A 208,094-nucleotide genomic window follows, 5' to 3' on the forward strand; every position below is an offset into this window, starting at 1 on the left:
GCTTGTTCCAATGTTGCTGACAGCCGCGTTGGCGTACGCCCGGCACGGAATCCCCGTCCTGCCGGTGCACACGCCTGACCCGAGCGGCGGCTGTTCCTGCGATCGAGGAGTCCACTGTGACCGGCCGGGCAAGCATCCCCGGCTGCGACACGGCCTCACCGAGGCCACCACCGATCCACGCCTCATCGACGTGTGGTGGTCCCGCTGGCCCGACGCGAATGTCGGGCTGCGCACCGGGGTCACGATGGACGTGGCCGACATCGACTCGGCCGAGGGCTGGCACGGCCTCACCCACCTCCTCGGCGGACAGCTGCCGGCCGGCCCGCGGGTGCGCACCGGCAGCGGCGGGTGGCATCTGTGGTTCCACCCGATGGGCTTCGGCAATCGGGTGGGCCTGCTCCCCGGCCTCGACTGGCGCGGCGCGGGCGGCTATGTGGTCGCCCCACCGTCCCGGCACGCCACCGGCGGCGACTATCGCTGGGTGCGCCGCCCGGGCGACACGCTGCCGGTCGGGCCGGCCGCCCTCCGCGACCTGATCGAGGGCCCGCCGCCGCCCGCGCACCGGACGACCACGCACCGGACGATCGCGCACCCCGATCGATACGCGCAGGCCGCCCTGACGGCCGAGTCCGAACGGGTGGCGTCCGCGCCGGTCGGCACCCGCAACGACACGCTCAACCGGGCGGCGTTCGCGCTCGGCCGGCTGGTCGGTGCGGGCCTGCTCGACCCGGGCGACGCCGTTCGCGAGCTGGACGCGGCCGCCCGGCGGTGCGGGCTGGCACGCGCCGAGATCCGGCGCACGATCCGGTCGGGGCTCGTCGCGGGTCGACGGTCACCGATCGATCCCGATGCGGGCCGACGCGTGGCGTGAGCGGCTGTTTGCCCCAATGATGGGGGCATGACCGATCAACGCGGACTGAAACCGTACGACGTGGACGTCGCCGTCGACGCGGGCCGGGACGAGGTGTGGGAGGCGGTGACGCAGCCCGCCGTGCTGCGCCAATGGTTCGGTTGGGACTACGACGATCTCGATGCCGAGATCCGGCAGATCTTCGTCGACGAGGCGACCCTGCTGGCGCCCGAGCGGATGGGCTGGGCCGACGGCTCCTACCTCGAGGTCAGCGGCGACGACGACCGGGCCCGGGTGCGGGTGTCCCGCGAGGGCTCGGGCCCGCGCGGCCCGGAGCGGTACGACGCGATCGAGGAGGGCTGGCGCGCGTTCCTGATCCAGCTGCGGTACCTGCTGAGCGCACGCCCGACCGGCCGCCGCCGCACCCTGTACCTGACCGGCGAGACGACCGGCAGGCAGGCGCTCGGGCTGGCCGAGGGCGGCTGGGAGCGCGTCGGCCCGCGGGTCGCCTGGACGGTCGACGCCGAGGGCCACCTGGTGGTGGTCGCCGGGCGGGTGCCGCTGGACCGGCCGGAGGCGGCGCGCATGGAGGTGACGGTGTCGACGTTCGGGCTGGACGACGCGGCCTTCGCGGGCCACCGCGAGGAGTGGGCCAAGCGATGGGCGCCGCTCGCCGCGGGCGCCGAGGTGACCACGGCCGCCGACCCTTCGCCGGAGAACTGACCCGGCTGCCCCTCGCCGGAGCCGACCCGCCGACCCGCTCCCTCCCCCGGAGAGCCGCCCCCGCCGGCCCGCTCCCCCGCCCCAGAGAGCCGCTCCGCCGACCCGCCCCCGCCGGAGAGCGGCCCCCGCTCGCGCTCGCCGGAGAGGAGAGCCGACCCGCTCGCCCCCGACGGAGAACTGACCCACTCGCCCCCGACGGAGAGCTGACCCGGCCACCGCCGGCGCACCGGATCCGTCCGGTTTGGCCTGCGTGCGGTGCCCGGATGGGATGAACGGAGGGTCGATCCGACGTTCGCGGGCCGGTAGCCTGTCAGGTCTGGGCGGCCGGGGGGCGACGTGCTGCGGGGAGACTTGGTCGAGACAGTGAAAGGCGTTCTCGCGCATCCGGAACGTCTGCGGGCGGTTCGGCGGCTTGGGGTGGGCGCGCGCGCCGATGCGGCATTTGACCGCATTGCCGTGCTGGTCGAGCGCCTGATCGAGACGCCGGTCGCGCTCGTGACGGTGCTCGGCGCCGATCGGCAGTACCTACCCGGACAGACCGGTCTGCCCGGTCCGCTGGCCGAGGCGCGGGAGATGCCACTCAGCCACTCGCTCAGCCGGCACGTGGTCGAGGACGGAGAGCTGCTGATCGTCCCGGACACCAGGGTCGACCCACGGATGCGGGACAGCCCGGCGGTGCACGAGCTGAGGTTCGTGGCGTACGCGGGCGTACCGCTCACCGATTCGGACGGACACGTGCTCGGCACCCTGGCGGTGATGGATTCCGAGCCGCGGGCCTGGACCCGCAGCGAGGTCGCGCTCCTGGTCGAGCTGGGCGAGGTCTGCTCGTCCGAGCTGCGGCTGCGCATCGCCCGGGAGATAGCGGACGAGGCACGCCGGGCCGCGGAGTCGGCGCACGACCAGCTCAGCCTGCTCGGCGAGCTGACCGAGACGCTGACCGCCACGATGGACATCGACGAGTCGCTCGGGCGGCTCGGGCAGACGGTCGCCGGACGGCTGGCCGACTGGTGCGTGGTGGCGCTGGCCGAACCGTCGGGGACGGTCCGCCACGTGTCGGCGGCCCACCACGACCCGGCGTACGCGGAATCGGTGCAACACCTCGCCCGGCTCGCCGCCGCGGCGCCCCGGGAGATGAAGTCGCTGGTCGCGGCCGTGCAACGCGCCGCGCTGCCGATCCGGGCGGAGGCGGCCGACCCGGCACTGCTGCGCGCTCGCATCCGGCCCGCCGAGGTCGCCGAGGTCGCCGAACGGATCGGTCTCGGCTCCTACCTGATCGCGCCGATCACCGCCCCGGTCGGCCGACGCATCGTCGGCGTGGTGATCCTGGTCAACGGCCCGGACCGGCGGCCGTTCGGCGAGGCGGAGGAGCGCACGGCCGTGGAGATCGGCCGCCGCGCCGGGCTCGCCGTCGACAACAACCGGCTCTACCGGCGGCAGCGCCACGTCGCCGAGGTGCTGCAGCAGAGCATGCTGCCCGAGCTGCCGGAGATCCCGGGCATCGAGCTGTACGCCCGGTACCTCCCGGCGCAGAGTGGCGCGGCGGTCGGCGGCGACTGGTACGACGCGTTCGTCCAGCCGGACGGCAGCGTCATGCTCGCCGTCGGTGACGTCGCCGGCCACGACATCGAGGCCGCCGCCACCATGGGTCAGGTCCGCAACCTGGTGCGCGGCGACGCTTACGGCCGCGACGACGAGCCCGGCCCTCTCCTCGCCCAGCTCGACCGCGCGCTACACGGCCTCGGCATGCCCGCCGCCGCGACCGCCGTGCTGGTCCGGCTGCGCCGCGACGACGACGGTTACGACCTCACTTTCGCCAACGCGGGCCATCCCCCGCCCGTCCTGCTGCGGCCCGACGGCGAGGTCGAGGTCTGGTGGGAGACGCCCGAGCCGCTGCTCGGCCTCGTCCCCCGCGACGAGCGCAGCACCTATCGCCGACGCATACCGCCCGGCTCGGCGCTCATGCTCTACACCGACGGGCTCGTCGAAAGCCCGGCGCAACTCATCGACGACGGCATCCGCCGCATCCGCGAGGCGATCGGCGGGAAAGCCGCCCTCCCCACCGACGACCTGTGCACCCTCCTCCTCTCCACCGCCCCCCGCCGCGACGACGACGTGGCGATCCTGGTCATCCGAGTCAGCTGACCCGCTGCGAACAGCGTGGACCCGGCCCCAAGGGGAGAGTCAAGCGACCTCGCGGGCGGTCCCGGACGAGCGTCACGCGACCTCGCGGGCGGTCCCAGGCGAGCGTCAAGCGACCTCGCGGGCGGTCCCGGACGAGCGTCACGCGAGTTCGCGGGCGGTCCCAGGCGAGCGTCAAGCGACCTCGCGGCGATCCCGAGGGAGAGTCAATCGACCTCGGGGCCGTCGATCGGCGGCCCACCGTGCGTCCACGGTGTGTCGGCCGGCTCGGGGAAAGCCGCGCCCGGCCGGTAAGCCTCGCTCAGCGTGGTCAGCAGCACCGACTCACCGACCGACGGAACGCTGCCCGGCTCGGCCACCAGCTTGCGGCCCATCCCGCCGGACAGTTCCAGCAGCACGTCGTGGCCGGTGGCGGTCGGTGTCACCGAGATGACCTTGGCCTTCTGCGCCGGGCGGGCCGGCGACGTCAACGACGCGCCCGCCTCGACCCGTACCGTCTCGGTGGTGGCCACCATGATGCGCGGGCGAAGGACGGGACGCTTCCCGGTGTCGTCCACGCGGTCCGGGTCGGCCAGCGTCACCACCCCGCCGAACGCGGCCCCGGCCAGGCGATACTCGGCCATCACCAGCGGGTCGTCGAAGGCGCGCTGCACGGCGTAGCGGGCCGCCGCGTTCTCCAGCCGCTGCAACCGGGCCGCCGCGGCCACCGCACCGTCCCGGCGGGGCTGCGGAGCGCCGTCCTCGGCGAGGTGCTGCACGTACGCCGAGTACGCGTCCCGGTCCCCGTCCCACCGCGCCCCGACCCGGTCGCCCGGCGGGAGCGTGCGAAGCCGATCGAGCGCCCGCCACATCCCCGCCCAGGTAGGCAGCAGCAGCTCGTGCAGAACGGCCCGCAGGCTCGGATCCGAGTTGCTGATCAGCGGCGCCAGCACGCGGTTGTCGAAGTCGGGATCGGTGGCCGGGCCGGCGACCGGACCCCGCTCGGCCTCCCGCGCGGCGTCGGCGCCCGACTCGATCCAGGCGAGCAGGGAGCCGAGGTGGTTGTCCTCGGCCCCGCTCTGCCCGGTCGCCCAGTGCAGCATCAGGGCCTGCACCGTGGTGGGCAGCAGCGCCGAGCCCGGCACCTCGGACGACCCGGCCAGGAAGGTCAGCCACCGCCCGAGCAGCGGCACCGAGGCCGGAACCGGGTGGTCGCCGTCCACCCGGCGGAAGCGGGTCGACCGGCCGAACAACCGGAGAAAGTCGATGCCGCCGGTGTTGGGCACCCAGACCTGCGGTGCGTCGACGAAGCGGTACCGCACGTCCCGCCCCCGGTCGACCGCCACCGCCTCGGACTCGCCGGCGAACGACTCCAGGTACGGCACCAGGTGCCCGGCCAGCTCGGCGGCGAACGCGAACCGCTCGTCCCGGTTGCGCGGCTGCTCGACGACCAGCAGCCGCGGCTCGGCGGCCGAGGTGCCGACCATGGCGGCCAGCGGCGCGTTGGCCTCCCCGGCCATGGCCAGCGGAATCAGGACGAAGGGCCGGTCGTGCACGTGTAGGTGGCGCACGGTGGCGATGGGCTGCGCCCGCCCGGCCGTGAACGCCTCTGCCCGGGCGAGCGCGACCAGCGTGCTCACCCGAACGCCTCGGCGAGCGCGACCAACGTGCTCACCCGAGCGCCTCGGCAGCGCGACCAGCGTGCCCACCCAAACGCCTCGGCGAGCGCGACCAGCGTGCTCACCCGAGCGCCTCGGCACGCAGCCGGGCCGCCTGCCGCAGCAGCGCCGCCGCCTCCGCCTGCTCGGACGACGGTTCGACCAGTCCACGGGCCAGATCGAGTGCCACCGAGACCTCCTCGATCCCGCCGAGCGACTCCCGCACCGACCGCCCGAACGCCGCGGTGGACCCCGAGGCTTCGCTCCGGCAATACACCGACATCTCACAGAACGACAGGCACTCGGGGGCATAGCGGGCGGCCAGCGCGGCCAGCGAGGAGACCAGGGCCGACGGCGGCAGCGCCAGGTCGAAGGAGACCGACTCGGGCAGCGCCTCGATCAGCGCGGAGACCGACGACAACCGCGACAACTGCCGGCGCAGGGTGGCGAGCTGCTTGCGCACGTCCAGCACCACCGCGACCGGCTGGAGCGAGAAATTCTCCGGGCAGACCAGGACCACCTCGTGACTGACCCGGTCCTCACCCAGCAGCGCCCGCAGCGCCAGCACGTACACCGCGGCCTGCACCGCCGCCGACGACACCGCCGCCGCGTCCGCCTGCCCGTCCACGATCGCGAACGACTTGATCTCGACGACCCGCAGCCGGCCCTCACCCTGGAACGCGATCAGATCCGGCTCGAGGAAGACCGTCCGGCCCGCGAGCTCGAGCGTCAGCAACGGATGGTCGATCAGCCCGGAGACCGAGGAGGCCAGCAGCTCACGGGTGCGGCCGTGGCGCGCCCCGAGCGTGTCGTCGGAGTCCGCGCCGAGGTCGTGATACCCGATCATTCCGACGTCGAGCACCGAGCGCAGCAGCGCGCAGTCGTCCGCCTTCAGCATGGCCTCGAAGGCGTTCCCGCGCGCCAGGGCGAACCGCGACTGCCCGAAGCTGCCCGGAAATCCGACTCGGGACGCCAGCGCGACCTTGTCCACCCCGGCGGCGTCCAGCACCGCGCGCCGTGAGCACCCCGGATTTCCGGTCAGGGCGGCGATGGTGCGCGCGTTGTGCCGCTTCGCCGGCGTCGAGCCGCGCAGCCGATCTATCTGGTTCATCCGGTTCCCCGCTGATGGGGCACGACCGGGATGCCGTACAACCGCTGCCGCTCGTCCAGATCGGCCGCCCGCGCCAGCGCCGCCTCCCGCCACTCGGCCTCCGCCGCGACCGCGGCCGTGAGCCGCGGGTCGGTCAGCGCGAGCCGCGCCGCCTCCGCAAGATCAAGGGCCTCCACCCCGTGCGGTACGCGCCGGGCCAGCTCCCGCAGCAGCCCCGCGGGCGCCCGCCCGCCGACCGGGGACATCGCCACGAACTCGGCGACCCGGACGATCATGGCAAGCTCGTCGGCGCGCCGGACGGCGGGAGTGACCAGTCGCTGGGCAAGTGGCCACTCCGCCAGCGCGACCAGTCCGCGCGCCGCGCGCAGGTCACCCGTGAGAGCGGCGCACAGGCCCGGCACCCGCTCCCGCGCCAGCGCCGCCACCGTCAGATCCCCGTCGAACAGCGCCGCGTGCACGTCCACCACGAGCCGGGCGCTCGCGGGCGCGCCGAGCAGCAGCAGCGCGTGCCGCGCCTGCTCGCCGGTGGTCGGTAGGGCGCTCAGATGGTTCACCGGGCCACTCTCGTCGGGGGTCGCCGTGGCGGTCGACTCTAGATCTTCATACACCGAGGGGCAATGTGGGGACGAGTCGCCACGTTTCACTCACGATAGCGATTAAGGTTCGCATATCGGACGGCCGACCGGTTCCGCGCTACCTTCGACCGTATGCCGAAGGCCATCTGGAACGACGAAGTTATCGCCGAGAGCGACGACACCGTGGTTGTCGAGGGCAACTACTACTTCCCGCGCGCATCCCTGCGGGAAGATCTGCTGGTTCCCTCGGAGACCCACACCGTCTGCCCGTGGAAGGGCAAAGCGTCCTACTACACGCTCTCGTCGAACGGGCAGACCGCGCAGGACGCGGTGTGGTTCTATCCCGAGCCGAAACCGGACGCCAAGGCCGTCCGCGACCGGGTCGCTTTCCGCAAGGACGTCCGCGTCGAGGTCTGACCTCGGGACCGGAAAATCGCCGGCGGCCCGCTCACGCGATGCGCGGGTGGGCCTCCTCGATCGCCGAGACCTCCAGATAATCGAGCATGTCCCGCTGCTCCTCCGGCTCGAGCGCGCTGAACGCCTCGTAGGCCGACGCCCGAGAGTGCGCCGTCTCGGCCGCCAGCAGCGCGATGATCGCCGACCAGGCCAGCGAGACCCGGTCGAACAGCCGCGCGCGCCGCAACGAGGTCAGCCGGCTCAGCATCGCCACCTTCGTCGCCGCGTCGTCGTCGTGCGGGATCCGGTCGGAGAGCTCGAACAGCGCCTTCCCGCGATAGGGGTGCTCGGACTCGACCATCCGCGCCAGCTCGGCGTTGCTCATCCGATCGACCGGCGGCGCCGGCCCGCGCCGGGGCAGCTGGGGAACGTCAGCGGGCACGGCTGTCCCTTCCACTCTCGAATCCGTTACCGGGCGACTGCTGCGGCAGGGTGGGTACGTTCACGAAGGTCGGGAACGGCATCACCGGCATGCTCGGCTCGGCCGCCTCGACCTGCTCATCCTGCTCGGCCGGCCGGTCCGGCCGACTCTCGGGATCTGCACCCGGCACAGTTTGTCCTCCGTTGCCGACTTTCATGCTGTTGGCGTCCTATGAGATCACGGACGCGCAACGACGGCAGCGTCGCACCCGCCCGGTCCGCCCGGGCGTCACCCGCCCCGATGACCACCGTAGCCTTGCCGCAATACATTGATTGTCACTACTTGCGGGGAAAGGGGGTGTCGTGGATCCGACGGCCGAGAACGACGCCGCGGCGTGGCAGTCACCGATGGTCGACATCTCCGGCCTGTCCCTCGAGGAGCTGGCGTCCTACGACGGCGACACCGCCCTCGCCCGCTGCCTGCGCCGCCTGTCCGCCGAGCTGGACGACCCGGCCGAACCGACGGCCGGCTTCAACTCGGCGCTCTAGGTGCGCGCCTTCCGGCTCACCGACCCCGATTTCGCCGCCCTGGCCGCCGGTCGCCCGAGTGCCGCGACCATCGCCGAGCTGCAGCGAGCGCAGATCAGCCGGCACCTTCTCCTGCTCGGCGAGATCCTCAAGCACAAAAACGGAAAAACACCCATATGGTACGCCGAGCGACGCCCCGGCCAGGAAGTGCGAGACGTGCTGGCCGACCCCATGAATGCGCTCCACACGGCCGCCACGCTCGCCGCGCTCCGGGCCAGGACTCCCCCGCCCGGGCCCCGCGACCCGGCACCGCACCGACTCTCCGCCACCGGCCGCGGCCTCACCCTGACGGTCCGCCTCGAGGACACCGACCCGATCCGCGCCCGGCTGGGCCTGATCCCGTCCCGGCCGTTGACCCGCCCGGAGGTCGACACCTGGCAGCGCCTGCTCACCGAGGCCTGGCGGCTCCTGGTGACCCGGCACCGCCCCGCCGCGTCCATCGTCGCCGCCGTCCTGCAGGTGATCGTCCCGATCGAGCCCGACCCCGGTTCGGCCGGCCTGAGCGCCACCTCGTCCGAGGCCTTCGGCGCGGTGGCCCTGTCCGCCCCGGCCGACCCGACCGCGCTGGCCGTGGGCCTGCTGCACGAGACGCAGCACAACCTGCTGAACGCCACCCGGACCCTGTTCGACCTGGTGCTCCCGGGCATGCCGGACGTCTACTCCCCCTGGCGGGACGACCCGCGCCCGCCCTTCGGCCTCCTCCACGGCGCGTACGCCTATCTGGCCGTGGCCCGCTTCTGGCGCACCGAGGCCGCCGCCACCCGGCACCCCCTCGCCCAGTTCGAGTTCGCCCGGTGGCGGTCCGCGGTCGCCGCGTCGGCCGACGCGCTGGACGGGTGTCTGACCCCGCCCGGCGCCCGATTCGTCCGAGCCCTCAAGAAAGAGGTCGGCGGCTGGCTCGCCGACGAGGTCGACCCCGAGGCCGAGCGCCTGGCCCGCGGCGCGAATCTCGAGCACCGCGTCCGCTGGCGGCTGCGCAACCTCACCGTCGACGCCGAGGCGCTGATCAAGGCATGGCCGGACGGTCCGCTGCCCGAGGCGAGCCAGCGGGCCGGCACCGGGCGCGTCCTCGAACGCAGCGACCGGTTGGACCTCGTGCACCGGTTACTCCGCGAGGGTGACCAGAGTCTTCTGCCCGGAAGCCGCCAACGGCCCGGTGATGCCGCCTGGCTACGAGGCGAATCGGGGACTGCTTGTCACGCGTACGTCCAAGGCTTGAAACAGAGTGTGAGTCGCGCCACAAAGCCGGAGGAACCGCCGGGCCCGCGCGAAGTTGACCTTTGGGCCGGAATCGCGCTCACCGGGCCGTGGCGCAGCGTGCGGGAACGGCCGGAGCTGGTACGGGCCGCCTACCTCGCCCTGCCCGACCAGGAACTCGACAAGATTGCCGAGTGGCTGAACTTCTCAAGTTGACTTCGCGGCGGCCGATGGACGGCGCGGAGGTGAGCTATGGGCTCCAGCAAGGCTCTGGATTGGGTGCGGCGTGGCATCGACGATGCCACGATCTTCGCGTCCTTGACGGTGCTGGCCTGGCCGGTGTTCCTCGGGCGGCTGTTCGACGGTGACCATCGGCTGCTCGACTGGCTGCTGCCGGTGGGCATCGTGGCCGTGGCCGGCGTCGTGGTCTCCCATCTGGCCGATCGCCGGCCGATCGCCAAGTACGCTCCGGTCAGCGTCGGGCTGCTGGTGGCCGCCCTGCTGAACGCGAGCGGGCGCGGCGGTGCCGGGCTCACCTGGCTGATCATCGCGGTAGCGGCCCTGATCGTGGCGCGCCAGTTCCTCGGCGCGCGCACCAACGAGGGCCTGATCCGCGACCTCACCCGGCAGCAGGCCCAGCTCGCCCGGCAGGCGGTCCGTGACCCGCTCACCGGGCTCGGCAACCGGGCCATGTTCATGAACCACGCCCGGGACGCGCTGGCCGACGCCGACGACACCATGACGGCGGTGATCCTGCTGGACCTGGACGGGTTCAAGGGGGTCAACGACACGTACGGCCACGCCGCCGGCGACGAGCTGCTGCGGGTCGCCGCCGAGCGGCTCAACGCGAACGTGCGAGGCAACGACACCGTCTCCCGGCTCGGCGGCGACGAGTTCGTGGTGCTGCTGCCCCGCCTCACCGACGACCAGATCGCCGACACGGTGGCCAACCGGATCCTGCGCGACCTGCTGCAGCCGCTGGTCGTCGGCGACCACGTGCTGAGCATCCGGGCCAGCGCCGGCATCGCCTTCGCCCGCGGCGCCGAGCACGACGTGGACGCCATCCTGCGCGAGGCGGACGTCGCTCTCTACCAGGCCAAGGAGGACGGCAAGGGTGTCGCCTGCCGGTTCGACCCGGCCCGCCTCGCCGCCGTCGAGCAGCGCCGCCGGGACGAGGACGACCTGCGCCGGGCCCTCGCCGAGCAGCAGTTCGAGGTGCACTACCAGCCGATCGTCGACCTGGCCGGCGAGCACGTCGTCGGCGTCGAGGCGCTGATCCGCTGGCAGCACCCGTCGCGCGGCTTGCTCGCGCCGGGCGCCTTCCTCGAGCTGGCCGAGGAGATCGGCATCATGCCGGAGCTGGGCATCTGGGTGCTCGAGCGGGCCTGCGAGCAGGCCGTCGAGTGGCAGCGCGACAACCCGGCCTTCGAGCTGAACGTCAACCTGTCCGCCTCGCAGCTGGGCAGCGCCTCGCTGACCGACGATGTGCGGGCGGTGCTGGAGCGCACCGGCATCCCGGCCAACCTGCTGGTGCTGGAGCTGACCGAGTCGGTCGCGCTCACCGACCTGACCGAGTCGGCCCGGGTGCTGGCCTCGCTGAAGGCCCTGGGCGTCCGCCTCGCGCTGGACGACTTCGGCACCGGGTTCTCCTCGCTGAGCCACCTGGGCGCCCTCCCGGTCGACGTCGTGAAGATCGACCGCTCGTTCGTCCAGGCCATGCCGGACAGCGCGGACGGCACGTCGGTGGCCGAGGCGGTGCTGCAGATCGCCCGGACGTTCGGCCTGGCCCCGGTCGCCGAGGGCGTCGAGGACGCCGGCCAGGCGGCCCGGTTGCGCGATCTCAACTGCGCGCAGGCGCAGGGCTACCACTTCGCCAAACCGATGCCGGCGGCCGACATCCGCGACCTGCTGACCCTCCAGGGCTCGGCGACGTAGTCCGGTGGCCAAGGGTCTGTCCTAGAGGGGCGGGAGGTCGACTTCCGTCTCCAGGCGAACGCCGGCGGCCACCCGGGCCAGCAGCGGGTGGCCCTCGCCGTACGCCTTGGCCAGGGCCGCCGTCACCTGGTGCCGGGCCTCCTCGTCGCCGCCGTCGAGGACGGCGTTCCAGGCGCAGGCCAGGGTGTCCGGGTGTTCGGCGCCGCGCAGCAGGTGAGAGCGCTGCCAGGTGTCGGCGGCGATCTGCTGGGCCTCCTGCCGCTCGCCCAGGCCGAACAGGTCGGTGGCGTAGCCGTTGGCGCAGGCGAGCGTGAACGGGTGGTCGGCGCCGACGCTGCGCCGCAGGCCGTGCAGCGCCTCCTGATCGATGCGGCGGGCCTCCACCCGGCCGCCGCGGGCGCGCACGACGCCGGCCAGGCCGGCGGTGGCGGCCAGGGTGAACGGGTGGTCCTCGCCGAGCAGTGAGTGATAGCGGACCACCGCGCGTTCCAGCAGGTCGAGGGCCCGGCCCAGGTCGCCGGCCGCGGTCGCGGCGTGGGCCAGCGTGACGATCGCGCCCAGCGTCTCCACGTGCTGGTCGCCGAAGCGCCGCCGGGTCAGCTCGGCGGTGGTCTCGGCCAGGGCCAGCGCGTCCGGCCGGCAGCGGCGGCGGGCGGCCATCGCGGCGACCCGGGCCGCCCAGATCGCGAACGGATGGTCCTCGGCGACCGTGCCCGGCCGGATCGAGGCCAGCACCTCGGCGGCGCCGGCGTAGTCGCCCATGCCGAACATGTCGTAGGCGAGCCCGGCCCGGGAGGACAGGATCTCCGGGTGGCCGTCGGCGAGGACCGCCTGGCGCTGCCGCAGGGTCTGCTCGTCGACCGTGCGGGCGCCCCGGAAGTCGCCGAGCAGGCGCAGGTCGGCGGCCAGGTTGTTGGCACAGCGCAGCGCGGTCGGGAAGCCCTCGCCGAACAGCCGGCGGTAGCGGACCAGGTTGTCGGCGTCGAGCTGGCGGGCCTGGCCGAAGATGCCCCGGATGCGCAGGTCGGCGCCGACGCTGTTGGCGGTGGCCAGGGTGGTCTCGTCGTCGGCGCCGAGCGCGGACCGCTGGGACCGCAGGGTCTGCTCGTTGAGCTGCCGGGCCTCGGCCGTGCGGCCGAGCGCCCGCAGCGCGTTGGCGAGGTGGAACGAGGCCAGCAGGGTCTGCTCGTCGGTCTCGCCGAGGGTCTCCCGCCAGCGCTGCCGGGCCGCGGCGGCGAGGTCGCGGCTGGAGTCGTAGTCGCCCCTCGCGTACAGGAACCGCACGCAGTTGATCACCAGCTGGCGGATCTCCTCGCGGTCCGCGCCGAGCACGTCGGAGTGGATCAGGTGCGGGGTGAGCTCGGCGTACCGGGCACGGACGGCCGGGTCGTCCGGGTCACCCGGGTCGGCGGCGGCGAGCATGCCGCGGACCGTGGCGAGCAGCGTGACGTGCCGGGCCGAGTCGAGCCCCTGGCCGAGCAGGGTGCGGGCGAGCGGGTGCACGATCAGCTGCTCGCCGGGCGGGTCGAGCTCGGCCAGCCCGTACCGGCCGATCAGCCGGAGCGCGGCCTTCAACCGGCGCTCGATGCGCACGGTCTCGCCGAGCTCGGCGGAGAGCGGCAGCATGCGGGCGCCCCACAGCAGCCGCCAGGAGACCGGCGCGCTGCCGAGGAAGGCGCCCAGCTCGAGCAGTTGGTACGCGGCCGGGGAGTCGGCCCGCAGCGCCTCCGCGGCCAGCTGCCAGGCCACCCCGATCGGATTCGCGAGGGAGTCGTCCCGATGTTTCTCCTCGAATCGGGCCAGATACTCCTTTACCGACCAGCCGGTCATGGCGCGGGCGGCCGCGGCCAGCACCAGGGCCATCGGCAGGTCGCCGAGGCGCTCGGCGATCTGCTCCGCGTCGGCGATGGATAGTTCCGGGCCGCGCCGGCGCAGCAAATCGACGCTGTCGGGGCGGTCGAAGACGCCGACCGGCAGCGCCTGCGCCACCTCGGCCGGCCAGTGCGGGTTGCGGCTGGTCACCAGCACGTGCCCGGCACCGCTGGGCAGGTACGCCTTGATCTCGTCGGGCCGGTTGGCGTCCTCGAAGACGATCAGCCAGTTCCGGTACGGCTCGCCGCGGCTGAGCGCGTCGCGTACCTCGGCGAGCGTGCGGTTGATGTCGCCGGTCTCCGGGAGGCCCAGCTCCTGGGCGAGGCCGATCAGCGCGTGCCGGGCGCCGGCCGACTGCTCCGAGGGGATCCACCACACCAGGTCGTACGTCTCGGCGTAGCGGTAGACGTACTCGGCGGCCAGCTGGGTGCGCCCGGTGCCGCCCAGCGGGTGATCGTCGCCGGGGAGCAGCACCACGGCGCCCGCGGCGAGACACTCCCGCAGGCGGGACAGGAGATCCTCGCGACCCACGAAACCGGGGTTACGTGGCGGCAGACCGCCCAGGATCGGCATGCCGATTACCGTACGTGGAAACGTGACGACAGTGGAAGACGGAAGACCGGGTTACCTGATGCGTTTGTGACGACTATGGACACCGATAGTGACGAAACCGCGGTGTCCACAGTCGTCGGAGACTCACGCCTTGGCCGCCGTGACCAGGCCGATCCCCGGGGCGATCGGCTTCATCCGCCGACCGGCGAACAGCATCAGGCTGAGCAGGCTCGCGAGGATCGCCAGCGCGCCGGCGCCGTACCAGGCCGCGTCGTACGCCCCCAGCTGATCCCGCAGCAGGCCGGCGGTGCTGGCCGCGATCGCCGCGCCGAACTGGTGCGAGGCGAACACCCAGCCGAAGACGACCGGGCCGGCGGCGCCGAAGTACTCCCGGCACAGGGTCACCGTCGGCGGCACGGTCGCCACCCAGTCGAGCCCGTAGAACAGGATGAACACCACCATGCTCGGGTGCGCGCTCGCCGCGAACAGCGACGGCAGCACCAGCAGCGACAGCCCCCGGCCGAAGTAGTAGATGCCCAGCAGCACCCGGCTGTCGACCCGGTCGGTGAGCCAGCCGGAGACGATCGTGCCGGCGATGTCGAAGAGGCCGACCAGGGCGAGCAGACCGGCGGCGGTGGTCTCCGGCATGCCGTGGTCGTGCGCGGCCGGGATGAAGTGGGTGCCGACCAGCCCGTTGGTGGTCGCACCGCAGATCGCGAAGCCGCCGGCCAGCAGCCAGAACGGCCCGGTGCGGGCGGCCTGGCCGAGGGCGCGGACCGCGGTGCGGGCCGCTCCGGCCGGAGCGATGGGCTTCGGCTCCTCATACTCGCCGCCGTACGGGCCGATGCCGAGCTCCGCCGGATGATCACGTAGCTTCCACCCGACCAGCGGCACGACCAGCAGGGCCACCCCGGCCACGGTCATCGCCGCGAACCGCCAGCTGTACTGCTCGGTGAGGGTGGCCAGGACCGGCAAGAAGATCAGGTTGCCGGCCGCGCCACCGGCCGTGAGCACGCCGGTGACCAGGCCACGATGCTTGACGAACCAGCGGTTGGTGACGACCGCCACGAAGCCGAGCGCCATCGAGCCGGTGCCGAGCCCGACCAGCACGCCCCAGCAGAGGATGAGCTGCCAGCTCTGCCGCATGAAGACGGTGAGCCCGGAGCCGGCCGAGACCAGCAGCAGCGCGCCCATCACCACCCGCCGAATGCCGAATCGCTCCATCAGGGCGGCGGCGAACGGCGCGGTGAGGCCATAGAGCAGCAGGTTGACCGAGACGGCCGCGGAGATCGTGCCGAGCGACCAGCCGAACTCGTCGTGCAGCGGGCGGAGCATGACCGACGGGGTCGCCCGGAAGCCGGCCGACCCGACCAACGCGACGAAGGCAACGGCGGCGACGAACCAGGCTGGATGGATCTTGTACGTCTTGGGCACGACTCCATGATCGTGCGACGTGGCCGGCTGGGCGAGTGGCCGGGAGGCCATCATGCGCAAGAATTGGGCCATGGTCCCTCACCAGATCGCGGTACTGGCCCTGGACGGCGTCGTCGGCTACGACCTCGGCACGCCGCCACAGGTCTTCCATGCCGCCCGCAAGAGCGACGACGACCGGTTCTACGACGTACGGGTGTGCAGCGCCGGCCCGATCCACAGCACCGCCGGGTTCACCGTGATCCCCGACCACGGCCTGGAAGCGCTCGAGGACGCCGGCACCGTTCTGGTCCCCGGCGTCGGCACCGGTGGCCCGGTCACCGACGGCACCATCCCGCCCGAGATCAAAGAGGCACTGCTGGCCGCCGCCGCCCGCGGGGCCCGGATCGTCTCGATCTGCACCGGTGCCTCGGTGCTGGCCGCCGCCGGCCTGCTCGACGGCCGCACCGCCGCCACCCACTGGGCCTGGGCAGGGCGCATCTCCCGGCTGTACCCGCGGGTGAACTGGAACTTCGACGTGCTGTTCGTGGACGACGGCGACATACTCACCTCGGCCGGGGTGGGCGCCGGCGTCGACCTCTGCCTGCACATCGTGCGCAGCGACCACGGCGCCGAGGCGGCCAACCGGGCGGCCCGCCGCTGCGTGGTGCCCGCGGTCCGCGAGGGTGGGCAGGCGCAGTACATCGAACGGCCGGTGCCGGCGAGCGCGGGGGCGGGCACCGCGCCGACCCGGGCGTGGGCGCTGGACCGGCTGGCCGAGCCGGTCAGCCTCGAGGAGATGGCCGGGCACGCGCGGATGAGCGTACGGACCTTCACCCGCCGCTTCCGGGAGGAGACCGGGATGAGCCCGCGGCAGTGGCTGCTGCGCGAGCGGGTCGCGCACGCTCAGCTTCTGCTCGAGTCGACCGATCTTGGAGTCGACGCGGTGGCCCGGCGCTCGGGCTTGGGCAGCGCCACGGCTCTGCGGCAACACCTGCAGGCGACGATCGGGGTGGCGCCCAGCGCGTACCGGCGGACCTTCCGGAACTCGGCCTTCCGGCATCCCGTGCAATCTGGGTCGTAGCATCTCAGTTCGGACGCATGGCGTCCGATGATTCAGTTCGTGGACCAGACCTTCCGACCGCTGCTCGACGCGCTGAAGCAGATCGGTGTCGATCCGCGCGCCGTCGACGCGGCCGCGGAGGAAGCCCAGCGCAGCAACCGCTCGGTGCGCGCCGTTCTGATCAACGACCAGGTCGTCACCGAGGAGAAGCTCACCGAGGCGGCCGCCCAGGCGTTCGGCATCAACACCCTCGATCTGGCCACCTTCACCCCCGACCCACAGGCGCTCAAGCGCATCCCGCTGCCGGTGGTGCTGCGCCACCGGGTGCTCGGCCTGTCCATGTCCAACGGCGAGCTGATGGTCGGCGTCACCGACCCGGGCGACGTGGTGGCGCTGGACGACGTCCGGGCGGCCACCGGCATGACCGTGCGCCCGGTGGTGGTGGCCCGCAGCGAGGTCCGCCGGATCATCGAGAAGCTCCAGCGCGACTCCAGCGACCTCGCCGAGGTCGCCGACGGCGACCAGGACGACCAGGCCGGGATGACCGCCCAGGCCACCAGCAACGACGATGCGCCGATCGTGCGGTACGTCAACAACCTGATCGAGCAGGCCGTCCAGAACCGCGCCTCCGACCTGCACCTCGAGCCGACCGAGGACGACATGCGGGTGCGCTACCGGATCGACGGCGTGCTGCACGAGGTCGACGTGGTGCCGCGCGGCGTGATGGCGGCGCTCACCTCCCGCATCAAGATCATGTCGGGCGTCGACATCACCGAGAAGCGGGTGCCGCAGAACGGCCGCATCACCGCGATGATCCGCGACCGTACGGTTGACCTGCGGACCGCGACGCTGCCGACGGTCTGGGGCGAGAAGATCGTCCTGCGGGTGCTCGACACCGGCGGCATCGACCTCGACATGAACAAGCTGGGGTTCGCCCAGCACAACCTCGACCGGTTCGCCGCGTCCTTCTCCAAGCCGCACGGCATGGTGCTGGTCACCGGCCCGACCGGCTCCGGCAAGTCGACCACGCTCTACGCCACGCTGGGCCGGATCAGCAAGCCGGAGATCAACGTGATCACCGTGGAGGACCCGGTCGAGTACCGCCTGCGCGGGATCAACCAGGTGCAGGTCAACGTGAAGGCCGGGCTGACCTTCGCGGCGGTGCTGCCGGCCATCCTGCGGTCCGACCCGGACGTGGTGCTGATCGGTGAGATCCGGGACGGCCACACCGCGCAGATCGCGGTCGAGGCCTCGCTCACGGGCCACCTCGTGCTCTCCACCCTGCACACCAACGACGCGCCCGGCGCGGTCACCCGGCTCACCGAGATGGGCATCGAGCCGTTCCTGGTCGGGTCGTCGCTGGACTGCGTGCTCGCCCAGCGGCTCTCCCGGCGCCTGTGCGACTGGTGCAAGGAGGCGTACGCGCCGACCGAGGAGGAGCTGGTCGGCGCCCGCTGGCCGTTCGAGGACCTGGCCGTGCCGCAGGCGCTGTACCGGCCGGTGGGCTGCCGCAACTGCGCGAACACCGGGTACCGCGGCCGGCTCGCGATCCACGAGGTCATGCCGATCTCGCCGGAGATCGAGTCGCTGACCATCCGCCGGGCCTCCGCGGGCGAGATCCGCGAGGTGGCGCTCGACCAGGGCATGTACGACCTGCGGGCGGACGGCTTGGCCAAGGCCGCCGGTGGGCTCACGTCGGTCCGCGAGGTCTCCCGGGTAGCGATCTGAGGACGTCGCGCGATTTTTCGTCCTATTCCGTCAAGGCACCCGGTCAGGTGCCGAATAAAGATCGCGTCACGAGGCGAAAGGGATTGCGTTGTACACGACCGATCAGACGGTGCCGCATCAAGCCGCGCCGGTCGCTCCGCCGGCCCCGGCGAGCGGTGACCTTGGTGTGCTCAACCAGATGCTCGTGACGCTCGTCGAGTCGCGCGGCTCCGACCTGCACCTGACCGTGGGCACCCCGCCGATGATCCGGGTGAACGGCTCGCTGCGCCCCATACCCGGGTACGGCAGCCTCAACTCGGCCGACACCGCGCTGCTGGCCCGGGCCGCGGTCTCGCCGGCGCAGTGGGAGACCTTCCAGAGCAGCCGGGAGCTGGACTTCGCGCACAGCATCGTGGGCGTCTCCCGCTTCCGCGGCAACCTCTACGTCCAGCGCAACTCGTGCGGCGCGGTCTTCCGGGCGATCCCGCACGAGATCAAGGCGCTCGAGGAGCTGGGCATGCCGGCCTCCGTGGCCCGCTTCGCCAGCCTGCCCCGCGGTCTCGTGCTGGTCACCGGCCCCACCGGTTCCGGCAAGACCACCACGCTCGCCTCGATCCTCGACCTCGCGAACCGCAGCCGCGCCGCGCACATCATCACCATCGAGGACCCCATCGAGTTCCTGCACCCGCACAAGCGCAGCGTGGTCAACCAGCGCGAGGTGGGCGCGGACACCGAGGACTTCGCGGCCGCGCTCAAGCACGCGCTGCGGCAGGACCCGGACATCATCCTGGTCGGTGAGCTTCGTGATCTGGAGACCACGGCGACGGCGCTGACCGCCGCCGAGACCGGTCACCTGGTGCTGGCCACCCTGCACACGCAGAGCGCCACCCAGACGATCGACCGGGTCATCGACATCTTCCCCCCGCACCAGCAGCTGCAGATTCGCGCGCAGCTGGCCGCCTCGCTGCAAGGCGTGATCACGCAGGCGCTCGCGCCGCGCGCGGACGGCAAGGGCCGGGTGGTGGTCTCCGAGATCCTGTCCGCCACGCCGGCCATCCGGAGCCTCATCCGCGAGGGCAAGTCGCACCAGATTCCCTCGTTCATGCAGGCCGGCGGGTCGGACGGGATGCTCGCCTTCGACCAGGACCTGGCCGAGAAGGTCCGCGAGGGCCTGGTCACGCTCCAGGTCGCGCTCGAGCTGTGCCACTCCCAGGAAGAGCTGAAGCGATTGATTGGCCGGATGTGACCCCATGCCCATGACCAAGACGTTCCACTACAACAGCATCGACGCCACCGGTCGCAAGGCGAAGGGCACCATCGAGGCACCCAACGAGGTCGCGGCGACCAACATGCTGCGGCAGCGCGGCGAGGTGCCGCTCGAGGTGACCGCCGGCGGCCAGGGGCTCAACCGGGAACTGAAGATCCCGGGGCTCGGCGGCCGGACGAAGATGAAGGACCTGGCCATCTTCGCCCGGCAGTTCGCCACCATGACGTCCTCCGGCATGACGCTGCTGCGCTCGCTGGCGATCCTCGAGGAACAGACGTCGGTCGCCTCGCTGAAGACGGCGATCGGCGAGACCCGGGCCGAGGTGGCCGTCGGCATCTCGCTCTCGGCCGCGATGGCGAAGCACGACAAGATCTTCCCGCGCCTGATGGTCGCCATGATCCGGGCCGGCGAGACCGGCGGTATGATCGACCGCGCGCTCGAACAGATCGCGGACAGCCTGGAGAAGGACACCGCGCTCCGCGGCAAGATCAAGAGCGCGCTCACCTACCCCGCGATCGTGCTGGCATTCACGTTCGTCCTCATCGCGGCCGTGTTGATCTTCATCGTCCCGATCTTCGAGGGGATGTTCAAGAGCCTCGGCGGCGAGTTGCCGGCCATCACCCAGTTCCTCGTCGACGCCAGCCACAACATGTGGTGGATCGGGCCACTGGTGCTGATCATCGGGATCGGCGGCTCGATCGCGTACAAACGGCAGGCCCGGGTCAGCGCCGAGTTCCGGCTCGCCGTGGACAAGCTCAAGCTGCGCATGCCGGTGTTCGGCGGGCTCTTCCAGAAACTCGCGATGAGCCGGTTCTCGCGCAACCTCGGCCTGCTGCTCAATGTCGGCGTGCCGGTCATGCAGGCGCTCGCCGTGGTCGGCGAGACCACCGGCAACGAGGTCATCAACGTCGCGATGAAGGACGTCCAGGGGGCGGTGCGGGACGGCCAGCCCATGTCGTCCGCGATGCGGCGCCACAAGATCTTCCCCGAGATGGTCACCCAGATGGTCGAGGTGGGGGAGGAAAGCGGTCAGATCAGCCAGATGCTCGACAAGGTCGCCGACTTCTACGACCGCGAGGTCGACTCCGCCGCCGAGTCACTGACCGCCTCCATCGAGCCGATCATGGTGCTCGTGATGGGTGCCGTGGTCGGCGGCATGGTGATCTGTCTCTACCTCCCGATGTTCACCATTTACCAGAACATTCAGAGCAGCTGAGCCTCAAGTCACGCCTTGCGCGACCGATTGCTCAGGTGGACCCAGCAAGACCCCTTCCCCAGCACACTCCCCAAGCCACGGAGGCATCCCCAATGCACGAGACCATCAACCGCCTGCGCGCCAAGAAGGCCGACGAGGGCTTCACCCTCATCGAGCTCCTCGTTGTCGTCGTCATCATCGGCGTCCTGGTCGCCATCGCGGTCCCGGTCTACCTGAACTACCGCAAGGGCGCGGCCGACAAGTCGGCGCAGTCCGACGTCCGCGGCGCGGTCAGCGCGGTCGAGCAGTACTACACCGACAACGGCAACCAGTACCCGGCGGACATCCCCGTCACGGACGGCATCGTCACCAAGGTCACGCTGCCCAAGCAGACCAATGGCAACGACGGCACCGTCACGCTCTCCGACGGCACCAAGTTCGCGCTGAAGAACAACTCCACGACCTATGTCATCTGCGCCACCAACACGGGCGGCTCGAACAAGATCTACGTCTACACCAGCAACGGCGGCGGCTCCGTCAAGGCCTCGACCGCGACGACCATGGCGTCCTGCCTCGCGACTCCCTGAGTCCGTCGTCGGCTGACACCCCACCATCGCGAGCCCGAGGAGAAAGTCGTGCCGGAACTGTTGTTCCTCAGCGCTGCCGGCCTTCTCGGGCTCGCGATCGGTTCGTTCCTGAACGTCGTGATCTGCCGGGTCCCCCGCGACCAGTCGCTGGTGCGACCCGGCTCGCACTGCCCGCACTGCGGCCACGCGGTGCGTAACCGGCACAACATCCCGGTCCTCGGCTGGCTGCTGCTGCGCGGCAAGTGCGCCGACTGCAAGGCCCCGATCAGCCCCCGCTACCCGCTGGTCGAGGCCGGCACCGCGGCCCTGTTCGTCGCGGTGGCCGCGAAGTTCGGCCCATCCTGGGAGCTGCCGGCCTACCTCTACCTGGCCGCGGTGGCGGTCGCCCTGGCCGCCATCGACCTCGACGTCATGCGGCTCCCTGACAAGATCGTCCTCCCCTCGTACGCGATCGCTCCGATCCTGCTGCTGCCCGCGGTGATCGCCGAGCACAACTGGCACGCAGCGGTCCGCGGCCTGGCCGCCGCCGGGCTGCTCTACGCCGGCTACTGGATCCTCGCCGTCCTGCCCAAGGGCATGGGCGGCGGCGACGTGAAGCTTGCCCCGCTGCTCGGCCTCTACCTGGGCTGGCTCGGCTGGAGCTCGGTGGTGGTCGGCGCCTTCGCCGGCTTCCTGCTGGGCGGCGTGGTCGGCGTCGCGCTGATGACCGCGCGGGCGGCCACCCGCAAGAGCCGCATCCCGTTCGGCCCGTTCATGCTCGCCGGCGTCTTCCTCGCGGTCTTCGCGGCGGCGCCGATCGCGAACTGGTACACCGACCTGCTCCTTCCCACCGCGTAACGAAGGGATACATCAGATGGCGGGCGTTGTCCCGATCGGGCTGGACATCGGCTCGTCCTCGATCCGCGCCGTCGAGGTGCGCCGGAGCAAGGACGGCTACACGCTGAACAACTTCGGCCAGATCGCGCTGCCTCCGGGCGTCGTGACCGGCGGGGTGGTGCAGGACCCGGTCCAGGTCACCACCCTGCTCAAGCAGCTCTGGCAGACCAGCAAGTTCGGCACCAAGCGGGTCAGCATCGGGGTCACCCACCCGCAGCTGGTGGTCCGCGAGATGTCGGTGGCCAACCTGCCGGCCAAGGAGCTGAAGCAGGCGCTGCCGTTCCAGGTCAAGGACGCGCTGCCGCTCGCGGTGGAGAAGGCGGTGCTCGACTTCTACCCGCTCGAGGAGCCGGGCAGCAACCCGACCGTCCGCGGCCTGCTGATCGCCATGCCCAAGGAGGCCGTGCTCACCGCGGTCGAGGCCGCCGAGAAGGCCGGCCTGCACGTCGGGTCGGTCGACCTCGCCTCGTTCGCCCTGCTGCGCGCCGCTTCCCGGCTGGACGCCCAGGTCGAGGCAATCGTCGACATCGGTTCCGAAGTCACCAGCGTGGTCGTGCACGCCGACGGCGAGCCGCTGATCGTACGGACCGTGCCGCGCGGGGGCGCCGAGATCACCGCGGCCATCGCCGGCCGGCTGGGCGTGTCGCCGGAGCAGGCCGAGGGCATCAAGTGCCACTACGGCCTGCACGGCGACGGCAACGCGGAAACCGCCGAGGCGGCCGGCGAGGCGGTCCGCCCGCTCGCCAGCGAGCTGCGCAGCTCGTTCACCTACCTGGCCTCCGGCGAGCGGCAGAAGCAGGTCACCCGGCTCGCCCTCTGCGGCGGCAGCGCGCTGATGCCCGGCCTGGCCGAGCACCTTCAGCAGCAGCTGGGCATCACCGTGCGGTACGCGGACAGCGCCAGCCGGCTGCGCGACACCCGCAAGGGCCGCGAGCGTGGGTTCGACGGCTTCGTGCCCGCGGCCGCGGTGTCGATCGGCCTCACCCTGGGAGCGGCAGCCTGATGACCATGAGCACCGCGGCCCTGCTGCCGCTCGACCCGGCCCTCTCCCCCGAGCAGATCAACCGGATCCTGCCGATCCGCACCAACCTGCTGCCCGCGGAGGTCACGGCCGGCCGCAACGCCCGCCGCACCCGCGTCGTGCTCGCCGGCGTGCTGGTCCTGGTCGCCCTGCTGACCGGCGGCTGGTACGTCCAGGCCGACAAGCAGCGCGACCAGGTCGACGTGGAACTCGCCGAGGTCACCGATCAGGTCGACAGGGTCCGGGCCCAGACCGAGAAACCCGAGTTCAACAAGGTCACCAGCACCATCACGCAGCGAGACGCGATCACCACCGACCTCAAGAGCGCCTTGAAGAAGGACCTGCCCTGGCCGACCCTGCTGGACTCGCTGCGTACCAGGGCCGCCGACAAGGGCGTCACCCTCGACTCACTCAACGGCGCACTCGACGACGACTCCACCCTCGGGGTGACCAAGACCTCCGACACGGTCGGCACGCTGATGTTGGCGGGCACGGCGAAGGACAAGCCGACCATCGCCGGCTTCGTCGATGCGGTCGCCAAGGTGAACGGGGTGACCGATGTCTATCTCACCGCCGCGAACGAGCAGGAGAAGAACTGGGCCTTCACCCTGAGCGCGAGCATCAAGAGCAGCCTTCTGACGAACGGGGGTAAGTGATGGGTATCCGTCGCGCCGATCGCCTCTGGATGCTGGGCGGCCTGTTCGGCATCATCGTGATCGTCCTTGCAGCGTACCTTTTGGCTATCAAGCCGATATATACAGATAAGGCAGATAAGCAGCAGCAGATCGGCGACCAGGAAATCGCTCTGGTCCGCCTCCGGACCACGCTGAACCAGCTCAAGACCAAGGCCAAGAACCAGGCGTCGCTCACCGCGCAACTGAACGTCAAGACGGCGGCACTGCCGGATTCCTACGACATGCCGAACTACCTGCGCGCGCTGCAGACCTCGGGCACCGCGGTCAACGTCGCGGTGAGCGGCATCGGCGTCGGTGCGGCCGCCACGGTCACCGGCGTGGCCGATGTCGTCTCGGTACCGATCACCCTCACCGCCGCCGGCGCGCCGGCCAACCTCAGCGAGTTCATCAATCGGCTGCAGAAGGTGCAAGCCCGCGCCGTGCTGGTCCAGTCGATCAACATCACCACCGACGCCGAAACCCCGACCAAAGCGTCGGCCTCCGTCACGCTCGCCGCGTTCTGCCGCAAGGGCCCGAAATGCAAGCCCGCTGCCGGCTGACCGGTCAGTGCACCTGCCAGACCGCCATGTCGCCGCGGACGGTCGGGCAGAGCAGGTAGTCGCCGCCGGTCTGGCAGCGGAACGCGGCGACGTCGGCCACCGACCCGGCGACGCGCAGGTCGCCGGTCGACCCGTCGGGCACCGACACCCAGGTGCGGAACCCGTCGGTGCGCAGGATCAGCCGGCCCAGCTGGCGGCTGTGCCCGAGCGGGCGCAGCTCCCGGCCGGTGCCGGCGTCGATCAGTGCGGCCTGGGCGTCCTCCTGGTTGTCGTACGCGAACAGCCGCTTCCCGTCGAACCGGTAGGCGATCCCCCAGGACGGCTGTTGCCAGCGCACCCGGCCGCTGGCCGGGTCGACGCCGCTCACCCACCGGGTGTCGGCCACGCACAGCACCGGCCCGCAGTCCGACACCGAGCCGATCGGCCCGCCCACGGACTGCCACAACGGGGCCAGCGGGCGCATCGAGTACGCGGTCAGCGACGCCGTCCCGCGTATCCGCCGGGACACGTAGAGCCGGTCGCCGACGACGCTGACCGAGGCTGAGTTCGACGGCAACGACCGGTCGGCCGGGGGCGCCGAGCCCAGCTCGAGGCGGCCGCGGGCGATCTCGTGGCCGTCCGCGTACGAGAAGAGCACCACGTCGCCGATCGGGCCGACCGCCACGATCCACGGCGAGCCGCCGCCCTGGAACAGCGCGTCCGGCCCGAGGAAGCCGGCCGGGTCGACGTCCCGCGTCCACCGCGTGCGCCCGGTGCGCGCGTCAAGCATCCGGAGCGACCCCTCGCCGTTCATCCCCTCCTGGGTGAGCACGCCGCCCCGGGACAGCGTGATCATCACGGTGTCCACCGAGTTCATCGCCCACAGCAACCGGCCGGTGGCCGCATCCAACGCGGTCAGCAGCTGCTCGCCGCCGCCGGAGAGGACGAGCAGGATGCCGCCGGCCGGGTCGATCCACAGGTTCTGAACCTGGTCGTCGAACCGCCGGGACCACTCCCGGGCGCCGGCGGGCAGGGCGTACCGGCGTACCTCGGCGGGGGTGGCGAGGAAGAGCGACCCGGCAGCCAGCTCGGCCGCCGTGAGCGGCTCGTCCACCGCCAGCACACGCGTCAGCCCGGGCCGGGACGGCACCGAGCCGGCCAGCGCGAGCAGCACCGTGATCAGCATGGTCAGCAGCAGCGCCGGGCGCGACCGCACGACCGCCTCGTCCGCCGGCGCCGGCGGTGGGCGGTCGAGGTCGATCAGCGGGATCTCGGCGACCATGGGTTCAGCATGCACGGCCGGGCCTCCGGTCGGCATCCGGTCACCCTGAGTACTCTGCCGGTATGTCTTATGCGGTTCCACCGACCCGCACGGCGGCCGTCGTCCGGCAGCTGCGCAACGAGATCGTCACCGGTGAGCTGCGGCCCGGCACCCTGATCAAGGACGCCGAGCTGGCCTCCCGCCTCGGCGTCAGCATCACGCCGGTGCGCGAGGCGATCGCGCAGCTCTCCGTCGAGGGTCTGATCGACATCGCGCCGAACCGCGCCCGCCACGTCACCCTCGTCACGCAGAAGAACGCGCTCGAGCTGATCGACGTGATGAGCGTGCTGGCCTGCGCCGGTTTCGAGTGGGGCGTGGACAACCTCACCGAGACCCACGTCGGGCTGATGCGCCGGCGGCAGAAGGAGTTCGTCGACGCGCTGCGGGCCGGGAACGTGCTGGCGGCCGGTGCGGCCGGCGCCGATTTCAGCACCATCGTGATCCTGGCCAGCGGCAACCGCGAGCTGCAGTCCATGGTGGATCTCGTGGTCGCGCGCACCATGCGGATCCTGGCGTTGACCGCGGAGAGCAACCTCTGGAGCACCTGGATCGAGGGGCACGAGGAGATTCTCGCCCTGCTCGAGGCCGGCGACCGGAAGGGCGCGCTGGCCCGGTACCGGCAGATCTTCGTCGAGCATCGCAACCAGGTCGAGCGGGAGCTCTTCGAGGATCTTTAGCCGCCCAGGATCGTCTCCACCGCCTCGACCGCCGGAAGGCGGACGGCGTACCGGGCGATGCCCCAGCGGCGCTCGATCTCGGCCAGCTTCGCCTCGATCTCGGCGAGGGTACCGGCGAAGGCGTAGGGCGCGGCGGCCAGGTCGGCCTCGTCCTCCTCGAACTCCTCGGCCCATGTCGCGTACGTGGCCCCGGCGTCGTCGGTCACCTCGAAGCGCTGCACCAGCGCCTCGGTCGGCGTGTCCGCGCAGAGCTCGACCTGCGCGTCGATCTGGTCGCGGCGCCAGCGGGTCTGGTGCATGTGCCCGTCCTCGAGGGTGCGGCCCAGGCCGGTGAGCCCGATCAGGTCGGCGTTGCCGGCGGCCCAGCGCAGCAGCCGGGTGTTGCCGCCGCCGATCAGCAGCGGAACGCGCTCCTGCACCCTTGTCTCCTCGGCCAGCCGGGCCCGGGTGCGCTCGGCCACCTCGATGCAGTGGTCGACGCGACCGCGCACGTCCGGCCGGGTGCGGCCGACCGCCGCCCACTCGGCCGGGGTGTGCCCGGCGCCGACGCCCAGCACGGCCCGGCCGCCCGAGACGACGTCGAGGGTGGCCACGTCGGAGGCGAGCAGGATCGGCTCGCGGACGCCCGCGTTCGACACGTACGAGCCGAGGCTGATCCGGCTGGTGACCGCGGCGGCCGCGGCCAGCGCCACGAACGGGGACACGCCCGTGCCGGGGTGGTCGGGCACGTAGAGCGACGCGAAGCCGGCCCGCTCGGCGTGGCGGGCGAGGTCGAGCCATGCCGCGGCAGTGGTCGGCTTGGCTTGGAGCGAGAAGGTCACCATCGCCCGATCGTCGCCGCTGGGGCCCGCGGGGCCCAGACCGTTCTGCCATCAGCAGAGGCCGCTACCGGATGGCAACCAAGATCCTTTCAAGGGCTCCCCGCACCGGCCGATCTCCGGAACAGCCGCGCCCGCGAAAGGAACCCGCATGACCCTGGCCCTCACCGAGCCACGCGCCGACGACTTCATCAAGGCCCTCACCTCGGCCCCGATCGCCGCTCCGGCCACCCCCACCATCCTGATCGCCGACGAGGACGACGACATCCGCGATGTCCTCGCGTTCCGGCTGCAGGTCTCCGGCTTCCGCACGCTCAGCGCCGACAACGGCCGGACCGCGCTGAACCTCGCGGTCGAGCAGCGGCCTCGCATGATCATCCTGGACATGACCCTGCCCCAGATCGACGGCGTGACCGTCTGCCACGAGCTGCACGCCCGCCGGGAGACCGCGCGGATCCCGGTGCTGATGATCGACGGGAACGGCCGGCCCGGCGACGTGGACCGCGGCTTCGCCATCGGCGCCGACGACTACCTGCCCAAGCCGTTCAGCCAGCAGGAGATGTTGCGCCGGGTGAACTGCCTGCTGATGTCGCCCGGGCACTGATTAGCCCGTCCGCTTACGGCCTCAGCAGGGACGTGCGCCGAGCCGCGTTGGCGGCCGGCCGGGCGAAGTGGGCGACCCCGCTGTTGTCGTGGCGACGGCGCTGGGACTGCGGTGACGTGGCCGCACCGGGTGCTCTCGCCGCCACGGGAGCACCCGGTGCTGCTGGGTTGGGCTCGGCGGGAGGCGCCGGTTGCCGCCGGCGCCGGGCCACGCGGAGCAGCAGCAGAAGGAGCAGCGCCGCGCACGTGACGACGGATCCGACGATCAGCATCACGGTGCCACCACCTCTCGCGGAGCGAGCCCGTTGGTTACAGAGACAACGACGCTAGCAGCCCTTGACCTCGGAGCCAATCCTTCGCGCGGGCCACGGACTCCGGCTCAGGCCCGGCCTATGCTGTGCCGATGGCAGCCACCGGCTTCGGGGCCTATCTGAAGGAAGCGATCCTGGCTGCCCACTTTCCGACCCCCACCCACTTCGCCCGAGCGGTGGGCACCGATCCCTCGGTGGTGCTGCGCTGGCTGAGCGAGGAGCAGCGGCCCACGATCAAGTCGATCGAGCGGATCGCGCCGGTCCTCGGCAAGAGCATCAACGAGCTGGTTCTCGCGGCGTACCCCGATCGGGTGAACGGCCCGGCGCCGATCGCCGTGCCCGCCGCCCACCCGCTGGTGCACGATCTCGCCCGGGTGCTCGCCGACGATTCGCCCATCCCCCGCGCCGATCGCGAGGCCTTGGAGACGGTGCTCGATCGGATGCTGGAGCCATACCGGCGACTGTTACGACGTCGTAAATCCGGGTGACAGATTCTCGTCCGAAGGGGAGCTTCCCGTCGGCCGATCTCGCGCTTCCGCTCGTGGCGAACTAGCCTCGGAGCGTGACCGCGCAGGCCCGGGACGACCACCACTCGCCACTGGAGATTTTGCACCTCCAGATCAGCAAGCTGCTCGTGGTGGCCCTCATCGTCGCCACCGCCGCGACCGGCGCGCTGATCGTCACGGTGCTGACCCAGATGCCGTCCGGCACGATTCCGCCGCCGGGGCCCAACGGGCTGCCCCCGCCGCCGCCCAACCTGCGGCCGCTGGCCGTCGTCTCGATCGTGACCGGCTGCTTCGTGCTGGCGTGGCTGGCCGTGCTCGTCGTGTTCGCCCGCGACCAGGTCCTGCGTCAGCTGCGGCAGCACAGTTCGCCGACGCCGCCCGGCGTGTCCGGCGACGAGCTGAACGCGCTGCTCGGCGACCTCCGGGCGGAGATTGCCAGTGATCGCGAGCGAGACCTGACCGCGCTCGCCGAGAGCATGGCCGAACTGACCAATGAGTACGGCGAGAGACGCGAGACCGACGGCTACCTCAGCGGCATGCGTGCCGCGACCACCGGCGAGCCCCGGCCCGAGGCCAACGTGCGCTCGCTGCGCCGATCCCCGAAACGCTAGGCGCCGGCGTTCGCCCGGTAACCGGGGTGGCCGCGGAAGTACGCGGCCATCGTGTCGGTGCGCAGCGCCTCGAACAGCTCCCGGCACCCGGCCGGGTCCAGGCGGTTCGCGGTGCCGGCCGCGCTGCGCACGAATCCGGTCGACGGGATCGTGGCGAAGTCCAGGTCCTGCGTACGCAGGCCGGACAGCTCCCGGGCGGTAGCGCTCAGGTCCAGCCCCGCGTCCACGACCACGGCCTTCGCCACCTCGGTGAGCAGCGAGCTCAGCCGCAGCGGGTGGGCCACGACGCCCGTCGACAGCACCTTGTCGCCGAGCGCGTGCAGGTACTGCTGCTGGCGTTTGACCCGGTCGAAGTCGCCCTGCGCGAGCCCGTACCGCTGGCGTACGTAGATCTCGGCGAGCTTGCCGTCGAGGTGGTTCACGCCGGCGTGGAAGCGGTAACCGGTGCGGCCGTCGGTGACCGCCTTGCGGACGGTGACGTCCACGCCGCCGACGATGTCGGTGATCCGCCGGACGGCCGCGAAGTCGACCCGCACCACGTGGTCGATGCTCACCCCGGTCAGGTGGCTGACCACCTGCACCACCAGGGGAGCTCCGCCCCAGGCGTACGCAGCATTGATCTTGGTCTTGCCGCCGGGCCACTTGCCGGGCACCGGGGGAATGTAGACGTAGGAATCCCGCGGGATCGAGACGATGCTGGCGTGATCGCGGGTGGCGTCGACGTGCGCCAGCATGATTGTGTCGCTGCGGGACTGGCTCTGTGTCCAGTTCGCCCGGGTGTCGACGCCGAGGATCAGGAAGTTCCGGCCGCCGGTCGCGGGTGCCGCACCACCGTTGACGATCACGTACTCCGGCGCCGCGGTGATCCTCGGCAGCGCGGACGCCCGGCCGAGGATGTCGTCGCGGCCGACCTCACCCTCGACGTGCCGGGCGTACAGGACTGCGGTCCCGAAACCCGCCCCGGCCAGCCCGATCAGGACGGCAAGAGCCACCAGGACCACTTTCGCCCACCGAGTCACCACGCCGCCTTCGTCCCCGGGCTCCGCCACCCGAGGCGAGGCTCTCACGACCTATCGGCCTCCGCAGGAATCCCGTGAGCGAAGATCGGCGCCGTCCGCCCGGCCTCCTGGGTGAGCGCCGCAAGAACGACGAGACTGAGCCAGACGTACGCGTTGCTGCCGGGGAACGCACCCCAGCCGAGCGGATGCGCCCACCAGATCCAGACCAGGCTGCTGCTCATGATCACGAAGCCGGTCGCGAGCACGGCCAGCTGTCGCCGTCGCGGCTCGGCCGCCGGGATGCGCACCGCGCGATCGAGCAGCAGGAACACGCCGGGGATCAGCCACACCAGGTGATGCACCCAGGTGATCGGACTGATCAGGCAGGCGATCACGCCGGTCACCGCGAAGCCGAGCACGGGCTCCGGTTTGCGGCTGCGGACCCACCAGCACCAGTACGCGACGACCAGGGCCACCGCGGTCAGCCACAGCGTGGGCGGCCCGTCCAGCCGGGCCACCACGCCGCGCAGCGACTGGTTGGAGACGTAGTACAGCTTGCCGATCCGGCCGGTGTCCCAGACCGCGTCGGTCCAGAACTCCGCCGACGCGGACGGCGCGATCAGCAGCGCGAGCACGGTCGCGCCGGCGGCCGCGGCCACCGCCGTCGCGGCCTGGCGGTACTGCCGGGACAGGACCAGGTAGCCGATGAACACCACCGGCGTCAGCTTGATCGCCGCGGCCAGGCCGATCCCGACGCCGGCCAGCTTCCGGTTCCGCAGGTCGCTGCAGACCAGCACCAGCAGCAACAGGTTGACCTGACCGTAACTGAAGGTGTCCCGGGACGGCTCGAACACCAGGAAGCCCAGGAACATCAGCGCGCACGGCGTCCACACCGGCCATTCGCGACGACGCAGGACCGGCATGAAGTACCAGCGGATCAGCACCACCACCGCGGCCCCGTTGAGGAGCACGGCGACCGCGACCGCCACCGGCCAGGAGGTGATCGCCAGCGGGCTCATCACCAGCGCCGCGAACGGCGGATACGTGAAGCCGTACTCGGTGTCCTGGTAGCGGTAGTCGTAGAGCTCGTTCCCGTCGATCAGCCAGGACCGCACCGCGCCCCGGTAGACGCCCAGGTCGAAGAAGTGCCGGAAGGTCGGGATGGTGGCCAGGAAGACGGCGACCGCGACGGCCGTCACGGTGACCAGCGTGACCTGCGCCCATGGGCGGCGGAATACCTGCTGCTCGGGGTGCCGCCTCATCGGCGCGCCCACACCGGCCGCAGCGTGGCCGGCAGCGCCAGGATCAGCCGGACCACCAGGAACGCGGCGATCCCGAGCAACGCGCCGAGGACGGCCAGCAACACTCGCTCGCCGTCGGCGGCGAACCCGTCCGGCAGCACCACCAGCACCAGCGCCGCGCAGAAGCCGGCCAGCACGCTGCGCACCCGGTGCTGGGCCGCCACGGCGGCGAGCGGGGCCAGGCCCCAGACCACGTACCAGGGACGGATGGCCGGGCCGAAGATCACCACGGCGACCAGCACGATGCCCAGGCCGTAGACCGGGCCGAGCCGGGCGCGGTAGGTCCACACCACCCCTGCCACGATCACCACGGCGAGCATCCCGAACCAGCGCGAGTCGGCGACGACGGACCGGCCGAGCACGTCGGACAACCAGCGGCCGAGCAGCCCGGTCAGCGACCAGTTCTGCGCCGAGATCGGGGTGCCGAGGGCGCCGACCCAGCCGTACCCGGTTCCCGCGACCGCGGTGATCGCCACGGTGGCCGCGGCAGCGGTCGCGCCCACCCCGCCGGCCGCCCGCAACCAGGGCCGGCGGCCCGGCAGCTGGGTGGCCCAGATCGCCGCCACCGCGATCAGCCCCAACCCCGCCGGCACCTTCACCAGCGCGGCCGCCACCACCAGCAGGGTCGCCACCACCGGGCGGTGCCGCACCGCAGCGGCCAGGCCGGCGGCGAGCAGGCCGACCATCAGGGCGTCGTTGTGCGCGCCGCCGACCAGGTGGATCAGCACCAGCGGATTGAGCACGGCCAGCCAGGTCGCCGCCGCCGGGTTCACCCCGGCCGACCGGGCCAGCACCCGGACCGCGCCGGCGAGCAGCACCAGGCCGGCCAGCGCGACCAGCCGCATCGCCACGACGCCCAGCATCAGGTGGGCGCTGAGCAGGGCGGCGACCGTCTTGGCGACGATCAGGAAGACCGGACCGTACGGGCTGGGGGTGTGCTGCCAGATCGCCGGCACTTGATCGGCGATCACCCCGCCGAGCAGCGCCGGGCCGTGCCGGTACACGTCCATCCCGGCGTGGATCATCAGGCCCTGGGCCAGATAGCTGTATACGTCCCGGCTGAACATCGGCGGGGCGAGCAGCAGCGGGGCCACCCACAAGGCCAGGGTTTGCCAGGTGCCGTCGGTCTTCTCCGCGGCGCCGCTCCTGTCCGCGGCGCCGCTCCTGTCCGCGGCGCCGCTCTTGTTAGCGGCGCCGCGGCGCACCAGCCGGCCGTACCACCACCAGGCCAGCAGCAGCAGGGCGAGTCCGCTGTAGACGCCGACCAGGCCCAGCCGGGCATGACGACCACCGGCGAAGAACGGGACACCGGTCGGTAACGCGCCGGCCCCCAACCCGCCCACCGCGATCAGGGCGGAGCCGGCGAAGCCGACGGCGCGCGACCACGCATGATCCTTGAGCACGGCTGCACCTTCTCAATAGACGGTGTCGAGCCGTGGACGAGCTAGTGACTGGTCGATGTCTCCCGTTTTTACGGCAGGTCGAATGGCAGCTTGATGCCGTCGAGGGCGGTCGCGCAGGGACAGTCACGTACGGTGGGAAGTTGGGTCACCGCCGCCAGCAGCACGCTCCGGAGCCGAACCGTGTTCTCGCCGAACACCCGGAACACTTCCTCCTGGGTAACGCCATGATCACCCTCGACACCGGCGTCCAGGTCGGTCACCAGCGCGATAGCGGTGTAACAGAGAGCGAGCTCCCGGGCGAGGACCGCCTCCGGGTGCCCAGTCATATTTACGACAGAGCCGCCGATCGAGGTGAACCAGCGCGACTCGGCCCGGGTCGAGAAGCGCGGCCCCTCGATGACCACCATCGCCCCGCCGTCCACCGGCTCGACATCCGCCTGTCTGGCCTTTAGCAAGACGGCCCGGCCGTTCGGGCAGTACGGGTCGGCGAACGAGACATGCACCGCGCCCTCGTCGTAGAAGGTCTGCGCCCGGCCGCTCGTCCGGTCGATCAACTGATCCGGGACCACGAAAGTGCCCGGCCCCAGCTCCGGACGCAGGCCGCCGACGGCGCACGGGGCCAGGATCTGGCGTACGCCCAAAGCGCGAAGCGCCCAAAGATTCGCCCGATAGGGGATCTTGTGCGGCGGGTACCGATGATCACGCCCGTGCCGCGGCAGGAACGCCACCCGGCGCCCCCCGACGTCGGCCACCGTGATCGGATCGGACGGCGAACCGTAGGGCGTGGACACCTCAACCTCCTCGGCGTCCTCAAGGAGCGCGTACAGCCCCGAGCCGCCGATCACACCGATCTCCGCCGCTGCGTTCATGCGCAGACCTTATCGAGGCCCGGAAACACGGGCTAATGTGCTGGGCATGGCGTTGCTGGAAGATGACCCCCAGGCGCGGTGGGCAGCCCGTGTATAGCGAGGGTCAGCGGATCGGAGGCCGGTCGATGGAGTCGATGACCGGCCGGCTGCTGGTGGCGACCCCGACCCTCAAAGATCCGAACTTCGACCGTACGGTCGTGCTGCTCGTCGCCCACGAGGCGGGCGGTGCCCTCGGCGTGGTGCTCAACCGCGCGACCGAGGTCCCCGTCTCGGACGTGCTGGGCAGCTGGGGCGAGCTGGCCGGCGACCCCGCCGTGCTCTTCGAGGGCGGCCCGGTCCAGCCCGAGTCGGCGATCTGCCTGGCCCGCACCCGCCCGGACCTGAAGACCAGGGTCACCGGCTTCCACCAGGTCTCCGGCGCGCTCGGCACGGTCGACCTGTCGGCCGACCCGGACCGCATCCGCGACAGCGTGGCCGGCATCCGGGTCTTCGCCGGCTACTCCGGCTGGTCGGCCGGCCAGCTCGAAGAGGAGATCGCCTCCGGCTCCTGGTTCCTGCTCGACGCCCTCCCCGGCGACCCGTTCATCAACCGCCCCGACGACCTGTGGGCCATGGTCCTACGCCGCCAGGGCGACATCCTGGCGGCCGTGGCCCACTTCCCACCCGACCCCCTGCTGAACTGATCTCTCCGGGGTGTGTAGTATTTCCCCCGTGCCCGGGCGACCGGGTGCGGTAAGGGGCTGTGGCGCAGCTGGTAGCGCACCACACTGGCAGTGTGGGGGTCAGGGGTTCGAGTCCCCTCAGCTCCACGAGTCGATGGCGGCTTGTGTTCGCGGAGAGCGCGAACCAAGTCGCCTCGTCATGTCTGCTCAGGGGGCCGAGCCCCCTGAAACCCCGCGGTGCGGTGGGCGATCTTTGTTCGCTGGTCGCCCTTCTCATGTCTGCTCGGGGGCCGAGCCCCGGAAACCCCGCGGTGCGGTGGGCGATCTTTGTTCGCTGGTCGCCCTTCTCATGTCTGCTCGGGGGCCGAGCCCCGGAAACCCCACGGTGCGATGGGCGCGGTGGATGCCTTCGCTTCGCTTGGCGGCCTGGTCGCTCTTTCGATGATCCGGGCAGGGGTGTGGCGATGGTTCGTCGACGAACAGCTACTTGGCGCCGGCTCCCAGCATCGCGACGGCGAGGCCGGCGTAATGATTGGCGACTCGCCCCGGTGAGCGTGGGCGGCCCTGGCCCCACCATCGGCAGATGTCGATCGTGAGTGACATCAACGCGAGGCTCGCGTCGGGCACATCGTCCACGCGGAACACGCCGCTGGCCGCGCCGGACTCCACGGTGTCGCGGAAGGCGCGTTCGGTCTTCCGCCTGATCACGGCGACCTCTTCGAAATGCTCTGAGGTGAGCGCGGGCAATTCATGGTGGATGACCCGCCCTAGCGCGTGGTGGTGCGCGTGCCATCGGGCGAAATGGCCGACCATCGTCGTGATGCGGGCGACGGGCTCGCGGACGCCATCGGCCGCTCGTTCGAGCGTGGCGAGCGCGTCGGCGTGGCCGACGCGGCTGATGTCGAACAGCAGAAGCTCCTTGGTGCGGTAGTGAACGTAGAGCGCCGCAGGACTCAGCCCGGCCCGGCCGGCGATGTCGCGGGTGGTGGTGCCGTGGAAGCCGCGTTCGCCGAACGCTTCGACGCCGACCGTGAGCAGCCGCCGCCGCGCGGGCGAGTCGACGCCGTTCCACAGGTCGTCGGGCACGGTGCCGGAGGCGGCCATGTATTCCTCCACATCTCTGGGTTGACATGATCTCGCGTCACCGATTTGCTAAGCAAGCGCTTAGTAAGTAAGCGCTCGCTTAGGCCGAGCGTAAGGGGGTGCTGATGCGGGACGCGGTCATCGTCGCGGCCACACGCTCGCCGATCGGCCGGGGAGGCCGGGGTTCGTTGTCCGGTGTCCGCCTCGCCGACCTGGTCGCCGGCGTGGTCCGGGCGGCCCTCGATCAGGTGCCGGAGCTCGGCTTGGCGGGTATCGACGACCTCTATGTCGGCTCCGCCTTCGGCCGGCCGGACACGGCATTACAGGTCGCCGCCCGGCTCGGCCTGCATGTCGGTCCCACGGCTCTGGTCAGCGGACTGTGCACCTCGTCGATGCAGACCATGCGGATGGCGGTGCACGCCATCCGGGCGGGCGAAGGTGACGCCTACATCAGCGCCGGCGCCGACTCCGCGACCCAGGCCACGCCTACGGCGCGATCTTGTCCGGCTCGGCACCGCCGTCTACGCCGTGCGATCGTCCGGCCCTCCGATCGCCGCGAGGCGCTGCGCCAAGCTGCCGAGCAGACCGGCGTCGGGCACCGGATCAGCCACTACGAGCAGGATGAATTCCGTGTTCGCAGCCACCTGCTCGCCGAGCACGCGGTCAAAAACGGCTTCTATCGCCGCGAGATCATGCCGGTGCAGGTGCCTGGCGGCGCGGTGGTGACTCTGGATGACTCACCGATCGGCGGCGCCGACTACGAAACGATGCGGACCCGGCCGATCGAGGGCCGGCTGCACGACGGGGCAGCGGCGACAGTCATCGTCAGCGACGTGTACGCCCAGGAACTTGGGCTGAGGCCGTTGGCACGCGTCATCGGCACCGCCGTGAGCGGCGCACCCGCAGCCAGCCAGGGTGCCGCCGTCGTCGAGGCGGCCCGGCGGGCGTTGTTCCACGCCGGGCTGTGCGTAGCGGACGTTGATCTGTGGGAGATCGACGAAGCTTCTGCGGCCGACACGGTCGCCGCGTACCGGACGCTGGATATCAAGGTCGACCGGGTGAATGTGCACGGGGGCGCTCTGGCTCTCGGCCGTCCGGACGGCATGGCCGGAGCGCGGCTCATCGCGACGCTGCTGAACGGGCTGCGCAGCACCGACCTGCAGGTCGGGCTCGCCGCGGTGAGCGCCCCGAACCGGCAAGCGATGGCACTTGTCGTGGAGCGGCTCAGCTGAGCGGGCCTCTCGGTCGCAGGTTAGACCTCGCCTAACCCGGACGGGCGCACCGCTGTCGTGCGTCTTCGCGGATGCCTCGGGTCGTTTGCCGTCCCTGCGCTGTGGCGGCCGGCTGTGTTGCGCATCGTCAGAATGGTGCGGGTCCGCGGCCTGCCAGCGACATCAGCACCTGCGTGGCGAGTAGTTTGCGCATGCCGGTGACGGCGACTGTCCCCGCCCGATCGTAGGGCAGTTCCAATTCAAGCCCCTCGACGGCGTCCCGCAGGTCCGCCGTGACCTCGTCCGGACGGAACGTGCCACCCCAGCCGGTGAGTCCTCCGCGCGAGTTGGTGCTGAGGGAGGCCATACCAGGAATGCATGCGCCGTTGACAAGAATCAGCCTCGCAGGGCCCGAGTAGGTCGTCGTCATAGTCGTTCCTTCGGGGCCTGACGCCTTGATCCGAGGATTCCGGCTGTCTGACAGTTATCAGGCGAACGGAGCGTCGAGTCGATCGGATGATATTCACTACGCCGCGGCAAGCGTGCGAAACGCCGAACGGCGGCCCGCTGAACCAGTCGGGCCGCCGTTCGCAGAGCGTGGATCAGAGCGGGCGAATGTTCTGCGCCTGCGGGCCCTTCTGTCCCGGGGCAATGTCGAACTCCACCTTCTGGTTCTCCTCGAGGCTACGGAAGCCGCTCGTCGAGATCGAGGAGAAGTGGGCGAAGACGTCGGCACCGCCGTCGTCCGGGGTGATGAAGCCGAACCCCTTGTCGGCGTTGAACCACTTCACGGTACCTGTAGTCATGTCTGCTCCTTCGCAGGCTTTCAGAGACCGCACTGCGCGGACTCTGCCGCCGCCGCGTTGATCACCCGCGTCGAAACGACACGAAAAACGAAAAGCGCCTGGATGGCTCAGATACCATCAGGCGCTGGAAACGTCTACGGAAATCAAAACTGCAACCTGCTCAAGGTAGCACACAATCCGTTGCGGGCCCGAGAGCAACGAGTGAAGCAGGTCACCCACCCACCCACGCACCGCGCTGCATGGCCGGCGCGCTGACCCGGGATGACGATGAGCCATTTGCAGGCCCCGGAAATGGCAGCCACACCCAGAATTCCGGAGGTCACACTGACCCGACGCGTTTCAGGCGTTCAGGATGTTCTTGCCGAAGAATGCCTGATTCAGTGCCCGGTCCGGCTTCGGCGCCAACGCCGGTGTGGTTGCGGCCTGGCCGCTGCGGCCACCCTTCGTACCGCGTTCGAGCCTTACCCGCGTTCCAGCTTGGTGCGGATGTCCCGAGCCCGGCTCCAGGCATCGCGGGCCGCGTCGGCCTGGCCGGCCTCGTGGTAGGTGTCGCCGAGGCGTTTCAGGGCGTCGGCGGTCATGGCGGCGTGGCCGAGCCGGTGGAAGATCTCGATGGCCCGCTGGTAGCAGTCGACGGCCTGCCCGTGGTCGCGCAAATGCTGGTGGGCGTAGCCGAGGCTGTCCAGGGTGGCCGCGATGCTCTCGTCGTCGCCCAGCCCGATGTTGATGGCCAGCGCCTTCTCGCAGAAGTCCAGGGCTGCGACGTGGTCGCCCAGCAGCGCACTGAACCAGCCGACCGTGTTGAGGGCGCGGGCCAACGTGCGCTCGCCCTGCTCCCCGAGACCGGACTGGTCGGACATGATGGCGAGGGACCGCTCGGCGTGCTCGAGGGCCGCTTCGAGATCGCCCTGTTGTTCGGCGAGCATGGACAGGTCGAGGTGCACGCCCGCCTCGCCGCGCCAGTCCCCGATGTCGTTGAACAGCAGCAGGGACGTCCGGGCCTGGTCGGACGCCTCGGCCGGCCGCCCGGCCCGCCGGTAGGCCTCGCCGAGCCTACGGTGCGAATAGGCCGACACGTGCGTGATCTTCAGGTGCTCGGCCGCAGCGACGGCGGCATGCCAGGTAGTCAATTGGTCGTGCGGGTGCCCCTGACGGTAGTGGAAGGTGTCCAGGCCCCACGCGAGCTGCCAGGTAAAGGCGTGCTGGCCGGCAGCGGCGGCATACGCGGCGGCCGCGAGCAGGTTGGCGTGCTCGGCGGTCAGCCAGGCCAGGGCGGCCTGCTGGTCGGCGATCTGGTCGATCTCGACGCCGGGCGGCAGCGGTTCGAGCGGCACGGCGATCGGGCCCAGATTGGGGTAGACGAGGCGATTGGCCGCACAGGTGGTGTGCACGTAATGGGCGACGAGGCGGGCCGACGCGGCACCGGCTTCGTCCGGCGAGGCCAGCTCTTCGGCGTACGCGCGAAGCAGGTCGTGCTGGGTGTATCGGCCGGGCCGGTGTTCGCTCGCGAGGTTCGCCCGAGTCAGCTCGGTCAGCATCCGGCGCGTCCCGGCCACCGGCGCGCCGGCCAGCGCCGCGGCCGCCACCGTGGACAGATCGGCGCCGGGAATCAGGCCCAGCAGGCGGAACAGCCGCGCCGCCGGCGGCGTGAGGCTGGCGTACGACCAGGAGAAGATGGAGCGTACGTCGCTGAGCGGGTCACCGGCGTCCAGCACGTCGAGCCGATGACTGGCCTCGTTCAGGTCGGCGGCGAGGGCGGCGAGCGGAAAACCCGACTGCTGCGCCCGGGCGGCGGCGATGCTCAGCGCGAGCGGCAGCCCCGCACAGGCCGAGACGATGTCCGGCACGGCGCCGGCCTCGGCGGCCGCGCGATCGTCGCCGAGCCGCTCGTGCAGCAGCTCGCGGGACTCCGCCGGACTCAGGACGCCGAGCTGGAGCGGGTGCGCGCCATCGGTGGCGAGCAGGCCGGTGAGCTGATTGCGGCTGGTCACCAGGACCAGGGCGGCCGGGCTGGCCGGCAATAGCGGCCGGACCTGTTCGGCGTCGCGGGCGTTGTCGAGCACCACCAGGACGCGCTTGCCGGCGAGCAGGCTCCGGTAGCGCGCGGCCTGGGCGTCCGCACCCGCCGGGATCCGGTTGGGTGCCACGCCGAGGGCGTCCAGGAAGCCGCGGATGGCGTCGGCGGGATCCATCACCCGGCCGGACGGGTCGAAGCCGCGCAGGTTGACATACAGCTGGCCGTCGGGGAACTGATCGGAGACCTGACGGGCCCAATGCACCGCGAGGGCTGTCTTCCCGATCCCGGCCATGCCGGACAACGCGGAGATCAGCGCCACGGTCGGCCGCTCGCCCGCGACGGCCAGCAGCGCATCCAGCCTGGCCAGTTCCGCCGCGCGGCCGGTGAACGGGTACACGTCCGACGGTAGCTGGGCCACCACCGGGAAGCCCGATGGCGGATCGGGCGGGGCTTCGGCCGTCTGACAGAACGTGTCCCGCGCCTCGCCGGCCAACCCGAAGGCATCCGCAAGCAGGCGCATCGTGACCGGCCGGGGATGGCGGATCCGGCCGGATTCCACCTTGCCGATGGTGCTCGTGCTGACCCCGATCCGCTCGGCCAGGTCTTCTTGCGAAAGCCCCAGCCGACGCCGGTGGGCCCGCACGGCGAGCCCGAACGTCGATCCTCCGGTCACGCCGAGATAGTACGGGTGAGTTACCGGTGAAGTCTCTGGTGCGCAGGCGGGCAAGCCTGCCAGGGTTGACGTCGATCTGCTGGATGTCCTCGGCAGACGGGGGGCAATGCTGACTCACAAGGTCGATCTCTCGAGAGTGCCGCGCGCCGCCGCGGAGGCCGGACGAGCCGTCATTGCGTGGCCGAGGACAGCAGGTCGGTTGATCGGCGCCCCGCACCCTCGGGTTGGAAAAGACGTCGTCCTGGCTGCCCCAGCGGACTCTTCCGGGCCGGGACCGGCGGGCCGCGGCGGCACGATTGTCCCGTGCCGCCGCGCCATGCCAGCGCTTCCCATCAGCTCCCCCGCGAGCCGGGCCCACCGCCGATGCGTGCTAGCCACGATCCGTCGTTCATGATCGGGCCAGCTCCGCGAACACCTCCCGCAGCCTCGGGTAAATCTGCCTCTGGACGGTGAAGAGACGCTCGTATTTTGCGGTGTGCTCCGGCCGCGGGACGACGGTATCGCCCAAGGAGGCCATCCGGGCGGCGGCCGAGGCGACGTCCGCTCCGGGGACCGCCCCGGCCCACGCCAGGATGCCCGCGCCCCGGGCGCTGATCTCCTCGCCGTGGCACAACCGCAGCGGGCGGCCGGTGATGTCCGCCACGATCCGCGTCCACAGCGGGCTACGGCTGCCACCGCCCATGGCCCGCAGCACGTCGACCCGGGTGCCGGTGACCGCCTCCAGCCCTTCCAGGTGCAGGCGCAGCTCGAACGCCACCCCCTCCATGAGCGACCGGTAGAGGTGCGCCCGGGTGTGCCCGCCGTGCCAGCCGAGGGTGACGCCGCGAGCGGCGGTGTCCCAGTAGGGAGTCTGCGCGCAGTTCCAGTAGGGCACGGTGAGCAGGCCCTCGCAGCCGGGCGGCACCGCCTCGGCCGCCGCCTCCAGCGCCGGGTCGAGCGCGCCGCCGTGGGCCGGGTCGCCGAACTCCCGCCGGAACCAGCCGGTCAGGTAGGCGGCGGCGTTGAGGATGGTCTCGAGCACGAATGTCCCGGACGGTGCGCCCGCCAGCGTGCGGAAGGCGGGCGACGTCGCGTAGTCGGCCGCGGCGACGCCCATCACCATGGACGTGCCTAGGTTCAGGTAACCGGCGCCGGGGCCGGTGACGTCGGCACCCAGGCCGGCCGCTTGCCCGTCGCCGATCCCGGCGATGAGGGGTACGGGTGACGGGAGGCCGATGGCGGCGGCGACCTCGGGCAGCAGCGGCCCGATCGGCGTGCCGGGAGGTACCAGATCGGGGAGCTGGTCGCGGCGGACGCCGGCCAGCTCGAGCAGCTCCGGGGACCAGTCTCCGGCCCGCAGGTCGAGCAGGCCGAGGGAGTCGGCCGACCCGACGCTTGTCACCCAGCGTCCGGTGAGCCGGGCGGCGAGGTACGCGTGCACCTCGGCGACCCGGACCGCGGATCGCAGCAGTTCGGGCTCGTGCCGGGACATCCAGGCGATCTTGTAGATGGCGGGGGTGACGTCCGGCGGTTTCCCGGATACCTCGCGCACCCGGTCGGACCCCAGCTCGGCGATCTCGCGGTCGGCCCGGCTGTCGAGCCAGAGGATGGCCGGCCGCAGCGGGCGACCTCCGGCGTCCAGGCACACGAACGACTCTCGCTGGTGAGTGACGCTCACCGCCGTCACCCGGGCGGCGTCCGCGCCGAGGGCGGCCACCGCCTCGGCCAGCGCACCGACCGTGGCTGACCACCACTGCCCGGCGTCCTGTTCGTGTCGGCTCGGGCCGGGACGGGCCAGGTCCAGGTGCCGGACGGCGGACGCCGCCACCTGCCCGGACCCGTCGAGCGCGACGGCCTTGGCCGCGGTCGTCGAGCAATCGACGGCGAGGACCAACGGCTCGCTCGGCGGTGTCGTGGCGTGCATCGGTGTGGTCCCCTGACGCTCGGTGGTGCGGTCGGTGATCTGTCCGGTTGTCCTCGAGGAGCGACCGCCGGGCCGGTGGTCGTCTCCATCCTCGAACCCGAGACTCCCCCGAAGGACGACCCGCGCCACACGCGCCTGTTGTGGCGCTCGCGGGCGAGGTTCGGAGTCAGGATGTGAGGACCGGGCGCACCTCAACCCAGCCGTCGATGACGGGAATCATGCGGCCGATCCAGACTGCATGGTCCAGATCCGATGCCTCCACCAGGAAGTAGCCGGCCAGGGTCTGGTCCGTGCCGGCCAGGGAGCCGCCGATGGGGACGTTGTCGCGGATCGACACGGCGTTGTTTGGCGGCCCCATCGCATTGCCGGCGATGATCTGGGCACCGGTCTCGGCTATCTGCCGCGGCAAGTGCAGGTGGGCTTCGAGAACGGTGGGCGGGGCCGCTGACGCGCTCTCCGGCGCCTCGCGCTCGTAGATGAGAATCATGAAGCGCGGCAGAGGCGACTGTTTTTCCGACGGGTCCACGGCCACCCCCATTGCCTTTCGCCGACGCGATGACCGTAGCAGCGAAGCCGTTCTCGCCGGTGCGTCCTCACTGATTCGCCGGCTCGCCGTGCCACCATCGCCTCGTGTGCAACGAGCGATGTCGACAAACTCGGATGCCCAAGTCACGAACCCGGCTCGCCGTGAGCCGGTCCTCGCGCCACAACGCGCTGCCGTTCGATGACCTCGACGCGCGTGCGGTAATACCCGCCGAGATCGTCGATGGACCGGTCGTTGAGCGGCAGCCACGATGACGATCGTCTTGTCCGTGCCGGGAACTGGGTCCGTCGCCGCGTTGCGCCTGCGACCGTGGCGGCTCAACGACCTGCCGGCGCTGATCGCCGCGCATCGTGACCCGGTGCTGCGCCGGTGGCTGTCCACCTCACTGGCCGACGAGGACGAGGCCCGGCAGTGGCTGGACCTACAGGCCAATGGCTGGGCTGCCGCGACACGGTTCAGTTTCGCCGTGGTGCCCACCGACGCGGATGACCGAGCGCCGTTCGGCCACGTGGTAGTGCGGGTAGGCAGCGCAGCGACAGCGGAGGTCGGCTATTGGACCGCGGCTCACGCACGGGGGCAGGGGGTAGCCACGCGCGCTCTGGAGACCGTGTCTCTATGGGCCCTGCAGGCGCAGGACATACTCCCGCTTACTCGCTTGGACTTGTTGCACGCGGACGGCAATCAGGCGTCCTGCCGCGTGGCGGTCAAGTGCGGCTTTCCCTTACACGATCTACTCCCGGCCGCACCGCCCGCCTACCCGACCAGCGGTCACCGACACGTACGCACGGCCGTCCTTCGTGAGCCGACCTGACGAATCGCCACGGTGAGACGGTGGGTTGATTGCTCGCATCCGCGTGCGTCGTCGTTGTCAAGAATGCCGGACAAACCGTACGTGTCCATCGCAGCGTCGAGGAAACCGGCGCCAAGGTCGAAAACACGGGAATGGTCGACGTCTTTCCGACCCGCGCCCCCGTCAAGCCGCCATCGGCGCCGGCGAGAACCTGGGTTACTGCCCGCCATTCACCGGTGCCGGCTGGTCGATCTGGCACTGATCTGGCATCTTGATCGAGAATGCGCGCCGGCAGTCGTCGTCTTGTCCGATGACACGTCACCTCGAGTGCGTTGGGACGAGGCTGCCGGTAACGGTGTTCGACATGGGGGAATGAGTGATGGCACCGGACACGGAAGATGTGTTGGGTTCGTTCGAGGCGCGCGTTGAAGCTCAGACGCGGTTGTCGTTGCAGTTGAGCGCGGAGCTCGAGGCGGCCGAGGTCACGCTGCGCTCACCGAACGGTGAGGTGACGGTCCGCGTCGACTCGGCCGGCGGCCTCTCCGATCTGCGGTTTCATCCCGAGGCCGAGGCGGTTTCCCGCGAGGAGCTGGCGAGGATCGTGCTCGCCACGTCACGACAGGCTCAGGCGAAGCTCGCCGACCGGGTAGGCGAGCTGGTGTCGAGCATCTATGGGTCCGATTCGAGCACGGCGGCCTTCGTCACGGATGCATATACCAGCAGATATCCCCATGCAGAGGACGAGCCGGAGGTGCGCTGATGGGCATCCAGATACCCCCGGACGATGTTCGCCAGCACGCGCGTGACGTGGACGAGGCGGCCCGGATGCTGGACGAGGCGCGTGCGGCGGCTTCGTACATTCGGGTCTCGAGCGGTGCCTACGGCCATTTCGTCGGATTGCTGATCGCGGAGCAGTACATCAACCCGCACGGTGACCACGCGATCGCCGCCTATGTCAAGGCGGTCGATGGCCTGAACGGGCTGGCCGATCAGCTGCGGGCGATGGCCGACGACTTCGACAACAGCGACGGCCGCGCCGCTGACCGCCTGAAGGGGACCCGATGAGCGACGCCGCAATTACCCGGCCGAGCCTCATCGCGGGTGAGTCCGAGACGGCGGGCTATGAGGGTGCCGGCATCGTCGAGGCCGCCATGGGCATGAAGGACGGCTTCCAGAACGAGAACTATCTCGCCGGCTTCGGCAACATGGCGGTAGTCGGGCTCAGCGCCCTGGGGGCGGTCATGGACCCGTTCCAGGCCGTGTTCGCGGCCGGCGTCGGCTGGCTGATGGAGCACCTCGACTGCCTGCGCGAACCGATGGACAAACTGCTCGGCGACCCGAAGGAGATCGAGGGTCACGCCGCCACCTGGCGTAATCTGCAAAAGCGAACCTATGAGGCGGCCGAGTACTTCGCCGACCAGGTGACCGCCAAGACCGCCAACTGGAGCTCCGAAGCGGTCAACGCCTACCGGGCCAAGGCCTCGCAGATGGCCGGCAGCACGCTCGCGCTCGGCGAGATCGCCGATTCGATGGCTGAGGCAACACTGGTCGCCGGCTCGATCGTCGGCGTGTTCCGCAACACGATTCGCGATCTCGTCGCCGAGTTGGTCGGCGCCGCGATCTCCAAAGCCCTCCAGGCGCTGCTGGTGGTGACGATCCCGAAGGTCCTCGCCGAGGTCGCGTTGATGGTCGCCGAGGTGGCCGGCAAGGTCATCCGGCTGCTGCGGCAGCTCACCGAGGCGATCGGCAAGCTGGGCAGCAAGTTCCCGGCGATGGTCACGCTGATCGACCGGATCACGAGGCTGGTTGACAACTCGGCGTCGGAGCTGGCCTACGGATCCCTGTTCCTCAACTCCTCGAAGCTGCACGCCGCCGACAGCTACCTCTCGGACAGCCAAGGTCCGTGGAAGGCGTACAAGCACGCGTACGGGACCATGGCCCAGGGCGATGCGGTCGTCTACGGCACCAAGAGCCGGGTGGCCGTGGACGCGTTGCGCGAGGGGATCAAGATGAACGGCATTCAGAATGGCAGCACCACCGGCGGTCAGTTGCACGACGGTGAACCCCCTGCACCGACGATCGAGCTGCCACTCTGAGCGAGGTTGACCGATGACCGATGACGATCGCAGGGCCGCCCGCCGACGCCGGATGGACGAGCTTCTTGCCGAGGCCGAGGCCGACGTCACCCGCACCCGCGCCGCGCGGAACAGTCCCGCCGAAGCCCCTGTGGTCGACCAGCGCCGCGGAACGGCTCTCGGCAGCGTCGCCGGTGTGCTGGTGCTGTTGCTGCTGGCGGCTGTGTTCATGTTGGTCTCGGCAACCGTCGGCCGCTTCACCGGCCCGGACTACCACGACGCCGCCCGGCACGGCACCGCAACCGTCGAGCAATGTCAGCGGCATGGCCCGATCACCTGGCATGGCTTCGGCTACTTCGATGCGTGCACCGTCTCCATCACCTGGAGCGACGGAGCCGGCCCTCGGGTGCTCATCGACAAGCCAGGTTTTATGAAAGGCGAGAAGCCCGGCGACACCTTCGAGATCGGGCAGAATCAAGGCACCCGCGGTGCGATCAGCTACTCGCGCCCGGAACAGCCTGCCCGAGGCTGGGTGACAGCGATCACGATCCTCTTCGGGCTCTTGGCGTTCCTGTGCGTCGGAGCCGTCTACCTGTTCATACGACAGACGATCAAGGACATTCGCCGACCGAAGGCATGAGCGACCAGGTCGCCGGCGGGTGCTGGATCGTCGCTGACCGGCCTGGAATGAGGCAGGCCGCATCGGCAAATCGACGACCCAGACACCCGGCTGCGAGTGGCGGCGCTATTTGACGGCGACAATGACGATTGCCACCGGGCCGAGGAAGACAATCGCAGCTACTTGGAATCCGTAGCCCCAGCGAAGGGCTACATCCTTTTTATGGTTGCCCGACCTCAGACTCTCGATGGACTGAAGGCGGTCCGCGCCCACGCGGTGCATCGACTCGCCGGAGGAGTCTCGCCAGCGCTCGTCGAGCATCGACTTCAGCGCCGCGGTGCTGGTGGCTTTGTAGCCATAATTCAGCTGAGCGGCCACCCCGGCCACCGCCGCCGCGAGGAACGCCAGGAGCGCCACCGCCAAGAGCGGGATAATCCAATGAGGAACGGTCGAGCGAGAACGTCCTCCGTTGATTGAACCAAGGCCGACCAGGATGGCGTGGACGGCTCCGGACGAGGCGAGTAGAGCCGCTCCGCGACTGTCGAGCTTGGCCCTGCGATCCGTCTCGGATTTCAACTCACCTTCGAAGAATTCCGCATAGGTGGGGTTGTCGGGAACTGCCTCGGTAGAAATGTTAAGTTCACTCATGATTTTGACGGTGGCATTCTTCCGACAGGCGCAGACCATCTTCCGGAAATTCGCCTGACACTCCGATCGCCGGCCGGTCGTCGCTATTCGAGTGCGCACGTCCGAGATCTTGACGGAACCCTTACCTCGGCCTGGCCGATCGCTGACCGACGATCCCCAAGATCTGTCGCCATGAGACGAACCTTCGCCGTGGCGCTGGCGGTCGGCGTGCTGCTGCTGGGCGGTTGCGACCGGCAGCACGCACAGTCGTCCGGCGGCCCAGCGGTCGGCGGCGCCCCCGCCGCGACGCATGGCACGGCAGCGACCAGCGGCAAGTCCACGAATACCGGCACCGGCGCGACCTCCGCCGGCGGCCGGGCGACCGCGAACGACACCCACGACGTCAACTCGATGCTCGACGACGTCGACAAGCAGCTCAGCAGCGACTCCCAGCCCACCAAAGACTCCGACTGAGAGGCCCTCGACCGATGAACCGCGTATTCAAGTCCTGCGCCGTCGCCACCGCCGTGCTCGGAGCCGTACTCGCGGCGAGCGCCGCGCCGGCCTCGGCCGCCACCGCCGACGGCAAGGCCCTCGACGCCGCCAAGCAGGCCGCCACCGCCGACGGCAAGGCCCTCGACGCCGCCAAGCAGGCCGCCACCGCCGACGGCAAGGCCCTCGACGTCGCCAAGCAGGCCGTCACCGCCCGCATCGACCTGCGCCTCGCCGCGCTCACCCGGTTCGGGACCGAGCTGGCCGGCGCCAAGCAGGTGCAGGCCGGCCACCGCAGCACGTTGAGCACGCTGCTCAGCGACCAGACCACCGAGCTGAAGGCGCTGCGGGTCAAGGTGGGCGGCGAGACCACCGGCACCGCGGTCAAGGCGGACGCCCAGAGCATGATCGACGACTTCCGTGTCTTCATCCTGACCGGCCCGAAGGTGCACCTGACCGCGGCCATCGACACCGAACTGGCCGTGGTCGGCAAGCTGCGCACCCACAAGGACGTCGACCAGAGCAAGCTCGACGCCATTCAGTCCTCGCTGACCGGCAAGGTCGACACGCTGCTGGCCATCAAGCCGGGTCCGGACGGCGACGCCATCCGCGCCGCGGTCAAGCCGATCCGAGACGCCGCCAAGTCGGCTCGGCAGCAGCTGAAGTCGCTGAAGACGGCCTGATCCGAGCCCTTGAGCCGGGCGGGGCCGGACCCGCCCGGCCTCGCTCCGGTGGGTGCGGTCCGCGATGAGTTTGGGCGCCAGCTCCGGTCAATAGGAACAAGCGCGAACCTCGGAGGCCCACCTTGAAGCTCTTGCTCACGTCCGGCGGCGTCACGAACCCCAGCATCCACGCGGCGCTCCTACAACTGCTTGGCAAGCCGCTCGCCGAGTGCGACGCCCTCTGCGTACCGACAGCGCAGTGGGGTCACCCGATGTGCGGTCCGGCGTCGGTACGGCGCTTCGTGGCCGCCGACCCCGATTTTCGATACCTGACCGGCCTGGGCTGGCGGTCGCTCGGAGTCCTCGAGCTCACCGCGCTGCCCAGCATCGGCGCCCCGCGATGGACTCCCTGGGTCCGGGAGGCCGACGTGCTCCTGGTCGACGGCGGTGATGCGACGTACCTGTGCCACTGGATGCGGGAGTCTGGACTGGCCGATCTGCTGCCGTCGCTACCCGACCTGGTCTGGGTCGGAGTGAGTGCCGGAAGCATGGTGATGACGCCCCGGATCGGAGCGGACTTCGTCGAGTGGCCGTCCGCACCGGACGACCGCACCCTGGGAGTCGTCGACTTCTCGATCTTCCCGCACCTGGAGGCGTTCCCGACGAACACCCTGGCTCACGCGGAGCGATGGGCCGCCGGCATCGGCGTCCCGGCCTACGCCATCGACGAGCAGACAGCCATCAAGGTCGTCGACGACTCGGTCGAGGTGATCTCCGAAGGGCAGTGGACGAAGTTCGGGTGATCGCATCCGGGCGGGAAGGCGCAACGGGCCGGGGACCGCGGCAAAGGCGACCCCCGGCCGTGGCGGCGTCAGGCGGCCCGGGAGCCGAGCACGCCGTGCGGGTCCAGCACGTACTTGCGTGCCGCGCCCTTGTCGAACTCCTCGTACCCGCGCGGCGCCTGGTCCAGCGTGATCGGCGTCGCGTTCACGTTCTTGGCGATTTGTACCTTGTCGTGGAGGATTGCCATCATCAGATTGCGGTTGTACTTCATGACCGGGCACTGGCCGGTGACGAAGGAGTGCGACTTCGCCCAGCCCAGGCCCAGTCGCAGCGAGAGCGAGCCGACCTTCGCCGACTCGTCGACGCCGCCCGGGTCGCCCGTCACGTACAGGCCGGGAATGCCGATCGCGCCGCCCGCCCGGGTCATCGTCATGAGCGAGTTCAACACCGTCGCCGGCATCTCGGTCTGAGCGTTTTCGCCGTGCCCGCGCGCCTCGAAGCCGACGGCGTCGACCGCGGCGTCCACCAACGGCTCACCGATCGCCGGCGCGTCGTGACCGAGGATCTGCTGCACCTGCTCGACCGGGTCGCCCTCGGCGACGTTCACCGTCTCGCAGCCGAAGCTGCGGGCCTGCGCCAACCGCTCCTCGTTCAGGTCACCCACGATCACCACGGCCGCACCGAGGAGGTACGCCGAGGTGGCCGCCGCGAGGCCGACCGGGCCCGCGCCCGCCACGTACACGGTCGAACCCGTGGTGACGCCGGCGCTGACACAGCCGTGGTAGCCGGTCGGGAAGATATCGGTCAGCATGGCCAGGTCGAGGATCTTCTCCATCGCCTGGTCGCGGTCCGGGAATCGGAGCAGGTTCCAGTCCGCGTACGGGACCAGCACGTACTCGGCCTGCCCGCCGATCCAGCCACCCATGTCGACGTACCCGTACGCCGAGCCGGGACGGTCCGGGTTCACGTTCAGGCAGACGCCCGTCTTGCCTTCCTTGCAGTTGCGGCACCGGCCGCAGGCGATGTTGAACGGCACCGAGCACACGTCGCCGGGCTTGATGAACTCGACGTCCGGCCCGACATCCACCACCTCACCGGTGATCTCGTGGCCGAGCACCAGGCCCGCGGGGGCGGTGGTCCGCCCGCGCACCATGTGCTGATCGCTGCCGCAGATGTTGGTGGCGACCGCCTTGAGGATCGCCCCGTGCCGGACCTTGCGGCCGATGTTGGCCTTGTTGACGCCCGGCCCGTCCTTCAGTTCGTACGTCGGGTAGTCGATGTCGTGGACCTCAACGCGTCCGGGTCCCTCGTACACCACTGCTCGGTTTCCTGGCATCGTTGCCTCCGTCCAGACGTAGCGGGAACTGGCGGCGCGCGGCCCCCACGTCTCTCGGGGCGGCGGCGCCCACACACTCAGTCTTCACCCGGTTACGGCCTGAAAAACCAGCGATTGTCTCAGATACCGGCATTGATGACATATGGCAACGACACCGCGGTGAAGCCGCCGTGAATCCACCCCCGCGCAGGCTCCTACCGTTCGTGGCGAATCGCGCCGCGAACGGCAGGAGCGGCGAATCGCGCCGCGAACGGTAGGAGCGGCGAATCGCGCCGCACGAGGGAGGGAGCGGCATGCCCAGCGCAATCGCGGTCTCGGGCCTGCGCAAGTCGTTCGGCGACAAGGTCGTGCTCGACGGCATCGACTTCGACGTTCCGGAGGGTACGACGTTCGCCCTGCTCGGCCCGAACGGGTCGGGCAAGACCACCACGGTGCAGATTCTGTCCACATTGATCGGCTCCGACGGGGGCCGGGCGAGCATCGCCGGGCACGATCTCGCGACCGCGCCGCAGGCGGTGCGCGGCGCGATCGGGGTGACCGGGCAGTTCTCCGCGGTCGACAATCTGCTCACCGCCGAGGAGAACCTGATCCTGATGGCAGATTTGCACCATCTGCCGCGGGGTGAGGGCCGGCGCCGGACCGCCGAGCTGCTCGACCGGTTCGATCTCGTGGATGCGGCGAAGCGGCTCGCGTCGACCTGTTCCGGCGGCATGCGACGCCGGCTCGATCTCGCGATGACGCTGATCGGGCGACCCCGGGTGATCTTCCTGGACGAGCCGACGACCGGGCTCGACCCGCGCAGCCGGCGGCTGATGTGGCACACCGTGCGGGAGCTCGTGGCCGGCGGCGTGACGATCTTCCTGACCACGCAGCAGTTGGACGAGGCCGACGAACTGGCCGACCGGATCGCGGTCCTCAACGGCGGGAAGCTGGTCGCTACGGGCACTCCCGACGAGCTGAAACGGGGGCTGCCGGGTGGGCACGTACGCCTCCTATTTCATGATAAATCTGACCTGAATCGAGCGGCCCAAGCGCTCCAAAACGCCAAACCCGACGAGGAGACGCTTGCCCTCCGCGTACCTAGCGACGGAGGAGTCCGCGCCCTGCGAGACCTCCTCGACCGGCTGGACAAAACGGGCATAGAAAACGCCAGCCTGGAAGTGCACACGCCCGATCTCGAGGACGTCTTCCACAAGCTGACCGAAAAGGAGGCGGCGCGATGACCGACGCATTGACCATGGTGCGCCGCAACTTCCGGCACACCCAGCGAAATCCCGGTGCGATCATCATGACGATCGGGCTGCCGGTCGTACTCCTGCTGCTGTTCGTCGGGGTTTTCGGCGGCGCGCTGCGAGCCGGCTTCGGGTCGAGCGACGACTACATCGACTACGTCGTGGCCGGCGTGCTGATCATGACGGTCGGCTACGGCGCCACGACCACCGCGCTCGCGGTCAATCGGGACATCACCGAGGGCGTGATCGCGCGGTTCCAGACCATGGCGATCTCCCGGGCCGCGGTGCTGACCGGCCACGTCGTCGGCTCGACGGTGCGCACGCTCGCCAGCGCCGTGCTGGTGATCCTGGTCGCGCTCGCCCTCGGCCTGCGACCGCACGGCGGCCCACTCGGCTGGCTCGCCGCCGCCGGTCTGCTGACGCTGCTCACGATCGCGCTGACCTGGCTGGGCGTGGCGGCCGGGCTGGCCGCGAAGACCGCCGAGGGGGTCGCCCCGTTCACCCTGATCCTGCAGTTGCTGCCGTTCCTGAGCAGCGCGTTCGTGCCGCCGGAGTCGATGACCGGCGCGGTGCGCTGGTTCGCCGGGCACGAGCCGTTCACGCCGATCATCGACACGTTGCGGGCGCTGCTGCTGGGCACCGCCGTCGGCGACCGATGGCTCACCGCGGTCGGCTGGTGCCTGGCGCTGGCCGGGTGCGGCTATCTGTGGGCGCGTGCGCTGTTCGCGCGGGACCCCAACAGATAGGACAAGGCCGCGGTTCGCAGCTCTTCCGGACCCATTCCGGCGTACGCGGAGACCGCCCCCGCGTACGCCGACGGATCCGCCTTTACGGCGACCTCCCGGGCCCACGCCGGCGACATGGTCGGCTGGAAATCCAGCCGCAGGCCCAGCCGGTCGGCCAGGGCGATCATCCGAGATTTCGCCGCCGCGTCCGAGGTGGACAGGGCGATGGCCAGCAGCAGCGTGCCGCAGCTCGGGAACTCGACCGCCGACGCGGTGGGCAACAGCGTCGCCAGCACCGAGGGCAGCGCGCCGGCCTGGTCCGCGACGAGGTCCAGCCGGCCGTGCCGAGCATGTGCGATCACCGCGACCGACGACACGTCCCAGGCCCAGCGGGCGTCGTCGGCGCCCTGCACGGCTGCGGCCGCCCGCCGCCACAGGCTCAGTCCGCCGTCGATGTCGCCCCGGCCGAGCAGGATCTCGGCGCGGGCGCAGGTGTCGAACGCCGGCCGCCAGGCTTCCTCCAGCGTGCTCCCGCCGGCCAGCCGGTCCAGCCCCTGCTCCGCCTCCTCGAACGCGCCACGCTGCAGGTTCGCCACCACGATCGCCCATCGGGCGCGCGCCGCGCTGGGCCACGCACCGAGCTCCTCCATGATCGACAGGGCGGCGGCGAGGTGCAGATACGCCTCCCGGCCCGGGTCGGCCTGCAGGCACAGCTCGCCGATCCGGGCGTGCGCGAGCGCCCGCGCCCACAATGCTCCGTCGTCCTGGAGCCGTTCCAGCATCCGTCGCGCCGACTTCAGCGCGCCGGGCAGATCGTTGGTGTTCTCCAGCAGATGGCTGTGCGCGAAGCTGGCGACGCTCGCGACCAGCGGCCACTCGCTGTCGCACAGCTCGGTCAGCGCCGCCAGGTCCGGCGCGCTCAGCGCGATCTGCACCGCCCCGACCATCGTCGACGGCTCGGGCGGCGGCAGCGAGCGCAGCGTGGCCAGCGCGCGCAGCGGTCGCGGCTCGCGCATGAGGTAGGCAATCACCGCACACCACACTGCGGCCGTCCGGACCGCCTCGACGAGGTCGCGATCGCCGGCCGGCCGCACCCGGGACAACGCCTCGGGCACGTCCCGGGCCAGCCCGACGAGCCGCACCAGGTTCGAATCGGTGATCCACAGCGTGCCGAGCAGCGCGGACGCCGCCGCGACCGTGGCGTTGTCGGCACGCTCCAGCGCACACCGGAGTGCCTGCACCAGATTGTCCTGCTCGGCCCGGATCGCGTTCACCATGCGTACGAGATCGATGTCCTGCTCGTATTCGGGCAACCGGCGCCAGCAGTCCCCCACCCAGGCGAGGAATCGGTCGACCGTCTCCCCCGCCTCCGCGCGCCGCGCCAGGCTGAACTCGCGCACCGTCTCCAACATCCGGAACCGGGTGCCGGCCTCGCCCTCCACCACCTCGACCAACGACTGATCGACCAGCTGCTCCAGGACGGCGTCGTCCCCGGTCATGAAGGCCGCCGCGGCCGCGGTGAAACCCCCGGAAAACACCGATAGCGTACGCATCGCCGCCCGCGCCCGCGGTTCCAGCAGATGCCAGCTCCAGTCGATCACCGCGTGCAACGTCCGATGCCGCTCCGGCGCGTCCCGCCGCCCGCCCCGCAACAGCGCGAACCGGTCGTCGAGCCGCCGGGTGATCTCGTCGACGGACATCACTCGTACCCGCGCCGCCGCCAACTCCGCGGCCAGCGGAAGCCCGTCCAGCGACGCGCACAGATCCCGCACGCTCGCGCCGGGAAGGCCGGCCGACGGCCGCGCCGCCAGCGCACGCTGTTCGAAGAGCCGCACCATGGTCACGAGATCCAGCTGCGGAAGCGGATGGATCACTTCCGAGGACAACCCCAGCGGCGACCGGCTCGTCATCAACAAACGCACATTTCCCGTACGCGCCACCAGCTCCCGGACCAGCAGTGCGACTCGGTCCACCACGTGTTCGCAGTTGTCCAGCACGACCAGTGCCGCCCGCTGGTCCAAGGCGTGCACGATGCCGGTCAGCCCCGGTGCGTCCCCCGCTCCCACCGCCGACGCGACCTCGCCCAGCACGTCACCACCCGGCGCGACCCCGGCCAGGTCGACGAAGTGCACCACCCGCTGCGGCGCCGCCCACCCAACCGCGTGGGCGAGGCGCGTCTTGCCCAGCCCACCGGTCCCGACCACCGACACGACCCGGTTCACCCGCAGCAGCTCGAGCACGGCGGCGACGTCCGCGGCCCGCCCCAGCAGCTCGTTCGGCTCGTGCCGGAGCCCGTTGCGCACCACCGGCGCGTCCCCGGCGAGCAGTTCCCGCTGCACTTGCTGAAGCAGCGCCCCCGGATCACTGCCCAGCTCACGCCGCAGCCGCCGCCGGTACTCCTCGTACCGCTCGAGCGCCGCCGCGGTCCCGACCACGACGGCCTCGCTACGCAGCAGCTCCGCCAGCAGCTCCTCGTCCCGGGCGCTCGGCTGTGCCAGCGCGCCATCCGGCGCCAGGGCGCTCTCCCGCGTCTGCCCGCTCTCCCGGACCAGCGCGCTCTCCCGGAGCAACTCCCTGAGCGGCCCGAGCGCCTCCGCGGCCAGCCCGAGACGCGACAACGCCAGCGCCCGCTCCCGCCGCAGTTCCTCCCGGGTCGCCGCTCGTGCCGCCCCGAGCGGCCCCTCCCCGCTCCCCGGCGCCCCGAACAACGCCAGCCCCGCCTCGGCCTGCTCCAATGCCGCCGCATGCTCGCCGGCACGCGCGGCCCGCCGGCTCCCCTCGGCCCGGCGCAGCACGGCGGCGGCATCCACCTGCTCGTCGTCGAGCGCCAGTCGGTACCCGGTCGCCGTGCTCACGATGATGTCGCCGCCGAGCACCGCCCTGGCCCTCGACACCACCGTCTGCAGCGCCTTGACCGGATGCTCGGGCGGCTCGTCCGCCCAGAGCCCCTCGACCAGTCGCCCGGCACTGCACCCGCCGTGCAGCTCGTCGGCGAGCAGCGCAAGCAGCCCGCCGAGCCGCCTCCCGCGGACCTCGACCCCGTCCCAGGAAACCGCCCCCAACAGCCGCAGCCGCACCACACCGACACGCTAGCGCGGGCGGGCCCACGCCCGGCTTCGGTCGCCCCCTCCGTGCCCTGCCCGGCGGTGCGCTCGTGCTCTACGGACTGGCCGATCCAGGCGTGATCCACCTGACTTCCGGCCGTTGGACCCGCTTGACAGGGCTCGGAATAATCGCCGCGATGATCGAGACCCGGGACCTGACGAAGACGTACCGTGGGGTCGACGTCGTCAGCGACGTGACCTTCACCGCCGCGCCCGGCCGGGTCACCGGCTTCCTGGGGCTCAACGGCTCCGGCAAGACCACCACCATGCGCATGCTGCTCGGCCTGGCCCGGCCGACCCGCGGCGAGGCGCTGATCAACGGGAAGCGCTACCGCGAGCTGAAGAATCCGCTGCAGCAGGCCGGCGCGGTGTTGGAGCAAGGGCTCAGCCATCCGGGGCAGAGCGGCTACTCCCACATGGTCACGCAGGCGCTGCTCGCCGGCGTCTCCCGCCGCCGGGTCGACGAGCTGCTCGAGTACGTCGGTCTGACCGAGGCGGGCAACAAGAGCACCGGCGCCTATTCGCTCGGCATGCGGCAGCGGCTCGCGGTGGCGACCGCGCTGCTGACCGACCCGCCGGTGCTGATCCTCGACGAGCCGGCCAACGGTCTCGACCCGGGCGGCATGGCCTGGCTACGGGCGCTGCTGCGCGAGCGGGCGGCGGCCGGCGGGACCGTGCTGATCTCCAGCCACCTGCTGGGCGAGCTGGAGCAGATGGTCGACGACGTGGTGATCATCGCGGCGGGCCGGGTGCGGCTGGCCGCGCCGCTCGCGTCGCTGGGCGGAGGCGGCCGGCTGCGCGTACGCGGGCGGGATCCGCACACGCTCTGGCGGGCGTACGAGCGCGCCGGCGCGACCGTGACCACCGACGGCGAGGTGCTGCACGTCAGCGGGCTCACCGCCGAGGACGCCGGCGACATCGCGCTGCAGGTGGGGGTGCCGGTGTATCAGCTGGTCACCGAGGTCCAGAACCTGGAAGAGGTCTTCATGAGCCTGGCGGAGGACGCGTGATCCGGGTCGTGCTCAGCGAGCTGTACCGAACGCTGACCGTCCGGTCCGCCTGGCTGTCGATGACCTGCTACGCCACGCTCGGCATCGCGACCGGCTGGTTCAGCGAGGAATTCTGGGCGCTGTTCATCAGCATCGGCGCCTTCGCGGTCACCGCGGTCACCACCGCCCAGCACTATCAGCACCGCACCGCCGTACTGCTCTTCCTCGGCCAGCCGCACCGCTTGGCCGTGCTGGCCGCGCAGTGCCTGGTCGGCGCGGTCCTGGCGGTCGTGACCGCGGCGGTCAGCGGGATCATCGTGGTCGGCCAGGGCGACGGCGACGTCTTCTGGTACACGCTGACGGCCGTCCCCCTGATCGCGGTCTTCGGTGTCGCGAACGCCACCCTGGTCCGCCGCCCCACCTGGCTGTTCGCCGGCTGGGCGCTGTGGATGATCGCGGTCGAGGGCGTGATCGGCAAGTTCCAGAGCCGGCTCCCGCTGAGCAGCATGCTGATCGGCGCGTCCGGCAACGCCGCATACCTGCGGGCCTTCGCCATCTGGACCGCCCTCTTCCTGGCCGCCGCGGTGTGGTCGATCCGCCGCGATCTCTCCGGGAGCTGACGGGCGACCGCCTCGGCGACCCGCGGGCCTGATCAGATCACGACCGGTACGGGTTGTAGGTGTACGCCTCGGGCGACGACGGCTTGCCGGACCACGCGAAGTAGTCCCACACGAGGTAGGCCGGGTCGGTGGCGAGGGCGCCCGGGGCGGGCCGGTCATTGTGGTCGTCCCAGGCCCACGGCGGATTGGCCGAGTTGGTCTCGCACGAGGTCGCCGCCGCGCCCGCGCCGCACTTGGCGCCGTACGGGTTGCTGCTGTTGTCGCCGGCGAAGGCACTGGTCGTCGCGAACAACGACGTGTTGGTGCGGCTGTCCCACATGCCGCCCGGCGCAAAGATGTCGATCAGCGTGTACTGGACGTCCCGGTCGTTGGCGCTCGACGGCGCCTCCGCGGTCGAGCCCGGGTAGTAGAGGACGCCGTCGCCGCTCCTGTACTGCGTCTGGAGTGCGTCGGAGGGCTTGCGACTCGCGCCGAACGACCACGCCGCGTGCGACTTGGACTGCTCCGCCGTCCAGGGACGCTGATGCTGCTCGGCGTCGTGCGGATCGGTCGTCGTGGTGAGCAGGCCGTCGATGTCCTCGGCGCCGCTCGAGAAGTCGCTGCCCGCCGGAACGTACGAATAGCAGTCCTTGTGCGCCACGGTGATGGCGGCCTCGAGCTTGCCGTACGCGGAGCCGTCGTTCTTGACCACGACCAGGACGCCCTCGGCGTCGTTCTCGTGCTCGCTCAGATCGGCCTCGTAGTCGCTGAGGGAGCCGTCCGACCAGTCGCGCGGGTGGAAGAACAGGTAGCTCAGGTAGGTGAAACCCGACGTCTGGACCACCGAGTAGTAGAGGTGCGCGGACAGCGCGTACCGCCCGGTGTTCTCCCAGTTGTTGCGACCGTTGAGATCGCCGTCGAAGTCGTACGAGGTCAGGTAGTCTGACTTCCCGGCCAGCGAGGTGTTGCCGGTGGTGTCGACGTCCTGGAAGTGCACCGGCGCCCACCAAGAGGCGAGGTCGGCGCGCTCGGCCGCGGCCGCGGGCGAAGCGCTCACGCCGATTGCCCCGGCGGCCGGGAGCAGGACGGTTACGAAGGCTGCGATCAGGGTCTTCACTCGTACCGAGACTGTTGCCACGGTTCCTCCGGAAGGCGGACGGCAGGGTACCGACAACGACGGCGATCCGCCGGCGCTGCCCGCACGCTACGGCCCCGGGGTCCGATGTGGATGAAGAAGAGGTAAACGACGGACATCGATGCGCTTTCGCCGCCACCCGCACGGCGAGAAAGGGCAGCGAACCTCGGTGACCGTGGAGTTGGTGCCGGATGGCACCAGGCGCAGGATGAACTGAGCAGGCGGCGCCATCGGCCGCCACTGAACGAACGACCAGGGAAGGGGCAACTCTCGTGACCGCCGACACCGACCGCCGCCAGGCGTTGCTGCAGGCCGCGGAGGCCGCCCGGTACGCACCATCCGTCCACAACACCCAACCCTGGACCTGGACCGTTTACCCGGACCGACTCGAGCTGAACGCCGCCGTCGAACGGCAGCTGACCGTCCAGGACCCGGACGCCCACATGCTGTTGCTCAGCTGCGGCACCGCCCTGCACCACGCCCAGATCGCCCTGGACGCCGCCGGCTGGCAGTACCGCGTCCACCGGCCCGCCGGTACGCCGCTCGCCGTGATCTATCCGGAGCGGCACGTCGGCGCCCACCTGGAAGCGTTGCGCAGATTCGAGCAGCTACGAGTCCGGCACACCGACCGCCGCACCGTCAACGACTCCCCGCTGCCTGCCGCCGCGCTCGACACCCTGGTCGCCGCGGCCGAGTCCGCCGGGGCCCGGCTGCACGTCCTGCGCCGCGACCAGATCATCGACCTCGCGGTCATCGTGGAACATGCGCAGCAGACCGAAAGCAGCGACGAGCGGCTGCGGCGGGAAACCGCCGAGTGGGTCGGCGGCGACCGCGCCGAGGGCAGCGGCATCCCCGCCGCCAACCTGCCGGCCGAACCGCCGCTGACGACCGTCGCCGAACGCGATTTCGGCACCGCCGGCACCCTGCCCGCGGGCGCCGGCCACGACGCCGGCGCCACCTACGCCGTCCTCTACGGCACCGGCGACGAACCCGTCGACTGGTTACGCGCCGGGGAAGCCCTCAATGCGCTGTGGCTGGAAACCACCGAACACGGCGCCACCGTGCTGCCGCTGAGCGGTCCGACCGAGGTGCCATACACCCGCAGTGAACTGCGCCGCATCATCGGCGGCGTGGGCGAACCGTACCTGGTGGTACGACTGGGCATGCTCGATCCCGTCCACCACGGCCCGGCGAGCACGCCCCGCCTGCCGGTCGACCAGGTGATCGAGGAGCGGGATTGAGACCCTGACGCCGGCCCGCTGGGCCAGTCAAGGCCGCTCGGCTGATCGGTCGGTGAGCAGGACCTCGTCGAGCGGACGTCGCGGGGTGGCCGCGGCCGGCCGCCCGTAGCCCACCCGGAGGATCACCTGCGCCCAGACCCCGTGACCGGTGTCGGTGAGCAGGTCGCGGATGGCGGGCACCTCGACCGGTTGGCTGATCGGCGTGGTGGCCAGGCCGAGCGAGGTCGCGGTGAGCAGGGTGCGTTGAAGCGCCTGGCCGGCACGTACCCAATCGTTGGGGGTGTCGCCCCGGGTGGCCAGCACCATGATGGTCGGGTACGGCTCGAACTCCTCGGAGGGCCGGCTCAGCCGGGGCTGCATCAGCCCGAAGTCGCGCAGCGGCAGCGATTCCAGAGCGTCCCACGGACCGATGGCCGACGGCGGGATGCCGTCGCGGCGCCCGGTTGCCGGGGCCGTCCACCGGGTGAGCTCGGCCCGGTAGCCGCCCTTGGCCCGCAGCCTCCTGTCCGCCGACTGGGAGAGGTTGATGATCGCGTTGCGAGTCACCGCGCCGGCCACACTGAGCACGGCTTGTTCCCGCCGCGCGGCCCCCACCAGCTTCTCCACGTCGTCGGCGGGCACGACCGACCGCGCGAACGGCCAACGGTTGGTGTGCCGGCGCGGAATCGCGGCCACGAGCGCCTCGACCGCCGGCGTCGGGGCGGTCTGCTCGCCGGCCGTCACCGTCGCCACCAGGTTGGGTTCGGCCGGATCGGGAAGGATTTCCGTACGCGGGACGTAGCCCGCGCCGTGCAGCGCAAGCCGCAGGGTGAACAGCGCCGCGCCGACACTGATGAACAGTTCACGGCCGTACGGGTCGAGCACGTCCAGACGCCGGCTGGGATCGGCGTACAGCTGAATCGAGCGGTCCCACAGCCGGAACAACCACGGCTGACTGTTGTGCAACGACGGAGCCGCGGTGGCCGAACGCACGCCGTCCGTCAAGACGCCACGCAGGGGAGAGGAGGCGGTCCGGCCCATGGTCCCCTCCGATCAGTCAGCCGGTAGCACTACCTCCACCACACCGCACCGATGGACCGCCGAAGTAGGGCCGATGGACCCGAGGAAGGTCAGAAGGCGCCCGCCGCTCCGAACTACCGCTGGTGGAACGAGGTGCACTGCGGCGGCGCGGTGGGCTCGCCCTCCTGGGCCAAGAACTGGTTGACCTCGGTGGTCGTGTGGAACGCGGTGAACCTCGGCCCGACCGTCAGGTCGACGACGTCGTCATGGCGGGACGGGTCGAAGATCATCGTGACAACACCCGGGAAGTACGCTCGCAGCAGCGTCGCGTTGCCGATCGCCGCGGGTCCGTACCGCAGGACGACGTCGCCTTGGCGGTTGCCGGCTTCCTGAGAAGAGCCGGTCGTCACGGTGAACCGGCGATTGCGCAGCCCGGTCAGCGCCTTGTCCGCCATTCCCGCGGCTGCCCCGCCGTCGATCACCCGGACCTTGACCTGGGCCGGATCGTCCGGCAGCGAAAGTGTGCAGGTCAGCCCCTTGTCCAGGGGCGTCACCGCCGGCTGATGCGTCCCGGTGTGCGTGGCGGCGAACCCGCCCCCGGCCGCCACGACGGCGACCGCCGCGGCCACCGCCATCCGCTGCCGCCACGCCCGGCGACGCCCCCGCGCCCGCACGGCGGCGGCCGGCAGCACCTTCACCTGCCGAGCCTCGGCTTCGAGCTCTCGAAGCCGGTCACGAAGCGGAGTTGACACTGCTGACCTCCTTGTCCTCGAGCAGCCCGGCGAGCGTGCTCCGCGCGCGGGAAAGCTGCGCCTTGACCGTCCCCACCGGCGCGCCCACGCTCTCCGCGATGTCGCCGACCGGCATGTCGAACAGGTAATAAAGCGCGACGACTCGTCGCTGCGCCCGCGGCAACCGCTGCAACGCCCCGACCACCGCCACCCGATCCGGCGATGGACTCGCGCTCGCCTCCTCCGGCGGCCCGAGCCGCGCCAGGGCCGCGAGCCGGCGCTTCACACCTCGCCACCGATTCACCGTCAGCCGCCAGGCCACCTTCCGCACCCAGGCCTCGGGGTCGTCATAACCGCTCACCCGCGCCCAGTGCTGCCACGCCCGGGCAAAGGCCTCCTGCGCGATGTCCTGCGCCTCGGCCCTATCCCCGCACGCGGCATACACATAGAGCACGACCCGATGAACCGCCGCGACATAGAAGGCGTCGAAGTCCGCACTCCCGCTACCGGTCATGTCCCCCGCTCCCGCTCGCTCCCCACCTCCGAAACACCCCGCTGCGCCCCTTCAGGTTGCATCGACTTCGACGGAGATTTCTTGCCGCCATGGCGGCCGGCAGGGGCTCGGCCCGGCTCGCCGGGGAGGTGCTCACCGCTTACTCGGCCGAGCCGCTCCAGCGGGCGATGTCCTGGTCGGTCACCGGGGACGGCTCCTCGGCCGGCTGGGTAACCCGGAGATGGTTGCCGAACGGGTCACGGAAGGCGCAGTCGATGCCGTAGGGCTGCACCTCGACGCCCTGGGTGAACTCCACGCCCTGAGCCTTGAGCGTGTCATAAACGTGCTGGCAGTCGTCGGTGGTGAGGATCGCCGCCGCGCCGAGGGCACCCTTGGTGACCAGGTCGCGCACCTGCGCGCCGGTCTCCGCGCTCATTGCCGGTGGCCCAGGCACCTCCAGCAGCAACTGCCGGCCCGGATCGGACGGGAGCGAGATGGTCAGCCAGCGCATAAAACCCATGTCGACGTCGTCGTCGATTTTGAAGCCGAGCTTGCCGACGTAAAAATCCAGAGCCTCGTTCTGATCGAGTACCCACACCGTGGTGATCGTGATCGCCTTGAACATGACCTCACGGTACGGGCGCTTCAGGGCCGGGTGCTTCGCCAAAACTGACCGGTCGCAGCCAGGTTTTCACGAAGCACACCGGCGCGTTGGCGACCAGCCCTCGATCGCGGTACTGCGACGGTGACACCCCGACGACTGCCCGAAACGCCCGGCTGAACGCTCCGAGGCTCTCGAATCCGACCTGAAGCCCGACCTCGGTCACCGAGCTGGCCGGGTCGCGCAGCGATGCCATGGCCCGTTCGATGCGACGGCGCTGCAGATAGCGGTGCGGGGTCTCGCCGAACGTCTTGCGGAAGGTACGGCTGAAATACCCCTCGGACATGTGCGCCAGCTCGGCGAGCGCGGCCAGGTCGAGCCGGTCGGCGAAGTCACGGTCCATCGCGTCGCGCGCGCGAAGCAGCCGCCTGTTCTGATCCTCGGTTGGCGACCAGCCCGTTCCAGGCACGCCGCCGATCATATCTACTCGAAGTTGATCTGGGCGCCGTCCCACGTCGACAGGCAGAAGGGGTGGCCCGCCGGGTCGGCGTAAACGAAACAGTGGTCAGAGTTCGGCTGGAAGTCGAAGCGAGTGGCGCCGGCGGCGATGACCCGCGCCTCGGTTGCCGCGAGGTCGTCGACGAAGAATTCGAGGTGCATCTGCATCGGTACGGCGCTTCCCGGCCACACCGGTGGACGGAAGTCGTCGACCTGCTGGAAGCCGATATCCGCGTGGGGTCCGGTGACCCTCGCCCAGTGCGAGTCCCCCTTCGCCACGCCGCCCGTTATCGCGGCGTAGAACCTGGCCAGCACGATGGCGTCCGGCGCGTTGACCGTGACGCCGCTGAGCCTGATCGTGTCGGACATCAGTAGAGCCCTCTCTGCTGGTAGGTCGGCGTCAGCTCGGTCCAGCGCGCATGCCAGGTCGGCTCCGGAGTCTGTTCGGTCCAGGGCTCGGGGCCGGCCGCCGCGTCGCCCACGAGCGACCGCGCGAGATCCTCGAGGTGGGCCTGCCACCCGGCGCCGTAGAAGTGGAGGCTTTCCCGTGGCAGGCCGCGCTCCTCGACGATCAGGCGCGTCGCGGAGCCTTCCTCGCTCAGCCATGCCTCGATCTGGCCCTCGTCCTCGGTGCCCGGCTCCGTGGTGAGCAGCAGGTGGTGGGGCCTCTCGCACACGTCAATCCGCCCAGAACCGCTCCAGGTGCTGGTGAAGACGGCGTGGACAGAGCCACCAGCCCGCAGGTCGCCGGAGACCTTGGCGATCCAGCGGGCGAGCCTTTCCGGATTCGTGCACGCCTCCCACAGGTCGTCGATGTCGGTGTCATAGACGTCCTCGACGCGCACCGCACCGCGCTTTCCGTCGAGCGACCGCATAGTTCCGACGATCTTCACTTCCGCTCCTTCTTTCCTCGGGCGATTTCCGTGTGCAGGGCGTCGAATCGGTTCTGCCAGAGCGCTCGGTACGGCTCCAGCCACTGGTCCAACTCGGCCAGCGCCTCTGGCCGGAGGGTGTAGATGCGGCGTTGCGCGTCTTGACGGACGTCGACCAGCCCGACCTCCCGCAGCACCCGTAGGTGCCGGGACACCCCCGGGCGGGCGATCGGAAGCGCCGCCGCAAGCTCGCCGGCCGTCGTCGGACGCCGGCGAAGGATCTCGAGCACCGTGCGCCGGCTCGGGTCGGCCAGCGCCTGCAATACCTCATCCATATGCGCACGACTGTAACCGATGTGGTACGTAACAGCAAGGGTACATAGGTGCGCCGGCTCAATCCCACCTTGCAGACCTTCAGGCGGCGAACGACAGCGCCATCCCGCGGCGCCGCACCCCAACGCGGCCGGACGGCTTAGTCACACATCGCGCCAGTTCGGCGCGAGGATCGCGACCGCGGCGGCCGCCACGGCCCAAGCGGCGAACACCGCCCAGGCGCCCACGTTCGTCGTCGGGATTCCGTTCATCGGGCCGGCGAGTTGTTCGGCTGACAGGTGGTACCACGCGCTGTGCGGTAGTGACCGCTTGATCGCCGCCGACCAGGCCTGCTTGGAAACGAACAACAATGGCAGCAGGAGGAGAACGACCACGGTACCGACGATGCTGCTCGCGCTGTGCCGTACCACGCTACCGACGGCGAGGCCGGTCAGCGCGCAGACCGGCACCAACAGCGTGGAGGCGACGATCACCCGCATGGCATGCGGGTCACTGACCGGTGCGGAGGCGCTGCGCCCGGCGAGAATGGCCTGGACCGCGACGAACGATATCGAGGAGACGATCGCGCCGTACCCGGTCATGACCGCGCTGAGCACAATCACCTTGGCGCCCATCACGGCGCGCCGGTTCGGGACCGCGGCGAATGTCGTCCGAATGAGGCCGGTGGAGAACTCGCTGACGATAATGATCGCGCCGATGCTGCCCGCCGCCAGCATCACCAGCTGGCTGGCGAGATCGGTGAACGAGTCGAACAGGGCGGAGCTGAGGAAGTCGGCCCGCATCGATGCGGGATAGCTCGGGAAGTCCGTGTAGTCGGCGACGGCCGCGCTGACGTTGGCGCCGATGATCGCCAGGGCGCTGACGAGAAGCGCCCACGGCGTCGAGCGCAGCGAACGCAGCTTGATCCACTCAGCGGTGAGCAGGTGGCGGAACCGTGTCCGGTCCGGGCTCGTGGTCATCGAACGTCTCCACCCAGGTACTCGACGCTTTCGGCGGTCACGTGCATGAATGCCTCCTCCAGTGATGCGCTGCGAGTGGTCAGCTCGCTGAGTGGGATGCGCCGGTCCATGGCCAGTTCGCTGACTCGCGTCACGGACAGGCCGGTGACAGCGAGAGCGCCGTCCGTCTCGAGGTGGACCGACGCGCCGGCGGAAGCCAGCACGTCGGCGAGGATGGCGGCGTCGGAGGCGCGCACGAGTACGGTCGGACGCGCGCCGCGAGTGGCGAACTCGGTCACGCTCTCGGCCGCCAGGAGCCGACCCTTGCCCAGGACGATGAGCTGGTCGGCGGTGTTTTCCATCTCCGTCATCAGGTGGCTGGACACCAGGACGGTGCGGCCCTCGCCGGCGAGGCGGCGGAACAGTCCGCGTACCCAATGCACGCCCTCGGGGTCGAGGCCGTTGATCGGCTCGTCGAAGAGCAGAACCGGTGGATCCCCGAGCAGTGCACCGGCGATGCCCAAGCGTTGGCGCATTCCGAGCGAATATCCGCCGATCCGGCGATGGGCCACGGCGGCCAGGCCGACCTCGTGCAGGACGTGGTCGACCCGGGCTCGGGGGATCCCGTTGCTCGCCGCGAGCGCGGCCAGATGGCTCCGGGCGCTGCGGCCGCCATGCACATCGGCCGCGTCGAGCAGCGCGCCGACATGACGCAGCCCTCGGTGGTGGTCGCGGAACCGGCGGCCGTCGACGGTGGCGGTTCCGCTCGTCGGCTCGGCCAGCCCGAGGATCATCCGCAGGGTGGTCGATTTGCCGGACCCGTTCGGTCCGAGGAATCCGGTGACGTGGCCGGGCCGCACCGTGCAGGTGAGACGGTCGACGGCCGTGGCCCGGCCGTACCGTTTGGTCAGCTCTCTGAGCTCGATCATGGGGTTCACGGTGCCGCGAGAGGCTCGCCGGTTCATCGGTCCGCCGTCAGAAATGCGGCGGCCTCGTCAGACCGTGGATGTATGTCCACAGTCTGATGCCGACGCCCTACGGCCTGGTTAGCATCACTGAATGGTCGGCACCCTCCCCCGCTGGGCGCGGCTCGCGCTCGGCTGGAGCGTTGTTCTCGGTTACCCGGTTCTCATGACCATCGCTATCGACAGCGTCCGACGGGACGACGACGGGCTGCGGGTGCTCTGGCCGGCCGTCGTGATGACGCTGCCCGCAACTCTGCTCAGCCGCCGGCCCTTACTGGCCTTGTGCCTCATGACCGCCGGCGTGCTCGCCGTGGCCTCGGTGCTGGGCCCGGGCGATGTGACGTTCGGGCCGACGCTCGCGGTCGTCGTGGGCGTGGGCGTGGTGGCGGCGGCAAGCCGCCCGCGCACCGGTGTCGGCGCGGCAGTCGCGGCGTGGGTCGCCCTGGCCTCCGCCGCGAATATCTGGCGGGTGGTGTTCCATGAAGGCGATTCGCTGCCGCGCCGGATCGCCGCCGTCGCGCACAACTCTCAGACGGTGTTCTGCGCGCTCCTGGTGACGATCAGCCTGACAGCCGGCCTACTCGTCCGGCAGCGGCGTGAGCACGCCGACACGGTGCGCGCGGAGGCCGCCGCCCGGGCGATCATCGGGGAGCGGCTACGCATCGCCCGAGAGTTGCACGACTCTGTCGCGCATAGCATCGGCGTCATCGCGTTGCAGGCGGGCGCCGCGAACCGGGTCTTCGACACGCAGCCGGCACGAGCGCGGCAGGCGATCGGCGTAGTAGAGACGGCCAGCCGGGAGGCTCTGGCCGAGCTCCGTCGGATGCTGGGTGGGCTGCGCGCCAGCGACCCGGGTGACGCCGCCGCGACCGGCCTGGCCGACCTTCCGAGGCTCGCGTCGGCCACGGCCGAGGCCGGCGTCCGGGTCGACGTTCAGTGGCTCGGTATCCCGGCGGTGCTGCCCCCGGAGGTCGACCGGTCGGCGTTCCGGATCATCCAGGAAGCGGTCACGAACGTGGTCCGGCACGCCGGCGTCGATTCGTGCCGGGTCACCCTCGAACACGCCGACAGCACGCTGACCGTCGAGGTGCTCGACGACGGCCAGGGCCGGGCCGGCCACATCGGCACCGGCCACGGGCTGATCGGCATGCGTGAGCGGGTCGCCCTGCTCAACGGTGACTTCTTCGCCGGTCCCCGCGCGGAGGGCGGCTTCCGGGTCGCCGCGCGCCTGCCGATGCCGGTCGCGGCCGCATGACGATCAGGGTCCTGCTCGTCGATGATCAACCATTGATACGCGCAGCACTACAGATGGTCATCAGCGACGCGCCCGAGCTCGAACTCGTGGGCGAGGCGGGCAGCGGCGCCGAAGCGGTCCGGATGGCGCAAGAACTGCGCCCGGACGTAGTCGTCATGGACCTGCGCATGCCCGGCATGGACGGGATCGAGGCGACCCGCCGAATCGTCGGCGGGCCCGGGCATGCCCGGGTACTCGTTCTGACCACCTTCGACGACGACGACAACGTGTACGGCGCACTGCGCGCCGGCGCCTGCGGGTTCCTGGTCAAGGACATGGCGCTCGACGACATCCTCGACGCCGTCCGCGTCGTGGCCGCCGGCGACGGGCTCCTCGCACCGGGCGTCACACGCCGGCTGATCGAGGAATTCGCGCGCCGGCCGCAGCAGACCTCGCTTCCCCGGATGCCTGAGGGCATCACCGACCGCGAGACCGCGGTCCTGACCTTGGTTGGCCGCGGCCTGTCGAACGCCGAGATCGCCACCGAGCTCCACATCACCGTCGGGACCGTCAAGACATACGTGTCCCGGCTCCTGTCGAAGCTCGACGCCCGAGACCGCATCCACCTCGTGATCCTCGCGTACGACGCAGGCCTGGTCTCCCCGCCCGGAACGGGCCCCGCCTGACCCGGAAGGGCCGACCGCACGCGGGCTGACCGCTGGACACGGCACAGGATGACCGTGAGACGACCGCTGAGCGCAACCACCGCAACGCGGGGCCGTCCGGGGCTCGGCCTCCGGAGCGGAATACCGGAACGGCCCCCTGTTCGCGCTTCCGCGAACAGGGGGCCGCAATGCCGTGGAGGTGCTGTTCGCTTACTTGAAAACTGCCGACGAGCTGACAAGGCTGCGAGACTGCCTCGACGCACACCCTCGCAATACCCATGCAATGGGAAGACGTCTTTGGCACCATGTGACTCATGCAGCTGCGCCGCGAGCAAATGATCCGCCCCTCCTCGGGGCTCCTCGGCGTGCGCTAGCACCACCAACGACCAGGCCCCTGTTGTGCGGGGCCTGCGGCATCGTCTCCCGCTCAGGACAGGGCGAGCGAAAGAGGACGACGATGATCACCGACGGGCGCTTCTACATCACGACAGCCATTCCCTACGTCAACGCCGCGCCGCACCTCGGGCACGCGCTGGAGCTGGTGCAGGCGGACGTACTCGCGCGCCATCGCCGACTACGCGGCCAACCGACCCGGTTCCTGACCGGAACCGACGACAACGCGCTCAAGAACGTCGCCGCTGCCCGCGCCGCCGGGGTGGACGTGGGTACCTTCGTGGACGGCAACGCCGCCCGGTTCGCCGCACTGCGCGACCCGCTGGCGCTGTCCTTCGACGACTTCATCCGCACCAGCGTCGACCGGCGCCACGCTGCAGGGGTGACGCGGCTGTGGCGGGCGTGCGCCGCCACCGGCGACTTCTACCGCCGACGTTACGAGGGCCTGTACTGCGCCGGCTGCGAGCAGTTCTATCCGGAAGCAGAACTGACCGGCGGCCTCTGCCCGGAACACCGGGCGGCGCCCGAACCCGTGGCCGAGGAGAACTGGTTCTTCCGCCTGTCCCGGTACACCGGCCGGTTACTGGACCTCCTCGAGACCGGCCAGATACGCGTCGAGCCCGCCGCCCGCCGTAACGAAGTGCTCGCGTTCGTGCGCGCCGGTCTGGCCGACTTCAGCGTCTCGCGCCCGTCTGCGCGGGCCCACGGCTGGGGCATCCCGGTGCCCGACGACCCGGACCAGGTGATCTATGTCTGGTGGGACGCCCTCAGCAACTACGTCTCCGCGCTCGGCTTCGGCACCGACGAGCCCGACTACCGGCGGTGGTGGACGGACTCCGCTGAGCGGGTCCACCTCATCGGGAAAGGCATCGTCCGCTTCCACGCCGTGTACTGGCCGGCCCTGCTGCTGTCGGCCGGACTGCCGTTGCCCACCACCGTGTTTGTGCATGATTACCTGACCGTCGACCGGAAGAAGCTGTCCAAGAGCGCCGGCACCACCGCCGACCCGACGGACCTTGCCAACCGCTACGGCGGGGACGCCGTCCGCTGGTGGCTGCTACGCGAAGCTGCCCGGGCTGGTGACACCGACTTCACCGTCGAACGGCTCGTGCAACGAGCCGACGGCGACCTGGCCAACGGACTCGGCAACCTGGTCAACCGCACCGTGGCCCTGGTGCACAAACTCCGCGCCGGGCAGGTGCCTCAGGCAGCGGACCCCGGTGAAGCCGCCCGCCTGGCCAATGCCTGCGCCACGCTCGCCGGCCGCGTCGATCGAGCCCTCGCCGACTTCGACTTCCGAGCCGCCACCGACGCCCTGTGGTCGGTGGTGGACGAGGGCAACCGACTGGTGGAGGCTGCCCGCCCGTGGGAACTCGCGCACGCGCAGCGCACCGGCGACAGGTCGGCCGCCGCGCGCCTCGACACGCTGTTGACAAGCCTGGTTCGCGCATGCCGAGTGCTCGCTGACGAGCTACGGCCGTTCCTTCCGGTAGGCGCACAGCGCCTGCGCGACCAGTTGCTGTCCGGAGACCGCGTCGGCCGACCGCAGCCGGCCTTCCCCCGCCTGCGGCAGCCGAGGGAAGGCAAGGGGCAGTGAGCCTGAGAAAGGGCTTCAGGCCGCGGTGGGCTTCGCCTCGGCGAGCGCGTCACGGACGACCTGCGCGCTCGCCGGCGTGCCAGGAAGCACCCCGTAGGCACCGTAGGGAGTCACGTAAACCGGAGTGTCCCGCTGGGTGCGCCAGTTCTCGGCGAGCGGGCCGGCGTCCACGGTGTCGTAACCGAGGCTGTCGAAGAGCTCGGTGACCGCCTGCTTGGCGGCCACGTCATCACCGGCGATCGGCAGCGCCGACCGGTCGACGCTGCCCGCCGGCCGTGCCAGGGACCGCAGGTGCTCGAACCAGATGTTGTTGAATCCCTTCACCACGTGGGCTTCGGGGAGATGCTTCTGCAGCAGTTCACCGGTGGTGCTGGAGCCGTCCTCCAACTCGTCGAAGACGCCGTCGCGCTCCGGGTAGTAGTTGTTGGTGTCGATGACCACCTTGCCCGCCAGCGGCTCCACCGGAACGTCCCGGTACGCCCGCAGCGGTACGGTCACTACCACGACCTCGCCGGCCGCGGCTGCCTCCGCGGGGGTGGCGGCACGCGCTTTCGGCCCCAGCTCGGACACCAGGTCCTTGAGGGTCTGCGGGTCACGCGAGTTGCTCAGCACCACGTCGTGACCGGCGGCAACCGCCAGCCGCGCCACGGTGCTTCCGATGTTGCCACTGCCGATGAGTCCGATCGTCGTCATGCCACCGGTAACTCCGAAGATCCTCAACCGATTCCGCCCGGCACCGCACCGTGACGGCTGGCACACCGGCCGGAGGTTCAACTCGGCAACGATTTCGCGATCTTCTCTTTCCCCGCGGCCGACCTCGACATCGACTACCGCGATGTCGCGGCTCAGAAGCGCCTGCTGCGCGAGCGGATGAACGACATGGACTGGTTGACCCCGCGCACCTCACACATCTGGACGACACCCCGGACTTCTACCTGGACCAGGTCGCCCAGGTGGTGATGGACCGCTGGTCGAGCGGACGGGTCGGGCTGCTCGGGGACGCGGCGTTCAGCTCGTCGCCGCTGTCCGGGCAGGGCACCGGGTTGGCCCTGGTCGGCGCCTACCTGCTGGCCGGAGAGCTGGCCACCGCCGAGTGGGACCCGCAGGTCGGCTTCGCCGGCTACGAGCGGCGGATGCGCTCGTTTGTCGAGGCCAACCAGGAAATCGGCCGATGGCACGCCCGCAGCCTCGACGTCCACGGGCCGGACGCCGCGCCCAGCCCGGACCAGTGGCCCGTCGACCTGATCGACCGCGCGATCAACGGCGTCGAGCTGCCCGACTACGCGGGAGCGCCGGACTCCGGGCTCCCGGCCGGACCGTAGGCCACCTGTACGCAGCACCAGCAGCGGGGCCGCCGAGGCAGCTGCGGCGGGACGCGGGCACCCATAACGGCCACCTCGTGCGCACCACCGCAACGCGGGGCGTCCAGGGGCTCGGCCCCTGGAGCAGATATACCGGGACACGCTCGTCTGACCAAGTTCGCTCAGCTCGTCGCTCGCTATCCCGGCGTCTCCGTCGCGGGCGCAAGCTGGCGGCGGCTCGCAGCCTCGATCAAGCCCACCTGAGTGGTGATCAGCTCCTCGGCGGTGGTGCCCCATTTCTCGCCGGCCAGGTGGCCCGCGACCTCCATGCCGACGATCCCGTGCGCGCTGGTGAGTAACAGCGCGCCGTAATGCCGGGCGTCGCGGGCGCCAACGAGCTCACCAACAATTGCCAGGAACTCGTCCTGGTTGCGGCCCGCGGCCCGCAGCAGCGCCGTCGGGTCGCCGGCCGGGGCGGTGAACATCAGCTGGTACATATGCGGCCGGCGACGTCCGACCGCGATCAGGCCGGTCACCGCGGCGTACAGCCGCTCGGTTGGGGCGAGAGCCGGATCCGTCCGCAAATCCCGGGTTTCATCGGCGAGCCGATCCCAGGCCTCGGCGGCGACGGCGGTCAGCAAGCTGTCCTTGTCGGCGAAGTGCCGATACGGCGCGCCGCGGCTCACCCCCGCCCGCGCACCCACCTCCCGCAAGGTCACGGCCTCGGGCCCGCCCTCGTCGAGCAACTCGGCTGCCGCATCCAGCAGGGCGCGCCGGGTGGCGGCGGCTGACTCGACGCGGCTGACCATGCCGACAGCGTACCGACGTCTTTAGTTGACAACGTCATCTGAAGGCCGGATAGTAGTTCAGGTGACAACGTCATCTGAAACTCGTGAGTACGTCATCGTGACCGGCGCGTCGGTCGGCATGGGTGCGGCAACCGCGCGGGAATTGGCTCGCCGCGGCTTTCACGTGCTGGCCGGGGTACGCCGCCGGAGCGACGGCGACGCCATCCGCGACACCGGCATCGAACCGGTCCTCCTGGACATCACCGACCAAAACCAGATCACGAACCTGGCCGACCAGTTCCAAGGCACGCTGCGTGCCGTGATCAACAACGCCGGCGTCGCCGCCAACGCCCCGGTGGAGACCCTGCCACTCAGCGAATGGCGGCGCTCCTTCGAGGTGAACCTCTTCGGCCACGTCGCAGTCATACAGGCATTTCTGCCCGCTCTGCTCCGGAGCAAAGGCCGGATCGTCAACATCAGCTCGGTGGGTGGCAAGGTAGCGATGGCCAGCTACGGGGCTTACGCGGGGAGCAAGTTCGCGTTGGAGGCGATGAGCGACGCCCTGCGCCGGGAGTTGGCGCCGCATGGGGTCCAAGTAGTCGTCGTGGAGCCCGGCGGCGTCAAGACCGAGATGTCCGATCGCGGTATCGCCACCGCCAACCGGCTGGCTGCCGAGATGACGCTGGAACAGCGGGAACGCTACGGCCCGATGATGGAGGCGATCGTGTCCCACACCCGAGCTTTCACCGAGGCCGGCCTGCCCGCCGACCGGGCGGCGCGGATCATCGCCGACGCAGTCACCGACCGGCGACCCCGAATCCGTTACACGATAGGCCGGGACGCCGCGACATTGACCCGCCTCACCCGCATCCTCCCCGACCGATTGCTGGACCGCGTAGTAGCCGCCAACCTCCGCCCCCACTACCCCGCACCACAGGACGCCCGCATCCGCTGATGGCCGCCAGACGACGCCGAAGAGTGCGTCATCCCTCGCGGCGGCGGCAAAGCTGTCGTGATCGTCTCGCTCGACGAGTGGAACGCTGTAAACGAGACGCTGCACGTGCTCGGCTCCGCCACGAACGCCCGCCGCCTGCTGGAGAGCATCGCGCGGGCCGACGCTGGGCTGGCTGAGGAGCACCCGCTGCTCGGCTCCGAGACTGGTGATCCTGAGCCCGGCAAGGAAGCGGCGTGAGCTTACGCATCGCCTTCACCCCAACGCGTGGCAGGACTACGACGGTTGGCTGCGCCGCGACATGAAGATGGCTCGACGTATCAGCAAGCTGATCATCGACGTCCAAAGGGACCCGCACGGAACCGGGCTCGGCAAGCCGGAGATGCTGAAGGGCCCGCTTTCCGGTTGGTCCTCCCGCCGCATCAACGACGAACACCGGCTGATCTACCGCGTTCGCGGAAACGACTTGGAGATCGCCGCCTGCCACGGCCACTACCTGGACAAGTAATGGGCGACGCGTGGCCGGCCCAGGCCGATCGCGACGGAGCCACCACCACAACAGACAGGCCCAGCGCGCAACAACCGCAACGCGGGGCGTCCGGGGGCTCGGCCCCCGGAGCGGAATACCGGAACGGCCCCCGGCTCGCGCTTTCCGCGAGCAGGGGGCCGCAATGCCGTGGAGGTGCTCACTGCTTACTCGAACCCCGGCGAGGGATACACGAGCTTCGCACGGCGCTCGACGAGCACTAGGTCAGAGATTCTGCCGGCACCGGCACCAAGGCCGGCGCCGGTGCCGGCGGGGACGGACGGCGTTTGACGAACGGAGATATCCGCGGCCGGCGGCGGGCGGCTAGGTCCTCTACCCAGCCGAAGCCGAGCACCGCCCCGGTCAGCAGGACCAGCATGATCCCGAGTGCGGCCAGGGCCGGGGGCCAACTCGCCGACAGGCCCGGCCAGGGTGCGCCCCAGACCGGTTCGCGGCCCGCGCCGAGCGGCTCGCAGATCCAGACGGCGACCGCGATCGCCGCCACGTGCCACAGGTAGATGGTCACCGCCCGGTTGTTGACCATCGAGACGAAACCGTCGAGCGGCCGGATCCGGGCCAGCCAGTCCATCGGCGGCGTCCAGCGCAGCAGCACGAGGACAAACCCGATCATGTAGACGGCGTACGGGAACGGCAGCGCGAACAGGGCGAACTGTCCTTCGACGTGGTGGGTCAGGGCCCAGAGCACCGGGACGCCGATGCAGAACGCCGAGAGGCCGAGCACGTGCCGTCCCGGGAGCCTGGCGAGGTCACCCTCGCGGTGCGCGATGCCGAGCACCCAGCACGCCCCGTACATGAAGGTGTTCACCAGCAGCCAGTAGTTGTCCTCTCCCAGCTTGGCGCGGTGCGGGAACACCAGCGCCAGGCAGAACAGCGACAGCACCACGGTCGGCACGTTCCACAACCGGTACATGCGCACCAGCAGCGGGGACAGCAGCACGAACCAGATGTAGACGTGGACGTACCACAGCACACCGGCCCCGACGTGCTGACCGACATCGCTGGCCGGCGGCAGCGCCACCGGGAAGACCCAGAGGGACAGCAGGGGCCAGGCGGGCCGGTCCTGCCAGGGGCGAACGAGCATCAGGGGCACCAGGATCAGCGCCATCACCCAGACCGCGGGCAGGAGCCGGCGCAACCGGCTGCGCACCGCGCGCACCTCGCCGCGCTGCATCGACTTGGCCATGAGCGACCCGCCGAGCGCGAACATCAGGCCGAGCGACGGAAACAGCAGCGGCAGAACGGTCAGGCTCATAAACAGGTGATGCAGGATCACCCGGACCATGGCCAGCGTACGCAGCAGGTCGAAATACCGATCGCGGCCGTTCTGCGCCACCTGTGTCACTGTCTGTTCCGTCCTTAGGTCCCTGCTGGCCGAAGGATGATAGACGCAGCCCTCTTGCCCGACGCCACCCGAGTGGATCATCGGACGGCGTTCGATGTCCGGCTCGGTCTTGCGGAGGACCTCGCCCGCCTCTGTCGGCCGTGGCGCCGGGACAGCTTGGATCCACAGGGAACCGGGATCGGCAAACCGGAGATGCTGAAGGGCCCGTTGTCCGGCTGGTCTTCCCGCCGCATCAACGACGAACACCGACTGATCCAGTGTCCGCGGCAACGACTTGGAGATCGCCGCCTGCCACGGCCACTACCGATAAAAATGACGCCGTCGGCGTGCCACCCGGGCGACGCGGCCGATGATGCTGTCGTACGCCTTGCCTCATCCGGTCGGCATGATCAAGGCCTCAGCGGGGCATTGACGGCACCCGCCGCTCGATGAGTCAGCGGCAGGCGACCTCCTCGTCGACCACACCGACTTGCTCAACAGTGCAAACCGAGCTCGCGGCCGGGCGTAAGGGCTTCGCCGAAGAAGTCGACGCGTTCACTCAGCGCAGGCGTTAGGTCGCGCGCGTCCACCGCACCGTGGGGTTTCCGGGGGCTCGGCCCCGGAACAGAAATACCGGAACGGCCCCCGGCTCGCGCTTTCCGCGAGCCGGGGGCCGTTAAGCCGTGGAGGTGCTCGTTGCTTACTTGAACCCTGCCAACGAATAGCGAGGCAGCGCGAGGGTCTCTACGAGCGCGAACCGGGCTGTTGGCCGAGGAGAGACCGCTACGACGTCGTGGCGCTCTGGTGGGTGATCTGGTAGGTGGCATCGGCGCTCGCTGCGTCCAGGTAGACGGTTAGCGGACCGTCCGGCAATCCGCAGTTCGCCGTGTACGTGTCGGCAGTGCGGGTCGGTCCGCAGTATCGCGTGCCGTCCGCACCGAATACCGAGAGATACGCGCCGCCGGTGCCCGACGTGAGCGTCCAGGTGAAGCTTTCTCTCGAGCCGTGCCCGTCGGCCGGGATGGTCCGGCAGGCCACGAAGTCGGCGGCGCCGGTGGTCACCGGCGAACCGTCCAGGGCTGGGCAGGACGAGGGCCCGTCCACCCGCGCGAACCGGGCCGCGAACGAGGCGGGTGCCACTCCTTCCGGCTCGTTGAGCACTGCGAAGTACGGCGCCGTGCCGGTCAGCAGGCAACTGGTCTGCCATAGCTGATACGACGAGTCGCAAATGGTGTTGCCCGTCGAATCCATGATCTGGGTGAACGGCCGCCCGCCGTCAGCGGCGTCGGTCGACTGGAAGTCGACGATGCTCGCCCCGGTCGGCTCGGACAGTTGCCGGCAGAGGAACTGCCCGGTCGAGGTGAACGTCGCCGGGTACAGGTTCTGGCTCAGGATCGGGCATCCGGCGGGCCGGGCCGGAAGCAGGCTCGTCACGTACGCGAAGTCGGTGTCGATGACCGAGCTGGGGTTCTGCCCGTCGAGCACCATGGTGTAGTCGCCCGCCGCCGGGAACTGGCAGTATCCGCTGTCGTCGCAGATCCGGTGGCCGGTCCGGTCGTACACCGCGGCGTACTTCCGATAGTTCTGCGCGTCGTACGCCCTGGCCTGATAGACGCCCGGCCCGGAGATCCGCAGGGCCCGGCACCGGATGGGGCCGGCGGCCCCGGCCGGCGCCCCGTCGTAGGCACCCGGCTCCACCACCGGGCAGCCGGTGGGCGCGGACAGGGTCCGGACCTGGGTCTTGTAGGCGTCATTGCTGGTGTTCGAATCCCATTGGCTCAGGCGGGAAACCACCCGGTAGGTACCGTCGGCCGGTAGCAGGCAGCCGGTCTCGTCGCTATAGCCGAGGCAGAGCGCCTGCCCGGTGCCGTCCACCAGAGTGGTGAGGACCCCGTTGTAGCTCACCGGCGCCGAATAGGTGACCACCCGCTGGCCCGCGGTGCCGTGGAACTGCTGGCAGTTGGTCTGCACTGGCGACACCGACCGGAGCACGGTGGCGGCCTGATCCCACGCGAACGACTTGACCGTGGTGCAACCGGCAGAGCGGAACAGCGCCGCGATCGCGATCACGTAGGTGATCGAGTCGTAGGCCTGGCTGCTGGTCACGATCGTGTAGTCACCGGCCGCCGAGAGCGGGCAGGAGGATGCCTGGCTGTACTTGTCGCAGACCTGCGTGCCGGCGTTGTCGTATACGGTCCACCAGACCTGCTGGTCGTCGTAGATCCGGACGGCCACCCCGCCGGCCGCGGGCGTACGAAGCTTGTGGCACGCGACGCTCGACTGCGACGGAAGGGTTCCGGTGCCGGTCGCGTTCCCCGGGTCGCCGAAGGACACCGGCCGCAGCACCGGGCACCCGGCCGAGGCCGAGATCCGCGCCATCCGCAGGGTGTAGGGCGACGCGTTGCCGTAGAACTCGTACATCATGACGTGGTACGGAGCCGGACCGGTCAGCACGCACTGGGTGGTGTACTGCACCGGACAGGCCGGCTGGTAGTTCGCGTCCAGGATGCCGCCGCGAACGTCCCCCGTGCCGCCCGGTGCCCACATCTGCAGCACGCTGCCGGTCGGCTGGTCGAAGATGTAGCAGTCGCCCGCCGACCCTTGGGCCAGCTGACCCGGGTGGCCCGCCGAGGCCCAGGAGAAGAAGCCGTTGCCGAGCGTCCGGCAGGAGGACGGCGTCTTCATCGAGTCGGCCGCAAAGGTGTAGCTCTGGCTGCCGGTGCCGTAGCTCAGGGTGATCACGACCGTGTACTTGCCGGCTGCTCCGAGCTGACACTGCCCTGGGTACGACGAGTAGTAGCAGAGGTAGTTGCCCGCTGGGTCGTACACCGCGGCGGACACCGGGTCTCCGCTGCCCTGGGTGAAGGTCCCGTAGAGGGTGTCATGGTCCGCCGTCGTCGTGACGGTGAATACATCACGCTGCGTGTTCTTGATGGCGGAGCAACGGTAGATTTTGCCGAACGTGAGAACACCGCCGCAGCCCGCCGGTGAGCTAGCGGCGCTGGTCGTGCCCGCCACGAGCGCGGCCCGGCTGCCCGGCCTGACGTTGACCCGGCGCGGTCCTACGGCGGCCGCCGGCCGCTCGGCCGCACCCGGCCGCGGCGGTTGCGGCACGGCGTGCGCCACAGCCAGAGGTTTCGCGGCCGGCACCGACCCGGTCGCCTCGGCTGGCGACCCACCGCCTACCACCCCGGAAATGCCGACAAGTACGGCGATCAGACCAGCGATGACCGGGTGCACGGAACGTTGTCCACTCATGCGTTTTCTCCCCGCGTAAACTGCACGCAACCGTGAAGTCCCCGGGATCATGACACCCCAACCGATAGGTCCGCATCACTGGGGTGAGCCGTGGATCAGCGAGGCGTGGGCTTGTCCCGTTTTGGCGGACATCCTGAGATCAGGAGCCCGCTTGGAAATAAGGACGATGCGGTCCGCACCGGGTAGATCCCCGTCTTCCCCGTGCGCGACCACCGATCCGGCACAACCACCGCACCGTGGGGCGTCCGGGGCTCGGCCCCCGGAGCCGGAATACCGGAACGGCCCCCGGTTCGCGCTTTCCGCGAACAGGGGGCCGCAATGCCGTGGAGGTGACGACGGCTTACTTGAACCTCGGCGACCAGATGAGGCAGCGGTTACGGGTCGGGAGTTGCCCACGCGTCCAGGGTGCGGTGGATCTGGGCCAGACGCTGATCGTTCCACTCGGCGGCCGGCTCGGGTTCGAGGAAAGCCATCGCGAGGCTGGCCATGCCGGTGGCAGGCAGGGACCAAGGCTCCTTTCCCGCCGCGCCGAACGGGCTGGCGACCGTCGTGCGGGTGGCGACCTCGGGAGTTGACAACGCGGTGACGATCAAACCGCGCATGGTCGCGTTGAGGAGCGTCGCGAGGGTTTCGAAATTCGTGGCGAGCTCGGGCCTCAGCCGATAGCCGAACAGACCGGCGATCTGGCTCCAGGCCTGGGCGACGCGTGCCACATGGCCGGCCTCGGCGTGCGCAAGCGCGGCCTGGATCTGGTCACGCAGCTCGCCGTCGGACAGGCCGGAGAAGGCCGCATGTAGTGCGAGGTAGGTCCGCCACTCCGGCGAGGCGAGCGTGTTGCGGAAGTCCAGCAGAGCCAGCTGGCGGATGAGTTCAAGGATCAAGCCGTGGCGCCGTTGCGGCGTACGCAGCCAGTCCCGATGCTCGTTCAGGATCCGCTTGATGAGCGAGATCTCGTTGTTGATGATCGCCGGGCTTCCCCGGCCGGCCAGCTCCTTGACCAGGTCACTGAAGAACAGGTCCTTGTAGGGCCAGTGCCGGTACGCCGTGCTGCGCGCGACGTCGGCCTTGCGGATGACGTCCTCGAAACGGATGTGGTCGAGGCTCACGGTCAGGCCGGACCCGTTGATCATGTCGATCGCGGCGCGCATCATCCGGTCGCGCGTTTCCTGGTCGGACAGGCGACGGTTCCGGCGCCCAATGCCGGCACGGGCGGTTGCGGTCTCCACCGAGCAAGTCTATCGACAGGACTTTGGACTCTGTATCTCAAGTACCAATCCCGCCAACCATGGGAGGACAGACACCATCCGATCGAGGAGACCCGATGAGGCGCTGGCCGTACTCTGATGATGATCTCCGGGCCATGTACGCGGGAGGACGCGGAAACGCGACGGCCCGCCGGTTCGCCAACTTCTGGGCGGGCGCATTCGGCACCGGCCTCTTCCCGCGGCGTTGGGTCACCCTCGAGGTGGTGGGGCGCCGCACCGGCCGAGTAGTCCGGTTCCCGCTCGGGATGGCCGACTGGCAGGGCAACTGGTACCTGGTCTCGATGCTGGGCAACGACTGCAACTGGGTTCGCAACGTGCGGGCGGCAGGCGGCTTGGTAACCATCCGGCGCGGACGCGGTCAAGCCTGCCATCTGGCCGAGGTACCCGTCGGCGAGCGGGCTCCCATCCTCAAGCGATACCTGCAAACGGTGCCGGGCGCCCGGCCACACGTTCCCCTCGACCGCGACGCACCCCTGGCCGCCTTCGAGGCGATCGCGGCACGCTACCCCGCCTTCCGAGTCGACATCTCGACCACGACACCCAGGGCCTGAAGGGAACAAGACAATGACCGCTGGCACCACACCACAGTCTCCCGCCCACGCCCCCATACAGCCCCGACGCAGACGCCGCTGGCTGCGTTGGACGATCATCGGCGTCGCCGGGTCGGCCGTTCTCCTCTCAGCACTCGTCGCCGCAGCCATCAAGCTTCAACCGACACCCGCGCCGCTGACGCTGCCGGCGACAGCGAGCACACCGGCCGGCCCGCTGGACGGCACGTACCGTGCTGTGGCCGGATCGACCGCCGGCTTTCGGATCCAGCAGAGGATCGTAGGACTCACCAGCGACGTGGTGGGCCGCACCAAGGACGTCACCGGCACGGTCACGATCGCGGACGGCCAGGCCACCACCGCGCGCTTGCGGGTCGGCTTGCTTGCCCTTACCTCGGGCGACGCCAAGCCCGCCCCACAGTTCGGCATTAGCCTCGACACCCAGCGATACCCGGACGCGGCCATCAGCCTGACCCAGTCGGTGACCCTCGACCCGGCATTCAGCTCCGGGACCACGGTCACCGCCAATGCCTCCGGGGCGCTCACCCTGCACGGCATCGCCCGCCCCGTCACCGTGGCGGTTTCGCTGCGACGAGACGGCACGAACATCGACGTAGCAGGATCATTCCCGGTCGCCTTCACCGACTACAGCATCGCCCGGCCCAAGGGATACGGGGCATTCGGCTCGCTCTCCGACCACGGGGTGGCGGAATTCCTGCTGATCCTCCAACGCCCGTGACGGCCAACCACCCCGATCGGCGAAGACGGCCCATGGAGCACGCGAGGGCCGCCCACGCAACCACCGCACCAAGCGCACCACCGCACCAAGCGCCACCACTGCACCGCGGGGCTTCCGGGGCTCGGCCCCGGAGCCGGAATACCGGAACGGCCCCCGGCTCGCGCCTTCCGCGAGCAGGGGCCGCCAAACCGTGGAGATGCTCTCGGCTTACTTGAACTTGGGCGACGGAACTGACGATGCTGCCCAGGCGCCCCTTCCGGCTTCGAGGAGCCACTGCGTTCTCAGGAGCTCTAGCCGCGCAACCGAACACCGGACTAGCCTCTTAGCTAAGGAGGTCGCCATGTCCGAGGCAGCCGCGCAGTTCAACATCCACGACGCGAAGACGAACCTCTCGCGGATCATCGACCGCGTCGAGCACGGTGAAGAGATCATCATCAGCCGAGCCGGCACCCCGGTCGCGAAGGTGATCCCGCTGAACCACAGGGTCGATCGAGTTGGTCGGGGCTCCCTCGCCGGCCAACTCGTGATAGCCGGTGACTGGGACTCCCCAGAGGTCAATGAATCGATCGCACGGGACTTCGGCCTCGCATGAGCCTGCTTCTCGACACGCACGTAGTGCTCTGGTGGCTTACGGACGACCCCACGCTCGCCGCCGAAATCAAGGAGCGGCTCGACCATGAACCGGACGTCTACGTCAGCCCGGCAACGATTTGGGAAGTGGCTATCAAGCAATCCATCGGCAAGCTCGACAAACCGGCCGATCTTCCCGAGCGCATCCGCGACAGTGGCTTCCGTCATCTGAACATCACCGCCGAGCACGGCATTGTCGCCGGACGGCTTCCCCTCATTCACCGAGACCCGTTCGATCGGATGCTGGTAGCCCAAGCTCAGGTAGAGCACTTGACGCTGGTCACCCGTGACGCCGAGATCCCGAAGTACGACGTCGAGACGCTTGCCGTCTGACACCACGCGCGGAAACCATCCATGACCCCGAGCGCAACCACCACACCGCAGACGGCCGCGCCAAGCGTAACCACCGCACCGCGGGGTGTCCGGGGGCTCGGCCCCCGGAGCAGACATACCGGAACGGCCCCCGGTTCGCGCTTTCCGCGAACAGGGGGCCGCAATGCCGTGGAGGTGCCGGGAATCGAACCCGGGTCCTTCGTTGCTTCGTCAGGGCTTCTCCGAGCGCAGCTCACTATGCCTCTACTCGCCCCTGCCGATCACGTGAGCAAGTCGGTATGGCGGGGCCAGTCGCTGATTAATCTCGCCGCGCGGTCCCCGCGACCGGGGCCGGTTGGCCAACCTCCTAGCTGATGCCGGAAATCTGGGACGGAGGTGCTCCCAGCCCGACAGACTTGCTACTCGCCTCAGGCGGCGAGAGCGAAGTCAGCGCGATTGTTATCGGCGCTTATTGGTTTCCGACGACCGATTCTCGAGACGACGTCGGCTTCCTCGGCTCGCTTCCCCTGTCTCCACGTACGAAGTCGAAACCAGTCACCCCCTGGATCAGAACAACCTACGAATCTTAGCTCACTCGGCAGCTGCCGCCCACGACGGCACAGCCGGACGGGCGGGCGTTGCCGCGGCCGGTCTTGCTCACCTGGTAGCCGAAGCCGGCCGAGGCGCCGGGGGCGAGCGGGCCGCCGGTGAAGACGACGTTGTCGCCGCTCTGCTTGCCGGTCGCGTTCCATGTGCTGACCAGGTGCAGGTTGTTCAGGTCGGCGTGGCTGACGGTCACGGACCACGAGCCGGCGGCGTCGCCGTTGTTCCGGACCCGCACCTGCGCCACGTACCCCTGGTCCCAGCTTGCCGTGACGGTCACGGTGACCGCGAAGTCGGCGCTCGGCGGCGGGGTGGTCTTGGCGGGCGCCGGCTTCGACGGCGTCGGCGAGTGGCTGGTCGCCGTGGGCCGGGCCGAGGAGCGCGACGGGGACGCGGACGCGGAGGGCGATGCCGAGGACATCGAGGGGGACGGCGAGGAGGAAGGGGACGGCGAAAGAAACGGCGAAGTGGGCGACGGCGAGGCCGAGATCTGCGGCATCGACGGGAGCACGACCGTGGAGGGCTGGCGGGCCGCCTCGGCCGGGCCGACGGCGCGCACGGCGATCCAGACGACCAGCATGACGAGGACGGCCGCGGCGGCGCTCAGGAAGATCCGGGCCGGACCGAGCGGACGCGCGGAGTGCTTAGCGGGCAAGCGGAGCCACCCCTTCGGTGATCTAGAGCCGCCCGGCAATGTACCCGATCAAGACGCGCCTTTGTTACGTCGGCCCAGCGCACGGGTGATCTCGCGCTGGGCGTCGCGGGTCGCTAGGTCCTGCCGCTTGTCGTAGCTCTTCTTGCCGCGGGCCAGCGCGAGCTCCACCTTCGCGTACCCGTTCTCGAAGTAGACCTGCAGCGGCACCAGCGTGATGCCCTCGTCGCGAAGTTTGCCCTGGATCTTCCGGATCTCGTCGCGGTGCAGCAGCAGCTTGCGGGTGCGCCGCGGCTCGTGGTTGGTCCAGGTCCCCTGGGTGTACTCGGGGATGTGCAGGTGGTGCAGGAAGATCTCGCCGTCGGTCTCCTGGCCGAACGCGTCGGTCAGTGACGCACGCCCGGCGCGCAACGACTTCACCTCGGTGCCGGTGAGGGCCATGCCGGCCTCGTACGTGTCGAGGATGGTGTAGTCGTGGCGGGCCTTGCGGTTGGAGGCTACGACTTTGCGCCCCTGTTCGCGTGGCATGCCGGCGGCCCCCTGGAAATTGAGCGGAACGAACCCGCCCAAGCTAACAAAGGCAGTTCGGCAGATATCGCAGGGGATTCTTCGGTACGCCGTTGAAGCGCGTCTCGAAGTGCAAGTGATTGCCGGTCGACGCGCCGGTGGTGCCGACCCGGCCGATCACCTCGCCCTGGTACACGAACTCGCCGACGTGCACCAGGATCCTCGATTGATGGCCGTAGCAGGTCTCGAACGGGACCCCACTTATTCGCCCGTGGTCGATGCAGGTGTACTTGCCGTACCCGTCGCTCCAGCCGGCCCGGATCACGTGCCCGGCGGCGGCCGCGTGGATCGGCGTGCCCCGGGGTGCGGCGAAGTCGGTGCCGGCGTGCAGCTGCCAGACCCGGTAGTACGGGTCGTAGCGCTCGCCGAAGTCGCTCGACTTCCAGCCGCGTACGGGCATGAACAGTTGGCCGCCGTCGTACCGGCCGTCGCGCGACCTCGCCGCCCAGCCGCGCAGCGCGGCCCGGATCCGTCGCTCCTCGGCGACCGCCGCCCGGTAGCGGGCGAGCACGGCGGATCGCTGGGCGTTGGCCACCCGCAGCGCGGCCTGCCGGATGAGCACCAGCCGGGCGAGCGCCTGCTTGGCGCTCACCGCCGCGTTCTGGGCGCCCTTGGCCGACAGCAGTGTGGCCTGCGCCAGCGCCTCGGCGTCCTCGGCCTGTCGTTTCGCGAGGCCGGCCTGGTCCTGGGCGCTGCGCGCGGCCCGGCGGGTCCAGATCAGCCGGTCGACCTCCGCCTGCTGGGTACGCATGAGCTGGTCGACCATGCTGAGCCGGTCCATCATGTCGGCCGGCCCGGTGGCGTCGATGATCACGTTGATCCGGGTGAACGCGCTGCCCATGTAGCTGGCCTGGGCGATCTGGTCGACGCGGGCGCGGGCGTCCTCGAACTCGCTCTGCGCCCTCTGGTAGTGGCCGGCGATCTTGTGGTAGGCCTTGCGGGCGGCGTTGGCCTGCCGGCCGGCGGTGTTGGCCGCGTTGATCGCGGCGGCGAGGGCGCCCCGGGAGGTCGCGACCTTCATCTCGGCGGCGGCCATAGCGTTCGTGGCAGCTTGCAGGCGAAGTGCCGCGAGCCGCGCCTTTACGGTGGCATATTCCAGTACGGCCGATGCGCGCTCCACGGCCTTCGCGGCGCTTGCGGCGTCGCCGGGGTCGGCAAGGGCGGGCGCCGGAGCGATCGCCGTGCTCCCCAAGCACGTACATATCACCACAAGGAGCCTATGTCGGCATTTGGACCACACGGAGACCCACCGTACCCCCGATACCTGCCGAAATTGCCTAAAACGCCCAACGGCCGCATCCCTACCGGGACGCGGCCGTCAGACCGTGCTCAGCTCATGTTTCGGGCGGTCGGACCGGTGACCCGGCCCGGGGAACGTCAGACCTTGAGGTAGAACCGGAGCGTGATCCACGCGGTGACCGCGCTGACCACTCCGCCCACCCCGGCCAGCAGCGGCAGCATGAGCCACACGTTGCCGTTGTGCACCGGTGTGAGGATGGTGGCGAGCGCCTGGAGCTTGTGGTCGAGCAGCACCACCTTGGCGATGAACAGCACCACGAAGCCGATGACCGAGCCGATGACGCCGGCCACCACCGCCTCGAGCACGAACGGCGCCTGGATGAACCAGTTGGACGCGCCGACCAGTTTCATGACCGCGACTTCTCGCCGTTTGCTGTACGCCGCCACCTGGATCGTGTTACCGACCAGGAGCAGCGCCGCGACCGCCATGAACAGCGCCACCCCCAACGCGCCGAACTGGAAGCCGTTGAAGATCCCGAACACCTTGTCGAGCAGCGTGCGCTGGTCGATGACGTCCAGGATGCCCTGCTGGCCCTGGATCTGGTTGGAGAACTCCTTGTACTTCTGCGGGTCCTTGAGCTTGACCCGGAACGACTCGGGCAGGCTGTTCGGGCCCACCGACTTGACGAAGTCCGGCGAGTCGGCCCACAGCTGCTGGAAGCGGTCGAACGCCTGCTTCTGCGTCTCGTAGGTCTTGCCCGCGACCAGCGGGTTGCTCGAGATCATCTGATCGATGTTCTGCCGCTGCGCGTCGGTGACGTCGGGGCGCAGGAAGACCGACACCTCGATCTTGCCGTAGTAGTAGTTCTTCATCTGGTCGACCTGCATGTACAGCAGCACACTGGCGCCCAGCATGAAGAGGGAGATCGACATGGTGATGATCATGGCGATCGTCATCGTGACGTTCCGCCACAGGCCCACCAGGACCTCGTTCAGAACGTATTTCAAGCGCAGCATCGGGGGGTTCCTTCCGGGACTCCGCGTCCCGCGATTTCGGGGGTCGGGGATTCGGCAACGGAGCCGCGGGCGAGGTCAGCCGTAGACGCCACGGGCCTGGTCGCGGACGATGCGCCCGCTCTCGATCTCGATGACCCGACGGCGCATCTGGTTAACGATGTTGGAGTCGTGGGTGACCATCACGACCGTCGTGCCGGTCCGGTTGATCCGGTCCAGCAGTCGCATGATCTCGATCGACGTGTCCGGGTCGAGGTTTCCGGTGGGCTCGTCGGCCAGCAGGATCAGCGGACGGTTGACGAAGGCCCGGGCCACCGCGACACGCTGCTGCTCACCGCCGGAGAGCTCGTGCGGGTAGCGGTGCTCCTTGCCACCGAGACCGACCAGCTCGAGCACCTCGGGGACGACCCGGCGGGCCACCGCCTTGGTCTTGCCGATGACCTCGAGCGCGAAGGCCACGTTCTCGTACGCGGTGCGGTTGGGGAGCAGGCGGAAGTCCTGGAACACGCACCCGATCGAGCGGCGGAAGTGTGGAACCTTCCACGACCGCATGGTCGTCACGTCCTTGGCATTCACCACGACCTTGCCGCGGGTCGGTGCGACCTCGTGCAGCAGGAGCTTGATGATTGTCGACTTGCCGGAACCGGAGGGGCCAATGAAGAAGACAAACTCACCCTTCTCGATGCCCACGCTCACGTCGTCCAGCGACGGGCGAGACGCCTTGGGGTACGTCTTCGTCACGTTCTCGAGCTGAATCACGGGAAGGCAGTCTACGCGGTGTAACGGAAACGCCAACCCCGGCGGGCACGTCAATCTGCGTCGGCGGCACCGGAACAGGAGTTTCGGGGGTCGACGCCTGACCGAACGTTCAGGCGTCGTCGCCGTCCGTGGCGTATCCGAGATCAGCTTCCCGACTGCGACGTCTTGCGCCAACGGATCCCGGCCTCGATGAACTCGTCCAATTCGCCGTCGAACACCGCAGATGGGTTGCCCGTCTCCTGCTCAGTACGCAGATCCTTCACCATCTGATAAGGGTGCAGGACGTACGAGCGCATCTGGTCGCCCCAGGAGCCGGTCGTGTCGTGCTTGAGGCCGGCCAGCTTGGCCTCCTCCTCCTGCCGCTTGCGCTCGAGCAACCGGGCCTGCAGAACACGCAAAGCGGACGCCTTGTTTTGCAACTGAGACTTCTCGTTCTGGCATGTCACCACGATCCCGGTGGGGATGTGCGTGAGCCGGACAGCACTGTCAGTAGTGTTGACGCTCTGCCCACCGGGCCCGGACGAGCGATAGACATCGACCCGGATCTCGTTCTCCGGGATGTCGATGTGGTCGGTCTGCTCGACCACCGGCATCACCTCGACACCGGCGAAGCTCGTCTGGCGCCGGCCCTGATTGTCGAACGGGCTGATCCGCACCAGCCGGTGCGTGCCCGACTCGACACTGAGCGTGCCGTACGCGTAGGGCACCTTGACCGCGAAGGTGGCCGACTTGAGACCCGCCTCCTCCGCGTACGAGGTGTCGTAGACCTCGGTCGGGTAGCCGTGCCGCTCGGCCCAGCGCAGGTACATCCGCATCAGCATCTCGGCGAAGTCGGCCGCGTCCACCCCGCCGGCGCCGGCCCGGATCGCCACCACGGCCTCGCGGGCGTCGTACTCGCCGGAGAGGAGGGTGCGGACCTCCATCTCCTCGATCGCCTTGCTGAGCGCGCCGATCTCGTCGCCCACCTCGGTGATCGACCCCTCGTCGCCCTCGGCCTCGGCGAGCTCGAGCAGCACCTCGGCGTCGTCCAGCCGGGAGCGCAGGCGCTCCAGCTTGCTGATCTCGCCGGAAACGTACGACAGCCGGCTGTTGACCTCCTGCGCGCGCGCCTGATCGTCCCACAGGTCGGGGGCGGAGGCCTGTTCCTCGAGCTCGGCCTTGTCTTGGCGCAGCTTGTCGACGTCGAGGACGGTCTCGATGTTGCGCAGGGTGGCGTCCAACGCCTTCAGTTGCTCAGGAAAGTCGGCAGCTGTCACAACAGTCAAGACTACGCCGCCCGGCCGGCTCCGCGGCCGGGCGGTCCGGTCGGGTCATCAATTGGCCGGTGCGGTCTTCAGCCAGCTCAGGGCGGCCTTGTGATAGGCGACGGCAAACTCGAGGGCGGCCGACCCGTACGCGTCGCCGTTCTTCTTCGCCTCCTTCGCCTGCTCCTTGGCCATGGCGAGCGCTTCCGAGTGATACTCGCTGGCGTCGTGGTAGAGCGACTTGAGCTGTCCGCCGGCATGCTGCTCCCCGAAGGCGACCCGCAGCGCTACCGGGTTGCGCAGGGCGTCGCGGCCGGGGGCCTCGGCGAGCCACCGGCTGAAGGCACGCTTGCCGGAGGCGGTGATGGCATAGGGCTGGCTGGAACGGGGGCCGGGCTTGCCGAGCCGGACGAAACCCATGTCGGCAAGAACCGGCAGTTCGCGGTAGACCTGGCTCCGCGTCATCGACCAGTAGGGCCCGAGGCGGCGTTCGGCAGCCGCCATGAGCTGTCCGCCGGTCATCGGCCCCTCGTGAAGCAGGCCGAGCAGAGCGGCAGCCGTGGGATTGATTTGAGTGTCGGGCATGCCTTCTAAGCTGCCACTTTGTCGCGCCCACGTCCAGGATTTCGCCCGATCCGTCCAGTTTGCGTCTCCACAAACGACTGTCCGGCACAGACAGTCCGACCACGAGGGTCGAGACGGCGCGTTCAACCCCTCAGGTCGCTCCTGACCAGGTAAAATGGCGCAAGCAAACCGGTCAGACGGCGATGCCGGGCGGTAACCGGTCGAAATCGGGCGGCGGGCCGCGCACAAAAGGGCACGAGCGCGCCGTAATAGCGACAATCAACCCACCGGGGGTACGTCCTCGACGGGCGCCACCGGCGCGGACCCCTCATCCGCGCACCGGGTCGGGTCACCGCAGCCCCGCCGCGTACCCTGAGCCCCATGAGTGCCCAGGACACGACACCGGACGCCGAGCGGTCCTCGTCGAACGGTTTCCTCCTCGCGCTCGTCGCGCTGATCTGGATGGCCGCCATGCTCTGGTCGGCGCGCGCCACCATCACCGGCGGCGGCGACGCCGAGATGGAGGTCACCTCGACGGCGTACGCGCTGCCCGGCGCGGTCACCGCGTCGCTGGCCACCGGGGCCGCGGTCGCTCTCGCGGTGATCACTTGGCTCACCCGGCGACGCGAGCTCGGCTCGACCGTGCGCTTCGCCGTCGCCACCGGCACCGGCCTGGTGCTCGGCGCGCTCGGCGCGCTCGTCATCATCACGATCAACACCGAGGGCTGGATCTACGCGGTCGTCGGCGGCACCGTCGCCGCGGCGGCCACGATCGGCGGCGCGCTGGCCGGCTTCCGCCAGCCGCGGGTGCTCGCCGCGGTCTGCTGGGCGGCGATCGGGGTGTTCCTGGTCGGCTTCGTGCTCAACGTCTTCCAGGACCCGGTGCTCAAGGCGCTGGGCGCCGGCTCGACCGAGGCGACCCGCAGCTCCGCCGCGAACTGGTTCACCTTCCTCCAGTCGTTCCTGTCCGGCCTGGCCGCGGGCCTGATCGCGTACGCGGTGCTGCGGCGTTCCCGCCGTCGCGCGGCCGGCGGCGACGTGGCCTGGCCGCTGTACTCGCTGGCCGGCGCGGGCCCCGGCCTGCTGCTGGTGGTCGGCGAGGCGCTGACCCGCACGGCCGGGTCGCGGGTGCTCGATCTGGCCGGCAAGGTCAGCGAGCTGGAACAGGTGGTGCAGCGGATGCTGAGCGGCGCCCGCTTCAACAGCGCGCTGATCGTGCTGTTCGTCGGCGCGATCAGCGCCACCATCGCGGTGGGCCGCACGATCAAGCCCGCCGCCGATGCGGCCGAGCCGGAAGCGCCCGCTCCAAAGGCGAAAGTGCCCGCGAACAAGAAGCCGGAAGCGCCCGCGGATCAGAAGCCGGCAGCGCCCGCTCCGAAGAAGACGGCTCCGAAAGGGGCCGCTCCGAAGAAGACGGCTCCGAAAGGGGCGGCACCCAAGCCGGAAACCGCCCCCGCGGAGTAGCTCAGATCAGGTCGTCGAGCTCGGCGACCGCGTACCACTCCAGCTCGTGGTCCTCGGCGCCGTCGACGGTGAACTGCGCGTCCGGGTCGCCGGCCAGCGCCTCCTCGACGACCTCGGCCGCGTCGGCCACCTGCTCCGCCGCGTCGGCGCCGTCCACGTGGATCGACGCCACCTCGGTGAGCGACACCGGCTGCGGCAGCACCACCGCGCTCGAGCCCAGCTCGACGTCCTCGCGCACCAGTGACCCGGCCGGCACGTCGGCCGAGACCACGACCCGCCGGCGTGGCGCCGCCGGATCGTGCCGGAGCAGCTGCAGGGCGGCCTGCGCGGCGCGGGTGAACGCCACGTATTCCAGCTCCTCCTCGTCGCCCTCGGCGTACCACTCGCGCAGCGCCGGCGTGACCGCGTGGGCGGTCATCCCGCCGGCGCCCAGCTTCCCGGAGGCGCGCAGGGCCGCGAGCAACGGCACGGTGGCCGGCACGTAGACCCGGACCAGCTCGGTGATCGGCACGTCTCCTCCTGCGTATGGACCGTCCCCGTAGTACACCGTCACCGCGGCGCTCGGAAGGCCCATTCCACCAGTCGTGTCCCGATCGTGCCGCGCCGGGGTTTCAGCAGCCGCAGGCCGGTCCCCCGAGCGCCGCGACGGGCGCGGTCAGTGGGTCGGCGGCGGCCTCGACGTCGCCGTCCCGGGCACGCAGCGGGAAGCCCTCGCGCACCCAGTACTCGACGCCACCGATCATCTCCTTCACCGAGTACCCGGCCAGCGCCAGCGCCAGCGCCGCCCGGGTGGCGCCGTTGCAGCCCGGCCCCCAGCAGTAGGTGACCACCGGCACGCCCGGGTCGAGCAGACCGGCGGCCCGGCCCTCGATCTCGGCGGTCGGCAGGTGCACGGCGCCCGGGATGTGCCCCTGGTCCCAGGCCGCCCGGCTCCGCGAGTCGATCAGCACGAACCCCGGCGTCGCCGCCAGCAGGCCGGCGCGGACGTCCGAGACGTCGGTCTGGAAGTCAAGCCGGGCCGCGAAGAAGGCGGCCGCCCGGTTCGGCTCGTTCGGCGTCTCGGGACCCACGTTCTTGCTGCTCAGAGCTGATGTGATCGCCATGCCGGAAACGCTACGGTCCGCGCGCCGTGCAGAACATGCCCATTCGACGGCAGCGGGGATGGATCACCGAGGAAAGCCCGGTACATTGCCGCCATGACCGTCGACTCCGCCCTCGACCGTACGGATTGGCGGCTCCTCGCCGAGCTGCAACGCGACGGCCGCGCCACCTACGCCGAGCTGGCCCGTGCCGTCGCCATGTCCGCGAGCGCGGTCGCCGAGCGCATCCGCCGCCTCGAGGAGGCCGGAGTGATCGCCGGCTATCAGGCCACCGTCAACCCGGAGCGGGTCGGGCTCACCGTGATGGCCTTCGTCCGGGTGCGCTACCCGACCGGGAACTATCGACCGTTCCACGCCATGCTCGACTCCACCCCGGAGATCGTCGAGGCGCACCACGTCACCGGCGAGGACTGCTTCATCCTCAAGGTGCTGGCCCGCTCGATGCGCCACCTCGAGGAGGTGACCGGCCGCATCGCCGGCCTCGGCCCGGTCACCACGAGCGTCGTCTACTCCAGCCCGCTGGCCACCCGCTCGATCGCCGACCCGACGCCCTAGGGCAGCCCTAGGGGCCCGAGACGCCCGCCGCCTCTGCTGCACGGCGGACGCCTCGGGGGTATGCGCCGGCTAGATCAGTCGGAGGGTCGTCGCCGCCCAGGCCTCGCGATGCAGCTCCATGCGCAGCGCCATGGCCCACGTGCGCTCCCCCGTGACCAGCGCGACGGCCGCCTCCACCGCGCCCGGCCGTGGCTCGCACAGCCGCAGCTGGATGACGGCCACCGGCGGGGGACGCCGGGGCGGGCGCCGGCCGCGCGGCGCCGCGGCCCGGCGCAGGGCGGTCACCCGGCCCGCGCCGGCGAGCGCCTGGGCGACCACCCCGGCCGCGTGCGCCGGCACCGAGAGATGGCGCAGCTGGGCCGGCGGCCGATGCCCGTTGAGCACCTCCACGCACATGCGCACGAAGTGGTGCACCGCCAGCCGGGCATCGTGCGAGGCCCCGGCGACCGCGGCCGACCGAGCGGCGGCATCCCCGCCGGCGGACGACGGGACAGTGGGCCGCCAAGACCGGGACGGCGGGACGTCCGCCGGCGAAGACCCGGACGACGGGACCACCGGCGGCGAAGGCCCGAGCGACGGGGTGGGCGGTGGCGCCGCCGACTCGGCGAGGGCGGTGGGTGACCAGTCGAGGGCGAGCTGATGGGCGGAGACCCAGACGGCCGGGTCGAGCTCGTCGTCGAAGGGAGGCTCGCACCGCGGCGCCGGGCGAAGACTGATCGAGGGCCGCGAGCCCCCGGGAGCGACCCCGACCGTCCGCCTCATCCCGAACCCCCGCCCGCCAATCGCTGCGTTTGCCTTCGTTTGCCTTCGACAGCGATTCTTCCGAACGGCTTCACGGAGCGTCCAGCGGCTACCCAAGACCACCACCGATGCGAGAAGAGGCGCAAACCGGGCGCTACGGGGTCTCCTTGTCGGTCAGCGGGTTGGCGAGCACCCACTTCGCGGTCTCCGCGTACTTCTGCTGGATGTACTCCTCCAGCTTGGCCCGCTCCACCCGCCACTGACCGCGGCCGCCCACCTTGATCGCGGGCAGCTCGCCGCTGCGCACCATGTGGTAGACCTGGGAGTCGGTCACGTTCAGCTCGGCCGCCACGTCCGACAGCAGCAGAAACCTGGGTTCCACGCCGAGCACCTCCGATCCGACCGGCTCAGTTTGCCACCGTTTGCGTTCGGTTGCCTCCCCCGGCGTACGGGAAAACCCGCGCAACCAAAAACGGCCCGCCGGAGGTCGGCGGGCCGTTCTCGGTGTGGGTCAGACCGCTCCGGGAGCGCCGTGGCAGCGCTTGTACTTCTTGCCCGAGCCGCAGTAGCAGGGCGCGTTGCGCGACGGGCCGCCCTCGGACTGCCCGGCGTTCCGGTTGCCGCGGCCGGTCGCCTGGGTGTGCGCCGGCGAGGCCGGCACCGGCGAGCCGCCGGGACCGATGCCCAGGGCGGGCGCCTGCGGCTGCTGGATGACCGGCGAGCCGCCACCCGCCTCGCCGTCGATCGCCGGGGCCGTGTACTGGAGGTTCTGCGGGCGACGACCGCCGCCCAGACCCTTGGCACGCACCTCGACCCGGTCCGACTCGGTGAGGTTGTCGTCCTCGGCCACCGCGCCGACCGCGGAGAGCGGCACCGCCTGGCTCGGGTCGACGGTGACCGTCGGCGCCTCCTCGACCTGGACCTCCAGGTTGAAGACGAAGCCGACCGCCTCCTCCTTGATGCCCTCCATCATCTGGTTGAACATGTCGAAGCCCTCGCGCTGGTACTCGATCACCGGGTCGCGCTGGGCGTACGCCCGCAGGTTGATGCCCTCCTGCAGGTAGTCCATCTCGTACAGGTGCTCGCGCCACTTGCGGTCGATCACCGCGAGCAGCACCTGCCGCTCGAGCTCGCGCAGCGCCTCGGCGCCCAGCTCCTCCTCGCGAGCGGTGTACGCGGCGGCCACGTCGTCCTTCATCTGCTGGATGAGGAACTCCTGGTCGAGCGCGTTGCGCTCGCCACCGGACTCCTCGACGACGTCGTCGATCGTGACGCCGACCGGGTAGAGGCGGCGCAGGTTGGTCCAGAGCTGGTCGAGATCCCAGTCCTCGGCGTAGCCGTTCGCGGTCGCGGCCTGCACGTAGTCGCCGATCACGTCGTCGATCATGTTGCGGATCTGGTCGTGCATGTCCTCGCCGTCGAGCACCCGCTTGCGCTCGGCGTAGATGACCTGGCGCTGCTTGTTGAGCACCTCGTCGTACTTGAGGACGTTCTTGCGGATCTCGGCGTTCTGGCCCTCGATCTGGGTCTGCGCGCCGCGGATCTGCCGGGTCACCATCTTGGACTCGATCGGCACGTCCTCCGGGATGTTGAAGCGGTCCATGACCGCCTCGACCGCACCGGCCCGGAAGCGCTTCATCAGATCGTCCTGCAAGGACAGATAGAACCGGGACTCGCCCGGGTCGCCCTGCCGGCCGGAGCGGCCGCGGAGCTGGTTGTCGATGCGGCGGGAGTCGTGCCGCTCGGTGCCCAGGACGTAGAGGCCGCCGGCCGAGGTGACCTCCTCGGCCTCCGCGTCGCAGGCCTCCTTCCATCCGGGAAGGACCTCCTCGAGCGCCTTCGCGTACTCGTCGGGGCTCTCCACCGGGTCGAGGCCGCGCTGGTGCAGCTCGGCCGACGCGAGGAACTCGGGGTTGCCGCCGAGCAGGATGTCGGTACCGCGACCGGCCATGTTGGTGGCCACGGTGACCCCGCCCTTGCGGCCGGCCTGCGCGATGATCGTGGCTTCCTGGGCGTGGAACTTGGCGTTCAGCACGCTGTGCGGGATGCCGCGGCGGCGCAGCAGTTGCGAGAGGATCTCGGAGTTTTCCACCGAGACCGTGCCGACCAGGACCGGCTGGCCGGTGGCGTGCCGCTCGGCGATGTCCTCGACGACGGCGTTGAACTTCGCCTTCTCGGTCTTGTAGATGACGTCCGGGTGGTCGATCCGGATCATCGGCCGGTGGGTCGGGATGGTCACGACGCCGACCTTGTAGACCTTGTTGAACTCGCCGGCCTCGGTCTGGGCCGTACCGGTCATGCCGCCGAGCTTCTCGTACAGCCGGAAGTAGTTCTGCAGGGTGATGGTCGCCAGGGTCTGGTTCTCCTGCTTGACCTCGACACCCTCCTTCGCCTCGATGGCCTGGTGCATGCCCTCGTTGTAGCGGCGACCGTGCAGGATGCGGCCGGTGAACTCGTCGACGATGAGGACCTCGCCGCCCTCGTTGACGATGTAGTCCTTGTCCCGCCGGTACAGCTCCTTCGCCTTGATGGCGTTGTTCAGGTAGCCGACCAGCGGGGTGTTCACCGACTCGTACAGGTTGTCGATGCCGAGGCGGTCCTCGACCCGGGCGACGCCGCGCTCGGTCACCGCGATGGTGCGCTTGGCCTCGTCGACCTCGTAGTCGCCCTCGCCGTCCTTGCCCTTCTGCAGGCGGCTGACGATCCCGGCGAACTCCGCGTACCACCGGGCCGAGTGCTCGGCCGGGCCGGAGATGATCAGCGGGGTACGCGCCTCGTCGATGAGGATCGAGTCGACCTCGTCGACAATCGCGAAGTTGTGGCCCCGCTGGACCAGCTCGTCCCTCGACCACGCCATGTTGTCGCGCAGGTAGTCGAAGCCGAACTCGTTGTTCGTCCCGTACGTGATGTCGCACTGGTAGGCCGCGCGGTGCTCGGCGGCGGGCCGGTTGGGCAGGATCACGCCCACGGTCAGGCCGAGGAAGACGTGCACCCGGCCGACCCACTCGGCGTCCCGCTGGGCGAGGTAGTCGTTCACCGTGATGATGTGCACGCCCTGGCCGCTCAACGCGTTGAGGTAGGCCGGGAACACGCCGGTCAGGGTCTTGCCCTCACCGGTCTTCATCTCCGGGATGTTGCCGAAGTGCAGGGCGGCACCGCCCATCAGCTGGACGTCGTACGCCCGCTGGCCGAGCACCCGCTTGGCGCCCTCGCGGGCCACCGCGAACGCCTCGGGGAGCAGCGAGTCGAGCGACTCACCGTCCGCGTAGCGTTCCTGGAACTGCTGGGTGCACTCTCGCAACTCGTCGTCGGTGAGGTCGACATAGTCTTCCTCGATCGAGTTGACCGCATCAGCGATCGCCTTGAGCCGGCGCAGCATGCGACCTTCACCGGCGCGTAGGACTTTTTCTAATATCGACACGGGTCAGCGCTCCCCTAGACAGTCTGCCGAACCATCGTAGGCACCCTCCCGCGGAACCTGTGACCCGAGCCTCCGGTTAACCGAACAAAAGGCCCGAAAGGCGGCATCGCGTTCGCTCATGGCGCAGCGATTCCGGCAGGATTAACCCCAGTAGGCATCATCACCGGGAGGATTCTTGAGCCCCGCGGAGATCAGCGGTACCGGGGTGCGCCTGCGGGCGTATCGCCCGGACGACGCCGAGGCGGTCGCTGCCGGCTACGACGACCCGCTCAGCCACCGCTTCCTGCCCACGCTGCCGTCGCCGTTCACGGTCGCGCACGCCGAGCGGTTCCTCAGCGAGGGGGTCATGGCGATCCTCGCGGAGGGCGGCGTGGTCTACGCGATCGCCGACCCGGAGACCGACGACCTGCTCGGCGGGATCGGCTTCGACAAGGTGGTGGCCGGCCGCGGCCAGGCCGAGATCGGCTACTGGGTCGGCCCGTGGGCGCGCGGGCGCGGGGTGGCCACCGCCGCGGTCCGCGCGCTGAGCCGGCACGCGCTCGGCTCCGGCCTGCAACGGCTCGAACTGCTCACGCACTGGGACAATCCGCTGAGCATGCGGGTCGCGCTGGCGTCCGGCTACCGCCGCGAGGGGGTACGCCGCGCGGCGCTCCCGAAGGCCGGCGGCGGCCGGGACGACCTGCTGGTCTTCGCCCGGGTCGCGGCCGACGACGGCGCCCCGGTCGCGCGCGCCCTGCCCGACCTGCCCGGCGGCGAGCTCACCGACGGCGTGGTCCGACTGCGCCCGCTCGGCCCGGCCGACGTCGACTTCCTCGCCGGGCTGCGCGGCCAGCCCGACGTCTGGCAGACCAGCGTGCCCGCGGTACCGCCGACCGACGAGGACGTGCGGCGGCGGTGCACCCGCGCGGAGGCGCACTGGCTCGACGGCAGCCGGGCCGACCTGGTCATCGCCGACGCCGCGACCGGTGAACCGGCCGGCGAGATCGGCCTGTTCTACCAGGAGCCGGCCACCAACCAGGGCATGATCGGCTACAGCATGCTGCCGGCGTTCCGCGGGCGCGGTTTCGCGACGCGGGCCGCCCAGCTGCTGGCGCTGTGGGCGTTCGCCGAGACCGACATCGCCCGCCTCATCGCGGGCGCGCTGCCGACGAACGTGGGCTCGCAGCGGGTGCTGGAGAAGGCGGGATTCCACCGGGAGGCGTACCAGAAGTCTCGCTTGCCCGGCCCGGACGGCACCCGCCAGGACGACGTCCAGTTCGTGCTCCTCGCCGAGGACCTTCTCGCCGAAGGCCCTCGGCTGGACGGCTAGAAGGTCAAGCGGTCCCTTCCAGCGAGAGGATTCCGTAGTCGTAGCCGCGCCGCCGGTAGACGACGCTGGGCCGGCCGCTCTCCTTGTCGAGGAAGAGGTAGAAGTCGTGGCCGACGAGCTCCATCTGGAAGAGGGCGTCGTCGACGGTCATCGGGTCGGCGGAGTGCTCTTTTTCTCGCACGATGCGCCACGGCTGGTCACCGTCGTGTTCGGCCAGGGCGGTGGCGACCGATGACTCCTCGGCCGGCTGGGTGAGGCTGAGGTCGGTGGGCAGGCCGGCGGTCGCGGCCGCCACCGAGACGGGCGCGTGCCGCCCGCGGTGGACCCGGCGTCGGTCGGCCGAGCGGCGCAACCGGGCGTCGAGCTTGGTGATGGCGAAGTCCAGGGCAGCGTAGAAGTCCTTGGCGCAGGCCTCGGCACGAACCACCGGGCCTCTCGTCTTGACGGTTATCTCGACTCGCTGACACGTGTCGGACTGGCGTGGATTGCGTTCGTGGAACAGCTCCACGTCGGCCCGGATCAGTTTCTGGTCGTAACGCTCGACCTTGCTCAGCTTGTCGGCGACGTGCTCCCGGTAGTGCTCGGGAACCTCCACGTTGCGGCCCTTGACGACAATGTCCACTCGTGACCTCCCCCAACGTTTTGAACTTCGGCCACCCCCGCCGCCCCTGACGGGACTGAAGGTGCGCCGAAACTGCGACGCGGTGTGCTGCGGTTGGTTACGGCGACGCCGGTGCCATGTGCACCATGCGTGACCGATCGCGAATGAGACGACTCCTTTCCGGTGGCGGTAGCTCTCTCCACGCTCCCCGGTGGGCGAGTAAGCAATGACGCTTACCCTCGTCACCAAGACGCTAACGTGCCGATGCTCCCGCGTCACCCCTCGTTTCGGATAGCTGATCGGCGACCTTCCGCCTTTTAGGTATCCGGGGGCGAAAATCATGCGAAACCACCCGGCGCAGGCGCGTGGCGGCGACTACCGCAGCCCCCGCGACCTGCATGTCCGCCTCCTCGAGACGACGGACGACCGCGGTCAGCGTCGACCCGGTCGTGACGATGTCATCCACTACCACCAGCGTGCCTTCGATCGGCGTCGCGTGTCGGGAAAACCCGATTCGCCGGGAGCGAATTCGCAGGGAACTCTCAGCCGCCGCGCGGCGCTGGGCTACGGTCAGTGACGCGGAGTCAGGCCGCGGCAACGCCTCGAGAGGACGGCTCAGCCGAGCATCCCAACCCGCGGCGCACAGCCGGCGCACCGCCTGCGCGGCCAGCCGGGCCATGTGGTCGCCGTATCGCTCCCGGGCCGCCGCCGCGGTCGAGGGCACCGGGACGAGCGTGACCGGCCGGCCGGCGCGAGGGCCGAGACCGCCGTGGCAAGCAGCGTGCCCAGCGGCGGGCCGAGCCGGTGCCGGCCGCGTTCCTTGTACGCGAGCAGAACGCCCCGCAAAGGGCCCTCATAAGCCCCCACGGCGACGCACGACGGGAAGCCGGAGGGCGGTGGGGTCGGCGCCGTCCGGAACGGCCGCAGCGCCTCCAGGGCGAACGCGCAGGGTCCGCACACGCCCGACCGCAGCGGCACCCGCTCGACCCCGCACCCGGCGCAGGCGGCCGGCAGCACGAGATCGGCTAGATCGCCGAGCAGGCCGAGCATTCAGAACAGGTAGAACGGCGCGGTCGGCGGGGCCTGGCCCTTCGGCGGGTTCGCCGGGGCGCCGACCAGGTCGCTCGCGGTGATCGCGACGGGTGCGCTGGACACCTGCCAGGCAAAGCCGGCCGTCTCGTACGACTCGGTGTCGGCGTTCTCGCGGTGACTGGTCGGGTTGGCCGGGTACGCCGTGAGGTAGGTGACCGCCTCGCCCCCGGCGTCCTGGACCCGGGTGCGCGACAGCGCGCCGTCGACAGACACGTCCGCCACCTGGTAGTGCTGACCGTCCGCGCCGACGCCGGCCACGGCCAGGTAGGTTTCGCTGCTCCAGGCGACGGCCGTCACCTGGCGGAAGTCCGGCGGGAACAACCGCTCGGGGGTGCTCAGGGCGACCGAGCCGCCCCCCGTGTCGAGGGTCGCGCGGTAGAGCATGCCGCCGGCCACGATCGCCACCCGGTACCCGTCGGGCGCCACCGACACGGCGGTGATCGGGCCGGGCTGGCCCTGCCAGCTGACCGGCCCGCCCAACGAGCCGTCCGGGGCGAAGCTGTAGAGCTTGCCGTTCGCGGTGATCAGGCCGGTCGCGCCCTGCGGGTCGTCGCTGACGGAGGTCACCGCCCAGACGGGCCGGCCGAGCGGGACGGGGAGGCCGCGGACATCATGGAGCGTGGCCTGCGTTCCGCTCGCCGCCGAGCCGACCCGCAGTTTGCTGTTCTTGCCCGAGGTCACCACCGCCACGAACGTGCGCGAGGCGGGGCTGCTCATCGCGGCCGCGATGATGCCCTTGTTGTCGTCCGCCCGCAGTGCCGGGATCGGGTCGCCGGCCTGTGGCGAGGTCACCATCCGGTGGATCGCCCCGTTGTAGATCGCGAACTTCTGCGGCGTGGGGACCAGCTGGTCGGCCGGGTTGCTGTCGAGGTAGTCCGCACCGGAGTACCGGGTCGTGTCCTGGCCCTTGATCTTCAACTCGAGCGTGCTCGGCCCGGGGGTGGACAGCAACGACCACTGCAACTGCCGGCGCAAATGGTCGAGGGACTTCGCGTCGCCGGCCAGCGCCGGCGGACCGCTCAGTGTGACGGTGAGGGTGTCGTTGGTGACGATCGGCACGTTCTCCGGCACGTCGGACTTGTCCGGCAGGCCGTGCGCGACGTCGGGGGTCAGCCATCCCGCCGGGCCGCCGACCAGCCAATTCAGGATGGTGGTGGGCTGCTGCGCGCTGTTCACGCTCCGGGGCATGTAGCGCAGGTCGGGGATCAGCTCGGTGTTCTCGGTGTTCCAGAAGTAGATCGTGTGGCGCTGGTAGAACTGGTCCAGCGCGGTGTCGCTGAGCAGCAGCACCCTGTTCAACTGCGGCGGCAGCTGGGAGATGAAGAAGCCCTGCCCGGCCACCTGTTCGATCCCGAACTTGTACAGAGTTTTGTCGCCCGAGTCGGCGGACCGCTCCAGCGAGCCGTTCTTCAGCGTGCCGATCGTTTGCGCGTTGAACGTGACCACGCCGCCGTTCTGGAGGTTGAGCGGATCGCCCGTGAGCCGGATCACCCGGACCTCGGTAGGGCCGGCCTCGAAGCTCGCCCTGGCTCCGGGTGTGAGGAAGGCCTTGACCCGGTCCGCCGCGGTCTCCGGATCCCCCGCAGCGGCCTCGAGGAAGTACTGCAGCAACTGCTTCGAGTCGCCCGCGGACTCGCGGGTGTTCGGCGCCGCTTGGGTCGGGTCCTGGCCGGCCCCGACACCGCCGGACGGCCCGCCGCCGACGACGACCACCCTCGTCTCGTCGGGGATGCCGCAGCCGCCCAGCAGCAGCGCGGCCAGTGCGGCGACAGCCAGCAGGCGACGCATCACACCACCTCGGCGGTCTCGTCGGCGGCGGCCGGCGCGACGGCTTCCGCCTCGATGGCCGGGACCCGGTCGCGGGGGATCAGCGGCAGCGGCGCGCTCAGCAGCCGGTCGCCGGCCCGCACCGGCAGGGTGAGCCGGAACTGGGCGCCCTCGCCCGGCGCGCCCCATGCCTCCAGCCAGCCGCCGTGCAGCCGGGCGTCCTCGGCGCTGATCGACAGGCCGAGGCCGGTGCCGCCGGTCTGCCGGGCGCGGGACGGGTCGGCCCGCCAGAACCGGTTGAAGACCAGGCGCTCCTCCCCCGTCTTGAGACCGATACCGTGGTCGCGCACGGTGATCGCGACGGCGACGTCGTCACTCGCCAGGGTGATCTGCACCGGCCGGCCCTCGCCGTGCTCGACCGCGTTGCCGACCAGGTTGCGCAGCACCCGCTCGACCCGGCGCGGGTCGACCTCGGCGATCACCGGGGTCTCGGGCAGCCGCAGCTCGATCGGCACCCCGGCCCGCTCGGCGAGGCCGGCCAGCCGGTCGGCGACCCGCTCCACGATCGGGACCAGGTCGGTGTGCTCGGCGTCGAGCGCGGCGAAGCCGGCGTCGAAGCGGCTGATCTCGAGCAGGTCGGTGAGCAGGCTCTCGAACCGGTCCAGCTCGGCCTGCAGCAGCTCCGCGCTGCGCGCGACGGCCGGCTCGAACTCGTCGCGCTCCGAGAAGATCAGGTCGGCGGCCATCCGCACCGTGGTGAGCGGTGTGCGCAGCTCGTGCGACACGTCCGAGGTGAAGCGCCGCTGGAGGCGGGACATCTCCTCGAGGCGGACGATCTGCCGCTGGAGGTTGGCCGCCATCTGGTTGAACGAGGCGGCGAGCAGCGCCAGGTCGTCCTCGCCGTCGACCCTCATCCGCTGGTCGAGCAGGCCGGCCGAGAGCCGCTGGGCGGTGCGGGCCGCGTCTCGCACCGGCAGCACCACCAGGCGGGTGACCAGGCCGGCCACCACGCCGAGGAGGATCACCAGGGCCAGGCCGGTGACCAGCACCGTGGTGCGGATCTGGTTGGCGGCGCTGTCCTCGGTCGTCAGCGGCACGAGGTAGTAGAGCTCGACATGGCCGAAGCTGGTCGGCACCGGCGACCCGTACACCAAATATTTGATCTTCTTGCCGTCGTCGAAGGTGGCGGTGCGAACCTGCTGGGCAATCTTCGAATCCTTCGAAACCGCCCTGATCAGGTCCTTCGTGATCAGCTCGTCGGTATTCTTCTTCGTCGAGGTGACCGGCCTGAGGTTGGGGAACTGGTCGGCGCGCATCACGACGATCGAGCCGCCGGACTCGGCCGGGTCGTCGTCGGCGAGCGCGGTCACCGCCTGGCTCATGGCACTCGGCAGCGTCGAGTCCTTCGCAATGAAATACACGCTGAGCTGGGATTCCGCCCACTTCGTCTTGCTCTGCAGCGAGGACTGCACCTCGTCCTGCGCGCGGTTGAGCAGGATGCGGGCGCTGTTCTGTGCGACGAAGAAGCCGAACGCGCCGACCAGCACGCTGGACGCAGCCAGGGTGAGCGCCACGATGCGCAGCTGCAGTGACCGACGCCACTGCCGGCGGGCCGGCGCCGACCAGTGCTCGAACCGGCGCCCGAGCACGCGGTAGTACCGCCGGAGCACCCGCAGGGCGCGGCGGAGGGGCATCGGGAGCCAGCTTGGAGCACGCATCTCGCGGCAAGGTTAGCCGCTCGGAGCGATCAGGCGGTGCCCGCCTTGTAGCCGACCCCGCGCACCGTGAGGATGATCTCGGGGCGTTCCGGGTCCGGTTCGATCTTCGCCCGGAGCCGCTGCACGTGGACGTTCACCAGCCGGGTGTCGGCCGCGTGCCGGTAACCCCAGACCTGCTCGAGCAGCACCTCGCGGGTGAACACCTGGCGCGGCTTGCGGGCCAGGGCGACCAGCAGGTCGAACTCCAGCGGGGTGAGCTTGACCTCCTCGTCGTCGCGGCTCACCGTGTGCGCCGGGACGTCGATGGTGATCTGGTTGCCGGGCGGGCCGATGGTGAGCATCTCCGGCGCGGCGTCCTCGCCGCGGCGCAGCCGGGCACGCATCCGCGCGACCAGCTCCTTGGGCTTGAACGGCTTCACCACGTAGTCGTCGGCGCCGGACTCCAGGCCCAGCACCACGTCCACGGTGTCGCTCTTGGCGGTGAGCATCACGATCGGGATGCCCGACTCGGCGCGGATCGCGCGCGCCACGTCGATGCCGCTCATCCCGGGCAGCATCAGGTCGAGCAGCACGATGTCCGGCCGGTTTTCCCGGAAAGCGGCCAGGGCGCGCTCGCCGTCGGCGACGAACGAGGGCAGGAAGCCCTCGCTCCGCAAAACGATGCCGAGCATCTCGGCCAACGCTGGATCGTCATCGACGACGAGTACCCGGGCTCTCATGCGGTCCAATATTGCACTGTCCTCCCGAACCACGTGTACCCCGGTACCGATCTCTGTCCGCCGGCAGCCTACGCGAACAGCCCACGTCCCCAGAAGTCGTCGGGTCCGGTGACCCCCGGCGGACAGGCCCACAATCCGCTGGAGACGTGCCGGGTGTACTCGTTCATGGCGTCGTGACGGGCCAGATTTGTCTGGATCGGGACGAAGTGGGTGCGCGGGTCACGCTGGTACGCGATGAAGAACAGCCCGGCGTTGAGCCGGCCCAGCCCGTCCGAGCCGTCAACGAAGTTGTAGCCGCGTCGGAGCAGGTGGGCGCCGTTGTTGGTGTCCGGGTGGGCGATCCGCACGTGCGCGTCCACCGGGATCAGCGGGTCGCCGTCGCCGTTCTTGGCGACCAGGTCGATCTCGTCGAACTCCTTGGCCTGGCCGAGCGCCGCCCCCTCGCCCTTGGTCCGCCCGATGATGTTCTCCTGGTCGCCGAGTGGGCTGCGGTCCCAGGTCTCGATCATCATGCGAATCTTTCGGGTGACCGCGTACGAGCCGCCGGCCATCCAGTCCGGCCCGTCCTCCGGCCGCACCCAGAGGTGCTCCTTGATCAGGTCGGTCTCCTCGGCCTTGAGGTTGGCCGTGCCGTCCTTGAAGCCGAACAGGTTGCGCGGGGTCGCCTGCGACGTGGAGGTCGACGACGTACGCCCGAAGCCCAGCTGCGACCAGCGCACGCTGACCACACCCATCCCGATCCGGGCCAGGTTGCGGATCGCGTGCACCGCCACCTGCGGGTCGTTGGCGCAGGCCTGCACGCAGATGTCGCCGCCGGAGATGGCCGGGTCGATCGTGTCGCCCGGGAAGTGCGGCAGGTCGGCGAGCGCGGCCGGCTTGCGCGCGGCCAGCCCGAAGCGGTCCTTGCCGGACGAGTCGCGGAACAGGGTGGGCCCGAAGCCGACGGTCAGGGTGAGGCCGGACGGCGGCAGCCCGATCGCCTCGCCGGTGTCGTCGGGCGGGGCCTCGAGGATGCCCGCGGTGGCGCCGATCGGGCCGGCGTCCTGGCCGGCCGTCATCCGGGCCGCCGCCGCGGTCCAGTCCTTGAGCATCTGGACCAGCTGGTCGCGGTCCTTGGTAAGCACGTCGAACGCGACGAAGTGCAGCCGGTCCTGGGCCGGGGTGACGATGCCGGCCTGGGTCGCGCCGTGGAACGCGATCGCGTCCGAGAAGGTGGTGTCGGTCGGCTTCTCGGACTTGTCGGCAAGAATCGAGGCACCGACCGCCGACGCACCGACGACCCCGGCCACCCCGGCGCCGGCGAGGCCGATCGCCCGCCGGCGCGAGACCTTTTTCTCGGCCATGGTCACTTCTGCGCAATCACGCCGGCGATCTTGCTGATCGGCTCAGCAAGCGCGTTGATCACGTCGGACAGGCCCTTCAGCTGCTCCCGGGTGAGCTGGTTCTGCAGCTTCCACCCGTCGCCGTCGCGGTACTTCGCGAGCTCGGTGTCGACGTTGGCGAAGGCGGTGTCGATCTGCTTGACCAGCGCCGGGTTGCGCTGCTCGAGCGCCGGGCGCAGGGCCGCGACCGCCGCCTGCGAGCCGTCCACGTTGGCCGCGAAGTCCCACAGGTCGGTGTGCGAGTACCGCTCCTCCTCGCCGGTGATCTTGCTGGTGGCGACCTCGTCGAGCAGCTCCTTGGCGCCGTTGGCCAGCTGCAGCGGGGAGAGCTTCTCGGCCTTGGCCTTGGTGACGATCTCCTTGACGTCGGTGACCAGCTGGTCGGCGATCGCGCCGTCCTTGCTGACGTCCTTGGTCACCCAGAGGTCCTTCTCCAGCTTGTGGAAGCCGGTGAAGGGCAGCGCCGCGGTGGCGTCGTCCTCGCGGCCGTCGATCTTCGGGTCGAGGTCACCGAAGATCTCGGCCACCGGCTCGATCCGCTCGTAGTAGGTGCGGGCCACCGGGTAGAGCTTCTTGGCCTTCTCGATGTCGCCGGCCTTCACCGCGTTCGCGAAGTCGGTGGTCTTCTGCAGCAGCGCCTCGCTCTGCGTGGTGATGTACCGGGTGTAGCTCGCGGTGGCCTGGGCCAGCGCGGCGTCCTCGGAGAGCGGCGAGGCCGAGCCGGCCACGGTAAGCGTGTTCCGGATGCCGTTGCCGACCATGCCCGGCTTGCAGGCGGCCTGGTAGGTGCCGGCCGGCAGCTCGACGCGCAGCTCGCGGGAGAGGCCGGGGGTGATGTTCTCGACCTCGCCCATCACCCGGTCGCCCGCGGCGTAGACGTAGAACTCGGTCACCTTGGTGCCGGAGTTGGCGATCGCGAAGACGTGCGTACCGGCGTCGAGCTGGCTCTTGGCCACCTCGCACCCGGTGTCGGTGGCCTTCACGGTGATCGGGCCGCCCGCGCCGGCGGCGTCGGACTTGGTGCCCGACTTGCCGCAGGCGGCGACGGCGCTGAGCGCGACCAACGAAAGGATCAAGGGGATACGACGCACGAGGGGGTCTCCTAGGCCTGCGGTGCGGGGGCGGGTGCGGGTGCCGGCGCGGGTTTGCGCGCCGGCCAGAGGAAGAGAACGAGGACGGGCACGGCGTACAGCACCCAGGCGATCACCTCGAGCACCGTCGGCTCGGCGGTGACGTTGAACATCCCGGCCAGCAGGGTGGCGTACCAGGTGGAGGGGTCGAGAACGCCCGCCGCGTGGTAGGCGACGTCGTTCACGCCCGGCAGCACGGTGGCCTCCTGGAGGGAGTGCAGGCCGTACTTGAAGATGCCGGCGGCGACCAGGATGAGCAGCACGCCGGTCCATCTGAAGAACACCGTCAGGTTGATCCGGACCGCGGTCGCGTACATCAGGTAGCCGATCGCGACGGCGGTGAGGATCCCGCCGATCAGCGCGACCAGCGGGCCGCCGTTGAGGTCGGCGCCCTGCACCGCGGCGTAGAAGATCAGCGAGGTTTCCAGGCCCTCGCGGACCACGGCCAGGAAGGCCATGACGCCGACCGCGAGCGAGCCGACCGCGAGCGCGTCCTCGAGCTTGTTGCGAAGCTCACCCGCGATGCCCCGGGCCGCCCGGCGCATCCAGAAGATCATCCAGGTGACGAAGCAGATCGCCGCGATCGAGGTGACCGCCTCGAAGAGCTCCTGCTGCCGGTAGTCCTGCAGCAGGGTGGTCTCGGTGTAGCTGAGCAGCCAGCCGAAGAACACGGAGACCGCCACCGCGGCGGCGACCCCGATCCAGACCAGCTTGAGCTTGTCCTTGCGTTCCGACTTGACCAGAAAGGCGACGAGGATGCTGACCACCAGGGTGGCCTCCAACCCCTCGCGCAACCCGATGAGGTAGGTGGCAAGCATGGCTCTCCGCTTCTCGACACGTCACTCTTAGCTAAGGCGATCCTAAGTTAGGACTGGCATACCTTAGCAAGTCCCTCCTACGATTCGTAGGCAGCAGGGAGCGGGCGGCCCCGATGGGACCGCCCGCCAGTGAGGTGTGAGGCCGGCGAGAGCCTCAGGATCCGGGGCGGTCGAACTCCCCGGCCCGGATCCCGGCGATGAACCCCGACCACTGAGAGGCGGCGAAGGTCAGGACGGGACTGTTGGCGTCCTTCGAGTCGCGCACCAGCACGGCCGCCGTAACGTTCGCTACCTCGACGCAGTGGCCGGCTGCCGCGCTTCGAGTGCTCTTACGCCAGGTGAGATTGGCGTACCGCATTTCTGTCCCCTTCCAGGATGGATGCGCCTCCATTTCAGCTCAGAAGGCCGCCGCGGACCCGAAGCGCTTCCTCCCTTTCAGCGATGACCGTTCGGCTCAGTTCTGCCGACAAAGAGCGTTCCCGCAGGTCAGCGAGCGCATCCCGATAGACCTCGACTTCGCTGTCGGTCACCCGGAAGAGACCGCCCATCAGCCCCTCGCTGTGCACGATCGGGTTACGGGTGCCGGCCGGGAACTCGAGCACCATGAACGACTCGCCCTGTCCGGCATGCGCGCCCGCGGCGAACGGCATGATCCGCAGCTCCACCCCGGGCCGCCGACTGTCCTCACCGAGCTTCGCCACCTGGCGGCGCAGCACCTCCACGCCGCCCACCTCGCGGTGGAGCACCGCCTCGTCGAGCACCATCAGCAGCGACGGCGGCGGCTCCCGGGTGAGCACCGCCTGCCGGGCCATCCGCAGCGCGAGCCGGCGCTGGGCCACGGCCTGGTCACCGACGTCGGCGCCGGCCTCGATCACCGCGCGGGCGTACTCGTCGGTCTGCAGCAGACCGGGGACGACCTGGCTCTCCCACTCGCTGATGAAGGTGGCCTCGGCCTCGAGCGCGACGAACTCGTCGTACGGGTCCGGGACCGACGACCGATACGGCGTCCACCAGGCCCGGGCTCGGCCGCGCCGGGCCAGGTCGCGCAGGCGGTCACGGTCCTCGACACGGACGCCGTACGCGGTGAGGAGCCGTTCGAGATCTTCCTCGCTGATCGCGGTGTGCGCCGTCTCGATCCGGCTGAGCTTCGACTCGGACCAGCCGAGCGCCGTCGCCACCGTGGCGGCACGGCGATCACTGCGGAGCCGGCGCAACTCGACACCCAGCTCGCGCCGCGCAGTGGAGGTCGGCCTCGCCACGCCAGACACCTTAACCGCGCAGCGGTGGCTCGCTGCAACTTGCACCGGACACTATGCACTTGCACGCAGGTCAGGGGGCATGAGGAAATGAATGTGAACAACGGGTTCACGGTGGCGGCAACCGCCGTGCCCCCGGAGAAATCGAGCCCCCGTCCATCGGGCGGACGGGGGCTCGATGCCGGACCGCGAGCGGATATTCCCCCGACGGGTGAACGGCTCGCATGATTCAAAAGCGATTCCCGGATACGAGTCGAGCGCCGTCCCCGACCGCAATCCCGCCCGGCCCGCCGCGCCCCGCGAGCCGGGTGCACCTTCAGCCCGTGCCGCGACCGCCGGGCGGAGCTGCCCACTTGCGCTCGCGGCCGCCCCGCCGAGGCAGGGCGCCCGGGGCGGGAGTCGACCACGTAAGCCGCGGGAGTGGAGCCGGCCGTGGCCGGGAGCCTGGCGCATAGCGAACGGGGCGACAGGCTAAGCCCGCCGCCCCGTTCATCCCCCCGGTTTGGTACCGCGCGCGTCCGTGGGACCCCCCGATCACCAATGACGCTGCGTGTTTATAGACTCACACTACGCAGTCGAGATGTCAAGCAAATCTGGAAATTTCGCCTTTTGTCTCGCGTGACTCGCACGGAGAGTGGCCAATCAGCGTGACGTACGGCACCACCCGAGCCGCCGGCGGCCACGGATCGATGCCAGCCGCGGGCTTTCGTTGCAGCTCCGCCCGGCGGTCGCGGCACGGGCCGGAGTTGCAGCGAGCTCGCGGGGCGCGGCGGGCCGGGCGGGATTGCGGTTGGGGACGGCGCTCGCCTCGTACGCGATACGGAAAACGACCAGCGAGAGGCGCGGCCGGAAGCGGAACCGAACGCCGCGATGGCGAATCAGGCGGGAACCGCGGCCACGAACGCCGTTCCCGCGCCGGCGAGTTTGATTTTGCCGGTGTCGGCGGGGACGAAGGCGGCGTCGCCGCGGGCCAGCTCGATGGGGGTGCCGTCGACGGACTCGCCGGCGAAGAGGTCGCCGGCCGTGACCACGACGATGCGCGGCCCCTCGGCCGGTACCTCGGCCGGCGGGCGCGTGCCGTCGAGCTCCAGGCGGTAGAGGACGAAATCCGGGACCGGGACCGGCCAGGTCAGGACGCCGGGGGACAGCTCGGTCGGCTTGAGGATGGGGTCGTCGAGGACCTCGAAGCGGAGGACCTTCAGCAGCTCGGGAACGTCGACCCGTTTCGGGGTCAGGCCGCCGCGGAGGACGTTGTCGCTGGCGGCCATCAGCTCGATGCCGGCGCCCCGAAGGTAGGCGTGCAGGTTGCCGGCGGGCATCCAGATGGCCTCGCCGGGCTGCAGGCGGACGTGGTTGAGCAGCAGCGCGACCAGCACGCCGGGGTCGCCGGGATAGCAAGCGGCCAGGTGTGCCGCCAACGCGCAGGAGTCGTCGCCGGGGCGGGACCTCGCGGCCGTGACCACCAAGTCGATCATTGCCGCGCGGTCGTCCGGCGGCCAGGAGAGCAGGGTCTCGACCGCGCCGCGCAGGTCGCCGTCGCGGAGAGTCTTGACCACCGGGTCGAGGGCCGGGAGGGCCAGCGACTCGATGGCGTCGGCGGCCGTGCCAGGCGCGCGGAAGCCGCACAGGGCCTCGAACGGGGTCAGGGCGACCAGCATCTCGGGCTTGTGGTTGGCGTCCGTGTAGTTCCTGGGCAGGCTCGGATCGGCCTGCTGGCGGGCGAAGGCCTGCTTGGCGTACTCGAGATCCGGGTGGGCCTGCAGGGAGAGCGGCGCCTCGGCGGCGAGGACCTTGAGCAGGTACGGCAGGCGGGGGCCGAACTTGCCCAGCACGTGCTCGCCGAGCCGGGCCTGCGGGTCGCCGCCGATGAACGTGACCAGGCTGACGTCGCCCGCGGCGCCACCCACGGTGGACGGCTCGTCGGGGTGGGCGCCGAGCCACAGCTCCGCCTCGGGCCCGTCGGTGGGCGCGGGGCGGCCCTGCAGCTCGGCCAGCACGGTGTGCGAGCCCCAGGCGTAGGGACGGATCGCACCGGTCAGCGGGTACACGGTCATCAGCGGCAAACCCCTGGGATCATCCGGCGGCGGCCGAGGCGCCCTCGGTGGTGGTCGGCGTCTTGCGTTCGCGGTAGATGTCGGGCTCGATGTAGATCACCCGGGCGATCGGCACGGCCTCCCGGATGCGCACCTCGGTCTCGTCGATGTGCTGGGACAGATCGTCGGCGCGCTCGGCCCGCGGCACCGCGATCTTGACGGCGACCAGCAGCTCCTCGGGGCCCAGGTGCAGGGTCTTCATGTGGATGATCCGCTCGACGCCGTCGCCGGCCAGGATCGCCTTCTCGATCTTCTTGAGGTCCTCGGGGGTGGCGGCCTCGCCGATCAGCAGGCTCTTCGTCTCGATCGCCAGGATCACCGCGATCGCCACCAGCAGCAGGCCGATCGCCGCGGTGCCGATGCCGTCCCACACGCCGTTGTCGGTGATCAGGGTGAGCACCACGCCGAACAGGGCGAAGACCAGACCGATCAGCGCGCCGGTGTCCTCGAGCAGCACCACGGGCAGCTCGGGCGCCTTGGCCCGGCGGACGAACCTGACCCAGGTGACCTTGCCGCGGATGTGGTTGGACTCCTTGACCGCGGTCATGAACGAGTAGCCCTCGAGCCCGATCGCGATCAGCAGCACCACCACCGGCACCCACTGCCACGAGTCGATCGGCTCGGGGTGCTGGATCTTGTGGTACGCCTCGTAGAGCGCGAACAGGCCACCGACGCTGAACAGCACGATCGACACGATGAACGCGTAGACGTAGCGCTCGCGGCCGTAGCCGAAGGGGTGCTCGGGGGTCGCCCTCCGCTGCGACCGCCGGCCGCCGATCAGCAGCAACAGCTGATTGCCCGAGTCGGCCACCGAGTGGATCGCCTCGGCCAGCATCGACGACGAGCCGGTCAGGGCCCAGGCGACGAACTTGGTGACCGCGATGCCAAGGTTTGCCGAGAGCGCGGCGATGATCGCGCGCGTGCCGCCCTCCGCGCTCACTGGATGCCCTCGGGCATGGGGTTGGACAGCTCCTTCATCTCGCTGATCGCCGGCACGGCCATCGGGTCGAGCCCGTGCGCCAGCGCCAGGTAGAGGGACGCGAAGTCGGGCACGGCGGTGAGCGAGGCGAGCCGCTCGATCGCCGAGCCGCCCTCGGCGGTGAGCACGTCGCAGCGCACGCCGCGGCGCTCGGCGATGGTCTGCACCGCGTCGGCGCGGCGCTCCTCGACGGCGACCGGCTCGTCGGCGTCGTCCTCGGGGTTGAGCCCGCCGTCCCGGAAGACCACCAGGCGCAGCCGGGTGCCCGCCTCCTCCTCGTCGCCGGGGTCGGCGAAGATGTCGCGGGACGACTCGGCGAGCCCGCCGAAGACGCCGTCGAGCAGGCCCACCCGGCCGCGGCCGGCCTCGCCGAGCGCGCCGGCCATCACCGGGTAGCGCGCGTTCGCGGCGAGGGTGTCGGCGAAGCGGCGGGCGGCGACGGTGGCCAGCGGCGACGAGCCCCAGACGATCGGGATCGAGCCGGCCAGGCCGAGCGCGAGCGATTTCGCCGGGTTGACGAACGAGTCGGCGCCCGGGCGGCAGCGCTCGGCGTCGGCGTCCAGCCGGGTCGCGGTCTCGGCCAGGTCGGCCTCGTTGACCTTGACGAGCCCGATGGCGCGCGCCGCGAGCAGCACCGGCACGGCCAGGCCCCAGAGGCTGGCCCGGGCCGGTGCCCGGCGCGGCACCGGGATGAACGGCGAGCGGGCGCGCTCGGCCATCGCCTGCAACTCGGTGTCCGGGTTGCCGATCGCCACCAGCCGGGCGCCGCGGCGGACCGCGGCCTCGGCCGCGGCCAGCGCCTCGGGGCTGCGGCCGGAGGCCGAGACGGCGAAGACCACGTCGGCGGCGCCGACCCAGCCGGGGATGCCGGCGCTGCGGTGCCCGATGATCGGGACCGGGCAGCGGTGCCCGGCGACGGTGGCCAGGATGTTGCCGGTCAGACCGGCGGTGCCGATGCCGGCGACGACGACCGCGCGGGGGCGGCCCTCGTCGGCCAGCGGGCTCAGGTCGGCCTCGGCGGCCAGCGCCGCCGACTCGCGGACCTGGGCGCCGGCCGACGCGGTGGCGCGCAGCATGCCGCCCGGGTCGTTGGCGACCATCGATTTCTCGTCGTCGAGCAGCGACTCGTCGGCGACCCGGTGCCCGTTGACGCCCGCCATCAGTTGCCACCCGCCTCGGGCCGGCGGGCCTCGTCGAGCAGCAGCACCGGGATGTCGTCGCGGATCTCGAAGATCCGCCCGCACTCCGTACAGGTCAGCGTCTGCGCGCCGGCGTCGTAGGTCAGCGGCGCGTGATGCGTGTCCGGGCAGGCCAGGATGTCCAACAACTGCGGATCGAGGGCCACCGAACGACTCCTTACGGTGTTGCGGGCAGGTAGGCCATCTGATCCTACCGGCGCACAATCGCCAGCACTTCGTCCCGTAGGGACGCCATGCGGTCCGGTTTGGGAGCCTCGACGTTGAGCCGCAGCAATGGCTCGGTGTTGGACGGCCGCAGGTTGAACCACGCGCCGTCGGGCAGCGTCACGGTCATCCCGTCGAGATCGTCCACCCGCGCGTTCGGGAAGTGCTCGCGGACCTCGGCGACCCTGGCCTTCGGGTCGGTCACCGTGGAGTTGATCTCGCCGGACGCGCTGTACCGCTCGTACTCGGCGGCCAGCTCGGACAGCGGCCGGTCCTGCCCGCCGAGCGCGGCCAGCACGTGCATGGCGGCCAGCATGCCGGTGTCAGCGAACCAGAAGTCCCGGAAGTAGTAGTGCGCCGAGTGCTCGCCGCCGAAGACCGCGTTGGTGCGGGCCATCTCGGCCTTGATGAACGAGTGGCCGACCCGGGTGCGCACCGGGGTGCCGCCGTTCTCCGTGATGATCTCGGGAACCGCGGCCGAGGTGATCAGGTTGTGGATGACCGTGCTGCCCGGGAACTTCGCCAGCTCGCGGACGGCGACCAGCGCGGTGATCGCGGACGGCGAGACCGGCTCGCCGCGCTCGTCGACGATGAAGCACCGGTCGGCGTCGCCGTCGAAGGCGATGCCCAGGTCGGCGCCCTGCTCGCGGATGGCCCGCTGCAGGTCGACCAGGTTGTCCGGGTTGAGCGGGTTGGCCTCGTGGTTGGGGAACGAGCCGTCCAGCTCGAAGTACATCGGGACGATCGTCAGCGGCAGGGCCGGCAGCACCTGGTCGCCGAGCACGGCCGGCACGGTGAACCCGCCCATGCCGTTGCCGGCGTCCACGATGACCTTGAGCGGCCGGATGCCGCTGAGGTCGACCAGCGAGCGCAGGTGCGCCGCGTAGTCGCCGAGCAGGTCCCGGGTCTCCACCTGGGTGATGCCGTCAGCCTCGGCGTTCAGGTCGTTCAGCAGCTGCTCGGCGCGGCGGCGGACGATCGCGAGGCCGCTGTCCTGGCCGACCGGCTTGGCGCCGGCCCGGCACAGCTTGATCCCGTTGTATCGGGCCGGGTTGTGGCTCGCGGTGAACATGGCGCCGGGCAGGCCGAGCGAGCCGGAGGCGTAGTACAGCTCGTCGGTCGAGGCCAGGCCGATGTTGACGACGCTTGCGCCGGCCGAGTTGACGCCCTGGCCGAACGCGGCGGCCAGGCCCGGACCGGACTCGCGCATGTCGTGAGCGATCAGTATCTGATCCGCGTCGTCGCCGGCCTCGCGCAACATCTCGACGAAGGCCGTGCCGAGCGCGCGGGCCACCGACTCGTCGAACTGATCGGGCACCGTCCCACGCACGTCGTAGGCCTTAACGATCTTGGACAGATCCGACAACTCTCCCCCTCAACCTGGGTGAACTCCGCTGAGAGTAGCGGAGCACCCGCTACGAACGGGTGGCAATCGGGCATCGCCACCGTTACACGCGGGTTGTCGCGACAGGTGTCGCAGGACACGATGGGTGGACCTGGAGGTGCTTCTTGGGCAACCCGTGGCTCGCACTCGATCACGGCGCCGATCCCGCCGAGCGGATCCGGCAGGTCGGGCGCGCCCACGAGCGGTTCCTGGCCGGCGACGTCGCGGTGCCGCAGATCCGTTCGGTGGTCGCGGAGTCGTGGAAGCGGTCGGCCGACGCGCTCACCAGCCCGGACGGCACGGCCCCGATCGACCTGAGCGACGGCGAGCTGGAGGAGTACCGGGCGGCCCATCCGCTGGCGCGGGTGCTGCCGATCTTTCGCGATCTGCTCGGCGGCCTGGCCGACGACGGCGGCGGTCATCTGATCGCCGTCTGCGACGCGTACGGGCGGCTGCTGTGGGTCGAGGGCGGCTCGTCGATGCTGCGCGGGGCCGAGCGGATGAACTTCGTGCCCGGCGCCCGCTGGGACGAGGAGAACGTCGGCACCAACGCGCCGGGCACCGCGATCGCCATCGACCACCCCCTGCAGATCTTCGCGACCGAGCACTTCAGCCGGCCGGTGCAGGGGTGGACCTGCGCGGCGGCGCCGATCCACGACCCCGGTACCGGGCGGCTGCTCGGGGCGATCGACGTGACCGGGGGCGATCATCTGGCCAACCCGCACAGCCTGGCGCTGGTGCGGGCCACGGCGCTGGCGGCCGAGGCGTACCTGGGTAGTCACCGGCCGCCGCCGGCCAGCGTGGGCCGAGTGCTCGCGCTGGGCCGCAACGAGGCCACGCTGACCTTCGGCGGGGTGCGGCAGCGGCTCGGCCGGCGACACTCGGAACTGCTCGTCCTGCTCCTGGCGCACCCGGAGGGGCGTACCGGCGAAGAACTTGGTGTTGATCTTTACGGCGACGACGTCAGCCCGGTCACGGTGCGGGCCGAGCTGTCCCGGCTGCGCCGAGCGCTCGGGCCGGAGCTGCTCGAGTCGCGGCCCTACCGGCTGCGCGCCGAGCTGGACGCCGACTTCCGCACGATGACCCGCCTGCTGGAGCTCGGCCGGGTGGCCGAGGCCCTCGACGAGTACGCCGGACCGCTGCTGCCGTTCTCCGACGCGCCCGGCGTCACTCGCCTGCGTCGGCTGGTCGACGGCCGGCTGCGCGCCGCGGTGCTGGCCAGCCGCGACCACTCGCTGATCCAGGCCTGGCTGCACGCGCCCTGGGGCGCCGACGACCTCGAGATGTGGGAGGAGTACGCGAGACTCCTGCCGCACGGCTCCCCCGCCCGCCCGCCGGCCGTGCGCCGGGTGCGCCAGCTGACCGTCGAGTTCGGGCTGCGCCCGCCGATGTCGGGGGCTCCGAAAATGGCCAAGCGAAGCTGACGGCATTTTCGGCGCCCCCGACATCGGCCTCGAAGGGCGCAGTCCCTGCGAGCCGGAGGCGACGCCGGCCAGCACAGCCTTGCAACGTCTTTGCAACGTGGTCGTAGCTAGCGTCGGCCGCACCTATCCCCGAAGGTGCGGAGACCGCCATGACCACTTACTCCCCGCCCGGTTCCGACGGATCGATCGTCAGCTATCAAAGCAGGTACGACCACTACATCGGCGGCGAATACGTGCCGCCGGCCAAGGGGCAGTACTTCGAGAACCCCACGCCGGTCACCGGCGAGAACTTCACCGAGGTGGCCCGGGGCACCGCCGACGATGTGGACCGGGCGCTGGACGCCGCGCACGGCGCCGCCGACGCGTGGGGGCGCACCTCGGTCGCCGAGCGCGCGAACGTCCTCAACAAGATCGCCGACCGGATCGAGGCCAACCTCGAGAAGCTCGCGGTGGCCGAGGCCTGGGAGAACGGCAAGCCGGTACGCGAGACACTCGCCGCCGACATCCCGCTCGCGATCGACCACTTCCGCTACTTCGCCGGCGCGATCCGGGCCCAGGAGGGCACGGTCGGCGAGATCGACGACGACACCATCGCGTACCACTTCCACGAGCCGCTCGGCGTGGTCGGCCAGATCATCCCGTGGAACTTCCCGATCCTGATGGCGGTCTGGAAGCTGGCCCCGGCGCTGGCGGCCGGCAACACGGTCGTGCTCAAGCCGGCCGAGCAGACCCCGGCCTCGATCCACTACCTGATGTCGCTGATCGGCGACCTGCTGCCGCCCGGCGTCGTGAACATCGTGAACGGGTTCGGCGTCGAGGCCGGCAAGCCGCTGGCCTCGTCGAACCGCGTCGCGAAGGTGGCGTTCACCGGTGAGACCACGACCGGTCGCCTGATCATGCAGTACGCCTCGGAGAACCTGATCCCGGTCACCCTCGAGCTGGGCGGCAAGAGCCCGAACATCTTCTTCGAGGACGTCGCGTCCATGGAGGACGACTTCTACGACAAGTCGCTCGAGGGCTTCTCGATGTTCGCGCTCAACCAGGGTGAGGTCTGCACCTGCCCTTCCCGCGCGCTCATCCAGCAATCCATCTACCAGGACTACCTGGCGGCCGGCGTGAAGCGGGTGGAAAACCTGGTGCAGGGCAACCCGCTCGACACGAACACCCAGGTCGGCGCCCAGGCGTCCAACGACCAGCTCGAGAAGATCCTTTCCTACCTGGACATCGGCCGGCAGGAGGGCGCCAAGGTACGCACCGGCGGTGGCCGGGCCGAGCTGGGCGGCAACCTCTCCGGCGGGTACTACGTGCAGCCGACCATCTTCGAGGGCAACAACTCGATGCGGATCTTCCAGGAGGAGATCTTCGGGCCGGTCGTGTCGGTGGCCTCGTTCGCCGACTACGCGGACGCCATCAAGATCGCCAACGACACTCTGTACGGGCTGGGCGCCGGCGTGTGGACCCGGGACATCAACCAGGCGTACCGGGCCGGCCGGGCGATCAAGGCGGGCCGGGTCTGGACGAACTCGTACCATCTGTACCCGGCGCACGCCGCGTTCGGTGGCTACAAGCAGTCCGGCATCGGCCGCGAGAACCACAAGATGATGCTGGACCACTACCAGCAGACGAAGAACCTGCTGGTGTCGTACAGCCCCAAGGCGCTGGGCTTCTTCTAGGCCGATGGTCACCCGGGTTGATGTGACGCCCCAGGCCGCCGACCTGATGCGACGGCTGCGCGGGCAGCATGGTCCACTGATGTTCCACCAGTCCGGCGGGTGCTGCGACGGCAGCTCGCCGATGTGCTACCTGGAGGGTGAGTTTCGCACCGGTCAGTCCGATGTGCTGCTCGAATCCCTCACCATCGAAGGAGTGGACGAACCGATCACGTTCTGGATGTCGTCCGCGCAGTTCGAGCTGTGGAAGCACACCCACCTGACCGTGGACGTGGTGCCGGGGCGCGGCGCCGGCTTCTCGCTGGAGGCGCCCGAGGGCGTACGTTTTCTGATCCGTTCCCGCTTGCTCACCGAGGAGGAGCTGGCCGAGCTTTCCTGAATTCTCCGCGGGAGGTCGTGGCGCCGGGCCGATCAGCCGGGCGCCACGGCCTCATCCGCTCCCCCCGCGCCGTACGTAATAGCCGATGTGGACTGGCGGATCTCTCGATTGACCGGACAAAACCGGAAGTTCGGAATTACCCATTTCCGATCGCGTGACATAAATCCCGAAAGCGTGCCGAAGCCGCGAGCACCACTGGCCTTGGAGCGCTTCCACCAGGCACTGTCGTGGTTCGAGTCGCCAGTAATGACGCTTGAACCGCCTGGGGAGGGTTTGATGCGGTTGTCGCGATCCAACAAGCTGGTCCTGTTCGGGGTCGCCCTGCTGATGGTGGGGCTGGCCGGGCGCGCCGCCGCGGACGAGACGCCGTCAGCCCCATCGCACCCGCAGGCCAAACCCGCGATCTCGGCGCCGCCCACGCCGCCGGCGAAACCGGTGAAGCCCCCGGTGAAGCCCACCGAGGCGGCCAAGCAGAAAGTCGTCACCATCTCGGCACGACAGGGCCGTGGCCCCGGCGGCAGCCGGCTGACCACCGGCAGCAAGGCCGTGGCGCTCACCTTCGACGACGGCCCCGACCCGGCGCAGACGCCGAAGATCCTCCAACTGCTGGCCCAGCAGCACGTGCACGCGACGTTCTGCCTGGTCGGTCAGAACGTGGCGAAGCACCCCGAACTGGTGCGGCAGATCGTGGCCGGCGGCCACACGCTGTGCAACCACACCTGGAGCCACGACCTCAAGCTCGGCAAGAAGCCGGCCGCCAAGATCAAGGCGGACCTGGCCCGCACCAACGCCGCGATCCGGGCGGCCGCGCCGAACGCGAAGATCAGGTACTTCCGGGCGCCCGGCGGCAACTTCACGCCGGCCGTCGTCGCGATCGCCAAGCAGATGGGGATGGGCTCGCTGTACTGGAAGGTCGACCCGCGCGACTGGGACCACCCGGAGGGCGAGACGCACGCGCAGCACCGGGCGCGGGTGATCGCGAAGGTGGAGCACAGCACGCACCCGGGGGCGATCGTGCTGTCCCACGACTACGCCCAGCCGGACACCATCGCGGCGTATCGCACCCTGGTGCCGTGGCTGAAGAAGCGGTACAAGCTGATCGGTCTCTAGTGAGTCGGCGGTATCACTCGGAGATGACCCCGGCGGCCGGTCTGGTGGCCGGGCAGGTCCTGCTCGTCGGTGCGCGGGGGCGGCGCCGGCGGCCGGGCCGCCTCGCGCACGGCGTCCGCGAGGGCGACCAGGTCGTCGGTGGTGGGGGGCGGGGGCGCGAAATCACCGTCGTGCCGCACGAGCTCCCAGCCTCGGGGGGCGGTGAGGCTGCGCGCGTGCGGCTCGCAGAGGTCGTACGTATGGGGCTCGGCGAACGCCGCCAAGGGGCCGACGACGGCGGTCGAATCGCTGTAGACGTAGGTCAGTGTGGCGACCGCCTGTCGGGGACAGCCGTTCCGGGAGCAGCGCCGTGGGGACCTCACGGCGGCACGTTATCGCCCCACGGGCTCGCGTGGGGGGCGATGCCTCGCGACACGCCGACCCGCGGCGCATCACGATTCGGCCATGGCCCGATCGACACGCCGCCCCGAAGGAGCGAATTCCCGTACGGCGCTTTCGGGACACGCGACAGACCTGGGCTGCACCTTGCACGGCCGGGAGGGGACTAGGCTGACAGGGTGACCACGAGCCCCGAGCGCCGCCGCAGTGACCGGGCGGCGCGCACCACCGGCCCGGGACACCCGGCCCGTCGCGACCGGCACGGGCGCGGTCTGCGGGGCCGCCTGGTCCCGGCCACCGTCCCGTTGGCCCGCACCAAGGCCGAGATCTTCGACGACCTGGTGCTCGACACCGTCGAGAGCCTCGAGCGGCGCTACGCCAAGGAACTGGCCGGCGTCGAGTTCGCGGTGGAGGACGTGCCCCCCGAGCTGAATGTGTACGACTCCGACGTGCTCGAGGACGGTGAGGTGCCGCTGGCCCGGCTGCTGCCCGGGCGGCCCGGCCGGCAGGAGCTTCCCCCTCGGATCGTGCTCTACCGGCGGCCGCTGGAGTTCCGAGCGATGGACCGCGAGGACCTCGCCGACCTCGTCCACGATGTGATCATCGAACAGGTGGCCAACCTGCTCGGGGTGGATCCCGACGAGCTGTCCTAGGGTTTTCTAGGCCACGCGTCGCTTGAGTTTGCGGCGCTCGCGTTCGGACAGCCCGCCCCAGATGCCGAAGCGCTCGTCGTGGCCCAGCGCGTACTCGAGGCACTCGGCCTTGACCTCGCAGCGGCCGCAGATCCGCTTCGCCTCGCGGGTCGATCCGCCCTTCTCCGGAAAAAACGCCTCCGGATCGGTCTGCGAACACAGCGCCCGCTCCTGCCACTCGGGCGCGTCCCCGAGCAGGTCTACCCCTTCAACCTGCGCTTCCATCGGCGTGCCTCCCAATTCCGCGCCGGCATCGCTGCCGACGCTGACCCCCCACGCACGCGGCGTGCTTTTTGCGGGCCGGTACCCCTCCTGCCCGCAACCCCACCCGAAATTACACGCGTGTAAGACGTGCGTCGTCAAGCCGAACCTGATAAATAGGCCCGTTTCCCCGGCGCGCCTTCGGCGCGTCGTGGTCCCGTTCCTGCCCTATCTCTCAGGAGCCACACAGGGTTACGCCGCCCTGGCGCGTCGTGCCCAATTTAACCCGATTTGTGACCTTGAAGTTAGCGCCGTCCGTAGACTGTGGTCCGCTCCACTGCCGGGCGGCCGACGGCGGCCGCCAGCTCCTTGAGCTCGGCGACCGTGCGGGCCGAGCCGTGCTCCGAGCCGGCCATCCGGGAGATGGTCTCCTCCATCAGCGTGCCGCCGAGATCGTTGCAGCCGCCGTTGAGCATGACCCGGGTGCCGTCGTCGCCGAGCTTCACCCAGGAGCACTGGACGTTGTCGATCCGGCCGTGCAGCAGGATCCGGGCCATCGCGTGCACCACCCGGTTCTCCCGCCAGGTGGCGCCCGCGCGGGCGATGCCGGCCAGGTAGATCGGCGCGTTCGTGTGGATGAACGGCAGCGCCACGAACTCGGTGAAGCCGCCCGTCTCGTCCTGCACCCCGGCCAGCACCCGGAAGTGGCCCAGCCACTGCCGGGGGTGGTCGACGTGGCCGTACATCATGGTCGAACTGGACCGGATGCCCAGCTGGTGCGCGGTGGTGACCACCTCGACCCAGGTGCTCGCCGGGAGCTTGCCCTTGGTCAGCACCCACCGGACGTCGTCGTCGAGGATCTCGGCGGCCGTGCCCGGGATCGTGTCCAGCCCCGCCTCGCGCAGCTCGGTCAGCCACTCCCGGATCGGGACACCGGCCTTCGCGGCGCCGGTGACGATCTCCATCGGCGAGTACGCGTGGACGTGCATGCCCGGCACCCGCTGCTTCACGGCGCGGACCAGATCGGCGTACGCGGTCACCGGCATTTTCGGGTCGATGCCGCCCTGCATGCAGACCTCGGAGGCGCCGTCCTGCCAGGCCTGCGCGGCCCGGTCGGCGACCTGCTCGACGGAGAGGCGGTAGGCGTCGGCGTCCTGCTCGCGCTGGGCGAACGCGCAGAAGCGGCAGCCCACGTAGCAGACGTTGGTGAAGTTGATGTTCCGGTTGACGACGTACGTGATGTCCTCGCCGTTGACCTCTTTCCGCAGGTCGTCGGCGATGCGGGCCAACTCGTCGAGGGCCGAGCCGTCGGCGTTGAACAGTGCCATCGCCTTGTCCTCATTTTTCGGGGCAAGGAGGGCGGCGGGGTCCTCGGCGGCCAGTTTCAGGCCGGCCAGGACGTCGGTGGGGGTCGACTTCTCGTTGCCGGCCTTGACGTGGGCGGCTACTTCTTTCCAGTCGCCGTAGACGTCGTCAAAATCGGAGCGGCGATCGTCCGTACGCCCCGTGGTGTCGATCGTGGCAAATAGGTCGATCCGGCCATTTCCCGAAATATCATCAGGTTCTTGCCAAGGCTTGCCCTCGGGGTGCGCGTCTTCCCTGGCCAGGCCGTCTGCCTGGGCCAACGCCGCCACGTGCGTAGCCAGCCTCGGGTCGAGCCAGCCCTCGCGCCGCACGTACTCGGGATAGATCGTGAGACGCTCCCGCAGGACAAATCCGGCTTCGGCCGATTTTTCGCGCAACAGCTCGATCTGCGGCCACGGGCGCTCGGGGTTGACGTGGTCAGGCGTCACCGGCGACACGCCGCCCCAATCGTCGATGCCCGCGCGCAGCAGCAGGTCGAACTCGGCGTCGATCAGGTTGGGCGGCGCCTGGATGCGCGCCCGCGGGCCCATGATGATCCGGGCCACCGCCACCGTCGCGGCCAGCTCGCGCAGCTCGGCGTCGGGCATCCCGCGCATCGCCGTGTCCGGCTTCGCGCGGAAGTTCTGAATGATGACCTCTTGGATGTGGCCGAACTCGCGGGCCGTTCGGCGCATCGCGAAGATCGCGTCGACCCGCTCGGCCCGGGTCTCGCCGATGCCGATCAGGATGCCGGTGGTGAACGGGACCCCCACCCGGCCGGCGTCGTCGAGCACCCGCAGGCGCACGGCCGGTTCCTTGTCGGGCGAGCCGTAATGCGGTCCGCCCGGCTCCGACCACAGCCGGGTCGCCGTGGTCTCCAGCATCATCCCCATGCTCGGCGCCACCGGCTTGAGGCGCTGCAGGTCGGCCCAGCTCATCACCCCGGGGTTCAGGTGCGGCAGCAGGCCGGTCTCCTCCAGCACGGCGATCGCGCAGGCGCGCACATAGTCGAGGGTGGAGTCGTAGCCGCGCTCGTCCAGCCACTGCCGGGCGGCCGGCCAGCGCTCCTCGGGACGGTCGCCCAGGGTGAACAGCGCCTCCTTGCAACCCTGCGCGGCGCCCTGGCGGGCGATCTCGAGAACCTCGTCGCGCTCCAGGAACGCGGCCGGCAGGCGATGCGGCACGGTGGCGAACGTGCAGTAGTGACACCGATCGCGGCAGAGCCGGGTCAGCGGGATGAAGACCTTTTTCGAGTACGTGACGACGCCCGGCCGCCCGGCCTCGCGCAGGCCCGCGTCCCGGACGCCGCCGGCGATCGCGAGCAGGTCGTCGAGGCGTTCACCGGTGGCGGCCAGCAAGGCCGTCGCCTCCTCGGCGTTGATCGCCTTGCCGTCGGCGGCGCGCCGCAGGGCACGGCGGATGCTCGCCTCGGTCGGAACCGGTTCCTCCCCGTCCAACCGCCCCGCCGCCGCCCTTGAAGGGACTGAAGACTGCGTGCCCGCAACGTTGACCTCAACCACCAGAGCAGCCTAGGCCCGAAAGCGGCCGGGTGCGGCGCTGGTGCCCGGGCGCGCGCAGTGGCATAGGACACGGCCGCGCCCGGGCATACCGCGTGTCACTGGCGAGGCGGATCGTCCGCGGCCGGGCCGAAGCCGGGGCGCTCGTCACTCAGCTTCTGGGTGCGGTCGTCGGTCGGCACCGGCGGGACGACCTGGGTCGGCTCGGCGACCGGCGGGACGACCTGGGTCGGCTCGGCGACCGGCGGGACGACCTGGGTCGGCTCGGCGACCGGCGGGACGACCTGGGTCGGCTCGGCGACCGGCGGGTAGCCGGCGCCGGCCGGGGCGGCCGAGGTGGGTGCGCCCGAGGCCGGCTGGGCGGCCGGACCCGAGGTCGGCTGGGCCGCAGCGCCCGAGGTCGGCTGGGCGGCCGCGCCCGGTGCCTGCCAGACGGGCTGGGTGGCCGCGGCCTGGCCGGTCGGCTGGTTCCACGGCGGGGCGGGCTGGCCGTACGTGGCCGGAGCGAAGCCCTGCTGGCCCGGGGCCGGCGGGTAGCCGGGAGCGGGCGGCGGCGGGTAGCCCGGACCGGGCGGCGGCGCTGCCGGGTGACCGGGCGGCGGCGCTGCCGGGTGACCGGGCGGCGGCCCGTAGCCGGGCTGGCCCGGGAACGTGCCCGGCTGGTTGAACTGCGGCTGGCCGTACATGCCGGGCTGCGGCTTCGGCCGCGGGGTGTAGAACATGTTGCGCCAGATCTGGTACACCGCGAACGCGGCGACGCCGAAGACGGCGAGCCAGGCGACCCGGTTGAGCAGGCCCTCCAGCGCGCCGCGGGCGCCGCTGGTGTCGGCCTCGTTGATCAAGCCGATCAGCACGCCGAAGACGATGCCGAAGAGCGCCATCACGGCGTACTCGACCGCGGCGCTCACCACGATCAGCTGCGCCTTCGGATGCCGGGGCTGCACCAGCAGGGCGAGCAGCACCGCCGCGAGCGGGAAGCCGATCGTCACCTGGTTGATGAAGCTGCCGAAGCTACTCTGCGTGCGGTAGCCGAACCCGTCCCCGATCAGGTCGACGACCGCCAGGAACAAGAAGACGGCGTTGGCTCCGACCAAGACGTACGCGGCGAGGTCGCGAAGTGGGCGAAGGTACTGGCCGGCCGACTTGACCTCGCCCGGCACGGGCTGCGGTTGGCTGGTCACTGGTTCTCCCTGACGGACGATGGTTGGGTCTGCCCAGCGTAGACCGCCCTCGCAGGAGCCACTCGGTACCCGGCGAGCGGTTTTGTCAGACCCGTGCGGAAGGATGAACACATGCGGATCGTGGTTCTCTCCGGTGGCATCGGCGGCGCCAAGTTTCTCGTCGGTGTGCGTGCCCACGCCCGGGCCATCGGCGCCGACGTCACGGCGGTGGTCAACGTCGGCGACGACGTGCGGCTGCATGGCCTGCAGATCTGCCCCGATCTCGACAGCGTGATGTATACGTTGGGCGGCGCGCACGACCCCGAGCGGGGCTGGGGCCGCCTCGGCGAGTCCTGGGTGGTGAAACAGGAGCTTGCCGCCTACGGCGTCGAGCCGTCGTGGTTCGGCCTGGGCGACAAGGACATCGCCACCCATCTCGTACGCACCCAGATGCTCGCCGCCGGTTTTCCGCTGTCCCAGGTGACCGCGGCGCTGTGCGAGCGCTGGAAACCGGGGCTGGCGATGCTCCCGGCCACCGACGACCGGCTCGAGACGCATGTGGTGGTCGACGTCGACGGCGAGCGCAAGGCGATCCACTTCCAGGAGTGGTGGGTCCGCTACCGCGGGGAGGTGCCGACTCATCGGTTCGTGTTCGTCGGCGCCGACGCGGCCAAACCGGCCCCCGGCGTGGTCGACGCGATCGCCGCGGCCGACGTGGTGCTGATCGCCCCGAGCAACCCGGTGGTCAGCATCGCCCCGATCCTCGCCGTCGACCCGATCCGGGACGCGGTCGCGGGCGGCCCGGCCCCGGTCGTCGGCGTCTCCCCGATCATCGGCGACTCCCCGATCCGCGGCATGGCCGACAAGTGCCTGGCCACCCTCGGCGTCGAGGTGAGCGCGGCCGGCGTCGGCGCGCTGTACGGCGCCCGCACCGACAACGGCCTGCTGGACGGCTGGCTGGTCGACACCGCCGACGCGGGCGCCGCGGTGCCCGGCGTCTCGGTCCGGGCGGTCCCGCTCTGGATGAGCTCCGAGGAGGCGACGGCCCAGATGGTCGCCGACGCGCTGTCCCTGGCCGGCGTCGCGTGACGCTCGACGGCTTGGAGATCCGGCCGGTCCGCGGCATCGGCGACGTCACGCCCGGCGACGACCTGGTCGAGCTGATCGCCGCCGCGGCGCCGTGGCTCGCCGACGGGGACGTCCTGGTGGTGACCAGCAAGATCGTCTCGAAGTCCGAGGGCCGGCTCGTCGAGGTCCCGGCCGACGGCCCCGAGCGCGACGCGGCCCGCGCGACCGCACTGGCCGCCGAGACCCGCCGGGTGGTGGCCCGGCGCGGCCCGACCACGATCGTGCAGACCCACCACGGGTTCGTGATGGCGGCGGCCGGCATCGACGCGTCCAACGTCGACAAGACCCACCTGGTCCTGCTGCCCGCCGACCCCGATGCGTCGGCCCGCCGGCTGCGGGACGGCTTCCGCGCCCGGGGCCTGGCGGTGGCCGTCGTGGTCTCCGACACGATGGGTCGCGCCTGGCGAAACGGGCTGACCGACGTGGCGCTGGGCGCGGCGGGGATAGCGCCGTTCCGCGACCATCGCGGCGAGACCGACCCGTACGGCAACGAGCTGCAGCTCACCCAGATGGCCGTGATCGACGAGTTGGCCGCGGCGGGCGAGCTGGTCAAGGGCAAATGCGACCAGGTGCCGGTGGCGGTCGTGCGCGGCTTCCTCGCCACACCCGGCGCCTCGCTCTCGGCCGACGTCACCCACGCGGCCTTCCCTCCCCCGCCCAGCGGTCTCCAAGCCGACGCGGGCCCCGATGCGGACGCGGGCGCGGCGGCCCTGCTCCGCGATGCGGCCAGCGACATGTTCAGCCTCGGGACGGCAGAGGCGCGCGCGGCCGGCCTGCTCGACGCCGCCCAACTGCCCGAGGAGGCGCATCTGCCCGGCGTCCCGGTCGACCCGGCGGCGATCGAGCGCGCGCTGACCGCGGTGGCCGGCGTGCTGAGCCACGCGACGACCGTGACGTCCGACGAGGTCCTCCCGCACAACGGGGTCACCACGGCGCTGCACCTCGCCACCCTCGACACCAGCCCGGCCGGCTTGATGCGCCTGGGAGCCGACGCCCACCGGCTGCGGGCCGCCCTGGCCGCCGAGTCGATCGTGACGGTCGCGCTCCCCCACGAGGACGGCATCCGGCTCGGCCTCTCCGGCCTGGAGGCCCCGGGTGGCGTTCAGCTCGGCCACTCCGGCCCGGAGGCCGCGGGTGACGCCCGGCTGGGCCACACCGGCCCGGAAGCCGCGGGTGACGCCCGACTGGGCCACACCAGCCCGGAAGCCGCGCACGGCGCCCGACACGGCCACACCGGCCCGGACGCCGCCGGCGGCGCCCGACACGGCCACACCGGCCCGGAAGCCGCCGGCGGCGCCCGACACGGCCACTCCGGCCCGGACGCCGCGGACGGCGCCGCATGAACGAAGGGTTGTATGCGGACGCGGTCCGGGTGCTGAGCGAGTGGGCGGCGACCACCGACGAGGGCGACCTGGCTCGGAAGCGGACGCTGGAGCTGCTGTCCGCCGGCCCCGAGGCGATGACGCGGGCGCATCGGGCCGGGCACGTCACGGCCAGCGCCCTGGTCGTCGACGGCGACGGGCGGGTGCTGCTCTGCCTGCACCGGCGGCTCGGCAAGTGGATGCAGCTCGGCGGCCACTGCGAGCCGGGCGACGCCACGCTGGCCGCGGCGGCCCTCCGGGAGGCCACCGAGGAGTCCGGCATCGACGGCCTGGTCCTCGACCCCACGCCGATCGACGTCGACGTGCACGACGTCCGCTGCGGCGCCGGCGACGGCACACCGGCGACCGCCTCCACCCACTTCGACGTGCGCTTCTTGGTGCGCTGCCCGCCCGGCGCGACCGAGCGAATCAGCGAGGAGTCGTCGGCACTCGAGTGGTTCCGCCCCGACGCGCTGCCCACGCCTCTAGCCTCGGCGACCGCCCGCCAGATCCCGCCGGCCCTCGCCCGCCTGGCCTGACAAGCCGCACCGCTCGGCGCTGGGGCGGCGTTACTCCTCGGCGCTGGGGCGGCGCTGGGCCACGATCTCGACGCGGGTGGTCTCGTCGGCGGGGTCGTCCGGAGGACGTTCCATCTTCATGACCGTCATCGAGCGGCTGTGGGTCTCGGCGGCCTCGTCCCCGTTCAACAGCGACAGCGTGAGGGGACTGGTCGGGTCGTCCGCGAAGTTGGCGGCCTCGGCGTCAGCGATCGACGTAGGGACCTTGGCGTTGACCGCCGGCGTTGTCCCCGTCGGGGTCGGCGCGGCGTCCGTCGGCGTGGCCTCGGTCGGCGCCGGCGCGGCGTCCGTCGGCGCGGCATCCGTCGGCGCGGCATCCGTCGGCGCGGCATCCGTCGGCGCGGCATCCGTCGGCGCGGCGTCCGTCGGCGTGGCCTCGGTTGGCTTCGGCGTTGGGGTGGCGTCGGTCGGCGCGGTCTCGGTCGGGATTGACGGCTCGGGGTCGGTGGGCGGTGGGGGCGTTGCGTCGCGGAGGGTGGGGGCGCGGAAGGCCAGCACGTCGCCGCGGTCGTCCGGGCGGGTGACCAGGGCCGGGCGGATTACCTGGGTCTTCTCGTCGTCGACCGCCTTGCCGGCCAGGCGGATCACCTGGGTCTCGTCGCCGCCCACGTCGCCGGTCGCTCGGTTGGAGAGGTCGCGGGTTCGCTGACCGGGTTCCGCATCCGGCGAGCGCACCGGGAACTGCAACACCTGCGGCAGGCGGATGACCCGGGTCTTCTCCTCGGGATCGGCCGTCGGGAACGGGACCACCTCGGCCACCGGGAGGCGCACGACCTGGGTCCGCTCGCCGTTGTCGGCCGCCGGGAGCCGGACCACCTGGGTCTTGTCTCCGTTGTCCGCCATCGGCAGCCGAATGACCTCGGTCCGGTCCGCCCCAGCCACCGGACTGGCCACGGTCGAGTCGTCCTCTTCTGCCTCGCTCCCGTCCGCGTCGCCTTCGTCCGCGTCGCCCTCGCCCTCGCCCTCGTCGCCCTCGCCCGCTTTCGCGGTCGGCTCCTCGTCGGCCGGCGCATCGGCGGCTGGCGCATCAGCGGCTGGCGCATCGGCGGCTGGCGCGACGACGGTCTCGGGCTCTTGGTCGGCGGCGGCCGTCGGCTTGGTGGGCTCGTCGTCCTCCACCGGTTCGGCCTCGGGCACCTCATCGGCCTCCGACGCGACGACGGTCGTGGTCGGCTCCTCGTCGGCGGCGGGCTCGGTCACCTCGTCGGCCACCGATTCTGCGGTGGCGACAGTCTCCGTGGGCTCCTCGTCGAGGGTGATCGTGGGCTCGCCGGGCGATACGTCCACGACGGTGATTGGCTCTTCCGCCGGCGGCGTGGGGGTCGAGGCGACCGTGTCCTCGTCGGCGGCGGCGACCGTGGCCAGGGCCTTCGGCATCGCCCACGCGATTGTCGGGTCCTCGTCCACGACCGGGCCCGAGACGGCAGCCGGGGCCGAGACCATCGCTAGGCCCGAGACCATGGCCGGACCCGGGACCATGGCCGCGCCGGGGACCGTGGCGCCCGGGACCATGGCCGCGCCGGGGACCACGGCCGTCGTCGAATCGGCGGAGGGGAGGCGCAGGGCCGTCGTCGGGTCGGGGTCGGTGACGCCGTGGCCCACGCCGATCACCGTGGTCTGGGCGATCGACAGGGGCATCCCGTACGCGGGCGCCGCCCCGTGGGCCCGGCCGATGGGGCCGATCAGAGGCAGGACGGGCGGCTCGTACTTCGCCCAGCGGCGCGCGCTCAACGCCGTACAGATCAATGGCACCGCAAGGATCGCGGCCAGGCCGTAACCCGGACGCGAAAGGTCGAATCCTTCCTTGACCACCGCCGGTGGCCAGATGTCGGCGTAAGCCGACGGCGCGGTCAGCGCCCACGCCGAGAGCGCCAGGTAGACGACGCCGGCCAGCAGCGGGCCGGCCGGTGAGAACGGGCCGAGCACGAGGATGCCGTAGGCGGCCCCGGCCAGCAGCAACAGCAGCAGGCCGGTGAAGTTCTCCACGGCGAAACCGTCACGGCCGCGCGCGGTCAGGTCGCCGGTCAGCCCCACGGCGGTCAGCACCCAGGCTGCCGGCGCCAGGACGAGCGAATACAGGATCGACCTGATGTGGCGCACGGTTCTCTCCCCGGGTGGTTCTGTCTCCAGGACGCTACCCGCGCCGGGCAAGTAGCCGTCCCGACCGACTGCACCAGCAGCGGCGGCCGGTCGGTTCGGCCGGGCGGGCACGATTGACGGCCGATCAGCCAGCGCGGCCGGACACATATCTCGCGGCGGCCTTGTGTCGGCCGGCGCCATGGACGGCACCACGACGGTTTCGAGACGCTCTGAAGCCGGGCTGAACAAAAGTTAAGGTGTGTGCATGACGGGCACAGTGTTGTGGCAACCGCCGGCCGACGTTCGCGAGACCACTCGCATCGGCGACTATCTGCGCTGGCTGGAGCAGCGCGGCCACCGCTTCGGCGACTACGCCGGGCTGTGGGAGTGGTCGGTGAACGACCTGGCCGGGTTCTGGCAGTCGATCTGGGACTACTTCGAGGTCATCAGCCACGATCCACCCACCGCCGTGCTGGCCGACGCCACCATGCCGGGTGCCCGGTGGTTCCCGGGCGCCACGGTGAACTACGCCGAGCACGTCCTGCGCATGCCGGGTCTCGCGGACGACGAGACCGTGGTCCTCGCGTACTCGCAAAGTCGTGAGCCGATCCGGCTGAGCGCGCGGCAGCTGCGCGACCAGGTGCGCAGCGTGCGTGCCGGGCTGAAGGCCCGCGGGGTCGGCAAGGGTGACCGGGTTGCCGCCTATGCCCCGAACATCCCGGAAACCTACATTCTGATGCTCGCTACCACGAGCCTCGGCGCGATCTTCTCGTCCTGCGCGCCGGAGTTCGGCAGCCGGAGCGTGATCGACCGGTGGAGCCAGATCGAGCCGAAGGTGCTGGTCGCGGTCGACGGCTACCGGTACGGCGACAAGCCGATCTCGCGCACGGCCGAGGTCGACGCGATCACCGCCGCGATCCCGTCGATCGAGCACGTGATCACCATCGGTTACCTCGACTCGCTGAAGGGCAACTGGGCTCAGCTGCACGGGGACGAGCCGATGGCGTTCGAGCCGGTGCCCTTCGATCACCCGCTGTACGTGCTGTACAGCTCGGGGACGACCGGCCTGCCCAAGCCGATCGTGCACGGGCACGGCGGCATCCTGCTGGAGCACCTCAAGATCCTGGCGCTGCACCACGATCTGGGCCCGGGTGATCGGTTCTTCTGGTTCACCACGACCGGGTGGATGATGTGGAACTTCCTGGTCAGCGGCCCGGCGGTCGGTGCCTCGATCGTGTTCTTCGACGGCAACCCGGCATTTCCTGATTTGTCGGCTTTGTGGGATCTGGTGGACGAGGCCGGCATCTCGTACTTCGGCACCAGCGCGCCGTTCCTCATGGCCTGCCGCAAGGCGGGGCTACGTCCGGACAAGCCCGGGCTCAAGGCGGTCGGCTCGACCGGCGCGCCCCTCCCGCCGGAGGGCTTCGACTGGGTCTACGAGGCGGTCGGCTCCGGCCTGCAGCTGCAGTCGCTCTCCGGCGGCACCGACGTGTGCACGGGCTTCGTGGGAGCGTCGCCGCTGCACCCGGTGACCGAGGGCGTGATCGCCTGCCGCTGCCTGGGCGCGAAGGTGGAGGCGTACGACCCCTCCGGTGAGCCCGTGATCGATCAGCTGGGCGAGCTCGTGATCACCGCGCCGATGCCGAGCATGCCGGTCGGCTTCTGGAACGATCCGGACGGCAAGCGGTATCGCGAGGCGTACTTCGACGTCTTCCCGGGGGTGTGGCGGCACGGCGACTGGATCACGATCGGCGCCGACGGCACCTGCGTGATCACCGGGCGCTCGGACGCGACGCTCAACCGCGGCGGCGTACGCCTGGGCACCGCCGAGTTCTACTCGGTCGTCGAGGGCCTGGACGAGATCGTCGACTCGGTCGTGGTGCACCTCGAGCAGCACGACAACCCGAACGGCGAGCTGCTGCTGTTCGTGGTGCTCGCCGAGGGCCGCGAACTCGACGACGAGCTGACCGGCCGGATCCGCCGGGAGCTGCGGACCGCCCTGTCGCCGCGGCACATCCCGGACGAGATCTACCAGGTACGGGCGGTGCCCCGGACGCTGTCGGCGAAGAAGCTCGAGGTGCCGGTGAAGCGCATCCTGACCGGCACCCCGGTCGAGTCGGCGGCGGCGAAGGGCGCGCTGGCCAACCCCGAGTCGCTGGTCGCGTTCGAGGAGCTCGCCGCCAAGCGGTCCCGTTAGCTCGCCGCCAAGCGGTCCCGTCAACTCGCCGCCAAGCGGTCCCGTTAAGCGGTCAGCACAACGGTGACCTTCTCGGCGGTGGTGCGGGCCTCCAGCTTGGCCGGGTGCAGGTTGGCGCACAGCACCACCGACGCGCCCACCACCAGCGGCGCGAAGAGCCAGTCGATCGGGCCCGGATAGGCGCGTGCGTCGATCAGCACCCGGTCGCCGCCGGTGATGCCGAGCTCGGCCGCCCGCTCGGTGGCCGTGCGCATCACCGCCAGGTGGCTCAGCTCGATCGGGCTGGCCAGGGCTCGACTGTCCGGGGTCACCGGCGCGCCGCCGAAGTGGTCGCCGTAGTTGCGAACGTCTGTCACATAGTCGACAAAACCCGGGGGCACCTCGCGCAGCGGCATGGCGAGCGGCAGCAGCCCGGTCGCGTACCGGTCGACGGCCGCCCAGGCCGCCGCCTCGCCGGCCTGCGCCGGGGTCATGAACAGGGCATCCACCGGCTGCGGGCGGCCGGGAAGTGCGACCGAGAGACCGGCCTCGGACACCCCGAGGAGGATCGCCGCGGTCTGCCAATGCGGCGGCAGGAGGACCGCGACCGTTTCGCCGCCGCTCAGCCCGAGGCCGTCGACCAGCAGGTTGGCCGTCTTGGAAACCCAGTTCTCCAGGGTCGCGCCGGACAGCTCGGTGCGGTCGCCGGTGGCGTCGTCGTACCAGGTCAGCAGGGGCGTCGTCGGATCACGGCGGACCGCTGACGAGAGGGCCTGCGGGATCGTGGTGTACACCCGATCAACGATAGTGGCGTCACCGTATGTAACTGATCCTGAACGGGCGATGAGGTTACCGAAACGCTTCGAAACAGGCGGTGTCGCGGTCACATGCCCGATGCATTCCGGGCGTAGGCTTGCCAGTGGTCTGAATTACAACCTCTTTGGGAGTTGCCTCGTGACCGCCGGTCGCCCCCCGCGAGTGCTCGTCGACGCCACCAGCGTCCCCGCTGATCGAGGAGGAGTCGGCAGATACGTCGACGGTCTCCTCGGCGCCCTCGGCCGGATGGGCCCCGAGAGGGTCGATCTCGCCGTCGTGGCGCAGCGGTCGGATGCGGAGCGTTACAGCCGCATGCTCGGTGACGCCGAAGTGATCGCCGGCCCGGCCGCGGTCGCCCATCGGCCCGCCCGGCTCGCCTGGGAGCAGACCGGGCTGCCGCTGCTCGCCCAGCAGGTCGGCGCCAAGGTGCTGCATTCGCCGTTCTACACCTGCCCGCTGCGGGCCGGCTGCCCGGTGACGGTGACCGTGCACGACGCCACCTTCTTCACCGAGCCGGAGCACTACGACAACACCAAGCGGACCTTCTTCCGCAGCGCGATCAAGACGTCGCTGCGGCGGGCCGCCCGGGTCATCGTGCCGAGCAAGGCGACGCGGGACGAGCTGATCCGCCTGCTCGACGCCGATCCGACCCGGATCGACGTCGCCTACCACGGTGTCGACGGCGCCGCCTTCCACGCCCCGTCCGACGAGGAGAAGGCCCGCGTCCGGGCCCGCCTCGGCCTGGGCGACGCCGGCTACGTCGCGTTCCTCGGCGCCAAGGAGCCGCGGAAGAACGTGCCCAACCTGATCCGCGGCTGGGCGCGCGCGGTGGCCGACTGGCCGCACCCGCCGGCCCTGGTGCTGGCCGGCGGCCAGGGCCACGACGACGAGATCGACCGCGCGGTCGCCGAGGTCCCGCCGCACCTGCGCCTGCTGCGCCCGGGCTATCTGCGCTACGCCGACCTGCCGGGCTTCCTCGGCGGCGCGCTGGTGGCCTGCTACCCGTCCTTCGGCGAGGGCTTCGGGCTGCCGATCCTCGAGGCGATGGCGTGCGCGACGCCGGTGCTCACCACCCCGCGCCTGTCGCTGCCCGAGGTCGGCGGCGACGCGGTGGCGTACACGACGGAGGACCCCGACCGGATCGCGTCCGACCTGGCCGATCTGCTGCACGACGAGCAGCGCCGGCTGACCCTGGCAAAGGCCGGGTTCGACCGGGCCAAGGAGTTCACCTGGGCGTCCAGCGCCGAAGTACATGTCACAACGTGGAAACGGGTAGCCGCCGGATAAGCCACTAAACTCTGTGCGCATGACTGAGCATTGGGGTGCGCTGTACGGCGTTGTGCTGGCCGGCGGCACCGGAACGCGACTCTGGCCGCTCTCCCGAGCCGGCCACCCGAAGTTCCTGCACCCGCTGACCGGCACGGAAGCGTCGTTGCTGCAAGCCACGGTCGACCGTCTCGACCTGCTCGCTCCGTCTGACCGGATCTTCGTGGTGACCGGCGTGGCGCACGCCGCCGCGGTCTCCCGCCAGCTGGCCTCCGTCCCCGACGAGAACGTGCTGGTCGAGCCCTCCCCGCGGGACTCCTGCGCGGCGATCGCGCTGGCCGCCGCGGTGATCGCCCGCCGCGATCCGGAGGCGCTGATGGGCTCCTTCGCCTCCGACCACCTGATCGCCGACAAGGCGGCGTTCACCGAGGTCATCAAGCAGGCGATGGCGGGCGCGCGGCAGGGCCTGCTGATGACGCTGGGCATCACCCCGACCCGCCCGGAGACCGGTTACGGCTACCTCGAGTGTGGCTCGCCGGTCGGCGACGGCCCGGTGTCGGTGGTCGAGGAGTTCAAGGAGAAGCCCTCGTACGACGTGGCCGAGAGCTACGTGAAATCGGGTAACTACCTGTGGAATGCCGGCATGTTCGTCTGGCGGGTCGACGTCTTCCTCGCCGAGCTGTCCCGCCAGCAGCCGCAGCTCGCGGCCGGCATCTCCCGGATCGCGCAGGCCTGGGACTCGCCGGAGCGTGAGGATGTGCTCGGCGAGGTGTGGCCGACGCTGCCGCGCATCTCGGTCGACTACGCGGTGATGGAGGGCGCGGCCACGGTCGGCCGGGTCGGCACCGTGCCGGGCGACTTCGGCTGGAACGACGTCGGCGACTTCCACACGCTCGGCGAGGTGCTCGCCTCCGACCACGCCGGCAACGTGGTCGTGGGACGCAACGACGAGTCGAAGCCGGGCGTGCTGCTGCACGAGACCGAGGGACTCGTGGTGGTGCCGACGACCGGCCGGCTGGTGGCCGCGATGGGCGTCCGCGATCTGGTCATCGTGGACACCCCCGACGCGGTGCTGGTCTGCCCTCGCGACCGGGCCCAGGAGGTCAGGAACCTGGTCGACCGGCTCAAGGATTCCGGCGAGCTGAGCTACATCTGATTCGGGCCGCCCACGGCTGTCACGCCTCGGCCAGTCGTCGGGCCGCCAGCTCGGCGAGCAGCACCGCGCAGATCGGCACGCTGCCGTCGTCGAACAAGGCCCCCGGCGAGTGGTTCATCGCGGCCGCGTGCGGGTCGATGCCCGGCGGCACCGCACCGACGCCGAGGTAGGCGCCGGGCACCCGGTCGAGAACGAACGCGAAGTCCTCCGAGGCGGCCATCGGGCGCTGCATGGTGATCGCCCGCTCCGGGCCGACCAGCCCGGTCGCGGCACGTAGCGCGAAGGCGGTCTCGGCGGCATCGTTGACCGTGACCGGGTACTGCTCCCGGTAGTCGATGTCGGCCCGCACCCGGTGCGCGTCGGCGATCCCCCGCACCACCCGGTGAAAGCCGTCCCGGATCGCCTGCTGGGTGGCGCTCGAGAAGGAGCGGATCGTCGCCTCGAACCGCCCGGAGCCGGGAATCACGTTGCCGGCCGAGCCCGCGTGGATCGAGCCCACCGTGATCACCGCCGGGTCGAAGGCGTCGATCGAGCGGGTGACCATCGTCTGCAGGGCGGTGACCATCTCGCACATCGCCGGGACCGGGTCGGTGGCCTGGTGCGGCAGGGATCCGTGGCCGCCGGCGCCGGTGACGGTCACGGTCGCCGCGGCGCAGGCGGACATCATGGTGCCGGGCCGGGTGCCGACCACCCCGAACGGGGTGCCCGCGGAGCTCACATGCACCGCGTACGCCGCGACGACGCGATCGCCGGCCGCGTCCAGCACGCCCTCCTCGATCATCAGACGGGCGCCGCCGTAGCCCTCCTCGCCGGGCTGGAACATGAAGACCACGTCGCCGGCCAGGTCGGCGCGTCGTTCGGCAAGCAACCGGGCCGCTCCGACGAGCGCGGCGGTGTGCACGTCGTGCCCGCAGGCGTGCATCCGGCCGGGCAGCCGGGACGCGTAGTCGAGATCGTTCTCCTCGGTGACCGGCAGCGCGTCCATGTCGCCGCGCAGCAGCACCGCCGGGCCGCTCCGGCCGCCCCGCAGGACCGCCGTCACCGAGGTGAGCGACGCCCCGATCGTGATCTCCAGCGGCAGGCCGTCGAGCGCGGCCAGCACCTTGGCCTGGGTGAGCGGCAGGTCCAGCCCCAGTTCGGGCTCGCGGTGCAGCGCGTGGCGGAGGGCGATCAGGCGATCGGCCGGCGGCCGGCCGTCCTCGAGTGTGAACATCCCGACATGATCGCAAGACCGCGGACCGTACGGGTCATCCATGGTCGGCGGGCATCGTCTCCGGCAGGCCGAAGTAGGGCATCGCGCTGGTGTCGAACCGGGTGATGGCGCTGATCCGGTCGCCGTCGAGGGTGAGCACCAGCACGCCACGCGTGCGGCCGACCGGCTCACCGTCGTCGTACCCGTACGTGATGAAGGCCGGCTGGCCGTTCGCGGAGGTCGCGACGAGCCGGTAGCGGCGGGCGCCCTGGCGGAACGCCACCAGCCGCATGAACTCCCCGATGGCCTGGCGGCCCTGGTACTCCTGCGGTGCGGGCGGCATGGTCAGCCACGCGTCGTCGGTGAGCAGGGAGACCATCGCCGGCACGTCGCCGCGTTCCATGGCGTCGGCGAAGGCACCGGCCAGCGCCCGCTCTTCCGCGCCGCCCGCCCGCGCCGGGCGTTCGTGCGGCATCGCCGCCCGGGCGCGCTTGAGCGCGCTGGTCACCGACTCCGGCGTGGTGTCCAGCATCTGCGCCACCTCGGCCGCGCGGAAGCCGAGCACGTCGCGAAGCACCAGGACCGCGCGCTGCCGCGGTGGCAGCGCCTGCATCGCGGTCACGAACGCCAGCGAGATCGCCTCCCGGCGCTCCACCCGTGCCTCGGGACCGGGAGCGGTGTCCGGCACGCCGTCGAGCAGCGAATCCGGGTACGGCTGCAGCCAGCTCGGCTCGACCAGGCGGGTCGGTGGTGGCGGCGCGGTCCCGAACGCGGCGCCCGTGCGCGGGCGCCTGCTGCCGCCCCGCAGGGCGTTCAGGCATCGGTTGGTGGCAATCCGGTAGAGCCAGGACCGGACCGAGGCGCGGCCCTCGTACCCGTCAAACCCGCGCCACGCGGCCATCATGGTCTCCTGCACCACGTCCTCGGCATCCTGCACCGAGCCGAGCATCCGGTAGCAGTGCACGTGCAGCTCCCGCCGGTGCGGCTCGACGAGCGCCCGGAACGACTCCCCGTCGCCGGCCCGCGCGGCGGTCAGCAGATCCCCGGTCACCATCGCATCCTCGCATCGCCTCCCCTCACCCCGGATAGACACCGGACCGCCCAGTTTCTGGGCGGTCCGGTGTCCACCCGAGCATGACGATGACAACAACGATCACCAGGACGCAGCGGTGGGTGCTGGGGCTCAGTGCCCTCGCCTCGTTCATGGTGGTGCTGGACCTGCTGGTGGTGGCCACCGCGCTGCCGTCGATCCGGCGCGACCTCGGCGCGTCGCTCGAGGATCTGGAATGGACGGTCAACGCCTACACGCTCAGCTTCGCCGTTCTGATCATGACCGGCGCCGCGCTGGGCGATCGGCTGGGCCGTCGCCGGATGTTCGCCGCCGGGCTGGTCCTCTTCGCGGCGGCGTCCGCGGCGTGCGCGCTGGCCTCGTCGGTGGGCACGCTGGTGGTGGCCCGCACGGTGCAGGGCGCCGGCGCCGCCATGATCATGCCGCTGGCGCTGGCGCTGCTCAACGCGGCCTTCCCGCCCGAGCGGCGGGGCTGGGCGACCGGTGTGTACGGCAGCGTGACCGCGCTCGCGGTGGTGCTCGGGCCCGTGCTGGGCGGTGCGGTCACCCAGGGCCTGGCCTGGCCCTGGATCTTCTGGATCAACGTGCCGATCGCCCTGCTCGCGGCGCCCTTGGTGAGCACCCGGGTGCCGGAGAGCCGCGGCGCGGGCACCCGCATCGACGGTGCGGGACTGCTGCTCGGCGGGCTCGCGGCCACCGGCCTGGTCTGGGCGCTGGTCCGCGGCAACAGCGCGGGCTGGCGAAGCGCGGAGACGGTCGGCACCGCCGTGCTGGGCGTCGTCGCGCTAGCCGCCTTCCTCGCATGGGAGCGCCGCGCCCCCGCGCCGATGCTGCCACTCCGGCTGTTCCGATCCCGGTCGTTCTCGGCCGGCAACGCGGCGATGTTCTTCCTGAGCGCGTCGGTCACCGGGGCCATCTTCTTCACCGCGCAGCTGTTCCAGGTCGGTCAGGGCCTCGGCCCGTTCGCCGCGGGCCTGCGGCTGCTGCCGTGGGGCGTGCTGCCGATGCTGCTCGCACCGTCCGCCGGTGCGCTGGCCGACCGGATCGGCGCACGGAACCTCATAGTGGTGGGCACGGTGGCGTTCGCGGCGGGCATGTCCGGCCTGGCGCTGTCGGCCGCGCCGCACGCGTCCTATCTCGTCCTGGTCGGACCGATCCTGCTCAGCGGTGCCGGGCTCGGCGTCGCCATCCCGGCCGTCACCCGGTCGGCGGTCAGCCTGGTCGCGCCGCCCGACCTGGCCAAGGCGTCCGGCGTGTTCAGCACCCTGCGCCAGCTGGGTGGGGCCTTCGGTGTCGCGATCGGCGGCGCGGTGTTCGCGGCGACCGGCGGATACGGATCGGCGACCGGGTACGTCGAGGGATACACGCCGGCGGTGCTGATCGCTGCGACGCTGGCCCTGGGAGCAACCGCCGCCGGACTGAGTCTCCCGCGTCCCACCACGGCCGCCACCACCCGCCCGGCCGGTTCGCTGGATCACCCGATCGCGGTCGATTAGCACAAATGATCGAGAAATGTAGTATCGTCACCGCATGGCTTCCCCTGCGCCGGAGCTCACGCCACGCCAGCAACAGATCCTGTCGATGATCCGCGAGTGGGTCGACCGCCACGGCTACCCACCGACCATGCGCGAGATCGCGCGCGCGGTCGGGCTGGCTTCGCCCTCCTCGGTCGCCCATCAGCTCACCGTCCTGGAAAAGGGCGGCCACCTCAAACGCGACGCCCGAGGTTCCCGGGCGGTGGCGCTCACCCAGGACAAACCGGTGATCTACCAGGAGGGCGACGACGTCCGCATCCCGGTGCTCGGCGCGATCGCGGCCGGCGTCCCGATCCTCGCCGACCAGCACGTCGAGGACGAGGTCACGCTCTCGCAGAGCCTGGTCGGGCACGGCACGCTGTTCGCGCTCAAGGTCCAGGGCGACTCGATGATCGACGCCGCCATCTGCGACGGCGACCTGGTCATCGTCCGCCAGCAGCCGACCGCCGAGAACGGCGACATCGTCGCCGCCCTGATCGGCGAGGAGGCCACCGTCAAGGTCCTGCGCACCGACGGCCGCCGGGTCGACCTGGTCCCCCGCAACCCGTCGTACGAGGTGATCCCCGGCAACGAGGCCACCATCCTCGGCAAGGTGGTGACCGTCCTCCGTCGCGTCTGAGCGGACGGCTCGTGAACGTTGCGGCGAAGATGCCCCTGGCCTGGCTTGCTGCAGACCAAGCCGGCCGACCACAACCTCTGTGTCAGCTGAGGTCGCCGGGCCGCGGCCCTTTTGGTGAACCGGACTCGGTCATCGCCCGGGGAGATCGGCGGGCGGAATCGGAAGAGGCCCTGCCGGAACGGATCCACTGGCGGCCGTGGAATTCAGGGACTTGAATGATCGGGGGTCCAGCAGCCGGAACGGGGAGGGGTCGTGGGCGAGAACTACGGATGGGTGCCGGAGGGCGTCGACATCACGGTGCCGGACGCATCGCGGGTGTACGACTACGCGCTCGGCGGCGTACACAATTTTGCGGTTGATCGGGAGTTCTGGCGTCGTGCCGAGGCGGCCTTTCCCGGCGCCGGCCTGGCCGCCCGGACCAATCGCGCCTTTCTCGGGCGGGCCGTGCGCTGGCTGGCCGACCAGGGCGTGCGGCAGTTCCTCGACATCGGCTCGGGCATACCGACCCTGGGCAACGTGCACGAGGTGGCCCAGGACGCCAACCCCGACGCCCGGGTGATGTATGTGGACATCGACCCGATCGCGGTGCAGCAGAGCCGCAGCCTGCTGACCGACAATCCGTACGCCGAGGTGATCGAGGGCGACCTGCGCGACCCGGAAAGCATTCTCTACCACCGCGAGGTGTTGCGCCTGCTGGACTTCTCCGAGCCGGTGGCGGTATTGACCGTCGCCGTTCTGCATTTCATCCCGGACTCGGCCGATCCGGTGGGCATCCTGAAGCGACTGGGCGACGCCATGGTGTCCGGCAGCTACCTGGTGATGTCGCACGCCGGTCCGGAGGTGACGCCGGAGGCCCGGGAACGGCAGGAGCAGATACAGAAGCTGTACGAGCACACGCCGACGCCGTTCATCATCCGCGATCGGGACGAGTTGATCACGCTGATCGGCGGCGACTTCGAGATCGTCGAGCCCGGTGTGGTGAGCGCAACCTACTGGCGTCCGGATCCGGACGAGGAGGACGAGACGCCGGTGCCGTCGGCGCTGGTGGCGGTGGCTCGCAAACGTTGAACGGCGAAAGCCGAGCGGAATGCCGTTTCTTCCGCCTGACGCACACCAGTGACCCTGGGTAGGGCCTACCGCGCCCGCCAAGCGACAAAGCGTAGTGATCTTGGCAGTTCACCCGGAACGGTCGGCAAGGTCAGAATGGCCCGCGACGGACATGGATGGGCATAATTCCTCGGCCAGTCACGATGGCGCGGAAGGAAGCGGATGGACCTCACCCGGGAGTGGCTCCGCGACGTCACCCGTGTCGGCTTCGTCCCGGGGCTGCGCGCTCGCGCCCGCGCCGCCCTGCAGGAGCTGCTGGACGAGCTGATCGCGGCGGTCCGGGCCGAGCCGTTCGACCCGGCGGCCGGCGACCGGATCGGCGCCGAGCTGGTCGACCTGCGGATGTCCGCGCCCCCGGTGATCGGGATGACCGTACGACTGCTGACCGAGCGACTGCCGCCGCTGATCGAAGGCGATCCGGCCGTGGTCCGCGGCCGGGTCCTCGAGCTGCTGGAACACGTCACCACCGGATTCGTGACGGCCCAGCGCGACGCCGCGGTCCGGGCCGCCGAACAGATGAACCGGTCCGAGAAGATCCACTGGCGCCGGGTGCAGACCGACCTGCAGCGGCGGCTGATCGAGGACCCGATCACCGGCCTGCCCAACCAGCAGCAGCTGCGTCAACTCCTGGCCGCACCGACGGGCGCGCGGCGCGGGCTGTGCCTGCTCGGCATCGACCGGTACCCGGAGCTCGCCGACAGCCTCGGCCAGGACAACGCCGACCAGCTGCTCACCGCGGTCGCGGCCCGGTTGCGGCAGCTCACCGGCGTGTTCCTGGCCCACCTCGGCGACGACCAGTTCGGTCTGCTGGCCGACGACACCGCCGGCCCCGACGACATCGTCAAGATCGCCGATCAGGCCCGCCGCGCCCTGCACGCGCCGTTCCCGCTCGGCGGCCACTCGCTGCGCCTCGAGGTCACCGCGGGCCTCGTGGAGGGCCCGAAGCCGGGCGAGCACTGGCTACGCGACGCCCGCCTCGCCCTCGGCTGGGCCCGCCAGGACCGGCACGAGCACGCGGTCTACGAGCCGTCCCGGGCCGAGGCCGACCGGCGCCGGCACCGGCTGGCCGCCGCGCTGCCCTCCGCCGTGGACAGCGGCGAGTTCGTCGCGTACTACCAGCCGCTCTATCGCCTCACCGACCGCGAGGTGATCGGCGTCGAGGCGCTCGCCCGCTGGCAGCAACCCGGCGGCAGTCCGCCGCTCGGGCCGCCCGATTTCATCACGCTCGCCGAGCGCACCGGCCTGATCCGCCCGCTCGGCCGGTTCGTGCTCGAGCGGGCGTGCCGGCAGGGCGCGGCGTGGCTGCGGGCCGGACGCGACCTGACGATCAGCGTCAACCTGTCGCCGCTGCAGCTGAGCGAGCCGACCCTGCCCGCGGACGTGGCCGACATCCTGCACCGGGCCGGCCTGCCGGCCGGCAACCTCCAATTGGAGATCACCGAGAGCGCCGCGCTGGACCAGGGGTACGCCACCCTCCACCAGCTGGCCGAGCTCGGCGTCCGGCTGGCCCTCGACGATTTCGGCACCGGATACTCCAGCCTGGCCACGCTCTCCTGGCTGCCGGTCTCGAACGTCAAGCTGGCCGCCGAGTTCATGGCCGACGCCGGCGCCCCGGCCGCTACCGAGATGCTGCGCCACACGATCGCGCTGTGCCACGCGCTCGATCTGACGGTCACCGCCGAGGGCATCGAGACGGCCGACCAGGAGGCCCTGCTCCGCGACTTGGGCTGCGACTACGGCCAGGGCTACCATTTCGCCCGCCCGGCTCCGTGCCCGTTCTCGAGCTGAGCCGGTCACCCAGCGTACTGACCGCCCCGTCGTCCACCGTGGCCGGACCGATCACCGCTGGGCTACCGTGCGGGCGTGGCTGATGAGACGGGCAAGCGGGCCGGCGGGATGGCCTTCGCCGCGGTGGTCGGGGCACTGGCCGGCGCGGCGATCGCAAGCCGGCGGGGCGCCCGCGCGGCGACCCTCGGCGGGCTGGCCGGCGCGGTGGCGCTCGGCGCGACCGAGGCGGTGGCGCGGGCCCGGCAGCGGCCCGGCGAGATCCCGGCCTGGTGGTCGCGGGTCGTGATGAGCGGCGCGCTCGCGGCGCCCGCCGGTTGGCTGGGCGCGCGGCTCACCAAGGCCGGCCCGGTGCCGGTCGGGCTGGCCGCCGGCGCGGTCGCCGGCGCGCTCGGGCTGCGGCCGCAGAAGGTGGCGCTCGGCCCGGTGGCCGGCGCCGCGGTGGGCGCGGCGTGGCGCCTCGCGGCCGGACCGGACGCGCCGCCCGCCGCGGTGGCCGCCGGCGCCGTGGTCGGCTTCCGGGTGCTGTCCGCGGCGGTGTTCCGCGATCCACAGGTGAGCCTGCTGGCCGAGCGGGTGCCGGCCGCGGAGCTGCCGTTCGTGGTGCCGCTGGAGGCGCGCACCGGGTACGTCGGCACCGACTACGTACGCCGGTTGGCCGAGGACGTCGGCGGCAGCTATACGGCGGACGCCGCCGATGTGGGGATCGTCGGCTCGCTCGACGACCTGGCCGGGCCGCAGTTCGACCCGGCCGAGGTCGACCCGCTCGTCCGCGAGTTCTACGAGCACACCACCCGGTTCAAGCTCGACATCCGGCCCGAGTGGCGGCCGTGGGTACGCCCGGGGTACCTGCTCTACCGCACGCTGGTGGCCCGGCCGCTGGGCCAGGCCAACGTGCCGATGAACCAGCGGGAGACGGTACGGGGCGTACGCAGCCGGATCGACACCATCACTCCCGACGGATCGGAGCTGGTCGGCGTACGCGGATGGATTCGGTCTTTCGCCGACACCGACGAGCCGATCTATGTCGGGATCTACACGACGTATCGGCACGACGGGCGTGGGTACGTCAGCGTCGGGTTCCCGGTGCCGCAGGCCAACTTCACGGCCACGCTGCTGCCGCTGCCCCGGCCCGGCGGTGGGCTGGTGCTCAGCAGCCGGACGGGGCTGCCCCATCCCGGCCACTACCTGAGCTACATCGATCCGGCGAGCCGGGAGCTCACCACGCTCGCGGTGCACGGCTTCGCCGAGCGGCTGGACGTCTTCACCGAGGACGGCGAGCTGCGGGCCGCGCATGCGTTCGCGCTGTACGGCCTGCCGTTCCTGGTGCTGCACTACAAGATCGCGCGGAAGTGAACGGCGTACGATCCACATCGGACGGGAACGTAGTCGTGACTGCCGTAAAGTGACCCCGCAGAGCGACGCGAGGCCACGGAGGCGAATCGATGAGCAGCTCAGAGTCTGACCTGCAGGCACGGCTGAAGGTCGAACAGCCGCACAGCGCCCGGATCTGGAACTACCTGCTCGGCGGGAAGGACAATTTCGCCTCCGACCGGGCGGCCGCCGAGGCCGTGCTCGGGCAGATGCCGGAGATCCGGGAGTTCGCCGTCGCCGGCCGGCGGCTGCTGGCCCGCGCGATCGGGTTCCTGGCCGGCGAGGCGGGCATCCGGCAGTTCCTCGACATCGGCACCGGCCTACCCACCGCGAACAACACGCACGAGCTCGCCCAGCGGATCGCCCCCGCGTCGAAGATCGTGTACGTGGACAACGACCCGCTGGTCCTCGTGCACGCCCGGGCGCTGCTGACCAGCCACCCGGACGGGACGACCAGCTACATCGACGCCGACGTCCGCGACCCGGAGAAGATCCTGCACGCGGCCGCGGACACCCTCGACTTCGACCAGCCGATCGCCGTCGTGATGATCGGGATCCTCGGCCACATCCCCGACGACGACAACCCCGCCGCGATCGTGCGGACGATCGTCGACGCGCTGCCCTCGGGCAGCTACCTGGTGATCAACGACAGCATCACCACGCCGGTCAACGACAGCGCGATCGAGACCGCACAGAGCAAGGGCGCGAATTACTACCTGCGGACCGTCGAGCAGATCACCGCCTTCTTCGACGGCCTCGACCTGGTCGAACCGGGTGTGGTGTCGACGCCGCAGTGGCGGCCCGACTCCGCGGACACCGCGGAGGAGATCGCGGTGTACTGCGGAGTCGCCCGCAAACCCTGACTCAGAATCCGGGGAACACCCGGCGCAGGTCGTCGAGGGAGACGTTGCCGGTCACCTCGACGCCGGCGGGGGTGTGCGCCGGGGACAGCCGGCCGACGATGAGCCGCAGCGCGGCTTCGAGCGGCCCGGCGAACGTCGCGGTGGCGGTGGTCGGCTCCGCGGTGAAGTGGGCACGTTCGTCGAGGACGATGCGGTACGGCGTACCGCTGATCTCGACCACGGCCGGCTCGCGGACCGCCTCCGGCTTGGCGATGAAGCCCAGGAAGAAACTCAGGCCGCCGCTGAGGTGCTCGGCCAGCACGGCGGCCGACTCGGCCGACAGCGCGGCGGCCGGGTCCGCGCCGACCCGGATGTCCCAGCCATGGTGGACCGTCTCGCTCAGCCGGATACCGGCGAACGACGCGAGCGGGACCGGCTGCGGCAGGAAGCCCGGGTTGATCGCGAGCGTCTCGTGCTGCTCGGGCGTCAGGGCCTCCAGGGCGGCGACCAGGGCGGCATCCGACTCCACCGCGCCGGCGGCCTGCGCCTCGGGGCTCAGGGCGTTCCACCGGTCCCACACCCGCTGGTTGAAGTCCGGACCCGGCGCCGGCGCCTCGCCGGTCCCGGCGCGGAAGGCGGCCAGCGTGATCTCCGCGCCGCTGCCCAGGTGTGAGAAGACCTGGGCCACGGTCCATTCCGCGGCGCCGGACGGGCCCTTGAGCAGGGCCGGCGAGATGGCGGCGCCCGCCGACGCGAGGCCGTCGTGCTCGGCGCGCAGGGCAGCGATGGTGCGGACAGCAAAGGTTGTCATGACCAAAGCCTAGGTCTACCGGATCCCACCGCGGCCGGCATCGACGCTGCGCGTATGAGGCGCGACGCACGGTCCATACCGGCCCGTGGACCCGATGCGGCGCCGCGATAGTGTCCGCCCCGGGTCGGAGGTGCATCGACATGCGTCGACAGCGCCGGAGGGATGGGGGATGAATGGCAGTACCGGGTTCGTCGGCCGCGGCACCGCCCGCACCGGAGGCCGAGCCGGAGCGGATCGTGACCCGGGACGACTTCGGCCGGGAGTTGAGCCTGCTGCGTCACGGCGCCGGGCTGAGCGTACGTCAGGTCGCGGCCCGGACCGGCAGCTACCGCAACCACAGCACGATCGGCGACTGGTTCGCCGGCCGTGGCCTGCCCGCCGCGGCCTCGCGGGAGCTCTTCGTCCAGGTGCTGCGGACGTGCGGCGTCACCGACTCCGCATCGCTCGTCGCCTGGGTGGCGGTCTGGCAGCGGCTCCGGCAGGCGCCGGGCCCCCGCCCGCCGGGTCCCGAGCCGTACCGGGGCCTGGCGAGCTTCGAGCCCGAGCACGCGGACTGGTTCTTCGGCCGTGAGGCCCTGACCGCCGAGCTGATCGATCGTCTCGCGGCCGGGTACGCGGCCGGCGGCGGGATGCAGGTGGTCGTCGGCGCGTCCGGTTCGGGGAAGTCGTCGCTGCTGCGCGCCGGCCTGATCCACGCGGTGCGAAGCGGCAGGCTCGCCGGCGGCGGATGGTCGGTACGGTTGTTCACCCCGGGCCGCTCGCCCCTCGACGAGCTCGCGGCCCAGCTGGGCGCCGCGACCGAGATGCCGGCCGAGCAGGTGGCGGCCGATCTGCGCGAGTGTCCCGCCCGCGCGGCGGACTACGCCCGGCGCGCCGATCCCGAGTCGCACCGCCTGCTGCTCGTCGTCGACCAGTTCGAGGAGACCTTCACCACCTGCGTCGACGGTACGCAGCGGCAGTCGTTCGTCACCGCGCTGTGCGCCGCGGCCGGGCCGGGCCGCGCCCTGGTCGTGATCGGACTCCGGGCCGACTTCTACGCTCCGCTGCTGCGGCATCCCGAGCTCGTCGCGGCGGTGCGCGCGCACCAGCTCACGGTCGCGCCGATGGCGGACGAGGAGCTGCGCCGCGCGATCACCGAACCGGCCCGCAAGGCCGGCGTCGAGGTGGCGGACGGCCTCGTCGAGCTGCTGCTCAGCGAGGTCGGCTCCGGCGAGGTTCGCGGCCGGGCACACGACGCCGCCGTACTCCCGCTGCTGTCGCACGCGCTGCTCGCGACCTGGCAGCACAGCCGCGACCGCCGGCTCACCGTCGCCGACTATCGCGAGGTCGGCGGCATCGACCGGGCCGTCGCGGCCTCCGCCGACGCGGTGTACGCGGAGTTCGACGAACACCGGCGGCACCTCGCGCGGCAGGTGTTCCTCGGCCTGGTGCACATCGCCGCGGATGCGCCGGACACCCGGCGCCGGCGCGACTGGGCCGAGCTCGTCGCCGAGTGCGACGGCTCGACCGATCAGGTGACCGAGGTGCTCGACCGGTTCGTCGCCCAGCGACTGATCACCGTGGACGCCGACCGGGTCCAGCTCAGCCACGAGGCGCTGCTGACCGCCTGGCCGCTGCTGCGCGGGTGGCTCGAGGTCGACCGCGCCGGCATGCTCACCCGACGCCACCTCGTCGAGGCCGCCACCACCTGGCAGCGGGAACAGCGGTGCCCCACCGCCCTGTACCGCGGCGCCCGGCTCGCGGCGGCCCAGGAATGGGCGCAGCGCACCGGCGCACCGGCCCTCAACCCGGTGGCCCGCGACTTCCTGGCCGCCTCGGTGGCGCGCGAGCTCGCCGAGCAGGCCGCCGCCCGGCGCCGGACCCGCCGCCTGCGCCAGCTGGTCGCCGCGCTCACCGTGCTGTTCCTGCTCACCACCACGATGACCCTGCTGGCCGCGCGGGCCGGGCAGATCTCCACCCGGCAGCGGGACGAGGCGGTGTCCCGGCAGGTCGCCCAGGAGGTCGACCCGCTCCGCGGTGACAACCCGGCCCTGGCCAACCAGCTGAGCCTCGCCGCGTACCGCCTGGCCCAGACCTCGGAGGCGCGGGGCGCGCTGCTCAGCTCGTTCGCGGCGCCGTACAACATCCGGCTGACCGGGCACACCGGGTACGTGCACGACGTGAAGTTCAGCCCCGACCGCCGGCTGCTCGCCAGCGCCGGCAGCGACCGGACCGTCCGGCTGTGGGACACCAGCGCCGCACACCGCCCGACGCTGCGGGCCGTGCTCGACGCGGCATCGGACTACGTGTCGTCGGTGACGTTCAGCCCGGACAGCGCCACCCTCGTCACCACCAGCGCCGATCGCACGGTGGCCCTGTGGGACGTCCGGGACCCGAGCCACGTCACCCGGATCACCGTCCTCACCGGTCATCGCGGCTCCGTCGACCAGGCGGCGTTCAGCCCGGACGGCCGCACCCTGGCCACCGCCGGCGCCGACCGCACCATCCGGCTGTGGGACGTCGCGGATCGGGCGCACCCCCGCCCACTGGTCACCCTCACCGGTAGGCGGGCGTGGTTCGCCGTGGCGTTCAGCCCGGACGGGCGGACCCTGGCCGGCGGCGACGAGCGCGACGTCCGGCTCTGGGACGTCACCGATCCGCGGCGGCCCGCCGGCACGCTGACCGGACACACCGCCGTGGTGAGCATGATCGCGTTCAGCCCGGACGGACGGACCCTGGCCACCGCGAGCTACGACCACACCGCCCGGCTGTGGGACCTCGCCCGCGGCACGTCGAGCGTCGTGCGGGGCCACACCGGCCTGGTCTACTCCGTCGCGTTCAGCCCGGACGGCCGCACCCTGGCCACCGGCAGCGGTGACGCCACGGCCCGGTTGTGGAACGTGGCGAACCCGGGCCGGCCGGTGCCGATCACCACCCTCGACCCGCACGCCGACGAGCCCGGCGACACGAACGCCATTGCCGGGGTCGCGTTCAGCCCCGACGGCCAGACCCTGGCCACCGGCAGCTACGACTACACCGTACGGCTGTGGGAGCTGACCGGCCCGGCGCCGACCGGACAGCCGGACGCCGTCCGCCCCCTGCAGTTCGGCCCGGACGATCGCCGGCTGCTGCTCGGCCCCGGCCGGGCGCCGACGGTACGGGTGTGGACGGTCGACGACCGGTCCGGGCTCACCGACCCGATCGACGTCCCCGCGGCCGGGTCGGTGACCTTCTGCCAGAACTCCCGGCTGCTCGTCGCCGCGACCGCGACCACCGTAGGGCTGTCCGACCTGAGCGACCCGCGGCACGTCACGCGCTTGTCGCGACTGCCGCACGGCCTGGTCGACGACGTACCGCTGCCCGTGTGCAGCCCCGACGGGCACCTGCTGGCGGTGCTCGGCGCGCGCAGCCGGGCCGCGCGGCTCTGGGACATCACCGATGCCCGCCACCCGGTCGCGCTGTCCGCGTTCTCGGCGAGGAGCCACGCCAACGCGCTGAACATGGCCATCTTCAGCACCGACAGCCGCATCCTGGCAACCGCCGGCCTCGACCACACGGCCCGGTTGTGGGACCTGACCGACCCGCGCCGCCCGATCGAGGCGGGAACGCTGGCCGGCCACACCGACGCGGTCAACACGGCCGCGTTCGGCCCGGTCGGCCACGTCCTCGCGACCGGCGCCAACGACGGCACCATCCGGCTGTGGGACGTCCGCGACCCCTACCGTCCCGCCGCTCTCGCCACCCTGACCGGGCACACTGCGTACGTCGAGGAGGTCCGGTTCAGCCCGGACGGCCGGACGCTCGCCAGCAGCAGCGGCGACCACACCGTACGGCTGTGGAACGTCGCCGACCCCCGCCGGCCGGCCAAGATCGCGACTCTGACCGGCCACGCCGCCACCGTGAGCACCGTGGCGTTCACCTCGGACGGCCGGCATCTGGCCACGGCCGGCGCGGACGGCACGGTCCGGTCCTGGGACCTGAACCTGGAGCGGGTGGCCGACCGGATCTGCGCGCTCGCCTACCCGACGCTCACCCGCACCGAATGGGCGAGCCATTTTCCCGGCATCGACTACCGGCCGCCGTGCCGTACGGCGCCGTCCGGATAACTGCCTGACCTCGTCCGGGCTTGTCCGGACAACGCCGTCGAGCCTTCCGCAGCCGGCTCCGGGGCCGGATCGTCTTCGGCAGACGTCCGGCACCGAACGCCGGCTACGAAAGGATCTCTCCAAAATGGTCAAGAACCCCGTCCAGGCCCTGAAGCGCACGATCGTCGGCGTCACCGCCGCCCTGGCCGCCACCGCGGGCTTCGCCGTCGCTGCCGCGCCCGCCCAGGCCGGTCCGATCGGCGGCTGTGCCGAGCTGCGCGCGTTCTACCTGAACCTCGGGACCGGTGGCGACGACCTGCGGGACAACTCGGAGGTCATCGTGTGGCTGACCCAGCGCAACGGCGGGGGCGACGTCGAGCTCCAGCACGTCACGGGCGGGATCGGCAACTGGAGCAACCAGAGCTACTCGCGCGGCTACCAGAACGCGAACTGGCACGTGAACAGCTGCGACGTGACCGGCATCAAGGTCCGCATGATCTCCCACAACGGCACCTTCCAGGGCGACGACAACTGGAACATGGAGTCGATCACCCTGAACGCGTACGCCGACGGGGGCTCCCCGGCCTACGCGATCTCCGCCAACGGCAACCCGGTCAAGCGGTTCACCGGCAGCAGCCAGTGGTGGTCGATGCTCGGCTGACGCAGCCGCACGTGTGGGGCGGGGAGGCCCGGGACCGGCCACCCCGCCCCACACGCGCATGCCAGGACGTTCGCTCACCGAACCCGCCGTACGGGTCTTCCGCCCGGGCCGGCAAGAGTCAGCCTGCTGCTGATTGAAGTTCGGCCTGCCAGGCTCGGAAACGTTCACGCATCGCCGCAACCTGGGTGGATCCGAGACCGTAGTCGATGAAGTCCTGATCGTCGAAGCGACCGATCATGCCGAGCATCTGGGCGAAGAACCGCCTGTCGAAGCCGGAATCAGCCTCCGAAGCCAGAGCGCAGAGCCGCTCCGGGGTGTACCGGCCACCTGTGATTGCGGCGTCGATATCGATGAAGTCTCGTGCTGCCGCACGGTTGTACAGGGCATCCATCTTGCCCGCCATCACGTCGTCGGGGTGCAGGACCGGGCCGATCTGCATCTCAACGGGTGGTTGGGCACGCCAGTTGGCGACGAGCTCCACCCGGTGTTGCTGGTTCGGGCTGGCCGCTTGACTGACATGTAGTCGGGCGAAGGTCTCGGTACGAAGATCGACCACGACGTCGAATCCTGCGCCCTTGTAGGCGGCAACAACCGCATCCACGGCGGTCGGGAAGTCTGCGCGTCGTTGCCAGTCGGCGAAGAGGTCGACGTCTTCACTCGGTCTGTCGATGATGCCGTGCGCCGCGACGGCGTGCCCGCCGGCCAGGGCGAAACCGAACGGACCACCCGCGCGCAGACCGATCTCGGCGAGTAACCGGTGCAGCGGCTCTGCCTCGCGAGGCACTATGCGGCTGCTCGGCGAGCTTCGGCGAGCACCGGGTGCTTGGCCTCCCAGGCAAGTCGCACCTGCGGAGGGAGGACCAGACCGGCCCAGAGACGCAGAAGCGTCGGTCCGTTCAGCCAGAGCTGAAGATCTTCGCTGTTGGTCGCCTCACGCAGGACGGTCTCATACATGCTGGCGAGCCTGCGTGGGTTGTCGAGGTCATATCTGGCACGCCCTGACCAATCAAGCCGTCGGCTGAGCATCACCTGGCCGGCAACTGGCCCGCACAGATCATCGAGCCGTTCGCTGACGACATACGGCCGCTGATCTGCGTACCGTGACCCGCGCGGCGCGCCTCGCCCAGGTTCGGTCGGCTCAGCCACAATCCCGTGCCCTCTCATCCGCGTACCCGGCAAACGGTCAGGACCCGAGACGGATCCTATCGCCGAACGCGTGGTGCATGCGGGTGGCAGGAGGTCAAGCCCCGGCCACCCACCCACCGGAGAGCCCCGCCGAGCCCCAGAAAGAAGCGTCGGCGAGGCCTGGTGATCACTGGCATCTCAGCAGATCAGCTACCGTCCGCAGCAAGATGGCAAATCCCAACATATGCATGTTGAGCCGCAACGAGGCAGTTCCTCAGCCCTTCAGGAGCTGCCGGGCCATGACGATGCGCTGCACCTGGTTGGTGCCCTCGTAGATCTGGGTGATCTTGGCGTCGCGCATCATGCGCTCGACCGGGTAGTCGCGGGTGTAGCCGTAGCCGCCGAGCAGCTGGACGGCGTCGGTGGTGATCTCCATGGCGGCGTCCGAGGCGAAGCACTTGGCCGCCGCGCCGAAGTAGGTCAGGTCGGCGTCGCCGCGCTCGCTCTTCGCCGCGGCGGCGTAGGTGAGCTGGCGGGCCGCCTCGAGCTTCATGCCCATGTCGGCGAGCATGAACTGGATGCCCTGGAAGTCGGCGATGGGCTTGCCGAACTGCTTGCGCTCCTGGATGTAGCCCTTGGCGAAGTCGAGCGCGCCCTGCGCGATGCCGAGCGCCTGGGCCGCGATGGTCACCCGGGTGTGGTCGAGCGTCTTCATGGCCGTGGCGAAGCCGGTGCCCTCGTCGCCGATCATGCGGGAGGCGGGGATCCGGACGTTGTCGAAGTAGACCTCGCGGGTCGGCGAGCCCTTGATCCCCAGCTTCTTCTCCGGCGCACCGAACGACACCCCCTCGTCCGCCTTCTCGACGACGAAGGCGGAGATGCCGCGGGAGCGGGCGGACGGGTCGGTCGCCGCGAAGACGGTGTAGAACTCCGAGACGCCGGCGTTGGTGATCCACCGCTTCACGCCGTTGAGCACCCAGAAGTCACCGTCGCGGACCGCCCGGGTGGTCATCGAGGCGGCGTCCGAGCCCGCTTCCGGCTCGGAGAGGCAGTACGAGAACATCGCCTCGCCCGCGGCGACCTTCGGCAGGTACTGCTGCTTGACCGACTCGGACGCCGACAGCAGCAGCGGCAGCGTCCCCAGCTTGTTCACCGCCGGGATCAGCGAGGACGACGCGCAGGCCCGGGCCACCTCTTCGATGACGATCGCCGTGGCGAGCGCGTCGGCGCCCGCTCCCCCGTACTCGGCCGGGATGTGCGGCGCGTGGAAGTCCGACGACCGCAAGGCATCGTAGGACGCCTTGGGGAACTCCCCGGTCTCGTCCGCCTCGGCGGCATGGGGCGCCACCCGGGCGTCGCAGACCTCGCGCACCGCTGCGCGGATGGTCTCGTGGTCCTCCGGCAGCCGGTATACGTCGAACTCAGACATGAAGATGGCCCTTTCGCCAAGACGAGGAGTACCCCAATGTTACTGGCAAGTAGCGGGCACCCACCAGCGTTCGACCGGTATGCCGGACGTGACACTTCCCGGCACCGCCAGTGGGCATTTCGGTGGCGGGTCGCCCATCCGCGTGACAAGGTCTGCGGCGTTTCGCGCCCGTTTCCATAGATCTACGCCCGCGTGAGCCTGTTCTAATGAGGTGTCGTACCGGCATGCTCTAGTCATCCCCGGATGACTGGGCCGCCGGTGGGTGTCGAGGAGGTGCCGTGGCGCAGGCTGGACAGTCCGACAGCTACGACGAGGAGCTGGCTCGGATCGATGCCTCCATCGCGGAACTGAAGATCCGCGATATGAACGCGGCCAAGGAGCGCACGCAGATCGCCGCCAAGATCCAGGCGGCGCAGTTCCAGCGCGACATCCTGTCGCACGCGAACACCCAGGCAAAAGCGAAAAAAGCAAAGAATCGTCGCGTACGGCGGAGGCCCGGCCCGGACTTCCCGCCGCCCCCGCCGCCGGGCGCGCATCAGGGCGAGGAGCCTCCGCCGCCGCCCGGGGCCCGGCCCACCGGAGCACCACCCCCGGCCGGCTCCACCCCGCCCCGCGACACCCCACCGCCCCCACCCGGCGCCCGGCCGGCCGCCGCACCGGCAGGCGGTCCCCGAGGCGGCACCGGCACCGCACCGGCGGGCGGTCCCCGAGGCGGCACCGGCCGCGCTACCGGCCCCCGCCCCGACTGGGCGCCGCCCGGCTCCGCGCACACCGGCCCGCCCGGCGTGGCCACCGACGGCGTGACCGCGCTGGTCGACGACCCGCCGCCGACCGAACGGGTCGGGCCGCCGCGCGAGCGGTCCGGCCCGCCGCCGCGCCGGGTCGGTCTCACCGGCGGCGAGCAGCACCCACCCGAGGCGTCCACCCAGTCGGTGCAAAACATCCTGCTCGCCATCGGCGCGCTGCTCATCGGCGTGGCCGCCGTGGTCTTCTCCGGCGTCGCGGTCAGCAACCCGCTGGCCCGCGCGGTCATCCTGGCGATCTGCACCTCGGTCGCCCTGGTCGCCGCGCCCGGGATCGCGAAGCGCGGGCTGAGCTCGACCGCCGAGACCGTCGCGGCGGTCGGCCTGGCCCTGCTGCCGATGACCCTGTACGTGCTGCACGGCACCTCGCTGACCGGCCGCGACCGGGTCTCGCTGCCGCTCTACCTCGGCGTCACCTTCGCGATCACCTCGGTCGCGTCGTTCCTGTACGCCACCGCGGTCCGGCTCAGCGCGCCCCGGTACGCCACCGTCGTCGCCCTGCAACCGGTGCCGCTGCTGCTCGCGTACCCGTCGATCCAGAGCCCGGCCGGCTGGGGCATGGCCCTGGCCGTGGTGGCGCTGCTCGACCTGTTCCTGCTGACCACCGTGATCCGCGGCGGCCGGCTCGTGCCGCAGTGGCCGATCGGCCGTCCGGTCGCGGCCGACCGCGAGACGCTGGCCGCCGCCGACGCGGGCGCGGCCGACTACCTTCGCCGCGGCGACCCGGCCGACCCGGCGACCCATGCCCCCGGCTCCCCGCCGCGCCCCGAGTCGCGGCCCGAGGAGCCCGACCTGATCATCGGCGCGATGACCGGGCAGCGCCGCCGGTGGCTGCGTACCCGGATCTTCCCCGGCCCCCGGCCGGCCGGCGCCCCCGCCGCCGCCTCGGCCTCGCTGACCCCGCCGGCCACCCCGCCGTCGGCGGACTGGCTGCGCGAGCTCACCTTCGCGCTGCTCTGCGTGGCCAGCGCGGGCGCACTGCTCTACTCGTCGGTGGCGCTGCTGCAGGCCAGCATCGTGCCGGACGCGGTGCGCTCGGCCTTCGTGCTGGTGCTGGCCTCGGTCGTCGCGGTCGCCGCGGCCGGCCTGCTGCAAAACCTGCCGGCCCGGAACATCACCGGCGGCGTGCTCACCCTCGCGGTGATCGGCTCGGCGGCCCGGATCGCCGACGTGGTCGACCCGCGCTGGACGCTGGTGGTGGCCGCCGCCGCGGTGGCGGTCACCGGCGCGGTGATCGGTCTGCTGCCCGCCCCGATCCGGTCCGGCCCGGAGATCGCCTCGGCGGCCGCACTGGTGATCATCGGGATCTTCCTGACCGTCGACGGCATCCGGGCCGCGCTCGCCCCGCTGCAGGCCGCCCGCCCGGTCTGGCACGCCGACACGGCCGCGTACGCGCAGAAGATCGCCGAGGCGGCCGGGCCGTCCGGCTGGCTGCTCGCGTTCGCCGCGCTGCTGGTCACCATCGCCGCCGCGCTGGCGCTGCCGCGCAGCTGGCGGCACGAGGGCGCGGTGATCGGCGCCGCGCTGACCGCGCTGGCCGTGCCCGCCTCGCTCGGCCTGCGCTGGTCCGAGGCGCCCTGGCCGCTGGTGCTCGCCTCGATCGCGATCGGCGCCGCCGGCCTGGCCGCGAGCAGCCGCCGGATAGCCATCACGCACGTCGCCGCGGCGGGCGCGGTCGGCCTGTTCGGCGCGGGCGCGGCGCTCAGCGCCGCCTGGCTCACCGCGGCCGTACTCACCGCGCTGGCCGGGGCCGGCGTGATGATCGCCGTGGCCGCCCGGCAGATCCCGATCCGGCTGTACGCGTGGCTGGTCGGCGACTGGGCCTCCGGCGCCGCCGCGCTCGCCCTGCCCGGCGCGGTGGTCACCGGCGCGCTCGCGGTCGCCGACCAGGGCCAGGGCCCGCCGCCCACCGAGGCAGTCACCGTGCCCGCGCTGGCCGTCGGCTTCCTGACCGTCGCCGCCACGCTCAGCTATGCCGCCGTCTTCCAGGTGGCCCGCCGCGAGATCAGCGCGCCGCTCACCGTCGGCACCGGCCTGGGCGCGATCGCGCTGGCCATGGCCGCGCTGCTCGCGCCGGGCGCGACCCCGCCCGACATCTGGGTGGGCGCGCTGCTGCTGGTCGCCGCCGGCCTGCTGTTCTTCGCCAAGTCGATCGACAACGGCCGGCGCAGCGACCGGATGCTGGACGGGCCGGACATCGCGGCGGCCGCCGCCACGGTCGCGATCTGCGGCGCGCTGGCCCGGGTGTTCGCGCTGGCCTTCCCGAACGCGCCGCTGGCCGTGGCCGGCGTGGTCGTGCTGATCGTCTCGCTCGGCGTGGCCGCCCTGCCCGACGAGTGGCGCCGCGGCCCGGTCCGCGGGCTCGCCGCCGCCGGCGTGGTGGTCGGCGCGATCGCCGGCTGGCAGGCCCTCGCCGGCGGGCTGCGGATCATCGCGCTGCACGGCTCGGTGTGGGCCGCCGACCTGACGCAATACCCGACGAACCCACCGGCGGGCGCCTGGCAGGCCCCGTTCACGCTGGTCGTGGTGGCCATCGCGGCCGGCTTCGCGGCACCCCGGCCGTGGTCGTACGCGATCTCGGCAACCGCCGGCGCGCTCGCCACGATCGGGCTGCCGTTCGCCATCGGACTGCCCTGGTGGTCCCCGCTGCTGGTCGGCGGCGCGGTCGCGCTGGCGTACGCGATGGCCTCGATCGCCGCGGCCGACCCGCGCGCCGCCCTCTGCCGCGCCGGGGCGGCCGCCGCCGTGCTGCTGCACGCGGCCGGCGCCGGGCTGGCCCGCCCATGGTCGACCTGCGTGGCGCTGCTGCTGATCACCACGATCGGCGCGCTCACCGCCGCGATGGCCCGCACCCCGGTCGCCTTCACGATCGCCCCCGAGGACGCACCACCGCCGGAGACGGGCCGCTTCTGGGTCCCGGTCATCACCGAGGCCGACCTGGCCCGCGACGACACCGGCATGCCCCGGCACCGGGCCCAGATCGGCGGCATGGCCACCGGGGCGGTGCTGCTGGCGCTGCCCGGTGTCTTCGCCGCGCTCGCCGGCGACCAGGGGCAGAACGCCCAAGTGCTGCTGACCGCCGCGCTCGCCGCGTCGAGCCTCAGCCTGGCCGCGCTCGCGCTGATCGGCCGCTGGATCCCGCAGTACCTGCCCTGGGCCACGGTCGGCCTGGTGCTCGGCGCGACGATCACGGCGTTCGCGTCGATCCCCACGCCGTACTCCACGGCCCTCTATGCCGCCGCCGCGGCCCTGCTCGGCGTGCTCGCCGAACTGCTGCGCGGCGCCACCCCCGCGCCCGGCCTCACGGTCGCACGCACCCGCTCGTGGGCGGACGGCCGGTACCAGTCGGCCCGCTGGACCAGCCTGCGCCCGAGCGGCCTGAGCGGCCGCTGGCTGGTCGACCCGGCCACCAGCGCGGTGCTGCTCGCCCTGATCCCCACGGTGCTGGCCCTCTTCTCGATCGCACCCGCCCTCAAGGCCGCGCTGATCGACCCGCTGCAGCAGATCAAGCACATCTGGGCGGGCCCGATCCCGGCCCTCGCCCAGCCCGACGCCGGCCACGTGACCGGCAGCAGTGTGCTGGCCATCGTGCTGCTCACCGGCGCCTCGGCGCTGGCCGCGATCGGCTTCGGCGGCAAGACCTCCGAGGCCGTCCCGGTGATCCTGCCCGGCCTGGCGATCAGCATCCTGATCGCGCCGATCGCCCTGGGCCTCCCGTTCCCGGCCGCGACCAGCGCCGGCCTGGTGGTCTTCACGATCGTCATGCTGGGCCTCGCGCTCACCCCGCCGCCCGCCGCCACGCACGCCCCGATGCTCCGCGCCGTCCGCCGGATCGTCTTCGTGGTCGGTCTCGCCGCCGGCAACGCGGGCCTGGCCGGCAGCCTCGCCCAGCAGAACCTCACGCTGTTCACGCTCGGCTCCGCGGTCGGCGTCGGCCTGGTCGCCGCGCTGGCCGGCCGCAGCCAGCTAGCCCGCGTCCTGGGCTGGCTGTTCGTCGCCGTGATGGCCCAGCTGTTCGTGCTGGCCGCGTGCATCGCCGGCGGGGTGGCCCGCCAGTGGGCCGCCTTCGGTGTGCTCGGCGTCGGCGCCGCCCTGCTCATCATCGAGGCCACCGTTCCGCGGCTCGGCCTGCCGCAGTACCGCCGCGAGGCCACCACCGTCGAGTGGGCCGGCTACACGTCCGCGGTGCTGGCCGGCGCGCTCGCCTTCGACGCGCCCGCCCACCTGGCCGCGCTGCTGGCCGCCTGGGGCGCGGTGCTCGGCCTGGCGGCGTCCCGGGCCGGCCGCTCCCCCAGCCAGCGCCGGCTGCTGTTCTGGCTGGCCGTCGGCTTCGAGATCGTCGGCTGGTGGCTGTTCATCGCGCTGGCCGACGTGGCCCTCCCCGAGGCATACACTCTGCCGTTCGCGGCGCTGGCGCTGGCGGTGGGCATCGTCGAGTCCCGCACCCGCACCGATCTGAGCAGCTGGGCCGCGTACGGGCCGTCCCTGCTGGCGGCGTTCGTCCCGACGATCGGCATCGTGCTGGCGGGCGACGGTGGCGAGCTGCGCGAGGTCCTGCTGCTGCTCACCGCCGTGGCCACCCTGATCATCGGCTCGACCTACCGGCAACAGGCTCCGGTCGTGGTCGGCGCGGTGGCCACCATCTTCGCGGCGATCCATTTCGCGGTGACGCTGGTCGGCCCGTGGGTGGTGCTGCTGCCGCTCGGCGTCCTCCTGCTGGTCTTCGGCGCCACCAACGAGAACCGCCGCCGCACCCGCGAGGGCCTCCGCAACCGCCTGGTCAACCTGCGCTGATCGCCGCCCTTCCCGGCGTCACGAGACCCGCATCCCGGCGGCACCGACCGGGAACGGGCCGGGCCGGCCGGTGAGGGCCTGGTAGTCGGCGTTCAGGGCGGCGACGTCGATGCCCTGCTGAAACTGGGTGGTGCCGACCGCTTCGGGCCAGATGCACACCCAGCCCTCGGTGACCTGCCGCCGCCAGAACACGTCGGTGGTGCCGACCACCTCGGCCCAGGTGACGACTTCGACGTCGGCGCCGGACGGCGCGGAGGTGTACGCCCCGGCGAGGACGGCGTGCCCGCCCCACTCCTGGCTGGGCTGGTAGTCCCAGAGGCCGCTGTCGGTCTGGGCGTGCTGCGCGATCTCGAGGTCGCAGCCGAGCAGCAGGAACCCGAAGATGGCGATGGCGGCGCGCACCTCGTCGAGGTCGGTGACGTCGACTTTCGCCTCGGCCAGGGACCGGACACCGCCGAGGCCGGCGTTGCGGACCGCGGCGAGCATGGTGGCCATCTCGACGCCGTTGTCGCCGGCGCCGGTGTCCGGGTCGAAGTCGGGGTTGCCGGAGGCCCGGTACAGGTCGAACACCTCGGCCTGGGTGGGTGACTCCTCGGCGCCGGCGAGTATGCGGGTGACGAGCTTCCGTGAGTTCGCCACCGCGGCGGGGCCGCAGTCGCCGTACTGGTCGTTCTCGTACAGGCCCCAGTCGGTGACCTGGGTGAGGTGGTCGGCGGCGAGCGGGTGCGGCGGTGGCGCCGCGGCGAGGATGCGGGACAGTTCGAGGACCGGCCGGTTGGGGTCCGAGGGGCGCAGGCCGAGGCGGCGGCCGGGCATTGTCAGCGTCTCGAAGGTGTTCACCGGTTCCCCCTCTACCTTGACTCCAGTCTGCGCGCTCGATTTTGGGCGAGTTGCGGCTTTTAGGAAGTTCGATGCCGGGACGGGAACGGTCGGCTTCGCCGGCCCGCCGGGACAACCCGGTGTGGCGCGAGGAGGGCGAGTTGCAACCAGGGTGGCGGGAAGGCGGGGACCGGTGCTCGCCTCGTACGGGAAAAGGGATCAAGCGAGGGTCAGGGCCCGGACCACCTCGGGTTTGGGGTTGACCATCGCGGTGTCGCCGGCGATCACGGTGGGGACGGTCTCGTTGCCGTCGGCGACCGCGCGGACCGAGGCGGCGCCCGCCGGGTCGGCCCAGATGTCCACCCAATGGAGACGGTCGGCACGGCGGCCCAACGAAGCGCGCAAACGCATGCAGAACGGGCACCCGGGTCGCCAGTAGACGATCGCGCGGCCGTCCTCGGCGCTGCGGGCGCGCGCTTGCGCGTCGGTGATCGACCTCGGGAAGGCGCGCGGCGAGACGAGCAGCGCGACGACGGCGAAGAAGAGGAACCAGCCGGCGGCCGAGCCGACATTTCCCGCGGCCAGCGACGTGGCGCCGACGAACAGGGCCACGGCGAACGCGCCGATCGACAGTCGCCAACGCCGGGCCATGCGCCGACGTTACCCCAGGAGGCGGTCGCGCAGGGCGGCGTCCTTCTCCGCGACCAGCTTTTCGAGGCTCGCCTGGAAGGCCGACATCCTCGCCCGCAAGGCCAGGTCGGAGGCGCCGAGAATGCGCACCGCCAGCAGGCCGGCATTGCGAGCGCCGCCGATGGAAACGGTGGCGACCGGTACGCCGGCCGGCATTTGGACGATCGACAGGAGCGAATCCATGCCGTCGAGGTGCTTGAGCGGGACCGGCACCCCGATCACCGGCAGCGGGGTCAGCGCGGCGACCATGCCCGGCAGGTGGGCCGCGCCGCCGGCGCCCGCGATGATGGCCCGGATGCCGCGGTCGGCCGCCGACTCGGCGTAGTCGACCATTTTGCGCACGGTGCGGTGCGCGGAGACCACGCCGACCTCGAAGGGCACCTCGAACTCGGCCAGCGCGACGGCCGCGGCCTCCATCGTGGACCAGTCGGAGTCGCTGCCCATGATGATGCCGACCACCGGTGCCATTACACGCCTTCCTGCAGCCACTTGGCGGCCCGGACCGCGCGGGCCCGCACCGAGGTCAGATCGTCCCCGAGGACCGTCACGTGGCCGATCTTACGGCCGGGGCGTACCTGCTTGCCGTAGAGATGGACGCGGGCGCCGGGGTCGGTCGCGAACAGGTGGTGCAGCCGCTCGTCGATCGAGATGCCGCCCGGCGCGCCGCCGAGGACGTTGGCCATCACGACGACCGGCGCGGTCAGCGTGGTCGCGCCCATCGGGTAGTCGAGGACGGCGCGCAGGTGCTGCTCGAACTGCGAGGTGCGAGCGCCCTCGATCGTCCAGTGCCCGGAGTTGTGCGGGCGCATGGCCAGCTCGTTGACGACGATGCCGTCCTCGGTCTCGAACAGCTCGACCGCGAGCAGCCCGACCACGCCGAGCGAGTTCGCCAGGTCGATGGCGAGCTGCTGCGCCTGCAGGGCCCGCGACTCGGAAAGGCCGGGCGCGGGCGCGAGCACCTCGACACAGATGCCGTCCCGCTGCACGGTCTCGACCACCGGGTATGCCGCCACCTGCCCGAACGGCGAGCGCGCGACGAGCGCCGCGAGCTCCCGCCGCAGCGGCACCCGCTCCTCGACGAGCAGCGGGGTGCCGGTGGCCACGAGATCCGCGGCCGCCGCGGGCGAGTCGAGCATCCAGACGCCCTTGCCGTCGTACCCGCCGCGGACCGCCTTCGCCACCACCGGCCAGGAGCCCGCCGCGAAGCTCTCGACGTCGGCCGCCGTCTCGACCCGCCGCCAGCGCGGCACCGGGGCGCCCAGCTGCGAGAGCCGCTCCCGCATCTGCCCCTTGTCCTGCGCGAAGACCAGCGCCCGCGACCCCGGGAAGATCTTCACGCCCTCGGCCTCGAGCGCCTCGATGTGCTCGGTCGGCACATGCTCGTGGTCGAAGGTGACCGCGTCGCAGCCCTTCGCGAAGTCACGCAGCGCGGCGAGGTCGGTGTGCGTGCCGAGGCGAACGTCGGCGGCCACGAGGGCGGCGCTGTCGTCGGGCGACACGCTGAGCACGCGCAGTGACTGGCCTAGGGAGATCGCGGCCTGGTGGGTCATCCGGGCCAGCTGGCCGCCGCCCACCATGCCGACCACCGGCAGATCGGTTCGGGTATCCATCGCACCGTCAGCCTATCGACCGCCCAGCTCAACCCTCCTGCGACCCCAGCCGCGCGACCAGCTCCCCCGGATCGGTCACCGGGCGGTCACAGACAAAACCGCGGCAGACGTACGCCGTGGGCAAGCCGTCGATCAGCGGACGATCGGCGAGCAGCGGGACGCCCGGCCGGTCCGGCGCGCCGGAGACGATCACCGCACCGGGCGGGGCGTGGCGGTGGGCCGCGCTCAGCAACTCGGATTGCGCTTCGTGGGTGGCGACCGCGATCTCGTACGGGCCGGAGAGCGTCGCCTCGGCCACCGCGGCCGCATAGCCGGCAAACCGCGGATGGCCCCCGATCAGCGGCGCGACCCGCTGCAACGCCACGTCGGCCGCCTCCCGGTAGCTCGGGTCGCCGGCCAGCGCGGTGTAGCCGACCAGCGCCGCGCAGATCGCCGAGAAGCCGGACGGCGTCGCGTTGTCGGTCGGGTCGGCCGGCCTGGTGACCAGCTGCTCGGCGTCGTCCGCCGTGTCGTAGAAGCCGCCGTCCCCGGTGCCGAAGTGCGCGAGCGCCACGTCGAGCAGCACCTTCGCCAGGTCGAGCCAGCGCCCGTCGGCGGTCAGCTGATGCACGGCGAGGAACGCCTCGGCGACGCAGCCGTAGTCCTCCAGCACGCCGGCCGGCTCGCCGACCACGCCGTCCCGGGAGACCCGCCGCAGCCGCCCGTCGACCAGGTGCCGGGTGGCGAGCACCTCGGCGAGCTCGACCGCGGCGTCGGCGCTCGGCCGGGAGCCGGTCAGCACGCCGTGCTCGGCCAGGGCGGTCACCGCGAGCCCGTTCCAGGACGCGACGACCTTGTCGTCCCGGGCGGGCTGCGGGCGACCGGCCCGAGCGTTCAAGAGCTTTTCGCGTACGCCCGACCAGCGCGCGACCAGCGACGGCTCGGCGGCCTCGATGTCCCGGGCCAGCACCAGCACACTGCTGCCGTGCTCGAACGTCCCGCCCTCGGTGACCCGGAACAGATCGGCCGCCCACGCGCCGTCCTCCGCGCCGAGCACCTCGGTGAGCTGCGCCGGCGTCCACGCGTAGGTGAGCCCCTCGACCCCCGCGGCGTCCGCGTCGAGCGCCGAGGCCAGCCCGCCGGCCGGCGTACCCAGATCACGCAGCAGGAAGGCCGCGGTCTCGTCGGCGACCCGGCGCGCGAACGGGTCGTCGGTGAGGCGCCACAGCTGCGTGTACGCCCGGAGCAGCAGCGCGTTGTCGTAGAGCATCTTCTCGAAGTGCGGCACCGTCCAGCGCGCGTCCACCGAGTAGCGGGCGAACCCGCCGGCGAGCTGGTCGTAGATGCCGCCCCGGCCCATCCGCTCGGCGACCTCCCGCACCGCGTCGAGCGCCTCGGCCGACCCGGTCCGCTGGTGGTGGCGCAGCAGGAAGAGCATGCTCATGTGCGGCGGGAACTTCGGGGCGCCGCCGAAACCCCCGTACGTGCGGTCCCGGTCTTTCACCAGCCCGGCAACCGCGGCCGCGAGCAACTCCGCGGAGATCGGCGCCGTCGGGCCGCCGACCAGCTGGCTGCCGCCGATCGCCCGCACCACGTTCGCGCCCTGCTCGACGACCTCGGCGCGCTTGTCCCGCCAGGCCTCGGCGACGGCCGTGAGAAGCTGGGCGAAACGCGCCCGCGGGAAGTAGGTGCCGCAGAAGAACGGGTCGCCGTCGGGGGTGGCGAAGACGGTCATCGGCCAGCCGCCCTGCCCGGTCATCGCCTGGGTGGCGGACATGTAGACGGCGTCGACGTCGGGCCGCTCCTCCCGATCCACCTTGATCGCGACGAAGTCGTCGTTCATCAGCTTGGCGATCCCGTCGTCCTCGAACGACTCGTGCGCCATGACGTGACACCAGTGGCAGCTGGAATACCCGACCGAGACCAAGACCGGGACGTCTCGCCGCCGCGCCTCCTCGAACGCCTCCGGGCACCAAGGCCACCAGTCCACCGGATTGTCGGCATGCTGGAGCAGATACGGCGAGGTCACGGCACCCAATCGGTTCACATGGACCAGCCTCCCACATCGGGGACAACGCTTCTCCGGCACTTTCGCCCGGGACGCGTGTTCATCGATCGACCTTGACAGTCCCGAGTTTGGAAGGAAGGCTTCCTTCCATCCAACATATCGTGTACCCGTCCACCAGGCGGTGTTCGGCTCCGATCAGGTGGCTCGGCGGTCCGGTCACCGCCAGTGTCGAACTCGTCGATTCGGGGTGAGGTCACTACCACAAGGAGACCCATGTCCAAACGCGTAAGAGCCAAGACCGCGAAATTCGGAAGCCTGGCCCTCGCCGGCGTGGTTGCCGTCGGCGTCGGGCTGGTCGCCCTGCCCGCGGACGCCGCCGTGTCCTCCCCGGTGCTGGCGTATCAGTTCGAAGGCGATGCGACATCACTCATCGCGGCCAGCGCCGGTGCCATCGAGCAGGTGGGCGTCGACGGAGTCAACATCACGTCGGACGGTACCGGCGTCGGCCGCCCGGATGCGGACGCGACGTCGCAACTCGCCGCTGCTCACTCGCTCGGCAAGAAAGCCGAGGTGCTGATCGGCAACTTCTCGGAATCGCTCGGCGACTTCGACGAACCCGCCGCCTACCGGATGCTCTCCTCGACCGCGCACATCAAAGCGATCGTCAATACGATGAAGAGCGCGGTGAACTCGCAGGGCTGGGACGGGGTCGACATCGACCTCGAAGCGTTGCAGGCGCGGGACACGTCCGGACTGCTCACCTTCATCAAGACCCTCAAGGCGGCCCTGCCCGGAAAGACGGTCAGCATCGCGATCACCTGCTACACCACGGAGCAGGAGTTCACGAACGCCGGCTATGACCTGTCCGCGCTGGGCAAGGCCGTCGATCGCCTCGTTCTCATGGCCTATGACCAGCACGGCTTCGGGGACTCCGGACCGGGGCCGGTCGGTGCCCTGTCGTGGCAGACAACCGGCCTCGGCATCGTCCTCAGACACATGGGCGGCGACAACGGCAAGGTGATCCTCGGCGAAGCCGGCTACGGATACCGCTGGTACACCGACTGGCGGAGCGGGCACGTCGACCAGGTCTCCGATGCCCAGGCGCGCTCGCTGGCCGGCTCCCGCGCGGTCTGGGACGGCACGGCGCACGAGTGGCACGCCACCCTGGCGGACGGATCGATCCTGTGGTGGGCCGACGCCAAATCCCTGGCCGACCGACAATCCCTGGTCTCCGACCGCGGTCTGCACGGGCTGGCCGTCTGGGACCTCGGGCTGTCCGACCCGATCACCCGCTCGTAGCGTCTCCGCGTCGGTGGGAAGGCGTGCCCTTCCCACCGACGCGGTTGGCTCACGAGGCCGGGGACGGCCGTCCGGCCAGGTCCGCTCGAGCCCGCTCGACCGCCTCCGCCGAGGCCGCGGCCAGCGCCAGCGCGTCGACGAGCGGCCCGGCCACCGGCGGGACGTCGAGCACCACGACCCGCGAGCGGGGTGCGGACGCGGCGACGTTCTCCCGTACGCGACGGATCAACCGCTCGGGGGCGTTCTGCAGCGCACCTCCGCCCAGCACGACCGGCACCGTGGCGTGGCCGAGGTCGAGGCGGTTCAGCAGGGCGGTGGCCATGGTCGCCACCTCGTCCGCCATCCGGTCCACGATGGAGAGTGCCGCCGCGTCGCCGGCCTCGGCCACGGCGTAGAGCACCGGTGTGAGCGTAATGATCTCCCGCCACGTCAGGTGGCGTTCCTCGACCGCGAGCGCCACTTCCTCGGGCGACGCCCGGCCGAAGTGCGCCGCCACGGCCTCGCGCAGCATGCTGGCCGGCCCTCGGCCGTCGCCGGCGCGGACGGCGGCCCCCAGCGCCGCCATGCCCAGCGATCGCCCGCCGCCCCAGTCGCCGGTGTGCGGACCGAGGGCCAGGAAACGCGCGACGCGGCCGTCCGGATGCACGCCGACCGCGTTGATTCCGGCGCCGCCGACGACACCCACCCCACCGCGGCCGGCCCGGCCCGCCCCGAGCACCGCGAAGGTGTCGTTGCGCACCACGAGGCGCGCCGCCACGCCGAGCGCCGCCAGCTCCTTGTGCATGACCGCCTCGGCCGGCTCGGTGTCGAGGTTGGCGAGGTAGAAGGCGCCGACCTCGATCGGGGCGTCGGAGCTCAACCCGGCGGCGGCGGCCTGCGAGCGCGCCGTGCCGACCAGGGCGTGCAGCCGGGCGGCGGTCTCGGCCATGCCGTCCTGCATCGGGCGAGTGCCGGCGCCGCGTACCCGAGCCCAGACGCGGCCGGAGGTGTCGGCGAGCACGAGGTCGGTCTTGGAGTTGCCGCCGTCGGCGCCGACGACCAAGCGCTCAGCCACGGATCGACGCCGCCTTCGGCTCGGCCTCGGCGGCGGCCGGGAAGAACGCGGGCAGGAACCGCCGGTTGGTCTCCAGGAGGTCGTCCAGTAACGATTCGACGAGATGCCATTCCCGCACAAGTGGGTTGGCCAGCAGCGCGCGGGCCGCCACCGTACGGTCGCCGGTCGTGGCCGCCTGCACGGCAAGGATCTCGTACGCGGTCACGGCCTGCACGAGCCCGAGCATCTCCGGGGCCAGATCCGGAACCGGTAGCGGATGTGCCCCGCCGGTGTCGACGATCGCGCCGACTTCGACCACGGCGTCGCCGGGCAGGCCCGCGACCGTGCCGTCGTTGCGGACGTTGACGTAGTGGTGGGCACCGTCGCCGGTGAGCAGGCTGGTAACCAGGGCCGCCGCAGCCTCGCTGTAGTAGGCGCCGCCCCGGCTCTCGAGCAGCTCGGGTTTGTGGTCCAGCGTCGGGTCGGCATACATCGCCAGCAACTCGGCCTCGATCGCCTGCACGGCGCTCGCGCGGTGCTCGCCCGCCTGCTGGGCCGCGAGCTCCCGGGAGGTTCCCCAGAAATAGTGCAGGTAATAGGAGGGGATCGCGCGCAGCGTGCGCAACAACGACGGGGCGCCCGTGCGGCCGGCGACCTCGTCCAGCAGCGGGCCGTCGAGGATCTCCGGCAGCCGTTCGTCGCCGTCGACGGTCACCGACCGGATCCACGAGAGGTGGTTCAGGCCGGCGTGGCCCAGGCGGACCCGGCCGGGTTCGACACCGAAGGCCTGGGCGAAGCGGCGCTGGAAGCCGATCCCGACGTTGCACAGTCCGAGTGCGCGGTGGCCGGCGTGCTGGAGCGCCCGGGTCACGATACCGACCGGATTGGTGAAGTCGATGATCCAGGCCGCGGGACCGGCGAGGGCGCGCACCCGGTCGGCGATGTCGAGGACCACCGGCACCGTCCGCAGCGCCTTGGCGAATCCACCGGCGCCGGTCGTCTCCTGGCCGACCAGGCCGTACCGGTTGGGTGTGGTCTCGTCGGTCATGCGGGCGGCCTGGCCGCCCACCCGGAGTTGGATCAGGACCGCGGCGGCGTCGCGGACGGCGTCGTCGAGATCGGTGGTGCACACGAGACGTCCCGGAAAGCCGGTGCGATCGAGGATGCGCTGAGCCAAGCCACCGACGACGGCGAGGCGCTCGGCGTCGATGTCGTTCAGTACGAGCTCGTCGATCGCCAGCGTCCCGGCCCGGGCCCGGGCGGCGAAGCCCTCGATGAGTTCGGGGGTGTAGGTGCTGCCGCCGCCGACGACGGTGATCTTCACAGGGTTCATCCTTTGACTCCGGTGGTGGTGATGCCCTCGACGAAGACGCGCTGGGCGAGGAAGAAGATCACCAGTACGGGCGCGAGGAACATGAGTGAGGCGGCCATCTGGAGCTGGTACGCGCCTTGATGGCCGGACTTGGCCAGTTGCGACAGCGCCACCGCCAGGGTCTGCCCGGTGGTGCTGTTGCCGGTGTAGAGCAGCGGGTTGTAGAAGTCGTTCCAGGCGTACAGGAACGCGAAGAGGCCGACCGCGGCGATGGCCGGCTTCGCCACCGGCACGACGACCCGGGTCAGGATGCGGAACTCGTTCGCGCCGTCCACCCGCGCGGCTTCGATCATCTCGGCCGGCAGCGTCATGAAGAACTGGCGCAGCAGGAAGATGCTGAACGCGTCGCCGAAGAACGACGGGACGATCAGCGGCTTGAGGCTGCCGATCCAGTGCAGGTTCGCGTAGAGCACGTACAGCGGCAAGCTGGTGACCTGGGCCGGGATCATCATCGTGGACAGCACGAGCAGGAACACCACCTCGCGGCCGCGCCAGCGCAGCCGACTGAGCGCGTACGCCACCGGCACCGACGAGAGCACCGTCCCGAGCGCCGACAGCACCGCGTACAGGACGGTGTTGTAAAGGTCGTGCAGGAACGGCATCGCGTCGAACACGGCGCGGAAGTTGTTCCATCGCCAGGGGTGCGGCAGGACCGATCCGGTGCCGGCCTGTCGCTGCGTCATGAACGCCGTCAGTACGCTGATGATCAGTGGTGCCGCGAACGCCACGCACAGCGCGATCGCCGGGGCATGCTCGGCGACCAGGTGCAGCGTACGGCGTCCGGTGCGAGGCCGCACCGCGGCCGCCCCGAGCGCCGTGCGGGTGGTGAGCGCGGTCATCGGCCACCTCCGTCGTAGGACACCCAGCGGCGCGAGACCCGGATGAAGACGACGGTCGCGACGAGGATGACGGCGAAGAGCATCCACGCGAGTGCCGAGGCGTATCCGGTCTTGAAGTAGGAGAAACCCTGCTCGTAGATCTCGGTGGAGTAGAAGAGCAGGGACTGGTGCGGGTAGCCGACGACCTGGTTGCTCGAGGTCGCGCCGTTGGAGGTGGCCCCGGAGACGACGAACGCCTCGGTGAAGTACTGGAACGTATAGATCATCCCGGTGATCAGCGAGAAGTAGATCACCGGCGAGATGCCCGGCAGCGTGACGTGCCAGAACCGGCGCCAGCCGCCGGCCCCGTCGATTTCGGCCGCCTCGTAGAGCTGGACCGGCACATCGAGCATGGCGGCACCGACAATGACGATGACGTCGCCGGCCACCCACAGCGCCATCAGCACCAGGCTCGGTTTCGTCCACGCCGGGTCGCCGAGCCAGCTCGGGCCGTTGACGCCGAACCGGGACAGCACGGTGTTGAGCGGCCCGGCGGGGTTGAGTACGACGATGAAGGACAGCGCCACGCCGACGACCGGCACCATCGACGGCAGATAGGCGATCGTGCGGTAGACGCGGGCACCGCGCTTGACCCGATTGATCGCCCAGGCCACGAAGACGGCCCAGAGCGTTCGCAGCGGCACCATGATCAGCACCATCCACAGCGTGTTACGCACCCCGACCCAGAAGTCATCGGCGTGCACGAGCGCCTGCACGTAGTTGGCGAATCCGACGAACTTCGGCGCCAGCAGCGAACCCGCCTGATAGTCGGTCAACGAGTAGTACAGCGCCGCGCCGACCGGATAGCCCAGGAACAGCACCACGCCGACGATGAACGGCGAGCAGAACAGGATGACGGTGGTCCACTTGGTCCGGGATGCCGAGCGCCGCCGCGACGAACGTCTTGTTGCCGCCGCGGTCATCAGTTCTTGGCCGCGGCGTTGAGCTGGTCGACCTTCGCGGCCGTCTCCGCGAGCAGGCCGGTGGGGTCCGGCGTGCCGGAGGACTGGTCGAACGACTGGATGGCCGAACCCCACACCGTGCCGATCTCGGCCCCGGCCGGAGTCAGCGGCGTGTACCCGGAGCCGGGATCCTTGTTGATGGCGACCATCGTCGCCCAGTGCGGGTCACTGGCGTTCTTCCAGGCGGCAAGCGAGGCGAAGGTCGACGGCACGTTGGACATGGCCGTGGCGAGGTCGGTCAGGAACTGCGTGTCGGTCGCCATGTTGGCGATGGCGAACGCGGCCTCCTGCTGGTGAGCGGCCTTCGTCGGCAGATACATCACCGTGCCGGCGGTCTCGCCCGCACCCGGCGAGGCGCCGCTTCCGGCCAGCTTGGGCACCGGGACGATGCCGTAGTCGAGCTTGGGGGCGTTGTCCGCGAGCTCGCCGATGTGCCACTCGCCGTCGACCTCCATCGCCACCTTCCCCGAGGTGAACGGGTTCGACGCGTCGTCGGAGTGCGGCTGGTACTGGGCGATGAACCGCTTGACCTGGTCCTGGCCGTAGAACGCGTTCAGGCGTTGAGCCCAGGTCAGCAGCTTGGCCCAGTTGGGGTCGGAGGCCAGAGTCGACTTGCCGTTGCTGTCGTAGAAGGACGAGCCGGTGAGTGCGCCCTCGTACAGGGTGTTGTTGAGGTTGTAGGCCTCGGCGGGAACGAATCCCCACTGCTTGATGCTGCCGTCGGGGTTCTTGATCGTCAGCTTCTCGGCGTCGGCCCGCAACTCGTCGAGCGTCCTCGGCGGGGCGGTGATGCCCGCCGCCCGGAACATCGCCTTGTTGTAATAGAGGCCGAACGCGTCGGTCAGCAGCGGCAACGCGCACTGCTCACCCTGGTACTGCATGTATTTGTAGTTGCCGGCCGGGAACGTCTTGGCCGTGTCGATGCCGGCCGCAGCCAGGTACGGGTTCAGGTCGGCGACGGTCTTGTTGTGGCAGAACTTGGCGACGCTGTCCGGAGAGCTCGAGATGAACACGTCCGGGGACTCTCCGGCGGCGACGGCCTTGGTGAAGTCGGCGTCGTCCTTGTTCTGCACGAGTTTGACGGTCAGCCACGAGTAGCGCGCGTGCAGCCGGTCGGCGGCTGCCTGGAAGGCCTTGACCTCGTTCGGCAGATGCGTGAACGACCAGACGGTCACGGTGGTCGCGGCGTGGTTGTCGCCGGGCTTGATGGCCACGGACGGGGCCGAGGCGGTCGAGGAACCACCGGTGCTGGTGCAGGCGGCGGTGAGTATGACGGCGGCGGCCAAGGCAACCGGAGTCACCGCAGGACGACGGGGGAACGACATTATGAATCCTTCTCCAATACACCGGCTCGGGACATATCGCAGGCGGGCGTCCGGGCGCCTGTGTCGTACGCCTCGCCGGCGATGGATGGAAGGAAGCCTTCCTTCCAAATTTGACCGTGTCAAGGCCGTGCCGGGCCAGACTCGGGCCGCGGGCAGCACGTATAGCCTTGGAGTCGCCTAGCCTGGGAATCGCCGCCGGCGCTGGACGCGGGCAGGCTCAGCGACTCGAAGGGAAAACAACGGGTGGAGCGGCCGGTGACCATGCGGGGCACGCCTCAAGCGATGCGAGCGATCAACGACGGATCGGCGCTGCGTCTGCTGCTCGAGCACGGCCGGCTGTCCCGGACCGAGCTCGGCGCGCTGACCGGGCTGTCCAAGCCGACCGCCTCGCAGACGCTCACCCGCTTGGAGCGAGCCGGGCTGGTCCTGTCCGTCGGAGTGTCGAACCTCGGAACGCCGGGCCGCGGGGCCGAGCTCTACGAGATCAATCCGTGCGCCGGTTACGCCGTCGGGTTCGACGTCGAAACCGGCGTCATCCGGGCGGCGGCGGCCGACCTGTCCGGCCGGATGATGGCCCAGGTGCGGGTCGCCGCCAAGCCGGGCGAGCGGGACGCGGTCGCGCACGTCACCCGGGCGTACGAAGAGCTGCTCGCCGCGTCCGGGCTCACGCGGGAGCAGGTCGGCTCGGTGGTGGTCGGTGTGCAGGCCGGCTACGACTCGGGAGCGGGGGCGCTCCGGCACGCGAAACACCTGCCCGGCTGGCAGGGTGGCGACATCCGCGACCGGCTCGGCGCGGCCCTGGGCACCCGCGTCGAGATCGAGAACGATGTCAACCTGGTCGCCCTTGCTGAACACGCCGATGGTGCCGCCGTGGGCACCATGACGTCGGTGCTGCTGTGGTCGGGCCGCGGCATCGGTGCCGCCGTCATTATCGACGGCCGCCTGCACCGCGGCGCCACCGGCAGCGCGGGCGAGGTCGGCTACATACCGGTCCCGGATCAGCCGCTGCGCACGCCGTCGGGCCGCCGTGACACCGGCGGCTTCGACCGCTCCTGCAACGCGAGCGCGATCCGCGACCTCGGCCGCTCCTTCGGTCTGCGTGGCACCGACGCCGTCCGGATGGTGCAATCGGCCCTCGCCGGCGGAAGCGCAGCCGAGGAGTTCCTGGACGCGCTGGCCGCACGCTATGCCACCGGCCTCATCGCCATCGTGGCCGTCATCGATCCGGAAGTCGTCATCCTCGCCGGACCCATCCTGCAGGCCGGTGGCGAGCCCTTGCGAGCCCGGGTCGCCCACCAGGTCGCCGAGGCAGGCACCCGGCCGGTGCCGACCAAGCTCGGCCTCATCGTGGACGAGCCGGTGCTGACCGGCTCCTGCCGAGTGGCGCTGTCCGCCCTCCGCGACGCCATCTTCGCCAACCCGGTTGCCGCGGCCATCCCCTCGCCGCCGAGCAGATGAACGGGCCGGGACAGGGCCGAGCCACCCCCGTCGTACATGGCTCGACCCGGCCGCGGAGTCCTGCCTCGCCTTCCGGCGGTCAGTCGATGCTTCCGGCCACAAGCATGGCTGCTTACGGCTAATAAAATGCTGTCGCCTCGGCTCGGCGGACGTGATGGTGGGCCGTGGTGGGGTGCAAGGTTCGAGGACGGGAGACCATGGTGGAGGTCCGCCTGCTGGGTCCGGTGGAGATCTGGGCGGACGGCCGGCCGGTCGAGATCGGTCCACCGCAGCGACGGCACACGCTGGCGGCCCTGGCGGTCGATGCCGGTCGCCCGGTCACGATCGACGCTCTTGCCGCGCGGGTGTGGGACGAGCCGCCACCGGCGGCGGCCCGGGTTCTGCAGGTGCACATCACCCACCTGCGGCGGCTGCTGGCCGAGGCCGTGGGCACGCCACCGACCCGCCTGCTGCGCCGCTCCAGCGGCTACGTCCTCGACATCGCGCCCGAAGGGGTCGACGCCAACCGGTTCGCCGACCACGTCCGGCGTGCCCGCGGCGCCGACCCGTCCACCGCGCTGACGCTGCTGCGCACGGCCCGCGGGTGGTGGCGGGCCGAGCCGCTCGACGGGCTGAAGGGCAGCTGGGTGGACCGCTGCCGGCACGCGTACGGGGCGTTGTATCTCGACGCCACGGTGGCGTGGGGGCTCGCCGAGCTGCAAGCCGGCAACCCGCTCGCGGTGCTCGGGCCACTGGTCGAGCTCGCCGGTGATCACCCGCTGACGGAGCCGCTGGCCGACGTGGTGATCCGCGCCTATGCCGCCGCCGGCCGGCCCGCCGAGGCGCTGGCGTATTACGCCGAGTTCCGCCGCCGGCTCGCGGACGAGCTGGGCGCCGATCCCAGCGCCGCCCTGCAGGCACTGCACCAGGCCATGCTGCGCGGGGAACCGGTCGCGCCGCGGGAGACCGCCGAGGTGGCGGCCGGAGTGCCGGTCACCGTTGTGGTGCCGGCCCAACTCCCGGCGGATGTTCCCGGTTTCGCCGGCCGTGCCGCGGCCCTGCGCACCCTGGACAACCTGCTCGCGGAGACGGCGATGGCCGTCGCGGTGGTGTCCGGCACCGCCGGGGTGGGCAAGACCGCCCTTGCCGTGCACTGGTCCCACACGGTGCGGTCCCGCTTCCCGGATGGCCAGATCTTCGTGAGCCTGCGCGGCTTCGACCCGACCGGACAGGTCGTCTCACCGCAAGAGGCGCTCCGCAGCCTGCTCGATGCGCTGGGCGTCGCGCCCGAACGGGTGCCGGCCGGCCTCGACGCGCAGGCCGCCCTGTACCGCAGCGTGGTGGCCGGCCGGCGGATCCTCCTGGTGCTGGACAACGCCCGCGACGCCGAGCAGGTCCGGCCGTTGCTGCCGGGCACCGCCACCGTTGTCGTCGTGATCACCAGCCGAGCTCAGCTCACCGGTCTGCTGACCGACGGCGCGTCCACCGTGCCGCTCGGCCTGCTGTCCTGGGTGGAGGCCGAGGAGCTGTTGACCAACCGGCTCGGTCCGGGGGTCGTCGCCCAGCGCCGCGCGCTCGATCAGGTCATCGCGGCCTGCGCCCGGCTGCCGCTGGCGTTGAGCATCGCCGTGGCCCGGAGCCGGCAGACGAACTTTCCGCTGACCGCGCTCGCCGCCGAGCTCAGCCGGGCCAGTGACCGGCTGAACGCGCTGGAGGTCGGCGACCCGGCCGGTGACCTGCGGGCGGTGCTCTCCTGGTCGTACGCCGCCCTGAGCGAGCCCGCCGCTCGACTGTTTCGGCTGCTCGGGCTCGCCGTCGGACCCAACTTCGACGTCCCCGCGTTGACCAGCCTGGCCGGGTTGCCGGAACAGGAACTGCGCACACCGCTGCGCGAGCTGACTCGTGCGAGCCTGGTGACCGAGTACGACCTCGGCCGGTACAGCCAGCACGACCTGCTGCGCGAGTACGCCGCCGAACTCGCCCGCCGCGATGACGCGCAGGACATCCGCCGGTCGGCCACCATCCGCCTGCTCGATCACTACACGCACACCGCGTACGCGGCGGATCGCCTGCTCAATCCGGCCCGCGAAGCTATCGTGCTGCCCCTCGGTGAACCGGCCGCCGGCGTGTGTCCGGAGCGGCTCAAGGATCACAGCGCCGCGATGACCTGGTACGGCGAGCACCGTCCCGTCCTGGTGGCCGCGCTGCGCGAGGCCGCCGCGGTGGGGCTCGACCGGCTCGCCTGGCAGCTCGCCTGGTCGCTGGACACCTATGCCGCCCGGAAGGGCAATCTGCACGATCAGGCCATGGCCTGGCAGACCGCCATCGAGTGCGCGGACCACCTCGGCGAGCTGCCGGCGCGGGCCTACGGCCACAGTGGCCTGGCTCGGGCCGACACCCGGCTGGGCCGCTACACCGAGGCCGATGACAACCTGAATCGCGCGCTGGAGCTCTTCACGACGATGGGCGACCGCATCGGGCAGGCACGCACCGAGAAGCACCTCGCGTACCTGTGGGGCCAGCGGAAGCAGCCCGCGACCGCCCTCGCGCACGCCCGGCAGGCTTTGGCGCTCTTCACCGGCACCGACGACCGGATCGGGCAGGCCGAGTGTCTCAATTCGGTCGGGTGGTACCACGCGTTGCTCGGCGAATTCGAGCACACGTTGTCGTACTGCCGGCAGGCGCTGGAGATTTTCGAGGCGGACGCCGACCTGTTCGGCGCCACCGCCGCCTGGGACAGCCTGGGATACGCCCACCACCACCTCGGCCGCCACGCCGAGGCCATCGACTGCTATCAGCACGGCCTCACGTTGGCCCGGACCATGGACCACGACCTGTTCGTCGCCGATCTGCTGGCGCACCTCGGCGACTCGTACTGCGCAGCCGGGCAGCCGGCCGAGGCGCGCATCGCGTGGACGGAGGCGGAACAATTGCTGACCGCGCTAGACCACCCGAGCGTCGCCGGCGTCCAGGAGTCGCTGCGCCGGCTCGACGACTGAGCCGATCCACGATTCCAGCCACAAATGCGGAGCGCAGCCTGTTGCGGTGCCGTTAGGGTGCTCGAATGTCCGGGACGACGGATTGGGTAAAGCCAAAGGTCATCCGGACCGGCCGCTGCGAGGGGTCACGGTGGCGGCGGCGGTGGCCGTCGAGACCGGTGACCCGCATCCGCTGGAACGGCTCGCACTCGAGGGCGACTTCCCGCTCCACACGATCGCAGCCATGGCCGCCTCGTCCGACTACCGGCTGCGGGCGGAGGTCCCCTGGATGAGTGCCTGTCCATCGAGATCCTGGCGCATGACGAGGTACCCGCCATCCTCGGTGTGATCGAGTAAAGCGTGAGCGGCTCGGCTCTCCATGGTGCGCTCTCGTCCGCCAACGCGGCGATCAGGCGAACTCGACCGCGTCGAAGTCCCAGTAGGCGCGCAGCGCGACGAGCTTTCCCGAGCCGTCGCCCCGGTAGGTGAACACGCCCCGGACGACGGCCGCCGCCCCACCCGGGAGGTCCATGTGGATCGCCCCGACGTCGGCGATCTCCTCGCCGCAGAGGTACGACCGCTCGATCTCGAATCGCAGCCGGTCGACCCGCCCGATGACGGCGTCGTAGAACGCGGCGATCGCGTCGGCGCCGCGATGCCCCTTGCCTGCCGGGTCGAGCGGGGAGGGGCCGACCGGGTCCTCGACCACCGCGTCGGCCGCGAACAGCCCGAGCCAGGTCTCGCGGTCCTTGGCCCCGGCCGCGGCCTGGGAGCGCCGGGCCAGATCGCGAACGGTCACCGTCACGCCCTCAAATCTAGAACGCGTTCTAGTTCAAGACAACACCCTGCCGCGCACCCCGGCTCTGTCAGGAGGCGTCGTCGGCGCGCAGGGGGCGGACGTTGTGCGGGGCGGCCTCGCTCAGCTGCGCGAGGGCCTGCACGATCCGGTCGGCCGGCATCGGCTGGCAGAAGTGGTAGCCCTGGGCGTTCGGGCAGCCCAGCTCGATCAGTGCCGCCCGCTGCTCGGTCGTCTCGACGCCCTCGGCCACGACCCGGACACCCAGCCGTGCGCCCAGTTCGACGGCGCTGCGGACGACCGCCTCGGCGGCCGACGAGTCGATCATGTCGTCCACGAAGGAGCGGTCGATCTTGATCTCGTCGAACGGTGCCCGGGTGACGATCGCCAGCGATGAGTAGCCGGTGCCGAAGTCGTCGAGCGACAGCTGGACGCCGGAGTCGCGCAGCTTGGCCAGCACGTCGTCGACGATCGGCTCCTCGCTGACCGCCACCGACTCGGTGATCTCCAGGACCAGGCTGGCGGCCGGGGTGCGGTGCAGCCGCAGCGCCTCGGCCACCTGAGCCGGGAACGCCGGGTCGAGCAGACTGCGCGCCGACACGTTCACCGAGACCGGCACCTCGACGCCCACCCGATGCCACCCGGCCGCGGACTGCAGCGCCAGGTCGAGCACCCGCCGGGTGAACGGGGTCAGCAGCTCGGTGTGCTCCACCGTACGGATGAAGTCGTTGGGGGACAGCTGCCCGCGCCGGGGGTGACGCCAGCGGACCAGCGCCTCGACCCCGGTCGGCGCCGCGGTGATCAGATCGACCGCGGGCTGGAGGTGCAGCACGATCTGGTCCTCGGCGGCCAGCGCGTCCTGCAGCTCGGCCAGCAGCGCCAACTCGTCGGTGGTCACCGCGTCCTGACTCGCGTCGTACGTGGCGACCGCCAGCTCCTGCGCCTTCGCCTGATCGAGTGCGAGCCCGGCCCGGCGGACCAGCTCGGCCAGCTCGACGCGACCGGCTCGGGCCACCACGACGCCGACCGCGATCTCCACCGCGAGGCGTACGCGTGCCACCTCCATCGGCAGCGCGAGATTTTCGACCAGCTCGCGGGCCCGGCGCACCGCCATCGGCAGCGGGCTGTGCGTCTCGTGCGGCGAGGTCGCCGAGTCGGCCAGCGCGGTGACCACCGGGATGAGCACCGCGAATTCGTCGTCGCCGACCCGGGCGATCAGATCGTTCTCGCGGGACAGGTCGGTGAGGCGCTCGGCGGTCAGCTTGAGCACCTCGTCGCCACAGCGGTGGCCGAGCGTGCCGTTGACCTCGCGGAAGCCCTTGATGTCGAGCAGCAGCAGCGCGACGTGCCGGTCCGGCTGAACCACCGCGCGCACCAGGCGGTCGCCGTCGGCGAGCAGGCCGCCCCGGTTGCGCAGGCCGGTGAGCCGGTCGTGCCCGTTGTCGTGGTCGACGCGTTCGCGCAACTCGGCGACCTGCTCGCGAGCCGAGGCATCATGCAGCGCCGCCGCGAGGGCGTCACCGTACGCGGAGATCGCGGCCTCGTCGCGGGGCGCGGGCAGGCTCGGATCGGCCAGCCAGACGGTCAGCTCGCCGACCACCTCGCCGGCGACCGCCATCGACCGGGTGATCGCCGGGCCGGGCAGACCGGTGAGCGCGCTGTCCTGGCCGGGGCCGTCCTCGGCGTACCGCCGCTCGCCGGCGCCGCTCACCTCGATCTCGACCCGCCGGGCACCGAAGACGTCGAGCGCGCCGCGCAGACCGGCGGCGGCCACCTCGGACACGGTGCCGCCGGGCATCGCGGCGATGGCGGCGGCGAACGCCTCCCACATCCGCCGCTCCTGTTCGGCGCGCAGGTGGAAGCGGTAGGTGCGCTGGAGCAGCCACAGCGCGGGGAGGAAGGCGAACAGCCAGGCCGGCCCGCGCAGCAGCGCGAAGACGGCGCCGAGGCCGACCAGGACGTTGCCGACGAACATCGGGATCTTGGCGTACGGGATCCGGGCGAAGATCTGCGCGGTGGCCGCGTCGTGGTGCACGGTCAGCGTGAGCGCCGCCAGCCCGAACGTGATCAGCAGATAGGTGAGCGCGCCGGCCACCAGGGCGGCCTGGGTCTGCACGCTCAGTATCGGCGCGTCGCCGCTGATCAGCCGGGCGACCGCGACCGCGCCGGCCGCGCCGAGCGACAGGCTGGCGGCCAGGTGCGCCACCTCGGCGACGTTGCGGCGCTCGTCCAGCCAGGACAGCACCGCCCAGGCGGCGGTCGCGCCGGCCAGCGTGGCCAGCGGCAACCAGCCGGGCGGGGCCATGATGTACCCGATGACGAGCGCGGCCTCGCCCCACGAGATGGAGACGACGCCGCGACCGAGCCGGAACCGCAGCCGCGCGAGTTGCCCGGCCGCCACCAGCAGCGCCGCCAGGCCCACCCCGGCCGCTACCGAGAGTGGACTGCCCACAGGGCGATCGGCGTGCAGGAGCAGCCCGCCGGCGGCCACCAGTACGGCCAGCGAGACCACGACGGCGGTCAGCACGCGAACGCCGCGGGACCGTCCGGCGAGGCCGGTCGCGCCGGTCCACGATCGACGGACGCCCGTCCCGGCGACGGGTGGGGCCGTCATGAAAGTTGCCTGTTCAGAAGAGGCACACGCGAATGCACGTGCATCTGCAGGCGCGAAAGCCGGGGGCGGGGAATGGTCATTTTCGGCGCCCCCTTCCGCGCAGGGTCGGGGGTCGTTGACAACCCCCGGCGGAAGGCTAAATCAATCCTGATGAACACAACAAGGGTTGACGTACGACCCGTGTTCGGTTTTTGTCTGACCAATACGCAGAGTATTGGGCGTTTCAGCGAGCGAACCGCCGTTCACGTGGTCAAACGCGGCCCTGATCACCATCTGCAACGACTTTGTCACTGTCCGTAGTATCGCCCTTGACCTCGGATTCCGCGGCGACCTGATCTCCTGACGATCGATTCTGATCGCTACCGGGGCGTACGGGTTCGGCGCCGGAACGCTCGAGGTCGGCATTGAGCCGAGCGATCTCGGCCTCACGCTGTGTCTGCTCTTCGTCAGGGAAACTGTCGGGAAGCCGACGCAAGCGCTTGTTCATATTGCGGATCAGCAAAACAGTCGCTATGGACATCAGCACAATCACGAACAAACCCATCGGCCCGGCAAGCCCACCAGACCGCGTGTCCCCAAAGTTGTTAACCGCGACTACGACGTCCACCCCCCGAGCCTACGCCCCCAGGCCACGCCCCCGACCGCCACGTCATCCCCGCGCCCCCGCTCCCCGCGATCTGCAGGCCCCCCGCACCAGTCACCCGCACCCAGGCGCATCTCATCACTCGAGCGCCCCCCACCAGCCGAGCGCCCCCACCAGCCGAGCGCCCCCCACCAGCCGAGCGCCCCGCACCAGTCGAGCGCCTGCACCAGTCGGGCGCGTCTCGTCAGTCAGGCGCCCCGCATCAGTCGCGATCTGCAGGGTGCCCCGTATCACTAAACGACCCGCGATCGCCCCGCTGATGAGGAGGCAGTCGATTTTCCGTCGTCGCGGGGTGTGCGACGCCGGAAAATCGGCTGCCTCCTCATCAGCCCCCGAAGGGGCGATCGCCCGCGGAGCGAAGCGGAGCCAGCCAGCTCAGCCGCACGGGACAGTCCCCCACGGGACTCACCCGGTCGACCGCAACCATCAGCCCAGCCCACGGGACAGTCCCCCCACGCGACTCACCCGGTCGTCGACCGCAACCACCAGCCAGCCCCAAGCGAAGCCACCAAGCTCAGCGGACGTCGGCACCCTCGTGGACCCCCGCGAACAGGTCCGACTCCGGGATCGGGCTGTCGACCAGCGACCGGGCCAGCTCGAAGTCCTCCGTCGGCCACACCTTCTGCTGGAGGTCGAGCGGAATGCGGAACCAGAACCCGTCCGGGTCGACCTGGGTGGCGTGTGCCCGCAGCGCGTCGTCGCGGACGTGGAAGTACTCCCCGCACTCGACCCTCGTCGTGATCTTGTCGCCCCGGTCGTCGCGGTCGGACCACTTCTCCAACCATTCCGTGTACGGCGACTCGAGGCCCGCCGACAGCATGCCCTCGTGCAGCGCGAGCATCCGCGCCCTGGTCCAGCCGGAGTTGTAGTACAGCTTCAGCGGCTGCCACGGCTCGCCCAGCTCGGGGTACTTCTCCGGGTCGCCGGCCGCGTCGAAGGCCGCCACCGACACCTTGTGACACATGATGTGGTCGGGGTGCGGATAGCCGCCGTTCTCGTCGTACGTCGTCATGACCTGCGGCCGGAACTCGCGGATCAGCCTGATCAGCGGTTTCGCCGCCTCCTGCGGGTCTTGCAGACCGAAGCACCCCTCGGGCAGCGGTGGCAGCGGGTCGCCCTCGGGCAGCCCCGAGTCGACGAAGCCCAGCCAAGCCTGGTCGACCCCGAGGATCTCGCGCGCCTTGGTCATCTCGGCGCGGCGGATGTTGGCGATGTCGGCCAGCACCTCGGGGCGGTCCATCTTCGGGTTGAGCACGCTGCCGCGCTCGCCGCCCGTACACGTCGCGACCAGCACCTTCGCACCCTCGGCGACGTATTTCGCCATGGTCGCGGCGCCCTTGCTCGACTCGTCGTCGGGGTGGGCGTGCACCGCCAGGAGGCGCAGCTGCTCGGTCACCGAAGGACTCCTCTGGTTCAACCGCTCTTCTGATTCAGGGGCGGATGGGGTCAGGTGCGAAGATGGACTCTGCCATTCTTGCGGATACCACCGACAAGAACCGCACGAGAGGTCGTCAGGTGAGCGAGACGCACACCACAAACCCGGTGTTCCCGCCGGGCCGTTACGGGCACCGGCGCGAGGGCCGGCGCCGGCCGGTGGTGCCGATCATCATCCTGTCGATCGTGCTCGCGGCGTCGGTCCTGGTGTCGGTGAAGCTGTACCAGCGGTACGGCCAGACCGACTATCAGGCGCAGATCGTCGGCTGGCAGCAGTCGACCGACACGACCATGACGATCAAGTTCACCGTCCAGGTGCCGGCCGGGCAGCCGGCCGAGTGCGTGCTGCGGGCTCGCGACTACGGCGGAAACGAGGTCGGCCGGCGTACGGTCGTGGTGAAACCGGCCGACGCGCGCGCCACCTCGATCGAGGCCGCGGAGCCGGTAACCACCTCGAAGCGTGGTTCCGTGGGTGACGTGCTGGGTTGTCAACCAGCCAGTTGACCTCCTCCGGCCGAGGTTTGAACAGTGCAAGATCGAGCAATCTAGACGCCGCGCATACCGCTGGTAAGCTTGGTGATTCGCTCCGTTCAGCAGGCAACGGTGATGCTGAGCTTTTCCCCGTCCCAGCAAGGAGATCGACCGTGTCCAGTTCAGAGGCGCCCAAGACTTGGCTTTCTCAGGACGCTTACGACCGGCTGCAGGCCGAGCTCGACGAGCTGATCGCCGCGCGGCCCGCGGTCGCCGCGGAGATCAACGCTCGGCGCGAGGAAGGCGACTTGCGGGAGAACGGCGGATACCACGCCGCGCGGGAGGAGCAGGGCAAGCAGGAAGGCCGCATTCAGTACCTCAAGGAGTTCCTGCGGAACGCCGAGGTCGGCGAGGCCGCCACGGCCGATTCGGTGCAACCGGGTTCGGTCGTGACGATCTACTTCGACGACGACAAGACCGACACCGAGACGTTCCTGCTCGGGTCCCGCGAGATCGCGTCGACCACCGACCTCACCGTGTACAGCCCGGAGTCGGCGCTCGGCAAGGCGATCCTCGGCGTCGGCACCGGTCAGACCGTTACCTACACGGCGCCCAGCGGCGCCGACATCAAGGTCACCGTCGTCGAGTTCGGGCCGTTCGAGGGGTAGGAAACTTCAGGGGGTGGCGTCTGCCAGCGGCGCCACCCGATACCCCGCGGCCCGCAGCGCGCTGATCAGTGCCGCCGAGTGATCCGGCCCGCGGGTCTCGACCGACAGCGCCACCTCGGCCTCGCCGAAGCTCAGCCGGGGGCTCTGCCGCGAGTGCGCCACGTCCACCACGTTCGCCCGCTGCTCGGCGATCTCCGCAAGCAGCCGGGCCAACTCGCCCGGCCGGTCGTCGCAGCGCACGGCGAGCCGCAGGAACCGGCCCGCCGAGGTGAGCCCGTGCTCGATCACCCGTAGCAGCAGCATCGGGTCGATGTTGCCGCCGGACAGGATCGCCACCGCCGGACCGTCCGGCGCGGGCACGCAGGCACCGGTCAGCAGCGCCGCGACCGCCGCTCCCCCGGCCGGCTCGACCACCATCTTGTGTCGCTCCAGCAGCACCAGCAACGCCGCCGACAGGTCCTCGTCGGTCACCGTCACGACGTCGTCGACCAGCTTGCTGACGTGCGCGAACGTCAGGTCGCCGGGCCGCAGCACGGCGATGCCGTCGGCGATCGTGGCGCCCCGGGCGAGCTTGCGCGGCGCGCCGGCGGCCAGCGAGGGCGGGAACGCCGCGGCGCCGGCCGCCTGCACCCCCACCACCCGTACATCCGGACGCAACGCCTTCACCGCGACCGCGAGGCCGGAGATCAGCCCGCCGCCGCCGACCGCGGTCACGATCGTGGCGGCCGCCGGCAGCTGGTCGAGGATCTCCAGGCCGACTGTGCCCTGCCCGGCGATGATGTCCGGGTGGTCGAACGGGTGGATGAACACCGCGCCGGTCTCCGCCGCGAAGTGCTTCGCCGCGTCCAGCGCGTCGTCGACGCTGGTCCCCGCGTACTCGATGGCCGCGCCGTACCCCTTGGTCGCGGTCACCTTCGGCAGCGGCGCGCCCTCCGGCATGAAGACCGTGGCGCTCGCGCCGAGCAGTTCGGCCGCGAGGGCCACGCCCTGCGCATGATTTCCGGCGCTGGCGGCCACGACGCCGCGCTTGCGCTCGGCGTCGGAGAGACGGGCAATTCGGGTGTACGCCCCGCGCACCTTGTACGAGCCGGCCCGCTGCTGGTTTTCACACTTCAGCCAGGTCGGCACGCCGGTGACCTCGGACAACGGCCGCGAGTGCAGCACCGGCGTGGTCTCGACGACCCCGGTCAGCAGCTCGCGCGCCGCCTCCACGTCACTGAGGGACAACAGATCCAGGGGTACGCCAGTCATGCGTCAAATCGTGCCACCTGATCACCCGAAAGCGTGACGCTGCCAGGGGTTGGCCACCTCGAGCTGGCCGGCGATCGAGAGAAGCAGCAGCTCGGAGTCGGGCGGCCCGACGATCTGCACGGCCAGCGGGAGCCCGTCCGGGCGCAACCCGACCGGGACCACGATCGCCGGCAGCCCGGCCACGTTCCAGGGTGCCGCGTACGGCGCGTACCGCAGGTTCACCGCCATGTTGCGCCGCCAGGACCCCTGCGAGTACTGCTCGGCCGGCGGCGGCGCGGCGGCCAGCGCCGGGGTGAGCAGCACATCCACGTTGCGATCGGCGAAGAACTTGATCGACGTCGCCCGCCAGGCGTCCCGGTGCTCCTGCTTGGTCAGGCCGGTACGCGACACCCACTTGCCGAGCCGGATGTGCTGCCGGGTGCGCGGCTGGAGCTTGCCGACGTCCAGGCCCTGCGACTCGCGGTAGGCGGCGGCGAACCAGGTGGCCAGCACCCGCAGGCCGAGCGCCGTCGGATAGCGCGGCTCGGCCTTCACCGTGTCGTGGCCGGCCTGCGTCATCAGCTTCGCGGCCGTCGCCACCGCACCCCGGTTCGGCTCGTCCAGGCGTACGCCCACGACCGGCGACCTGGTCGACACGCCGACGCGCAGCTTGCCCGGCTCGACCAGCTTCACCGGCTCGCGGCCGGCGAGCACCGAGAAACCCAGCGCCGCATCGGCCACCGTGGTGGTGAGCACGCCGTTCTCGGCGAACCCGAACCAGTCGTTGGTGCCCAGCTCGGCCGGGATCACGCCGCGACCCGGCTTCAGGCCGACCAGCCCGCAGCAGGCCGCCGGGATGCGGATCGAGCCGAGCCCGTCGTTGCCCTGGGCGATCGGCACCAGCCCGGCCGCCACCGCCGCCGCCGAGCCGCCGGACGAGCCGCCCGGCGTACGGTCGCGGTCCCACGGGTTGCGGGTCGGCGCCTCCTGGTCGTCGGTGACCCCCCACAGCCCCATCTCGGGCATCCGGGTCACCCCGACCACGATCGCGCCGGCCCCGCGCAGCCGGCGCACCACCTCGTGGTCCTGTTCGGCCACCGGCTTGCGGGCCGCGGCCGAGCCGTCCCAGACGGGCAGGCCGGCCACGGCGGTGTTCTCCTTCACCGCGACCGGCACGCCCGCGAGCGGAAGGTTGGCCAGGTCCTCCTGGTCGTCGACCTTCTCCGCCTCGGTGATCGCCTCGCCGGCCCGGACCACCCGGAAGGCGTCCAGCGAGGGGTCGGAGATCGCGATCTGCTCGAGTGTGTCGGCGACGACCTGGGTGGCCGACACGTCACCGCGCCGTACCGCCCGGGAGATCTGCTTCGCGGTAGCGCCCACCCAGCTAGTGCCGTCCGACATCCCAAGCTCCGTGTATGTAAGGGTCAGCCGAGCGCCTGCTCGAGGTCGGCGAGCAGATCGTCAACGCTTTCGATGCCGACAGACAGTCGCACGAGATCGGCGGGGACTTCAAGCGGTGAGCCCGCAGCCGACAGGTGTGTCATCTGACCCGGGTGCTCGATCAGCGATTCGACTCCGCCGAGCGACTCGCCCAGCACGAACAGTTTCGCCCGGTTGCAGATCTCGATCGCCGCCTCGGGACCGCCCGCGGCCCGGAACGAGACCATGCCGCCGAACCGGCGCATCTGCTTGGCGGCCGTCTCGTGCCCCGGGTGCGACTCCAGCCCCGGATAGAGGACGCTCGTCACCGCGGTGTGCTCGCCGAGATATCCGACGATTCGCTCCGCGTTGTCGCAGTGCCGATCCATCCGTACGCCAAGGGTCTTGATGCCCCGCAAAGTGAGCCAGGCGTCGAACGGCCCGTTGACCGCGCCCATCGCGTTCTGGTGGAACGCGAGCGTGTCGCCCAGCTCGTCGGTCGCGGCGACCAGCGCGCCACCCACGACGTCGGAGTGTCCACCCAGGTACTTCGTGGTCGAGTGCACCACGACGTCGGCGCCCAGCGCGATCGGCTGCTGCAGGTACGGCGAGGCGAACGTGTTGTCGACGACCAGCATCGCGTCGTACTCGTGGGCCAGGGCGCCCAGCGCGGCGATGTCGGCGATGTTGAGCAGCGGGTTGGTCGGCGTCTCCGCCCAGATCAGCCGGGTGTGCCCGGGCCGGAACGCGGCCCGCACCTCGTCCAGGTTGTCGAGCGGAACGGCCGTCCAATCCAGACCCCAGTTCTCGGCCACCTTCGAGAACAGGCGATACGTGCCGCCGTACGCGTCGCCCGGGATGACCACGTGATCGCCGGGACGGCAGACGGCCCGCAGCAGCGTGTCCTCAGCGGCGAGACCGCTCGCGAAGGCCAGGCCACGGCGGCCGCCCTCGATCGCCGCGAGGCATTCCTGGAGCGAGTCACGGGTCGGGTTGCTGGATCGGGAGTATTCATACCCGAGCCGCGGCGAGCCGACGGCGTCCTGGGCGTAGGTACTGGTCTGGTAGATCGGCGGCACCACCGCGCCGGTCCGCGGGTCCGGCTCTTGGCCGGCGTGGATGGCAAGGGTGTCGAAGCCGTAGCTGTTAGCCGTCATGTTCCGCAAGGCTAGTCTCGCGATGTGGCGGAGTGTGTGTTCTGTGCGATCGTGGCGGGGTCGGTGCCCGCCTTCAAGGTGGTCGACGTGCCCGAGGGTGTCGGGTTCCTCGATACCCGGCCCGTGTTCAAGGGGCATGTGCTGGTGGTGCCGCGCCGGCACGTGGTGACGCTGCCCGATCTGCCCATCGCCGACCTACCCGGATATTTCGGACTTGTTCAGCGGGTGGTGACGGCCGTGCCGGCGGCGCTCGGCTCGCAGGGGACGTTCGTCGCAATCAACAATGTCGTGTCGCAGTCGGTGGCACATTTGCATACACATGTGGTGCCGCGGACAAAAGGGGACGGTCTGAAGGGCTTCTTCTGGCCGCGGACGCGCTACGCGAGCCCCGAGGAGGCCGCCGACTACGCCGCGAAAATTGCCTCCGAGCTTGGGTAAGGTTGGCCTAACTCCCGGCGTTGCACCGAGCGGATGAAGGGAGTGACCGTGTTCCTGCGGTACAAGAAGCTCGAACTGCCCACCCCCGACCAGGCCCTGCCCGGCCGCCCTCTGGCGATGCCGGTCGCCGACAAGCATGTCGTCCTAGGCAACCCGATGAAGGGCCCGTGGCCGGAGGGGTTCGAGGTCGCGGTCTTCGGCATGGGCTGTTTCTGGGGCGCGGAGCGCATCTTCTGGCGCCTCCCGGGCGTGTATTCGACCGCCGCCGGTTACGCCGGCGGGTTCACCAAGAACCCGACGTACGAGGAGGCCTGCTCCGGCTCGACCGGGCACGCCGAGGTGGTCCAGGTCGTCTATGACCCCACGAAGATCGCGTACGAGGACCTGCTGAAGGTCTTCTGGGAGAACCACGACCCGACCCAGGGCATGCGCCAGGGCAACGACGTGGGCACCCAGTACCGGTCGGCCGTTTATACGACCACCGACGATCAGTCACGGCTCGCCGCCGCGTCCCGCGAGGCGTTCCAGCCGGTCGTCACCAACGCCCGTCGCGGCGACATCACCACCGAGATCAAGCCGCTGACCGAGTTCTTCTACGCCGAGGACTACCACCAGCAGTATCTCTCCGACGCGAAGAACCCCAGCGGATATTGTGGTCTCGGTCCCAACGGGATGACGTGCCCGACCGGCGTCGCGAAGGTCGCCGAGTAGCCAGCTGATCAGCACAGATCCAACGAAAGCCCCTCCCCGAGGTCATTCCGGGAAGGGGCTTTCATCTGTCACGGGCCGGTACGTCAGCTCGGCCGGCTCGGGACCGGTGCAGCTCCTCATCGCGGGGGAGGACCGTCTCGCCGTGCGTCGGCGCGTTGCGGCGGCGGCGCGGCTCGTCGGGCTCGGCGGCGTGCATGGTGCCACGGGCGACGCGTGCCCGCCGACGTGGGAGCCACGATGTTGCGCCTGCACGCACCCGAGTCATTGCGGGGTTGAAGGATTTAAGGATCTTTAAGGTACGAACCCCGTCCGCTCGAAGACCAGCCACGTAAACACGGGCATGAGGAGATCACGCAGCAGGGCATACCGGCGGCCGGGCAGTGGACTCACCGGGCGCAACCGCAAGATCGCCATCGGACTTGCCGTCGCGACTCTGGCCGGCGGTGCGTTCGCCGTCAGCACCGGCATGAGCAACGCCGCCACCAACTGCTCCGGTCTGGACCAGTCGCTGCGCGACAACCTCGCCTTCATGGCCGACCAGCGTGCACACCCCAACGCTCAGACCAACGCCGTGCTGGCGAACCGCCAGGCCGTGGTCAACCTGATCAACCTGCAGCGCCAGCAGGCCGGCTGCACGGCGGACGTCGGTGCCGCCAACCCGCCCGCGAACGCGAACCCGCCGGCCAACGCAAATCCGCCGGCCGCGAATCCGCCGGCCGCGAATCCCCCGGCGAACCCGCCCGGCACGGGTTCGGGCCAGAGTGGAGCGACGGGGAACGCCGGAGCCAGCTCCGGTAACATTAACGCTTTGGTGCCGGCGCTGGGTTTCAGCCCGGGCAATCCGAACGCGACGGCCGACCGCGTAGGCCCTACCGGGGTAAAGGTTCCCGGTCGCTGCCCACCCACTCAAGCCCAAGTGAACGCGCAGGTAGCGCTCAAGAATGCGAACTTTCCGAGTGGAACGGACCTTGAAAGCCGCATCCAACGGTATGAAAAAACCTTGTCGGCGATTCAAGACTTGAAATGCCCCGCATCTTCCACGACTTTGCTGGGCCGCTTGAATTCCTTGACCGCGCTGCGCGGAAACGCGAACCGCGATAACATCCTGCGTGGTTTGGGTCTGAACGAAACGCCAGCGGGATAAAGCCGCGGGGAATGCGGCGCCGTAAAACGCGCCAGCGAAACAAGTGGCTCGCAGAGCGGCGCCGCCGACAACGGCAACCTGATCCTTCGCGGATCCTGATCCACCGCACGGAACCGCCTCGCCGGAGGCCCTCGCACCACTGGGGTCTCCGGCGCGTCCGTGTGTGGGCCATGCGCGCGGTGATCTTCGGCTACTTCGGCACGCTGACCGACCCCGGCGCTGGGGAGTATCGCGAGCCCCCTTCTGAACGGACCGCTATGCCCGTACGCGGCCCGGAATGGCAGCCGGGCCGTGTTGCGATCTTCCTCAGTGCTCGCGAAGACGTCGCACGATGGCTCCGGGGTCGAATTCCCTGCCAAGCGGTGCGACCGAAGGTCAGCCCTTAGAAGTAGTCGTGCAATGTCGGCGTGGGGCCGGCGGTCGCGGTACGTAGCAGCTCGTCGGTGTCGGTGTCCCCGCCGGCCAGGAAACCGCTGCGGCGCAGCTGCTGCGGCGTCGCCGCGCCCGCGTACCAGGCGGCCAGGCCGCGCGGCGTCAGCCGAACGCCGCCCGCACCGCCTGGCTCCAGCCGGCCGGTCCCGCCGGAGAGCACCAGTCGGTGGCGACCCTGGTGCCATGGGCAAACCTCGTCGATCAGCTCCAGGTCGACCTCGCCGGTCAGGTGCCGCGGCCAGCCGCGGGCGGCGACCGCACCGGGCGCGTCGATCACGCGCAACATCCACGGCTGCGCGGACTCGGGCCTGGCGTCGCCGCGGGCCAGCAGCGACCAGACCGGATCGGCGGTGCCCAGCCGGATCAGGACGGTCGGTGCGACGCTGGCCCAGCCGCCGAGCATTGCCAACAACGTACGCGTAGCCTCGGGCGTCAATCCGATCAGTTCGTCCACGGTGAGCTTGCCACTGGCGTCGTAGCCGGGGCCGCGGTTCCACCGGGCGTACCCGACGATGGCGCCGGTGTCGTCAACGGCGATGGTGAACCCGTGGTAGTCGGCCAGCCGTTGCGCCGGTGTCGCTCCGAAAGCGGGCCCGGAACGCTCCATCATGCCGATGCCCGCCCGTGCCACTACGCGGTAGATCTCGTCGACGGCGGGGATGTCGGCCTCGGCCGCCGGTCGCAATGTCGTCTTGGCATGGAGACGAATCTCGGCCAGAACCCGGGTCGGCACCCTGTAGTAGACCAGCTCGCCGACCTCCTCCCAGCCCAGTGCCCGGTACGGCGCCGGAGTGGTGTCGAACAGCGTGCTGATCACCGCGCCCCGTTCCCGGGCACCCTGCAGCAGCTGGGTCAGCACGAGCCGGCCCAGGCCACGCCCGCGCAGCTCGGCCGCGGTCGCCACGCCCGCGACGCCGCTGGCCGGCACCACCCGGCCGCCGAACCACTGGCCCTGCTCGCGGTCCACCGCCTTGGCGACCATGCGCCCGGCCGGGTCGAAGACACCGAGCGTCCGCCGGCCGGGGGAGTCGGAGACCCAATCCTCCGGCATGGGTCGCTCGCGGTACCCGAACGCGAGGCTCCCCAGATCCCACGCGAGCTGCTGATCCCCCGGCCCGAGCAGCCGCACCTGGTACGTCACACCGGACATCCTGCCAGCCGCCCCACCCGCCCCAGGATTATCGGCACCAGTGGGATCACGGGTAATTGCACCCTGCACCGAACGGCATGACCTGCCCGGTCGGCGTCGCCCGGGTCGCCGAGTAGGCGGGAAGTCGCCGGGCGGTTCGACGGTGAGTGTGGTCCCAACAAGCACCGACACCGGCGGTCGGGATGACACCATGACGGGCGGGGCCGGATCCGGCCCCCCTGCCACGGGAGGCGTCCATGGGCACCGAGAAGAACCGGCCGTCGCGGCCGTGGCTGCTGCGCTGGGCCGTACTCGGCCTTATCGTGGCCGGCGGGATCGTCCAGATAGTCATGTCCGGCTACTACCTGAGCGTGGCGCACGCGCCCCAGCCGCACGACCTGCCCGTCGGCTTCGTCGCCGCGCCGGAGGACGCCGCGCGGATCGAGGCGGGCATCGACCAGGGCGGCCAGTTCGCCGCCCGCCGGTACCCATCAGTCGACGCGATGACCGCGGCCATCACCACCAAAGAGATCTTCGGCGGGCTCGATGCGAGCACCGCCCCGGCACACCTATATGTCGCGTCCGCCGCCGGCACGGCGGCCTCCAACGCGCTGCGAACCGCATTCACCGGCGTGGTGCAGAAACAGACCGCGGAGAAGGTTCAGCAGCTGACCGCCGCCGGGCAGCCCGTCGCGCCGGCAACGGTGCAGCAGCTGACCACCCCGCCCGCCGTCACCGACCTGGTGCCGCTGCCGCCCGACGACCGCACCGGCGCGTCCATCGGGCTGCTCGTGCAGGCGCTGGCCATCGGCGCGACCGTCGCCTCGCTCGGGCTGGGCCGCATCGGCGCCCGGACGACGCCGTCGCTGCTGCGCGGGGCCGGGCACACCGCGACGCTGCTGGTGTACGCCGCCGTGTCGGCCGCCGCGGTCCTCGGCGCGGCCCACGCCTTCGGTGTCGTGCCCGCCGGTACCGACAACCACCTGTTCGGGGCCTTCCTGCTGGTGTCGGTGGCCATCACCGGTTCGGTCGCGGGGGTCGTCGCGCTGATCGGCGCCGTCGGGTCCTTCCTGGGCACCTTCTACTTCCTGTTCGGTGTGCCGATCTCCGGCGCCACCGTGATCCCGGAGTTCCTACCCCCGCTCGCCCGAGTCCTGGGCCAGGTGCTGCCCACCGGCGCGGGCGCCACCCTGGTGCGGGACAGCCTCTACTTCCCCGACGCCGGCGTCACCCGGCCAGTGCTCACCCTGAGCCTTTACGCCGGCGTCGGCATCCTGCTCGTGCTGATCACCAATGCGCTGGCCAATCGCTCCCGCCGCGCGTCCCTGCTCAACATCACGGGGCAGCCCGCGGACCCCGACCCGCCGGATGACGTCCCCGCCGGTGTAGTCGCAGAGGAGCCAACGTAGCGACGACTCCTGGGCGGCTGAGAGCCGTCCAGGACGCGGCGGAAAGGCGCCGGCCGAGCGTCCGGGTTTTCACGCCTGGGGTGGAAAAAGATCGACATGGGCCGACATGCTCCGCACACTGGGATCGACGCGCTGACACCCCGGGAGGTGCACTATGCCAACCTTCAACAATGAGGAAGAGCGAGCCGCCTGGGTCCTCGCGGAAGAGCTGTCCGATCAGGCGCGCACGATGATGCGCCAGGCCGAGGCCGCGCTGGAGACCTGGAAGCTCGGCAAGGAGATGAACCGCCTGCGCTGCGAGCGCCGCGGGATCAGCGCCTCGGATGCGGAGATCCGGTGGTCGGCGTCGGCCAACTCGAAGAACGCGCTGACCGACAACAGCTTCCACGTCGGCCTGGCCACCATGTATTTCGGCGCGGCCACCGCCAATTACTCGCGAGCGCTCTATCTGCGCAGCCGCGAGACCTCCCGGTAGAAAACGGGCGCTGGAGCTACGAATCCTTTTCGGCCACCGGTGCGGCCGGCGGCTTCGGTGACCGGGGAGTATCCGGCGACGCGGCGGACGCTGGGGTCGCGAGCGCGATGCCGAGCACCGCTCCCGCGCCGAGCAAGCCGAGCCCGGCCAGCGAGACCCGCTTCGTCTCGGGTTTCTCCATCAACGACCTCCCAGCGAACGTGCGAACCAGCGAAGAGACCCAGCCATCAACGGTGCCAGTTGAAGCTGAGACGAGCCTGTGCAGAAGCTGCCAATCGATTGCTCTGTGTATGCGGCCCTCCATCGGGCAACATGAACGGATGGAGATCGCCAGCGAAACCGAGCGTAAATACGACGTCCCGGACGGCTTCGTGCTGCCAGCGCTGGCGGGCACGGCGGGCATCCGGGGTGCCGCCGCGGCCAAGACCCATGATCTCGACGCCACGTACTTCGACACCGACGAGCTGATCTTGATGAAAAACCGCCGGACGTTGCGGCGGCGCTCGGGCGGTGACGACGCCGGCTGGCATCTCAAGACCCCGGGAAGCGGCGGCAGCCGCACCGAGCACCGCCTTCCGCTGAACGGTGCCGGCGACCAGGTGCCGGCCGAGCTGACCGGTCAGGTCCGGGCGATCATCCGGCGCCGGCCGCTCAAGCCGATCGCCCGCCTCCGCACGCATCGGGTGGAGACGCCGCTGCGCGACGCCGAGGGCCACACGCTCGCCCTGATCGCCCAGGACTCGGTGATCGCCGAGTCGGAGGGCCGGACCCAGCGCTGGCAGGAGGTCGAGGTCGAGCTGGTCGACGGCGATGCGGACCTGCTGGCTGCGGTCGAGCGCTGCCTGCTCGGCGCGGGTGCGACGCCGGCCGCGGGCCCGTCCAAGGTCGCCCGCGCCCTCAACGGCCGCCTGGCCGCGAGCCCGGCGCCACCACCCGCACCCAAGACCAAGAACCCCGTTTTCCGGTACGCCCGGGAGCAGCGCGACGCCCTCACCGAGTACGACCCGGGTGTCCGCCAGGGCGACCCGGAGTCCGTGCACAAGATGCGGGTGGCCACCCGGCGCCTGCGCAGCAGCCTGAAGATCTTCAAGCGCTCGTTTCCCGGCTTCGAGGGGGTCGGCGACGAGCTGAAGTGGCTCGCCGACCTGCTCGGCCAGGTACGCGACGGCCAGGTGCAGCGGGGCAAGCTGCTCGCCGCGGTGGAGCAGGCCGGCCCGGATTTCGCCGACGCCGCCGACCGCATCCGGGAGCACCTCGACTACCAGGTCCGCGAGGGCCAGGCCGCGCTCGGCACGGCGCTGGAGAGCGAGCGCTACCTGACGCTGCTCGACCAGGTCGACAGGCTGGCCTCGCTGGCCGGCAAGGGCGAGCCCGATGCCCGCGGCCGGGCGCGCAAGAGTCTCCGCAAGGCCGACCGGCTGCTGGACACCGCGTTCGCGGACGGGGTCGACGCCGAGCTGCACGACGCGCGCAAGGCGTACAAGAAAGCTCGTTATGCCGTTGAAGTTTTCGCCCCGGCCGCGGGCAAGAACGGGAAGGCCCTGGTCAAGTCGCTGACCGACCTGCAGGACGTGCTCGGCGCGCACCAGGACTCGGTGGTCGCCCGGGAGCTGCTGCACGAGCTCGGCCCGGACAGCTTCTGGTTCGGGGTGCTCTGGGCCCGGCAGGAGCAGGTCGGCAAGGACACGTACGCGGAGCTGCCCGTCGTCGTGGAGGCTTCCCGGAAGAAGAAGCTTCGCCGCTGGCTGGGCTGAGGTTCATCTATTCGGGGTATGAATCTCGATATGCAGGCGGAGGCGGAGTACCAGGACGAGCAGCAGACCACCGAGCCCTACAGCGGGCCGATCGCCGCGCTGGGCGGCTATCGGGTGGCCGACGACGACGATGACGACCCGGTGCTGCTCAACGCCGACGGCACCCCGGTCGACACCTGGCGCGAGGACTATCCGTACGACGAGCGCATGCCCCGCCACGAGTACGACCACCACAAGCGCCTGCTCCAGATCGAGCTGCTGAAGCTGCAGAACTGGTGCAAGAGCACCGGCGAGCGCCTGGTCGTGCTCTTCGAGGGCCGGGACGCGGCCGGCAAGGGCGGCACGATCAAGCGGTTCATGGAGCATCTGAACCCGCGTGGCGCCTCGGTGGTGGCGCTGGAGAAGCCGAGCGAACGCGAGAGCACGCAGTGGTACTACCAGCGCTACATCGATCATCTGCCGGCCGCCGGCGAGATCGTGCTGTTCGACCGCTCCTGGTACAACCGGGCCGGCGTGGAGCGGGTGATGGGCTTCTGCACCCGCGCCGAGTACCTGGAGTTCATGCGGCAGACCCCGGAGCTCGAGCGGATGCTGGTCCGGTCGCACATCCACGTGGTCAAGTTCTGGTTCTCGGTGACGCAGGGCGAGCAGCGCACCCGCTTCGCGATCCGGCAGGTCGATCCGGTACGGCAGTGGAAGCTCTCGCCGATGGATCTGGCCTCGCTCGACAAGTGGGACGACTACACCGAGGCCAAGGAGGCGATGTTCTTCTACACCGACACCGCGGACGCGCCCTGGACGGTCGTGAAGAGCAACGACAAGAAGCGGGCCCGGCTGGAGGCGATGCGGCACGTGCTGAGCCGCTTCGACTACGACAACAAGGACGCCGAGGTGGTCGGCCGGCCCGACCCGCTGATCGTCGGCCCGGCCTCGCTGGCCGTGGAGGGCATGGAAATGTCACCGCGGGTATTCCCGCGCCTTTAGTGATTCAAAACCGTTGGCGTCCGCCGGGCCTCCTCGATACCGTGGCCGTACACGTGAAGGGAGGTGGTCCGAAGTTGTATACCAACGGGACTCGTGAGGTGGCTGTCCGCTAGCCGCTGTCCTCGACAGCTTCGTTCTGTTTGACGTAGTACGTCGAGACCGTGTGGCAGCGGTCCGGCTAATACCAGGCAGCCACCCGACCCCCGGGGATCCGGCCTTGTCCGACCGGACCACGTACGCGTGGAACAATCCCCGGGGGTCGACCCATATCTGGAGAGCTCCCGTGACGCGCGAGTTGGCCGTCCTCGGCACCGCCAGCCAGGTGCCCACGAGGCATCGCAACCACAACGGCTACCTGCTGCGCTTCGACGACGAGGTGATCCTCTTCGACCCGGGCGAGGGCACCCAGCGCCAAATGCTGATGGCCGGCCTCGCGGTCAGCCCGATCACCCGGATCTGCATCACGCACTTCCACGGCGACCACAGCCTCGGCCTGCCCGGCGTCCTCCAGCGCATCTCGCTCGACAAGGTGCCGCACCCGGTCGCCGTCCACTACCCCGCGGCCGGTCAGGAGTTCTACGACCGCCTCCGGCACGCCACCAGCTACTGGGACAACGCCGACATCGTGCCCGCCCCGGTGGCCGGCGCGACCTTCGCGGCGGAGACCTCCGCCGGGCGCCTCACCGCACTGCCGCTATGGCATTCCCAGCCCACGTACGGGTATCGCCTCACCGAACCGGAGGGCCGCCGGATGGTGCCCGCGCTGCTGGCGGAGCACGGCATCAGCGGCCCGGAGGTCGGCGAGTTGCAGCGCGCCGGGCGCCTCGGCGACGTCACCCTCGACCAGGTCAGCGTGGTCCGGCCGGGGCAGAGCTTCGCGTTCGTGATGGACACCGGGCTCTGCGACAACGTCTACGCCCTGGCCGAGGGGGCCGACCTGCTGGTGATCGAGTCGACGTTCCTGACCGAGGACAAGTCGATGGCCGAGATGGTGGGTCATCTGACCGCCGCTCAGGCTGCCGCCGTGGCGCGCGAGTCCGGCGTACGCAAGCTGGTTTTGACGCATTTCTCGCAGCGTTACCAGGACGCCTCCCGGTTTCTCGACGAGGCCCGCCCGGAGTTCGCGGGCGAGATCGTCCTGGCCGAGGACCTGATGCGCGTTCCCTTCCCGGCTAGAACGTCCAGCGGGTAGCGCCGTACGGCTCCCGGGTCGCGACGCCGACCACGGTGCGCGCGGTGAAGCGGTAGACCTGCCACGGCGGCGGCCCGGCGCTGGGCGCACTGAACGGCGCGGTCAGCGCGTCGCCCTCGACCTGGCACGGCCAGCCGCCGTCCCGGTAGTCGGCGGCGACGCCCTCCAGCGTCTCGGCGTCGGTGACCCGGACCGCCGTGCCCTCGAGCACCAGATCGATACCGTCCAGCCGTGCCGAGATCGTGCAGCGCGGGTTGACGGCCAGGTCGCGGGCCTTACGGGTGGTCGGGTTGCTGGTGAAGTAGAAGTGGCCGGCCCGCCACTGGGCGCCGACACCGGCGGCGTGCGGCGTCCCGTCCGGCCGGCAGGTGCCGAGGAAGTGGGTGATCTCGGGGCCGGCCGGGGTGGACAGCGCCGCCTCCGCGCGGCTCCAGGGCAGCTCGGCGTCACCGTAGCGGTCGAGGTTCTTCGTCTCTCGGGGTTCGCTCATGCCCTAGTAGACCGTTGGGCGGTGGCGGAGTCATCGACGGCAGCCCAAATGACCCGAAAACGGTGGTCTCGAACCGGCTCATCGCGGCGATCCGGTCCCCGCGGAGGCCGAGCACGTAGAGGCCAGCCGGTCGGCCGGCGCCGGTCGGGCCGAGCAGGTAGGCGCCGAACGCCGGTTGCCCGTTGGCCCGGCTCGGGATCAGCCGGAAGCGCCGGCCGGCCGCGAAGATCCCCGCGCAGAAGCGGGCCACGATGTCCCGGCCCTCGTACTCGAACGGGATCGGCGGCATCGACATGAACACGTCGTCGGTCAGCAGCGCCACCAGCGCGTCGACGTCCGCCGACTCCCAGGCCCGGACGAACCGCGCGACGATCGCCTCCTCGGCCGGCTCGCTCTGCCTCCGGTCGGGCGCTTGGATCGCGGCGCGGGCCCGCTTCAGCGCGCTCTTGATCGCGTCGACGCTGGTGTCGAGCATCTCGGCCACCTCGTCGGCGTGGAAGCCGAGCACGTCCCGCAGCAGCAGCACGGCGACCTGGCGCGGCGGCAGCGTCTGCAGGGCGGTGACGAAGGCGAGCGAGACCGACTCGCTCCGCTCGTAGCTCGCCTCCGGGCCGGGCAGCAGCGCATCCGGGAACGGCTCGAGCCAGACCACCTCGCCGAGCCGGGTCGGCTCGGGTGGCTCGACGCCCGGCACGTCCCACTCCTTCGCCCGCCGCCGGGCCGCCGACCGGCGCGCGTTGAGGCACCGGTTGGTGGCGATCCGATACAGCCAGGTCCGCATCGACGCCCGGCCCTCGAACCCGTCCAGCCCCTGCCAGGCGGCCAGCATGGTGTCCTGCAACGCGTCGTCGGCGTCCTGCAGCGAGCCCAGCATCCGGTAGCAGTGCACCCGCAGCTCGGCCCGGTACGGCTCGGTCAGCTCCCGGAACGCGTCCCCGTCGATCGTCAAGGTTCCTCCTCGCTTCCGCTGTACCGACACCGGTCGACCGGCAAAAGGGTCGCGCCCCGTTGGCCGGCGGTCCGGTGTCGGTATCGGCGGCAGTTACCAGCACACCGAAGGGACAACCGAGATGGCAAGGATCGTGGTCAGCGAGAACGTCACCCTGGACGGGGTCGTCACCGACCCGACCGGCGAGGAGGGCACGGGGCACGGCGGCTGGTTCACCCGGACGATCGGGCGGGACCGTGAGGCGTGGGCCGAAATCGAGTACGACGAGGCGCTGCGCAGCGACGCGGTCCTGATCGGGCGGCGCAGCTACGAGTATTTCGCGCCGCGCTGGGCGGACCGCACCGGCGACTGGGCGGACCGGTTCAACAGCATGCCCAAGTACGTGCTGACCGCCACGGCCGGCGAGCTCACCTGGAACAACTCGACCGCGGTGAGCGGCGAGGTGCCCACGGTGGTCGCCAAGCTGAAGGAGGAGGTCGAGGGCGACATCGTGGTGTACGCCAGCAGCCGCCTGGTGCCCGAGCTGGTTCGGCACGACCTGGTCGACGAGCTGCGCCTGATGGTCTTCCCGGTGGTGGCGGGCTGGGGCGCGGGGCTGTTCGCGAGCCTGGGCGCGATCCGGCCGCTTCGCCTGGTCAGCCACCGGACGGTCGGCGAGAACCTGCTCCACCTCGCCTACCGGCCGGCCTGACCGGGATCGGCGCCGGCGCCGTCGGATAGGTTCGGGCGATGGCCGCCACTCTGCGTACCGGAAACGATGTTGATCTTTTGCCGGTGGGTGCGTTGCATTTCCGTTCGCGCGGCGCCGCCTACGCGCACATCCTCTCCCCGGAGACGCTGGCAACGCCGTCGGCGGCGGCGCTGGCGGAGTGGTGGACGGAGCGCTGGAAGTGGGAGCGGGAGACCCATCGGCTGACCGTCGCCGAGGATTTCGACCGGATCATCGGGTTCAGCTACGTGGGGCCGAGCGAGACCGAGGGCGCCGCCGAGCTGTACGCGATCCACGTCGATCCGGCCGTGGTCGGCACCGGCGTCGGCCGGCTGCTGATGGTCAACGCGCTGACGCAGCTCGCCGAGATCGGCGAGGAGCGGGCGGTGCTCTGGGTGCTGGCGGCGAACGAGCGGGCCCGCCGCTTCTACGACCGGGGCGGTTGGTCGCCCGACGGCGAGACGCGCGTCGCGCCGATCAGCGGCGAGTCCGTTCCGCAGCTGCGCTACAGCCGACCGCTCGCCTGACGGAGCGGCCGTCCACGTTCCGGTGGGCGGGAGCGCGCGACCTAGATATTGCGGGGGAACCTCTGGTCGCGCGCTCCCGCCAACCACCCCGCCCAAACCGGGGGTCGCGCCTGGCCGGAGGCGCTGGACCAGCGGAGGCGTGCCGGTCCTGTACCAGTTCGAGGGCGGGTTCCTGGTGCGGGATGCCGCAGCGCTGGCGGGGCGCCGCGGTGTCACCGCCGGAAGACGTCGGCCGGGCTGGTGAGCCGGGGCTTGCCGGGGGGTCAAGCGGTCGGCGACGTCGGAGCTGGATGGAGTTGTCAGTCTTCCCTCAGAGGTTGGCAGTCCCGCCTCGGACGAACGAGCCGCGGTTCCGGGTGCCGGCGTAACCGTGCCGGTCGGCGTTGTGCTCTCGCCGGCCGGGCAGGGCCCGGATGCTGTTCAGGTCGTGCCGGACGGTCCACGCCTCCCGCCAGGGACGGCGGGACGCGACGTCGGCCCGCTCGGCCAGGTGGCGAGGCGCGCACGGCCACTGCCATCCACACCAGACACAGTTGCCCGCGAGATCCGCCTCGGCGTGCCGCCCGAGCATCTGCTGGGCGTCGCGCCAGAGCATGCGATCCACGATGTCGGCCGGCGCTTGGTCGGCGATGACCATCCGTCACACTCCGTCGGGACGTGCTGCTACCTCCAGTACGTCCCATACAACCGTCGCGGTCCCGCCGCCGATCGGACTTTCTGTGCGACTATCACGACTTTCCGTTACCCCTGCTGTTCGCCGTGGGCGGACGCGGGTGCGGCATCGACCGGCGCGATCGGGTTGTTGACGCGGTCATGGATACCGAACACACGGGTGTCGAATCCGCGGCACTCGACGCGTACAGCCGCATCGTGACCGGTGTCGCCACAAGCCTGCTCCCCTCGGTCGCCGCCCTCTCGGTGCGGACCAGCCGCGGGGCCGGCGCCGGTTCGGCGGTCACCTTCACCGACGACGGCTTCCTCCTGACCAATGCCCACGTCGTCAACGGGGCGAGCGGCGGCACCGCCTCGTTCGCGGAGGGCACCGAAACGAAGTTCGATGTGGTCGGTGCGGACCCGCTCTCCGACCTCGCCGTGGTCCGGGTGCACAGCCCGGGCGCGCCGGCCGCGCCGCTCGGCAACGCCGACGACCTCAAGATCGGCCAACTGGTCGTGGCCGTCGGCAACCCGATGGGCCTGGCCGGCTCGGTCACCGCCGGTGTCGTCTCCGGCCTGGGCCGATCGTTGCCCGCCCGAGACGGCCGGCGGGTCCGCATCATCGACAGCGTCATCCAGACCGACGCCGCGCTGAACCCGGGCAACTCGGGCGGCGCACTGGCCGACTCGACCGGCACGGTGGTCGGCATCAACACGGCGGTCGCCGGGTACGGCCTCGGCCTGGCCGTCCCGATCAACAACACCACCCGCACGATCATCGGCGAGCTGGTCGCCTCGGGCCGGGTCCGCCGGGCCTGGCTGGGCGTGGCCGGCGTCCCCGCCCCACTCCCCCCGGCGCTCGCCGAGCGGCTCGGCCAGAAGCTGGGGCTGCGGGTCGTCGAGGTCGTCCCAGGCAGCCCGGCCGGCACAGCCGGGATCTACCTGGGCGACATCCTGCTCTCGGCGGGCGGCCAGCCGCTCGGAACGGTCCAGGCCCTCCAGCGCCTCATGCTGGGCCCGGCGATCGGGCAAAACCTCCCGATCACCCTGCTCCGCAAGAACGCGCTGGTGGACGTGGTGACCGTCCCCGCCGAACTGGACTAAACGAGGTGGGCGAGTAGGTCCTGACGGGTCAGCACGCCGGCCGGCTTGCCGTCGACCAGCACCATCGCGGCGTCGGCCTTCGCCAGCAGGGCCACCGCCTCGCTCACCGGCTGGCCTCCCCCGATCACCGGGAGCGGGTCGACCATGTGGCGCTCAATGGTGTCGTGCAGGTGGGCGTCGCCGGAGAACAGCGCGTCCAGCAGCGCCTTCTCCGCTATCGAGCCGGCCACCTCGCCGGTCACGACCGGCGGCTCGGCCTTGAGCACCGGGAGCTGGCTCACGCCGTACTCCCGCATGTAGTCGATCGCGTCGCGCACGGTCTCGGTCGGGTGGACGTGCACCAGTGGCGGCGTCCGGCCGTCCTTGCCGGCCAGGGCGTCGGCCACGGTCGGCTGGTCGCCGCCGGTGCGCAGGAAGCCGTACCGGGCCATCCAGTCGTCGTTGAAGATCTTGGACAGGTACCCGCGGCCGCCGTCCGGCAGCAGGACCACGACGACGTCCTCGGGGCCGGCCCGGCGGGCCACCTCGAGCGCGGCCACCACGGCCATCCCGCACGAGCCGCCGACCAGCAGCCCCTCCTCGCGGGCCAGCCGCCGGGTCATCTCGAACGAGTCGGAGTCGGAGACCTCGATGACCTCGTCGCAGATCTCCCGGTCGTAGGTGGTCGGCCAGAAGTCCTCGCCGACGCCTTCGACCAGGTACGGCCGGCCGGTGCCGCCGGAGTAGACCGAGCCCTCCGGGTCGGCGCCGATCACCCGGACCGGGCCCTGCTCCTTGAGGTACCGCCCGACACCGGTGATCGTGCCGCCGGTGCCCACCCCGGCCACGAAGTGTGTAAGCCTGCCGCCGAGCTGTTTCCACAGCTCAGGACCGGTCTCCTCGTAGTGCGAGCGCGGGTTGGCCGGGTTGCTGTACTGGTCCGGCTTCCAGGCGCCGGGGACCTCGCGGGCCAGCCGGTCGGAGACGTTGTAGTAGGAACGCGGGTCCTCGGGGGCGACCGCGGTCGGGCAGACGACGACCTCCGCGCCGTACGCCCGCAGGACGTTCTGCTTGTCCTCGCTGACCTTGTCGGGGCAGACGAAGATGCAGTGGTAGCCGCGCTGCTGCGCGACCAGGGCCAGGCCGACACCGGTGTTTCCGCTGGTCGGCTCGACGATGGTGCCGCCCGGCCGGAGCAGCCCGGCCTTCTCGGCGTCGAGCACCATCCGCAGCGCGATCCGATCCTTCACGGACCCGCCCGGATTGAAGTACTCGACCTTGGCCAGCACCGTGGCTTCGATGCCCTCGGTGACGCGGTTGAGTTTCACCAAAGGTGTGTCACCGATGATCTCGACGACGTTGTCGTAGTAACGCACGCCCTAGATTACGACGACGCGGTCCCGTTGCTTCTCCCACTCCAGGAAGCGCTCGGTTTCGGCCAGCACCGCGCCGGCCAGCCAGGTGATCATCACGGCGTCGTCGGCCAGGCCGACGACGAACAGGAACGCCTCCGGGATCAGGTCGATCGGCGAGACGATGTACGCCGCGGCGCCGGCCATCAGCGCGACCCGCAAGCCACCGTCGTACTGTCCTTTTGCCGTCGCTTTCAGCATGCGGGGCAGGGCCGCCATGCGCTTGCTCACCGACGGCCCACCGCGCGCGCCGGCCATGAGTGCCCTGGCCAGCGCGGTGAATGCGGCCGTCCTTCTCAGCGTCTTCGCCATCATTTCCCCTCTCCGCCACTCCAGCATGACTTGAGCCCGCCATGATTGCCTCTCGCCGGAACGAGTTAGCCTCGAAATCCAAGCCGGATCTGGAGGGGGACCCGTGAGCGGCTTCGAGTTCACCGCACAGGACCGCCGGCGGATCAAGGTCGCCGGCCAGGTCCTCGGCGGTCTGACCGGCGCGCTGGCCGTGGTGACCGCCGGTTCGGCGGGCGTTCTCCTGCGGCAGGCCGCCGACGCGCGCCGGATCATCCCGCTGGCCGAGGCGCCCCCGCCCCGCGGTGACGGCCTGTACGGCGCGAAGCTCGCCGGCAAGCCGATCACCATGGTCGTCCTGGGCGACTCGTCGGCCGCCGGGTACGGCGTGCACCGTCCCCGCGAGACACCCGGCGCCCTGCTGGCCACCAGCGTCTCCCGCCGGCTCAACCGGCCGGTGCGCCTCTACCGGCTGGCGGTGGTCGGCGCGATGTCGTCCGGCCTGCCGTACCAGGTGGACGCCGCCCTGGAGTACGAACCGGACGTCGCGGTGATCCTCATCGGCGGCAACGACGTCACCCACATCTCGGCCCGTGACCAGGCGGTCCGCTACCTCGGCGACGCGGTCCGCCGGCTGCGCGCGACCGGCTGCCGGGTGGTCGTCGGCACCTGCCCGGACATCGGCGCGATTCAGCCGATCAAGCCGCCGCTGCGCTGGCTCGCCCGCAAGTGGAGCCGCGACCTGGCCGCCGCGCAGACCGTCGCGGTGGTCGCGGCCGGCGGGCGTACGGTGTCGCTGGGCAACCTGCTGGGCCCGATCTTCGAGGCCGACCCGGGGCGGATGTTCAGCTCGGACCACTTCCACCCGTCGGCCGAGGGCTACGCCCGGGCGGCGGCCGTGGTGCTGCCGACGCTGCTCGCCGCGCTCGGCGAGGACGACCGGCCGACCGCGGGTGTGGGCGTGAGCAGCCTCGAGGACGCTGCGCAGGAGGCGGTGCGCACGGCGGGCACCGAGGTGAGCCCGGCTCGGGCCGGCGGGCGGCGGGTGCTGTTGCGGCGGCACCCGTGGTTCGCCGAGCCGCGCAACTGGTTCAGCCACAAGGCGGCGGTGCTGCCCTCGGCCGCCGGTGCTACGGACGAGGCGCAGACTTCCGGCCGGGACGGGGCGCAGACTTCCGGCCCGGACGGCGCGCAGCCTTCCGGCCCGCACGGGGCGCAGCCTTCCGGCCCGGACGGGGCGGTGCTGGAATCGGCGCCTGGTCGTGCGGACGGCGCGGAGGCCCCCGGGCCCGACGGGGTCGGGGGTGCGAATCTGGGCCCGCCCGGGGCCGGGGCCGTAGGGTGGACCCCAGCGGATCATTGATGGTTCCGCGGGCCGAGGCAGGGAGGCGAGAGATGGCGGGGCTGAACGCACGGATCGGTAAGGCCGCGGCCACCGGCCTGCTCGCCGGGGCGGTGGGCGGCCTCGCCCTGCTCGCCGGCGAGGTGCTCGCCGCCAAGGCCCGGCGCTACGCGAAGCCGACGATGGGCCTGGCCTTGCGTACGTCGATGGGCAAGCTCTCCGCCCCTACCCTGCGCCTGGTCCTGCTCGGCGACTCGGCCGCGATCGGCGTGGGCGTGGAGTGGCTCTCCGAGACGGTCGGCGGCCAGCTGGCCCGGCTGCTCGCCGAGGGCTCGGCCGAGACCGGCGAGCGTCACGTGTTGCTCTCCAGCGTCGGCGTGGCCGGTTCGCGCTCCGCCGACCTGGCCACTCAGGTGGCCCGGGCACTGCTCGGCGACCGCCCCGACGTGGCCGTCGTGCTGATCGGCGCGCACGACGCGACCAGCCTGCGCAGCCCCGACGACGCCGCCGAGCTGCTCGGCCAGGCCGTGCGCCGGTTGCGCGAGTCCGGCGTACGCGTGGTCGTGGGCACCTGCCCCGACCTGGGCGCGTTGCGGGCGATCGCGCCGCCGCTGCGCCAGGTGGCCGGCATGCTGGGCCGCCGGATGGCGAAGGCGCAGGCCCGGGCGGTGCAGGCGGCCGGCGGCGCGGTCGTCGACCTGGCCGAGGAAACCGGCGCCGTCTTCCGGGCCGATGCGGGTACGTTGTGTTTTGACGGGTTCCACCCGTCCGCTGATGGGTATCGAGTGTGGGCACACGCGCTGTATCCGGCGGTCGCGAAAGCGAGCATGTCCGGCGTGTGACAAATCTGCACTCGCAGACGTTGTTACCGACCAGTTAGCGTGGTGCTCATGCCGGAAGCTGTCATCGTCGCCACCGCACGCTCCCCGATCGGCCGTGCCGTCAAGGGGTCGCTCAAGGACCTCCGCCCCGACGACCTCGCCACCGCGATCGTCGACGCCGCGCTGAACAAGGTTCCTCAGCTCGACCGCACGCTGGTCGAGGATCTCTACCTCGGCTGCGGCCTGCCCGGCGGCGAGCAGGGCTTCAACATGGCCCGGGTGGTCGCCACCAAGCTCGGCCTGGACGGCCTGCCGGGCGCGACCATCACTCGCTACTGCTCCTCCTCGCTGCAGACCTCCCGGATGGCCTTCCACGCGATCAAGGCGGGCGAGGGCGACATCTTCATCTCGGCCGGTGTCGAGACCGTCTCCCGCTTCGCCCGGGGCAGCTCCGACGGCCTCCCGTCGGAGGCCGCGGCCCTGGTCGGCGGCGGCTGGCAGAACCCGTACTTCGCCGAGGCGGAGGCGCGCACCGTCGCGGCCGCGCAGGGCGGCACGGTGTGGCACGACCCGCGCGAGGACGGCAACGTTCCGGACATCTACATCGCGATGGGCCAGACCGCCGAAAACCTGGCCCAGCTCAAGGGCATCTCCCGCCAGGAGATGGACGAGTTCGGCGTACGCAGCCAGAACCTGGCCGAGAAGGCCATCGCCGACGGCTTCTGGGAGCGCGAGATCACTCCCGTGACGCTGCCGGACGGCTCGGTGGTGTCGACGGACGACGGTCCCCGGCCGGGCGTGACGGTCGAGGGCGTGTCCGGGCTCAAGCCGGTGTTCCGCCCCGACGGCCGGGTCACCGCGGGCAACTGCTGCCCGCTCAACGACGGCGCGGCCGCGGTGGTCATCATGAGCGACACCAAGGCGCGCGAGCTGGGCATCACCCCGCTGGCCCGGATCGTGTCCACCGGCGTGACCGCCCTCTCCCCCGAGATCATGGGCCTCGGCCCGGTCGAGGCGTCGAAGCAGGCGCTGAAGCGGGCCGGCATGACCATCGGCGACGTCGACCTGGTCGAGATCAACGAGGCGTTCGCGGCGCAGGTCATCCCGTCGTACCAGGACCTGGGCATCCCGATCGAGAAGCTGAACGTCAACGGCGGGGCGATCGCCGTGGGCCACCCGTTCGGCATGACCGGCGCCCGGATCACCGGCACGCTGCTGAACTCGCTCGACTGGCACGACAAGAGCATCGGCCTCGAGACGATGTGCGTCGGCGGCGGCCAGGGCATGGCGATGATCGTCGAGCGGCTCAGCTGAGCTAGCTGGCTCCGCTTCGCTCCGCGGGCGATCGCCCCTTTGAGGCTGATGAGGAGCCAGCCGATTTCCGAGGCCGCAAACCCCACGGCCGCGGAAATCGACTGTCTCCTCATCAGCGGGGCGATCGCGGACAGTTCCGTGGTGAGGGGTTCACAGGAATAGCGGGGTATGGGTTTCCGCCGGGTTCGGCCTGCCAGGAGCGGCCGGGCTCGGCGGCTTTCATTTACAGGCATTTACAGGCTCTTGCGCAGGGTCTCCACTGCTGTCGCCGCCGCGGCGAGAACCGTTTCGGGAGCGGCCGCGATGAGGTCGTCGGCCGTCACGCGGAGCTGGTCCGGGAGGATCAGGTCGTGCTCGCGCGGGACCGGCCGGCGCGGGCGGGACTCGGCGTCGGCCGCGAGGTCGGCGAGGTGCTGGACCAGTGCGTGCGTCTGGTCGGCCCGGTCGCCGCGCCAGCGTGGCTGCTCCCAGTGCCGCACCTGGTTGAGCAGACGCTCGATCGCGGTGGCGAAGTCGGTCACGTGAGCGAGCGTAGCCGGGCACCCGCGGACGGAAACGCGTGGCCGAAGGGCACCGGGTGGAGGCCGTCGGCGGCAGGGCGCCGTCCGCAAAGCGCCGTCAGCAAAGCGCCGTCAGCAGGGCGCGCCCTCCGGCCGGAGGGCGCTGGCCGGAGGCAGGCGAGCGCGCGAGGCCGGAGCCCGGGGGGCGGCGCGGTCGAGGGCGGACGTGCGGCGGTCCGGGCAAGGGCGGACGTGCGGTCCGAGCGGGGGCAAACATGTGGCGGCGCGGGCGCGGGCGGACAGACGGCGGCGCCGACTCGGGCGCGGGCGGACAGGCGGCGGCGCGGGGGCGGGCGGACAGACGGCGGCGCGGGGCGGGCGGACAGACGGCGGCGCGGGGCGGGCGGACAGACGGCGGCCTGGGCGCGGCCGGATATGCGGCGACGCGGGCGCGGCCGGACATGCGACGGCGCGGGCGCGGCCGGACAGGCGGCGGCGCCCGGAGTGTGGGAGGACTTTCCGGGCGCCGCCTGATGGTTGCTTGCTAGTTTCGGCTGCCGCCCTGCAGGTAGCTGAGCAGGCGCAGGATCTCGAGGTAGAGCCAGATCAGGCCGACCAGGATGCCGAACGCGCAGATCCAGGAGTAGCGCTGGGGCAGGCCCATGCGGACGCCCTGCTCGATCTGGTCGAAGTCGAGCACGAAGCTCAGCGACGCGACCACGATGCAGACGAGGCTGAAAACGATGCCGATCAGGCCGTTGTCGCGGAGGCCGGTGTGCACACCGAACAGCGACAGCACGAAGTTAATCACCATGATCATGAAGAGGCCGCCGATCGAGGCGATCATGATCTTGCGGAAACGCGGCGACGAGCGGATCACGCGCTGCGTGTACAGCACCGCCATCAGCGCGAAGACGCCGAACGTCGCGACCACGGCCTGCAGGACGATGCCGTGGTAGAAGGTCTCGAAGAACTTGCTGACCATCCCGACGAAGACGCCCTCGACGACCGCATACGTCACGACCAGGGCGGGGTTGGCCATCTGCGAGAACGAGATGATGAAGCCCAGGATCAGGCCCACGATCGCGGCACCGATCCACGCGACGCCCAGGTAGGCGTCGGGAATCAGGTTCCACGCGGCGACCGCCGAGATGCCGGTGAGGCCGAGCAGGATCACGGTCTTGACGACCACGTCGTCGATCGACATGGTCTGCGCGACCGGCGGGGCCGCATAGCCCGGAGTGGTCGGGTACGGCTCGCCATATCCGTACCCGGCGGTCCGCTGCCGCTCGGCGGCCTGGCCGAGTCGCGTGAGTACCGGGTTCGAAGATTTCACGCTGTCCAGCCTCCCTTGAGGTTGAAGCACGCCATGTGCTGCCCTACCAGGGTAGAGGGTTTGTCCACGAGATGGCTTCGTCGCCGCCTGTGAGCAGGCTGAGAAGAAACCTATCTACGTTGCGGTGGCTTGGTCGCGCCGGGCAGGCCAGGGAAGCCGGGGATGACCGGGCCGCCGGCGCCCTTGCCGTTGCTCACCTCGATCTCCACCGGGCCACCCTTGATCGTCCGGCCGGACGGGTTGGTGCCGGCCGCGGTGCCCGCGGGGCAGGACGAGTCGACGGTCTGGCCGACCGAGACGTCGAAGCCGGCCGAGCCGACGCGGGCCTGCGCGCTGGAAATCGGGTCGCACTCCACATCCGGGATGCGGCGCTGGTCCCCGTACGCAATCTTCTCGTTGTCCGGTTTCTTGAATTGGATCTTGGGTTTGCCCGCCATGAAGTCGGCCAGCGTGTTCCACACCGCCGGGTTCACGACGTGGTGCGACATGCGATCGCGGTGGTTCTGGTAATCGGGGTTCACCAGATAGCCCGCCACCACCAGCGAGGTGGTGCCCGCGATCAGGGCCGCGGTCCGGTCGTTGTCGGTGGTGCCGGTCTTGCCGAAGACCGGGTGTTTGACGACGCCGTGGGTGGCCGGGGCGGTGGCGCCGTGGCAGGAGCCCATCTGAGCCGAGTCACCGACCGGGCAGCGGGTCGCGTCGAGCGCCGCGCGGGCCACGTTAGCGCTGGTCGCCCGGGTGCAATGCGGCTTGCCGACGTCGAGCTTCTGGCCGCCCTTGGTGGTGATCTGCTCGATCGGCGTCGGCTCGCAGTACATGCCGTCGCCGGCCAGCGTCGCGTACGCGTTCGCCATGTCCAACGGGGTGGTGGCCGAGACGCCGAGGGTGAAGGCGCCCCACTGGTGCGAGTTGCCCGGTTCGGCCAGCCGGGCGTCGCTGGCGGCCCGGAACTGGATGCCGAAGCGCTTGGCGACCGAGACCACGTTCTCGGCGCCGACCCGCTCCTCCAGCGGCACGAAGTACGTGTTGACCGACTTACCGAAGCCGGTCCACATGTTGTAGACGCCGGCCTCGCCACCGCCGGAATTCATCGGGCACCAGAAATGGGTCCCCGGACAGGCCGAGTCACTGCTGCTACTGATGATATAGCCGGATTTATACTGTTTTTCCGCTTTGATGGTGTACGCCAGCGGATAGCCATGCTCCAGCGCGGCCACCATCGTGAATATCTTGAACACCGAGCCGGCCTGGTAGCCGGTGATGTCGCCGCCGCCGGTCAGCAGCGGGTTCGTGGTGTTCGGATAGGTGCCTCGGATGCCCCGCTTCGCCTTGCCCGGGTCGGACGAGATGAGGTTCTGCGGGTGCGCCTTGTTGTCGAGCTTGTACCTGCGGTTGGCCGCCAGCGCGCGAACCTTTCCACTGCCCGGCTCGACCGCGGCGAGCAGCAAGGCGTTCTTGTTGGCGTCCTGGATCTCCGCGGTGATGTTCGTCCGGGCCGACGTCTGCGCCTTGATGTCGAGCGTGGTGGTGATCCGGTAGCCGCCGCTCTTGAGGCGACGCTCCCGGTCGTACGCGGTCGCCCCGAACTCTTCCCGGCCCATCCACCAGCGGTAGAAGTAGTCGCAGAAGAAGCCCCAGGCGTTCTTCGCCACCGAGACGCAGCCATTGCCGACCGGCTTGACCTGCTTCGGGATCGCTTCCTTGACCGCCTTGTCGGCCTGCGCCTGGGTGATCATGCCGAGCTGGACCATGCCGGGGATGACGTAGTTGTTGCGCCGCTCGGAAATCCCCTTGTAGCCGTCGGCGGTGGCCGGGTTGAAGCTGGTCGGCGCCTTCACGATGCCGGCGAGCATGGCGGCCTGGCCGATCGTGAGGTCCTTCGGCTTCTTGTTGAAGTAGACCTGGCTGGCCGCGAAGACCCCGTACGCCTGGTTGCCGAACGGCGCGATGTTCAGGTAGCGCTCCAGGATCTGGTCCTTGGTGAGCTCCTTCTCCACCTGCAGCGCGTACTTCATCTCGGTGACCTTGCGCTTCGGCGTGTCGGTCGTCGCGTCGACCACCTCCTGCGGGTTGGTCGCCGAGTAGGCCAGCGACATGCGTACCCACTGCATGGTGATGGTGGAGGCGCCCTGCTTGGACTTGCCCTGGTTGTTGTTCACCAGGGCGCGCGCGACACCCTTCAGGTCGACGCCCTTGTGGTGGTAGAACTCCCGGTCCTCGGCCGCCACGATGGCGTCCCGCATGTACGGCGAGATCTCCTTGAGCGGCACGTCGCTGCGGAACTCGTCGTAGAACTGCGAGATCTGCGTCTTGTTGTCGGACGCGTAGATCCGGGTGATCTGCGGCGAGTTGAACGCCTTGAGCTCACTCGGCAGATTCGCGAACGTCTGGCCGCCGGCCTTGGCCGCAAGTCCGGACATGGCAGCGGCCGGGAAGACCCCGGCCGCCACGACGACACCTGCGAGCGCTCCGCAAACTAGCAGATTCGTCGCATTCAAGAATATATTGTGATCATGTCGGCGCATCCAGGACGTCACCGCACCACCATCCGCGACTAGAGTGAGCGGAGTCAATAACAGCTCACGATGTCAACCACTGCTGCTCAGTGGCCGTACCTCTGGAACGAGACCGCCCAGTCGCCGAGGCCGTCCCAGATCGGGAGCGACTTCGGGCTGTGCCTGACCTCGACGACGTCGCCGAGGAGGCAGTTCTCGAAAAACCAGCGGGCGTCGGCGACGCCCAGGTTGACGCAGCCGTGCGACAGGTTGGCCCGGCCCAGCGAGTGGTTCCAGGGTGCGGCGTGCAGGAACTCGCCCGAGTAGGTGATCCGGGTGCAGTACTCGACGTCTTCCGGCGCGTAGAAGTACGGGTTGCTCGGGTCGGTGAGGCCGTAGCTGGCCGAGCTCATGCTGTGCCACTTCTCCCGGTGGAGCACCACGTGCGGACCGGCCTGGGTCCAGAAGTGGATCGACTGCCCGTTCGCGCCGGTGGTGTAGCCGCCCCGGCCGTTGCTGCAGGCCATGTCGCGGACCAGCGTGCCGTCGATGTACACCTTCACGCGGTGCGTTCGGGTGTTGTTGATCGCGATCAGCTGGCGCCCGATGGTGAAGTGCGTCGTCGCGTTCCGCGCGCCGTACACGCCGTTGCCGAGGTCGACGCCGAGGGCGTTGACCCCGACCTTGATCGTCGTGCCCTTCGCCCAGTATCTGGCCGGCCGCCAGTGCACGGCCTGGCTGCTCGCCCAGTAGAACTTCCCTTCGACCGCGGGCGAGGTGCTGATGTCGATCGCCTTCTCGGCCGCGGCCCGGTCGGTGACCGGGCGGCTGAAGGCGACGATGACCGGCTGGCCGACCCCGTAGATGTTGCCGGCCTCGAGCGAGTTCATCGCGTTCGCCCGGAAGGTGATCTTCGCGGTGGTGCGCGGCTTCAGCGTGGTGAAGGCGGAGGTCTTCTCGACCGTCGCGCCCAGGCTGTCGGTGGCCGACGCGGTCACCCGGTACGTCGTGCCGTAGGCGAGGTCCTCGGTCGAGCGCCAGGTCCCGTCGGGCTGCACGGCGCCGCGAACCGTCCGGTTGCCGGTCATGACGGTGGCCGACCGGAGCGTGCCGCCGTCGACGGTGACGACGACCGGTTCGCCGGGCGACACCGCCTTGGCGCCGGTCGCCGGCGTGATGCCCAGCTTGACCGGCACGGCCGGCGGTGGCGGGCTGCTCACGGCCGCGGCGCCACCCGGCGCTGAATCACCGGCGGCGGCAGCGACGGCCGTCGCGCCCAGCGCGCCCAGGATGACCTCACGTCGCCGAATCATGGCTCCCGCAATCGACGGGGAATGGTTGCCGATCGAGTAGATCATTCCGGCGGGCCGTCCCGTGGCCGCTTGGCCAGGGCTTTCTCGCCCGGTCGTGGTACCGGGCCGGACG

General features: G+C 70.9%; 191 protein-coding genes, 1 tRNA gene, 1 other RNA gene and 3 pseudogenes. 90 read left to right on the forward strand and 106 right to left on the reverse strand.

Translation table 11 applies throughout. The features are described 5' to 3' along the window. The 3 genes from ODJ79_RS16090 to ODJ79_RS16100 all read left to right on the forward strand — a co-directional run. The coding region (locus ODJ79_RS16090) for a bifunctional DNA primase/polymerase (protein ID WP_263024264.1) at positions 1-871 on the forward strand (871 nt) is incomplete at its 5' end. 27 nt (positions 872-898) lie between these two features. Next, positions 899-1,573 carry an activator of HSP90 ATPase gene (locus ODJ79_RS16095; RefSeq protein ID WP_263024265.1) on the forward strand — a complete coding sequence of 225 codons (675 nt, stop codon included), beginning with the start codon at positions 899-901 and terminating at the stop codon, positions 1,571-1,573. 417 nt (positions 1,574-1,990) lie between these two features. After that, positions 1,991-3,715: a SpoIIE family protein phosphatase gene (locus ODJ79_RS16100; RefSeq protein ID WP_263024266.1), complete on the forward strand. Its 1,725-nt coding sequence runs from the start codon at positions 1,991-1,993 to the stop codon at positions 3,713-3,715. A 203-nt stretch (positions 3,716-3,918) separates the two neighbouring features. Here ODJ79_RS16100 and ODJ79_RS16105 read toward each other — a convergent pair whose 3' ends face one another. From ODJ79_RS16105 to ODJ79_RS16115, 3 genes are all read right to left on the reverse strand, one after another. After that, on the reverse strand, positions 3,919-5,331 hold the full coding sequence (locus ODJ79_RS16105) for a hypothetical protein (RefSeq protein WP_263024267.1): 1,413 nt from the start codon (positions 5,329-5,331) through the stop codon (positions 3,919-3,921). A 100-nt stretch (positions 5,332-5,431) separates the two neighbouring features. Further along, positions 5,432-6,460: a hypothetical protein gene (locus ODJ79_RS16110; protein WP_263024268.1), complete on the reverse strand. Its 1,029-nt coding sequence runs from the start codon at positions 6,458-6,460 to the stop codon at positions 5,432-5,434. After that, the gene (locus tag ODJ79_RS16115) at positions 6,457-7,068 is read right to left on the reverse strand and encodes a hypothetical protein (protein WP_263024269.1); all 612 of its coding nucleotides are present in this window, start codon (positions 7,066-7,068) and stop codon (positions 6,457-6,459) included. Before ODJ79_RS16115 ends, ODJ79_RS16110 begins: the two co-directional genes overlap by 4 nt. Positions 7,069-7,167: 99 nt before the next feature. Between ODJ79_RS16115 and ODJ79_RS16120 the strand changes: the two genes are divergently transcribed. After that, positions 7,168-7,452, forward strand: a complete 285-nt coding sequence (locus ODJ79_RS16120; protein ID WP_263024270.1) for a DUF427 domain-containing protein — start codon at positions 7,168-7,170, stop codon at positions 7,450-7,452. Positions 7,453-7,483: 31 nt separating this feature from the next. Here the strand turns inward: ODJ79_RS16120 and ODJ79_RS16125 are convergent, their stop codons facing one another. Next, positions 7,484-7,873, reverse strand: a complete 390-nt coding sequence (locus ODJ79_RS16125; protein WP_263024271.1) for a hypothetical protein — start codon at positions 7,871-7,873, stop codon at positions 7,484-7,486. A 341-nt stretch (positions 7,874-8,214) separates the two neighbouring features. On the opposite strand from ODJ79_RS16125, the gene fxsA reads away from it, so the two are divergent. The 3 genes from fxsA to ODJ79_RS16140 are packed head-to-tail and all read left to right on the forward strand — an operon-like array spanning position 8,215 to position 11,571. Beyond that, on the forward strand, positions 8,215-8,400 hold the full coding sequence (fxsA, locus tag ODJ79_RS16130) for an FxSxx-COOH cyclophane-containing RiPP peptide (protein WP_263024272.1): 186 nt from the start codon (positions 8,215-8,217) through the stop codon (positions 8,398-8,400). After that, the gene (locus tag ODJ79_RS16135) at positions 8,401-9,852 is read left to right on the forward strand and encodes an aKG-HExxH-type peptide beta-hydroxylase (RefSeq protein ID WP_263024273.1); all 1,452 of its coding nucleotides are present in this window, start codon (positions 8,401-8,403) and stop codon (positions 9,850-9,852) included. It abuts the gene before it with no gap. A 36-nt stretch (positions 9,853-9,888) separates the two neighbouring features. Continuing rightward, a complete protein-coding gene (locus ODJ79_RS16140; RefSeq protein ID WP_263024274.1) occupies positions 9,889-11,571 on the forward strand; it encodes a putative bifunctional diguanylate cyclase/phosphodiesterase in 1,683 nt (560 codons plus the stop codon). 21 nt (positions 11,572-11,592) lie between these two features. Here the strand turns inward: ODJ79_RS16140 and fxsT are convergent, their stop codons facing one another. Next, positions 11,593-14,016 (reverse strand): FxSxx-COOH system tetratricopeptide repeat protein, encoded by a 2,424-nt coding sequence (fxsT, locus tag ODJ79_RS16145; protein WP_263024275.1) that lies wholly within the window; start codon positions 14,014-14,016, stop codon positions 11,593-11,595. A gap of 123 nt (positions 14,017-14,139) precedes the next feature. Then, a complete protein-coding gene (locus ODJ79_RS16150; protein ID WP_263024444.1) occupies positions 14,140-15,480 on the reverse strand; it encodes an MFS transporter in 1,341 nt (446 codons plus the stop codon). 19 nt (positions 15,481-15,499) lie between these two features. Here ODJ79_RS16150 and ODJ79_RS16155 point away from each other — a divergent pair, with 19 nt between their 5' ends. From ODJ79_RS16155 to pilO, 9 genes are all read left to right on the forward strand, one after another. Next, the gene (locus ODJ79_RS16155) at positions 15,500-16,489 is read left to right on the forward strand and encodes a GlxA family transcriptional regulator (protein ID WP_263024276.1); all 990 of its coding nucleotides are present in this window, start codon (positions 15,500-15,502) and stop codon (positions 16,487-16,489) included. A gap of 39 nt (positions 16,490-16,528) precedes the next feature. Next, positions 16,529-18,196 (forward strand): GspE/PulE family protein, encoded by a 1,668-nt coding sequence (locus tag ODJ79_RS16160; protein WP_263024277.1) that lies wholly within the window; start codon positions 16,529-16,531, stop codon positions 18,194-18,196. Between the two features lie 88 nt (positions 18,197-18,284). Next, complete coding sequence (locus tag ODJ79_RS16165) at positions 18,285-19,421, forward strand: type IV pilus twitching motility protein PilT (protein WP_263024278.1); 1,137 nt, start codon at positions 18,285-18,287, stop codon at positions 19,419-19,421. 4 nt (positions 19,422-19,425) lie between these two features. Beyond that, positions 19,426-20,658, forward strand: coding sequence for a type II secretion system F family protein (locus ODJ79_RS16170; RefSeq protein WP_263024279.1), 1,233 nt, complete (start codon positions 19,426-19,428; stop codon positions 20,656-20,658). 92 nt (positions 20,659-20,750) lie between these two features. Further along, positions 20,751-21,224, forward strand: a complete 474-nt coding sequence (locus ODJ79_RS16175; protein ID WP_263024280.1) for a prepilin-type N-terminal cleavage/methylation domain-containing protein — start codon at positions 20,751-20,753, stop codon at positions 21,222-21,224. Between the two features lie 48 nt (positions 21,225-21,272). Further along, the gene (locus tag ODJ79_RS16180) at positions 21,273-22,061 is read left to right on the forward strand and encodes a prepilin peptidase (protein ID WP_263024281.1); all 789 of its coding nucleotides are present in this window, start codon (positions 21,273-21,275) and stop codon (positions 22,059-22,061) included. A gap of 16 nt (positions 22,062-22,077) precedes the next feature. After that, positions 22,078-23,103, forward strand: coding sequence for a pilus assembly protein PilM (locus tag ODJ79_RS16185; RefSeq protein ID WP_263024282.1), 1,026 nt, complete (start codon positions 22,078-22,080; stop codon positions 23,101-23,103). A 5-nt stretch (positions 23,104-23,108) separates the two neighbouring features. Further along, entirely contained in the window at positions 23,109-23,777 is a 669-nt protein-coding gene (locus ODJ79_RS16190) for a PilN domain-containing protein (protein WP_263024283.1), read from the forward strand. Beyond that, entirely contained in the window at positions 23,777-24,355 is a 579-nt protein-coding gene (pilO, locus tag ODJ79_RS16195) for a type 4a pilus biogenesis protein PilO (protein WP_263024284.1), read from the forward strand. The genes ODJ79_RS16190 and pilO overlap by 1 nt, the downstream gene beginning before the upstream one ends. A 4-nt stretch (positions 24,356-24,359) precedes the next feature. On the opposite strand, the gene ODJ79_RS16200 is transcribed toward pilO, so the two are convergent. Then, positions 24,360-25,616, reverse strand: a complete 1,257-nt coding sequence (locus ODJ79_RS16200; protein ID WP_263024285.1) for a PQQ-like beta-propeller repeat protein — start codon at positions 25,614-25,616, stop codon at positions 24,360-24,362. 62 nt (positions 25,617-25,678) lie between these two features. Between ODJ79_RS16200 and ODJ79_RS16205 the strand changes: the two genes are divergently transcribed. Beyond that, a complete protein-coding gene (locus ODJ79_RS16205; protein ID WP_263024286.1) occupies positions 25,679-26,332 on the forward strand; it encodes a GntR family transcriptional regulator in 654 nt (217 codons plus the stop codon). On the opposite strand, the gene ODJ79_RS16210 is transcribed toward ODJ79_RS16205, so the two are convergent. Further along, positions 26,329-27,156: an LLM class flavin-dependent oxidoreductase gene (locus tag ODJ79_RS16210; RefSeq protein WP_263024287.1), complete on the reverse strand. Its 828-nt coding sequence runs from the start codon at positions 27,154-27,156 to the stop codon at positions 26,329-26,331. The two genes, ODJ79_RS16205 and ODJ79_RS16210, sit on opposite strands and share 4 nt — an antisense overlap. Positions 27,157-27,301: 145 nt before the next feature. Here ODJ79_RS16210 and ODJ79_RS16215 point away from each other — a divergent pair, with 145 nt between their 5' ends. After that, positions 27,302-27,754 (forward strand): PleD family two-component system response regulator, encoded by a 453-nt coding sequence (locus tag ODJ79_RS16215; protein ID WP_263024288.1) that lies wholly within the window; start codon positions 27,302-27,304, stop codon positions 27,752-27,754. Positions 27,755-27,767: 13 nt separating this feature from the next. Here the strand turns inward: ODJ79_RS16215 and ODJ79_RS16220 are convergent, their stop codons facing one another. Next, the gene (locus tag ODJ79_RS16220) at positions 27,768-28,028 is read right to left on the reverse strand and encodes a hypothetical protein (RefSeq protein WP_263024289.1); all 261 of its coding nucleotides are present in this window, start codon (positions 28,026-28,028) and stop codon (positions 27,768-27,770) included. A 128-nt stretch (positions 28,029-28,156) separates the two neighbouring features. Here ODJ79_RS16220 and ODJ79_RS16225 point away from each other — a divergent pair, with 128 nt between their 5' ends. Further along, on the forward strand, positions 28,157-28,552 hold the full coding sequence (locus ODJ79_RS16225) for a multiprotein-bridging factor 1 family protein (protein ID WP_263024290.1): 396 nt from the start codon (positions 28,157-28,159) through the stop codon (positions 28,550-28,552). 74 nt (positions 28,553-28,626) lie between these two features. Beyond that, the gene (locus ODJ79_RS16230; RefSeq protein WP_263024291.1) at positions 28,627-29,181 is read left to right on the forward strand and encodes a hypothetical protein; all 555 of its coding nucleotides are present in this window, start codon (positions 28,627-28,629) and stop codon (positions 29,179-29,181) included. On the opposite strand, the gene ODJ79_RS16235 is transcribed toward ODJ79_RS16230, so the two are convergent. The 4 genes from ODJ79_RS16235 to ODJ79_RS16250 all read right to left on the reverse strand — a co-directional run bounded on the left by ODJ79_RS16235 (position 29,178) and on the right by ODJ79_RS16250 (position 33,752). Beyond that, positions 29,178-30,173: an LCP family protein gene (locus ODJ79_RS16235; protein WP_263024292.1), complete on the reverse strand. Its 996-nt coding sequence runs from the start codon at positions 30,171-30,173 to the stop codon at positions 29,178-29,180. The two genes, ODJ79_RS16230 and ODJ79_RS16235, sit on opposite strands and share 4 nt — an antisense overlap. Positions 30,174-30,244: 71 nt before the next feature. Next, positions 30,245-31,441, reverse strand: coding sequence for a glycosyltransferase 87 family protein (locus ODJ79_RS16240; protein WP_263024293.1), 1,197 nt, complete (start codon positions 31,439-31,441; stop codon positions 30,245-30,247). After that, positions 31,438-32,883 carry a polyprenol phosphomannose-dependent alpha 1,6 mannosyltransferase MptB gene (mptB, locus tag ODJ79_RS16245; RefSeq protein ID WP_263024294.1) on the reverse strand — a complete coding sequence of 482 codons (1,446 nt, stop codon included), beginning with the start codon at positions 32,881-32,883 and terminating at the stop codon, positions 31,438-31,440. Before mptB ends, ODJ79_RS16240 begins: the two co-directional genes overlap by 4 nt. Before the next feature lie 68 nt (positions 32,884-32,951). Then, positions 32,952-33,752, reverse strand: coding sequence for an S-methyl-5'-thioadenosine phosphorylase (locus tag ODJ79_RS16250; RefSeq protein WP_263024295.1), 801 nt, complete (start codon positions 33,750-33,752; stop codon positions 32,952-32,954). Between the two features lie 125 nt (positions 33,753-33,877). Here ODJ79_RS16250 and ODJ79_RS16255 point away from each other — a divergent pair, with 125 nt between their 5' ends. Next, positions 33,878-34,435: a YqgE/AlgH family protein gene (locus ODJ79_RS16255; protein WP_263024296.1), complete on the forward strand. Its 558-nt coding sequence runs from the start codon at positions 33,878-33,880 to the stop codon at positions 34,433-34,435. A 53-nt stretch (positions 34,436-34,488) separates the two neighbouring features. Then, positions 34,489-34,561: transfer RNA gene (locus tag ODJ79_RS16260), tRNA-Ala, on the forward strand. Positions 34,562-34,897: 336 nt separating this feature from the next. On the opposite strand, the gene ODJ79_RS16265 is transcribed toward ODJ79_RS16260, so the two are convergent. After that, positions 34,898-35,518: a TetR/AcrR family transcriptional regulator gene (locus ODJ79_RS16265; protein WP_263024297.1), complete on the reverse strand. Its 621-nt coding sequence runs from the start codon at positions 35,516-35,518 to the stop codon at positions 34,898-34,900. A 104-nt stretch (positions 35,519-35,622) separates the two neighbouring features. On the opposite strand from ODJ79_RS16265, the gene ODJ79_RS16270 reads away from it, so the two are divergent. Then, a complete protein-coding gene (locus ODJ79_RS16270) occupies positions 35,623-36,729 on the forward strand; it encodes a beta-ketoacyl synthase N-terminal-like domain-containing protein (RefSeq protein WP_263024298.1) in 1,107 nt (368 codons plus the stop codon). Between the two features lie 127 nt (positions 36,730-36,856). Here the strand turns inward: ODJ79_RS16270 and ODJ79_RS16275 are convergent, their stop codons facing one another. The 5 genes from ODJ79_RS16275 to ODJ79_RS16295 form a co-directional block, all read right to left on the reverse strand. Then, positions 36,857-37,138, reverse strand: a complete 282-nt coding sequence (locus tag ODJ79_RS16275; protein WP_263024299.1) for a hypothetical protein — start codon at positions 37,136-37,138, stop codon at positions 36,857-36,859. A 172-nt stretch (positions 37,139-37,310) separates the two neighbouring features. Continuing rightward, the gene (locus tag ODJ79_RS16280; RefSeq protein ID WP_263024300.1) at positions 37,311-37,514 is read right to left on the reverse strand and encodes a cold-shock protein; all 204 of its coding nucleotides are present in this window, start codon (positions 37,512-37,514) and stop codon (positions 37,311-37,313) included. Positions 37,515-37,975: 461 nt separating this feature from the next. Beyond that, positions 37,976-40,204, reverse strand: a complete 2,229-nt coding sequence (locus ODJ79_RS16285) for an ATP-binding protein (RefSeq protein WP_263024301.1) — start codon at positions 40,202-40,204, stop codon at positions 37,976-37,978. Between the two features lie 388 nt (positions 40,205-40,592). After that, positions 40,593-42,107: a xylulokinase gene (locus ODJ79_RS16290; RefSeq protein WP_263024302.1), complete on the reverse strand. Its 1,515-nt coding sequence runs from the start codon at positions 42,105-42,107 to the stop codon at positions 40,593-40,595. Between the two features lie 166 nt (positions 42,108-42,273). After that, positions 42,274-42,633: a YciI family protein gene (locus ODJ79_RS16295; RefSeq protein WP_263024303.1), complete on the reverse strand. Its 360-nt coding sequence runs from the start codon at positions 42,631-42,633 to the stop codon at positions 42,274-42,276. A 268-nt stretch (positions 42,634-42,901) separates the two neighbouring features. On the opposite strand from ODJ79_RS16295, the gene ODJ79_RS16300 reads away from it, so the two are divergent. The 5 genes from ODJ79_RS16300 to ODJ79_RS16320 all read left to right on the forward strand — a co-directional run bounded on the left by ODJ79_RS16300 (position 42,902) and on the right by ODJ79_RS16320 (position 46,156). Next, positions 42,902-43,462 (forward strand): GNAT family N-acetyltransferase, encoded by a 561-nt coding sequence (locus ODJ79_RS16300; protein ID WP_263024304.1) that lies wholly within the window; start codon positions 42,902-42,904, stop codon positions 43,460-43,462. 358 nt (positions 43,463-43,820) lie between these two features. Beyond that, a complete protein-coding gene (locus tag ODJ79_RS16305; protein ID WP_263024305.1) occupies positions 43,821-44,201 on the forward strand; it encodes a YbaB/EbfC family nucleoid-associated protein in 381 nt (126 codons plus the stop codon). Beyond that, positions 44,201-44,506 carry a type VII secretion target gene (locus ODJ79_RS16310; RefSeq protein ID WP_263024306.1) on the forward strand — a complete coding sequence of 102 codons (306 nt, stop codon included), beginning with the start codon at positions 44,201-44,203 and terminating at the stop codon, positions 44,504-44,506. The genes ODJ79_RS16305 and ODJ79_RS16310 overlap by 1 nt, the downstream gene beginning before the upstream one ends. Then, on the forward strand, positions 44,503-45,537 hold the full coding sequence (locus ODJ79_RS16315) for a hypothetical protein (RefSeq protein WP_263024307.1): 1,035 nt from the start codon (positions 44,503-44,505) through the stop codon (positions 45,535-45,537). Before ODJ79_RS16310 ends, ODJ79_RS16315 begins: the two co-directional genes overlap by 4 nt. Positions 45,538-45,550: 13 nt before the next feature. Beyond that, a complete protein-coding gene (locus ODJ79_RS16320) occupies positions 45,551-46,156 on the forward strand; it encodes a DUF6346 domain-containing protein (protein WP_263024308.1) in 606 nt (201 codons plus the stop codon). Positions 46,157-46,261: 105 nt separating this feature from the next. On the opposite strand, the gene ODJ79_RS16325 is transcribed toward ODJ79_RS16320, so the two are convergent. Further along, a complete protein-coding gene (locus ODJ79_RS16325; protein ID WP_263024309.1) occupies positions 46,262-46,783 on the reverse strand; it encodes a hypothetical protein in 522 nt (173 codons plus the stop codon). A gap of 171 nt (positions 46,784-46,954) precedes the next feature. On the opposite strand from ODJ79_RS16325, the gene ODJ79_RS16330 reads away from it, so the two are divergent. The 3 genes from ODJ79_RS16330 (at position 46,955) to ODJ79_RS16340 (ending at position 48,719) form a co-directional block, all read left to right on the forward strand. After that, entirely contained in the window at positions 46,955-47,236 is a 282-nt protein-coding gene (locus ODJ79_RS16330) for a hypothetical protein (RefSeq protein WP_263024310.1), read from the forward strand. Between the two features lie 14 nt (positions 47,237-47,250). Continuing rightward, positions 47,251-47,937 (forward strand): hypothetical protein, encoded by a 687-nt coding sequence (locus tag ODJ79_RS16335; protein WP_263024311.1) that lies wholly within the window; start codon positions 47,251-47,253, stop codon positions 47,935-47,937. 122 nt (positions 47,938-48,059) lie between these two features. After that, complete coding sequence (locus ODJ79_RS16340) at positions 48,060-48,719, forward strand: Type 1 glutamine amidotransferase-like domain-containing protein (RefSeq protein ID WP_263024312.1); 660 nt, start codon at positions 48,060-48,062, stop codon at positions 48,717-48,719. Between the two features lie 68 nt (positions 48,720-48,787). Here the strand turns inward: ODJ79_RS16340 and fdhA are convergent, their stop codons facing one another. After that, positions 48,788-50,035, reverse strand: coding sequence for a formaldehyde dehydrogenase, glutathione-independent (fdhA, locus tag ODJ79_RS16345; RefSeq protein ID WP_263024313.1), 1,248 nt, complete (start codon positions 50,033-50,035; stop codon positions 48,788-48,790). 293 nt (positions 50,036-50,328) lie between these two features. Here fdhA and ODJ79_RS16350 point away from each other — a divergent pair, with 293 nt between their 5' ends. Beyond that, positions 50,329-51,258 carry an ATP-binding cassette domain-containing protein gene (locus ODJ79_RS16350; protein WP_263024314.1) on the forward strand — a complete coding sequence of 310 codons (930 nt, stop codon included), beginning with the start codon at positions 50,329-50,331 and terminating at the stop codon, positions 51,256-51,258. After that, positions 51,255-52,013 (forward strand): ABC transporter permease, encoded by a 759-nt coding sequence (locus ODJ79_RS16355; protein WP_263024315.1) that lies wholly within the window; start codon positions 51,255-51,257, stop codon positions 52,011-52,013. The genes ODJ79_RS16350 and ODJ79_RS16355 overlap by 4 nt, the downstream gene beginning before the upstream one ends. Here ODJ79_RS16355 and ODJ79_RS16360 read toward each other — a convergent pair. Next, the gene (locus ODJ79_RS16360) at positions 51,968-55,072 is read right to left on the reverse strand and encodes an AfsR/SARP family transcriptional regulator (protein ID WP_263024316.1); all 3,105 of its coding nucleotides are present in this window, start codon (positions 55,070-55,072) and stop codon (positions 51,968-51,970) included. The two genes, ODJ79_RS16355 and ODJ79_RS16360, sit on opposite strands and share 46 nt — an antisense overlap. 161 nt (positions 55,073-55,233) lie before the next feature. On the opposite strand from ODJ79_RS16360, the gene ODJ79_RS16365 reads away from it, so the two are divergent. After that, entirely contained in the window at positions 55,234-56,106 is an 873-nt protein-coding gene (locus ODJ79_RS16365; RefSeq protein WP_263024317.1) for an ATP-binding cassette domain-containing protein, read from the forward strand. Next, complete coding sequence (locus tag ODJ79_RS16370; protein ID WP_263024318.1) at positions 56,103-56,705, forward strand: hypothetical protein; 603 nt, start codon at positions 56,103-56,105, stop codon at positions 56,703-56,705. The genes ODJ79_RS16365 and ODJ79_RS16370 overlap by 4 nt, the downstream gene beginning before the upstream one ends. A gap of 37 nt (positions 56,706-56,742) precedes the next feature. On the opposite strand, the gene ODJ79_RS16375 is transcribed toward ODJ79_RS16370, so the two are convergent. Beyond that, the gene (locus tag ODJ79_RS16375) at positions 56,743-57,801 is read right to left on the reverse strand and encodes a hypothetical protein (RefSeq protein WP_263024319.1); all 1,059 of its coding nucleotides are present in this window, start codon (positions 57,799-57,801) and stop codon (positions 56,743-56,745) included. 290 nt (positions 57,802-58,091) lie between these two features. Here ODJ79_RS16375 and ODJ79_RS16380 point away from each other — a divergent pair, with 290 nt between their 5' ends. Continuing rightward, the gene (locus tag ODJ79_RS16380) at positions 58,092-59,060 is read left to right on the forward strand and encodes an Acg family FMN-binding oxidoreductase (protein WP_263024320.1); all 969 of its coding nucleotides are present in this window, start codon (positions 58,092-58,094) and stop codon (positions 59,058-59,060) included. A gap of 27 nt (positions 59,061-59,087) precedes the next feature. Here ODJ79_RS16380 and ODJ79_RS16385 read toward each other — a convergent pair whose 3' ends face one another. From ODJ79_RS16385 to ODJ79_RS16430, 10 genes are all read right to left on the reverse strand, one after another. Continuing rightward, complete coding sequence (locus tag ODJ79_RS16385) at positions 59,088-60,080, reverse strand: Acg family FMN-binding oxidoreductase (RefSeq protein WP_263024321.1); 993 nt, start codon at positions 60,078-60,080, stop codon at positions 59,088-59,090. Positions 60,081-60,193: 113 nt separating this feature from the next. Beyond that, on the reverse strand, positions 60,194-60,811 hold the full coding sequence (locus ODJ79_RS16390) for a LytR C-terminal domain-containing protein (protein WP_263024322.1): 618 nt from the start codon (positions 60,809-60,811) through the stop codon (positions 60,194-60,196). Next, positions 60,792-61,304, reverse strand: coding sequence for a SigE family RNA polymerase sigma factor (locus ODJ79_RS16395; protein ID WP_263024323.1), 513 nt, complete (start codon positions 61,302-61,304; stop codon positions 60,792-60,794). Before ODJ79_RS16395 ends, ODJ79_RS16390 begins: the two co-directional genes overlap by 20 nt. A gap of 139 nt (positions 61,305-61,443) precedes the next feature. After that, positions 61,444-61,908, reverse strand: coding sequence for a VOC family protein (locus ODJ79_RS16400; protein WP_263024324.1), 465 nt, complete (start codon positions 61,906-61,908; stop codon positions 61,444-61,446). Between the two features lie 4 nt (positions 61,909-61,912). Beyond that, positions 61,913-62,365: a helix-turn-helix transcriptional regulator gene (locus tag ODJ79_RS16405; protein ID WP_263024325.1), complete on the reverse strand. Its 453-nt coding sequence runs from the start codon at positions 62,363-62,365 to the stop codon at positions 61,913-61,915. A gap of 2 nt (positions 62,366-62,367) precedes the next feature. Then, on the reverse strand, positions 62,368-62,751 hold the full coding sequence (locus tag ODJ79_RS16410) for a VOC family protein (protein ID WP_263024326.1): 384 nt from the start codon (positions 62,749-62,751) through the stop codon (positions 62,368-62,370). Then, the gene (locus ODJ79_RS16415) at positions 62,751-63,275 is read right to left on the reverse strand and encodes an SRPBCC domain-containing protein (protein WP_263024327.1); all 525 of its coding nucleotides are present in this window, start codon (positions 63,273-63,275) and stop codon (positions 62,751-62,753) included. The genes ODJ79_RS16410 and ODJ79_RS16415 overlap by 1 nt, the downstream gene beginning before the upstream one ends. Then, positions 63,272-63,589: an ArsR/SmtB family transcription factor gene (locus ODJ79_RS16420; protein ID WP_263024328.1), complete on the reverse strand. Its 318-nt coding sequence runs from the start codon at positions 63,587-63,589 to the stop codon at positions 63,272-63,274. Before ODJ79_RS16420 ends, ODJ79_RS16415 begins: the two co-directional genes overlap by 4 nt. A gap of 141 nt (positions 63,590-63,730) precedes the next feature. After that, the gene (locus ODJ79_RS16425; RefSeq protein ID WP_263024329.1) at positions 63,731-64,546 is read right to left on the reverse strand and encodes an ABC transporter permease; all 816 of its coding nucleotides are present in this window, start codon (positions 64,544-64,546) and stop codon (positions 63,731-63,733) included. Then, the gene (locus ODJ79_RS16430) at positions 64,543-65,454 is read right to left on the reverse strand and encodes an ATP-binding cassette domain-containing protein (protein ID WP_263024330.1); all 912 of its coding nucleotides are present in this window, start codon (positions 65,452-65,454) and stop codon (positions 64,543-64,545) included. The genes ODJ79_RS16425 and ODJ79_RS16430 overlap by 4 nt, the downstream gene beginning before the upstream one ends. A gap of 130 nt (positions 65,455-65,584) precedes the next feature. On the opposite strand from ODJ79_RS16430, the gene ODJ79_RS16435 reads away from it, so the two are divergent. The 3 genes from ODJ79_RS16435 to metG all read left to right on the forward strand — a co-directional run bounded on the left by ODJ79_RS16435 (position 65,585) and on the right by metG (position 69,379). After that, on the forward strand, positions 65,585-66,745 hold the full coding sequence (locus ODJ79_RS16435) for a sensor histidine kinase (protein WP_263024331.1): 1,161 nt from the start codon (positions 65,585-65,587) through the stop codon (positions 66,743-66,745). Next, on the forward strand, positions 66,742-67,410 hold the full coding sequence (locus tag ODJ79_RS16440; RefSeq protein ID WP_263024332.1) for a response regulator: 669 nt from the start codon (positions 66,742-66,744) through the stop codon (positions 67,408-67,410). Before ODJ79_RS16435 ends, ODJ79_RS16440 begins: the two co-directional genes overlap by 4 nt. A 436-nt stretch (positions 67,411-67,846) precedes the next feature. Continuing rightward, positions 67,847-69,379 carry a methionine--tRNA ligase gene (gene metG / locus ODJ79_RS16445; protein WP_263024333.1) on the forward strand — a complete coding sequence of 511 codons (1,533 nt, stop codon included), beginning with the start codon at positions 67,847-67,849 and terminating at the stop codon, positions 69,377-69,379. A gap of 15 nt (positions 69,380-69,394) precedes the next feature. Here metG and ODJ79_RS16450 read toward each other — a convergent pair whose 3' ends face one another. After that, positions 69,395-70,072, reverse strand: coding sequence for an NADPH-dependent F420 reductase (locus ODJ79_RS16450; RefSeq protein ID WP_263024334.1), 678 nt, complete (start codon positions 70,070-70,072; stop codon positions 69,395-69,397). A gap of 266 nt (positions 70,073-70,338) precedes the next feature. On the opposite strand from ODJ79_RS16450, the gene ODJ79_RS16455 reads away from it, so the two are divergent. Next, positions 70,339-70,701, forward strand: a complete 363-nt coding sequence (locus tag ODJ79_RS16455; protein ID WP_263024445.1) for an FAD-dependent monooxygenase — start codon at positions 70,339-70,341, stop codon at positions 70,699-70,701. A 176-nt stretch (positions 70,702-70,877) separates the two neighbouring features. Here the strand turns inward: ODJ79_RS16455 and ODJ79_RS16460 are convergent, their stop codons facing one another. Beyond that, positions 70,878-71,489 (reverse strand): TetR/AcrR family transcriptional regulator, encoded by a 612-nt coding sequence (locus ODJ79_RS16460; protein ID WP_263024335.1) that lies wholly within the window; start codon positions 71,487-71,489, stop codon positions 70,878-70,880. Positions 71,490-71,586: 97 nt separating this feature from the next. Between ODJ79_RS16460 and ODJ79_RS16465 the strand changes: the two genes are divergently transcribed. The 3 genes and pseudogenes from ODJ79_RS16465 to ODJ79_RS16475 all read left to right on the forward strand — a co-directional run bounded on the left by ODJ79_RS16465 (position 71,587) and on the right by ODJ79_RS16475 (position 72,928). Then, positions 71,587-72,423 (forward strand): SDR family oxidoreductase, encoded by an 837-nt coding sequence (locus tag ODJ79_RS16465; protein ID WP_263024336.1) that lies wholly within the window; start codon positions 71,587-71,589, stop codon positions 72,421-72,423. Between the two features lie 27 nt (positions 72,424-72,450). Beyond that, positions 72,451-72,660 (forward strand): annotated as a pseudogene (locus tag ODJ79_RS16470) (type II toxin-antitoxin system Phd/YefM family antitoxin); the annotation flags it as partial. After that, positions 72,629-72,928 (forward strand): Txe/YoeB family addiction module toxin, encoded by a 300-nt coding sequence (locus ODJ79_RS16475; protein ID WP_263024337.1) that lies wholly within the window; start codon positions 72,629-72,631, stop codon positions 72,926-72,928. The pseudogene ODJ79_RS16470 and the gene ODJ79_RS16475, both read left to right, overlap by 32 nt. 238 nt (positions 72,929-73,166) lie before the next feature. On the opposite strand, the gene ODJ79_RS16480 is transcribed toward ODJ79_RS16475, so the two are convergent. Next, positions 73,167-74,300: an acyltransferase family protein gene (locus ODJ79_RS16480; protein ID WP_263024338.1), complete on the reverse strand. Its 1,134-nt coding sequence runs from the start codon at positions 74,298-74,300 to the stop codon at positions 73,167-73,169. A gap of 45 nt (positions 74,301-74,345) precedes the next feature. Here ODJ79_RS16480 and ODJ79_RS16485 point away from each other — a divergent pair, with 45 nt between their 5' ends. After that, positions 74,346-74,741, forward strand: a complete 396-nt coding sequence (locus ODJ79_RS16485) for a type II toxin-antitoxin system YoeB family toxin (protein WP_263024339.1) — start codon at positions 74,346-74,348, stop codon at positions 74,739-74,741. 330 nt (positions 74,742-75,071) lie between these two features. Here the strand turns inward: ODJ79_RS16485 and ODJ79_RS16490 are convergent, their stop codons facing one another. Beyond that, a complete protein-coding gene (locus ODJ79_RS16490) occupies positions 75,072-77,414 on the reverse strand; it encodes a hypothetical protein (RefSeq protein ID WP_263024340.1) in 2,343 nt (780 codons plus the stop codon). A gap of 506 nt (positions 77,415-77,920) precedes the next feature. After that, entirely contained in the window at positions 77,921-78,772 is an 852-nt protein-coding gene (locus tag ODJ79_RS16495; protein WP_263024341.1) for a TetR/AcrR family transcriptional regulator, read from the reverse strand. Between the two features lie 95 nt (positions 78,773-78,867). Between ODJ79_RS16495 and ODJ79_RS16500 the strand changes: the two genes are divergently transcribed. From ODJ79_RS16500 to ODJ79_RS16515, 4 genes are all read left to right on the forward strand, one after another. Continuing rightward, the gene (locus ODJ79_RS16500) at positions 78,868-79,362 is read left to right on the forward strand and encodes a nitroreductase/quinone reductase family protein (RefSeq protein ID WP_263024342.1); all 495 of its coding nucleotides are present in this window, start codon (positions 78,868-78,870) and stop codon (positions 79,360-79,362) included. Between the two features lie 13 nt (positions 79,363-79,375). Beyond that, on the forward strand, positions 79,376-80,098 hold the full coding sequence (locus tag ODJ79_RS16505) for a YceI family protein (RefSeq protein ID WP_263024343.1): 723 nt from the start codon (positions 79,376-79,378) through the stop codon (positions 80,096-80,098). Positions 80,099-80,438: 340 nt separating this feature from the next. Next, complete coding sequence (locus ODJ79_RS16510; RefSeq protein ID WP_263024344.1) at positions 80,439-80,690, forward strand: type II toxin-antitoxin system Phd/YefM family antitoxin; 252 nt, start codon at positions 80,439-80,441, stop codon at positions 80,688-80,690. Further along, positions 80,687-81,061 carry a type II toxin-antitoxin system VapC family toxin gene (locus ODJ79_RS16515; RefSeq protein ID WP_263024345.1) on the forward strand — a complete coding sequence of 125 codons (375 nt, stop codon included), beginning with the start codon at positions 80,687-80,689 and terminating at the stop codon, positions 81,059-81,061. Before ODJ79_RS16510 ends, ODJ79_RS16515 begins: the two co-directional genes overlap by 4 nt. A gap of 166 nt (positions 81,062-81,227) precedes the next feature. Here ODJ79_RS16515 and ssrA read toward each other — a convergent pair. The 8 genes from ssrA to ODJ79_RS16555 all read right to left on the reverse strand — a co-directional run bounded on the left by ssrA (position 81,228) and on the right by ODJ79_RS16555 (position 87,703). Further along, positions 81,228-81,603: a transfer-messenger RNA gene (gene ssrA, locus ODJ79_RS16520) on the reverse strand. 23 nt (positions 81,604-81,626) lie between these two features. Beyond that, positions 81,627-82,298, reverse strand: coding sequence for a cellulose-binding domain-containing protein (locus tag ODJ79_RS16525; RefSeq protein ID WP_263024346.1), 672 nt, complete (start codon positions 82,296-82,298; stop codon positions 81,627-81,629). Positions 82,299-82,346: 48 nt separating this feature from the next. Beyond that, positions 82,347-82,823, reverse strand: coding sequence for an SsrA-binding protein SmpB (gene smpB / locus ODJ79_RS16530; RefSeq protein WP_263024347.1), 477 nt, complete (start codon positions 82,821-82,823; stop codon positions 82,347-82,349). A 43-nt stretch (positions 82,824-82,866) separates the two neighbouring features. Continuing rightward, positions 82,867-83,898, reverse strand: coding sequence for a M23 family metallopeptidase (locus ODJ79_RS16535; protein WP_263024348.1), 1,032 nt, complete (start codon positions 83,896-83,898; stop codon positions 82,867-82,869). A 341-nt stretch (positions 83,899-84,239) separates the two neighbouring features. After that, entirely contained in the window at positions 84,240-85,115 is an 876-nt protein-coding gene (gene ftsX / locus ODJ79_RS16540) for a permease-like cell division protein FtsX (RefSeq protein ID WP_263024446.1), read from the reverse strand. A gap of 78 nt (positions 85,116-85,193) precedes the next feature. Next, complete coding sequence (ftsE, locus tag ODJ79_RS16545; RefSeq protein ID WP_030434973.1) at positions 85,194-85,874, reverse strand: cell division ATP-binding protein FtsE; 681 nt, start codon at positions 85,872-85,874, stop codon at positions 85,194-85,196. A 143-nt stretch (positions 85,875-86,017) separates the two neighbouring features. Next, positions 86,018-87,130: a peptide chain release factor 2 gene (gene prfB / locus ODJ79_RS16550; protein WP_263024349.1), complete on the reverse strand. Its 1,113-nt coding sequence runs from the start codon at positions 87,128-87,130 to the stop codon at positions 86,018-86,020. A gap of 57 nt (positions 87,131-87,187) precedes the next feature. Further along, positions 87,188-87,703 carry a PadR family transcriptional regulator gene (locus tag ODJ79_RS16555; RefSeq protein ID WP_263024350.1) on the reverse strand — a complete coding sequence of 172 codons (516 nt, stop codon included), beginning with the start codon at positions 87,701-87,703 and terminating at the stop codon, positions 87,188-87,190. A gap of 360 nt (positions 87,704-88,063) precedes the next feature. Here ODJ79_RS16555 and ODJ79_RS16560 point away from each other — a divergent pair, with 360 nt between their 5' ends. Beyond that, a complete protein-coding gene (locus tag ODJ79_RS16560) occupies positions 88,064-89,146 on the forward strand; it encodes a hypothetical protein (RefSeq protein ID WP_263024351.1) in 1,083 nt (360 codons plus the stop codon). A 1-nt stretch (position 89,147) separates the two neighbouring features. On the opposite strand, the gene ODJ79_RS16565 is transcribed toward ODJ79_RS16560, so the two are convergent. Both ODJ79_RS16565 and ODJ79_RS16570 read right to left on the reverse strand, forming a co-directional pair. Next, positions 89,148-89,657, reverse strand: a complete 510-nt coding sequence (locus ODJ79_RS16565; protein ID WP_263024352.1) for a DUF6912 family protein — start codon at positions 89,655-89,657, stop codon at positions 89,148-89,150. Between the two features lie 100 nt (positions 89,658-89,757). Continuing rightward, entirely contained in the window at positions 89,758-90,249 is a 492-nt protein-coding gene (locus ODJ79_RS16570; protein WP_263024353.1) for a rhodanese-like domain-containing protein, read from the reverse strand. Between the two features lie 93 nt (positions 90,250-90,342). Here ODJ79_RS16570 and ODJ79_RS16575 point away from each other — a divergent pair, with 93 nt between their 5' ends. After that, positions 90,343-90,801, forward strand: coding sequence for an Lrp/AsnC family transcriptional regulator (locus tag ODJ79_RS16575; RefSeq protein WP_263024354.1), 459 nt, complete (start codon positions 90,343-90,345; stop codon positions 90,799-90,801). A gap of 69 nt (positions 90,802-90,870) precedes the next feature. Here the strand turns inward: ODJ79_RS16575 and ODJ79_RS16580 are convergent, their stop codons facing one another. The 3 genes from ODJ79_RS16580 to secA all read right to left on the reverse strand — a co-directional run bounded on the left by ODJ79_RS16580 (position 90,871) and on the right by secA (position 94,963). Further along, entirely contained in the window at positions 90,871-91,563 is a 693-nt protein-coding gene (locus ODJ79_RS16580; protein WP_263024355.1) for an Rv3235 family protein, read from the reverse strand. Between the two features lie 133 nt (positions 91,564-91,696). After that, positions 91,697-91,924, reverse strand: a complete 228-nt coding sequence (locus tag ODJ79_RS16585) for a helix-turn-helix transcriptional regulator (RefSeq protein ID WP_263024356.1) — start codon at positions 91,922-91,924, stop codon at positions 91,697-91,699. A 129-nt stretch (positions 91,925-92,053) separates the two neighbouring features. Continuing rightward, on the reverse strand, positions 92,054-94,963 hold the full coding sequence (gene secA, locus ODJ79_RS16590; protein WP_263024357.1) for a preprotein translocase subunit SecA: 2,910 nt from the start codon (positions 94,961-94,963) through the stop codon (positions 92,054-92,056). Positions 94,964-95,138: 175 nt separating this feature from the next. On the opposite strand from secA, the gene ODJ79_RS16595 reads away from it, so the two are divergent. Beyond that, entirely contained in the window at positions 95,139-96,272 is a 1,134-nt protein-coding gene (locus tag ODJ79_RS16595) for a GNAT family N-acetyltransferase (RefSeq protein ID WP_263024358.1), read from the forward strand. A 4-nt stretch (positions 96,273-96,276) separates the two neighbouring features. On the opposite strand, the gene hpf is transcribed toward ODJ79_RS16595, so the two are convergent. The 15 genes and pseudogenes from hpf to ODJ79_RS16670 form a co-directional block, all read right to left on the reverse strand. Continuing rightward, a complete protein-coding gene (gene hpf / locus ODJ79_RS16600; RefSeq protein ID WP_263024359.1) occupies positions 96,277-96,894 on the reverse strand; it encodes a ribosome hibernation-promoting factor, HPF/YfiA family in 618 nt (205 codons plus the stop codon). Positions 96,895-97,126: 232 nt separating this feature from the next. Then, positions 97,127-97,923 (reverse strand): annotated as a pseudogene (locus tag ODJ79_RS16605) (ComF family protein). Continuing rightward, positions 97,924-99,753, reverse strand: a complete 1,830-nt coding sequence (locus ODJ79_RS16610; RefSeq protein WP_263024360.1) for an LpqB family beta-propeller domain-containing protein — start codon at positions 99,751-99,753, stop codon at positions 97,924-97,926. It lies immediately after the preceding pseudogene. Next, entirely contained in the window at positions 99,753-101,426 is a 1,674-nt protein-coding gene (mtrB, locus tag ODJ79_RS16615) for an MtrAB system histidine kinase MtrB (RefSeq protein WP_263024361.1), read from the reverse strand. Before mtrB ends, ODJ79_RS16610 begins: the two co-directional genes overlap by 1 nt. Positions 101,427-101,479: 53 nt before the next feature. Further along, positions 101,480-102,169, reverse strand: a complete 690-nt coding sequence (gene mtrA, locus ODJ79_RS16620; RefSeq protein WP_263024362.1) for an MtrAB system response regulator MtrA — start codon at positions 102,167-102,169, stop codon at positions 101,480-101,482. 68 nt (positions 102,170-102,237) lie between these two features. After that, a complete protein-coding gene (efeB, locus tag ODJ79_RS16625) occupies positions 102,238-103,512 on the reverse strand; it encodes an iron uptake transporter deferrochelatase/peroxidase subunit (protein WP_263024363.1) in 1,275 nt (424 codons plus the stop codon). A gap of 2 nt (positions 103,513-103,514) precedes the next feature. Beyond that, the gene (efeO, locus tag ODJ79_RS16630) at positions 103,515-104,642 is read right to left on the reverse strand and encodes an iron uptake system protein EfeO (RefSeq protein ID WP_411267324.1); all 1,128 of its coding nucleotides are present in this window, start codon (positions 104,640-104,642) and stop codon (positions 103,515-103,517) included. Between the two features lie 11 nt (positions 104,643-104,653). Continuing rightward, entirely contained in the window at positions 104,654-105,499 is an 846-nt protein-coding gene (gene efeU, locus ODJ79_RS16635) for an iron uptake transporter permease EfeU (RefSeq protein ID WP_263024364.1), read from the reverse strand. A gap of 154 nt (positions 105,500-105,653) precedes the next feature. Beyond that, positions 105,654-105,857, reverse strand: a complete 204-nt coding sequence (locus ODJ79_RS16640; RefSeq protein ID WP_263024365.1) for a DUF397 domain-containing protein — start codon at positions 105,855-105,857, stop codon at positions 105,654-105,656. Between the two features lie 34 nt (positions 105,858-105,891). Further along, the gene (locus ODJ79_RS16645; RefSeq protein ID WP_263024366.1) at positions 105,892-106,758 is read right to left on the reverse strand and encodes a helix-turn-helix domain-containing protein; all 867 of its coding nucleotides are present in this window, start codon (positions 106,756-106,758) and stop codon (positions 105,892-105,894) included. 875 nt (positions 106,759-107,633) lie between these two features. Next, positions 107,634-108,809, reverse strand: a complete 1,176-nt coding sequence (manA, locus tag ODJ79_RS16650; protein ID WP_411267325.1) for a mannose-6-phosphate isomerase, class I — start codon at positions 108,807-108,809, stop codon at positions 107,634-107,636. A 19-nt stretch (positions 108,810-108,828) separates the two neighbouring features. Continuing rightward, positions 108,829-109,788 carry a cation diffusion facilitator family transporter gene (locus tag ODJ79_RS16655; protein ID WP_263024367.1) on the reverse strand — a complete coding sequence of 320 codons (960 nt, stop codon included), beginning with the start codon at positions 109,786-109,788 and terminating at the stop codon, positions 108,829-108,831. After that, positions 109,785-110,987: an SIS domain-containing protein gene (locus ODJ79_RS16660; RefSeq protein ID WP_263024368.1), complete on the reverse strand. Its 1,203-nt coding sequence runs from the start codon at positions 110,985-110,987 to the stop codon at positions 109,785-109,787. The genes ODJ79_RS16655 and ODJ79_RS16660 overlap by 4 nt, the downstream gene beginning before the upstream one ends. Beyond that, positions 110,987-111,172 (reverse strand): Trm112 family protein, encoded by a 186-nt coding sequence (locus tag ODJ79_RS16665; RefSeq protein ID WP_263024369.1) that lies wholly within the window; start codon positions 111,170-111,172, stop codon positions 110,987-110,989. The genes ODJ79_RS16660 and ODJ79_RS16665 overlap by 1 nt, the downstream gene beginning before the upstream one ends. Before the next feature lie 44 nt (positions 111,173-111,216). Next, entirely contained in the window at positions 111,217-112,596 is a 1,380-nt protein-coding gene (locus ODJ79_RS16670) for a phosphomannomutase/phosphoglucomutase (RefSeq protein WP_263024370.1), read from the reverse strand. 143 nt (positions 112,597-112,739) lie between these two features. On the opposite strand from ODJ79_RS16670, the gene ODJ79_RS16675 reads away from it, so the two are divergent. The 4 genes from ODJ79_RS16675 to ODJ79_RS16690 all read left to right on the forward strand — a co-directional run bounded on the left by ODJ79_RS16675 (position 112,740) and on the right by ODJ79_RS16690 (position 117,197). Then, complete coding sequence (locus ODJ79_RS16675) at positions 112,740-114,038, forward strand: GAF domain-containing protein (RefSeq protein ID WP_263024371.1); 1,299 nt, start codon at positions 112,740-112,742, stop codon at positions 114,036-114,038. Between the two features lie 149 nt (positions 114,039-114,187). Then, entirely contained in the window at positions 114,188-115,711 is a 1,524-nt protein-coding gene (locus ODJ79_RS16680; RefSeq protein ID WP_263024372.1) for an aldehyde dehydrogenase family protein, read from the forward strand. A 4-nt stretch (positions 115,712-115,715) separates the two neighbouring features. Continuing rightward, a complete protein-coding gene (locus ODJ79_RS16685; RefSeq protein ID WP_263024373.1) occupies positions 115,716-116,087 on the forward strand; it encodes a DUF779 domain-containing protein in 372 nt (123 codons plus the stop codon). A 276-nt stretch (positions 116,088-116,363) separates the two neighbouring features. After that, positions 116,364-117,197 carry a polysaccharide deacetylase family protein gene (locus ODJ79_RS16690; protein ID WP_263024374.1) on the forward strand — a complete coding sequence of 278 codons (834 nt, stop codon included), beginning with the start codon at positions 116,364-116,366 and terminating at the stop codon, positions 117,195-117,197. On the opposite strand, the gene ODJ79_RS16695 is transcribed toward ODJ79_RS16690, so the two are convergent. Further along, positions 117,194-117,559 carry a DUF3499 domain-containing protein gene (locus ODJ79_RS16695; RefSeq protein ID WP_020515641.1) on the reverse strand — a complete coding sequence of 122 codons (366 nt, stop codon included), beginning with the start codon at positions 117,557-117,559 and terminating at the stop codon, positions 117,194-117,196. The two genes, ODJ79_RS16690 and ODJ79_RS16695, sit on opposite strands and share 4 nt — an antisense overlap. Positions 117,560-117,754: 195 nt before the next feature. Between ODJ79_RS16695 and ODJ79_RS16700 the strand changes: the two genes are divergently transcribed. Beyond that, positions 117,755-118,228, forward strand: coding sequence for a metallopeptidase family protein (locus tag ODJ79_RS16700; RefSeq protein WP_411267326.1), 474 nt, complete (start codon positions 117,755-117,757; stop codon positions 118,226-118,228). A gap of 6 nt (positions 118,229-118,234) precedes the next feature. Here ODJ79_RS16700 and ODJ79_RS16705 read toward each other — a convergent pair whose 3' ends face one another. The 3 genes from ODJ79_RS16705 to ODJ79_RS16715 all read right to left on the reverse strand — a co-directional run bounded on the left by ODJ79_RS16705 (position 118,235) and on the right by ODJ79_RS16715 (position 122,510). After that, positions 118,235-118,492, reverse strand: coding sequence for a WhiB family transcriptional regulator (locus tag ODJ79_RS16705; RefSeq protein ID WP_014688021.1), 258 nt, complete (start codon positions 118,490-118,492; stop codon positions 118,235-118,237). 281 nt (positions 118,493-118,773) lie between these two features. Then, positions 118,774-121,269 (reverse strand): bifunctional FO biosynthesis protein CofGH, encoded by a 2,496-nt coding sequence (locus ODJ79_RS16710; RefSeq protein ID WP_263024375.1) that lies wholly within the window; start codon positions 121,267-121,269, stop codon positions 118,774-118,776. 158 nt (positions 121,270-121,427) lie between these two features. After that, positions 121,428-122,510 carry a hypothetical protein gene (locus ODJ79_RS16715; RefSeq protein ID WP_263024376.1) on the reverse strand — a complete coding sequence of 361 codons (1,083 nt, stop codon included), beginning with the start codon at positions 122,508-122,510 and terminating at the stop codon, positions 121,428-121,430. Between the two features lie 111 nt (positions 122,511-122,621). Here ODJ79_RS16715 and cofD point away from each other — a divergent pair, with 111 nt between their 5' ends. From cofD to ODJ79_RS16730, 3 genes are read left to right on the forward strand one after another with little or no spacing between them, the layout of a single operon-like run. After that, complete coding sequence (gene cofD / locus ODJ79_RS16720) at positions 122,622-123,578, forward strand: 2-phospho-L-lactate transferase (protein ID WP_263024377.1); 957 nt, start codon at positions 122,622-122,624, stop codon at positions 123,576-123,578. Beyond that, positions 123,575-124,960: a coenzyme F420-0:L-glutamate ligase gene (locus ODJ79_RS16725; RefSeq protein ID WP_411267327.1), complete on the forward strand. Its 1,386-nt coding sequence runs from the start codon at positions 123,575-123,577 to the stop codon at positions 124,958-124,960. Before cofD ends, ODJ79_RS16725 begins: the two co-directional genes overlap by 4 nt. Beyond that, entirely contained in the window at positions 124,957-125,517 is a 561-nt protein-coding gene (locus tag ODJ79_RS16730; RefSeq protein WP_263024379.1) for an NUDIX hydrolase, read from the forward strand. Before ODJ79_RS16725 ends, ODJ79_RS16730 begins: the two co-directional genes overlap by 4 nt. A gap of 30 nt (positions 125,518-125,547) precedes the next feature. On the opposite strand, the gene ODJ79_RS16735 is transcribed toward ODJ79_RS16730, so the two are convergent. Next, positions 125,548-127,656, reverse strand: a complete 2,109-nt coding sequence (locus ODJ79_RS16735) for a hypothetical protein (RefSeq protein WP_263024380.1) — start codon at positions 127,654-127,656, stop codon at positions 125,548-125,550. Positions 127,657-127,900: 244 nt separating this feature from the next. Between ODJ79_RS16735 and ODJ79_RS16740 the strand changes: the two genes are divergently transcribed. Continuing rightward, complete coding sequence (locus ODJ79_RS16740) at positions 127,901-129,832, forward strand: acetoacetate--CoA ligase (RefSeq protein ID WP_263024381.1); 1,932 nt, start codon at positions 127,901-127,903, stop codon at positions 129,830-129,832. A 44-nt stretch (positions 129,833-129,876) separates the two neighbouring features. On the opposite strand, the gene ODJ79_RS16745 is transcribed toward ODJ79_RS16740, so the two are convergent. After that, positions 129,877-130,605, reverse strand: coding sequence for a TIGR03089 family protein (locus ODJ79_RS16745; protein ID WP_263024382.1), 729 nt, complete (start codon positions 130,603-130,605; stop codon positions 129,877-129,879). A 160-nt stretch (positions 130,606-130,765) separates the two neighbouring features. On the opposite strand from ODJ79_RS16745, the gene ODJ79_RS16750 reads away from it, so the two are divergent. Next, a complete protein-coding gene (locus tag ODJ79_RS16750; protein WP_263024383.1) occupies positions 130,766-131,914 on the forward strand; it encodes a glycosyltransferase family 4 protein in 1,149 nt (382 codons plus the stop codon). A gap of 19 nt (positions 131,915-131,933) precedes the next feature. Beyond that, entirely contained in the window at positions 131,934-133,049 is a 1,116-nt protein-coding gene (locus tag ODJ79_RS16755) for a mannose-1-phosphate guanylyltransferase (protein ID WP_263024384.1), read from the forward strand. 19 nt (positions 133,050-133,068) lie between these two features. On the opposite strand, the gene ODJ79_RS16760 is transcribed toward ODJ79_RS16755, so the two are convergent. Together ODJ79_RS16760 and ODJ79_RS16765 are read right to left on the reverse strand one after the other, a co-directional pair. Continuing rightward, positions 133,069-134,262 (reverse strand): M20 family metallopeptidase, encoded by a 1,194-nt coding sequence (locus ODJ79_RS16760; RefSeq protein ID WP_263024385.1) that lies wholly within the window; start codon positions 134,260-134,262, stop codon positions 133,069-133,071. 34 nt (positions 134,263-134,296) lie between these two features. After that, positions 134,297-135,295, reverse strand: a complete 999-nt coding sequence (locus ODJ79_RS16765) for a sigma-70 family RNA polymerase sigma factor (RefSeq protein ID WP_263024386.1) — start codon at positions 135,293-135,295, stop codon at positions 134,297-134,299. 80 nt (positions 135,296-135,375) lie between these two features. Between ODJ79_RS16765 and ODJ79_RS16770 the strand changes: the two genes are divergently transcribed. The 6 genes from ODJ79_RS16770 to ODJ79_RS16795 all read left to right on the forward strand — a co-directional run bounded on the left by ODJ79_RS16770 (position 135,376) and on the right by ODJ79_RS16795 (position 142,593). Then, positions 135,376-136,806, forward strand: coding sequence for a DHA2 family efflux MFS transporter permease subunit (locus ODJ79_RS16770; RefSeq protein ID WP_263024387.1), 1,431 nt, complete (start codon positions 135,376-135,378; stop codon positions 136,804-136,806). Between the two features lie 34 nt (positions 136,807-136,840). Next, a complete protein-coding gene (lexA, locus tag ODJ79_RS16775; protein WP_263024388.1) occupies positions 136,841-137,464 on the forward strand; it encodes a transcriptional repressor LexA in 624 nt (207 codons plus the stop codon). Between the two features lie 252 nt (positions 137,465-137,716). Then, positions 137,717-138,532 carry an SAM-dependent methyltransferase gene (locus tag ODJ79_RS16780; protein WP_263024389.1) on the forward strand — a complete coding sequence of 272 codons (816 nt, stop codon included), beginning with the start codon at positions 137,717-137,719 and terminating at the stop codon, positions 138,530-138,532. A gap of 201 nt (positions 138,533-138,733) precedes the next feature. Continuing rightward, the gene (locus ODJ79_RS16785) at positions 138,734-140,359 is read left to right on the forward strand and encodes a putative bifunctional diguanylate cyclase/phosphodiesterase (RefSeq protein WP_263024390.1); all 1,626 of its coding nucleotides are present in this window, start codon (positions 138,734-138,736) and stop codon (positions 140,357-140,359) included. 75 nt (positions 140,360-140,434) lie between these two features. Next, positions 140,435-141,712, forward strand: coding sequence for a hypothetical protein (locus ODJ79_RS16790; protein ID WP_263024391.1), 1,278 nt, complete (start codon positions 140,435-140,437; stop codon positions 141,710-141,712). A gap of 89 nt (positions 141,713-141,801) precedes the next feature. After that, on the forward strand, positions 141,802-142,593 hold the full coding sequence (locus ODJ79_RS16795) for an SAM-dependent methyltransferase (RefSeq protein WP_263024392.1): 792 nt from the start codon (positions 141,802-141,804) through the stop codon (positions 142,591-142,593). A 1-nt stretch (position 142,594) separates the two neighbouring features. Here the strand turns inward: ODJ79_RS16795 and ODJ79_RS16800 are convergent, their stop codons facing one another. After that, a complete protein-coding gene (locus tag ODJ79_RS16800; protein WP_263024393.1) occupies positions 142,595-143,383 on the reverse strand; it encodes a maleylpyruvate isomerase N-terminal domain-containing protein in 789 nt (262 codons plus the stop codon). A gap of 173 nt (positions 143,384-143,556) precedes the next feature. Here ODJ79_RS16800 and ODJ79_RS16805 point away from each other — a divergent pair, with 173 nt between their 5' ends. Together ODJ79_RS16805 and ODJ79_RS16810 are read left to right on the forward strand one after the other, a co-directional pair. Further along, positions 143,557-147,468, forward strand: coding sequence for a helix-turn-helix domain-containing protein (locus ODJ79_RS16805; protein WP_263024394.1), 3,912 nt, complete (start codon positions 143,557-143,559; stop codon positions 147,466-147,468). Between the two features lie 124 nt (positions 147,469-147,592). Then, positions 147,593-148,108, forward strand: a complete 516-nt coding sequence (locus ODJ79_RS16810; RefSeq protein WP_263024395.1) for a hypothetical protein — start codon at positions 147,593-147,595, stop codon at positions 148,106-148,108. Between the two features lie 118 nt (positions 148,109-148,226). Here the strand turns inward: ODJ79_RS16810 and ODJ79_RS16815 are convergent, their stop codons facing one another. From ODJ79_RS16815 to ODJ79_RS16825, 3 genes are all read right to left on the reverse strand, one after another. Further along, positions 148,227-148,892: a nucleotidyl transferase AbiEii/AbiGii toxin family protein gene (locus tag ODJ79_RS16815; RefSeq protein WP_263024396.1), complete on the reverse strand. Its 666-nt coding sequence runs from the start codon at positions 148,890-148,892 to the stop codon at positions 148,227-148,229. Further along, on the reverse strand, positions 148,892-149,062 hold the full coding sequence (locus ODJ79_RS16820) for a hypothetical protein (protein WP_263024397.1): 171 nt from the start codon (positions 149,060-149,062) through the stop codon (positions 148,892-148,894). The genes ODJ79_RS16815 and ODJ79_RS16820 overlap by 1 nt, the downstream gene beginning before the upstream one ends. A gap of 445 nt (positions 149,063-149,507) precedes the next feature. After that, positions 149,508-150,662 carry an acyl-CoA dehydrogenase family protein gene (locus ODJ79_RS16825; protein ID WP_263024398.1) on the reverse strand — a complete coding sequence of 385 codons (1,155 nt, stop codon included), beginning with the start codon at positions 150,660-150,662 and terminating at the stop codon, positions 149,508-149,510. Positions 150,663-150,940: 278 nt separating this feature from the next. Between ODJ79_RS16825 and ODJ79_RS16830 the strand changes: the two genes are divergently transcribed. Beyond that, positions 150,941-156,259 carry an SCO7613 C-terminal domain-containing membrane protein gene (locus ODJ79_RS16830; RefSeq protein WP_263024399.1) on the forward strand — a complete coding sequence of 1,773 codons (5,319 nt, stop codon included), beginning with the start codon at positions 150,941-150,943 and terminating at the stop codon, positions 156,257-156,259. A gap of 18 nt (positions 156,260-156,277) precedes the next feature. Here the strand turns inward: ODJ79_RS16830 and ODJ79_RS16835 are convergent, their stop codons facing one another. The 5 genes from ODJ79_RS16835 to ODJ79_RS16855 all read right to left on the reverse strand — a co-directional run bounded on the left by ODJ79_RS16835 (position 156,278) and on the right by ODJ79_RS16855 (position 161,404). Continuing rightward, a complete protein-coding gene (locus tag ODJ79_RS16835; protein ID WP_263024400.1) occupies positions 156,278-157,099 on the reverse strand; it encodes a hypothetical protein in 822 nt (273 codons plus the stop codon). A 198-nt stretch (positions 157,100-157,297) separates the two neighbouring features. Continuing rightward, positions 157,298-157,729: a glutaredoxin family protein gene (locus ODJ79_RS16840; RefSeq protein WP_263024401.1), complete on the reverse strand. Its 432-nt coding sequence runs from the start codon at positions 157,727-157,729 to the stop codon at positions 157,298-157,300. 9 nt (positions 157,730-157,738) lie between these two features. Beyond that, positions 157,739-158,236, reverse strand: coding sequence for a 5-(carboxyamino)imidazole ribonucleotide mutase (purE, locus tag ODJ79_RS16845; protein ID WP_263024402.1), 498 nt, complete (start codon positions 158,234-158,236; stop codon positions 157,739-157,741). After that, positions 158,236-159,378 (reverse strand): 5-(carboxyamino)imidazole ribonucleotide synthase, encoded by a 1,143-nt coding sequence (locus ODJ79_RS16850; protein WP_263024403.1) that lies wholly within the window; start codon positions 159,376-159,378, stop codon positions 158,236-158,238. Before ODJ79_RS16850 ends, purE begins: the two co-directional genes overlap by 1 nt. Before the next feature lie 28 nt (positions 159,379-159,406). Next, positions 159,407-161,404 carry a thioredoxin domain-containing protein gene (locus tag ODJ79_RS16855; RefSeq protein ID WP_263024404.1) on the reverse strand — a complete coding sequence of 666 codons (1,998 nt, stop codon included), beginning with the start codon at positions 161,402-161,404 and terminating at the stop codon, positions 159,407-159,409. Positions 161,405-161,638: 234 nt separating this feature from the next. Between ODJ79_RS16855 and ODJ79_RS16860 the strand changes: the two genes are divergently transcribed. Further along, the gene (locus ODJ79_RS16860; RefSeq protein WP_263024405.1) at positions 161,639-162,664 is read left to right on the forward strand and encodes a glycosyl hydrolase family 18 protein; all 1,026 of its coding nucleotides are present in this window, start codon (positions 161,639-161,641) and stop codon (positions 162,662-162,664) included. Between the two features lie 49 nt (positions 162,665-162,713). Here ODJ79_RS16860 and ODJ79_RS16865 read toward each other — a convergent pair whose 3' ends face one another. Genes ODJ79_RS16865 through ODJ79_RS16885 form a run of 5 tightly spaced genes read right to left on the reverse strand, consistent with a single transcriptional unit; the run spans position 162,714 to position 168,210 of the window. Beyond that, entirely contained in the window at positions 162,714-163,718 is a 1,005-nt protein-coding gene (locus ODJ79_RS16865) for an N-acetylglucosamine kinase (protein WP_263024406.1), read from the reverse strand. Further along, positions 163,711-165,021 (reverse strand): 6-phospho-beta-glucosidase, encoded by a 1,311-nt coding sequence (locus ODJ79_RS16870; RefSeq protein ID WP_263024407.1) that lies wholly within the window; start codon positions 165,019-165,021, stop codon positions 163,711-163,713. Before ODJ79_RS16870 ends, ODJ79_RS16865 begins: the two co-directional genes overlap by 8 nt. A gap of 5 nt (positions 165,022-165,026) precedes the next feature. Then, a complete protein-coding gene (locus tag ODJ79_RS16875; RefSeq protein WP_263024408.1) occupies positions 165,027-165,908 on the reverse strand; it encodes a carbohydrate ABC transporter permease in 882 nt (293 codons plus the stop codon). Next, the gene (locus tag ODJ79_RS16880) at positions 165,905-166,870 is read right to left on the reverse strand and encodes a carbohydrate ABC transporter permease (RefSeq protein ID WP_263024409.1); all 966 of its coding nucleotides are present in this window, start codon (positions 166,868-166,870) and stop codon (positions 165,905-165,907) included. Before ODJ79_RS16880 ends, ODJ79_RS16875 begins: the two co-directional genes overlap by 4 nt. Next, on the reverse strand, positions 166,870-168,210 hold the full coding sequence (locus ODJ79_RS16885) for an extracellular solute-binding protein (protein ID WP_263024410.1): 1,341 nt from the start codon (positions 168,208-168,210) through the stop codon (positions 166,870-166,872). The genes ODJ79_RS16880 and ODJ79_RS16885 overlap by 1 nt, the downstream gene beginning before the upstream one ends. Before the next feature lie 306 nt (positions 168,211-168,516). Between ODJ79_RS16885 and ODJ79_RS16890 the strand changes: the two genes are divergently transcribed. Both ODJ79_RS16890 and ODJ79_RS16895 read left to right on the forward strand, forming a co-directional pair. Next, a complete protein-coding gene (locus ODJ79_RS16890) occupies positions 168,517-169,692 on the forward strand; it encodes an ROK family transcriptional regulator (protein WP_263024411.1) in 1,176 nt (391 codons plus the stop codon). A 197-nt stretch (positions 169,693-169,889) separates the two neighbouring features. Beyond that, positions 169,890-172,670: an AfsR/SARP family transcriptional regulator gene (locus ODJ79_RS16895; RefSeq protein ID WP_263024412.1), complete on the forward strand. Its 2,781-nt coding sequence runs from the start codon at positions 169,890-169,892 to the stop codon at positions 172,668-172,670. A 388-nt stretch (positions 172,671-173,058) separates the two neighbouring features. On the opposite strand, the gene ODJ79_RS16900 is transcribed toward ODJ79_RS16895, so the two are convergent. From ODJ79_RS16900 to mca, 4 genes are all read right to left on the reverse strand, one after another. Continuing rightward, positions 173,059-173,454, reverse strand: a complete 396-nt coding sequence (locus ODJ79_RS16900) for a nuclear transport factor 2 family protein (protein WP_263024413.1) — start codon at positions 173,452-173,454, stop codon at positions 173,059-173,061. A gap of 61 nt (positions 173,455-173,515) precedes the next feature. Continuing rightward, the gene (locus tag ODJ79_RS16905; RefSeq protein WP_263024414.1) at positions 173,516-176,059 is read right to left on the reverse strand and encodes a putative bifunctional diguanylate cyclase/phosphodiesterase; all 2,544 of its coding nucleotides are present in this window, start codon (positions 176,057-176,059) and stop codon (positions 173,516-173,518) included. Between the two features lie 250 nt (positions 176,060-176,309). Continuing rightward, positions 176,310-176,666, reverse strand: coding sequence for a hypothetical protein (locus tag ODJ79_RS16910; protein WP_411267328.1), 357 nt, complete (start codon positions 176,664-176,666; stop codon positions 176,310-176,312). A gap of 550 nt (positions 176,667-177,216) precedes the next feature. Then, a complete protein-coding gene (mca, locus tag ODJ79_RS16915; protein WP_263024415.1) occupies positions 177,217-178,098 on the reverse strand; it encodes a mycothiol conjugate amidase Mca in 882 nt (293 codons plus the stop codon). 119 nt (positions 178,099-178,217) lie between these two features. On the opposite strand from mca, the gene ODJ79_RS16920 reads away from it, so the two are divergent. Next, the gene (locus ODJ79_RS16920) at positions 178,218-178,640 is read left to right on the forward strand and encodes a DUF4307 domain-containing protein (RefSeq protein ID WP_263024416.1); all 423 of its coding nucleotides are present in this window, start codon (positions 178,218-178,220) and stop codon (positions 178,638-178,640) included. A 140-nt stretch (positions 178,641-178,780) separates the two neighbouring features. Continuing rightward, positions 178,781-179,275 carry a transcription elongation factor GreA gene (gene greA, locus ODJ79_RS16925; RefSeq protein WP_263024417.1) on the forward strand — a complete coding sequence of 165 codons (495 nt, stop codon included), beginning with the start codon at positions 178,781-178,783 and terminating at the stop codon, positions 179,273-179,275. 6 nt (positions 179,276-179,281) lie between these two features. Here greA and ilvA read toward each other — a convergent pair whose 3' ends face one another. From ilvA to ODJ79_RS16940, 3 genes are read right to left on the reverse strand one after another with little or no spacing between them, the layout of a single operon-like run. Further along, the gene (gene ilvA / locus ODJ79_RS16930) at positions 179,282-180,526 is read right to left on the reverse strand and encodes a threonine ammonia-lyase (RefSeq protein ID WP_263024418.1); all 1,245 of its coding nucleotides are present in this window, start codon (positions 180,524-180,526) and stop codon (positions 179,282-179,284) included. Between the two features lie 21 nt (positions 180,527-180,547). Continuing rightward, positions 180,548-181,906 (reverse strand): amidase, encoded by a 1,359-nt coding sequence (locus ODJ79_RS16935; protein WP_263024419.1) that lies wholly within the window; start codon positions 181,904-181,906, stop codon positions 180,548-180,550. 23 nt (positions 181,907-181,929) lie between these two features. Then, the gene (locus ODJ79_RS16940) at positions 181,930-183,081 is read right to left on the reverse strand and encodes a cystathionine gamma-synthase (RefSeq protein WP_263024420.1); all 1,152 of its coding nucleotides are present in this window, start codon (positions 183,079-183,081) and stop codon (positions 181,930-181,932) included. A gap of 24 nt (positions 183,082-183,105) precedes the next feature. On the opposite strand from ODJ79_RS16940, the gene ODJ79_RS16945 reads away from it, so the two are divergent. From ODJ79_RS16945 to ODJ79_RS16955, 3 genes are all read left to right on the forward strand, one after another. Next, on the forward strand, positions 183,106-183,519 hold the full coding sequence (locus tag ODJ79_RS16945) for an HIT family protein (protein WP_263024421.1): 414 nt from the start codon (positions 183,106-183,108) through the stop codon (positions 183,517-183,519). Between the two features lie 48 nt (positions 183,520-183,567). Continuing rightward, a complete protein-coding gene (gene msrA, locus ODJ79_RS16950; protein ID WP_263024422.1) occupies positions 183,568-184,230 on the forward strand; it encodes a peptide-methionine (S)-S-oxide reductase MsrA in 663 nt (220 codons plus the stop codon). A 340-nt stretch (positions 184,231-184,570) separates the two neighbouring features. Further along, positions 184,571-185,374 carry a hypothetical protein gene (locus tag ODJ79_RS16955; protein ID WP_263024423.1) on the forward strand — a complete coding sequence of 268 codons (804 nt, stop codon included), beginning with the start codon at positions 184,571-184,573 and terminating at the stop codon, positions 185,372-185,374. 382 nt (positions 185,375-185,756) lie between these two features. Here the strand turns inward: ODJ79_RS16955 and eis are convergent, their stop codons facing one another. Next, entirely contained in the window at positions 185,757-186,947 is a 1,191-nt protein-coding gene (gene eis / locus ODJ79_RS16960; RefSeq protein ID WP_263024424.1) for an enhanced intracellular survival protein Eis, read from the reverse strand. A 245-nt stretch (positions 186,948-187,192) separates the two neighbouring features. On the opposite strand from eis, the gene ODJ79_RS16965 reads away from it, so the two are divergent. Together ODJ79_RS16965 and ODJ79_RS16970 are read left to right on the forward strand one after the other, a co-directional pair. Further along, a complete protein-coding gene (locus ODJ79_RS16965; RefSeq protein WP_263024425.1) occupies positions 187,193-188,344 on the forward strand; it encodes a hypothetical protein in 1,152 nt (383 codons plus the stop codon). A gap of 154 nt (positions 188,345-188,498) precedes the next feature. Further along, on the forward strand, positions 188,499-188,819 hold the full coding sequence (locus ODJ79_RS16970) for a hypothetical protein (RefSeq protein ID WP_263024426.1): 321 nt from the start codon (positions 188,499-188,501) through the stop codon (positions 188,817-188,819). Positions 188,820-188,835: 16 nt separating this feature from the next. Here the strand turns inward: ODJ79_RS16970 and ODJ79_RS16975 are convergent, their stop codons facing one another. Then, positions 188,836-189,000, reverse strand: a complete 165-nt coding sequence (locus tag ODJ79_RS16975) for a hypothetical protein (RefSeq protein ID WP_263024427.1) — start codon at positions 188,998-189,000, stop codon at positions 188,836-188,838. A gap of 139 nt (positions 189,001-189,139) precedes the next feature. On the opposite strand from ODJ79_RS16975, the gene ODJ79_RS16980 reads away from it, so the two are divergent. The 3 genes from ODJ79_RS16980 (at position 189,140) to ODJ79_RS16990 (ending at position 192,749) form a co-directional block, all read left to right on the forward strand. Further along, positions 189,140-190,573 (forward strand): CYTH and CHAD domain-containing protein, encoded by a 1,434-nt coding sequence (locus ODJ79_RS16980; RefSeq protein ID WP_263024428.1) that lies wholly within the window; start codon positions 189,140-189,142, stop codon positions 190,571-190,573. A gap of 18 nt (positions 190,574-190,591) precedes the next feature. Then, entirely contained in the window at positions 190,592-191,557 is a 966-nt protein-coding gene (gene ppk2, locus ODJ79_RS16985) for a polyphosphate kinase 2 (protein WP_263024429.1), read from the forward strand. Positions 191,558-191,840: 283 nt separating this feature from the next. Further along, positions 191,841-192,749: a ribonuclease Z gene (locus tag ODJ79_RS16990; RefSeq protein ID WP_263024430.1), complete on the forward strand. Its 909-nt coding sequence runs from the start codon at positions 191,841-191,843 to the stop codon at positions 192,747-192,749. On the opposite strand, the gene ODJ79_RS16995 is transcribed toward ODJ79_RS16990, so the two are convergent. After that, positions 192,730-193,239, reverse strand: a complete 510-nt coding sequence (locus tag ODJ79_RS16995) for a pyridoxamine 5'-phosphate oxidase family protein (protein ID WP_263024431.1) — start codon at positions 193,237-193,239, stop codon at positions 192,730-192,732. The genes ODJ79_RS16990 and ODJ79_RS16995 overlap by 20 nt on opposite strands. After that, complete coding sequence (locus tag ODJ79_RS17000) at positions 193,196-194,188, reverse strand: sigma-70 family RNA polymerase sigma factor (protein ID WP_263024432.1); 993 nt, start codon at positions 194,186-194,188, stop codon at positions 193,196-193,198. The genes ODJ79_RS16995 and ODJ79_RS17000 overlap by 44 nt, the downstream gene beginning before the upstream one ends. 121 nt (positions 194,189-194,309) lie before the next feature. Between ODJ79_RS17000 and ODJ79_RS17005 the strand changes: the two genes are divergently transcribed. Both ODJ79_RS17005 and ODJ79_RS17010 read left to right on the forward strand, forming a co-directional pair. Further along, positions 194,310-194,879 (forward strand): dihydrofolate reductase family protein, encoded by a 570-nt coding sequence (locus ODJ79_RS17005; RefSeq protein ID WP_263024433.1) that lies wholly within the window; start codon positions 194,310-194,312, stop codon positions 194,877-194,879. Positions 194,880-194,917: 38 nt separating this feature from the next. Beyond that, entirely contained in the window at positions 194,918-195,424 is a 507-nt protein-coding gene (locus ODJ79_RS17010; RefSeq protein ID WP_263024434.1) for a GNAT family N-acetyltransferase, read from the forward strand. A 310-nt stretch (positions 195,425-195,734) separates the two neighbouring features. On the opposite strand, the gene ODJ79_RS17015 is transcribed toward ODJ79_RS17010, so the two are convergent. Beyond that, entirely contained in the window at positions 195,735-196,061 is a 327-nt protein-coding gene (locus tag ODJ79_RS17015; RefSeq protein ID WP_263024435.1) for a hypothetical protein, read from the reverse strand. Between the two features lie 176 nt (positions 196,062-196,237). On the opposite strand from ODJ79_RS17015, the gene ODJ79_RS17020 reads away from it, so the two are divergent. Beyond that, positions 196,238-197,182: a S1C family serine protease gene (locus ODJ79_RS17020; RefSeq protein ID WP_263024436.1), complete on the forward strand. Its 945-nt coding sequence runs from the start codon at positions 196,238-196,240 to the stop codon at positions 197,180-197,182. Here ODJ79_RS17020 and ODJ79_RS17025 read toward each other — a convergent pair. Together ODJ79_RS17025 and ODJ79_RS17030 are read right to left on the reverse strand one after the other, a co-directional pair. Beyond that, a complete protein-coding gene (locus ODJ79_RS17025) occupies positions 197,179-198,537 on the reverse strand; it encodes a cystathionine beta-synthase (protein ID WP_263024437.1) in 1,359 nt (452 codons plus the stop codon). The genes ODJ79_RS17020 and ODJ79_RS17025 overlap by 4 nt on opposite strands. Before the next feature lie 3 nt (positions 198,538-198,540). Beyond that, entirely contained in the window at positions 198,541-198,885 is a 345-nt protein-coding gene (locus ODJ79_RS17030; RefSeq protein ID WP_263024438.1) for a YkvA family protein, read from the reverse strand. A gap of 142 nt (positions 198,886-199,027) precedes the next feature. Between ODJ79_RS17030 and ODJ79_RS17035 the strand changes: the two are divergent. From ODJ79_RS17035 to ODJ79_RS17045, 3 genes and pseudogenes are all read left to right on the forward strand, one after another. Further along, positions 199,028-199,933, forward strand: a pseudogene (locus ODJ79_RS17035) (SGNH/GDSL hydrolase family protein); the annotation flags it as partial. A gap of 323 nt (positions 199,934-200,256) precedes the next feature. Next, positions 200,257-201,045 carry an SGNH/GDSL hydrolase family protein gene (locus ODJ79_RS17040; RefSeq protein ID WP_263024439.1) on the forward strand — a complete coding sequence of 263 codons (789 nt, stop codon included), beginning with the start codon at positions 200,257-200,259 and terminating at the stop codon, positions 201,043-201,045. 48 nt (positions 201,046-201,093) lie between these two features. Next, positions 201,094-202,338: an acetyl-CoA C-acetyltransferase gene (locus ODJ79_RS17045; protein WP_263024440.1), complete on the forward strand. Its 1,245-nt coding sequence runs from the start codon at positions 201,094-201,096 to the stop codon at positions 202,336-202,338. 233 nt (positions 202,339-202,571) lie between these two features. Here ODJ79_RS17045 and ODJ79_RS17050 read toward each other — a convergent pair whose 3' ends face one another. From ODJ79_RS17050 to ODJ79_RS17065, 4 genes are all read right to left on the reverse strand, one after another. Continuing rightward, positions 202,572-202,859 carry a hypothetical protein gene (locus tag ODJ79_RS17050; protein ID WP_263024441.1) on the reverse strand — a complete coding sequence of 96 codons (288 nt, stop codon included), beginning with the start codon at positions 202,857-202,859 and terminating at the stop codon, positions 202,572-202,574. Between the two features lie 523 nt (positions 202,860-203,382). Continuing rightward, complete coding sequence (locus ODJ79_RS17055; protein ID WP_263024442.1) at positions 203,383-204,174, reverse strand: Bax inhibitor-1/YccA family protein; 792 nt, start codon at positions 204,172-204,174, stop codon at positions 203,383-203,385. Between the two features lie 110 nt (positions 204,175-204,284). Further along, the gene (locus ODJ79_RS17060) at positions 204,285-206,699 is read right to left on the reverse strand and encodes a transglycosylase domain-containing protein (RefSeq protein ID WP_263024451.1); all 2,415 of its coding nucleotides are present in this window, start codon (positions 206,697-206,699) and stop codon (positions 204,285-204,287) included. Between the two features lie 77 nt (positions 206,700-206,776). Beyond that, a complete protein-coding gene (locus ODJ79_RS17065) occupies positions 206,777-207,982 on the reverse strand; it encodes an Ig-like domain-containing protein (RefSeq protein WP_263024443.1) in 1,206 nt (401 codons plus the stop codon). Between the last annotated feature and the right edge of the window lie 112 nt (positions 207,983-208,094).

The sequence above is a fragment of the Actinoplanes sp. KI2 genome (genome assembly GCF_025630775.1).
Classification (GTDB): domain Bacteria; phylum Actinomycetota; class Actinomycetes; order Mycobacteriales; family Micromonosporaceae; genus Actinoplanes.

What these genes read in the sequence shown, in the direction of transcription:
- ODJ79_RS16095 (WP_263024265.1), top strand. Translation starts at nt 899, where the DNA reads ATGACCGATCAACGCGGACTGAAACCGTACGACGTGGACGTCGCCGTC.
- ODJ79_RS16110 (WP_263024268.1), bottom strand. Translation starts at nt 6,460, where the DNA reads ATGAACCAGATAGATCGGCTGCGCGGCTCGACGCCGGCGAAGCGGCAC.
- ODJ79_RS16120 (WP_263024270.1), top strand. Translation starts at nt 7,168, where the DNA reads ATGCCGAAGGCCATCTGGAACGACGAAGTTATCGCCGAGAGCGACGAC.
- ODJ79_RS16140 (WP_263024274.1), top strand. Translation starts at nt 9,889, where the DNA reads ATGGGCTCCAGCAAGGCTCTGGATTGGGTGCGGCGTGGCATCGACGAT.
- fxsT (WP_263024275.1), bottom strand. Translation starts at nt 14,016, where the DNA reads ATGCCGATCCTGGGCGGTCTGCCGCCACGTAACCCCGGTTTCGTGGGT.
- ODJ79_RS16150 (WP_263024444.1), bottom strand. Translation starts at nt 15,480, where the DNA reads ATGGCCTCCCGGCCACTCGCCCAGCCGGCCACGTCGCACGATCATGGA.
- ODJ79_RS16155 (WP_263024276.1), top strand. Translation starts at nt 15,500, where the DNA reads ATGGTCCCTCACCAGATCGCGGTACTGGCCCTGGACGGCGTCGTCGGC.
- ODJ79_RS16170 (WP_263024279.1), top strand. Translation starts at nt 19,426, where the DNA reads ATGCCCATGACCAAGACGTTCCACTACAACAGCATCGACGCCACCGGT.
- ODJ79_RS16175 (WP_263024280.1), top strand. Translation starts at nt 20,751, where the DNA reads ATGCACGAGACCATCAACCGCCTGCGCGCCAAGAAGGCCGACGAGGGC.
- ODJ79_RS16185 (WP_263024282.1), top strand. Translation starts at nt 22,078, where the DNA reads ATGGCGGGCGTTGTCCCGATCGGGCTGGACATCGGCTCGTCCTCGATC.
- ODJ79_RS16190 (WP_263024283.1), top strand. Translation starts at nt 23,109, where the DNA reads ATGAGCACCGCGGCCCTGCTGCCGCTCGACCCGGCCCTCTCCCCCGAG.
- pilO (WP_263024284.1), top strand. Translation starts at nt 23,777, where the DNA reads ATGGGTATCCGTCGCGCCGATCGCCTCTGGATGCTGGGCGGCCTGTTC.
- ODJ79_RS16200 (WP_263024285.1), bottom strand. Translation starts at nt 25,616, where the DNA reads ATGGTCGCCGAGATCCCGCTGATCGACCTCGACCGCCCACCGCCGGCG.
- ODJ79_RS16205 (WP_263024286.1), top strand. Translation starts at nt 25,679, where the DNA reads ATGTCTTATGCGGTTCCACCGACCCGCACGGCGGCCGTCGTCCGGCAG.
- ODJ79_RS16210 (WP_263024287.1), bottom strand. Translation starts at nt 27,156, where the DNA reads ATGGTGACCTTCTCGCTCCAAGCCAAGCCGACCACTGCCGCGGCATGG.
- ODJ79_RS16215 (WP_263024288.1), top strand. Translation starts at nt 27,302, where the DNA reads ATGACCCTGGCCCTCACCGAGCCACGCGCCGACGACTTCATCAAGGCC.
- ODJ79_RS16225 (WP_263024290.1), top strand. Translation starts at nt 28,157, where the DNA reads ATGGCAGCCACCGGCTTCGGGGCCTATCTGAAGGAAGCGATCCTGGCT.
- ODJ79_RS16240 (WP_263024293.1), bottom strand. Translation starts at nt 31,441, where the DNA reads ATGAGGCGGCACCCCGAGCAGCAGGTATTCCGCCGCCCATGGGCGCAG.
- ODJ79_RS16250 (WP_263024295.1), bottom strand. Translation starts at nt 33,752, where the DNA reads ATGAACGCAGCGGCGGAGATCGGTGTGATCGGCGGCTCGGGGCTGTAC.
- ODJ79_RS16255 (WP_263024296.1), top strand. Translation starts at nt 33,878, where the DNA reads ATGGAGTCGATGACCGGCCGGCTGCTGGTGGCGACCCCGACCCTCAAA.
- ODJ79_RS16265 (WP_263024297.1), bottom strand. Translation starts at nt 35,518, where the DNA reads ATGGCCGCCTCCGGCACCGTGCCCGACGACCTGTGGAACGGCGTCGAC.
- ODJ79_RS16270 (WP_263024298.1), top strand. Translation starts at nt 35,623, where the DNA reads ATGCGGGACGCGGTCATCGTCGCGGCCACACGCTCGCCGATCGGCCGG.
- ODJ79_RS16275 (WP_263024299.1), bottom strand. Translation starts at nt 37,138, where the DNA reads ATGACGACGACCTACTCGGGCCCTGCGAGGCTGATTCTTGTCAACGGC.
- ODJ79_RS16280 (WP_263024300.1), bottom strand. Translation starts at nt 37,514, where the DNA reads ATGACTACAGGTACCGTGAAGTGGTTCAACGCCGACAAGGGGTTCGGC.
- ODJ79_RS16290 (WP_263024302.1), bottom strand. Translation starts at nt 42,107, where the DNA reads ATGCACGCCACGACACCGCCGAGCGAGCCGTTGGTCCTCGCCGTCGAT.
- ODJ79_RS16300 (WP_263024304.1), top strand. Translation starts at nt 42,902, where the DNA reads ATGACGATCGTCTTGTCCGTGCCGGGAACTGGGTCCGTCGCCGCGTTG.
- ODJ79_RS16305 (WP_263024305.1), top strand. Translation starts at nt 43,821, where the DNA reads ATGGCACCGGACACGGAAGATGTGTTGGGTTCGTTCGAGGCGCGCGTT.
- ODJ79_RS16310 (WP_263024306.1), top strand. Translation starts at nt 44,201, where the DNA reads ATGGGCATCCAGATACCCCCGGACGATGTTCGCCAGCACGCGCGTGAC.
- ODJ79_RS16315 (WP_263024307.1), top strand. Translation starts at nt 44,503, where the DNA reads ATGAGCGACGCCGCAATTACCCGGCCGAGCCTCATCGCGGGTGAGTCC.
- ODJ79_RS16320 (WP_263024308.1), top strand. Translation starts at nt 45,551, where the DNA reads ATGACCGATGACGATCGCAGGGCCGCCCGCCGACGCCGGATGGACGAG.
- ODJ79_RS16325 (WP_263024309.1), bottom strand. Translation starts at nt 46,783, where the DNA reads ATGAGTGAACTTAACATTTCTACCGAGGCAGTTCCCGACAACCCCACC.
- ODJ79_RS16330 (WP_263024310.1), top strand. Translation starts at nt 46,955, where the DNA reads ATGAGACGAACCTTCGCCGTGGCGCTGGCGGTCGGCGTGCTGCTGCTG.
- ODJ79_RS16335 (WP_263024311.1), top strand. Translation starts at nt 47,251, where the DNA reads ATGAACCGCGTATTCAAGTCCTGCGCCGTCGCCACCGCCGTGCTCGGA.
- fdhA (WP_263024313.1), bottom strand. Translation starts at nt 50,035, where the DNA reads ATGCCAGGAAACCGAGCAGTGGTGTACGAGGGACCCGGACGCGTTGAG.
- ODJ79_RS16350 (WP_263024314.1), top strand. Translation starts at nt 50,329, where the DNA reads ATGCCCAGCGCAATCGCGGTCTCGGGCCTGCGCAAGTCGTTCGGCGAC.
- ODJ79_RS16355 (WP_263024315.1), top strand. Translation starts at nt 51,255, where the DNA reads ATGACCGACGCATTGACCATGGTGCGCCGCAACTTCCGGCACACCCAG.
- ODJ79_RS16365 (WP_263024317.1), top strand. Translation starts at nt 55,234, where the DNA reads ATGATCGAGACCCGGGACCTGACGAAGACGTACCGTGGGGTCGACGTC.
- ODJ79_RS16385 (WP_263024321.1), bottom strand. Translation starts at nt 60,080, where the DNA reads ATGGGCCGGACCGCCTCCTCTCCCCTGCGTGGCGTCTTGACGGACGGC.
- ODJ79_RS16395 (WP_263024323.1), bottom strand. Translation starts at nt 61,304, where the DNA reads ATGACCGGTAGCGGGAGTGCGGACTTCGACGCCTTCTATGTCGCGGCG.
- ODJ79_RS16400 (WP_263024324.1), bottom strand. Translation starts at nt 61,908, where the DNA reads ATGTTCAAGGCGATCACGATCACCACGGTGTGGGTACTCGATCAGAAC.
- ODJ79_RS16405 (WP_263024325.1), bottom strand. Translation starts at nt 62,365, where the DNA reads ATGATCGGCGGCGTGCCTGGAACGGGCTGGTCGCCAACCGAGGATCAG.
- ODJ79_RS16410 (WP_263024326.1), bottom strand. Translation starts at nt 62,751, where the DNA reads ATGTCCGACACGATCAGGCTCAGCGGCGTCACGGTCAACGCGCCGGAC.
- ODJ79_RS16420 (WP_263024328.1), bottom strand. Translation starts at nt 63,589, where the DNA reads ATGGATGAGGTATTGCAGGCGCTGGCCGACCCGAGCCGGCGCACGGTG.
- ODJ79_RS16425 (WP_263024329.1), bottom strand. Translation starts at nt 64,546, where the DNA reads ATGACCACGAGCCCGGACCGGACACGGTTCCGCCACCTGCTCACCGCT.
- ODJ79_RS16430 (WP_263024330.1), bottom strand. Translation starts at nt 65,454, where the DNA reads ATGATCGAGCTCAGAGAGCTGACCAAACGGTACGGCCGGGCCACGGCC.
- ODJ79_RS16435 (WP_263024331.1), top strand. Translation starts at nt 65,585, where the DNA reads ATGGTCGGCACCCTCCCCCGCTGGGCGCGGCTCGCGCTCGGCTGGAGC.
- ODJ79_RS16440 (WP_263024332.1), top strand. Translation starts at nt 66,742, where the DNA reads ATGACGATCAGGGTCCTGCTCGTCGATGATCAACCATTGATACGCGCA.
- metG (WP_263024333.1), top strand. Translation starts at nt 67,847, where the DNA reads ATGATCACCGACGGGCGCTTCTACATCACGACAGCCATTCCCTACGTC.
- ODJ79_RS16450 (WP_263024334.1), bottom strand. Translation starts at nt 70,072, where the DNA reads ATGACGACGATCGGACTCATCGGCAGTGGCAACATCGGAAGCACCGTG.
- ODJ79_RS16455 (WP_263024445.1), top strand. Translation starts at nt 70,339, where the DNA reads ATGGACCGCTGGTCGAGCGGACGGGTCGGGCTGCTCGGGGACGCGGCG.
- ODJ79_RS16460 (WP_263024335.1), bottom strand. Translation starts at nt 71,489, where the DNA reads ATGGTCAGCCGCGTCGAGTCAGCCGCCGCCACCCGGCGCGCCCTGCTG.
- ODJ79_RS16485 (WP_263024339.1), top strand. Translation starts at nt 74,346, where the DNA reads ATGATAGACGCAGCCCTCTTGCCCGACGCCACCCGAGTGGATCATCGG.
- ODJ79_RS16500 (WP_263024342.1), top strand. Translation starts at nt 78,868, where the DNA reads ATGAGGCGCTGGCCGTACTCTGATGATGATCTCCGGGCCATGTACGCG.
- ODJ79_RS16505 (WP_263024343.1), top strand. Translation starts at nt 79,376, where the DNA reads ATGACCGCTGGCACCACACCACAGTCTCCCGCCCACGCCCCCATACAG.
- ODJ79_RS16510 (WP_263024344.1), top strand. Translation starts at nt 80,439, where the DNA reads ATGTCCGAGGCAGCCGCGCAGTTCAACATCCACGACGCGAAGACGAAC.
- ODJ79_RS16515 (WP_263024345.1), top strand. Translation starts at nt 80,687, where the DNA reads ATGAGCCTGCTTCTCGACACGCACGTAGTGCTCTGGTGGCTTACGGAC.
- smpB (WP_263024347.1), bottom strand. Translation starts at nt 82,823, where the DNA reads ATGCCACGCGAACAGGGGCGCAAAGTCGTAGCCTCCAACCGCAAGGCC.
- ODJ79_RS16535 (WP_263024348.1), bottom strand. Translation starts at nt 83,898, where the DNA reads ATGGCCGCCGCCGAGATGAAGGTCGCGACCTCCCGGGGCGCCCTCGCC.
- ODJ79_RS16555 (WP_263024350.1), bottom strand. Translation starts at nt 87,703, where the DNA reads ATGCCCGACACTCAAATCAATCCCACGGCTGCCGCTCTGCTCGGCCTG.
- ODJ79_RS16560 (WP_263024351.1), top strand. Translation starts at nt 88,064, where the DNA reads ATGAGTGCCCAGGACACGACACCGGACGCCGAGCGGTCCTCGTCGAAC.
- ODJ79_RS16570 (WP_263024353.1), bottom strand. Translation starts at nt 90,249, where the DNA reads ATGGCGATCACATCAGCTCTGAGCAGCAAGAACGTGGGTCCCGAGACG.
- ODJ79_RS16575 (WP_263024354.1), top strand. Translation starts at nt 90,343, where the DNA reads ATGACCGTCGACTCCGCCCTCGACCGTACGGATTGGCGGCTCCTCGCC.
- ODJ79_RS16580 (WP_263024355.1), bottom strand. Translation starts at nt 91,563, where the DNA reads ATGAGGCGGACGGTCGGGGTCGCTCCCGGGGGCTCGCGGCCCTCGATC.
- ODJ79_RS16610 (WP_263024360.1), bottom strand. Translation starts at nt 99,753, where the DNA reads ATGCGTCGCCTGCTGGCTGTCGCCGCACTGGCCGCGCTGCTGCTGGGC.
- mtrB (WP_263024361.1), bottom strand. Translation starts at nt 101,426, where the DNA reads ATGCCCCTCCGCCGCGCCCTGCGGGTGCTCCGGCGGTACTACCGCGTG.
- mtrA (WP_263024362.1), bottom strand. Translation starts at nt 102,169, where the DNA reads ATGAGAGCCCGGGTACTCGTCGTCGATGACGATCCAGCGTTGGCCGAG.
- efeB (WP_263024363.1), bottom strand. Translation starts at nt 103,512, where the DNA reads ATGGCCGAGAAAAAGGTCTCGCGCCGGCGGGCGATCGGCCTCGCCGGC.
- efeU (WP_263024364.1), bottom strand. Translation starts at nt 105,499, where the DNA reads ATGCTTGCCACCTACCTCATCGGGTTGCGCGAGGGGTTGGAGGCCACC.
- ODJ79_RS16640 (WP_263024365.1), bottom strand. Translation starts at nt 105,857, where the DNA reads ATGCGGTACGCCAATCTCACCTGGCGTAAGAGCACTCGAAGCGCGGCA.
- manA (WP_411267325.1), bottom strand. Translation starts at nt 108,809, where the DNA reads ATGACCGTGTACCCGCTGACCGGTGCGATCCGTCCCTACGCCTGGGGC.
- ODJ79_RS16660 (WP_263024368.1), bottom strand. Translation starts at nt 110,987, where the DNA reads ATGGCGGGCGTCAACGGGCACCGGGTCGCCGACGAGTCGCTGCTCGAC.
- ODJ79_RS16680 (WP_263024372.1), top strand. Translation starts at nt 114,188, where the DNA reads ATGACCACTTACTCCCCGCCCGGTTCCGACGGATCGATCGTCAGCTAT.
- ODJ79_RS16685 (WP_263024373.1), top strand. Translation starts at nt 115,716, where the DNA reads ATGGTCACCCGGGTTGATGTGACGCCCCAGGCCGCCGACCTGATGCGA.
- ODJ79_RS16690 (WP_263024374.1), top strand. Translation starts at nt 116,364, where the DNA reads ATGCGGTTGTCGCGATCCAACAAGCTGGTCCTGTTCGGGGTCGCCCTG.
- ODJ79_RS16705 (WP_014688021.1), bottom strand. Translation starts at nt 118,492, where the DNA reads ATGGAAGCGCAGGTTGAAGGGGTAGACCTGCTCGGGGACGCGCCCGAG.
- cofD (WP_263024377.1), top strand. Translation starts at nt 122,622, where the DNA reads ATGCGGATCGTGGTTCTCTCCGGTGGCATCGGCGGCGCCAAGTTTCTC.
- ODJ79_RS16730 (WP_263024379.1), top strand. Translation starts at nt 124,957, where the DNA reads ATGAACGAAGGGTTGTATGCGGACGCGGTCCGGGTGCTGAGCGAGTGG.
- ODJ79_RS16740 (WP_263024381.1), top strand. Translation starts at nt 127,901, where the DNA reads ATGACGGGCACAGTGTTGTGGCAACCGCCGGCCGACGTTCGCGAGACC.
- ODJ79_RS16755 (WP_263024384.1), top strand. Translation starts at nt 131,934, where the DNA reads ATGACTGAGCATTGGGGTGCGCTGTACGGCGTTGTGCTGGCCGGCGGC.
- ODJ79_RS16760 (WP_263024385.1), bottom strand. Translation starts at nt 134,262, where the DNA reads ATGTTCACACTCGAGGACGGCCGGCCGCCGGCCGATCGCCTGATCGCC.
- ODJ79_RS16765 (WP_263024386.1), bottom strand. Translation starts at nt 135,295, where the DNA reads ATGGTGACCGGGGATCTGCTGACCGCCGCGCGGGCCGGCGACGGGGAG.
- ODJ79_RS16770 (WP_263024387.1), top strand. Translation starts at nt 135,376, where the DNA reads ATGACGATGACAACAACGATCACCAGGACGCAGCGGTGGGTGCTGGGG.
- lexA (WP_263024388.1), top strand. Translation starts at nt 136,841, where the DNA reads ATGGCTTCCCCTGCGCCGGAGCTCACGCCACGCCAGCAACAGATCCTG.
- ODJ79_RS16785 (WP_263024390.1), top strand. Translation starts at nt 138,734, where the DNA reads ATGGACCTCACCCGGGAGTGGCTCCGCGACGTCACCCGTGTCGGCTTC.
- ODJ79_RS16795 (WP_263024392.1), top strand. Translation starts at nt 141,802, where the DNA reads ATGAGCAGCTCAGAGTCTGACCTGCAGGCACGGCTGAAGGTCGAACAG.
- ODJ79_RS16800 (WP_263024393.1), bottom strand. Translation starts at nt 143,383, where the DNA reads ATGACAACCTTTGCTGTCCGCACCATCGCTGCCCTGCGCGCCGAGCAC.
- ODJ79_RS16805 (WP_263024394.1), top strand. Translation starts at nt 143,557, where the DNA reads ATGGCAGTACCGGGTTCGTCGGCCGCGGCACCGCCCGCACCGGAGGCC.
- ODJ79_RS16810 (WP_263024395.1), top strand. Translation starts at nt 147,593, where the DNA reads ATGGTCAAGAACCCCGTCCAGGCCCTGAAGCGCACGATCGTCGGCGTC.
- ODJ79_RS16820 (WP_263024397.1), bottom strand. Translation starts at nt 149,062, where the DNA reads ATGTATGAGACCGTCCTGCGTGAGGCGACCAACAGCGAAGATCTTCAG.
- ODJ79_RS16825 (WP_263024398.1), bottom strand. Translation starts at nt 150,662, where the DNA reads ATGTCTGAGTTCGACGTATACCGGCTGCCGGAGGACCACGAGACCATC.
- ODJ79_RS16840 (WP_263024401.1), bottom strand. Translation starts at nt 157,729, where the DNA reads ATGGCCCGGCGTTGGCGACTGTCGATCGGCGCGTTCGCCGTGGCCCTG.
- purE (WP_263024402.1), bottom strand. Translation starts at nt 158,236, where the DNA reads ATGGCACCGGTGGTCGGCATCATCATGGGCAGCGACTCCGACTGGTCC.
- ODJ79_RS16850 (WP_263024403.1), bottom strand. Translation starts at nt 159,378, where the DNA reads ATGGATACCCGAACCGATCTGCCGGTGGTCGGCATGGTGGGCGGCGGC.
- ODJ79_RS16860 (WP_263024405.1), top strand. Translation starts at nt 161,639, where the DNA reads ATGTCCAAACGCGTAAGAGCCAAGACCGCGAAATTCGGAAGCCTGGCC.
- ODJ79_RS16875 (WP_263024408.1), bottom strand. Translation starts at nt 165,908, where the DNA reads ATGACCGCGCTCACCACCCGCACGGCGCTCGGGGCGGCCGCGGTGCGG.
- ODJ79_RS16880 (WP_263024409.1), bottom strand. Translation starts at nt 166,870, where the DNA reads ATGACCGCGGCGGCAACAAGACGTTCGTCGCGGCGGCGCTCGGCATCC.
- ODJ79_RS16890 (WP_263024411.1), top strand. Translation starts at nt 168,517, where the DNA reads ATGCGAGCGATCAACGACGGATCGGCGCTGCGTCTGCTGCTCGAGCAC.
- ODJ79_RS16895 (WP_263024412.1), top strand. Translation starts at nt 169,890, where the DNA reads ATGGTGGAGGTCCGCCTGCTGGGTCCGGTGGAGATCTGGGCGGACGGC.
- ODJ79_RS16905 (WP_263024414.1), bottom strand. Translation starts at nt 176,059, where the DNA reads ATGACGGCCCCACCCGTCGCCGGGACGGGCGTCCGTCGATCGTGGACC.
- ilvA (WP_263024418.1), bottom strand. Translation starts at nt 180,526, where the DNA reads ATGACTGGCGTACCCCTGGATCTGTTGTCCCTCAGTGACGTGGAGGCG.
- ODJ79_RS16935 (WP_263024419.1), bottom strand. Translation starts at nt 181,906, where the DNA reads ATGTCGGACGGCACTAGCTGGGTGGGCGCTACCGCGAAGCAGATCTCC.
- ODJ79_RS16940 (WP_263024420.1), bottom strand. Translation starts at nt 183,081, where the DNA reads ATGACGGCTAACAGCTACGGCTTCGACACCCTTGCCATCCACGCCGGC.
- ODJ79_RS16955 (WP_263024423.1), top strand. Translation starts at nt 184,571, where the DNA reads ATGAGGAGATCACGCAGCAGGGCATACCGGCGGCCGGGCAGTGGACTC.
- ODJ79_RS16965 (WP_263024425.1), top strand. Translation starts at nt 187,193, where the DNA reads ATGGGCACCGAGAAGAACCGGCCGTCGCGGCCGTGGCTGCTGCGCTGG.
- ODJ79_RS16970 (WP_263024426.1), top strand. Translation starts at nt 188,499, where the DNA reads ATGCCAACCTTCAACAATGAGGAAGAGCGAGCCGCCTGGGTCCTCGCG.
- ODJ79_RS16975 (WP_263024427.1), bottom strand. Translation starts at nt 189,000, where the DNA reads ATGGAGAAACCCGAGACGAAGCGGGTCTCGCTGGCCGGGCTCGGCTTG.
- ODJ79_RS16980 (WP_263024428.1), top strand. Translation starts at nt 189,140, where the DNA reads ATGGAGATCGCCAGCGAAACCGAGCGTAAATACGACGTCCCGGACGGC.
- ppk2 (WP_263024429.1), top strand. Translation starts at nt 190,592, where the DNA reads ATGAATCTCGATATGCAGGCGGAGGCGGAGTACCAGGACGAGCAGCAG.
- ODJ79_RS16995 (WP_263024431.1), bottom strand. Translation starts at nt 193,239, where the DNA reads ATGAGCGAACCCCGAGAGACGAAGAACCTCGACCGCTACGGTGACGCC.
- ODJ79_RS17005 (WP_263024433.1), top strand. Translation starts at nt 194,310, where the DNA reads ATGGCAAGGATCGTGGTCAGCGAGAACGTCACCCTGGACGGGGTCGTC.
- ODJ79_RS17010 (WP_263024434.1), top strand. Translation starts at nt 194,918, where the DNA reads ATGGCCGCCACTCTGCGTACCGGAAACGATGTTGATCTTTTGCCGGTG.
- ODJ79_RS17015 (WP_263024435.1), bottom strand. Translation starts at nt 196,061, where the DNA reads ATGGTCATCGCCGACCAAGCGCCGGCCGACATCGTGGATCGCATGCTC.
- ODJ79_RS17020 (WP_263024436.1), top strand. Translation starts at nt 196,238, where the DNA reads ATGGATACCGAACACACGGGTGTCGAATCCGCGGCACTCGACGCGTAC.
- ODJ79_RS17030 (WP_263024438.1), bottom strand. Translation starts at nt 198,885, where the DNA reads ATGGCGAAGACGCTGAGAAGGACGGCCGCATTCACCGCGCTGGCCAGG.
- ODJ79_RS17040 (WP_263024439.1), top strand. Translation starts at nt 200,257, where the DNA reads ATGGCGGGGCTGAACGCACGGATCGGTAAGGCCGCGGCCACCGGCCTG.
- ODJ79_RS17045 (WP_263024440.1), top strand. Translation starts at nt 201,094, where the DNA reads ATGCCGGAAGCTGTCATCGTCGCCACCGCACGCTCCCCGATCGGCCGT.
- ODJ79_RS17060 (WP_263024451.1), bottom strand. Translation starts at nt 206,699, where the DNA reads ATGCGCCGACATGATCACAATATATTCTTGAATGCGACGAATCTGCTA.
- ODJ79_RS17065 (WP_263024443.1), bottom strand. Translation starts at nt 207,982, where the DNA reads ATGATTCGGCGACGTGAGGTCATCCTGGGCGCGCTGGGCGCGACGGCC.